Source organism: Rhodococcus rhodochrous, assembly GCF_900187265.1.
GTDB lineage: Bacteria > Actinomycetota > Actinomycetes > Mycobacteriales > Mycobacteriaceae > Rhodococcus > Rhodococcus rhodochrous.
In genome coordinates, this window is sequence record NZ_LT906450.1 from 2,811,176 (window position 1) to 3,041,861 (window position 230,686).

Sequence of the window (230,686 nt, forward strand, 5' to 3'; positions counted from 1 at the left end):
GTGGTGCCGCAGCGCCGAGGGGGTGCGGCTGTTCCGCTTCGACCGCATCGACGCCGCCACCGTGCTCGACGAGCCGGCGCGGCCCCCGCATCGGGCGATCACCGACGACGAGCACCTCGAACTGTTCGAGGGCGACCCGTCGCTGCCCGCCGCGCGGTTGCGCATCGCCCCGGCCTATACGTGGCTGCTCGACTACTACCCGCTCACCGACGTGCAGGTGCTGCCCGACGGCAGTTGCGAGGCGTCGATGCGGTACGCGTCGCCGGGATGGATGGCGCGGCTGCTCGTCGGTCTCGGCGCCGGGGTGCAGGTGCTCGACCCACCGGAGTTGCGGGCCGCGGTGCGGGCGCGGGCCGAGGCGGCGCTGGCCGCCTACGCCGAACTCGGCCGGGAGGACGCGACCCGCGGTGCGGGTCCGACACCGTGACGGTCGCGTTGTGAAACATCTGTGTGAATCCTCTGCAAATTGTGGGTGGATACACCTGCGCGGGGCCTCAGGGTGTGCTCGAGGTCCGGTAGCATCGATCGGAGCCGATCAGTGGAGGTTGTTGTAAATGGGTGCAATGAGCCCCTGGCACTGGGCCATCGTGGCGCTGGTGGTCGTGATTCTCTTCGGTTCGAAGAAGCTGCCCGACGCCGCGCGCGGTCTCGGTCGTTCGCTCCGGATCTTCAAGAGCGAGGTCAAGGAGATGCAGAACGACGACGCCCGGGCGTCCGCGCCGCAGCAGCCGGCGCCGAATCCGTTGCCGGCCGCGCAGCCGACAGCCGATCCCACCGCGCCGAACACGCACACCGAACCGCGGTCTGCCTGACCGACGTTCATCCTGCCGGGGCGCCCACCACGGGTGTCCCGGCGTTCCGCTGACCCCGGCACGCCCGAACGCCGGTGGTCTCGACAGGAGCTGAGAACCGCACCGTGCGCATCCCGTTCGATCCGCGCCGAAGCCGGCGCAAGACCAATCCCGACGGCACCATGTCGCTGGTCGAGCACCTCTACGAATTGCGCACGCGTCTGCTGATCGCTCTCGCTGCGATCGTGCTCACCACCATCCTCGGATTCGTCTGGTACAGCCGCAGCCTGTTCGGCCTCGAGAGCCTCGGGGAGATCCTGCGCGGCCCCTACTGCGACCTACCCGCCTCGGCCCGCGCCGACCTGAGCAACGACGGGGCGTGCCGCCTGCTCGCCACCGGCCCGTTCGAGCAGTTCATGCTGCGCCTGAAGGTCGCCGCGACCGCCGGCATCGTCATGGCGTGCCCGATCTGGCTGTACCAGATGTGGGCGTTCGTCACCCCCGGCCTGTACCGCAAGGAACGCCGCTACGCGGTCGGCTTCGTCACCTGCGGTGCGGCGCTGTTCGTCACCGGTGCCGTGCTGGCCTATCTGGTGATCTCCCACGCCTTGTCGTTCCTGCTCACCATCGGCAACGACGTGCAGGTGACCGCCCTGTCGGGCGCCGAATACTTCGGGTTCCTCATCAACCTGCTCGTCATCTTCGGGGTGTCCTTCGAGATCCCGCTGGTGATCGTCGCGCTCAACGGCGTCGGGGTGCTGCCCTACGAGAAGCTCAAGGCGTGGCGGCGCGGGCTGATCATGGCGGTGTTCGTCTTCGCCGCGATCGCCACCCCCGGTCAGGATCCGTTCTCCATGCTGGCGCTGGCGTTGGCGTTGACGCTGCTCGTGGAGTTCGCCATCCAGATCGCCCGGCTGACCGACCGGCGCCGCGCCCGCAAGGCCCGCGCCGAAGGCTGGGCAGATCTCGACGACGACGAGGGTTCGACGATCCCGGCCCCGAGCCCGGTGGAGCCGGCAGCCCCCACCGATCCGGCCCGCACCGACTACTCCGACACCCTGTGACCGGCGCTTCCACCCCCGGCGCTGCCGGTGACGACGAGACCGGCACCGCGCCGCTCGTCCCCACCCCGCAACTCGCGGAGTTCGCCACCGGGCTCGGGTTCCCGCTCGACCCGTTCCAGATCGAGGCGTGCCGCGCCCTGGAGAATGGGCATTCGGTGCTGGTGTGCGCCCCCACCGGTGCCGGTAAGACCGTCGTCGGTGAGTTCGCGGTGTATCTGGCGCTGCAGGGCGGGTCCAAGTGCTTCTACACCACCCCGATCAAGGCGCTGAGCAACCAGAAGTACGCCGATCTGTGTGCCCGGCACGGCCGCGAGTCGGTGGGTCTGCTCACCGGCGACCAGTCCGTCAACGCCGATGCGCCGGTGGTCGTGATGACCACCGAGGTGTTGCGCAACATGATCTACGCGTCGTCCACCGCCCTGATCGGGCTCACCCACGTGGTGATGGACGAGGTGCACTTCCTTGCCGACCGGTTCCGCGGCGCGGTGTGGGAGGAGGTGATCCTGCACCTGCCCGAGGACGTGCGGCTGGCGTCGCTGTCGGCGACGGTGTCGAACGCCGAGGAGTTCGGTGACTGGATGACCACGGTGCGCGGCGACACCACCGTCGTCGTCGACGAGGTGCGGCCCATCCCGCTGCACCAGCACATGATGGTCGGCTCCCGCATCTACGACCTGTTCGACCGCCGCGCCGACACCGACACCGCCCCGACCCGGCGGCGCCGCGACATCGTCGTCAACCCGGAACTGGCGTCGGCGGTGCGGCAACGGCAGAGCCTGTCCGGGATGGACCGCTGGGGTGAACGCGGCCCCCGCTTCCGGCCGCCGCCGCGCCCGGAGGTCATCGTCCGCCTCGACCGCGACGGTCTGCTACCGGCCATCACCTTCGTGTTCAGCCGCGCCGGTTGCGACGCCGCAGTGCAGCAGTGCCTGCGTTCGGGCCTGTATCTGACCGACGAGACCGAGGCCGCGGAGATCCGCCGGATCGTCGACGAGCACACCCGGGATCTGCCGCGCGGTGACCTCGAGGTCCTCGGTTACGCGTCGTGGCGTACCGCTCTCGAACGCGGTATCGCCGCCCATCACGCCGGGATGCTGCCGGCCTTCCGGCACACCGTCGAAGAACTGTTCGTGCGGGGGCTGGTGCGGGCGGTGTTCGCCACCGAGACCCTCGCGCTGGGCATCAACATGCCGGCCCGCACCGTGGTGCTCGAGAAGCTCGTCAAGTTCAACGGCGACACCCACGCCGAGCTGACCCCCGGCGAGTACACGCAGCTGACCGGCCGGGCCGGGCGGCGCGGCATCGATGTCGAGGGTCACGCGGTGGTGCTGTGGCAGCCGGGCATCGAACCGGCCTCGGTCGCCGGGCTCGCCTCCACCCGCACCTTCCCGCTGCGCAGCTCGTTCCGCCCGTCCTACAACATGGCGGTCAACCTCATCGACGCCGTCGGCGTGGACCGGTCGCGGGCGCTGCTGGAGATGTCCTTCGCCCAGTTCCAGGCCGACAAGTCGGTGGTCGGTCTCAAACGCGGCATCGACCGCAACGAGGCCACCCTCGCGCAGCTGCGCGAGCAGCTCGGGGGTGAGGGCAGCGAGATCCTCGACTATCTGCGGCTGCGCGCGGAGCTGACCGACGCCGAACGTGCCCACGAGCGGCGCGGCAAGCAGGATCGCCGGGCCGCGGCGGTGGCGTCGCTGGTGACCCTGCGGCGCGGCGACATCATCGCCGTGCCCGCCGGTAGACACACCGGCCTTGCCGTGGTGGTGCTGCCGGACACCGACGCCGGTGATCCCCGGCCGCAGGTCGTCACCGCCGACGCCTGGTCCGGTCGCCTCTCGGCGGGGGATTTCCCGGTACCGGCCACGGTGCTGGGCAAGCTGAGGTTGCCGCGGCACGTCGATCACCGCACCGGCCGTGGCCGCCGTGACATCGCGTCGGCGTTGCGGTCGAAGGGTCTCGTGCCGCCGCGCCGCCCCAAGCGCAGCAGGTCCAAGGGCGACACCCGTGAGATCGACGCGTTGCGCCGCGAGCTCAAGCACCATCCGGCCCGCAAGCATCCCGATCTCGATTCGCTCGCGCGGGTCGGGGAGCGCTATCACCGGTTGCTGCGCGACACCCAGCAGCAGCGCCGCAAGGCCGCCGCGGCGACGGATTCTTTGGCGCGCACCTTCGAGAAGATCGTCGCGTTGCTCACCGAGCGCGGCTATCTCACCGAGGGGGACGATCCGGCGACCACCGAGGCGGGGGAGCGGCTCGCCCGCATCTACACCGAATCGGATCTGCTGGTCGCCGAATGCGTGCGCCGCCGCGCCTGGGCGGGACTGTCCGCCGCCGAACTCGCGGCGGTCGCCTCGGCGGTGATCTACGAGTCGCGCACCGACGAACCGGTCACCGTCGTCGGACCGACCGGCCCGATCCGGCACGCGCTGGCCGAGACCACCCGGATCTGCGACGGGTTGCGGGCCGACGAGATCCGGCACCGGCTGCCGCCGACCCGCGAACCGGATCTGGGTTTCGTCACCGCCGCCTACACCTGGGCGTCCACCGCGTCGCTGACCGAGGCGCTCGTCGCCGCCGAAGCCGCCGGCAAGGAACTCTCGCCCGGGGATTTCGTGCGGTGGTGCCGGCAGCTGATCGATCTGCTCGATCAGATCCGCACCTGCGCGGACGATCCGGAGCTCGCCCGCACCGCCGGCAAGGCGGTCGGGGCGGTGCGCCGCGGGGTCGTCGCCGTCGATCCCACCGCCGAATGATCCGGCCCCCGCGGGGTGTGCGGGGCGCCCGGTAGGCGTGGATGCCCGCGCGGCGGGTGGACGCTACCGTATGGGCACACAACGGGAAGGGTGAGTGGAGACGACGATGACCGGGCCGAACGAACCGCAGGACTCGCCGGGGCAGAGGCCGCCGGAATCGACGGATCCGTGGGCACCGAACCCGACCTCCGGGGGCGGTGAGCAGCCCGGATCGCCCTGGGCGCCGCCCGCCGGCCAGCAGCAGTGGGGGCAGGGCAGCGGCACCGGCTGGGGGCAGTCGCCCACCGGGCAGTCGCCGTGGCAACCCGACAGCGGTGCGGGTGGGAACGCTCCGCAGCCCGGGTGGGCGCCGCCCGCCGGGCAACCGAATCCCGCACAGTCCGGTGCCGGGCACCAGAATCCGTGGGGTGCGCCGACCGGTGCGCCGCAACAGGGGTGGGGTCCGGCCCCGCAGCCGCCCGCGCCCGGCTGGGGGCAACCGGCACCCGGTCAACAGGCGCCGGGTCAACAGGCACCGGGCTGGGGTCAGCAGCCGGGCGCCCAGCCGTGGGGCGCGCCCGGTCAGCAGCCGACGCAGCCCGTCCCCGGGTGGGGTGGGCAGCAGCCCGCCGGGACGCAGCCCTGGGGAGCGCCCGCGAACACCTGGCAGCAGCCCGGCACACCGCAGCAGAACGGCCCGCAGACGGGGAAGTCGAAGCTGCCGTGGATCCTCGGCGGCGTCGGGCTCGTGGTGGTGCTCGCCATCGTCGGGATCGTCGCCGCGACGATGTTCGGCGGGAAGGTGCTCGACACCGAATCCACCCAGGCCGGCATCGCGAAGGTGCTCACCGAGTCCTACGGGGCCGGGCAGGTCGGCGACGTGCAGTGCCCGAGCGATCAGAAGGTCGAGGCCGGGCACAGCTTCACGTGCGCGGTCACCGTCGACGGTCAGTTCCGGGAGGTGACCGTCACCGTCACCGACGACAACGGCACCTACGAGGTCGGCCGCCCCAACTGACCGGGACCGGTCAGCGGTCGGCCAGGGCCGCGACCAGCGCGGACACCGGCCGTTCCAGACCCCACCGCTGCGCCAGCGCGGTGAGCTGCTCCGGATCGGCCGGTTCCGCCGGCAACACGTCCGAGCGGGACAATTCGACGTCCGCGTCGGTGGCGACTCGCACCACCGGCATCGCCGCATCCAGATAGTCCGCCGCGGCGGCGAGTTTGACCCGCATGCCCTTCGCCATCGACGTCGACTCGTCGAGCGCCGCCGCGCGCACCGCGTCGAGGGAGCCGTACTGCTGCAGCAACGACGCCGCGGTCTTCTCCCCGACACCCTTGACGCCGGGCAGCCCGTCCGACGGGTCGCCGCGCAGCGCCGCGAGTTCGGCGTAGGCAGCGCCGGCCCGCTCGGCGGGCACCCCGTAGCGTTCGGCGACCAGCGCCGGATCGAACAACTCGGCCTTGGCCAGGCCGCGCCCGGCGTAGAGCACCCGCACCGGCACCGGGCTGTCGGTGACGACCTGCAACAGGTCGCGGTCGCCGCTGACCACGATCACCCGGTCGCCGGTCTCGCGGGCGGCGAGGGTGCCGAGCACGTCGTCGGCTTCGAAACCGGCCGCGCCGCCGGTGGCGATGCCGGCGGCGGCGAGCACCTCGAGGATCACCGGCACCTGCGGCAGCAACGCGGGCGGGACCTCCTCGACGGTGCCGTCCGACCCGGCGGCGACCCGGTGCGCCTTGTAACTCGGGATCGCCGCGACCCGGAAGGCCGGGCGCCAGTCCAAATCCAGGCACACCACCAGCCGGGTGGGGCGGTGGGTGCGGATCAGCGACGCCACCATGTCCACGAAGCCGCGCACCGCGTTGACCGGGCTGCCGTCCGGGGCGGTGACCTTCTCCGGGATGGCATGGAAGGCGCGGAACCACAGGCTCGCGCCGTCGAGCAGCATCAGCGTGGGGTCCGGTGCGGGCGTGGAGTTCTCCGGTGCGGTCACGGACCACATCCTGCCATCCGGCCGCGGCCACTAGGCTCGAAGACATGACCACTGCCGCCCCCCGATTCCCCGCCGACCGTTACGCGGCCCGCCTGGCCCGGGCCGCCGAACTCGGTGCCGCCGCCGGCTTCGACGCGCTGCTCATCACCCCCGGACCGGATCTGCGGTATCTCACCGGTTCGCGCGCCGAGTCGTTCGAGCGCCTGACCTGCCTGGTGATCCCCACCGACGGCTCCGGCGCCACCGTGGTGGTGCCGCGGCTGGAGTTGGCGTCGCTGAACGACTCCGCCATCGGTGAACTCGGTCTGCCGGTGCGGGACTGGGTGGACGGTCAGGATCCCTACGCGCTCGTGCGCGAACTCGTCGCGACGGTGGGGGCGTTCGCGGTGGCCGAGGCGATGCCGGCGCTGCACCTGGTGCCGCTGACCGCCCGGTTCGGCAGCGTCCCGGCGCTGGCGACGTCGGTGATCCGGCAGCTGCGGATGGTCAAGGACGCCGACGAGGTCGAGGCGTTGCGCCGCGCCGGTGCCGCCATCGACCGGGTGCATGCCCGCATGGGTGAATGGTTGCGCGCGGGACGCACCGAAGCCGAGGTGGCCGCGGACATCACCGCCGCGATCCTCGAAGAGGGGCACACCGCGGCGGCGTTCGTCATCGTCGGTTCCGGCCCGCACGGCGCCGACCCGCACCACGAGGTGTCCGACCGGGTCATCGAGTCCGGCGACATCGTCGTCATCGACATCGGTGGTCCCGTCGAACCGGGCTACTACTCGGATTCGACCCGCACCTACAGCATCGGCGAACCGGACCCGGAGATCGCGACGAAGATCGCGGTGCTCGAGAAGGCGCAGCAGACCGCGGTCGACGCGGTGCGTCCCGGGGTGCGTGCCGAAGACGTCGATGCCGCCGCCCGCAATCTGCTCGCCGCCGCCGGTTACGGGGAGGTGTTCGTGCACCGCACCGGGCACGGCATCGGCCTGTCGGTGCACGAGGAGCCGTACATCGTCTCCGGCAACGACGACACCCTGCAGCCCGGCATGGCGTTCAGCATCGAACCGGGCATCTACTTCCGCGGTGAGTGGGGTGCGCGGATCGAGGACATCGTCGTCGTCACCGAGGACGGCTGCGAGTCGATGAACCTGCGCCCGCACGGATTGACGGTGCTGCCGGGCTGATCCCGTCCCGCCGGGTCAGCGTTCGTCGAGCAGGGCGAGCAGCTTGTCGGCGAGCGGACCGGGATGGTCGGCGGCGGCCTGCCGCAGCGCCTCGTTGCGGGCGCGGATCTTGCGGGCGAACTTCGTCTGCGCGCCGGTGAGAACCTCGTAGGTGAGGATCTCGGTGTCGTAGTCCTCGACGATGCCCAGCAGCCGGTCGAGTTCGGCGACGGTGAGCAGGACGGTGGCCAACTCCGGGAAACCCTCCTCGGCGGCGTGCCCGGTCGCGAGGTCGCGGCGGGACTTCAGATCGGCGAGGAAGACGTCGATGCTCGGGGTGCGGTCACTGTCCATCCCGCAGACAGTAGAACCCCGCCACTGCATCCCGGAGCTCGACCCGGGACACTGGCCGCATGAACCACACCGCGCAGGGAACCGTCGTCATCTTCGGGGGACGCAGCGAGATCGGCGTCGAGACCGCCACCCGCCTCGCGTCGGGCCGCACCGTGATCCTGGCCGCGCGTCGCGCCGACGACCTGGCCGACGAGTGCGCCGCCGTGCGGGCAGCGGGCGCGACGGCGGTGCACCCGGTCGAGTTCGACGCCGACGCCCTCGACACCCACACCGCGGTGCTCGACCGCATCGCTGCCTTCGGGCCGATCGATGTGGCGGTGCTGGCCTTCGGCATCCTCGGCGACCAGGCCCGCGCGGAAACCGATGCGGCGCATGCGGTGTCGATCGTGCACACCGACTACCTCGCGCAGGTCGCGTTGCTCACCGACCTGGCGCAGCGGTTGCGCGCGCAGGGCTCGGGGCGGCTGGTGGTGTTCTCCTCCGTGGCCGGGTGGCGGGTGCGCCGCGCCAACTACGTCTACGGCTCCGCGAAGGCCGGCCTCGACGGTTTCGCGTCCGGTCTGGCGGATGCCCTGCACGGCAGCGGCGTGTCGCTGCTGCTGGTGCGCCCCGGTTTCGTGATCGGCCGGATGACGGAGGGCATGAGCCCGGCGCCGTTGTCGAGCACCCCACCGCAGGTCGCCGACGCGACGGTGCGGGCGCTGCACCGCGGGCGCGGGGAGGTGTGGGTGCCGGCGGTGCTGCGGCCGGTGCTCTTCGGGATGCGGCTGTTGCCGCGCGTGATCTGGCGGCGTCTGCCGCGCTGACGACTGCGGCAGACGGCGAGCGCTTCGCGCAGACCGGGCCGATGTCGATTGTCTCCCGCGTAGCCCTTGTCCGTATAGAGCGCCCTTGTCCGTATAGAGCCGGTCGTCGCGGACTCCGGCCTTTGCGGGCTCCGTGGTGCGGTTGCAGATCTTGGCCCGTGGTGCTGCATCGGGAATAGCCGATCAGGATTCCGTCCATGAGGCGACGAAAGTGCTGTTTGAGTCAGCTATTCGAGACCGACATGCAGGACGGTTAAACAGGACGGTCGGACGGGCGTCTTCCCCAGGACGCGATCGAGTGCCGGGCCCCTTCGGGGTGTGCTGTTTGAGGATCGGTCCGCAGACTTGATCTTGTTCCGAAAACGAACGTATATGAAACATCCACGGCGGAACCGAGCGATGTGATCTTCGGCGATAGGTGGCACGGTTCTGAGCGGTGAGAACGGCATGGTCCTCGGGGCGCAGCGGCGGGCAAATGATCAGATCCATCTCTCGTACCGGTCGGCGGGCATCAGCTTCGGGAAGAACTCCTTTCGGAGGTCGCGGATCAGCGCGATGTAGTTCCCGCCGTCGGTGCGTGCGGCAGTTTGAAGACTCTGGAATGTGCCCCGCAGCGGATCGAATGCAAATGATTCGGAGACATCTCGCACCGCGTACATCGCGATGACCGGCGCCGGAGCCGGACCGTTCTCAGGGATTGTGGTGTCGATGGTGGGGTCGTCCTGGAACGCCTGCCACAGCTGCTCAGGTTCGTCGCGGCCGAACGGGGGCGACAACGTCCGGTTGCCGTCGTCGAGCGCGTCGAGTGCCGGCGCGATCCAATCCCTGTCGGCGATGCCGGCGATGGTGAAGGCTCGTCGGACAGCCCAGACGGTAATGCGCCGAAGTTTCGGCTCGCGAGCCCTCGCAATCGCGTCCGCAAGCGCGCGATCGACACCGGCGAGGTCGATCGCGTGGGGGCACCGGCTCAGTTTCTCGGACGGCGGTCTCCCACCCCATCGGATGGCCTCCTGCTTCGCCGCCTCGGCCATCTTCTCGTAGCCGACCCTCAAGTAGATGGTTGCGTCGGCGGCCGGATCGGGGTCCCACCACTGGCGGGTCGGATGTTCGACGATCTCCTGCTCCCAGGCACTGTCCGTCTTGTGAAGCCGAACCATCCCGTGGGGCCGATTCACCCGCCATACCTGCACCAGGTACTCCTCGGTGGGCTCGTCGACCTCGAGAGCCCAGTGCGTGTCCCGACCGCGACCGGACACCCGGAACCGATACGACCCGCGGCCGATAGGCAGCCGACCGAAGTCGGGTAGCTTCTCCCCACTCAGGGTGATCACGGCGAATGCCTTGGTCACCTTCACCGTGGCTTCCTCGACGACCTCCCACCCGCATCGGTCAGCGTGGAAATCCGGCTCGTTGTCACAGACCTCGACGGTCAACGACACCGGACCGTAGGCGATGCCGGTCAGGACCGTGACGAAGTTCTGCCCGATCTCGATGACGCTGCCGGTCTCCGACGGTTCGTAGGTTTCCGCGGTCACAGATCCCAGGACGAACTGGTGATGATCCGCGACGGCCACGCCGGATTGGTTCATCAAGGCACGGTAGCGCACGAGGACTGCATCCTCTCCGACGCCAAACGGGTGAGCAGCCGCCCTGATCGGTTCCATCTCGGGTAGGAGCGGCAGCTACTGACCGAACGTAGAGCGCAGATGGGCGTTGATGAGCACGTTCACCCGTTTGCGCATCCGCAGGATCGTCTCGTTGTCCGGTATCGGGTCGTCGACCGTCAGGATCCAGCACACGGCGGTGTCGCTGCGCCGGGATCCGGAGAGCTCGAACCGGATCCGTGCGTCGCGGCGCCACGACCAGATCGAGGTCCACACCACCAGATCCGGCTCGACAGCCTCGACGACCTCAGGGCGTTGTTCGTCCTCGTGCAGAATCAACCACGGACGCCTCGGATCACGGTCGGGGTCGATCAAAGCCTGATAGACGATGTGCGGCGGGGGCGGCTGGGTGCGCCGCCGACGCGCGATTTCCGACATAGCGCACCCTAGCGTTTCACTGCCTCGAGACGGGGTCTGCCCTGATAGGCGGCGCGGTAGATTCGTCGGCATGGATACCGCCGAGCGCGTGCTGGCCGCACCACGAGGCCGGCGGTTCGCCGCCCACCTGGGCTATGCGTGCAGCACCGACGAGCGAGCAAGCAACTATCTCGAGCCCCTCACCCAGGCAGATGCCCTCGACGTCCTGGCCGCCGTCGATGCCGAAACCGTCGCGCAGTTGTCCGAGCTCGACGTGCTCGAAGCATTGGGCCGGGCAACGGATTTCGCGCGGTACTGGCAACCCCCGGACGAAGAGGACCTCTGGTTCGCCGATCCGGCTATCGTCGCGGCCCTGCACCCGATCGTCGAGGCGGTGCTGACCTGCGACCATGCCCGGTGGTGGAGCACACCGATGGATCCGACATGCCAACGAGCAGTGCAGAAACGCTACACCTCCACCGACGAATGGTCCGAGACGTTCTGGAACAACCAGGACCACGACGCCGACCTGCCCGCCTGGCGACGGCATGTCCTCGCCGACGAAGAGCGGTTCCGGCGCTTTCTGAACGCCGAACCCGAACGACAGATCAGCGGCGAGTGGTGGTCGACCCCGGTCCCGAGCAGAGTACGGGTCACCAGCCGCGCACGGCAGAATCTGGGTGCGGTGGAATTGCTGCTCGCCGAAGACGACAACTCCGACGGTCGCCACGCCCGGGTGTGGCCGGTGCATGTCGACGACGCGGCGCGGGTCTACGAGATCACCGGCCCCGCCGCCTGGACCCAGCTCGTCGACGCGTATCCCCTGGCAGTGGCGGCGTCGCGGCGCTCCGACTGGTACGAGACCACCGGCAAGTATCTGCAGTGGTACCTGCCGGACTGGGCAGCGGTGAGCGCCGACCACGACGCGGTGCACCTGACCGTGCTCGGGTATCTCACCACCCCCGGGCTGGCGCTCCCGCTGACCACGCACACCGGGGCCAGTGTCCTGGCCGGATGGGATCCCGACGCCACCTTCTGGCTCGACCCGCGCCTGGTTAAAGTCGACGGCCGACCCGTCGAATGGCACCGCACAGGCGACACACCCTGGATGCCGAGATCAGCAACATGAACACCACGCCGGCCCCTGGAATCCGGCGCCATGATGGCCGATTGGCTTCGATCGGCCTGCTCGTTGCCGTGCGTGCTGCTGGGCACTTCGCTCCGCCCCGAAATTCCTCGACCGCTCAATGCTTTTCGAGTCCGTCCCGAGCGGAGAACACGGACTCGGTCGCCCCTCCTTCACCGAGCCTGGTCAGGTTCCCTCGAGCGGACGCGAACCGGCCCGGTGTTGGGCTACTCCCAGTACAGCGGCTCACGTGCAGGATCGTCGAGTACAGCGTCGATTCGCTGGTCGCCACAATGCGGTCGATTGCGTCCGCACTGGCACCGATCGTGGCGAAGTGCGGATCGACATCGTTGGTGATGCACCAGGCACGGTCCGCCGGCCAGATGAAGGCGGGATCAGGCGAGTCGCCATACGGCCACCGCGCAGGGTCGTCGCTATTCCAGTGTGCGTAGTCCGCCAGCGTGCCGCGGAACAACCAGTAGACGCGATTGGGGATCGCAAAGTTGGGCGCCGAGTTGATGGTGGTGGTGCCCCACCCTTCCCACAGGCAGAAGTAGCACTCGTCTGGTGTGGTCGTGTATCGAGACAGAACCTCCAGTGCCACGGCGATCTGATCCTTCTCCGACAATGCGTTCTGATCGAAATCGACGTCACTCGTCTTCTGTCCAGGAAAGCTCGGATCGGGGATGAACCTCACCCGCGCATAGCGCGGATATCCGACTGGGCCGCGACCTGCCAATCGGTACCACGGAAGTCTCTGCTCGACGAGCCAATCGGCGGCCGATGCATCGTGGCACAGTTCGAAGCTCACCCGGCGATTATTCGAAGTTCGACGAGAACACCGACTTCCTGGGTCCATGGCCCCTCCGGTGGTGGAATCAGATTGATGCAACTCCCCGAGCTCTCGATGATCGGCGACTCGGGCACCGTGCCCGTCGCGAAGCCGTTCTGCCCCTCCCGGACAGGCCCGAAGGTATGGATCCCGCCCCCGCTGTAGTGGCCGTTCGCATCCGGCCAGCTCGTATGGCTCACCAGCCGGCGACCGGTCACCGCGGCGCGCACACGGGCCTGTTCCGGCACCAGCGCCGGGAAGTCGGCCGACAACGAGCCGGTCACCTGCACGGTGCCGCGATACAGCGTGCTCGAGTGCAGAGCTGCACCCCAGCCCCGGCCGTGCAGAAGCAGCGAATAGGTCCCCGGATGCGTCCGCCCGGCCGGATCGACCCATTCCCGGGACAGTCGTCCGTCACCGCGCACCTCCACTCGGGCGGTGAGGTCGTTGCACATCTCGGGAAGAATCCCCGGCTCCAGCTCGACGAAGGTCAAGGCGTACTCCACACGGTCGCCGACCTGCGGAAACTTCACCATTCCGTCGAGAATCAGGTCTGCCGGGACAAGCACTCGCAGACTCTCCGTAGTGATCTCGTGTGTCATCGCCACCTCGTCGACGCTCGCAGAAGCCGGTCGTTCCGGCAACGCTCGCCAGGCCTCTTCTGGTTTCAATTCCACAGGACACGGGGAGTGCCGTCCGCATCCGTCCCGACGAAGTTACCGGTCGGATTTCGCCGGAAGCGATGAACTTCGACCGTTCACCACCATGCATATCTCACGACCACATGCACACGCGGCATCCTCCGAAAGCGGATGCCGCGTGGCAGAGCATGGTCTACCTATCGAGGAGGCTCACTTTCGCGTTCAGTGACTGTGATCGATCCGCCACCCGCTACTGGTGGCATGTCGTTCGGATTCTGTCCGGCCGCTGCATCCCGGGCGAACTCTTCGTATGTTTCGGGTTCGCCATCGTCGATGAACGGGTCTTCTACCGATGGATCATAGTCTTCCTCAAGCAAAGGCTCGTCGCTCGGAGCAGGTTCTTCCGAACTGGTCATGGTAGTAGTTCCTTCCTGACTGGCCGAGTCGTTGGTGCCGGTGGCGACACGATTCGCCACCACCGCACCACCTGCGATCGCGGTAACGACGAGTACAGCGCTCACCAGATATGCAGCTTCCCGCCTCACATTCTCTCCCTACACTGACCATCTGCGATCTTACCGTGGTTATGGGGCAGGAGGGAGGGAGCCGCCGGAGACGGAAACCCAGAAGGGATCTTGATTGATCACTCGGTTGACTCCATAGAAGGCACCCAGATAGCTGCCTGCTCGACTGTTCTGAGGCCCGTCAATCATGCAGACACTGAAGCCCGTCGGACCCGTTCCTGCAGACAGGTCCGGTATGTGACATTCAGGGTTGAAGGTTCGACCCGTGCCGCCAGAACTGTATCCACCTTCTGTGGTCGACGCGAAAGGATATTCATCGCATGTGCGACCTGACACGGCTCTGTCCCTGCTGATATCGCCAGACCGAGGACATGCTGCCTGCCGATTGATGTCCCTTGTCGCATTGTTTGCCTGGCGATGCAACGGCTGAGAGGGGGAACCTCCCGGAAGTCCGCTTTCAAGTGCCTTCTGAATGTGTCCGGCCGCCTCCGGTACGGGGTTGGCGTGGGATGTCGGGGAGAGCCAGAACTGCGGAGTGTAGGAGGACCATACACATCCTTGTTTCAACCCTGCGCTGTTACGCATTGTCTTATCGCATCGGAATCCGTGAGTCCCCACGCTGAGATCTGTGGTGCTCGACAAATTGGGGGAATCATTGCCGAAACTGATTTTCAACCCGAAGTTTCGAGCCTCGATTGCGTTGTCGGCGAGGCTCGTCTCATTCCAAGTCACGACTAGCACAATCGTCATGCCGGAGTGAACCACCGTGCCTGGAGCAGGACCTTCAACTGAGAAAGAGCCGCTGTTATAACCGTCGTTGTAACCCTCGTACTGAAGGGTCGGGGTTCCGGCGGTAGTCCAGCCTTTCCCGAATTCGAGTCGGACTTCTTGCTTCATTATTCCAGTTCGGTGACTGGATAGCACTCCCGTTTTGATGGTGACAGCGGCAAAACGATCTGGACCGCCAGAAATATTTTTCCACCACGCAAAGGTATCTTTTACTGCACAAGCGTTCTTTCGGTTACCGCGCCACGTTCCATCCCACGTACCAGTAGTGCACCATGTGGGAATGAAGTATCCCCCGGTATCGGGTCCCTCGATGTTGGGGTCTTCGGGGTCGGGGGTCGCCGGACCCGATCCCGGGTTATTCACCAGAAGTGTTCCACCTCCGCTCGTGACTGGATCGCTGGGATCTATGCCAACGGCGGCATCAGCAGCGAATTCTGCATAGGTGTTCGGAGTTCCATCGGAGATGATGAAGCCGATATCACCTTGGTCATCGCCCGTCATGGTGTCCGCGATATCGGTCAGCCACCCCATCGTGCCCCACTGGAAATCCTGTTCCTCACCGGATCCAGGACGTGACCTGGCATCACTGATCGGGTACCCGTACGCCCCTGACTCGTTACCCGACTGTTCCCATTTAGATAGGAGAGAGCCTGTTACGGGCCATGCGCCTGTGCTCGGGTGCCAGTAGATGACGCCGCGTTCGAAGCGGCTCATCCGGCCCTGACCGTCAGGCAGATCCATGGGGTCTTGGATGGGATAGCCGAGCAGGCTTCCCGGCTCGTGCGCGCCGACGGTGTTCCACTTGTCACGGATCAGACCGTTGCGGATCGCGGAACCGATCGCATTTTGGAACGCCACATAGATCGCGCCACGCTGGAACTCCTGACGCCGCCCCACCCCGTCGGCGTGCACGATCTCATCCGTGGTGGGGTATCCGAGCATGCCGGCAGCCGCCTCGTACTGAAGGATGCCCCAGCGGTTGAGGAAGCTGTTGACCACCGGATGTGCCCCGGTGTCGGGGTGCCAGTAGATCGGGCCGTTGAGGAACGTGACTCGTTGACCGATCCCGTCGGGGTTGGTGATGTTGCCGCTGGTCGGGTACGTCAGGAAGCTCGCCGGTCCGCCGAGGGAGTTGTACTTGTCGCGGATCGCGCCGCACACCTGGAACGGGGACGGCCAGTAGGTTTGGCAGGTCACCGCCGCGATCGACATACGCGAGAGGGTGGAGCGCTCCTGTGCCTCCATCATCTCGGCCTTGTCGGCGTCTTCCTTGGTGAACGGCGCCGGGATCTCTTCTCGATCGGAGCGCATCTGCCCCGGTACGAGGGTGGCGTTCGGGTTCTCGGTCGGCGCCCAGTCCAGGTCCGGTTCGGCGGTCTTGGACGACAATTCCGGATCATCGGGGGCGATGGGCTGATCGGCGGCCGGTGCGGCCGGGATCATCTCCGCCGGCACCGGTGCGAGGGTGTCCTCGGTCGGCGGGGCGGGTTCCGGCTCTTGCGCGGCTGTCACCGGCGGTGAGGCCGGTTCCGGGACCGTTTCCGATGCCGGGGTCGGGGTGACCGGTTCGGGCGCTGCCGGGGTGGTTACGCACTCTGCCGGGGCCACCGGGGGAGTGGTGGTCGTGGTGGTGGGCGGCGGAGTCGTCGTGGTGGCCGGGGGTGTGGTGGTCGGTACCGCGCACGGATCGACCACCGTGGTGGTTTCGGCTGGGGTGTCGAGCGGCACCAGGTCCGGGGACGTTGTTGCCGGTGTGGACTGTGTCGTGGTGGGGACGGCCGGTGTCGTCTCGATCGGCTGGGCCAGGGCTGCCGACCCTCCGACGGCAACCATCAGCACCGTGGTGCTCGCGAGCAGGCACCGGCTCATCCATCTGTGCCGGGACATGACGGAGCCCCGCTGGGGGTGCGAATCCATCTGTGACCTGTTTCTTCTCGGGTGGATAGGTACAGCGGTGGCGCCATCGCTTCTTAGCAACTTAAACGGTTTCTCAATAATCACAAATGCACCAGATAACACTTGCGTAACAAATACCGATCGACCTGTTTTGTTTTCAGAAAGCGTGCGAAAACCGACATTCGGTGTTAGGCGGTCAAGATCATCTTCGGCTCGAGCGGTGGTTCCCCGGGGAACAGCGACCCCCGAAAAGAGGTGAAGGAGCGGGTATATACACGTGCGCGACAAGGTGAGGTGGACGAGGCCACGAGGGCGGATGGCGACCGCAGTGGCCGCGGCGGGGCTGGTGGTCCTGGCCTTGACCGGTGGCGCAGTGGCCACCGCTGCGCCGGCCGAGGTGACAGCTGACTGCCAGATCTATTGGCCGTCGCCGTTCCAGGTGTGCGATCAGATCAAGGACCTGTACAACAGCCTCGGCGGAGCGGCGAGTCCGCTCGGCTTCCCGTCCTCGGCCGCGCAGGCGTACGGCACCGACGGACTCCGCCAGAGCTTCACCGGCGGGGCGATCGTCTGGACACCGTCGACCGGCGCCTACATCGAATAAACCGTCCTGCCGGCGGGTGAGCGACCGAAGATCAGAAACGGAATCTTCCGGACCTGAACGATCCGGGTCGGCTCACCCGCGGCGGCGTCGGGGTCACTGGCAACCGGCAGCAGCGCGGTCTGCGCCGTGTCGGCGAGCCGGAACCACGCAGGCCCACAGGAACTGTCAGGTCGAGGTCTGTGGACGATTCCAGCGGGCGTGCCGGATGCGCTCGCATTTACGGCGACGGGCAGGAACCATGATGCCCGGAAGCAGGAACCGCCACATCTGATCGATCCGCAGTTCGAGATCGACCCGTCGATCGAGCACGTTCGAGACCATCTGCACCCCGGTGAACGCCGAAATCACGAACCGGGCCAGTTCCGGCGCATCGACCGTGCCGGGCAGATCGCCTTCGGCGATGGCGGTCTCGGCGAGCTGCCGGCACGCCTCGATCCAGTCCCGGTAGGGACCGGCCGGATCCAGCGGTCCTCCTCCGCCGCTGAATTCGAGGGTCAGCCGGATCCCGGCCCGGACGATCGGGTCCTGCACGATCTGTCGGCCCATCTCGTGGCAGAGCATCACGATCTGCTCGAGTGCCGAGGCACCGGTTGCGGCGATCGCCTCGACCGCGGCGAGGGAGATCTCGTGTTGTCGCTGCACGACAGCGTCGGCGAGTTCCTCCTTCGATTTGAAGTGGAAGTACAAGGCACCTTTGCTCAGGCCCGTGCCCGCCTCGATGATGTCGCCGAGGGAGGCGCCCTCGAAGCCCCGCTGGTCGAAGGCGGCCGCGGCCGCTGCCACGAGCTGGTGCCGCGTCGCCACTGCCCGAGCCTGCTTGACCAATCCCGTGCCCTTCTCCCGAACTCTCGAAGCCCCGGCGTGAGGGCCCGCCCTGACGAATCCCGACCTGCGCCCGTGCCGGGGAAGACCGTAGCAGTCGGCCGGAATCCGGCCTGGTCGCCAGCAGTGTGACCGGTTCCCGCCGTGCGGGGGATGGGGGCACCATCGGGAACCGACACTCGGCAGGGATTCGGTCGACCGACTCGGTGACGACCGGGTTGTCGTCGTCGACGTCGGCACTCGCCGAACACCGACACCCCCGCCGGACCGGCCTGGAGGGCAGGTCCTCGCCAGCGGAGACGATCTGTCCTTTTGGTCGATCACCCGGCTCACCGCGCAGTGGCAGCCGCCCATGCAATCGCGTCCGGGGAGCGGGACCCGACCCTCCCCTGGAACGGACCCTCAAACCCGACACGCGGTGACCGGCACCCTCGTCGATTCCTCGGGCGCACACGTGCAGTTCCACAGCGCCGACGACCTCGACCTCGAGGTGCACGACGAGGGCCGGCAGGTGGTGTTCGCGCTGACCGCGACCGGCTCCAGAGGCGATATCGATCCGGCGCCGCTGACCGTGCGCGGGGTGATCACCTGCGAGGCGGTCACCGAGCACTGAGCGGCACCGGACCATGTGTGTCCTGAAGGTGGCATAGCAGCAGCCCCACCCCGACCGCTGTAGCGCACACGCCGACGAGCGCGGTGACCAAAGCCGGGACCAGATGGTAGGTGCCGGTCTCGACCAGCGGCAGCCAAACCTTCCTGTCTCGTTGATGGATCGGTCCGCGAAATTGATCTTGTTTTGAAAACGACCCTTACATCGACAACCACGTATGTGGGGTGAGCGTGCACACGGTCGCGGTCTCGAATAGTCTGTGCGGTGCCCCCATGCTCCCTACGTGAGGGCACAGTTCGCGCGCTTTCCCCCCGGCGCGCGGACGAAGGTCCGTCGGCGCCGTATGCCGACGGAACCTCGCAGGCCAGTGATGGTGAGTACCCCTCGTAAATCTCGCCGTCACTGGCCTGTCGGCAACTCCCGACACAACACCCGCCGATGCGTCCGGACACTCCCGATATCCACACGTATCGGCGCCATCCCAGACAAACAATACCATTCGACCGGTATTGCCCGTTGCGCTCGAGGGTACCGCAGGTGCAACGCACAGGGAACGCCTCACCCACACATACCCGCTGCACGGTCGATGCGACCGGAAAACTCGCGGAACACGATCTACTACGTGACTCCAGGAGCTCCCTCACGGCGAGGTGGGACTCGCCGGAAGGGCATTCGGTGAGGGCTCCACCGCAGTCTCGGCCCAGATTCGGTCGCTGACGTAGTGATGATCGTGCCCGATCAGATCGACGTGACGTGCGGACAGTCCCCGCTCTCGGCCTATCCGCAGTGCCTGCTCGTAGTCGACGGAGTCGGACGGTGGTGTGAGCAGACCATGTGCGGTGGCGGTGTGGACGAGTTCGCGGACGGTCACCGCAGTCGGATGGGCGAGATGACGCATGCCCCCACGCAACGCCGCGGGCAGGGCGCGCGCCGCGAGTGCGGCGGTGAGCCGGCCGACGTCGCCGCGTGAAATCACCGATTGACGTGCGGCGCCGTCGTCGATCCACACCCCGAGAGTCGAGACGATGTGCGCCAACCCGGGCAGGAACCACCGGTCGCCGGGCCCGTGCACGAATCCGGGTCGCAGCACCAGACCGCCGTGCCTGCGCACATGGTTTTCGGCAGTCAGACGACTCGCGCTCAGCGCAGTGACCGGAGCCGGAGCAAGCTCACCCTCGACGACGTTGCGATGCGGTCCGGGGCCGTAGACGCCGATCGTGCTCAGGTACACGATGTGCTCGATACCGTGGTCGGCAGCGGCCGTCACCAGATTCTCGGTACCGAGAGCGTTGACCTCCTCACATCGGGCTGCGTCGGAGCCCGTATAAGACGCTGCATGCACAATCGCGTCGACACCGGCCAGCGCGTCGGTCAGAGCCTTCACATCGAGTAGATCTGCCGCCGCGACCAGCATTGGCGGTCTCGAGGATGTGAGCGGACGGCGCGCTATCGACGTGCATGCCACCCCCATGTTCAGCAGGGCGTCGAGCACCGCCCCACCGAGGAAACCGCTCGAACCCACGACCGCGACGCGCCATGCAGGTGTCGACGGCGCCGATCCGTGGTCCGCGATGTCGTTCCGGTCCGGTGGTACGGTTCGCCTCGGGGGAGGCAGAGGGTCGAGGTTCTCCACGACTCGCCTTTCGGTAGATCATCGAGTAAAAGGACACGGGGTGTGGCCAAACAAGCTCGGGCAGTAGCGACCCGGCAGCAGATCGTGGCAGCAGCGGCCGCCACCTTCGATCGGCTGGGATTCGACGGTGCCAGCCTCGGGGCGATCGTCGAGGCGAGCAGCGGGCTCACCAAAGGTGCCCTGTACTTCCACTTCAAATCGAAGGACGAACTCGCACACGCCGTCGTCGAACAGCAACACGCCATCTCCATCGCCGCGGTCGCCGCGATCGCCGCCACACAGGCCTCGGCGCTCGAGCAGATCGTGATGCTCTGCCACGAAATGGGGCGACAGATCGTCGAGGATCCGATCGTCCGGGCCGGCATCCGGTTGACCCTCGAATTCAGTGCGGGCGCCGAACCGGACCAGCCGGGACCGTACCAGGACTGGATCGAAGCCTGCCGGCACCTCGTCGAGACCGCGATCGCCGAGGGCGACCTGCTCCCTACGATCGATCCCTCCGAGCTGGCGCGGTTTGTGATCTCGGCGTTCACCGGGGTTCAGATGGTCTCGAATGTCCTCGATCGACGCATCGATCTCGAACACCGCATCGACCAGATGCTGCAGTTCCTGCTCAACGGCATCCTGACCTCCGACTGCCGCCCCGACAGCGACAAGATCCGTCGGGCTCGCTGGAGCGAGACACACCAGCCGGCCTGACACGCCGCTATCCGCCGGACCCGGGCCCCGGCGCACGAGATGCGCCGGCGGGCCACCTCAGCGTCGCCGTAGCCATCGCCATTCCACGCTGCTCGAGCACGACATGCGCACCCGCAGGCTCTTTCTCGACACCCGAGACCACCATCTCCGCCGGAACGTCGAGTTCGACGAATCGATGAAATTGCGCGCTTATCGACACCGGATCCGCCTCCGGGGCCCCGCATTCCGCTCGTACCGCCTGCCGGGCAGCCTCGAGAACGAGCATGCCCGGCAGGTGATCGGACGGATGGTCGAACAACACCGGATGCGACAGATCCGGCAACACCCGCCAGCGACCCGGCCGCGCCGTGGCACCGACCACCACATCCCCGACCACCGGCACCCCCACCGCGGTCGGATCGACCGGCGTTCGCCCTGGTACAGGGCCCAGCGTCCGCGGCCCACCGGCACCCCAACGAACGGTGTCGTACTCCTCGGCCGTCAGAACGGCAGTTCGGCCTCTGCCGGACCCCACACGGCGGCCGGCGATGGTGAATTCGAGTGCCGCGCTCAAAGCGGTGACCTGCGAGCCACGACGTCGCACATCCGATACCACCGCGGTGATGGTGACCTCCGCGGCGCCGGCACCGATCACCAGACGTTCCAGCTCTGCGGTGATCTCGATCGTCTGCATCACGAACCGCTGACCGAGCGAGACCCGATACCGGGTGTGCGCCAGATAGATCACGCATTGGCGCAGCGTCTCTGCGAGCAGCATCGGGTCGTAGCGACCGGCCCGGCTGCGATAGAAACCGTGCAGACGCGGCCATTGCGCGCCCAGGACGAATCGGTCCGGTCCGGGACCGCGAACGCAATCGGTGAGGAAGACTTCGGATATCGCCTGGCGGTGGACATGCCTGCGCGGCACCGTCGACTCGAACGACAACACCGCGAGATCATCCTCCAAACCGGACGAACCGTTCACTACCTCCATACCGCAAGTATCACCTTGCGGGTGGGACGTGATCGCACCCCGGTCATCGAACGACCGGATGTCGATTGCAGGGCATATGTACAGCATTTTGCGCGCCCCACAGAGATCCCGAACGGGACTGATGTCGGAGCAGGTGACATCGAACTGTGGTGCATCAGTGACCGGATGAAGTCCAGGCTCACCGTGGCAGAACATCCCGGAATAGTGCCGCTGACGGGGATGGCTACGGACTTTCCGTACAAGTAGTCCCTGGATCATCCGACACGGATTCGCCGGAGTGAGGGGCCATTGCGACAGGAGCACCTGGTTCCTACACGTACCTGACCTCAACCTCACTGGTCCGGGGCACTTTCGAGTGTCCATCCAGCACGGTGCCGACCGACATGAAACGTGGAAACCGACACCAAATCGTGGAACCTACACAAACTGTAGGTTCCCGCCGGAGGTGTCAGTAGTGCGGCGCACGGGCCTGCGGCTTTCCAATTTCGTGTCAGTCAGGGATTCTCACGATCTTGTCGGAATCCTCAGGCATCCCGGACGATGTTTCGGTCCTGTGCCCAAGCCGCGAGAACCGAATCGAAGAGTCTGCTGCCTCGAAGCCTGAGTTCTGGGCTCTTCCGACTTGGCGGGGGTCTGGTGTGACCGATCGGAATCGTGTCGGTGATTGATCGAGGGCTCGCGCCCTTGTGAACTGGGTGTTCTCTACGCATCCAGCAACAACAAAGGCGCGAGCATGTCCCAGAGTAGTTCAGTGCTGTTCGGCCTCGACGGCGTCATCGTCGAGGCCGTGCAGATCCACCCCGACGGCACCCGCACGGTCCGGGTGGTCACCGCCCCACAGTGGGTGGGTGTGTGCCCGGTGTGCACGACGACCTCGACCCACTCGAAGGGCTGGGTAACCACCCGCCCGCGCGACATCAAGATCGGCCGAGACCGCCCCTCGGTCGAATGGACGAAACGGAAATGGTTGTGCAGTAATAATTCCTGTGACCGCAGGTCATTCACGGAGTCGGTACCGCAGATCCCGCCTCGGGCCCGGATGACGACGCGGGCGAGGACGGAGATGGCATTGGCGGTCCTCGACGACGACCGCTCGGTGAAGGCGGTCGCCGCGGCGTACGGCTGCACGTGGAACACCTGCCACAAGGCCGTGGTGGCGACCGCAGACGAGGTGCTCGACCCCGAACCCGAGCCGGTGCGCGTCCTGGGTATCGACGAAACCCGGCGCGGGAAGGCGAAATGGGAGACCTGCACCGACACCGGACGACGGTCGTGGGTGGACCGGTGGGACACCGGCCTGGTCGACCTCACGGGCGTTCAGGGCCTGTTGGCGCAGGTCAATGGGCGCACCTCCGCGGTGGTGACCGACTGGTTCGCCGAGCGCGACCCCGACTGGAAGGCGCAGATCACCCACGTTGCGATCGATATGTCCTCGGTGTACGCGAAGGCGGTCCGCGAAGCACTGCCGCAGGCGCTGCTGGTCGTGGACCGATTCCACCTGGTCAAAAAGGCCAACGAGATGGTCGACACGGTCCGTCGCCGCGTCACCCAAGCCGAGCGAGGACGACGGGGCCGCAAGAGCGACGTCGAGTGGATCAATCGGCGCCGGCTGTTGCGGGCCGCGGAGCGGCTCACCGACGAGCAGCGAGCGACGTTGTTCGAGAAGCTGACCTCCGCCGACCCCCACGGCGACATCGCCGCGGCATGGATCGCGAAAGAGCTGCTGCGAGATGTATTGTCCTGCACCGACCGTGGTGGTCTCCGATACGAAATCCGAGCTGCGCTGCACCGGTTCTACACGTTCTGCGCGGCGTGCCGGGTTCCGGAGATCGGGAAGTTGGCGGCGACGATCTCGGCGTGGCAGGAACCGATGATCCTCGCTATCACCACCGGCCTGTCCAACGCGCGTAGCGAGGGCTACAACAGGATCGTCAAACACGTCGGCCGGATCGCGTTCGGGTTCAGGACTCCGGAGAACCAGCGCCGGCGGGTACGGTGGGCCTGCACCCGCCAATCACGGCGGGCATCATCCAGTGCCAGGCAGTTACGCCCCTGCTAACTCGGAAGAGCCGAGTTCTGACTCAATGCGGACGATCGAGAGTGAGCTGTCGTTCGTGGAAATCGAAATGTCTGACGGGATATCGGTACAGCTCACCAATGGTCATGTAATCGGTGAAGAACGGGTCCCAGCGCACCGGGAAGAACATTCCCCGTCCCAACGCCTGCTCCGATTCGCGTTGCAGTCGGCGGCTCAGCGCACCGATGACCCGGTCGGCTTTCGTGCCCATCCGGTTCCGGTCAAACACCAGGGCTGCAGCGCATGAACCGTAGTAATTCACCACGTCAAAAGGCCGCGTACCGGCATCGAGGACCTGGGCGAATCGACGCTCCACTCCGGCGGGCAGCCGGCTGACCATCCGCACCAAGGGCAGCAGCGCCGCCACCACCATGTACCCGAAGACCATGTGGAACAACAGTTGCTCGTTGGTCCACCGCGTCCCCGCCGATCGACTCCGCAACGAGGTGTCGGAAGCGTCGGCGAGGAGCCGGTGCAGATGCACACGGGTGCGTTCGAGCTCGCCGGCGATAGCGGCCCTGTCCACCCGCTCGGAATGGCCCATGATCCACCACCTGTCCAGGGAGCCGACGGCACTCGATGGCCGTCGATACCAGACTTCCCCCTCCCGGGCGGCCTCCACAACTGCCGGCCGAATTCAGTCTCATGTCGCGAATCGATATAGCGCCCCCGTCGACCCTCGGATGCCACGTCGGACGTACCTGCCGCAGTGGCGCGGCGCGGATCGCCGTGTCGTGACCGCCGGACGGCTGGCGTAACAGCAGCAGCGCGGGATGACGTGCGCCGCTCAGAGATCGAACAGCGAGAATTGGTCCTTCTGTGCTCGAGTCTCGGAGTCGGCGAGGTATCGGTCGGCCATGGCCCGGGCGACGGTTTCGTCGCAGCCGAGCTCGGCGGCGACTTCACTCCAGTCGTGTCCGTTGTGCTGGAGTTGCCACGCAAGCTGGTGCAACTGTTCGTCCATGTCCATCAGCGCCGCTCCCGCGGTCGTGTCGGCCGGAACCCGTTCGACGACGCGGGTTCTCATTGAGACAGATGGTAAACGCGGATGCGGGCATGCGGCGGCAGACATGCCGCCCACCGTCTCGAATCGGCGACGGATCGCACGAGAGATAGGTAAACCCGCCCCCGAGGGGACGGGCGGTGTGCCGTCCATGGTGTCACCGTTTCCGTGAACATCTATGGACGCAGCGCCGGTCAGGGACGGATAGGCAGTGCGCGGCGGGACCGGGCGGCGGCGACCACACGATCGGCGACCCGGCCGGCGTCGCGGCCGACCCCGCGCAACGACGCCGACGACAGGCTGCGCTGCCATTCGAGACCGACATACCCCAGCCCCAGATGAGTGGTGGAGAGACCCTGCCGGTGCCGGGGCCGGCCCGTCTCGTCGAGAGCGCCGAGACCGGTCAGATAGGGCAGGTGCGGGCGATAACCGGTACCCAACAGCACGGTGTCGGCGGTGGTGGCGGCGCCGTCGGGCCAGAACACCCGGCGGTCGTCGAGGCCGGTGAACAGCGGCCGCGGCTGCGGGTTGCCGCTGGCCAGGGCACGCCGGTAGCGGCCGGTATCGAGGACCTGCTGGGTCGGCGACGCAGGCAGCCACGGCCCCAAGGGGGCGCGGTCGACTCCGGTGACCGTGAGCCAGAAGTGCACATCACGGCCGAAGATCCGCTGCGGCAGGAACTTCGGCGGTCGGCGGCTGGCCAGAGTCACAGTAGCGACCTCGGCGAGTTCGGTGGCGATCTGCACCGCCGAGTTACCGGCACCGACCACCACCACGTTCTGGCCCGTGAGTGCAGCGGGGTCGCGGTAGTCGCCGGTGTGCAGCACCGTGCCGCCGAACGTGTCCAGCCCCGGCAGCGGTGGGATATTCGGGGACCCGAGATAGCCGGTGGCCGCGATCAGAATCGGCGCGGTGACACTGCCGCCGACAGCGGTGTGGGCGGTGTAGACGCCCCGCTCGCAGGTGACGGTCTCGACGCGGGAGCCGGTCACAATGTCGACGTCGAGTCCGGCGGCGTAGCGGCGCAGATACTCGATCACCTCGTCGCGCCGCGGATAGCGGTCCGGGGCGCCCGGAAACGCCAGGCCGGGCAGGGCACTGTATTTCGCCGGGGAGAACAGGGTCAGGCTGTCGTAGTAGTGCGGCCAGGCCCCGACCGGCTCGTCGCCGGCTTCGAGCAGCCCGGTGCGCAGGCCGCGAGCAGACAGAGCGTAGGCGGCGGCGAGGCCGGACTGGCCACCGCCGACGACGAGAGCGTCATAGTCGGTCATGGTGTTCCTTCGACAGTGTCGGTGGGGGTCAGCCGCGGCACGGACGCGATCGCCAGGAGTGCGGCGAGCGCGGCGACGACCGCGAGCACGAGGTAGGCGGTGGCGTAGCTGCCGGTCGCGCCGGCCAGGGCGGTTCCCGCCCACGGCGCCAACGCCATGACCAGGACGATCGGGGCGGACATCAGCCCGCCGAGGCGCCCGTAGTGGGTCGAGCCCCACCGGTCGGTGATGGCGGTGGCCTGGATCAAGGTGAACAATCCGCGCACCAGTCCCGCGCCGATCGCCGCGCCGATCAACGCCGCGGCCGTGGTCACCGCCCCGAGCAGCGCGGTGGTTGCCGCGGTGCCGGCCAGGATCACCACGATGCGGCTGCGGACGCTGGTACGGGCGACCAGGGTCAGATAGCCGAGGCGGCCGAGGACCTGTCCGGCGCCGCCGAGCCCGAGCGTCACCGCCGCCACCGACGGGGAGAAGCCCTGTTCGAGCAGCAACGGCACCAGATTGAAGACCCCGGCGAAGGCGGTGAACGCACCGAGAGCCAACGCGCCCACCAGTGCGAGGAACGCGGGGCTGCGGGCGATCTCCCGGTGCCCCAGGGCCGCGCCGTTCGCCGGTGGGGTCGCGGCGGGCCAGGATCCGCATAGTCCCCACCAGTGTCCGGGGATGGTGATCGCGGCGAGGATCGCCGCGAGGATCAGGTAGGTGGTGCGCCAGTCCGACTGCTGATCCACTGCGGAGGTCAACGGGGCGAAGATGGTGCTGGCCAGGCCCGCGGCGAGGGTCAGGATCATCAGGGCGTGCACGGAGCGGTCGCCGTACCAGCGGGTCAGCGCGGCGAACGCCGGTGGGTAGAGCACCGCGCCCATCGCGGTGCCGGCCAGCAGCCACCCGGCGTAGAACACCGGCAGCGTGGGGGCGAGCGCGATCAGGACCAGCGCGGGGACGGCGAGGACCGAGCCGGCGGTCATGATCGTGCGCGGTCCGACCCGGTCGAGGATGCGCCCGACCGGGATACCCGCGAGCGCGGTGGCGAGCTGACCGAGCGAGAACGCCGCGGTGATCGCCGTGGGCGACCAGCCGGTCTCGGCGGAGATCGAGACCGACAGGACCGGGAACGCGTAGTACAGGATGCCCCAGCTGGTGATCTCGGTCAGGCACAGCACCGCCAGCACCCGCCGCAGCCCGGCCCCGGTGAGGGCACCGGGCTGCGGGCGGATCGAGGTGTCGGTCACCGGCGTTATCCGCCGGCGCGGGCGGAGAGGGTGACCAACGCCGGCTCCGCGGGGCCGCAGCACCCACCCGCGTCGGCGGTGTCGGCGGCGGGGTCGTCGAACACTCCGGCGCCGCCGCACACTCCGGTCTCGGGCAGGGTCAGCTCGACGCGGGCGGCGGCATCATGATCACCGGCGAGGGCGGCGGCGATGCTGCGGACCTGCTCGTAGCCGGTCATCGCCAGGAACGTCGGGGCCCGACCGTAGCTCTTCATCCCGACCACATAGAAGCCGGGTTCGGGGTGGGTGAGCTCGGCGACGCCGTGCGGGTAGACGGTCCCGCACGAGTGCACGTTCGGGTCGATCAGCGGGGCGAGCGCGGTCGGGGCCTGCAGCACCGGGTCGAGGTCGAGACGGATTTCCGAGAGCCACGACAGGTCCGGCCGGAAGCCGGTGGAGGCGATGATCTCGTCCACCGCCTCGAGGCGGGCTCCGGTATCGGAGACCACCGCGACCTGACCGTCGGTGGCGGGTTCGACGGCGGCGGTGCGGAACCCGGTGACCACGGTGAGCAGCCCGTCGTCGACGGCCTTTTTCGCGCGCAGTCCCAGGGCGCCGCGGGCAGGCAGTTGGTCGTCCTGGCCGCCGCCGAACGCGGCGCCGACCTCGCCGCGGCGCACCGCCCAGGTCAGGCGGGTGCCGGAGGCGGTGCGGGCGAGCTCGGCCAGCGCCACGATTGCGTTGAGTGCCGAGTGGCCGCTGCCGGCGATGACGGTGTGGCGGCCGGCGTAGCGGGTGCGCACCGCATCGTCGCCCAGGTCGGGGACGCGGTAGGTGATGGTCTCGGCTGCGGCGCGTTCACCGAGGGCGGGCAGGCCTTCGCCGCCGAGGGGGTTGGGAGTGCTCCAGGTGCCGGAGGCATCGATGACGGCGCGGGCGAGCAGGCGGGTGTCGGTGCCGTCGCGGTGGCGGATGTGCACCGACAGTGGTTCGGTGTCGCGGCCGGCGTCGACGATGCGGTCGCGGCCGCGGCGGGCGATGCCGACGACCTCGTGATCGAGGCGGACCGCGTCGCCGAGGGCGGTGGCCAGCGGGCTCAGGTACTGCCCGGTCCAGTCCTGGCCGGTGGGGTAGGCGTCGTCGTCGGGGGCCTTCCAGCCGGTGGTGTCGAGGAGGCGGCGGGCGGCGGGGTCGATCAGTTCGGCCCAGCGGGAGAAGGTGCGGACGCTGTGCCATTGCGTGATGGCGGCTCCGACGACGTCGCCGCGTTCGAGTACCAGCGGTTCGAGGCCGCGTTCGCGCAGGTGGGCGGCGGCGGCCAGGCCGATCGGTCCGGCTCCGACGACGACGATGGGCAACTCGCTCATGACAGATCCTTTCATCGATGGGTATCGATCTAAGCTGCTGTCAGAGTATCGATGGTCGTCGATGTATGCAACCATCGATGCTGATCGATACAGTGGGGGTATGACAGCACTCGGCTTACCGATCACCGCTCCTGGCGCGGAGGTGGACTTCGACGCCCTGAGCCCGCAGGATGCGGCCACCTACGCCGGATGGTTCGCCTGCCTGGCCGAACCCACGCGGGTGCGGCTGCTGCACCACGTCGCCGCCCATCCGTCCGGCATCACCGTCGGCGAGCTCGCCGACAGGCTCGGGATCGGCCAGCCCACCATCTCCCATCACGTCCGCAAACTCGCCGACGTCGGCTTCGTCATCACCGGCAAACAGGGCACCAGCACCGTGGTGCGGGTCAACCCGAGCTGCTGCAGCGACCTGCCCAGTGCTGCCGACGCGGTCATGGGGGTGCTCACCGCCCGCCCGTGCTGCCCCGAGGATGTCCCGGCCGATGTGGCCGTGCGCCCACTTGCGGGCGGTGACTGGGAGGCGGTGCGCCGCATCTACGCCGACGGCATCGCCACCGGCGCCGCGACGTTCACCACCGAAGTCCCCAGCCGCGACCACCTCGACAGCCAGTGGTTGCCCGAGCATCGCTGGGTCGCCGAGATCGACGGACAGGTCGTCGGCTGGGCAGCCTTGAGCCCGGTATCGAACCGCGAGTGCTATCGGGGGGTGGCCGAAAATTCGGTGTATGTCGGCGACGGCATGCGCGGGCGCGGCGTCGGCAAGGCCCTGCTGCGCACCCAGGTCATCGCCGCCGATCAGGGCGGATTGTGGACGCTGCAGACCTCGATTTTCCCGGAGAACCGGGCCAGCCTGGCGCTGCACCATTCGGCGGGTTTCCGCACCGTGGGTGTGCGCGAGCGCATCGGCCGGCTCGACGGCATCTGGCGCGACACCGTGCTGCTCGAACGCCGCTCCGAGGCCGTTCCCGCCACCGAGAACCAGTGAGAGTGACTCGGGTGGAGATGGACATCGAACTGCTGTACTTCGACGGCTGCCCGAACTGGGAGAAGGCCCGAGACCGCCTCGCCGAGGCGCTGGCAGCGACCGGCAACGCCGGTACCCCGATCCGGCTGCGCCGTATCGAGACCCCGGAGGCCGCCGAGCGCGTCGCCTTCCCCGGATCCCCGACCATCCGCATCGACGGGACCGATCCGTTCGGCCCCACCGAGGGCGTCGGATTGACCTGCCGCGTCTACCGCACCGCCGACGGGCTCGAGGGTGCCCCGAGCACCGCCGATCTGATCACCGTGCTGCGGCAGGCCGAACACCGGTAGACCTGGCATCGGCTTGACCTTCGAGTCGACTCGAAGGTTTACCGTCGAGGAGTGAGCACGATGCTGATCTCCCAGTTCGCCGAACACACCGGTGTCCCGGCCACCACCTTGCGGTACTACGAATCCGCAGGACTGGTACCCGCGGAGCGAACCGACAGCGGATATCGCATCTACGGCGAGCGCGATGTCGACCGCGTCGCCTTCATTCAGGCGGCCAAGCACGTGGGACTCCCCTTGGGCGAGATCCGCGAACTGCTCGCGGTGTGGGAGCACGATCCCTGCGCCGAGGTCCGTGCGCAGCTACGCCCGAAAATGGCCGCACGCCTGGACGAGGCCACCACGCGGACCGCGGAGCTCACCGCGTTCACCGACACCCTTCGAGCGGCGCTGGCCCAACTCGACGATCTGCCTGATCGCGCCGAGCCATGCGATGCCGGCTGCGGATTCCTCGCGCCGCAGCCCCGCTCCGAGCTGGTCGACCTGCCTTTCGCTCCCTCCCGCGCCGCGATCACCGTGCAGACCGGCCCACCGATCGCCTGTTCCCTCGGCGCCGCCGACCACGAGGAACGCGTGCACCGGTGGCAGCAGGTTCTCGCCGGTGGCGTCCGCGAACCGGGGCCGGGGGATGTTCGACTGCGACTGCCCCTCGACCGAGTCGGTGCGCTGGCCGAACTCGCCGCCGCAGAACAGCAGTGCTGCCCGTTCTACGACTTCCACCTGCATCTGCGTGGGAGCGAGGTGGTGTTCGACGTGGCAGCACCGCCGGAAGCGGCCGCGATGGTGCGCGAGTTGTTCGGCGACACCACGAGCACGAGCGCTGCGCCGGCTCGCTGACCACCGGACCCGCAACCCGGGGTACCACACCCCGGTCCTGATGCCCCCGCTGTGCTTGACCCCGCCTCGAAAGGGCTCTACCTGCGCATGTCCGCGATTCAGTGGCTCGAACGCCACCAAATCCTCGTGTACCTCGGCGCCCTGGCGTTCGGCGCGGCCGTGGGGCTGACCCTGCCGGGCTCCTCGTCGGTGTTCGAAGCCAGCATCTACCCGCTGCTCGGGGCGCTGCTCTACGCGACCTTCCTGCAGGTGCCGTTCACGAAACTGGCCGAGGCCTTCCGCGACCGCCGGTTCCTCATCGCGGCCCTGGTGCTCAATTTCGTTGTCGTCCCGGTCGTCGTCGCCGCGCTGACCGTGGTGGTCACGTTCCCGCAGGCCGTGCTGCTCGGGGTCCTGCTGACCTTGCTCACCCCCTGCATCGACTACGTGATCGTGTTCTCGGGTCTCGCCGGAGGGGACAGCAGGCGCCTGCTCGCCGCCTCACCGCTGCTCATGCTCGCTCAAATGGCGGCACTGCCGCTGCTGTTGTGGCTGTTCATGGGCCCAGAACTCACCGACATCGTCGACATCGGGCCGTTCCTCGAAGCGTTCGTCATCTTGATCGTCGTCCCGCTCGGGCTGGCGTGGGCGACGCAGGCCCTGGCCGCACGACGCCGGGCCGGTGTCGTGCTCACCACCGCATTCACTGCCGCGATGGTTCCGCTGATGGCCGGGACCTTGTTCGTCGTCGTGGCCGGCCAGATCCCGAAGATCCGCGATGAACTCCACCAGGTCGGCACGGTCATCCCCGTCTACGCCGCCTTCCTGGTCATCATGGCCGGACTCGGATGCGCCGCGGCACGGATGTTCCGGCTCGACGTCGGCCGCTCACGCGCGTTGATCTTCAGTGGTGCCACCCGCAACTCGCTGGTGGTCCTTCCGCTCGCGCTCGCACTACCGGCCGGCTACGCGCTGACTCCCGTCATCGTCGTCACCCAAACCCTCGTCGAACTCGTCGGCATGGTCCTCTACGTCCAGCTCGTCCCCCGCATGGTGCGAGACACGCGGACCGCACCTCGGCCATGAGGCCACCGTTCGCACCGACAATGATCCGATCATCGCGGTGCGGGGGCGCTCAGGCGCGGGCGACGTCGGGAACGAGCTCGGCGATCAGCGCCTCGACCTTGACTTTGATCTCGTCGCGGATCGGACGCACCGCCTCGACCCCTTGCCCGGCCGGATCCTCGAGCACCCAATCCCGATACGACGTGCCCGGAAACACCGGGCACGTGTCGCCGCACCCCATGGTGATCACCACATCCGAGGCCTGCACCGCATCGACAGTGAGGATCTTCGGGTTCTGCGCGGAAATGTCGATACCCACCTCGGCCATCGCCGCGACCGCGGCCGGGTTGACCTCCTCGGCCGGGGCCGAGCCCGCCGAGCGGACCTCGACCCGGTCGCCAGCCAGCGCAGTGAGGAACCCCGCAGCCATCTGAGAACGGCCGGCATTGTGCACACACACGAACAACACCGAGGGTGTGCGATCGGTCGAGGAATCAGTTGTCATGAAAACAGACGTCCTTTCGAAGAGAATTCAGGCAGAAACGGTGTCGAGTTCGGCCAGCAAAGCCCGCACGCGAGTGTCGATATCGTCGCGGACGGCGCGCACCGTGCCCAGCGACTCGTCGTCCGGATCGATCAACGACCAATCGAGGTAGCGCTTACCCGGATACACCGCGCACGCATCACCGCACCCCATGGTGATCACCACATCGGCGGCTGCCACCACATCGTCGGTCAGGGGTTTGGGATATTCGCCGCCGAGATCGAGCCCGATCTCGGCCATCGCCTCGACCACGACAGGATGAATCGCCGCTGCAGGAGCCGATCCGGCGGAGCGCACGTGCACCCGTCCCGCGCCGTGATGAGCCAGCAGTGCCGCGGCCATCTGCGAACGTCCGCTGTTACGCACGCACACGAACAGCACTTCCGGCACATCCTTCGGTATAGCGCCCTCGGCCTGCGCCAGAGCAGTGAGGCGTTCGCCCGCGAAGCGGGTGGCCAGCGAGGGCAAATGGGTATGGATCTTGGCGGTGCGCCGCAGCGCCGCATACGACTCGAAGACCATCCGCTCGACGGTCTGCGCCGAGAACACCCCGGCGTACTTCTCGGCGAGATGTTCGGCACTGCGGTGCAGCACCGCCTGAGGCATCAGTAATTCTGGCTGAGCAGCGTGCTGGGACATCGATATCTCCTGACGTGGCCGATCCTTACGGCGCGGCGGGGGCAGATGAACGGGTGAAACGCTTCCGCAGAGCGAGCGAGACGTAGATCAGAGCAACCAGGACAGGGACCTCGATGAGCGGACCCACCACCCCGGCCAAAGCCTGACCGGAGGTGACACCGAAGGTGCCGATCGCCACCGCGATGGCCAGCTCGAAGTTGTTTCCGGCGGCGGTGAACGCCAGTGTGGTGGTGCGCTCGTAACCGAGCCCCACTGCCGCACCGAACAGGAACCCGCCGCCCCACATCAGGACGAAGTACGCGAGCAGCGGCAACGCAATGCGCACCACGTCCCAGGGCTGCGAGGTGATCTGCTCACCCTGCAGCGCGAACAGGATCACGATCGTGAACAAGAGTCCGTAGAGCGCCCAGGGACCGATCTTCGGCAAGAAGGTCTCTTCGTACCACTCGCGGCCTTTGGCTTTTTCGCCGAAGTGGCGGGTCAAGAAACCGGCGACGAGGGGGATACCGAGGAAGATCAGCACCGATTTGGCGATCTGCCACGGCGAGACATCGAGGGTGGTCTGCTCCAAGCCGAGCCAGCCGGGCAAGATCGACAGGTAGAACCAGCCGAGCACAGCGAACATGATCACCTGGAACACCGAGTTGATCGCAACCAGCACGGCGGCGGCCTCACGGTCGCCGCAGGCGAGGTCGTTCCAGATGATGACCATCGCGATGCATCGGGCAAGGCCGACGATGATCAGGCCGGTGCGGTATTCGGGCAGGTCGGGCAGCAGCAGCCAGGCGAGGGCGAACATCAGCGCCGGGCCGAGCACCCAGTTGAGGAGCAGCGAGGAGATCAGCAGCTTGCGATCGCCCGTGACAGTGTCGAGACGGTCGTAGCGCACCTTCGCAAGCACCGGATACATCATGATCAACAGACCCAGCGCGATCGGCAGGGAGATGTTGTCGATCTCGATGACACTCAACGCATCCCCGAGGCCGGGAATGAGTCGGCCGAGCAGCAGGCCGACGACCATGGCGATGCCGATCCACACGGCCAGGAACCGGTCGAGGACCGACATCTTGCCGGCGACGGACCGGTGTTCAGTGGTGGTCACGAGACGGCCCCCTCGAAAGGTTCGGCCGGTGCGCAGGCGCAGGCCGATCCGGGCAGCACACCGGATTCGGTGGCGAGCACCGCGGAGAGTTGTTCCAGCGCTGCGGGGAGCACTCGGTAGTAGACCCAGGTGCCGCGGCGCTCGCAGTCGAGCAGTCCGGCTTCGCGCAGCACCTTGAGGTGATGCGAGATGGTCGGTTGCGACAGGTCGAAGGCGGGGCTGATGTCGCACACGCAGCTCTCGCCGCCCTGGTGGCTGGCGATCATGCTGAGCATGCGCAGGCGCACCGGGTCACCGAGGGCTTTGAACATGCGGGCCAGGTCGGTGGCCCAATCGGAGGTGAGGGGCTCACGAGACAGGGGCGGGCAGCAGGGCCCGTCCCCATTCGACAGCTGATTCGACATACGTCTATATTGACTGGTATCTATTCACCCGTCAATTCGTGTACTTCGGGAAGGGACTACTGTCGTGCCCACTGCGTCGGTGCTGTTCGTGTGTGTCAAGAACGGCGGCAAATCCCAGATGGCGGCCGCCCTCATGCGCAAGACGGCAGGCGACCGGATCGCCGTCCATTCCGCGGGCACCGCACCCGGATCGTCCCTGAACGCCCTGTCGATGCAGGTCCTCGGCGAGGTCGGCGCCCCCATCGCAGGTGAGTATCCCAAGCCGATCGACCCGCAGCTCCTCACCGAGGTCGACCTGGTGGTCACCCTCGGCGGTGAAGCCCGCGTCGATGCGCCCGCCGGGGTGGTTGTGGAGAACTGGGACACCGATGAGCCGTCCGAGCGTGGCATCGACGGCATCGAGCGGATGCGCCTGGTGCGCGACGACATCGCCGCCCGGGTCGGCGAGCTGACCGCCCGACTGCTTGCCGCTACCGACGCCCGATAACTTTCTTCGCCTCGATCACTCAGGAGTACAGACACCTATGAGCACCATCGCAGTCTTCGAACCGGCCCTGTGCTGCAACACCGGCGTGTGCGGCGAGGACCTCGACCAGAACCTGGTCACCTTCACCGCCGACATGGCCGCGCTGACCGAGCAGGGCGCCGCCATCACCCGCCACAACCTGGCCAACGACCCACTCTCGTTCGCCCACAACGAGACGGTCAAGAAATTCCTCGAACTCGCCGGATCGGACGGGCTGCCGCTCGTGCTCGTCGACGACGTCACCGTCGCTACCGGGCGCTACCCGACCCGCACCGAGCTCGCCACCTGGGCCGGCCTTGAGGTACCCGCGCCGCCGTCCGGGGTGACCATGCTCGGGCTCGCGGACGACAGCGACTCCTGCTGCACCCCGGGCGAGTCCACCTGCTGCTGACCAGACAGGTCTGCACCTTTCCGTTGACCCGTCCGACGAGGAGTACCTGCTTTCATGGCTGCCGCCGACCCGACGTTTCTGACCGACCCGCCCCGGTTTGTGTTCTTCACCGGTAAAGGTGGGGTCGGTAAGACCTCCATCGCGTGCGCGTCGGCGGTGCGCCTGGCCCGGGCCGGCAAGAAGGTGCTGCTCGTCTCGACCGACCCCGCCTCCAATGTCGGGCAGGTCTTCGGTCTGAGTATCGGCAACACGATCACCGAGGTCCCCGCGGCGGCGGGGCTCTGCGCGCTCGAGATCGACCCCGAGGAGGCCGCCGCCGCCTACCGCGAACGCATCGTCGGTCCCGTCCGCGGGTTGTTGCCCGCAGCGGAGATCGCGTCGATCACCGAGCAGTTGTCCGGCTCGTGCACCACCGAAGTCGCGTCGTTCGACGAATTCACTTCTCTGCTCACCGATCCCGACGACCGGGTCGCCGGGTTCGATCACGTGCTGTTCGACACCGCCCCCACCGGCCATACCATCCGGCTGCTGCAACTGCCCGGTAACTGGACCGAATTCCTCGACCACGGCAAGGGCGACGCGTCCTGCCTCGGTCCGCTGGCCGGGCTCGACAAGCAGAAAGCCATGTACGCCGGCGCGGTCGAGGCGTTGTCGGATCCCGGCCGTACCCGCCTGGTGCTCGTGGCACGCGCGAACCGTGCCGCTCTGGCCGAGATCGCCCGCACCCACAGCGAACTCGCCGCGATCGGCATGACGAGACAGCATGTGGTCGTCAACGGCGTGCTGCCCGACCCGGCCGATGACACCGACCCGCTGGCTACCGCCGTGTACCAGCGTGAGCAGGCAGCATTGGCGGGTCGCGGCGCCGCGATCGTCGCGCTGCCCACCGATCTGGTGGAGCTCAAGCCGGTCAACATGGTCGGTCTCGATGCTTTGAGCACCCTGTTCGACACCACCACCACCACCGCTGTGAGTGTCGACGACACCGAACCGGGTGTCGCCGCGGTCGCCGATGCTTTGTCGCGTACCGGGTCTGTTGGAGGGTCTCATCACACGGAAGGATGAGATCCATGGGAGCACCGCGAAAGTACCCGGAGGAGCTGAAGGAACGAGCGACGCGGCTGGCAGTCGAGGCACGCCGCGATCCAGGATCGAAAACAGGAGCGATCAAGCGGATCGCCGAGCAGTTGGGCATCCATCCCGAGGCCCTGCGCACCTGGGTTCGTCAGGCCGAGATCGACGGTGGTGTCCGCCCCGGCACCACGACGGACGAGGCGAAACGAATCGCCGAACTCGAACGCGAGAACCGAGAACTGCGCCGTGCCAACGAGATCCTGAAGACGGCGTCGGCGTTTTTCGCGGCAGCGGAGCTCGACCGCAAACTCAAGTGATCGTCGACTACATCGACGCCCACAAGGCCGATCACGGGGTCGAGCCGATCTGCAGAGTCCTCACTCGGACCGGTGTGCAGATCGCCCCGTCAACGTACTACGCAGCAAAGACCCGTCCACCCTCAGCGCGGGCGGTCCGCGACGCGGAACTGATCGAAGAAATCCACCGGGTCCACGCCGAGAACTACGCCGTCTACGGTGCCCGCAAGGTCCATGCGGAGCTGCAGCGGCAAGGGATCCGGGTGGCCCGGTGCACCGTCGAGCGCCTGATGCGCGCCGAAGGGTTACGCGGCATCGCCCGGTCGAAGAACCCCCGGACCACGATCGCCGCAGCGGACACCGACAAGCCTGCTGACCTGGTCAACCGCGGATTCACCGCCTCAGCACCGGACCAGCTGTGGGTCGCCGATATAACTTATGTCCGCACGTTCGCCGGATGGACGTATGCCGCGTTCGTCATCGACGTCTTCTCACGCCGCATCGTGGGATGGCAGTTGTCGACGAGTCTGCGCACCGATCTCGCACTCGATGCATTGGAGATGGGCATCTGGACCCGCGAACATGCAGGTCAGGGCCTGTCCCAGTTGATACATCACTCCGACCGCGGAGCTCAATATCGAGCTATCCGCTACACCCAGCGCCTTGCCGAGGCCGGCGCGGTCGCTTCGGTGGGCAGCCGCGGCGATTCGTATGACAACGCCCTCGCCGAGGCGTTCAACTCGCTGTTCAAGGCCGAGCTGGTCCGTAACAAGGGACCGTGGCGCTCTATCGATGACCTCGAAATTGCGGTGGCCGAGTACATCGATTGGTTCAATCACCGGAGGTTGCACGGTGAGATCGGGATGATCTCGCCCGTCGAAGCCGAACAGTCCTACTACGATTCACATAGTCCCGCCGGAACAACCGAGCGGGTCGTCGAGAGCCTCTACTGAAGCCGGGGCGCAACACTTCACTGGCGGATCTGGTCGATGCGATCGAGGCTGATGGCCACGGGCTGGTGATGTGCATGGGCAAAGGTGGAGTCGGCAAGACCACCATTGCCGCCGCGATCGCGGTGGCGCTGGCCCGCCGTGGTCATGACGTGCACCTGACCACCACCGACCCCGCCGCACATCTGACCGACACTCTCGCCGGGGAACTCGATCACCTCGAGGTCTCCCGCATCGATCCGCACGAGGCGAGCGAGACCTACCGCAACCGGGTCCTGGCCACCAAGGGCGCCGAACTCGACGACGCCGGCCGCGCCACCCTCGCCGAAGATCTGCAGTCCCCGTGCACCGAGGAAGTCGCGGTGTTCCAGGCCTTTTCGAAGGTCATCCACGAATCACGCCGCAAGTTCGTCGTCGTCGATACCGCCCCGACCGGGCATACTCTGCTGTTGCTCGATGCGACCGGCTCGTATCACCGGGAGATCGCCCGGCAGATGGGCGATGGCGGGCGCTTCATCACCCCGCTGATGCGGCTGCAGGACCCGGCGCAGACCAAGATTGTGCTGGTCACTCTTGCCGAGACCACCCCGGTGCTCGAGGCGGCCGGCTTGCAGGATGATCTGCGGCGCGCTGGTATCGAGCCGTGGGGGTGGGTGGTCAACAATTCCCTGGCCGCGGCGGCGCCCACCGCGCCGCTGCTGCGGCAGCGAGCGGTTGCCGAACTCGAGCAGATCGACACGGTCCGGGACGAACTCGCCAATCGGTGCGCGGTGATTCCGCTGGCCGTCAGCGAACCGGTCGGAATCACCGCGTTGGGACAGCTGGCCGAACGGCATCCGGCACCGGTGCGTTGATCCGCCAGCACCGGGCCGGGTCGTCCACTCATGTCGTTCGTGTGAGACATGCCTGAAGCCAGGGAGTGTCCGATAAACGGTGGATCCGGCCTGGCATCGGTTAGTTGATGCGTCCTTCGAAAGTGATCGCGAAGGCATTGAGGGCAGGCTTCCACCTCATCGCCCATCGTGCCCTACCCCGACCGGTGGGGTCCAGCGCCCGCGTCGCAAGATAGAGACACTTCAGCGCGGCCTGCTCGGTCGGGAAATGCCCACGGGCGCGGATCGCACGCCGGTAGCGGGCATTGATCGACTCGATCGCGTTCGTCGAGCAGATCACCCGCCGGATCTCGACGTCGTAGTCGAGGAACGGCACGAACTCGCTCCACGCGTTCTCCCAGAGCCGGACGATCGCCGGATACTTCGGTCCCCACTTGGTGGCGAACTCGACGAACCGTTCCTTGGCCGCGGCCTCGGTCGGAGCGGTATAGATCGGTTTGAGATCGCGGGACATCTCGTCCCAATGCTGGCGTGGTGCGAATCGAAAAGTGTTGCGGATCAAGTGGATAACGCAAGTTTGCACCACTGCGAGTTCCCACACGGTGTTGATCGCCTCCGGCAAGCCTTTCAACCCGTCGCAGACGACGATGCACACATCGGCCACTCCGCGGTTTTTGATCTCGGTGAGCACCGCCAGCCAGAACTTCGCGCCTTCCCCGCCGTCGCCGGCCCACAACCCCAGGATGTCGCGTTCACCGTTGACGGTCACCCCGATCGCGACGTAGATCGGTCGGTTGGTGACCTGACCGTCGCGGATCTTGACGTGGATGGCGTCGATGAACACCACCGGATACACCCGATCGAGGGGCCGGTTCTGCCACTCGGTCATCTCCTCGAGCACCTTGTCGGTGATCCGGGAGATGGTGTCCTTCGACACCGACGCTCCGTAGATATCCTGAAAGTGTGCCGAGATCTCGCCGGTGGTCAATCCTTTGGCGCTGAGCGAGAGCACGATCTCGTCGATGCCGGTCAGCCGCCGTTGCCGTTTGCGCACGATCTTCGGTTCGAAGCTCGAGTCGGTGTCCCGCGGGACGTCGATCTCGACCGGGCCGATCTCGGTGAGCACCGTCTTCGATCTGGTGCCGTTGCGGGAGTTGCCGCTGCCGCGACCGGCCGGGTCGTTCTTCTCGTAGCCGAGGTGCTCGGTCATCTCCGCATCCAGTGCGGTTTCGAGCACGTTCTTCGTCAACTGCCCGAGCAGTCCGTTCGGGCCCATCAGCTCGATGCCCTGCTCTTTGGCCTGGGCCAGCAGCTGCTGCGCCAACTCCAGCTGGTTCACCTCGTCCGCCATGGGCTCCAGTGTTTCCGTCACGGTCGATCCTTCCCGCCAAGCTCGCTGCTCGGCGTGTCAGGCCAACCCGGATCCACCGTTATTCAGACAGTCCCTGAAGCCACGATTCGGATCACGCTGTGCCAGTGAGGACGTCGGTCAGATCGGCGGGAATCGGCATGGGGGTCATCAACCCTGCAGCGACGCGGCCGGTGTTGCCTTCGGGGTAACCCCCGAGCGCGGAACCGGGGGCAGCAACCATGATCCGGATGATCTGCCCAAGGGCTTCGCGACGGTCGCGTTGACGCACCGCGAGACCGAGCATGGCGAGGTGATTGCGAGTGTGCGGCCACGGGTAGGGCTGCGACAGGATGTGCGCGCGTTCGAGATGGGTCCACCGCTCGGCTGCAGTGTGAGTGTGTCGAGCGGCGGTCATCTCCGCGGCATACCAGGCTCGGACAGTTGCAGGCATTGGACTCATGGAAGGCCCTTCAGGAAGAAAAGGATTCTCGTACCCCAGGATTCGACGCAGGTGCCGCCGATCCGGAGATTGTCAGGGGGCGAGCGCGTCCGGCGCGGACCCCGTTGGCGATCACGATGATCTCGGCGACCTCGTGAACCAGGACAACCGCCGCCAGGCCGAGTACCCCGAACAGGGCCAGGGGCATCAGGACGGTGATGATCGCGAGCGAGAGGCCGACGTTCTGCAACATGATCGTTCGTGATCGGCGGGCATGCTGCAGGGCTTGAGGTAGATGCCGTAGGTCCTCACCCATCAGGGCGACGTCGGCGGTTTCGATGGCCACGTCGGTGCCCATCGCGCCCATCGCGATCCCCAGATCGGCGGTGGCCAGGGCCGGGGCGTCGTTGACACCGTCGCCGACCATCGCCGTCGGCCGTGTACCGCGGAGGGTGTCGATGATGTGGGCCTTGTCCTCCGGACGCAGATCGGCGTGCACCTCGTCGATACCGACATCGGTGGCCAACGCTCGTGCGGTGCGCTCGTTGTCGCCGGTGAGCATCGCCACGGTGTAACCGTCGCGGCGCAGCCCCGCGACGACGTCGCGGGCTTCGGGACGCAGTTCGTCGCGCACCGCGATCGCCCCGATCAGGGTGCCGTCGCGTTCGATGAGCACCGCAGTGGCTCCGGCGTGCTGCATCCGCTCGATATCGGCAGCCAGAGAGCCCGGGTCGATCCACCCGGGCCGGCCCAGACGGGCAGGAATGCCGCCGACGTGACCGGTCAGTCCGGCACCGGGGACCGCGTCGACGTCCTCGGCGGGGGTGTAGTCGTCGACGGCGGCGAGGATCGCTGCAGCGAGGGGGTGCTCACTGCGTGCCTCGAGCGCAGCGGCGACATTCAGAACGTCGGCGCGGGTGGCGCCGCCGGTGGTGGCAACGTCGATGACCTCGGGGCGGTTCCGGGTCAGGGTGCCCGTCTTGTCCAACGCGACGGTGCGGATCCGGCCCAACGCTTCGAGGGCGGCACCGCCCTTGACCAGGACGCCGAGCTTGGAGGCGGCGCCGATCGCGGCGACCACGGTCACCGGGATCGCGATGGCCAGCGCACACGGGGACGCGGCGACCAGCACGACGAGGGCGCGTTCGATCCACACCAGCGGATCACCGAATACGCTGCCGATCGCGGCGATCAACGCCGCGGCAACCATCACTCCCGGCACCAGGGGCTTGGCGATCTTGTCGGCCAGACGCTGGGCCTCGCCCTTGCGGGATTGCTCGGCCTCCACGATTTTCACGATCTTGGCCAGCGAGTTGTCCTGCGCGCCGGCGGTGACCTCGACCTCGAGCACGCCGGTGCCGTTGATCGACCCGGCGAACACCTCGGAGCCCGGTCCGGCCTCGACCGGCACCGATTCCCCGGTGATCGCGGAGGTGTCCAGGGCGGTGCGCCCGGTGCGGATGGTGCCGTCGGTGGCGAGCCGCTCCCCGGGTTTGACGATCATGATCTCCCCGAGCCCCAACTCCGCGGGGGCGACGGTCTGTTCACGGCCGCCGCGCAGGACGGTGGCAGTGTCCGGCACCAGATTCAGCAGGGCGCGCAGGCCCCGTCGGGTGCGAGTGACCGCGTACTCTTCGAGACCCTCACTGATGGCGAACAGGAACGCGAGCATCGCGGCTTCGCCGACCTCGCCGAGCAGCACGGCGCCGACGGCAGCGATCGTCATCAGGGTCCCGACCCCGATCTTGCCGCGGGCCAGCCGCTTGAGGGTCGAGGGGACGAAGGTGTAGCCGGCGACGACCAGCGCCACCGCCTCGAAGCCCGTCCCGAGAGCGTCGGGCCCACCGGTGACGCGGACGATCAGGGCCGCAATCAGCAGGACACCCGCGGCGGCGGCCGCCCGGATCTCGGTGACCTGCCACCACTTGTCGGGCTCCTGGTCGTCTTCGCCCTCGACGCGGGGTTCGTCGGGGCCGCATCCGCAGGCGTCGCTCATGCCGTCACTCCCGTGTCGGTGTCGGTGCCGTAGTTCGGGCACAGCGCGACGGCGTTGCCCGTGGCGGCCAGGAGGGTTTCGGCCGAGGCCAGCAGGTCGAGCAGTTCCAGTCGGGCCAGCGAGTAGAACACCTGCCGGCCCTGCGGGCGGCCTTGCACCAGGCCGCAGTCCCGCAGGCATGCCACGTGCGCCGACACTGTCGATTGCGCCAATCCCAGCTCGCCGACCAGGTCCGCTACTCGGGATTCCCCGGCGGCGAGGCGGCGCACGATGGCCAGGCGGGTGCCGTCGGAGAGACTGTGGAACAACGCTGCTGCAGAGTCGAGACTTTCACCGAAGCAGGTCGTCGCTCGCTCATTCATCGTCATAAAACGATGATATTGAGGAAACATGATTAATCAAGCGGAGGGAGCGGGACAACGCGCGTTCTACTCCGCCAGTGCGGACTCCGACAACGGTCGCGAATGATGACGGCTGGCGGATTCTCGGACCGGCTCGTCACGACTCAAGGGACGTTCACAGACTGGCCGGCTGGCTCCCAGCCTGGAACGGCCAACGGGTCGCATGCCAGTTCTGCCTCGCGGGAGGATCGCCTTGCTCAGACTGTCCAGGCCGGTCGCCAGGTCCTCGCACGGGAGAGCCGATCGTGTCGACGAATCGACGGCACAGCTCGTCGAGCACCTCGGTGATGGGCATGTCGGTGGTGCCGTAGCGCAACTGTCGGCTCGGCTGAAGGTCGGCGAGGGCAGCGAACTCGATCAGATTCTGCTGGGCATGACACAGCTTCGCCGGTGCAGCGAGGACAGCAGCGTCACGCAGGTCGTATCGGCAGAACGGTCTCACACGCCCCGGGCGTTGCGGTTCGCGAGCATGGCGCTGCGGGCACTGCCACGGCGGGGCCAGAGCGCTCATCCACGCCGTTCCTGTCCACGGCACCTGACCGCAGCCTTCGCATGTCGACTGCAGATACACCTGGTGGCGTACACAGAGCGGCAGCAGCGGATTGGCCCAGCCTGCATGCCACCACGGATCGGGTTCGGCCAGGCATCGGGCACAGAAACGCGATCCTCCCCGGTCGGGCCGAATGTGGCGGTGGTGCACCAGGTACCGTGCCGCGGCGGCATCGATCGGCCGGCCCCACAGGGCGGCGCGCAGGTCACCGGCAGGGACACCGAGGTGAGCGGCGATCCACCGAGCGTGCAGGCTCAGGTGCTCGAGAACGAGGTGATATCCGGTCGGGCTCCGCGGCACACGGAGCTCGCGCAAAATCTGGATCGGGGTCAGTTGGTAGCGACAGCCGACGCGCATCAGCCAGCCCGGCAGATACTCGGCGGGATGTAGTTGCACGGTGATCGGCCACCGGTCGACTCTTATCGTGGCCATAGTGGTTCCCCAACCACTGAGCCGGCCAGGGCGGGACCAGCCGGTATCAGCCGGTGCGGGCGGCGGATTCGCTGGCATTGTCGACGGTCGCGGTCGTAATCAACTCAGCAGTGACGGCTTCGACGCCGGTGACGATCGCGAGATACGAGATCCGGTCGAGCAGATTCGTCAACGACGCGATCCGCCCCTGGGTGCGGCGGTGCAGCAGCCGAGCATGCTCGCACAGCATCCCGTCATGGCTGCCGGCGAGGGTGAGGTGTTCTTCGGCGGTGCGCAGCAGCGCGAGCCAGCCGCGCATCCCGGTGTCGGTGTCGATGCTGAACGGGGCAACCGGGCAGCGGGTGGCGCGGCGGCTGGTCTGGGCGTAGACGGTGTGCTCGCCGAGCAGGCCTTCGTCGAAGAAGCGTTTGGCGGTCAGATTCACCCCGACGTAAATGAAGGTAGCGGCCATGTCGTTGGCCAAACCCTTGAGATGGTTCGATACCTCCAGGCCGTTGCGGTGCCGGAAGTCGACGAAGTGCAGATCGTCGAGCACGATCAACCGGGTACCGCAGGAGGTGACACAGTCCACCGCCAAGGCCCCGAGTTTCGAGGTGGAGGCACGGTCCACGGCCGGATGGCCGTAGAACCGCAGGATCTGCTGATTGAGGCCTTTGAGGGTGACCCCGGCGCTGAGCGGGATGAACGCCACCGGCCACCGTTGATGCCCCTCCACGGTGAGGGGTCCGTCGCGGCGCAGAACTCGCCGGTGGACGTCGCGGGCATAGCGGGTGGCGATGGTGGTCTTGCCGAGGCCGGGTTCGGCGTCGATGACCACCGAGCCGCGCAGCTTGTCGCCGTCCCGATACGCCGAGGCCATCACCTGATCGCAGATCCCGTAGGCGGCGGCGAGTTGGCTGGTCTTGATCGTCGGCAGGTTCGCGTTCCACACCATCCGGGCTTCGTTGTAGTCCTCGAGCTCCTCCTGCGACAGTCGGGACATCGCGGTGCGGGAGAGGACCTCGAACGGTTCACGCGGTGGGGCGGTGACGAAGGCGTGCCAGCCCTGTTTGCGGGAGAGCTGGTAGCGGACAGTGCCATACGTTGCCAGCCAGGTGGCCCAGGGGTTCATTCGTCGAACACCTCGAACACGTCTTCGTCGGGATGCTCCGCGTAGTACCGGTCGAATACGTCGACGTCGTCGACCACCTCCAACCGTTGAGTTCGACTGGTGGCGAGTTCGTCGAGCAGCTCGGCGACGCCCGGCACGGACGCAGTGTCGCGTTCGTCGTCGATACCGGACTGCTGTCCTTCGGTTTCCGGATGCGGGCGGTGGGCACTGAGTCGGCGGGCCAGGGCGCGGTCGCGGCGTGTCGCGACGTCGTCTCGGCTCCACGCGAGCAGCAGATCCCGTACCGCGGCGGCGGGATCGAAGTGGCGATGCTCGCGCACGGCGATGCGTTTGGCGTAGTCGGCGGCGTCCCTGCTGAACGGCTGGTTCAGGCAAGCGCCGTGCTCCCACACCAACTGATGCCAACGGTGGCTGTCCGGGTCCTGGAACCAGGCGTGCCGGATGTCGTGATTGTCGACGAAGATCGGCCACTTGCCGGCGTGCACACCGCCATACGGCGAACGGGTGGTGCGATACAAGGTGAGCCCGGATCCGTCGTAACGCAGTCCGTCGACCTCGACGCCGTAGTGCTGGATCGTACGCCAACGCACATCGAGGAACTCATACGCCAGATCCGGATTCGCCGGCAACAGCAGACCACCCGATTTGGCGACCCCGATCTCGAACATCTCGCTCGGCGAAAACCCCACCCGCGGCAGTTCCGGCACGCACAGCCCGTCATGTCGGGTGTGGTGATAGACCCGGCCCACCCATTCCCGGATGATCTGCTCGAGTTCGCTGGCGTAGTAGAACGCGGCGTCTTCGACGTCTTTGCCCCGTGAGTACACGTCCGGGCCCTTGTAGGCGGGCAGGTGCTGTAGCAGTGATTCGCGCAGGGTGCGGAAGAAGCGTTCGACGGTGGGTTTGTCGGTGGGCTTGTGCGGGATCGCCGGCTGAACGGTGATACCCAGTCGGGCGCAGACTCCGATCACATGAGAGGACAGGTACTGCTTGCCGTGATCGACGACGATCGCCTCGGGCAGACATGCCGGTAGATCCCCGACGCGTCGCTGGGAGATCCCGTCCGGGGACTCGGTGCCGACGAGCAGGTTTCGCGGCACCCCGTGATACGGCCAGAGTTGATCCGCAGTCGGGTCGGTGTCGCGGGCGGGAGTGATGCACTGGTACAGCACATTCGCCACGTCCTGGGACCGCGTCGATAGCGGTGTCAGGCGCAGTCCGAGGATGCAGCGGGTGAACAGGTCCATCGCCACGGTCAACTCCACCCCAACCCAGCGCATGGTGACCGGTTCCATCGCGAACATATCCAGCGCGGTGGTATCGAGCACCACGTACTCCCCCGGACGGGTCGCGCGCAGTCGGCCGAGGACACCGCGGGGCCGGTCCGCCACCGACCGCCGGCCTTTCGCGCTACCGAACGCGTGCCGCCCCTTCGACAATGTCTTCACCCGCCGGTATGCCGTGCTCAGGGAGGGCAACGGCACCATGCCCGGCCCGAATTCTGCTTCCAGGTCCTTGGCAACGGCATCGATGACCGCGCCGATCGTCGGGGTCGAGACGGTGACGTACCTATCGAGCACCCGCACACATGCTGCGTCCCACCGGTGATCGACACTGGTGGCGTAGCGGCTACGGATCCGACTGTCCGTGAGTCCGGCAACTCCTGCCGCGCGGTATCCGGCGATCCAGCGGTACAGGGTGCGCACAGAGACGTGAAGTTCCGCCGCTCTGGTGGCCAACACCGATTCGAGTTCGGCGCCGGAGGTCGCAACCTCGGTCAGGATGCCGCGGACGTGTTCGGCTCGTGTTTCCAGTTCCTGAATCTGGGTTGCGGTCAGCGAGGAGAGCACTACGGCAGCAGGGTCAGCGGAGGCGGTGTCGTCCGGCGGTGAGATCGCTGTTCCCCGTGCCGCGATCTCGGTGACCGCGACACGCTGCATCCGCTCTCCGGACCGGAGGGTGACATCGTGTCCCTGCAGCGCCACGACTTCCCATGAGCAGCCGTCGAGCCAGACCTTGATTCCTGCACGTAGTTCGACGATGTTGGTCACGGCGTGCTCCTTACACCGGACACCTGCGACTGTCCGGACAGCGGCACCGTCAGGTCCACCGACCACAGACCGGACCACAGCTTCGCCAGCACCGCGATTCGCGAGCCGGGCCTGTTCACCGATGCGGCGAGGTCGTCGAGGGTCATCCCGGGCACTGCGACGCTGTCGAGTGCCCTCATCACCGCGGGGTCGATCCACTCGCTACGACGAGCGCCCCCGAGGATTCGGAGGTTCGCCAGCACTACTGGGTTTGCACCGGTCCACACTTCATACGACCAGCCCCGACTCGAACACAGTCGTTCGGTCCAGGCGAACACCTGCGCAACTGCGTCGCGACGGGCGAACTCGGCGGGTTTGACGTCGACGACCGTGAATCCGCCGTCTGTGCGTTGGAGCAGCAGATCGGGCGCATGCCGACGCATGGTCTTCCCGTCCGGGCCGCACAGCCACATCGGCTGTGCGGCGATCCGCACCACTTCCGGTGCGTAGTCCGCCAGCCACAACCGGTCCAGTTCGAGTCGGCTCTCGTAGAGGACGTGGCCACGGTTGGTGGCCGACCAGAACATCCCGGAATAGTGGCGCTGATGGGGGTGACTGCGGACTTTCCGTACCGGCAGGCCCAGGATCATCCGATAGGGATCTGCCGCAGCGAGGGTCGTCGCGACAGGATCACCTGATTCCTGCACGTACCTGACCTCAACCTCGCTGGTCCGGGGCACTTTTTCAGGGTCCCGCTACTGACACGAATTTGAGAAACCGACACGCCGCTGACAGGCGACTGACATGAAATTGAGAAACTGACACCGAATCCGAGAACCTACACAAACCGAATAAATCGGGCGAATTCTCGACCTGGTGTTATGTCAGTCGTGGTTTACAGGGGATCGATGCTGCTAATTGACATTAGCGCACCATCACCGTCGAAACCCCAGCTGAGCGCGTTTTCCTACCCGAAAGCATCGGTGCGGACCGGTAGGCTCTCGTTCCGTGCCCGACGACCTGCTGATGCGCCGCCCGGACCCCTCCGACGCCTCTGTATCGCCCGCTTCGGACCCGTCTGCGCCGTCCGTGCCGGCTCTGCCGGCCGAGACCCTCACGCAGGTGGCCGGGACGGCGGCGCGGTCGCGCTCCGAGTCGACGCGCCGCAACTATGCCGCCAACTAGGCCCGGTTCACCGCCTGGTGCCAGCGCGAAGGGCACAGCCCATTGCCGGCGCATCCGCTCACTGTTGCCGCCTATCTCTTGGGCGCCGCCGCGACGGTGACGGAGGCGGGGGAGCGGGCCTACTCGCCCGCCACGTTGGCCCGCTGGGTGGCGGGCATCGGCTTCCACCACCGCCGCGCCGGGCATACGGCTCCCGGCAGCAACGAGTTGGTCGCCGCGACCTGTCCGGGATCCGGCGGGACTATGCAGCGGCGGGGGAGCGGCCCCGCACCCCGCGGGCGCCACTGCTGACCGCCGACGTCGTCACCATCGTCGACAAGGCGCGGGCAGACTGTACGAGTTGGGCGGATGAGGTCCTCGAACGCCGCGACTCCGCCATCTTCTTGGTGGGGTTCGCCGGCGCGTTCCGCCGCAGCGAACTCGTCGCGCTCATGTGCAGCGATGTCTCGCTGCACCGGCTCGACGGCCTGCACATCGGCCTCCGGAAATCGAAGACCGATCAGGAGGGGCGGGGGAGTATCCGGGCGCTGCCGTTCACCCGCAGTCATGCGAGTTGCCCGCCGTGTGCGTGGCTGCGGTGGGCGCAGGTCGTCGCCGCCTTCGACGCCGGTGGCCGGTCCGCCGTCATTCGCCTGCTCCGCAACGCCGAGCCGTTCGCGGCACATGTGTGCCGCGGAACCAGGCCGCGCATGGTGCGTTCGCCGGCAAGTGGGGTCCGCGCTATTCGGCGATCGTCCGGATGTGGGAAAACAGCTGGTCGGAGTTCGTGCCCTTCCTCGACTACGACATCGAGATCCGTCGGGTGATCTGTTCGACGAACGCGATCGAGTCGCTCAACGCCCGGTACCGGCGGGCGATCCGGGCCCGGGGGCATTTCCCCAACGAGCAGGCCGCGCTCAAGTGTCTGTATCTGGCCACTCGTGCGCTGGACCCGACCGGCAAGCTACGCGCACGATGGACATCACGGTGGAAAGGAGCTTTGAACGCTTTCGCGATCACCTTCGAAGGACGCATCACCCCGAACACCAATTAATCCCATGTGTCAGAACCGGATCCACCGATTACCTGACAGTCCCCGCTCCATCTCACTCGGGTTGGATGGGGCCATTTCAAGCCGTCACACCCGCCATCGAGCAAGGTCGGTGGGTCCAACTCGAGCCGCCCGGGTGGGGCCGGATCGGGTTGACAGAACCACGTTGGGCGTGGCTGATGCGGGAGCGCACCTGGTGGGTGCGGGCGATGTCGTCGGCGGTGATCATCTCGCCGGATCCGGATCCGGATCCGGGTCCGGGCAGGTCGTAGCGGGTCACGGTCACTGTCGGATAGGAATGAGCCTTGGCGACCGCGGTGTCGATATCGATGCTGCGGCCGGCGATCACCAACACGGTGGCCCCGGCCTCCCCACCGGCGTGGTTCATGGCTCCTTCTGCCCGGCCGGGTCCAGGTCGGTGTCGTCGATGCCTCCCAGATCGGCATGTGGAGTCGCGGACGTGCCTGCGTTCGTCGCAATGGAGAATTGTGTCGAGTCCGGTCGGCAGCTCGCCCCTTCGGAGTACGGGGTGATGACCTCGAAGCAGCGAGCGCCGGGGATGCCGGGCGGGCCGGCGGCGCTGACGACGGAGATGTCGTCGTTCTTGTCGCGGATCTGCGCGACGACCCGGTCGAAGAGGGTTTCGGCGCGGTCGGTGGCGTCGGTGCGGTAGACGAACGTCGCGTCGCGGGCCATGTGGGTGGCGGCGGTGTCGGCGAACATGTCGAGGGTGCCCAGCTGGGTGAGTAGGTGGGCGGCACCGCGGGCCGTAGACCGCGGGGACCTGCGCGCCGTCGGCGCCGTTGGGATAGCGCAGGGTGCGGCGCAGCATGTCGTCGGTGTTCTTCGGGATGCGACTGCTGCCGCGGGCGGTGTGGCGGCGTCTGCCGCGCTGACTGTCGGCGTGCAGTTCTCGTCGTCGCCACCCGGCGTGTCGCGACGACAACTGCACGTTCGAGAGGCGGTCAGCTGCGGCGGGATTCGAGCAGCCGCAACCAGATCTCGCTGATGGTGGGGTAGGACGGCACCGCATGCCACAGCGTGTCCAACGGCACCTTCCCGACCAGGGCGACGGTCGCGGCGTGGACGAGTTCGGCGACCTCCTGGCCGACGAAGGTCGCGCCGACGAGGGTGTCGGTGGCCCGGTCGACGACGAGCGCGGCGTGCCCGGCGTAGTCGTCGCGGGCCAGCGAGGCCCCGGCGACGTCGATGTCGGCCTCGAGGACCTCGACGTCGAGTCCGTCGGCGCGGGCCTGCTCGGCGGTGCGGCCGACCGCGGCGATCTCCGGGACGGTGAAGATCACCTGCGGGACCTGGCCGTGGTCGGCGCTCGTCCGGAATCGTGACCCGTCGGTGGGGCGGTTCTCGGCGCGGGCGGCGATGACGTCCCCGCACACCCGCGCCTGGTATTTGCCCATGTGGGTCAGTGCGGCGCGACCGGCGATGTCCCCGACCGCATACAGCCACTGGCCGTCGACCCCGTCGACGGTGAGATCGTCGGCGACGGTCACCTTCCCGTCGGTCAGGCCGACAGTGTCGAGACCGAGCCCGTCCACGGCGGGGCAGCGGCCGGCGGCGACGACGATCTCGTCGACCTCGACAGTGCTGCCGTCGGACAACTCCACGGTGGCGGGACCGCCGTGGATGCGGCCGACGCCGGTGTCCTTGACGTCGGGGCGCTGCACCGAGCGGATCTCGGTGCCGTAGCGCACATTCAGGCCCTTGTGGGCCATGCGGGTGGCGACGCGTTCGGCGGCGAACGGCTCCACGCGCGGCAGCAACCGGTCGCCGCGCACCGCGAGGGTGAGCTCCTCGACGCCGAGTTGCCGCAGCCAGGTGGCGGTTTCGCAGGCGACGACACCGCCGCCGACGACGAGCACGCGGCGGGGGACCTCGAGCAGGTTCGTCGCATCGCGGGAGGTCCACGGCAGCGCGTCGCGCAGCCCGGGCAGGTCCGGGATCGACGGGACGGTGCCGGTGGCCAGGACCACGGCGTGCCGGGCCTGCAGGCGACGCTCCCCGTCGCTGCCGGTGACGGTGACGGTGCGTTCGCCGGCGAGGCGGCCGTGGCCGCGGACGACGTCGATACCCGCGCCCTCGGCCCAGTCCACCTGGGAACTGTCGTCGCGGTTGTGGGTGAAGCTGTCGCGGCGGGCGAGCACGGCCGGCACCTCGACGCCGTGGGCGCTGATCTTGTCGGCGACGCCGGGCATGTTGCGGGCAGTGGCGAGCACCTGGGTGGGACGCAGCAGGGCTTTGCTGGGCATGCATGCCCAGTAGGAACATTCGCCGCCGACGAGTTCGTGTTCGACGAGCACCGCGGTGCGGTCGCTGCCGGCGATGGCGTACTGGGCGGCGTTCTCCCCGGCCGGGCCCGCGCCGAGGACGATCACGTCATAGCTGTCGGATTCCGCTGTCGGACCGCTCATCCGTCCACGATAGGCGCGGCCGAACCGTCGGCGGGCCGGATCGGCGGCGACGGTCCGGTTCGCGAAGTCCGCCCGTTCGTGCAGGTCAGCGGCGGCTCAGCGCAGATGCGGGGAGTCGGCGTCGAAGATCAACCCCATCGGGGCGAGCACCCGCACCACCTGCTCGGCGGTCCACTCGTCGAGATCGCACAGCAGCACCGACCGCCACGGGGTGACGATCACCGGACGTTCGACGGCGGCCAGGAATTCCGCCAGTCGTGCGGGAAGGATCCCGTCGGGCAGACCACCGGCGAGGGTGACGGCCCCGTCGGGCTGGTCGAGCCAGCCGATCGGCGGCCGCGGCCGCTCCGGCACCGGTTCCGGATCCGAGGTCGGGTCGGCCGGTGGGGTGAGCAGCGCCTCGGCGGCGTCGGGCGGGTCGACGCGCACCCCGGTGTCGGCGCCGTCGCGGATCACCGCGAAGCGGCCGTCGGGACGGGCGAGGGCCGCGACGGTGGGGGCGAGGGCGACGATGTCGCCGGTGCCGTCGTCGAGCCCGAGGACGGTGCCGGCCGCCACCGGCCGGTCGTCCAGGCGCGCGAGCACCGCGGCGGTGAGCTCGCGCAGGTCGTGGTGTCCGCCGATGCGGCCGCTGAGCGGGGAGACGAGAAGCCGTGCGCGGGTGGGCACGTCGACGGTGAGCCCGGCGGCGGTGACGGCCGCGCTGATCGCGGCGTGGTCGCCGCGCACCCGCAGCTGGGCGTGGGCGGTCAGGTGCAGTTCGCCGCCGCCGTGGGTGTGGGCGAGTTCGGCGAGCGCCTGCACCTGCGCGGAGGTCAGGTGCCCGGCGGGCAGGTGCACGTCGACAGCGGTATCGGCCATGACCGCCAGCGTAGAACGCGGCGCGGGCGGGACGAGCGCTGCCGTCGGACCGTGCGGTTTGTAGGGTGGTGGCCATGCCCGAGTCGACGACCCCCACCTTCGCGGACCTCGCCGCCGCCAAGTTCGTGCTGCTGACCACCTACCGCAAGGACGGCAGCGCGGTGGGCACCCCGGTGTGGGCGGCGCCCGACGGGAACCGGCTGCTGGTGTGGACGGTCGCCGATGCCTACAAGGTGCGACGGCTGCGCCGCGATCCGCGGGTGTCCCTGGCGATCTGCGACGCGCGCGGCAACCCGAAGTCGGCGGCGGTGCCCGGCACGGGGGAGGTGCTCGACGCCGACGGCTCGGCGCACGCCCGGTCGGTGATCGCCCGCAAGTACGGGCTGCTCGGCCGGATCATCGTGGGCGCGAGCGTGGTGCGCCGTGGCCGCACCGGCACCGTCGGGTTGGCGTGCGTGCTCGATCCCGCCGACGACACGGTAGGCCGGTAGACGTCGTGGCGCGCTCCCACACCTACCGGTCCCAGGCGATCGCGGTGGCGCTCGCGAGCAACCCGCTGATCTCCGGTGCGAGTCGCTGGAAGTGGTTGCGCCGCGCCGGTGTCGACGCCGCACCGCCGAGCCTGATCCACACCGGCGTGGTGGTGCAGGGCCTCGGCCGGCTCACCCTCGGCGCGGGCTCGTTCGTCAACCACGGCTGCTATTTCGACACGGTCGCCGACATCACCCTCGGGCAGCGGGTGTTCCTCGGCGACCACGTGCGGGTGCTCACCAGCAGCCACCGCATGGGCACCGCCGAACAGCGCGCGTCGACGCTGACGGGGGAGCCGGTGACCATCGGCGACGGCGCGTGGATCGGCTCCGGTGCGGTGATCATGCCGGGCGTGACCATCGGCGCCGGCGCGGTGATCGGCGCGAACTCGCTGGTGACGAAGGACTGCGCCCCGCACACGCTGCATCTGGGCAGCCCCGCCCGGCACGTCCGCGACCTGGACTGACCCCACACCGCGAGCACGTCCGGATCGTCCCGGTTCGTCCGATCCCGTAGGGTCCGTGGTGATCTCGGCCTCACCTGCGGGGCCGAGCCGATCGACCCAGTTCAGGAGAGCGCATGTCCGTGCACGAGTACACCGTGGCCACCGCCGACGGCGGCAGCGAGGATCTCGCCCGCTTCGCCGGCCGGTACCTGCTGATCGTCAATGTCGCCAGCAAGTGCGGCCTGACCCCGCAGTACGAGGCGCTCGAAGCGCTGCACCGCGAACTGGGTGAGCGCGGCCTGCAGATCCTCGCGTTCCCGTGCAACCAGTTCGGTGGTCAGGAACCGGGCAGCGACAGTGAGATCCAGGAGTTCTGCCGGGTGAACTTCGACGTCACCTTCCCGGTGTTCGCGAAGCTCGACGTAAACGGCGACGACGCACACCCGCTCTACCGGTACCTGCGCGCCGAGGCTCCCGGCGATTTCGGGCCGCAGCACGGTTTCCTGTTCGAGCACGTGAGCAAGACCCGCCCGGAGGCGCTCGGCACCGACGAGGTGAAATGGAACTTCACCAAGTTCCTCGTCGACCCGCAGGGCGCGGTGGTGCGCCGCTTCGAGCCGACGGTCACCCCCGAGGAGATCGGCAAGGAACTCGCCGACCTGCTCTGAGCCACTGCCGGTCCGGTCGGTGCTCGCCGACCGGACCGGAGGTCAGTGCGCGGCGCTGACCGAGGACATGTGGAAGTCGGGGATGCGCACCGGCGGCATCGCGGTGCGGGTGAACCAGTCCTTCCACTCCCGCGGCAGGGTGCGTTCGGTGGCGCCGATCTCGGTGGCGCGGCCGAGCAGATCCACCGGGGACTCGTTGAACCGGAAGTTGTTCACCGCCGCCCGCACCTGCCCGTCCTCGACGAGATACACCCCGTCGCGGGTCAGGCCGGTCAGCAACAGCACCGCCGGGTCGACCTCCCGCAGGTACCACACGGTGGTCAGCAGCAGACCGCGTTCGGTGCGGGCGACCATGTCGTCCACATCGGCGGTGCCGCCGCCGGTGAGCAGCAGGTTCTCACCCGGCGCCGTGGGGGTGGCGCCGAATTCGGCGGCCGCGGCCCGCGGATACGCCAACGCGTGCAGTGCGCCGTCGCGCAGCCAATCGACCCGCGAGGCGCTCATGCCGGTGTCGAACACCGAGACGCTGTCGGTGGAGGCGGTGGCGACCACGAACGGCGCATAACCGAGCCCCGGGGCGGCCGGATCGGACGCCAACGTCACCGGCAGCGCCGCGATCTGCTCGCCGAGGCGAGTACCGCCGGGCCCCGCCCACACCGACCGGCCCTCCTCGGCGCCGCGCCCGTCGAGGGACCACAACAGCGGGATCATCAGATCGGCGACCACCGACGGCGGCAGCAGTGTCTCGTACCGCCCGGCGGGCAGGTCGACGCGGGTGCCGGCCCAGTCCAGCCGCCGCGCCAGCTCGGCGCGCAGCGGATCCATCGCGAGGTCGGTGAGGTCGACGGTGCCGGCGCCGACCCAGGCGCTCGCCCCGGTCAGGCCGCCGCGTTTGCCGTTGATCTCGAGCGAGCCGTCGCGCTGCACCCAGCGGCGCCGCACCCCGGTGGAGGTGCCCAGCCACATCGTCGTCGACCGGTGGTGCGCGAACCCGTAGAGGGCGTCGGTGTTGTCGAAGCCGGCGGCGAGCCCGTCGAGGAGCGGGGCGAAGACCTCGATGTCGGTGCCGACAGCCTCTTCGCCCCACTGCGGGTCGGTGGCGTCGCCGTCGATCAGCGGCATCGTGTCCGGGGCCGCCGGGGCCTGCTGCGCGGCCTCCCACGCCGCGCCGACCACCCCGCCGATGTCGTCGGCGTCGACGATCGCGGCGCTGACCACCCCGCAGTGCGCCCCGTCGGGGGTGCGGCGGATCGCGAGGATCGTGGCGCCGCGGGCACGGGCGGAACCGTTGGTGGTCATCGAGTTGCCGGCCCACCGCAGCGACGCCTCGGCGTTGTCGGTGACGATCACGATGGTCTCGTCGGCGGGGGAGGCCGCCAGCGCGGTTTCGACGAGTCGGTCTCCGGGGATCATCGGCCACCCTCCTGCACCGTGTTGAGCACGTTCACGCCGCGCACCAGCACCGACGGGCACCCGTGCGAGACGGACGCGACCTGCCCGGGTTGCGCCTTGCCGCAGTTCATCGCGCCGCCGAGCTGCCAGGTCGACGCTCCACCGAGGGTTTCGAGCGCACCCCAGAACTCGGTGGTCGACGCCTGATAGGCCACATCGCGGACCTGCCCGGCGAGTCGGCCGCCGCGGATCCGGTAGAACCGCTGCCCGGTGAACTGGAAGTTGTGCCGCTGCATGTCGATCGACCAGCTGCGGTCGCCGACGATGTACAGCCCGTCGTCGACCCCGGCGATCAGATCGGCGGTGCTGCGATCGACGACCGGATCGGGTTGCAGCGACACGTTCGCCATCCGCTGGATCGGCACGTGATGCGCGGAATCGGCGTAGGCGCAGCCGTTCGAGCGGGCCACCCCGAGCCTGGGGGCGAACGCCCGGTCGAGTTGGTAGCCGACGAGCACCCCGTCCTTCACCAGATCCCAGGACTGGGCGGCGACCCCGTCGTCGTCGTAGCCGACAGTGGCCATGCCGTGCGGTTCGGTGCGGTCGGCGGTGACGTGCATGACGTCGCTGCCGTAGCGCAGGCTGCCCAGCAGGTCGGGGGTGGCGAAGGAGGTGCCGGCGTAGGCGGCCTCGTAGCCGATGGCGCGGTCGTATTCGGTGGCGTGCCCGACCGATTCGTGGATCGTCAGCCACAGATTCGTCGGATCGATCACCAGATCGGTGCGGCCCGGGGTCACCGACGGGGCCTGCGCCTTCTCGGCGAGCTGCTCGGGCAGCGCGGCGAGCTCGCTGCTCCAGTCCCACCACCGATCCGAGGCCACCTGTTCCCAGCCGCGGCCGGTCGGTGGGGCCAGGGTGCGCATCGACTCGAAGGTGCCGGCCTCACGGTCGACGCGGGTCGCCTCGAGATCGGAGTGGATCCGCACCCGCTGCTGGGTGATCGTCGACCCGGCGAGATCGGCGTAGAAGGTCTGCTCCTTGACCAGGGTCAGATTCGCGGCGACGTGGTCGACGCCGGCGGCGTCCTGCAGTCGCCGCGAACGGTCCTCGAGCACCGCGATGCGCTCGGCCGCGGGGACGGTGAACGGATCGATCTCGTACGGCGAGACCCACACCGCGTCCCGGTGGACCGGCTCGTCGGCCCACTGCACCGGATCACGGTTCAACGCGCGCAGAGTGCGGGCGACCGCGACGGCACGGGCCGCGGCGTCGGCGGCGCCGTCCGGGCCGGGCACCGGATGCGACGCGAACCCCCAGGTACCGTCGAGCAGCACCCTCACCGCCACCCCGCAGTCGCTGTCGTCCACCGCGGCCTGCAGGGCACCGTCGCGCAGGGTGCTCGTCCAGGTCCGCATCCGATGTATCCGCACATCGGCGTGACTCGCGCCCGCCGCCCGCGCCACCGTCAGGCCCGCGTCGGCGGCGGCGTGCAACGGCAGGGCCAGGAAATCGTCGTCCACCGCATTCACCCGCCCACGGTAACGCCGGGCCGGGCGGCGCCGGGGTTGCCGCACCGAGCGCCGCGGGCGGCTCAGCCGAACTGTTCGATGCCCAGCCGGATCACCATGGCGATCACCACGACCAGCAACACCACCCGCACGAATCCGGCGCCGCGCGCGAGCGCCATCCGGGAACCGAGCACCGATCCGGCGACGTTGCACACCGCCAGCGCCGCCCCGAGCGTCCACCACACGTGCCCGCCGACGGCGAAGAGCACCAGCGCGCCGAGATTCGAGCCGAAGTTGAGCACCTTCGCCATCGCCGCGGAGGTGACGAACTCGCTGCCGAGCATCGCCGCGAACACGATGATGAAGAAGGTGCCGGTGCCGGGTCCGAGGATCCCGTCGTAGAAGCCGATCACCGCCGCGGCCGTGATCACCACGGTAATCAGCCGCAGGGTGGAGGGGCGGCGGGTGCCGCCGGCGCCGAGTTTCGGGCGGGTGGTGACGAACACCGCCACCGCGACGAGCACCACCATCACGATCGGGATGAACACCTCCCGGTCGATGAGCGAGACCGCCGCCGCCCCCGCCGCCGCGGCCACGGCCGCGACCAAGGCGGCGGGGCCGAGCAGCGACCAGCGCAGCGGGATGCGCCGCGCGAAGGTCAGCACCGCCGCGCCGGTCCCGCAGATGGCGGTGAGCTTGTTCGTCGCCAGCGCCACCTGCGGCGTCAACTGCGGGGCGACGAGGAACAGGGCGGGCAGCAGAATCAGCCCGCCGCCGCCGACCACCGCGTCCACCCATCCGGCGGCCGTCGCGGCGGTCATCAGCAACGCCCAGTCACCTGCAGTCATGGCGGTCATTCGATCACGCGGCGCATCCGTGGCCGGGTGCGGGAGCAAAACCGGCGGCCCGTTCGTTGACCGGACAGAAACCGCCGACGGAAGGAAGTCCCGCCGTGTACCCGTTGTTGTTCGTGCTCTACGTCGTGGCGGAGATCGCGGTGCTGGCCTGGCTCGGCTCCACCCTCGGCGCCCTGGCCACCGTGCTGATCTTCCTCGGTGTCAGCGCCGCCGGTTATCTCGTGCTCGCCGCGCTGGGCCGCCGCGCACTGCGCAATCTCGGCGAACTGCGCAATGGGCGGGCGCCGCGCGCCAATTCCCCGGAGCGGGTGCTCACCGACGGTGCGCTCATCGGCGCCGGCGCGGCCCTGGTGCTGATTCCCGGCATCGTCAGCACCGTGCTCGGGGTGGTGCTGTTGCTGCCGACCCGTGCCGCGCTGCGTCCGGCGGTGCGCACGCTGGTCGCGCGGCGGGCCCGCACCACCGGGTTCTCCGCGCAGCGGCTGGTGGTGGTCGACGGGCAGGTCGTCGATCACAGTGTCGTCGGGGGCGCCCCGCACCTGACCGGTGGTCCGGCCGTGACCGAGCAGGTCGACGACCGCGGCACCGTGTTCGAAGGGGAGATCGTGGAGACCCCGCGCCGCCACGAGGAGCGGTAACCGGGCAGACTGGGCACTCGTGAGCCCTGCACCGCACACCCAGCTTCTCGTCGGCGGCCGCATCTACAGCGCCAGTGCCCCCGATGCCACCGCTATGGCCGTCACCGACGGCACGATCGTGTGGGTCGGGCAGGACCGGCCCGGCCGCGCCCTGCACCCGGACGCCGAGATCGTCGACCTGCACGGCGCGTTCGTCGCCCCCGGTTTCGTCGACACCCACGTGCACACCACCAGCCACGGCCTGGCGCTGACCGGGCTGGATCTGACCGATGCCGTCGACCGCGAGGACGCGTTGCGCCGGGTGCGCGCGCACGCCGAGGCGCACGACGACGCGGTGATCTGGGGGCACGGCTGGGACGAGACCCGCTGGCCCGACCCGACGCCGCCGACCACCGCCGACCTCGATGCCGCCGCCCCGGCCCGGCTCGTCTATCTCGGCCGGATCGATGCGCATTCGGCGGCGGCGTCGAGCGCGTTGCGGGCCGCCGCCGAACCCCTCGACGAGCTGGCCGGGTTCGATCCGCAGCAGCCGCTGACCGCCGCGGCGCACCACGCGGTGCGCGGCGCCGCACGCCGCGGGCTGACCGCCGCGCAGCGTGCCCGCGCCCGGCTGGCGGCCCTCGATGATTTCGCCGCGCACGGGTACGTCGCGGTGCACGAATGCGCCGGCCCCGACATCTCCGGGCTCGACGACTTCACCGAACTGCTCGGCACCGACCATCCGGTGCAGGTGCGCGGCTACTGGGGCCAAGCGGTGCGCACCGGCGAAGACGCCGCGGAGCTGCTCGCGAAAACCGGCGCCGATGCCCTGGGCGGGGATCTGTTCGTCGACGGGTCGATCGGTTCGCACACCGCCGCGCTGGCCCGCCCCTACGACGATCTGCCGGACTGCTGCGGCACCACCTATCTGACCGAGGACGAGCTGACCGCGCACGTGCGGGCGTGCACCTCGGCGGGCATCCAGGCCGGTTTCCACGTCATCGGTGACGCCGCGACCACCGCTGCGGTCGCGGCCTTCGAGGCGGTCGCCGCGGAGGTCGGGGGACCGGCGCTCGCCGCGCGGGGGCATCGGCTCGAGCACGTCGAGTCGCTGACGGTCGCGCAGGCGGAGGTGTTGTCGCGGTACGGGGTGATCGCGAGCATGCAGCCGAGCTTCGACGCCCTGTGGGGCGGGCCGGACGGGATGTACGCGCAGCGGCTCGGTGTCGAACGCGCCGCGGCGTTGAATGCGTTCGCGCCGCTGGCGGCGACCGGTCTGGCGTTGGCGTTCGGCTCCGATGCGCCGGTGACGGCGCCGCGGCCGTGGCCGATGTTGCGGGCGGCGGTGCACCACCGCACCGAGGGCAGCGGGATCTCGCCGCGGGCGGCGTTCGCCGCCGCGACCCGCGGTGCGTGGCGCGCCGGTGGGGTGCGCGACGGGATGGCCGGCACCCTCGATCCGGGGGCGCCGGCGTCGTATGCGATCTGGGAGGTCGGGGAGCTGGTGGTCAGCGCCCCGAAGGATTCGGTGCAGCGGTGGTCGACGGATCCGCGGTCGCGGGTGGCGCCGCTGCCGGATCTCACCCCGGGCACCGCCGATCCGGTGCTGGTGCGCAGTGTGCACCGCGGCCGGGTCGTGTACGCGCGGTGACCGGCCGACCCTTCGCCGCGGTCACCGCGCGGGCGGTGCGTGTCGTCGCGCTGCGGGCGCTGCTGGCCGTCGTCGCGGGACTGTTGCTGTTCGCGTCGTTCCCGCCGCGGCCGTTGTGGTTCCTCGCCCCGGTCGGAATCGCGCTCCTGGTCGGTGTATCGACTGCAGTGCCGATGCGGCGACGCGCCGGGTTCGGTTACGGCTATCTCGCCGGCCTCGGTTTCCTGGTGCCGCTGCTGCCCTGGATCGGCGTCTATGTCGGTCCGTTGCCGTGGTTGGCGCTCGCCGCCGCCGAGGCGGTCTTCGTCGGCCTGTTCGGGGCGCTGGTGGTGCACCTGCGGTCGCTGCCGGTCGCGCCGTTGTGGATCGCGGCGGCGTGGAGCCTGACCGAATGGTTGCGTTCGAGTGTCCCGTTCGGCGGATTCCCGTGGGGTCGGCTGGCGTTCGGGCAACCCGACGGCGGGTTCGTCTCCCTCGCCGTCGTCGGCGGTGCCCCGCTGGTGTCGTTCGCCGTCGCCGCGACCGGCGCCGGGCTCGCCGCCCTCGCCCTGACCGCCTCCCGCCGTGCCCGCCCGGCGCGGGCCTGGACGGCGCCGGTCGCGGTGACGCTGCTCGGTCCGCTGCTCGCCGCGGCGGCGTGGCCGCTGGTGCGCACCACCACCGACGAGTCGTCGACGGTGACGGTCGCGGCGATCCAGGGCAGCGTGCCGCGCCTGGGCCTGGACTTCAACGCCCAGCGCAAGGCGGTGCTCGACAACCACGTCGTCCGCACCCTCACGCTCGCCGAGGACGTCGCCGCCGGACGGGCCCCGGCCCCCGATGTGGTGATCTGGCCGGAGAACGCCTCGGACATCGACCCGCTGCGCAACGCCGATGCCGCCCGCGACATCTCCGCCGCGTCCGCCGCGATCGACGCGCCGATCCTCGTCGGGGCGGTGCTCGCCAACGGCGACCGGACCACCACCAATTCGGTGATCGTGTGGGACGCGCAGACTGGTCCGGGGGAGCGGCACGACAAGAAGATCATCCAGCCGTTCGGCGAGTACCTGCCGTGGCGGTCGTTCTTCCGACTGTTCTCCGAGTACGCGGACCGCGCCGGTTATTTCGTGCCCGGCGACGGGGACGGCATGGTGACCGCCGGCGGCATCGACATCGGGGTGGCGACCTGTTACGAGGTGGCCTTCGATCGGGCGTTCCGCGATTCGATCGACGCCGGCGCGCAGCTGCTGGCGGTGCCGACGAACAACGCCACCTTCGGCGACACCGAGATGACCTACCAGCAGCTGGCGATGTCGCGGGTGCGGGCCGTCGAGCACGGCCGGGCCGTGATCGTCGCGGCGACCAGCGGGGTCAGCGCGATCGTCGAACCGGACGGTCGGGTGCAGCAGAGCACACCGTTGTTCGTGCCCGATGCCCTGGTGGCGCAGGTGCCCTTGCGCGCAGACGTTACGCTGGCTAGTCGGCTCGGAGTGGCGCCGGAGCTTGTGCTCTGCGCCGCGGCCGTGGCCGCCGCCGGTTTCGCCCTGGTGCGAGGACGGCGGGAGAAGGCCGGTGCGGCAGCTCGCACCAGCACCGGCGCAGCAGGAGCACCGGCCGGTGGCCGGTTCGACAAGGAGGACCTCTGATGGCAGCGGCGACGCCGGCCGGGAACGACAGCGCACCCAGCGCCCGCACCCTGGTGATCATTCCGACCTACAACGAGCGGGAGAACCTCGGTCGGATCATCACGCGGCTGCACGCTGCGCTGCCGCACACCCACGTCCTCGTCGTCGACGACGGCAGCCCCGACGGCACCGGTGACCTCGCCGACGAACTCGCCGCCGCCGACGAGCGCATCGCGGTGCTGCACCGCACCGAGAAGAACGGTCTCGGTGCCGCCTACATCGCCGGTTTCCGGTGGGGGCTCGAGCACGGCTACACGGTGCTCGTGGAGATGGACGCCGACGGCAGCCACGCCCCCGAGCAGCTGCACCTGCTGCTCGAGAAGGTCGACGCCGGCGCCGATCTGGTGCTCGGTTCCCGGTACGTGCCCGGCGGCACGGTGGTGAACTGGCCGTGGCACCGCGAGGTGCTCTCCCGCGGTGGCAACATCTACTCGCGTCTCGCGCTGGGGGTGTCGATCCAGGACATCACCGGCGGCTACCGTGCCTACCGTCGTGAGGTGCTCGAGAAGCTCGACCTCGACGCGATCGCCTCGCACGGCTACTGCTTCCAGGTCGATCTCGCGTGGCGCACCCTGCAGGCCGGGTTCACCGTCGCCGAGGTGCCCATCACGTTCACCGAACGGGAGATCGGTGAGTCGAAGATGAACGGCAACATCGTGCAGGAGGCCCTCGTCCGGGTCACCGTGTGGGGGCTGCGCAGCCGCCTCGCGCGCCTGCGGGCACTGCTCGGCCGCTGAACCGGCCACACCTGATGCATCAGGCGCTGCGCGGCTGATGAGCTAGCCGCTGCGCGGCCACGGCCAGCGGGCGTCGAGTTCCTCCCCGAGCCCCAGGCCCGCGCACAGCCGGCGGATGGCGCTGCAGTCCTGCACCACCGGCCGGCCCTCGGTCACGGCGATGGTGTCGGCGACCAGCTCGTCGCCGCCGGGGATGTTCTCGTGCGCGATGATCGCCGCCCAGGTGGAGGTGTCGGAGCCGGTGAACGCCGCGACCGCGGTGCCGAGCGCGTCGAGCAGCCGCACCCGATCGGTGTCGTCGAGTTCGGTGAGCACCGCGGTGAGCAGCCCACCGGCCAGCGAGGCGTGGCACAGCTCGTCGCGGCGGTGCACCGCAACCGTCGCGCGGTTGACCGGTTGCAGCTCCGGGTCGGTGGTGAGCAACGCCAGATAGGCGCTGATCGAGGTCTCCGCGACGGTGGTGAACGCCAGCTGCACCAGCGCCGCATCCCGCGGGGTCTCGGCGCGCGCGACCGCGGCGCGATGCTCCCGCACGGTCGGGCAGGGTGGCAGCACCGACTCCGGGAGCGCCCAGCCGCGGCGACGGCGGGTGAGCACGTTGGCCTGCTGGTGCATGAGGGTGTGGTACTGCTCGTCGACCATCGCCTGCAGCACCCCGGTGACCACCGTGTCGGACGGGCCGATGCCGAACGCGTCCTCGGTGATCAACGCGAAGCCGGGGTTGACGACGTGCTGTTCGATGTCGACGACGCTCTTGTTGTAGGCGATCCACGCCCAGGCCCGCAGCCGCGCCTGCCGTTGCTCGTCGAGCGCGAGATAACGCGGATGCTCGGCGAAGGGCAGCATCTGCTCGGGATAGTCGGCGCGGTCCGCCTCGAACAGCGCATCGAGATCGACCTCGGGTTTCTTCACGGCGGCGCGGCGCGGCCACGAGCGGGTCAGCCCGGCGATCACCGCGCTCTCCGCCGGATCGGACGGGTCGTATTGCGGGAGTTCCGGCGCGCGCAGCTGCGGGCCGGGGATGTCGGACTCGTTCATGTCCGGCTCCTTTCCTCGCTCGGACCGCCGACCGCACCCGGATCGCGGGGCAGTGCCGCGAACAGCTGCGCGCACAGCTGCGCGGCGGCGGGTTGCCCGTCGCCGAGCGCGGCGCGGGCCCGGTCGAGCAGCGCCGCGAAATCGGGCAGGGCGTCGGTGGCGGCGTCGAGATCGGCGACCGCGTCGGCGAGGGCGCGGCGGGCGGTGGCGGCGTACGGGTTGGTGAGCTGGATGTCGTGGTAGACCTCGGCGGTGCCCCCGGACACGCGGGCGAGCAGCGCCCGCAGCACGGTGTGCGGCGGCGCGGCGACCCGGGCGGCGGCATCCGGCACGTCGAGCCGGTCGAGGGCGATGCCGAACGCGAGGATCGCGGCGTGGGTGAGCACCTGCACGGCGGCGGTGATGCGGTCGTGTTCGTCGGCGGTGGTCTCGACCACTGCCGCACCCCAGTCGCGCAGGGCCGCAACGAACTCGGCCACGACCGGAGCGTCGTGGTGACGCACCGCCACCACGGGCCGGCCGGGCAACCCGAGGTCGGGGGCGAACATCGGGTTGATGCCGAGCGCGGGGGCGCCGGGCCGGTAGGTGTGCAGCGCCGCGGCGATCGGGGTCTTCACCGACAGGGTCTCCACCAGCAGGGTGTGCGGGGGCAGCAGCCGCGCGAGTACCGGCAGGGCGGCACCGGCGACGACGTCGGGGACGGCGAGGACCACGATGTCGGCGCCGTCGAGAGCCGCGGCGAGGCGGGTGTCGGGGGCGGTCAGATCGGCGCGCAGCATGTCGGGGGTGGCCGGGTCGGCGGCCGGGTCGACGACGAGCACCTGACGGCCGGCCTCGCGCAACGCGGCGGTGAGCAGGGCGCCGACGGCGCCGCATCCGCCGGCGACGATCACCCGGCCGGGCGTGGTCACGGCCCGGCCCGCCCCGGCAGCACCGGTGGCCCGTCGACGAGATCATCCGGGTCCGCGGAGCCGATCGCATCGGTCCCGTCGGTCGGGGTGGTGTCGCGGGCCGCGGCGAGGCAGCGGCGCATCACCACGGACTTGACGAGGGTCTCCTCGAGTTCGTCGTCCGGATCGGACAGCGCCACGATCGCCCCGCCGATCCCGAAGGTGACCTCGTGGGCGGTGGCGACGAGGGTGCGGATGACCACCGACAGGTCGGCGGCACCGGTCGGCGACAGATATCCGATGGCCCCGGAGTACACCCCGCGGGGGCCGTCCTCGAGCTTGTCGATGATCTCCATGGTGCGCAGCTTCGGGGCACCGGTCATCGATCCGCCGGGGAAGGCGGCGCGCACACAGTCCACCGCCGAGACGTCCGGGCGCAGCGTGCCGCGCACCGTGGACACCAGCTGATGCACCGCCGCATAGGTTTCCACCGCGAACAGTGCCGGCACGTGCACCGAGCCGGGCACGCACACCCTTGATAGGTCGTTGCGCACCAGATCGACGATCATCAGGTTCTCGGAGCGGTCCTTCTCGCTGGCCCACAGTCCGTCCCGCAACGCGGCGTCCTCGCCGGGGGTGCGGCCGCGTGGGCGGGTGCCCTTGATCGGTTTCGATTCGACGGTGCCGTCGGCGTCGATGCGCAGGAACCGTTCCGGGGAGGCGCTGAGCACCGCGACCTCGGGGAAGTCGAGCAGCGCACTGTAGGGGGTGGGGCTGATGCGGCGCAACGCCCGGTAGGTGCTCAGCGGGTCGATGCCACCGTCGACGGTGACGGTGTTCGTCAGACACACCTCGTAGGTCTCGCCGCTGCGGATCTCGTTCTGGCACTGGGCGATCAGATCGAGATAACGCTGCGGGGAGTGCCGCAGCCGCAATTGCGGGCCACCGTCCGCGCCGATCAGCGGCACCGGGATCTGCTCGTCGGTCACCGGTTCGGGCAGCGCCGACAGGATCGCGGCGGTCGCGTCGAACCAGGCGAGGGTCTCGGGATCGTCGGTGTCCTCGGTCAGGGCGAGCAGATAGCAGCAGCGGTCGTCGTGGTCGACGACCACCGCCCGGTCGGCGAAGACCAGCGCGGCGTCGGCGTAGGGGGAGGTGTGCACGAGTTGCGCGCCGGCGTCGGCCTTGAGTTCGTAGCCGAGATAGCCGACATAGCCGAGCGCGAACCCGAACGGCAGGTCGTCGCGGGCGGCGACGCGGCGCTCCGCGAGGCGGGCGGTGAGATGGTCGAAGACGGGGCGGCGGTGTTCCTCGACGGTGCCGTCGGCGCGGTGTTCGCGCACGATGCCCTCCCCGACCCGGTAGGTCAGGTAGTCGGCGCGGGGTCCGGCGCCGTTGCCGAGGACGGTGAACCGCGACTGCGGCTCCAGCGCGGCGCTGCCGTCGAGCCAGAAGCCGTGCGGGCCGGCGGCGAAGAGCGCCTCGTAGACGGCGGACGGGTCGGGGTGCAGCGGCAGCCGGCGGCTGGCCAGCAGATAGCGCGGGGCCGGTTCGGGTGCCGGTTCCGGATCGGCGGGGGCGGTGACGGTGATCGGGCTGCGCGGCGGGGTGGCGTCGCGGAAGTTGGCGAGCAGTTGCGCGCCGTGGGCGGTGCCGATCGATTCGGGATGGAACTGCACCCCCCACAGCGGGCGGTGCCGGTGCGCGACGGCCATGAGCAACCCGTCCGGGGTGTGGGCGGTGGCGACGAGCTCGTCGGGGACGGGGTCGGCGATCAGCGAGTGGTAACGCACCGCCTCGAAGGGCGACGGCAGCCCGGCGAACAGGCCGGTGCCGTCGTGCAGGATCGGGCTGGTGCGGCCGTGCACCGGTTCGGGGGCGGTGATCACGGCGCTGCCGAACAGCTGGCACAGCCCTTGATGGCCCAGGCACACCCCGAGCAGCGGCACCCCGGCGTCGGTGAGGGCGCGGGCGCTGATCCCGAAGTCCCGGGCCCGGTCGGGTCGACCCGGGCCGGGGGAGATGACGATGTTGTCGAACGGTTCGGCGACGAGCTCGTCCCAGCTGCGATCGTTGGTGAGCACCCGCGGCGGGATGCCGTTGACGCGGGTGATCAGGTCGTAGAGGTTGTAGGTGAACGAGTCGTAGTTGTCGATCAACACCGTGCGGATCGGTCGGGGCGCGGACACGACGGGCCTCAGTTCGTGCCGTCGCCGCGGCGACCGGAGCCGACCCGGTCCGCGGTGGCGCCGCCGGAGACGATGCGGTCCTCGACCCGGCACGCCTCGTCGATGAGCAGGGTGTACAGCGAGCGCACGAAGTCGCCGGACAGGCCGTGCCGGTACGCGTAGTCCTGGGCGCGGCGGTGCACGACCTCCATGCGGCCGGGTTGCAGCACGTCGAGGCCGTGGCGTTGCTTGAGTTCGGCGACGCGTCCGCACACCTCGAGGCGGGCGCGGATCCCGTCGAGCAGGGTCCGGTCGATGTCGTCGAGTTCGGCACGCAGGTCGGCCAATTCGGCGGCGGCCTGTGTCGACGGCGCGTCCGCCGCAGTGTGGTGACGGTCGGTCACGGACACTCACCCCCTTGCAAGCGACCCGCCGGAGCACCGGCGCGAAGGTCGTGGATCGGGCGTGCCGATCATGATCGATCGGCGTGCGATCATGATTGCACGCACCGTCCGGCCGATATCGACGATTGATCGATTCGTGGCGGGGCCGCAACCGAATTCGCGGAACCACCGTCCCGTCGGGCTGCGCTTGCGGGGTCCGTAACGACGTGTGCCGCCCTGGACGATCGTCCGGGGCGGCACACGTACGTGTTCGGCGGCGCAGGTGTCAGGCGCCGCGGCGCTTGGCCTTGAGCAGGTCCAGGCGCTCCTTGAGCAGGTCCTCGAGTTCCTCGATGGAGCGACGCTCGAGCAGCATGTCCCAGTGCGTGCGCGGCGGCTTGACCTTCTTCGGCTCCGGTGCGGCGCCCTCGACCAGGGTGCCCTCGAGGCCGTTCTTGCAGATCCAGGTGCCGGGGATCTCCGCGTCGTCCGCGAACGGCACGTCGTATTCCTCGCCGTTGTCGCAGCGGTAGCGCGCGATTCGCCGCGGCGCCAGATCGTGGTCGCGGTCGGTTTCGTAGCTCACCGCCCCGAGTCGGCTGCCTCGCAGTACACGATCTGCCATGGTGGTGTCCTTCCTTGTGTGCTCCGCCCGGGTGACGATGCCGTGCGGCATCGACGCCGAGCTCGACGTCCACTGTGCTCAACGTCTGCGGAGCCGATTCCGTTCCCGCGGCCCACCGAGGAGCCGAGGGGCCAGTCTACCGACCCGCCGCACCGCCGCGCGCACGGTGCCCGCACCGGCCCGTGCGTCCGGGATTCCCGCCGCCCCGCCGGGGGTGCGGGCGGGCAGTACAGTGACGCTCGTGACCGGACGTGACACCCGAGCGAGCACGTGCCTGTGGTGCGGGCGCCCGGTACCGGAGATCGGCACCGGCCGGCGACGCCGCTACTGCCGCCAGTCGTGCCGGCAACGCGCCTACGAGCAGCGCAGCAGCGCCCGCCGCGCCGGACTGCCCGAGGATTCGGTGGTGCTCACCGCCGGCGAGGTCGAGGCCCTCGCCGACCGCGCGTTCCGGGTGCGCTGCGCCGCCGAGGACGTCGCCACCGCGGTCGCCGAGGGCGCCGCGGCCGACGAGCTGACCGCCCTGTGCGCGGAGCTGCTCGATCTGGCCCGCGACGCCGAACGACTGCGCTGACCGCCCCGATCCGGGGGCGCCGGCTCAGGCGAAGAAGCCACCCATGGTGTAGATCACCTGGCAGAACGCGCCGTTGGCGTACTGCAGCGAGCCGAACAGGGCGCCGAGCACCGCGCCGGGACCGCTGTCGATCACCGCGGACTGCAGCCCGCCGCCGTTGTTGTCGAGGGTGGCGACCCCGGCCCGGATGTTCTCCATGTTGATCCACACGAACTTCAGGTCCGAGGCGGTCACCGGCGCACCGGCGGTGGGTTCGACGAACACCTCGATCGACCCGAACGGCACCTGACCGTGCGGGCCGGGATGCACCCACGCGGTGGTCATCGCGAACGGCACGAAACCGCCGCCGCAGCCCGGACCGACGGTGGGTGCGGGCGACGAGAACGGCTGCGGGATGTTCTTCGGCGGCGGCGCGAACGGATCCGCCGAGCCGGAGTCGGCGACGAGCCGCTCGAGCGCGGCGAGGGTCTCGGGGGAGTCGGCGACCTCCGCGCGCAGCTGATCGAGCGGCACCCCCGGCGGGGCGGTGTCGGCGGCGGCCTGGGCGGGGGCCGCGAGCAGGGCCGCGGCGAGCAGGGCGGTGACGAGCGGGGCGGATCGGCGACGCAACATCTCGGGCTCCTTCGAATCGGGTCGAGCGGGCGGGACGAGGCGATCCGGTCGCGATCCGATCACGCACGGGTCGCGGCACGGGGGCACGAAGGTGACGGCCGCTTCGAGAATAAGGAGAGCTGTCCGGTTTCGGGGCGTTTCCGGCGAGCCCGATCCGGCTTCGGAGGCGACCTCATTCGTCACGCCGGTCACGAACAGGACATTCCTCCCGACGGTCGGGAAAACGTTATCGAAACGCGATTGATCGCCTGCGGGGGAACGATTTCCGAGGTCACCCGCGGTTCCGCACCGCTGCCGCGACGGTAGAGGGGCGACCTGTGGGGCGCAGCGGCGGGCGGTGCTGCGGTCGTCGCCGCAATCCGGTCGTACCGGTCGTACAGGTGGTCTAGCTTGTTGTGTGGCCCCGGTCACACGGGGTCACACGATCGAACGGGGGTCCGATCGCGGCGCCGCACGCCCAGCGCGGCACCGGGATCGGCTCCTGCACGCGATGTCGGGGGACACACGCCGATCACGGCCAACAACATCGCTTTCGGAGGGGATATGTCGCTGCGACACCGTCGTCCGCAGATACCGGCCGGCGCTTTCCCGCTGTCGTCTGCGCAACGGGCCATCTGGTTCGCGCAGCAGCTCGCGCCCGAGGTACCCGTGTGCATCGCGCAGTATGTGGATCTGCGCGGCGCCCCGGATCTGGATCTGCTGCGACGCTGCGGATATCGCGCCGGCGCCGAGTTCCAGTCCGCCTATCTGCGGGTCGTCGACATCGACGGTGAACCCGTCCAGTACGTCGACCCCACCGTCGAGGACCGCAACGAGATCCCGCTGCTCGACTTCCGCGGCGAACCCGACCCGATGGCCGCGGCGCACGAGTGGATGACCGCCGACTACGCCACCCCGGTGGACCTGGCGAACGACCTGCTGGTGAACATGACGATCCTGCAGGTCGCCGACGACCGGTTCCTCTGGTACGCCCGCATCCACCACGTCGCCCTCGACGGATTCGCGGCGATGACCATGGTCAACCGCATCGCCGCCCTCTACACCGCGGAGATCGAAGGCCGCGAGCCGGAACCGTCGAAAGCCGCCGACCTGCGCGCCCTGTACGACTGGGACCGCGAGTACCGCACCTCCGAGCGCTACCGCACCGACCGCGACTACTGGATCGAGCGGGTCGCCGGACTCGAGGACGGCTCGACCCTGGCGCAACGCGACGCCCCCACCGCGGCGGTGTCGCTGCTGTCGAGCCACACCCTCCCCGACGACCTCGTCGACGCGCTGACCGCGGTCGACGACGAACCGGGACTGTCGTCGACGGCGGCGGTCATCGCGGCGTTCGCGTGCTATCTGGCGCGGATGACCGGCCGCGACGACGTGATGATCAACCTGCCGGTCTTCGCCCGCACCACCGCCATGGCCCGCCGCTCCGGCGGCATGCTCGTCAACACCGCGCCGCTGCACATCTCCGTCGACCCGGACGACACCCGCACCGACCTGGTGCGGCGGGTGCAGCTCGAACTCACCGGGGCGCTGCGCCACCAGCGATTCAGCCTCGAGGACATCCGCCGCGAGACCGGCGCCGCCGGCGCCCCGTACCGCTATGCCGGGCCGATGGTCAACGTCATGCTGTTCCGGCAGGAGATCGTGCTCGGCGACATCCGCGGCGAGTTCCACATCATGACCTCCGGTCCCGTCGAGGACCTGCTGGTCAACATCTATCAGAGCGGCGACCCGGCCCGGACCTTCCTCGACTTCCGCGGCAACCCCCACCGCTACGACGAGGACGAACTGCGCGCCCACCACGACCGGTTCGTCGACCTGCTCGACGATTTCCTGCGCAGCGCCCCCGACCGCGCGGTCGCCGCGATCCATCCGGCCAGCGTGACCCTGGGCGAGCAGCGCCGCCGCGCCGCCGCCGACGCCGGTTTCTGGCGGCAGCAGCTCGCCGACGCCCCCGAACGACTCGAACTGCCCCGCCCCGTCACCGCCCCCGCCGACGACACCCCCATCGACGTCGAGGACCGCCTGGCGGTCACGGCCGCGGCGCTCGCCGCGCGTTTCGCCACCACCGAGGGCGGCGCCCCGGACACCACCGTCGCCGCCGTGCTGCACGCCGCCACGGCGGCGCTCACCGCCCGGCTGACCGGTCACGACGACGTCCTCGTCGGCGTGGCCCGCGACGGGCGGGTGCTGCCGCTGCGCGTCGAGGTGGACCCGGCCGAGCCCTTCGCCGAGCTGGTGCGGCGCGTGCGCACCCTCGGCGCCGATCTCGCCGACCACGCCGAGGTCGACCCGGCCGTGCTCGCCGGCCTCGCCCCCGCCTGCCCGGTGGTGCTCGCCCTCGACGACCCGACCCCCGCCCCCGCGGACGCGGTGCTGCGCGTGACGATCGACACCACCGGCACCGCCCTGCAGGTCCGCACCGGCTACCGGCCCGACCGGGTGGACGCGCACACCGCCACCACCACCGGCCGGCGACTCGGCCGCGCCCTGACCGCGGTGCTCACCGACCCGCACCTGCCCATCGGGGATCTGCCGTTCGTCGGCAGCGACGAGGTCGCCGGGCTGGTCCCGGCGCACGGCGACCCGGCCCGCTCCGCGCAGACCCTGCCGGAGATCCTGTGCGCGGTCGCCGCGGTGGTGCCGGACACCGAGGCGGTGGTGTGCGAGGACCGGCGTATGACCTACGGCGAACTCGACGCCTGGTCCAGTCGGCTCGCCCGCGTCCTCATCGACGCCGGCGCCGGACCGGAGACGTTCGTCGCCGTCGGCATCGCCCGTTCCCTCGAATCGGTGGCGGTGATCTGGGCGGTCGCCAAGTCCGGGGCCGCCTTCGTGCCCGTCGACCCGAAGTATCCGGCCGAACGCATCGAGTACATGCTCACCGACTCCGGGGCGATCCTGGGCCTGACCACCGCCGCGCACCGCGACGAGCTGCCCGACACGGTGCCCTGGCTCGTCCTCGACGATCCCGAGCTCGACGCGCGGATCGCGCAGGCCGGTGATGAGCCGGTCACCGACGACGACCGGCCGGGCACGCTGCTGTTCGACCATCCCGCCTACCTGATCTACACCTCCGGCTCCACCGGCCGCCCCAAGGGCGTGGTGGTGCCGCACCGCGGCCTGGCGAACCTGTCGGCGACCCTGCACACCCGCCTGGCCCCACCCCCGGCGGCGCGGGTGTCGCACTTCTCCTCGCCGAGCTTCGACGCGTCGATCTTCGAGTACATGACCGCCTTCGGCATCGGTGCGACCCTCGTGGTGGTGCCCGCCCACATCTACGGCGGCGACGAACTGGCGGCGCTGCTGCGCCGCGAACGGGTCACCCACCTGTTCTCCACCCCGGCGGCGCTGGCGTCGGTGGACCCGACCGGCGTCGAATGCGAGGCGGTCACCGTCGCGGGCGAGGCGTGCCCGCCGGAACTGGTGGCGCGCTGGGCACCCGGGCGGCGGATGTACAACGCGTACGGGCCGACCGAGACCACCATCGTCTGCAACATCACCGACATGCTGGTGCCGGGGGAGACCGTCACCATCGGCCACCCGGTGTGCGGCATCGACGAGCTGATCCTCGACGGGCGGCTGCATCCGGTGCCGGTCGGGGTCGCCGGGGAGCTGTACATCGCCGGGCCGGGCGTCACCCGCGGCTATCACGACCGGCCCGGCCTGACCGCGACCCGTTTCGTCGCCGACCCCTTCGGCCCGCCCGGCTCGCGCATGTACCGCACCGGCGACGTCACCCGCTGGCGGGTCCGCGACCCGCACCGTCCCGCCCGCTCGGTGAGCGTCGAGTATCTCGGTCGCTCCGACTTCCAGGTCAAGATCCGCGGGTTCCGCATCGAACTCGGCGAGATCGACGCCGCCCTGAGCGACCGCCCGGAGGTCGCCTTCGCCGTCACCCTGGGCCGCGCCGCGCCCTCCGGGGAACAGATGCTCGTGTCCTACGTGCTGCCCGACGCCGGTTGCACCCTCGACCCGGAGCAGCTGTCCGCGGCGCTGGCGGCGCGGCTGCCCGCCCACATGGTGCCCGCCGCGATCATGGTGCTCGACGAGATCCCGCTGACCGCCGTCGGCAAACTCGACCGCAAGGCACTGCCCGAACCGGTCTTCGCCGGCGCCGGTGGGGCCGCGGCGATGTCGCCCACCGAGACCGCGCTGGCCGCGATCTTCGCCGACCAGCTCGGCGTCGCCGAGGTCGGCGCCGACGACAGCTTCTTCGAGCTCGGCGGCAACTCGCTGGTCGCCACCCGGGTGATCTCCCGCATCAACGACGCCTTCGGCACCGATCTGGGGGTGCGGTCACTGTTCGAGGCCCCCACCGTGCGGGCGCTGGCGGCGAACCTGCCCGCCGGCGACGACATCGACCGGCCCGCCCCGGCGCCGGTGCTGCCACGCCCGGACCGCATCCCGGTCTCCGCCGCCCAGCAGCGGCTGTGGTTCGTCGACCAGCTCGACCCGTCCTCGGCCGCCTACAACATCCCGATCGCGCTGCGGCTGCGCGGCGCCCTCGACCACGCGGCACTGGTCGCGGCGACACGCGATGTGCTCGACCGGCACGAGGCGCTGCGCACCGTCTACCCGGCCACCCCGGCCGGGCCGATCCAGCAGGTGCTGCCCGTCGACGCCCTCGCCCTGGATCCGACCCCCACCGCCACCGCCGATCTCGACGCGGACGTCGCCGCGGTCGTCGCGGCCGGTTTCGACGTCACCGTCGACCCGCCGCTGCGGATGCGGCTGTTCCGCGTCGCCGTCGACGAGCACGTGCTCGCCGTGGTGGTGCACCACATCGCCGCCGACGGCGCGTCGCTGGCGCCGCTGTCCCGGGATCTGGTCACCGCCTACGCCGCCCGCGCCGCGGGCACCGCCCCGGACTGGGCGCCGCTGCCGCTGCAGTACGCCGACTACACCCTGTGGTTCGCGGAGCTGCTCGGCGACGTCGACGACCCGACCTCCCGCGCCGCCCGGCAACTCGACTACTGGCGCGAGATCCTCACCGGCGCCCCCGACCTGCTGGCGCTGCCCACCGACCGGCCGCGCCCACCGCAGCAGTCCTTCCGCGGCGCGAGCGTCGACGTCGAGATCACCCCGGAGCTGTACGGGCGGATCCGGCAGCTCGCCCACGCCCACACCGCCACCGAGTTCATGGTCGTGCACGCCGCCCTGGCGGTGCTGCTCGCCCGCCTGTCCGGCGGCGACGACATCGTCGTCGGCACCCCCGTCGCCGGGCGCAGCCACCGCCACCTCGACGACCTGGTCGGCATGTTCGTCAACACCGTCGCGCTGCGCACCGCCGTACCCGCCGACCTGTCCTTCGCCGACTTCCTCGCCGCGGTGCGCGACACCGACCTGGCGGCCTTCGCGCACACCGACCTGCCGTTCGACCGGCTCGTCGACGCCGTGGTGCCCGCCCGCTCGGCGGCCTACTCGCCGCTGTTCCAGGTGATGCTCGCCTTCGCCGACACCACCGGCGCGCACCTGACCCTGCCCGGCCTGGACGTCGACATCGCCGAAATCGACACGCACACCACCAAATTCGACCTGCATCTGCAGCTCGGCGCGGTCGCCGACGCCGACGGCCGCACCCACGCCCTGCGCGGCGCGTTGTCCTACGCCACCGACCTGTTCGATCCCGCCACCGCCGCCGCGATCGGGCAGCGCCTCGTGCGGCTGCTCGAGACGGTCACCGCGGATCCGGCGGTGCCGGTCGGCGACGTGGAGCTGCTCACCGCCGACGAACGCCGCACCGTCCTCGACACGTGGAACGCCACCACCGCCGACACCGGCCCCGCCACCACCCTCGGGGAACTGTTCGCCGCGCAGGTCGCCGCGACCCCGCACGCCCCGGCCGTCACCGTCGACGGCCGCACCCTCGGCTACGCCGAATTCGACGCGGTCACCAACCGGCTCGCGCGGCGGCTGCTGCGCGCCGGCGCCGGACCGGACCGGGTGATCGCCCTCGCCGCGCCGCGGTCGCTGGATCTGCTCGTCGGCATGTACGCGATCGTCAAGAGCGGTGCCGCCTACCTGCCGCTGGATCCGGAGCATCCCGCCGAGCGGCTGCGCTACGTCCTCGACACCGCCGCCCCGCGCGCGGTGCTCACCACCAGCGACGTCGCCGACGCCCTGCCCGACACCGGCGCCGAGGTGCTGCGCATCGACCGGCTCGACCTCGACGACGAATCCCCCGCGGCGCTCACCTCGGCGGATCGGCCGGAGCCGACCGGCGCGCATCTCGCCTACGTGATCTTCACCTCCGGCTCCACCGGCCGCCCCAAGGGCGTGGCGGTGCCGCACGCCGCGATCGTCAACCGGTTGCGCTGGATGCAGCACACCTATCCGCTGACCGCCGACGACACGGTGGTGCAGAAGACCCCCGCCACCTTCGACGTGTCGGTGTGGGAGTTCTTCTGGCCGCTGCAGGTCGGGGCACGCCTCGCCGTCGCCGCCCCCGGCGGGCACCGCGATCCCGGTTATCTGCTGCGGCTGTTCGCCGAGGAGCGGGTCACCGTGGCGCATTTCGTGCCGTCGATGCTCGCGGTGTTCGTCGACGCCCTGCACGGCCGCGACCGGGAACCGCTCGCGCTGCGGCACGTGTTCGCGTCGGGGGAGGCGCTGCCCGCCGAGACCGCCGCCGCGCTGCGCGAGGCCCTGCCGCGCACCGCCCTGCACAATCTGTACGGGCCCACCGAGGCCGCGGTGGACGTCACCGCCTGGACCACCACCGACACCGACCACGGATCGGTGCCCATCGGGCGCCCGGTGTGGAACACCCGCACCTACGTGCTCGACGCGCGGCTGCATCCGGTGCCCGCCGGCGCCGCCGGCGAACTGTATCTGGCCGGGATCCAGCTCGCCCGCGGCTATCTCGACCGCCCGGGCCTGAGCGCCGACCGGTTCGTCGCCGACCCGTTCGGGGCGCCGGGGGAGCGGATGTACCGCACCGGGGACCTGGCCACCCGCCGCGCCGACGGCGCCCTGATGTACCTGGGGCGCACCGACTTCCAGGTCAAGATCCGTGGTCTGCGCATCGAGCTCGGGGAGATCGAGCAGGTGCTGCGCGGCCGCGACGAGATCGGGCAGGCGGTGGTGCTCGTCCACCACGGCGCCGACGACCGGCTCACCGGCTATCTCGTGCCCACCCCGGGCCGCAGCATCGACACCGCCGCGGTCACCGCCGATCTCGCCGCGCAGCTGCCGGACTACATGGTGCCCACCGCCCTCGTCGTCCTCGACGCGCTGCCGGTCGGCCCCAACGGCAAACTCGACCGCAAGGCGCTGCCCGCCCCACCGGCGCCGACCGCCGCCGCCGGCTATCGGGCGCCGCGCACCCCCACCGAACAGCTCGTCGCCACCGTCTTCGCCGACCTGCTCGGCGTCGACCGGGTCGGCGCCGACGATCACTTCCTCGACCTCGGCGGCACCTCCCTGCTCGCGATGCGCGCCGCCGCCCGGCTCGCCGCGGACACCGGCGGGGAGCTCGGCATCCGGGAGATCTTCGACCATCCGGTCGTCGCCGATCTCGCCGCGCACCTCGACCAGCCCGACCGTGCCGGCGCCGGGCGCGGCACCCCGGTGGCCGGGCCGCGCCCCGACCCGGTCCCGCTGTCCCCGGCGCAGCAGCGGATGTGGTTCATCAACCAGTTCGACACCACCTCCCCGGCCTACAACATCGCCGTCGCCCTGCGCCTGACCGGCCGGCTCGACCAGGCGGCGCTGCAACACGCCATCGGCGACGTCGTCGCCCGGCACGAATCGCTGCGCACCCGCTATCCGCTCACCGACGACGGGCCCGTTCAGGTCGTGGTGCCCGCCGGCGCCGCCGTCCCCGACCTGGCGGTGCTCACCGTCGACGACGGCACCGACCTCGACACCGAACTCAGCCCGATCCTCACGGCCGGATTCGATGTGGCCACCGAGATCCCCATCCGCATCCGGGTGCTCGCCCTGACCGAGGACGAGCACGTGCTCGTCCTCGTCGCCCACCACATCGCCGCCGACGGCTTCTCCATGGGGCCGCTGGCCCGCGACGTCATCACCGCCTACAGCGCCCGCCACGCCGGGCAGGCCCCGCAGTGGACGCCGCTGCCGGTGCAGTACGTCGACTACACCCTCTGGCAGCACCGGGTGCTCGGCGACGACACCGACCCCGATTCCCTGGCCGCCGAACAGCTCCGGTTCTGGCGCGAGGCCCTCGCCGGCGCCCCGGAACTGCTCGAACTGCCCTTGGATCGGCCCCGCCCGGTGCAGCCGTCGCGGCGCGGCGCCCGCATCCCGTTCACCCTCGACGCCGCCGCGCACCGCCGGCTGCTCGACATCGCCCGCGCCCACGACGCCTCGGTGTTCATGCTGGTGCACGCCGCGCTGACGGTGCTGCTCGCCCGCCTGTCCGGCAGCGACGACATCGTCGTCGGCACCCCCGTCGCCGGTCGCGGCCACCGCGCCCTCGACGACCTGGTCGGCATGTTCGTCAACACCGTGGTGCTGCGCGCCCGGGTCGACGACGACGAACCGTTCACCGCGCTGCTCGACCGCATCCGCACCGGCGACCTGACCGCCTTCGGGCACACCGATGTGCCCTTCGAACGGCTCGTCGAGGTCCTCGACCCGCCCCGCTCGACCGCCTACACCCCACTGTTCCAGGTGCTGCTCGAATTCCAGGACACCGAACGCCCCGAGATCGAGCTGCCCGACCTGTCGGTGCGGGTGATCGACCTCGACCCGATGCTGGCGCTGTTCGACCTGCAGCTGTCCATCGCCGAGACCACCGACGCCGACGGCCCCGCCGGCATCCGCGCGTCGTTCACCTACGCCACCGACCTGTTCGACGCCGCCACCGTCGCCTCGTTCGCCGACCGGTTCGTGCGCATCGTCGAGGCGATCACCGACACCCCCGACATCGCGGTCGGCAACATCGACATCGTCACCGACCGGGAACTGGCCGACCTGACCCCGGCGCGGGGCCTGCCACCGGTCTCACCGCAACTGTGGCCGGAACTGCTCACCTCGATCGCCGCGATCCTGCCCGACGCCGTCGCCCTGCGCTTCGCCGACCGGCAGGTCACCTACGCCGAACTCGACGCCTGGTCCACCCGCGTGGCGCGACTGCTCATCGACGAATACCGCCTCGGCCCGGAAACCGTCGTCGCGCTCGCGCTGACCCGCTCGCTCGAATCGGTCGCGGTGGTGTGGGCGGTCACCAAGACCGGCGCGGCGTTCGTGCCCGTCGACCCCGCCTACCCACCGGAGCGGGTGAGCTACATGCTCACCGACAGCGCCGCCGCCCTCGGCATCACCACCGCCGCGCACCGCGACACGCTGCCCGCCGAGGTGCCGTGGCTGGTGCTCGACGATGCTGCCGTCGCCGCCCGGATCGCCGCGACGAGCGACGCGCCGATCACCGACGCCGACCGCACCGCCCCGCTGCACTTCGACCACCCGGCCTACCTGATCTACACCTCCGGCTCCACCGGCCGCCCCAAGGGCGTGGTGGTCACCCACCGCGGCATGACCAACCTCAACGCCGAGGTGCGCAGCCACTTCACCATCACCCACCAGGCCCGCGTCTCGCACCTGGCGTCGCCGAGCTTCGACGCGTCGATCTTCGAGTTCACCAAGGCGTTCTGCGCCGGCGCCACCCTGGTGATCGTGCCGCCGGACATCTACGGCGGCGACGAACTCGCCCGGCTGCTGCGCGAGGAGAAGGTCACCCACGCCTTCATCACCCCCACCGCGCTCGCCTCCCTCGACCCCACCGGACTCGACGACCTCGAGGTCCTCGTCGTCGCCGGTGAAGCCTGCCCACCGGAACTGGTGGCGCGCTGGGCGCCGGGACGCCGCATGTTCAACGGCTACGGCCCGTCCGAGGCCACCATCGAGACCAGCGTCAGCCCGCAACTGCTGCCCGGGCACACCGTCACCATCGGCGGCCCCGCCGTCGGCTTCCACCAGACCGTCCTCGACGACCGGCTGCGGCCCGTCCCCGTCGGGGTGGCCGGCGAGCTGTACATCGCCGGGCCGGGCGTGGCCCGCGGCTACCATCGCCGCCCCGACCTGACCGCCGCCCGGTTCGTCGCGGACCCCTACGGCACCCCCGGCGAACGCATGTACCGCACCGGAGACGTGGTGCGCTGGCGGCACGACGGCACCGTCGAATATCTCGGCCGCTCCGACTTCCAGGTCAAGGTGCGCGGCTTCCGCATCGAACTCGGCGAGATCGACGCCGCCCTCACCGCCCACGACGCGGTCGCCTTCGCCCACACCATCGGGCACACCGCACCCAGCGGCGACACCGTGCTCGTGTCCTACGTGCTGCCCGACACCACCGACACCACCGCCACGCAGATCGATCCGCGGGCACTGCGCGCCTGGGCCGCGGCCCGGCTGCCCGGCCACATGGTGCCCGCCGCGGTGGTGGTGCTCGACGAGCTGCCGCTGACCCCGGTCGGCAAACTCGACCGCCGCGCCCTGCCGGTACCGGACCTGACCCGGCTCGGCGGCGACTACCGTCCCCCGAGCACCGACCTCGAGGCCACCGTCGCCGAGATCGTCGCCGAGGTCCTCGGCCACCCGCAGGTCTCCGTCGACGACAACTTCTTCGACCTCGGCGGCAACTCGCTGATCGCCACCCGCGTCGTCGCTCGCCTCAACGCCGCGCTCGGCACCGACGCCGGGGTCCGCGCCCTGTTCGAAGCCCCCACGGTGCGGGCGCTCGCCGCGCGCATCCTCGACGACCACGGTGGGCACGGACGAGTGCCGCTGGTCGCCGCCGACCGGCCCGAACGGTTGCCGCTGTCCCCGGCGCAGCAACGCATGTGGTTCGTCAACCAGTTCGACACCACCTCCGCCGCCTACAACATTCCGCTCGCCATCCGCCTGTCCGGCCGCCTCGACGTCGCGGCACTGACCGGAGCGGTGCGCGACGTACTCGACCGGCACGAGAGCCTGCGCACCTGGTATCCCGGCGACGAACAGGGCCCGCGCCAGGTCGTCGTCGACACCGACCGGGTGCTGCCGGCGCTCACGGCGCAGCCGGTCACCGCCGACGACCTGCCCACCGAACTCGCCGACTTCGTCGGTGCCGGTTTCGACGTGGCCGCGGCGGTGCCGGTGCGGCTACGACTGTGGCACCTGGACGACCACACCCATGTCCTGGCGGTGGTGGTGCACCACATCGCCGCGGACGGCTCGTCGATGGCGCCGCTGGCCCGCGACCTGATGCTCGCCTACACCGCCCGCACCGGCGGGACCGACCCGGACTGGGCGCCGCTGCCGGTGCAGTACGCCGACTACGCACTGTGGCAGCGCCGGCTGCTCGGCGACCCGGACGACCCGACCTCCCTCGCCGCCGCGCAGCTGCGGTTCTGGCGCGACACCCTCGCCGACGCCCCCGAACTGCTGCCGCTGCCCACCGACCGGCCGCGCCCCACCCAGCGCAGCTTCCACGGCGCCCTGCACCGCTTCACCGTGCCCGCCGATGTGCAGCGGCGCCTCGAGGCGCTGGCCGCCGAGCACGACACCACCATGTTCATGGCGGTGCACGCGGCGTTCGCGGCGCTGCTGGCCCGCCTGACCGGCACATCCGACATCGTCATCGGCTCCCCGGTCGCCGGTCGCGGCCACCGCGCCCTCGACGACCTGGTCGGCATGTTCGTCAACACCGTGGTGCTGCGCACCCCCGTCGACGGGGCCCTGTCGTTCACCGACCACCTGCACCGCACCCGCGAGATCGACCTCGCGGCCTTCGGGCACACCGAGCTGCCCTTCGAAACCCTCGTCGACGTGCTCGCCCCGACCCGCGAGACCGACCGGTCCCCGCTGTTCCAGGTGGTCCTCGAATACGGCAACACCGAACGGGCCCACCTGCAGCTGCCCGAACTCGAGGTCGACGCCCTCGACCCCGAACTGCCCGTCGCCAAGTTCGACCTGCAACTGACCCTGCAGGACCCCGACCCGGCCGGGGCGGGGGAGAGCGGCGGAATGCCCGCGGCGTTCACCTACGCCACCGACCTGTTCGATCCCGACACCGTCGCCTCCTTCGCGCAACGGCTGGTGCGGCTGCTCGACGCGGTCACCGCCGACCCGCACCGCCCCATCGGCGACGTCGACCTGCTCACCGACGACGAACGCCCCGCCACCCCGGCACCGCTGCGCCCGGCCACGGCGAGCGTGCTCGGCTCCGCCTCGGCATCGCTGCTCGATCTGTACGCCCGCGGCGCCGGACTCGACCCGTCGGCGATCGCGGTCACCGCCCCCGACGGGACGCTGCGCTACGACGAACTCACCGACCGGGTGCAGCGCCTGGCCCGGCTGCTCGTCGAGCACGGCGCCGGACCCGAGCGGCTCGTCGCCGTCGCCCTGCCGCGCGGCACCGACCTGATCGTCGCGCTGCTCGCCGTGCTGCACAGCGGCGCCGCCTATCTGCCCATCGACGTGGCGTTCCCCCCGGACCGGCTCGCGTACATGTTCGACGACGCGGCCCCGGTGTGCCTGCTCACCACCGCCGACCACGCCACCGCCCTGCCCCCGCACACCCCACCGATCGTGGACCTGCACGACCCGGCCGTACGCACCCGCCTCGACGAGATGCCCAGCGGCAGTGACGGATTGCCACACGTGCACCCGGAGGCAGCGGCATACGTCATCTACACCTCCGGCTCCACCGGCCGCCCCAAGGGCGTGATGGTGCCGCACCGCACCGTCGTCACCCTGCTCACCGACACCACCGACATGTTCGGCTTCGACGCCTCCGACGTGTGGACACTGTTCCACTCCTACGCCTTCGACTTCTCGGTGTGGGAACTGTGGGGCGCCCTCGCCCACGGCGGCCGGCTCGTCGTCGTCGACTACCACACCGCCCGCAACCCGCAGGAATTCCTGGCCCTGCTGCGCCGCGAACGGGTCACCGTGCTCAACCAGACCCCGACGGCCTTCTACCAGCTCATCGACGCCGACCGCGCCGCCGGCACCGACCTGCCGGCGCTGCGCCGGGTGATCTTCGGTGGGGAAGCCCTCGACTTCGGGCAGCTCGACCGCTGGTACCGGCGCCACGACGACACCGCCCCGACGCTGGTGAACATGTACGGCATCACCGAGACCACCGTGCACGTCACCGCCCGCACCATCACCCGCGAACTCGCCGCCACCGCCGCGGCGAGCCTGATCGGCCCGCCGTTGCCGTCGCTGCGCCTGCACATCCTCGACAGCCGGCTGCATCCGGTGCCCACCGGGGTGATCGGCGAACTGTACGTCTCCGGCGCCCAACTCTCCCGCGGCTACCTGCACCGCCCCGATCTGACCGCCACCCGATTCGTCGCCGACCCGCACGGCGCCCCCGGCGACCGGCTCTACCGCACCGGGGACCTGGCACGACGCACCCGCGACGGCGAGATCGAATATCTCGGCCGCGCCGACTTCCAGGTGCAGCTGCGCGGTTTCCGCATCGAACTCGGCGAGATCGAAGCGGCACTGCTGCGCGCCCCCGGTGTCGGCCGCGCCGTGGTCGTCGTCCACACCGACGACGCTTCGGAGACCGAACGTCTCGTCGGCTACGTGGTGCCCGAGACCGGCCACGATCTCGACGTCGACGTGGTGCTCGACCATGCCGCCGGGGAACTCGCCGCGTACATGCTGCCGTCCACCCTCATGGTGCTCGACACGCTGCCGGTCACCGCCACCGGCAAACTCGACCGGCGCGCGCTGCCCACCCCCGACTTCGCCGCCCGCACCACCGTCTCCCGCGCCCCCGCGCGCGGCCCCGAAGCGGTGCTGGTGGAACTGTTCGCGCAGGTCCTCGGCCTGCCGACGGTGGGGGTGGACGATTCGTTCTTCGCCCTCGGCGGCGATTCGATCATGTCCATCCAGCTCGTCTCCCGCGCCAAGGCCGCCGGCCTGGACCTGACCCCGCGCGAGGTGTTCGAACACAAGACCCCCGCCGCGCTCGCCGCCGTCGTCGGCACCGCCACCCCCGCCGAAACCCTCACCGAACTGCCCGGCGGCGGCGTCGGGGACATGCCGCTACCGCCGATCGCGCACTGGATGCTCGACCGCGGCGGCAGCATCGGCCGCTACTCGCAGGCACTGCTGCTGCGCCTGCCCACCGGACTGGACGCGACCACACTGCGAGCGATCGTCAACGCCGTCCTCGACCGGCACGACATGCTGCGCGTGCACCTGCTCGCGGCGCCGGACGCCCCCGGCGGCCACGTGCTGCACGTACCCGCCCCGGGCAGCGTCGACGTCGATACCGTCATCCACCGGGTGCCGGTCACCAGCGCCGCCGACAGCGACGACTTCTTCGCCCTGGCCGCCACCGAACTCGACGCCGCCGCCGACCGACTCGACCCGCACAGCGGGCGGGTGGTGCAGCTGGTGTGGTTCGACGCCACCAGCGGCGCCGGCCGGTTGCTCATCGTCATCCACCATCTCGCCGTCGACGGAGTGTCCTGGCGCATCCTCGTCCCCGACCTGGCCGCCGCGTGGGCCGCCGCCACGGCCGGCAGTGCTGCCGGCAGGGGTGCGTTGCTGCCCCCGCACACCGGCACCAGCGTGCGCCGCTGGGCCCACGCCCTGCGCGACGCCGCCCCCGAGCGCCGCACCGAACTCGACTTCTGGCGCAGCGTGCTCGACGGACCGAACCCGCCCCTCGGGCACCGCCCCTTCGACCCGGTCCGCGACACCAACGCCACCATCACCACCGTCGCCACCGAACTGCCCACCTCCGTCACCGAGGCGCTGCTCACCGCCGTGCCCAACGCCTTCCACGGCGCCGTCGACCACGGCCTGCTCACCGCACTCGCCCTCGCGGTGGCGGCGTGGCGCCGCGACCGCGGCCACCACCCGGCCCCGCTGCTGCTCAACCTCGAAGGGCACGGCCGCGACAGCACCGCCGCCGCCGGCGCCGACCTGTCCGGCACCGTCGGCTGGTTCACCACCATCCACCCGCTGCGCCTGGACCTGACCGACATCGACCTCGACGACGCGCTCGCCGCCGGCCCGGCCGCCGGTCGCGCCGTCAAGACCGTCAAGGAACACCTCGCCGCCGTCCCCGACCACGGCACCGGCTACGGGCTGCTGCGCTATCTCGACCCCGACACCGCCACCGAACTCGCGAACGCACCGACGCCGCAGGTCAGCTTCAACTATCTCGGCCGCCCCACCGCCGGGGTCACCGACACCGACACCCCCTGGCTGCCCATCGACGGCTTCCCCCGCGGCGGGGCACAGAGCCCGGACATGCCCGCCGCCGCGGTGCTCGACATCAACGCCGTCACCGCCGACACCCCCACCGGGCCGGTACTCAAGGTGCACTGGTCGTATCCGGCCGGGCTGCTCGACGACACCGACGTCACCGCCCTGGCGAACCACTTCGCCACCGCCGCCACCGCACTGACCCGGCACACCCGCAGCCCGCACGCCGGTGGCCTGACCCCCTCGGATCTGCCGCTGGTGCGACTGCACCAGGACGTCATCGAACGCCTCGAGCAACGCTACGGGCGCCTGGACACCGTGTGGCCGACCGCGCCGCTGCAGACCGGGCTGCTCTTCCACGCCCTGCTCGCCGGGGACCGCCCCGACGCCTACATCGTGCAACTCGTCCTCGACCTGCGCGGCGAGGTCGACGCGAGCCGGATGCGCCGCTCCCTGCAACTGCTGCTCGACCGGCATCCCGCGCTGCGCGCGGCGTTCCCCGCCGCCGGCGACGGACACGTCCAGGTCATCCCCACCCACGTGGAGGTGCCGTTCACCGTCGCCGACACCAGCGACGACCCCGACCCGGACGACGCCGCCGCGCAACTGCTCGCCCTCGATCGACGCACCCGCTTCGACACCGAGACCGCGCCGCTGCTGCGCGCGACCGTCGTGCACACCGGCCCGGGCCGGCACCTGCTGGCGTTGACGAACCATCACCTGCTGCTCGACGGCTGGTCCACCCCGGTGCTGATCCGGGAACTGCTGATGCTCTACGCCACCGACGCGGACCAGCGGGCACTGCCCCCGGCGCCGCACTACGGCAGCTACCTCACCTGGCTCGCCGACCGCGACCCGCAGGCCTCCCTCGACGCCTACCGCCGCGCCCTCGCCGGGGTGGACGAACCGACCCTGCTCGCCCCGCAGCACCGCCCCGGCACCACCGCCGGGATCTCCGAGGACCTCGACCTCGACCTCGACACCACCCTGTCGGTACGGCTGCACGACACCGCCACCGCCCGCGGCGTCACCGTCAACACCCTCGTGCAGACCGCCTGGGGTGTGGTGCTCGGCGCCCTCACCGGCCGCACCGACGTGGTGTTCGGGGCGACCGTCTCCGGGCGGCCACCGCAGATCCCCGGCATCGAGGCAATGGTCGGGTTGTTCATCAACACCGTCCCGGTGCGCATCACCGTGCGGCCCGACGACACCGTCGGTGCGCTCGTCGACCGGGTGCAGGCCGAACAGGTCGCCCTGCTCGATCACCACCATCTCGACCTGGGCACCCTCGACCGGCACCTCGGGGCCGCCGTGCGATTCGACACCCTCACCGTCTTCGAGTCGTATCCGGTCGAACGCGCCGGTCTCGACCGCGACACCGACCTCGGCGGCATGCGCGTCGCCGACATCACCGGCCGCGACGCCGCGCACTACCCGCTGTCGGTGGTCGTGCACACCGACACCGCGGTGCACCTGCGCATGAAATACCTGCCGGAGGTCTTCGACCGCGACGCCGTCGCCGCGATCGCCGCGCGCATCACCGCCGTACTCGACGCACTCACCGGCGACCCGGCCGCCCCGATCACCGCACTGCCGGCACTCACCGCCACCGAGCAGGACGCCCTGCTGCCGGTGCACGGCCCGGCCGGGGGCAGCGAGAGCACCCTGCCGCAACTGCTCGCCGCGACCGCCGCCGCACACCCGGATCGGCCGGCCCTGCGCGAGGGGGAGCGAGTGCTCACCTACCGCGAACTCGACGAACGCTCCACCCGGCTGGCGCGGGTGCTGCTGCGCCGCGGCGCCGGACCGGAGACCTTCGTCGCCCTCGGCATCGCCCGCTCCGTCGAGTCGGTGACCGCGATGTGGGCGATCACCAAGACCGGGGCGGCGTTCGTGCCCGTCGACCCGCGCTATCCCGCCGAACGCGTCGCATTCATGCTCGACGACTGCGGCGCCACCGTCGGCCTGACCACCACCGCACACCGCGACCGGCTCCCGGACACGGTGCCGTGGCTGCTGCTCGACGACCTCGACCGCGACGCCGCGGGCGAGGACACCACCACGATCGAGGACACCGACCGCCCCGTCGCGCTGCGGCTCGATCACCCCGCCTACCTGATCTACACCTCCGGCTCGACCGGCCGCCCCAAGGGTGTGATCACCACCCACCGCAGCCTGGAGAACTTCGCCCGCGATCAGCGCGGCCGCTTCCGTGCCGGTCCCGGCGCGCGGGTCATGCACGTCTCGTCGCCCAGCTTCGACGCGTCGATCTTCGAATACCTCCTGGCGTTCGGGTCCGGCGCCGAACTGGTGATCGTGCCCCCGCACATCGTCGGCGGCGCCGAACTCGGCGCGCTGCTGCGCGAGCAGCGGGTCACCCACGGGTTCATCACCCCCGCCGCGCTCGCCTCCCTCGACCCGGCGGATCTGACCGACCTCACCGATCTCGCGGTCGGTGGGGAGGCGTGGCCGGCGGACCTGCAGGCCACCTGGGCGCCCGGCCGGCGTCTCGTCGACGCGTACGGGCCCACCGAGACCACCATCATGGCCGCGATCAGCGACCCCCTGGGCGTCGACGACCCACTCACCCTCGGCGGTCCGCTGCGCGGGGTGCACGCCGTCGTCCTCGACACCGCGCTGCGACCCGTGCCGTTCGGTGCCGTCGGTGAGCTGTACCTGGCCGGCTGGGGTCTGGCCCGCGGCTACCACGCCCGTCCCGCGCTGACCGCCGCCCGGTTCGTCGCCGACCCCTACGGCGCCCCCGGCGAACGCATGTACCGCACCGGGGATCTGGTGCGCTGGGTCGGTGACCTCGACCGGCGGGATCTGCGCATCGAATACGTCGGCCGCAGCGACTTCCAGATCAAGATCCGCGGTTTCCGCGTCGAACTCGGCGAGATCGACGCCGTGCTCGCCGCCCACCCGGCCGTCGGGTTCGCCGCCACCGTCGCGCACCGCGCCCCGAGCGGGGAGACGGTCCTCGTCGCCCACCTGCACCCGGCGCCCGGCGCCGACATCGACCCCGTCGCGGTGAAAACGCATGTGGCCGAGCGTCTTCCGGCGCACATGGTGCCCACGGTGATCAATGTGCTCGACGAGATCCCGCTGACCCCGGTCGGCAAACTCGACCGCGCCGCTCTGCCGGCCCCGGAGCTGACCTCCGGCACCGGCGACCGGCCGGCACCCACCGACCCGCTCGAGTCCCTCGTCGCCGACGAACTCGCCGAGATCCTCGGCCTCGACCGGCTCGGCGTCGACGACAACTTCTTCGACCTCGGCGGCAACTCGCTGCTCGCCACCCGCGCCGTCGCCCGCCTCGGCGACCGGCTCGGCCGACCCGTGCCGGTACGCGCCCTGTTCGAAGCCCCCACCGTCGCCGCGCTCGCCGCGCACCTCGACGACCGGCCCACCACCGAGATCGAGGAACCCGCCGCCGACACCACCTCCGGCCCGGTCGCCGCACCGCGCCCCGAGCACATCCCGCTCTCCCCGGCGCAGCAGCGACTGTGGTTCATCAACCAGTTCGACCCGACCTCCGCCGCCTACAACATCCCCCTGGCGATCCGGTTGTCCGGGCATCTGTCCCCGGCCGCGCTCGGCGCCGCCCTGCACGACGTGCTGGCCCGGCACGAGAGCCTGCGCACCGTCTACCCGGCCTCGGCGGCCGGACCGCACCAGCGGATCCTCGCCGCCGCCGACGCCCCGCTGCCGCTGGACGTGGTACCCGCCGGGGAGGACACCGTGCACACCGCCATCGCCGACTTCCTCGGCGCCGGATTCGACGTCACCGTCGACATCCCGGTGCGGGCACGGGTGTTCTCCTTCGGCCGCGACGACCATCTCGCCGTGCTGGTCGTGCACCACATCGCCGCCGACGGCGGCTCCACCGGCCCGCTCGCCCGCGACCTGATGATCGCCTACGCCGCCCGCAGCCGCGGGGAGACCCCGGCGTTCGGGCCGCTGCCGGTGCAGTACGCCGACTACACCCTGTGGCAACTCGACCGGCTCGGCGACCCGGACGACCCCGGCACCCTCGCCGCCGACCAGACCGCCTACTGGCAGCAGCGCCTCGCGGGGCTGCCGGAGGTGCTGCCGCTGCCCACCGACCGGCCGCGACCGCCGCAGCAGTCCTTCCGCGGCGACATCACCCGCTTCACCGTCGACGCCGATCTGCTCGCCCGGCTGCAGCAACTCGCCGCCGCACGGCGCAGCACCGTGTTCATGACCGTGCACGCGGCGTTCGCGGTGCTCCTCGCCCGCCTGTCGGGCAGCGACGACATCGCCGTCGGCTCCCCGATCGCCGGTCGCGGACACCGCGCCCTCGACGATCTGGTGGGCATGTTCGTCAACACCGTCGTGCTGCGCACCGCGGTGCCCGCCGAGCAGTCGTTCACCGACCTGCTCGCCGCCGTCACCGACAACGACCTCGACGCCTTCGCCCACGCCGACCTGCCCTTCGACCGGGTCGTCGACGCACTCGCCCCGACCCGCTCGACCGCGCACTCGCCGCTGTTCCAGGTCTCGATCGAATTCCACACCGCCGAGCTGCCCGCGGTGGAGCTGCCGCACCTGAGTGTGCAGGGCGTCGCCCTCGACCCGACGGTGTGCAACTTCGACCTCGAACTGCTCGTCGGGGAGAACGCCGAGGGTGGTCTCGACGCCGCCTTCGTCTACGCCACCGACCTGTTCGACGCCGAGACGGTGCGTGGCTTCGCCGACCGGTTCGCCCGGCTGCTGCACGCGATCGCCGCCGACCCGCACCGCCCCGTCGGTGACCTCGACCTGCTCACCGCCGCCGAACACACCGCGCTGGTGCCCGCGATCGGACCGGAGGCCGAACCGGCGGTGCTGTGGCCGCAGCTGCTCGACACCGCTGTTGCCGCCGCCCCGGATGCCGTCGCGGTCGTCGACGGCGACCGGCAGCTCACCTACCGCGAGCTCGACGCCCGCGCGCACCGGCTCGCGCGTCACCTGCTCGACCGCGGCGCCGGACCCGAACAGGTGATCGCCCTGGCGATCCCGCGCTCGCTCGAGTCGGTCACCACGGTGTGGGCGACGGTGCGCAGCGGCGCGGCGTTCGTCCCGGTCGACCCCACCTATCCGGCCGACCGCATCGCGTTCATGCTCGACGACAGCGCCGCGCGCATCGGCATCACCGTCGCCGCGCACCGCGCCGCGCTGCCCGACGAGGTGGACTGGCTCGTCCTCGACGAGATCGACCTCACCGACGGGCCGGTCGCAGCGATCGACGACACGGACCGGCCGACGGTGCTGCGCCCGGATCATCCGGCCTACCTGATCTACACCTCCGGCTCCACCGGCCGCCCCAAGGGTGTGGCGGTCACCCACCGCGGCCTGGCCTCCCTCGCCCGCGAGGAACGCGAGCGGCTGCAGGTCACCGCCGCAGCCCGGGTGTCGCATCTGGCGTCACCGAGCTTCGACGCGTCGATCTTCGAGCAGATGATGGCCCTGTGCGCGGCGGCGACGCTGGTGATCGTGCCGCCGCACGTCTACGGCGGCGACGAGCTCGCCGCGGTGCTGCGCGCGCAGCGCGTCAGCCACGCCTTCATCACCCCCACCGCGCTGGCCTCGCTCGACCCGGACACCGTCCCCGAGCTGCACACCCTGCTCGTCGCCGGCGAAGCGCTGCCACCGGAGCTGGTGGCGCGCTGGGCGCCGTCGCGGCGGGTGATCGACGCCTACGGTCCCACCGAGGCGACGATCATGACCTCCCTCGGCGACCCGCTCACCGTCGGCGAACCCGTCACCATCGGCACCCCCAGCCGCGGTTTCCGCGCCCTGGTCCTCGACGGGCGGCTCCAGCCCGTGCCCGTGGGGGTGGCCGGGGAACTGTATGTCGCCGGGCCGGGTCTGGCCCGCGGCTACCACGACCGGCCCGCGCTGACCGCCGCCCGGTTCGTGCCCGACCCCACCGGCACGGGGGAGCGGATGTACCGCACCGGTGATCTGGTGCGCTGGACCGCCGATCATCGCCTCGACTACGTCGGCCGCACCGACTTCCAGGTCAAGATCCGCGGCTTCCGCGTCGAACTCGGCGAGATCGACGCCGCACTGACCGCCCACCCGCAGGTGGTCTTCGCCCACACCCTCGGCCACACCGCCCCGTCCGGGCAGGCGGTGCCGGTGTCCTACATCCGTCTCGCCCCCGATACCGACATCACCGCCGCCGAGGTGAAAACGTTCGTCGCGCAGCATCTTCCGCCGCACATGGTGCCGGCGGTGATCACCGTGCTCGACGACATCCCGCTCACCCCGGCCGGCAAACTCGACCGCGCCGCGCTGCCCGCCCCGGACTTCACCGCCCCGGCCGGGGACTACCGGGCGCCGCGCACCGACCTCGAAAAGCTCGTCACCGACCTGTTCGCCGAGCATCTCGGCCTCGACCGGGTCGGCGTCGACGACGACTTCTTCGACCTCGGCGGCACCTCGCTGCTGGCGACCCGGTTGCTACCGGCGCTCGGGGAACGACTCGGGCGGCGCGTGCCGATCGCGTCGATCTTCACCCACCCCACCCCGGCAGACCTCGCCGCACACCTGAGCAGCGGCGACCCCGAGGCGGACAACGGCATCGACGAGGCGTTCCGGGTGCTCGTGCCGCTGCGCCCCGGTACCGGCACCGCACTGTTCTGCATCCATCCCGCCGCCGGGCTGGCCTGGCCGTACAGCACCCTCGCGCACCGCCTCGACGACGACCGGCCGGTCTACGGCCTGCAGTTGCCGGCGCTGTCCGGTGGTCCGCGGCACGACACCATCACCGCGCTGGCCCGCCACTACGTGCGGGAGATCCGCCGGGTGCAGCCGCACGGCCCGTATCACCTGCTGGGCTGGTCGCTCGGCGGGGTGGTCGCGCACGCCGTCGCCGTCGAACTGCGCCGCGCCGGGGAGATCGTCGACACCCTCGCCCTGCTCGACAGCCACCTCGTGGTCGGGGCGTCCCCGGCCGTCGGCACCCGCGACATGCTGCGCGATCTCGGTCTCCCTGTCGACGACGGCGAGCCGAGCTTCGAACACGCCGCCGCGGTGCTCGACGAGGCGTTCGGCGGCGGCACCGGATTGACCGCCGCCCACCTCGAACGGCTGCACGCCGGCTCGACCGACACCGCCCGCGCCGCGCGGCGGCACGAACCGGACACCTTCGACGGGGACGCGTTGTTCTTCACCGCGGCCCGCTCGGAGGCCCCGGTCCCGGCGGTGGCGGCCTGGCACAACGTGATCGCCGGCGAGATCCACCAGTACCGGCTCGACTGCGATCACCACGAGATGGTGAGCGCCCGGGCGGTGGAGACGATCGTCGCGGTGCTCTCGGCGCGGCTGACCGAGAGCGACGCGGCGCTGCGCCGGTGGGGACGGGTCGCGGTGCAGGTCGCCGGGCGTAACGGGGACCGCCGGAACTGACCTCGGCGCATCCGTTCACCGGGCCCGGATCTCTCAGCCGAGCCCGGTGAGCGCCGCCGGCGCCCATCCCGGCCAGCGCACCGCACCGACCGGCACCCCGCCGGCGAACCGCGCCACCACCACCGGGGTCCCGGACGCCGTGTCGTACACCGACGCCTGATCGGCGCGGCCGATCGCCTCGGCCACCAGCGGCCACAACCGTCGATAGCGCGCCCGGATCTTGTCCTCCGGCACCGCATGCCCACCTGCGGCCACCCGATGCTGCACGCGCAGCACCGACATCGTCTCGGGCACCAGCATCACGTGCAGCACCACCGTGAATCCCGCCTCGTGCGCGCGGTCGATCAACTCCAGCTTCGACGGATGCGAGAACACCGTCTCCGCGATGAACGACCGGCCCTGCCGCAGCAGCCGGTCCCGCGCCGCCGCGGCGAGCTGCGCCGCCTCGTACGACATCTCCTCCGCCCGGTCGGGCCAGCGCTGCCGCGCGATCACATCCGCGTTGACGAACACGCTGCACGGCAGCAGGGGAGCGAGGGACAACTCGACGAACGTCGACTTGCCGGAACCGTTGGGACCGACGATCAGATCCAGACGTCTCATGCGTCGTCGAGCACCCGGCGACTACCGTCGGGATGCTGCTCGACCAGCCGGCCCTCGTCGTCGAGCACCACCGTGGTGACCCCACGTGCGGCGAGAATCTCGGCGTAGTCGGTGCGGGCCAGCCCGTCCGCCAGGCGCGCGTCGATCTCGGCGTCGAACAGGCGCCCCTCCGCGGCGGTGAGCTCACTCAGCTCCCGCGTCCCGGCCAGCGCCTCGTGCACCCGATGCAGGGAGGCGGTCTCGTGGGCGGTCATCGCGCGGCCGATGCGGGCCCAGTATTCGAGTTGCTGGCGTCCGGTGCGGTTCTGGCGGCCGCCCTCGGCGATGGCGCTGTCGACGAGCTCGGCGTCGAAGCGGGTGACCTTGTCGGTGGACGACGTCATGACGGCCTCCTGATGTTGCAGTCTGCTACAAGCGTAGCTGTCTGCAACACGCCACGCACCCCCGAATCCTCCCACCATCACCCGGTTCGTGACCTCCCGCTACGCACCACCACCCGGATCGACACCCGATCGAACCCGAGCCGTCGCCGAGGAACCGGCCACGCGACCTACCGTGAGCGAGTACTCCCATCGCCAGGAGGTGCGTGATGACCACGGAGATACACGAACCCGACCAAGCACGACTCGAGCAGACCCTCGGACAACTCGTCGTCGACATGGGTGCGGCCATGAACGGCGCACTGGTACTCATCGGCGCCGAACTCGGACTGTGGCGCGCGCTCGACGAAGCCGGCCCGGTCACCAGCGAACAACTCGCCGACCGCACCGGCATCCGCGAACGCTATCTGCGCGAATGGCTCTCCGCCGAGACCGCCAGCGGCTATCTCACCTACGACCCCGACGCCGGAACGTTCAGCCTGGCACCGGAACACGCCATGGCCCTCGCCCGCGAGGACAGCCCCGTCTACCTGGCCGGCGGCTTCCACCTGATCGGCTCCGTGTACAAGGACCGCAGCCGCATCGCCGAACGCATCCGCAACGGCGAAGGATTCGGCTGGCACGAACACGATCCCGAACTGTTCGTCGGCACCGAACAGTTCTTCCGCCCCGGTTACCGCGCCAACCTCGTCGACATGTGGCTGCCCGCCCTCGACGGGGTCGTCGACAAACTGCGCGCCGGCGCCACCGTCGCGGACATCGGCTGCGGCCACGGTGTCTCCACGACCCTGCTCGCGCAGGCCTTCCCGCAGTCCACCATCCGCGGCTTCGACTACCACGACGCGTCCATCGCGCGGGCGACGGAACTGGCCGCCGAACAGGGCGTCGACAACGCCACCTTCACCGTCGCCTCGGCGACCGACTTCCCCGGATCCGACTACGACCTGATCTGCTACTTCGACTGCCTGCACGACATGGGTGATCCCGTCGGCGCGCTGCGGTACGCGCGCGGCGCGCTCACCGACGACGGCACGGTGATGCTCGTCGAACCGTTCGCCCGCGACAGCCTGCCCGAGAATCTCAACCCGGTCGGCCGGATGTACTACGCCGCATCGACGGTGCTGTGCACTCCGTCGTCGCTCGACCAGCCGGTCGCGCTCGGGCTCGGCGCCCAGGCAGGGGAGCGGCGGCTCGCCGACGTCGCCGCCGAAGCCGGCTTCGGCACCTTCCGGCGCGCCACCGAGACGCCCTTCAATCTCGTCCTCGAAGCACGTCCCTGAACCATCCGCGGGACACCGATCGGCCCCATCGGCGACCCCGGTGACGCCGATGCGCCACGATCGGAGGATGGACCGCGTCACCCGACTCTCGCTCGCCCTCGACCGTCAGGACGGACGGTGCCTGTGGTGCGGACGGGAGTTCGGACGGTTGATCACCCCGACCACCGATCATCTCGTGCCGCGCCTGAAGGGTGGGCCGAGTATCACCGCCAACGAGGTCGCCGCCTGCCGACGCTGCAACGCCGACCGTGGACACGTCGCGCCGGTCGAATGGCTCGACCGGTGCCGGCAGCGCGACGGCTGGACGCCCGACGAGGAGCTGCTGACGCGACTGCTCGAGGAGCTCGCCGACGAACTCGTCCGGGTCGGGGGTCATCGCCGTGCCCGGGATTATCTGTCCGCGCAGTTGCGACGGTTGCGACGACCGTCGTGACACCGGTCGCCCCGGACCCCGGTCCCATTACGTCACTGTGACGTTTCAGGGTCGGTTGTCCGGGATGGAGGAGGGGAGTCCACCTTCTCGCCCCGGCGGGACGCGGCCCGCAGACAGGTCAGGACGATCACGGCGAACCCGACGGCCACCGCGGACGCGACAGGCGAGTAGATCCCACTCGCAGCCAGGAGCGTCCACGCCACATTGGACGAGGCGTGACCGACCACCGCGATGATCGGCGCGCCGCCGCCGGCGACCGTCATCTGCACCAGCAGCATCCGGAAGACGACCGTGAACGCGAGCTGGCCGAGCAGCATCGCCGACCCGTAACCGGCCTGCACGTACGGAATCAGGTGCCACAGCGCCCAGATCATCCCGATCACCGCGCCGGTGGACAGGACACCGTGGGTGCGCAACAGCGCCGGCATCAACACTGCCGTCCACCCGAGTTCCTCGCACACCGCCGCGACGAGATACGCACCGGCGACCACCACAAGAGAGACGGAGATGCCGGACGGAGCGGTTCCGGCGACCGCGACGGACGCGATCATCAGCAGCGCCGCTGGTACAACGAGTGCGACGATCAGCCACCGTGCGCGCGGCGGCGTACGCATGCGACGCCACGCCGACTCACGCCCACCACCGACGGCGAGGGCCGCGAGCGCCGGGCAGACGAACATCAACGCACTGATCGGCAGACGCGCACCGGCGATGTCGAGTTCACCGTCGGTGAGTGCGCCCCAGAGATAGAACGGGACGGTGGTGATCACGAAGACCACCCAGAAGCGCAGGAGCCGTGGTTGCGTCACGGTCGACCTTCCCGGATCGCGTTGTCACTGCCGCGCCGATGATATCGACGCAGATACGTGTCCACAGCGGGACTCGCGGGACCACGCGAAAACGTCACTGTGACGTTTTTATGGTGACTGGGCGGACGAGCAGGGGACGAGGGCGGCGGGCCCGGACGGTCGCATCGGGCGTCCGAGACAGAGAACCGACCCCAGGCGGCGGTCTGGGCCGGCCCGAACCGGGTCGGTGCGGATCGGGCACGGCGGATGCGCGGCAGATCGAATGCCGGGAGCGCGTCGTACGGCGCGGTTCGCGCGCCGCACGACGCGGAGTGCACAACGTGCGCCGGACGACCCGGCGCACGACGCGATGCAGTGCGTGCAACGCTGTCGTGAATCGGCGAATCGGGTCGCCGGTCGAGTTGCAGGGTCATCAGTGCCGAACCCCAGGTCACGACGTATATCATTATTGCCGATAATCTACATTATGTTAACTCGACCGGAATCGGGCCTCCTCCGGGCAGGCGTGGCAGGGCCCCGGGGTGTCCGGAGACCCTGTGGGTCGACCTGGGATCGATGCGATGTCGCCCCACATGTCATCCGGCCTCGGTTCGCCCCCGGCTCGTCTCCGGCCTGGCTTCGGATCCCATGCGGCCCGACTCGACCCGGCGGCGCCTGTACCGGATCGAGCCGCCGGCCCGATCGGCACGCGTTCCGCCGGACATTCATCGGCGTCGACCACCGCGACATGCACACTGCAGTTGTTCGCAGTGCGCTGATGCAGCGCGTTGCGGCGACACCGTGTCGTCGTCGCGTGCACATCGCGCAGTAGATCACCCGAACGATGCGCATGCGGCGGCGCGAACTCATCCCGTCCCCCGGGGTGCTGCGACCACCGATCGCCCCTTCTCGCCTCTTCCGCATTTGATGGATAATCACCGTTATCCATGAATCGTGTTGGTGTACAACAGAATTCACACACTCAGGGGCGAAGAACGGTTCCATTGTGCCCCGCGCACGCCTCGTGCACAGCCGATCCGGTCTCGATCTCCTCGCGCCCCTCGAGGTCCGGTCCGATCTCCGCCCCGCATCTCGACGACACCACATGCCCTCTGCCCCACTGTGTCCCCGGGGTCGGCACCATTTCGGGGTGCGTCTCCCCTGCCTGCCAGTCTCGTCAGCCGTGATGGCGCCGGTACGCGGCCACCGCTCCCGGATGCAGCGGGACACCGGCGGTGACGATCAGCGACTGCCGGTCGAGGAACTGACTGCCGGTGGCCTGAGCCGGCACGAGTTCGGAGGCGTGGTCGACGAGCAGATCCACCAGTGCGGCGGCCGCCTCGTCCGACACCGATGCCCCGGCGAGCAGCAGGTTGCCCAATCCGATGGTGGCGACGGCGTCCGGCTGCCCGTAGGTGCCGGGCTGGATGAGCACCGGTTCGTATCGCGGACCGAATCGGGCTCGCAGCGGTTCGAGGAGGACGGACAGATCGATCAGCCGCAGCGGCACTCCCAGGTTCGCGAACGACGGGGTGGGCACCCCACCCGCCCACAGCACCGCGTCGATCTTGCCGTCCACCAACGCGCGGCCGGCGTCGGCCATCGACAGGTGCACGCGGATGACGGCTCCCGGATCGGCGAGCCCGGCGACGTCGAGAATACGTTCGCCGGTGAACTCGGCCCCCGATCCGGGGGCTCCGAGGCTGATCCGTGCGCCCCGCAACTGGGCGATCTCACGGATCGGCGAGTCCGCACGCACAGCCAGCTGCATGTAGTTCTCGTAGACCCGCCCGATCGCCGTGAACCGGGCGCCCTCGTCGTAAGCGCGCACCGCGACATCGGTGAGGGTCAACGCCAGCTCCGCATTCCCCGCCACCAATGCGGCCAGATTGGTGACCGACCCCGGGGTGCGTTCCGGCACGATGGCGACGGGAAGACCGGCCCGGTCCGCGGCGGCCGCAGTGAGCTCCGCGAACTCCCAGAAGAAGCCGCCCTCCTCCCCTGCCGCCAGGATCAGTTCCTCACGCTGCCCGGTCGGTGCGCAGCCGGCGACGACTCCGCCGACCGCGAGCAGCGCGACGGACCGCAGAAGATCACGGCGGGTGATCATGATGCCTCCGATCGGGGGTCGGCGGGCACGGTCACGGTGACGGCGAGTCCGTGCGGATCGGCTGCGGCGAGGTCGAGGGTGCCGCCGCCGCTCTCGACGAGCGCGACCGCGATGGACAACCCGAGACCGGTGCCGGGCCCGGCGGCGCCCGATCCGCGGAAGAACCGGGAGGTGAGGTCGCCGAGTTCCTCGGGTGCGACTCCGGCACCGTCGTCCTCGACGCGGATCCGGATGGTCCCGCCACTGCGCCGGGTGGTGATGCGGACCCCGGTGGCCGAGCGCGCGTACTTGCTCGCGTTGCTGAGCAGCACGTCGAGGACCTGGGCGAGATGGTCGGCGGAGAAGCAGGCGCGCAGGCGCTGCCCGGACGGTTCGTCCACCCTGACGGTCATACCGGCCTCGGCCAGGGCCTCGGACCAGGCATCCACGCGGTCGGCGACGACGGCGCCGACATCGCACCCGTCGTGCCCGTCCGTCTCGGTGACGTCGGTGGGTGATTCGGCGGTCGCGAGGGCGAGCAGGCCGTCGAGGATGCCGCCGAGCCGGTCGACTTCGACGGCCGTGCGCCGGTAGGTCTCCACGCCGGTAGCGGCGACGTGCGGTTCGAGGGAGTCGAGTCGGATGTGCAGGGCGGCGAGCGGGTTCCGGAGTTGGTGCGCGGTGTCGGCGATGAGCTGTCTCTGGGCGCGGGTGGACGTGCGGACGGCCTCGGACATGGTGTCGAAGGCCTGCGTGAGTTCCCGGACCTCCGGGGGGCCGTGATACCGGACCGAGGCGGTGGTGTCACCGGGGCGGGAGCGTGGATGCAGCGCCGGGACGCTGGCTGTGAGCGCCGCGACCCGCGCGGTGAGCGCGGTGAGCGGGCGGACCGTCCACCGTGACAGGACGGTCGCGAGGATGGTGACGAGCACGAGCGCCGCCGCTGCGCCGGTGACGATGAGCAGCCACGAGGTGCGGATGTCGCGGCGGGCGGCGTCGGTGGACACGTCGACGACGACGGCTCCTTCGACCTGGGCGCCGGTGCCCACCGGCACGGCGAGCAGGGCCCGGTGCGGGGACCACGGGGTCAACGGGCCGCCGATGCCCTGTTTCTGGTTGCGCAGACCGGCGGTGATCGCCTCCGGCACACCGGGGTCGGTCGGGGTCAGGCCCGCGCTCGCGCGGGGTGCGCCGCGCGCGTCGACGATCAGCACGCCTTCGTCGTAGAGCCGGTGGTAGCGGGTGACCTCCTCGTCGAGCAGGGCGGTGCTGCCGGGGGCGCGCATCTGCACGGCGAGGGTGGCGAAGTGGTGGGCGTCGGCTTCCCGGTTCGCTCCCAGGACGGCGGTGCGGCCGGCGCTGGTGGCGAGGGCGAGCGGGACGGCGAAGGCGACGACGGCGACGGTCGCGAAGACGAGCAGCACCGCCAGGACCCGTCGCTGCATGTCAGCCGCCCCACCGGTAGCCGTAGCCGCGGATGGTGGAGATGAGTCCGGGGCGGGCGAGTTTGGCGCGCAGCCCGGTCATGTGCACGTCGAGCGACCGGGAGATCGCCACATAGGCGTCGCCCCACACGGCGTCCATGAGTTGTTGGCGGCTGACCGCGGCGCCGGGTCGGGCGACGAGGACGGCGAGCAGGTCGAATTCCTTCGGGGTGAGGGTGACCGGTTCGCCGCCCACCTCCACTTCGCGGGCGTCGAGGTCGACGACCACGTCGCCGGCCCGGACGATGCGGGAGGTCTCGGACAGCGCGCGGCGCCGTTGGGTGACGACGTCCACGCGGGCGAGCAGTTCGGCCAGGCGGGCCGGTTTGACGAGGTAGTCGTCGGCGCCGCCGCGCAGGCCGCGTACCACCGAGCGTTCGTCGCCGCGCGCGGTGAGGATCACGACGGGGACGTCGCTGACGGCCCGCAGTTGCCGGAGCACGTGCAGGCCGTCCGCGTCGGGGAGCCCGAGATCGAGGATGACGGCGTCGAGGTCGCGGTGGCCAAGGAGCAGGTCGGCGCCGCGCCGCATGCGGATCGGCCGGTGGCCGTGGGAGGTGAGGGCTTCGACGAGGGCGTCGCCGACTCCGTCGTCGTCCTCGACCACCGCGATCTGCACGTGGTTCCCTTTCGATCAGTGCCGCGAGGTGGCCAGGTCGGCGTGCTCGTCGGGGGTGTCCGTCCGGGTGCTCGTGCGGTCCAGGAGTGAGCCGTCGGAGGTTTCCCGCATGAAGAAGTACACGACGAGCGAGACGGCGATGCAGCCGGTCACGTAGTAGAAGAATAGCGATTCGTGGCCGGCGCGCTTGAGGGCGAGCGCGACGGTTTCGACGGTGCCGCCGAAGATCGCGAGGGTCAGCGCGTAGGGCAGGCCGACGCCGAGTGCGCGGACCTTGGTGGGGAACAGTTCGGTCTTGACGATGGCGTTGACGGAGGTGTAGCCGGTGACGACGGTCAGGCCGAGCATCATCAACCCGAAGGCGACCAGCGGGTTCGTGGTGCTGCCGAGGATCGTCATCAGTGGCACGGTCAGCACGGTGCCGCCGACACCGAAGAAGATGAGCAGTTTGCGGCGTCCGATGCGGTCCGAGAGGGCGCCGCCGATGGGTTGCAGGACGATGAACACCAGCAGGGCGGCGAAGTTGATCCAGGCGACGGTGTCCTTGGAGATGCCGGAGGTGTTGATCATGTATTTCTGCATGTAGGTGGTGTAGGTGTAGAACGCCACGCAGCCGCCGAGGGTCAGCGCGCACACCAGCAGGCATTCGCGGGGGTACTGCAGCAGCATCCGGATGCCGCCCTGTTCGGGCTTGCCGTTCGGGAGGTCGGCGGTGCTCTTGGTTGCGACTTCTGCGGTGAAGGCTTCGGATTCGTCCATGGTGCGGCGCAGCCACATCACGGCGACGGCAGCGACGGCGCCGATGACGAACGGGATGCGCCAGCCCCACGCCTGCATGGCCTCGGCGGAGAGGGTGAGCTGCAGGACGATCTGGACGCCGAGGGCGATGAGTTGTCCGGCGACGAGGGTGACGTACTGGAAGCTGGAGTAGAAGCCGCGGCGTCCGGGTGAGGCGACCTCGGCGAGATAGGTGGCGCTGGTGGCGTATTCGCCGCCGACGGACAGTCCCTGCATCATGCGGGCGAGGACAAGGAGCAGTGGGGCGGCGAGTCCGATGGTCGCGTAGGACGGGGTGACGGCGATGATGAGGGAACCGACGGCCATGACGGTGACCGACAGGGTCAGCGCCGAGCGTCGTCCGTGCCGGTCGGCGTAGCGGCCCATGATCCAGCCGCCGATCGGTCGCATGAGGAATCCGACGGCGAAGATGGCTGCGGTGGACAGCAGTTGGGCGGTGGGGTCGCCTTCGGGGAAGAATTCTTTCGCGAAGTACACGCTGAACGCGGCGTAGACGTACCAGTCGTACCACTCGATCAGGTTGCCGACCGAGCCTTTCAACACGTTGCCGATGACTCGGCGTTCGCCCGTCGAGGTGGTGCTCACCGGGGACTCCTTTCGCTGCCTGGATCTGTGCGCTCCCCACAGTGGTTCGGGTCACAGTGGTTGCGGAAGGGGCTGTGGCGGTTCCTAACACTCCCTTAGGAATGTGGTCGGGACGGGCGGCAGCGGCGGGGCGCGCGGGGTGCCGCTCCCCCGCTGGGCCGGTCGGAGGTTCTACGGTGGTCGGCGTGACGATCCCCGCATCGAGTTATCTGTTCCAGGCCCGGACGTTCGTGAGCGGTTCCCGTAAGTGGCGGTTCGAGGCGGCGTTGGCGACGGCGCGGGTCTGCGAACGGTTCGAGCGGCCGTACCCGAAGTCGGTGCGGACGTGGGCGCACACCGCGTACGACATGTTGCGGATGGATGCGCCGGAGGTCGCTGCCGAGTTCGGGCCGCCGTCGTTCTGACCCGGGGATGCTCGGCTCGGCCCGGGTGCCCGGTGTCTTCGGGGGCCGGTACTGTGCAGCACAACTCGATCACGATGTGTGCGGGGCGAGGAGGGGGCCCGATGAACCCTGCGATATGGCTGACACCCGGGCAGTTGGCGGACCGTTCCGGGGTGGCGGTCTCGGCGCTGCACTACTACGAGTCGCGTGGTCTGATCACCAGTCGCCGCACGTCGGGCAATCAGCGGCGTTATCGTCGCGACACGCTGCGCAAGGTGGCGTTCATCAAGGTCGCGCAGGGTGTGGGGGTGTCCCTGGAGGAGATCAAGGATGCCTTCGATTCGTTGCCGGACAGTCGTGTGCCGACGACGGAGGACTGGGCGCGGCTGTCGCGGGCGTGGCACGACCGGCTGACCCGCCGCATCGAGGATCTCACCGCGTTGCGCGACAGTTTCACCGATTGCATCGGTTGCGGGTGCCTGAGTCTGGCGTCGTGTCCGCTCGCGAATCCCGGTGACGTGCTCGGGCAGCAGGGTCCGGGTCCGCGGCGGCTACCGGTGCACGACGACGATGCGCCGGTGGAGTCGGCGCCGCGCGCGGAGTCGTCCGGCTGAGGTCGGGTGGTCAGGGGCGCGCCGCGTCGATCTGCTGCACGAATCGGGCGGTGGCGGCGGCGATGTCGCGGGGATGGGAGCGCGGCGACCAGTGCCCGGCGTCGAGCGGGTGGATGCGCAGGTCGGTGACCCAGCGGGAGGTGTCCTCGTAGCCGACGGGGCGTACGGCTCGGTCGCGCAGGTTCTGGATCAGCTGGACCGGGACGTCGGTGCGCCGCTCGCGGGGTCGGGCGAGCCGCGCGCGGATGTTCGCCCGGTACAGGGACAGTCCGTGCACCATGTCGTCGGCGAGGGTCGGGGCGACGGGGGCGATCGCGGCGGGGTCGGTGCGGTCGAAGAATCCGACGAAGGCCGGCCAGTGGCGGGCGAGCGGGCCGCGCAGCACCGGATTCGGCAGGCCGGGGATCTGGAAGGCGAGGGTGTAGGCGGAGGCGAGGGCCTGTTCGGCGGGGCCGAGTGGGCGTTTGTGCCGGAGGCGGCGGCGCATCCACAGGCCGAGGTGGTCGAGGTTGGGACCGGAGATCGAGGTGTAGGAGGCGATGCGCTCGCCGGCGTCGGGTTCGCATACCGCTTCCCAGCACAGCACGGCGCCCCAGTCGTGGCCGAGCAGGTGGACGGGGTCGTTCGGGGCGAGGGCGTCGATGACGGCGTGCAGGTCGGCGGCGAGGTGTTCGAGCCGGTAGTGCGCCACCTCGCGGGGGACGGTGGAGGCGCCGGCGCCGCGGTTGTCGTAGCGCAGGATGCGGAAGTCGTCGGCGAGCAGGGGTGCGACGCGGTCCCACAGGGCGTGGGTGTCGGGCCAGCCGTGGACGAGGACGAGGGTCGGTCCGTGCGGGTTGCCTTCTTCGACGACGTGGAGTCGGACGGGCCCGTTGGTGACGGTGTGGGTGGTCATGGTCGTCCTGTGGTCATGGTTGTCCTGGCGTCTCGGGGGCCGGTGGGTGGTCGCCGGTGGGCCGGGTGAACAGTGTGCGGCGGCGCAGGCTGCTGGCGATGGCGAAGAGGGATTCGGAGACGGAGGTGGGCCGGCCGTGGCGGCGCTGGACGAGATGTCCGAGGGCGGACAGCAGTCCGGCGCCGAGGGGGACGGCGAGGACGAACAGGATCCGATGTCGGAGTGGGCTGTCGCGCAGCATCGACATGGGAGGCCTCCTTCGATACCGGCCACTGTATTTGTGACCAACGGTAACACTATTTTTGTGGCGGGAACCGGTCCCGATGTTTCACCGCCGTCCTACACGGTGCATCCTCCCGAAGGCGACAAGGGACGGGACAGCGGATGAGGGTTCTCGTGATCGGTGCATCCGGCTACGTCGGCAGCCGGGTCGTTCCCGCCTTTCTCGCCGCCGGCTGCCCCGTGCGCGCCGCCGCCCGGAACCCCGCGTCCCTGCGACGCTTCTGGTGGCACGACCGGGTCGAGACCACGCGGGTGGACGTCACCGACGCGCACACTCTCCCATCCGCGCTCGACGATGTCGACGTCGTGGTCTATCTCGTGCACGGGATGCGCTCGGCGCACTTCCGGGACCTCGACCTGGCAGCGGCCCGCACGGTGCGACGCGCGGTCGATGCCTCGCAGGTGACGCGCGTGGTCTACGTCTCCGGGTTCGTCCCCGACTGTGCGCCGGACGAATTGTCCGAGCATCTGCTCTCCCGCTGGGAGGTCGAGCAGGAACTGTCCCGCTCCCACCGGACGGTCATCACGTTGCGGGCCGGGGTGGTGCTCGGCTCCGGGTCGACGAGCTTCGAAGTGCTCGGCCAGCTCGGCGGGCGCCTGCCCGTGACCGTGGTACCCGACTGGATGGACTCGCGGGTCGAGCCGATCGCGGTCGTCGACCTGGTCGCCGCGGTGCTCGGGGCGGCCGTCGCCGACACCCCCACGGACTCGTTCGACGTGGGGTGCGGGCAGTCGCTGCGCTATCCCGAGTTGCTCCGCCTCTACGGGCAGATCACGGGCATGCCGCGCGCCCAGGTCACCGTCGCCGGATTGCCGGGCGCGGTGATCGGCCGGATCGGCTCGTGGCTGACGGAGGTGCCGTCGGGAACCGTGGCGGCGCTGATGGAGAGCCTGCGACACGACATGACGGCGCGGGACCGCCGGTGGATCGGCCGCCTGGTCCCGGCCGCTCATCGGCCGGTGGGGGTCGCGCGGGCGGTGCCACGCGCGGTGCTGCCGGTCGATACGAGTGTGCCGTGCGCGCAGCGGGACCCGATGGGTGCGCTGCCCGGGGATCCGGAATGGGCGGTCGCCGCCGCGGAGGCGCGCCGGTTCTCCGCCGTGGGTATCCCACCGCGCCGCCGACCGCCGGTGTAGCTTCACGACATGTCACGTCCGGATCCGTCGTCCCCGAACGATTCCCGCAGGCCGCAGGAGGACCGCGAACCGCACACCGCCGGGTTGGCGAGCAAACTCAACTGGCTGCGGGCGGGTGTGCTCGGCGCGAACGACGGCATCGTCTCGACCGCGGGACTGGTCGTCGGTGTCGCGGCCGCGACGGCGAACGAGTCGGCGATCCTCACCGCCGGTGCGGCCGGGCTGGCCGCGGGGGCGGTGTCGATGGCGCTGGGCGAATACGTGTCGGTGAGCGCCCAACGCGACACCGAGCGCGCGGCGCTGTACACGGAACGTCGCGAACTCGCCGCCATGCCGGAGGCCGAACTCGCCGAACTGGCCGCGCTGCTCGAGGGGAAGGGCTTGTCGGCGGTCACGGCGCGTGCCGCGGCGGAGGAGTTGACGGCGCGGGACCCGCTGGCCGCGCACGCCGAAGTGGAGTTGGGGATCGACCCGACCGAACTCGCGAATCCGTGGGTGGCGGCGTTGTCGTCGGCCGTGTCGTTCACCCTGGGGGCGCTGGTGCCGCTGCTGATGGTGGTCGCGGCGCCCGACACGGTGCGTATCCCGGTGACGTTCGTGGCGGTGTTGTGTGCGCTGGCGGCGACGGGATCGATCAGTGCGTGGCTCGGCCGCGCCCGGCGGGGCCGGGCGGTGGTGCGGGTGGTGTTCGGTGGTGCGCTCGCGATGGTGGTGACCTACGGGGTCGGCCAGTTGTTCGACACCGTCGTGTAGCGGTGCGCAAGCCCGGCGTCCCCGCTCCGCGGCCCGTGCCGGTCCGCGGGGCGGGGTGTACCGAGCGGTGCGTCAGTCGACCGGGCCGAGCGCGGGAGCGGTCACGAAGCTCAGCGCGTCGTGGCCGGCGAGATGGTTGTCGATGATGCGCTCGATGGCCTGCCGCCATTCCTCCCGCACCGTCCCGGCGTCGTCGCCGGCATCGAGTCTCTGCAGGATGTTGTGCTGCGCAACGTGATAGGCCATGGGCGTGTCGATGTCGAAGGTCGGTAGTGCCATGGCCCAGCACCCTACGTCCGAAGCAGCCACGGCCCAAACTCCGGGTTCCGGGCGTGCGCACCGACCCGAACCGAATCCACAACCCGCCCATACCATCGGATAATCGACTATCCGATGGTATGGTCCGGGGATGGCATCGGTCGACGTCGCGTCCGGCTGGCCCGCGGTCACCTACGAACAGCACCCGTGGGTGAGCCGCGATGCCTACGGCTCGCGGCGGGAGAAGCGCCTGACCACCGGCCCCTACCGCGCCGCGGTCCCCCCGCTCATCGCACCCCGGCCGATCCCGCTCGACGGCGAACTGCAGGCCCTCACCGAGGAAGCCGCGACGGAACTGACCCGTTTCGATGTCGAGGTCGGGCACATCACCGCCCCGTTCGCCTCGATCCTGCTGCGCACCGAGAGCGCATCGAGTTCGGAGATCGAGAACCTCTCGAGCGGCGCCCGGCAGATCGCACTCGCCGAACTCGGCGAACACGCCTCCCGCAATGCCCGCCTGATCGTCGGCAACGTGCGGGCGATGCGCGCGGCACTCGAATTGTCCGATGCGATCGACGCCGACGCGATCCTGCGGATGCACCACGCGCTGCTCGACCACGACGACCCGGCGATCGCCGGACGCTGGCGGACCCAGCAGGTGTGGATCGGCGGGGGCAGCCTGGGCCCGCACACCGCGCAGTTCGTGCCCCCGCACCACGAGCGGGTACCCGAACTGATCGACGACCTGGTGGTCTTCGCCAACCGGGTGGATCTGCCGGTGGTCGCGCAGATCGCGGTCGCGCACGCCCAGTTCGAGACCATCCACCCGTTCCCGGACGGCAACGGCCGGGTGGGCCGCGCGCTGATCCAGGCGATGCTGCGCGGCGGGCAGCTCACCCGCAGTGTCGCCGTGCCGGTCTCGGCGGGTCTGCTGCACAACACCGGGGAGTACTTCGATGCGCTCGGCGCCTACCGCGCCGGGGATGCCGGGCCGATCGTGCGGTCGATCGTCGACGCATCGTTCGCGGCGGTCGCCAACGGCCGCACCCTCGTCGCCGATCTCGAAACGGTGCGCGAACGGTGGCGGTCCCGGGTGACGGCGCGGCGGGATTCGGCGGTGCACCGACTGGTGGACGTGCTGTTGCGCCAGCCGGTGATCGACAACCGCTCGGCCGCCGCGGCCCTGTCGGTGACCGGCCCCAACGCGCAGATCGCCATCGACCGGTTGGTGGACGCGGGGATCCTCACGCAGATCACCGAGGGGCGCCGCAATCGCATCTGGCAGGCCAAGGACGTGGTGCGGGTGCTCGACGAGTTCGCCGCGCGCGCCAAACGCCGCCGCGGCTGACCTTCTCGGTCTCGGCGAGCCCGGCGGCGATCAGCCCGGGATGTCGCGCGGGTCGTGACCGTAGGTGTTGCGTTCGCCGATGGTCCCGTCGAGGTTGTGGACGAGGTGTTCGACCTTGCGGCGGCGCGCCTCGTCACGGCCGGCGGCGACGGCCTCCTCGCGGGTGGCGTAGGTGCCGAGCAGGTCGCTCGCACCCTCGATGCGGTTGTGCCAGGAGCCGTCCTGATGGAACGTCTCGACATCACCTGCGGGCATGGGGTGCTCCTCTCCCCGAAGGGTCGGTCCTCCACCGCGTACCCGGCGCCGGTCTCCCCGAACCCGGACGCGGTCCCTGCCGTCCCGTCGGTCCCTGCTGTCACACTGGACTCGCACATCTGTACGAGCGGATCTTCACGGGAGGGGCATCGTGGCGGGCAGCGCGACCGAGCCGGGATTGTCGGACTGGATCGGGTCGTATCTGGAGACCTTGCAGACCGCGAAACGGTCCCCGCACACCATCAAGGCCTACCGGCTCGACCTGCACGCGGTGCGCGCGCATCTCGCGGCGACCGCCGCCGTGCCGGAGGACGCGCTGACACTCGGGGACGTGACGGTACGCGGGCTGCGGTCGGCATTCGCGGCGTTCGCCGCCGAACGGCAACCGGCGTCGGTGCGCCGCGCCTGGTCGGTGTGGAACAACTTCTGCAACTTCCTCGTCTCCGAAGGGGTGTCGGAAGGCAACCCGATGGCCTCGATCGCGCAGCCGAAGAAACCACAGCACACCCCGAAGGCGTTCTCCCCCACCGCGATCAACCAACTCGTCGACACCGTCACCGTGGAGGCGCAACGCCCCGCGGAGTCGGCGCGGGACTGGCCGCAACGCGATCTCGCGCTCATCGCGACCCTGCTGCTCACCGGGATCCGCTCCGACGAGTTGATCCGGCTCGATGTGGGCAGCATCCTCGGTGGCCGCCGGGCACCGGTGCTGCGGGTGCTCGGCAAGGGCGCGATCGAACGGGAGATCCCCCTCGAGGACAGCTGGACGGCGATCGTCACCACCTATCTCGAGGAACGCTACGCCCGCTTCCCCGCCGCGCGGCGCCGCACCCGCGACCGCGACGAGTTGCCCGTGTGGGAGCGGCACGACCCGGCCGACCCGCTGTTCGTCGGCGCGGACGGCAAACGCATCACCCGCGGCACCCTGCAGTACCGGGTGCGGCGCATCTACCGCCGCGCGGGTATCGAGTCCGAACGCAAACGCGGTGCGCTCGCCCACGCGCTGCGGCACACCTTCGCGACGAGCCTGGCCGACAGCGGCGCGACGATGGTCGAGTTGCAGCAGCTGCTCGGGCACCGGTCGTTGCAGACCGTGCAGGTGTACACCTCGGCGACGAACGACGCGGTGCGGCACGCCGCGCGGCACAACCCCGTCTACGGGCTGCTCGGGTCGGGCCGCGAGCCGCTCGGCGACGGGCCGGGCTAGCTCGTCGGTTGCGCTGTGGGCGGGCGCGGCAACTGCAAGACTGGGGATCGATCCATCCGGCAACGTGAAGGAGCATCCATGAGCGTCGAGCAGACCGAACCCCGCCGTCATCGTGTGGTCGTGATCGGATCCGGTTTCGGTGGGCTGTTCGGGACCCAGGCCCTGGCTCGTGCCGATGTGGACGTCACGCTCGTGGCGCGCACCACCCATCACTTGTTCCAGCCGTTGCTGTACCAGGTGGCCACGGGCATCCTGTCGGTCGGCGACATCGCCCCCGCGACCCGCATGGTGCTGCGCAAGCAGAAGAACGCGCAGGTACTGCTCGGGGACGTCGAGACGATCGACCTGGAGAACCGGACGGTGACCTCCCGGTTTCTCGAGCGCTACACCACCACGCCCTTCGACAGTCTCATCGTCGCCGCCGGCGCCGGCCAGTCCTATTTCGGCAACGACCAGTTCGCCGAGTTCGCGCCGGGAATGAAGACCATCGACGACGCCCTCGAGTTGCGCGGCCGGATCCTCGGGGCGTTCGAGCAGGCCGAACTGTCCCACGATCACGACGAACGCGCCCGGTTGCTGACCTTCGTGGTGGTCGGTGCCGGCCCGACCGGGGTGGAGTTGGCCGGGCAGATCGCCGAGCTCTCGCGCCGCACCCTCAAGGGCACCTTCCGCAACATCGATCCGACCGAGGCGCGGGTGGTGCTGCTCGACGGCGCCTCCGATGTGCTGCCGGTCTACGGCGGCAAACTCAGCCGCAAGGCCCGCAACACCCTCGAGCGGCTCGGGGTGGAGATCCAGCTCGGCGCGATGGTCACCGACGTCGACGCCGACGGTCTCGTCGTCAAGGAGAAGGACGGGCCGCAGCGGCGCATCGAGTCGCAGTGCAAGGTGTGGTCGGCGGGTGTGGCGGCGAGCCCGCTCGGCAAGCAGCTCGCCGAACAGTCCGGGGCGCAGGTCGACCGGGCGGGGCGGGTGGAGGTGCTGCCGGATCTGACGTTGCCGGGGCATCCGAACGTGTTCGTCATCGGCGACATGATGTCGCTGAACAAGCTGCCCGGTCTGGCGCAGGTGGCGATGCAGGGCGGCAAGTACGCGGCCCGGCAGATCATCGCCTCCCTCGACGGCGCCGACCCGAGCCATCGGGAACCGTTCAAGTATTTCGACAAGGGCAGCATGGCGACCATCTCGCGGTTCAGCGCGGTCGCCAAGGTCGGCAAACTCGAGATCAGCGGGTTCCTCGGCTGGGTGGCGTGGCTGTTCATCCACCTGCTGTATCTGGTGGGGTTCTCGTCGAAGCTGTCGACGCTGTTGTCCTGGGCGCAGGCGTTCTTCTCCACCGGCCGCAACGAGATGGCGGCGACCGAGCAGCAGGTGTTCGCGCGGATCGCGCTCGAGCACATGCGCTCGGACGAACCCGGCGGCGACGCGCAGAACGGCGAGACCGCAACCAACGGCGACACACAGTCCGCGCAGGCCCCGGCCGGGCAGGGCCGCGGCGGGACGCAGGCCGCGGGCTGACCGTCGACGCTCCGGTCGGGCGCGTTGTCCCGGCCGGAGCCGACCGTCGGCGGGTCAGTGCCCGATGCGGTCCGCGTCGGTGATGTTCGCCAGGCGCACCTGTCCCTGCGCTACGAGCCGATCATGCTCGTCGACGATCTCGACCCGCCACAGCTGCTGGGTGCGGCCGCGGTGCACCGGGGTGCCGGTCGCGGTGAGGACCCCTTCGCGGGTCGCGCGGAGGAAGTCGGTGTTGTTGTTGACCCCGACGACGTTGCCCCTGTCCCCCAGCCAGTTGGCGCCGGCGACGCTGGCGACGGACTCGATCACCGCGCAGTACACCCCGCCGTGCACGATGCCGTAGGGCTGGTGCTGGTCGGGGGTGATCGTCCACCGGGCGCGCGCGAGGTCGGGTCCGAGTTCGACGAACTCGAGGCCGAGGGCGGTGTTGAAGCCTCGGTCGTTGACGGCGTTGATCGCCTGCACGTCGTGCTGGGCCGGGGCGGAGGTGGACTGGTCGCTCATACGGGGCTTCCCTTGTTCGTGCGTGGGTCGACCGGCCGCCGGGACAGGTGGCCGTCGAACGATGGTAGGACATGGCGGTTTTCGGACGTCCGACGTCCGCGCGTGGCGCGCGGGGTGGTCACTGCAGCGTCACCAGCAGCGCGTGCGCGACGATCGAGTAGCCGTCGGGGATCGGCCCGACTCGGTGCACGGTCCGCGCGCCCTCGTACTCGACGCCGTACCAGCCCGTGACCGCTGTCGGGATCCTGATGGTCCGCTGGATCACCGGGTGCCGTTCGGCGACCCGGGCGCGCCCGTACGGGCGGGTGCGGTACAGCGTCCCCAGAAAGCGGTCCCACACCAGATGCCCGGTGAGCACGACATCGCCGAGCGTGTCGAGTTGCGGGGGGAGCACGGTGGTGAAGCCGTGACCGAGATGGGCGAGCAGTTCGACGCGATCGTCGACGGCGATCCGCTCGACGCGGGCGGGCACGTGGCGGACGAGTTCGCGGATGCAGTCGGTCGCTCCGGGGGTGGTCCAGGAGGTGGCCGGTTCACACACCTGCCCGGCGGTGGGCCCGTCGGGCCACGGTTCGAGGTCTTCGATCATCCACAGGGTGGTCATCTCGCGGTGCTTCCGGGACGCGACGGGGATTTCCTCCAGCATCCCCTGCGGTTCGCACCGCCGCACCGCCGCACCGCCGACGGGGCGGTGCACTGTGCGGCGACGGTGGGGGCGTGGGGACACACGACGGCGGGCCCCACACGGATGTGGGGCCCGCCGCGGGAAGGGACCGGGAGTCACTGCAGCCCTCAGGACTCCGCTGCGGTCCGGCAGTCGGAACGGATTCGATTATAGGGAAGGCTGCCCTAATCCGGCAAGGCCTCGGACGGGATAACCGGCGGCGACGAAGGCGTCGAGCAACGCCTGACCGCGGCGCGCGGCGGTGCGGCGGGAGGCACCGCCGAGCACGGGCAGCTGGGCGGCGCCGGTGACGACGGTGCGCCCGACGATCGCCCAGAACCGTTTCCGGTCGAGCGGGGCGAGGGACCGCAACGCGAGATGGACGGCATTGAGCGCGGTCGCGGCGCGGTGCGCGGTCCACACCGCCATCGCCTGCTCGCACGGCAGCACCACGACGTCGCGTTGCCCGACGGCGCGATCCTCGGGCAGCACCCGCAGGGTGTCGTCGGCGAGACCCGCCCAGTCGATGCAGCCGTCGCTGTCCTGGTGCAGCCACAGATTGTCCAGACCCGGATCCCAGACGCGGCCCTCGAGGGCGTAGGGGGCGAGGACGCGGCCGACCACGGCGTGGATGAGAGCGCCGGCGACCTGTTCGACGGCGATGCGCGGGTCCTCGGTGTCGAGCAGGGCGCGGTCGTAGAGCGCCTCGATGCGCTGCTGCCGTTCACCGCCGCCGAGGAACCACCAGCGGCGGCGGGGTTCTTCGTCGATACAGGCCACGGCATACACGCGCGGGGCTCCCGCGGCGAGTGCGCGCAGCCGGGCGCGCGTGTCCTCGAACGGGCGGACGGGTGCCGCCGTGGGCGGCAGCAGCAGCGTCGTCATCCGACACCTCCTGATCGACGGTGAATCCTGATTAGGTAAGCCTAACCATTGCATCCGGGGGTGGTGCGCGCAACCCCATCCCCTACTCCCGTCGACACATAGGATTCCGTAACCTAACTCCGAAGGCCTTCGCGTTCCCCACGATCCGCGACGACCCGAACCGCACCACCGCCTTCCCGAGGAGCACCCCGCGCCCGTGACCGTCACCCCCCACGCCCCACCGGACGCCGACCCGACCGCCCCGCCCCGCGCGGGCCGCCGGATCGCCGCCGTCCTGTGCGACCTCGCGCTCCTCGCCATCCCCCTGCTCGTCGGTGCCCTCGTCGTCGACACCCTCGCCGACGCCAGGGGCGGCGGCCAGACCGACCGCATCGTCTTCGGCGGCGCCGCCCTGGCCGCCGCCGCCGGGCTGCTGTGGTGGAACCACGGCTACCGCGCCGGCCGCACCGGCCAAAGCCTGGGCCTGCAGTGGACCGGGCTCGTGCTGCGCGACCGCGCCACCACCGGACCGGCCGGCACCCGCCGCGCCCTGCTGCGCCGCGGCACCGAGATCGTCACCGAACGCCACGCCCGCCACGACGACTTCACCCCGCGCCCCACCGACGGCAGCGTCGCCGCCCTGCGCCGCCGGCGCCTGCTCGGCCTGGCCGCGCTGCTGGTGTTGCTGGTGCTCGGCGCGCTCGCCAGCATCGCTGTCGGCGCCCGCCCGATGACCTTCGCGGAGGTCTTCCACGCCCTGATCGTCAACGACGGCTCCGAAACCGACGTGATCGTGCACTCGCTGCGCATCCCCCGCACCCTGCTCGCACTGCTGGTCGGCACCGCGCTCGGCATCGCCGGTGCCCTGATCCAGGGCCACACCCGCAACCCGCTCGCCGACGCCGGCCTGCTCGGCATCAACGCCGGCGCCGCCTTCCTGGTGGTGCTGTCGATCTACCTGTTCGGACTGTCCACCCCGGCGCAGTACCTGTGGTTCGCCTTCGCCGGATCCGCCCTCGCCAGCATCGTGGTGTTCGGATTCGCCTCCATCGGCAACGGCGGCTCGAGCCCTCTCAGCCTCGCATTGGCGGGCGCAGCGGTCGCGTTCTTCCTGCAGGCGATGATCCAGACCATCGTGCTGCTCGACCAGACCAGCCTCGACGGCTACCGCTTCTGGGTGGTCGGCTCCGTCGCCGGCCGCGGCATGGACGTCTTCTGGCAGGTGTTGCCGTTCATCGTCGTCGGACTGCTCGTCGCGCTCGCCTCCACCCCGGCACTGAACCTGCTCAGCCTCGGCGAGGACGTCGCCCGCTCGCTCGGCACCAACGTCGTCACCACCCGGGTGATCGGCATCGCCGCGATCACCGTGCTCACCGGCGCCGCCACCGCGGCGTGCGGGCCGATCGCGTTCGTCGGGTTGATCGTCCCGCATATCGCCCGCGCGGTCACCGGCCCCGACTACCGCTGGCTCGTGCCCTACGCCGGGCTGCTCGGCGGGGCGCTGCTCGTCCTCGCCGATGTCGTCGGCCGCATCGTGGTGCGCCCCGGCGAACTGCAGGTCGGGATCGTGCTCGCCCTCATCGGCGCCCCCTTCTTCATCGCCCTCGTCCGTCGCCGGAAGCTGGTGGCCCTGTGAACGACACCCCCACCCCCTCCCTCGACAAGGACGAACCGACGACGGGCAAGCGCCGCTCACCCGTGCAGGTCTCCACCCGCGTGCCGGGCCGGCCCGCTTTCCGGCTCGGCTCCGTCTCCGTCGTCTGGCGCGCCCGCATGGTCATCGTGTGCGCGCTGATCGTCGCCGCCACCGCGGTGCTGCTGTCGATCTCCCTCGGCCGCGGCGACTACCCGCTCAGCCCCCTGCAGGTCGTCGAGGTGCTCCTCGGCGGCGGGGAACGCCTCGACCGGTTCATCGTCTTCGACCTGCGCCTCCCGCGCGGCATCGCCGCCGTGGTCGTCGGCGCCGCCCTCGCGGTCTCCGGCGCCATCACCCAATCGGTCTCCCGCAACGCCCTGGCCAGCCCCGACATCCTCGGCATCACCGCCGGCGCCTCCTCCGCCGCCGTGGCCCTGATCGTCGTCACCAGCGGCGGCTCCATCGTCGGACTGCTTGCCACCCTCGGGTTGCCGCTGTCGGCGCTGCTCGGCGCGCTGCTCACCGCCACGGTCATCTACCTGCTGGCGTGGCGGCGCGGCGCCGACGGCTTCCGGCTCGTGCTCATCGGCATCGGCGTCAACGCCATGCTCATCGCCCTGACCCAGTGGATGCTCGTCTCCGCCGACATCAACGACGTCAGCCGCGCCCAGGTGTGGCTGACCGGCTCGCTCAACGGCGTCTCCTGGAGCCAGGTGGTGCCCGCCGCGATCGCCCTGCTGCTCGTCGGCGGCTGGGCCGCGACCGCCTCCTTCACCGTCGGGGCGCTGCGCCTCGGCGACGACACCGCCCGCTCCCTCGGCGTGAAGCTGCAGACCCAGCAGGCGCTGCTGCTCATCGCGGCGTGCGCGCTCGCCGCCGTCGCCACCGCCGCCGCCGGCCCCATCGGCTTCGTCGCCCTCGCCGCCCCGCAGATCGCCCTGCGCCTCGTCGGCTCGGCGGGCAGCCCGATCGTCGCCTCCGCCCTGACCGGGGCGCTGTTCGTCGTCGCCGCCGACCTGATCGCCCGCACCATCCTGCCGGTGCCGCTGCCGGTCGGCCTGGTCACCTCCGCGCTCGGCGGCCCCTTCCTGCTGTACCTGCTGGTGCGTTCCAACCGAAAGGTCTCCCGATGACCGACACCCATCTGCCTCCCGCCCCGGCCCCCGGCCACGTCGAGCACGCGGCGCCGCGACTGGTCGCCGAGCACATCAGCCTCGGCTACGGCGAACGGCTCATCGTCGACGACCTGAACCTGTCCATCCCCACCGGGGTCGTCACCACCGTCATCGGCCCCAACGGCTGCGGCAAATCCACCCTGCTGCGCGCCCTGAGCCGGCTGCTCAAACCCCGCACCGGCACCGTGCTGCTCGACGGCCACGACATCACCACCATGCGCACCCGCGAGGTCGCCCGGGTGCTCGGCATGCTGCCGCAGGCCCCCGTCGCCCCCGAAGGGCTCACCGTCGCCGATCTGGTCTCCCGCGGCCGGCACCCGCACCAGTCCTGGTTCCGGCAATGGTCCTCCGACGACGAGGACGAGGTCGCCATCGCCCTCGAACGCACCGGCATCGCCGACCTCGCCGACCGACCCATCGACGAACTGTCCGGCGGACAACGGCAACGCGCCTGGATCTCCATGGCGCTCGCGCAGGGCACCGACATCCTGCTGCTCGACGAACCCACCACCTACCTCGACCTGGCGCACTCGGTGGAGGTCCTCGACCTCGTCGACCGGCTGCACAGCGAACTCGGCCGCACCGTGGTGATGGTGCTGCACGACCTGAACCTCGCCGTGCGCTACAGCGACCACCTCGTGGTGATGAAGGACGGCCGCGTCGTCGCCTCCGGGGTGCCCTCGGAGGTGATCTCCGTGGAACTGCTGCGCGAGGTGTTCGACCTCGACGCCTCCGTCATCGACGATCCGGTGTCCGACCGGCCGCTGATCGTGCCCATCGGCACCCGCCACGTCTACGGCGCCGCCGGAGGTCCCCACCGGAGGTGACGATGGTCCCACCGCAGGTCAGACCCTACGACTAGGGGTAGTACGCACATTCGTCGGAGAAATCCGTAGAATCGACCCATGGCAGCACTCGGCGAACTCGAACGCGCAGTGATGGACCACCTGTGGTCCACCCCCGAACCACAGACCGTCCGGCAGGTCCACGAAGCCCTCTCGGCTCGACGCAACCTCGCGTACACCACCGTCATGACGGTCCTGCAGCGCCTCGCCAAGAAGAACCTCGTCATCCAGCAACGCGACGACCGCGCCCACCGCTACCTGCCGGTGCACGGCCGCGACGAACTCGTCGCCAGCCTCATGGTCGACGCCCTCGACCAGGCCGACGAGACCGCCGGCCGCGCCGCCGCCCTCGTCCACTTCGTCGGCCGCGTCGGCGCCGACGAAGCCGCCGCCCTACGCGCGGCGCTGGCGAAACTCGAAGCGCAACACGGCGACGACAACACCGGCCACGACACCGAGCGGGCCGGCTGACACACTCGATGTCATGAACGCGACCACGGCGCTGTTCTTCGGAACCACAGCGCTTCTCCTCGCCGGTCCGGTGCCGGGGCTGCTCGCCCGCGCCACCTGGCCGCACCGCAACCCCCGGGCCGCCCTCGTGCTGTGGCAGTCCGTGGCCCTGGCAGCGGTGCTCTCCGCGTTCTCCTGCGGCCTGGCCATCGCCGCCCGCCTCCTCGCGCCCGGCGCCGACGGCCGACCCACCACCGGCCCCCTCGAAGAGATCGACGCCCTCGGCCTGCCCCTGTGGCTGACCTACGTCATCGTCTTCGCCCTCACCGTGTTCATCGGTGCCCGCCTGACCTTCTCCATGCTGCGCGTCGCGGTACGCACCCGCCGCCGCCGTTCCCGCCACCGCATGCTCGTCGACCTGCTCGACCGCCGCGAGAGCGGCGCCGCCGTCCGCCACCACCCACACGTGCGGATCCTCGACACCGCCGACCCCATCGCCTACTGCCTGCCCGGGCTGCGGCACCGGGTGGTGCTCAGCGAAGGCACCCTCGACAACCTCGGCGACGACGAACTACGCGCGATCCTGCGCCACGAACACTCCCACCTGCGCGCCCGCCACGACCTCATCCTCGAGGCGTTCACCGCCGTCTACGAAGCGTTCCCCCGCGTCGTGCGCTCCGGATCGGCGCTCGGCTCGGTCAAACTGCTCGTCGAGCTGCTCGCCGACGACTCCGCCGTCCGCAAGACCGGCCCCGCACCGCTGGCCCGCGCCCTCGTCGCCTGCGCCGGCGCCCACACCCCCACCGGCGCCCTCGCCGTCGGCGGACCGAGCACCGTGCTGCGCGTGCAGCGCCTCACCGGACCGGGCCCCAGCCTCGGCATTTCCGCCGCCGCCTACACCGCCGCCGCCGCCATCCTCGTCGTACCCACCATCGCCGTGGCGGTGCCCTGGCTCACCGAACTGTCCCTGCTGCTCGGCCTCTGAGCCGCGACACGCCGCACCGTTCGGCCCGCCCCGATTTCGATCGGCCCCCGTTTCGGGGGAAGCTGTAGACCATGACCGTCGAACGCACCGAAACACCGCAGGCCCAGATCGGCGTGACCGGATTGGCCGTGATGGGCTCGAACATCGCCCGCAACTTCGCCCGCAACGGCTACACCGTCGCCCTCCACAACCGCAGCATCGCCAAGACCGACGCGCTGCTCGCCGAGCACGGCAGCGACGGCACCTTCGTCCGCACCGAAACCATCGACGAATTCGTCGCCGCCCTAGAGAAGCCGCGCCGCGTCCTGATCATGGTCAAGGCCGGCGACGCCACCGACGCGGTCATCAACGAGCTCGCCGACGCGATGGAACCCGGCGACATCATCATCGACGGCGGCAACGCCCTCTACACCGACACCATCCGCCGCGAAGCCGCCCTGCGCGCCCGCGGCCTGCACTTCGTCGGCGCCGGCATCTCCGGCGGCGAGGAAGGCGCCCTCAACGGCCCGTCCATCATGCCCGGCGGCCCCGCCGAATCGTACGAGGCGCTCGGCCCGCTGCTCGAAACCATCGCCGCCCAGGTCGACGGCACCCCCTGCTGCACCCACATCGGCCCCGACGGCGCCGGCCACTTCGTGAAGATGGTGCACAACGGCATCGAATACGCCGACATGCAGCTCATCGGCGAGGCCTACCACCTGCTGCGCGACGCCCTCGGCTACGACGCCGGGCAGATCGCCGACGTCTTCGCCGACTGGAACACCGGCACCCTCGAGTCCTACCTCATCGAGATCACCGCCGAGGTGCTGCGCCAGACCGACGCCGCCACCGGCAAACCCCTCGTCGACGTCATCGTCGACGCCGCCGAACAGAAGGGCACCGGCCGCTGGACCGTCAAGGCCGCCCTCGACCTCGGCGTGCCCGTCACCGGCATCGCCGAAGCCGTCTTCGCCCGCGCCCTGTCCGGCTCCCGCGACCAGCGCGCCGCCGCCCGCGGCCTCGCCGCCGGCAACCTCGGCGCCGCCCCCACCGACGCCGCGCAGTTCACCGAGGACATCCGCGCCGCCCTATACGCGTCGAAGATCGTCGCCTACGCGCAGGGCTTCGACCAGATCGCCGCCGGCAGCGCCGAATACGGCTGGAACGTCGACCGCGCCGCGCTCGCGACGATCTGGCGCGGCGGCTGCATCATCCGCGCCCAGTTCCTCAACCGCATCAAGGAGGCCTACGACGCCGACCCGGCCCTGCCCAGTCTGATCCTCGCGCCGTACTTCCGCGACGCCATCGAGATCGGCATCGACAGCTGGCGACGCGTCGTGGTCACCGCCACCCAGCTCGGCATCCCCGTCCCGGCCTTCGCGTCGTCGCTGTCCTACTACGACGGGCTGCGCGCCGACCGGCTGCCCGCCGCCCTCACCCAGGGCCAGCGCGACTTCTTCGGTGCCCACACCTACGAACGCACCGACCGCCCCGGCAAGTTCCACACCCTGTGGAGCGGGGACCGCTCCGAAGTGCAGGCCTGACCCGATGACGGGCACGGCAGTCGCCGTCCTGTGCGCGCTCGCCGCCGCCGCGCTCATCGCGGTCGGCAGTGTCGCGCAACAGAGCTCGGCCGCTGCCGTGCCCGACACCGACTCCTTCGTCGGCTCGCTGCTGCGCAGCCCCCGCTGGTGGGCGGGCATCCTCGGCGACGGCGGCAGCTACGTGCTGCAGGTCATCGCGCTCGTCTTCGGATCGGTGCTGCTCGTCCAGCCCCTGCTCGTCGCGTCACTGCTGTTCGCGTTGCCGCTCGCCGCCGCCACTACCGGCCGCCGCGTCACCCGCACCACCTGGCTGCTCGCCGGCGCACTGTGCGCGGCGCTGGCGATCTTCCTGCTCGTCGGCAACCCCAGCGAAGGCACCGGAGATGCCGCCGCCGTCCGCTGGGCGCTGCCGCTCGGAGCGGTGCTCGCCGTCACCGCCGCCGCCGTCGTCGTCGCCGTGCTCTCCCCGCGACTGCGGGCACTGTCGTTCGGGATCGCCGCAGGCATCCTCTACGGCGTGACCAGCGCGTTCACCAAACACGTCACCGACCTCGCCGAACACGGCATCCCGCAACTGCTCGGCTCGTGGCAGACCTGGACACTCGTCGCCGCCGGCGCCGCCGCGATCTACCTGCAGCAACGCGCCTTCCAGGCCGGATCGCTCACCGCATCGCTGCCCGCCCTGACCGTCGGCGAACCGCTCGCCGCGATCGTGCTCGGCATGACCGTGCTCGGCGAACACCTGCGCACCGACGGCCCCGGACGGATCCTCGTCGGCGCCGCCGTCGTCGTGATGCTCGTGACCACCGTGGCGCTCTCCCGCGCCCAGGCCGCCGACACCCCCGCCGACGCCGCGGCTACGCCCGCCCCAGCACCGCCACCAGAAACTCCGCGTCGTCGCTGAACGGCCGCAGATCCCAGGTCGACAACCGCACCTGCACCGCCAGACCCGCCTGCTGCACGTCGGCGAAGAACTCCTCGAACGGATACTCACGGCCCGCCCCGAAACCGATCACCACCCGGCCCTGCGACGCCAGATGCGCCGCGAAATTGCGCAGCACCGCCACCCGGGTCGACGGCGCCACGAAGGTCATCACATTCCCCGCGCACACGATCACATCGAAATCGGCGTCGACACCGCGGGCCGGCAGATCCAGCTCGGCCAGATCCCCCACCAGCCACCTCGGCCCCGGATGATCCTCCTCCGCCGCCGCGATCAGCACCGGATCGACATCCACCCCGACCACACTGTGCCCGGCCCGATGCAGATAACCGCCGAGCCGGCCCGGCCCGCACCCGGCGTCGAGGATCCGCGCCCCACGCGGCACCATCGCATCGATCAACCGGGCCTCCCCGACGGTGTCCTGCCCCCGGGCGACCATCGCACGGAACCGTTCGACGTACCACGACGAATGCGCCGGATTCTCCGCCACGATCTCCTCCCACCGGCTCGGCACCCGCTCGCCGCCACCGTGTTCCGGACCCTCGCCGCCGCTCATCCACGCTCCTTCGTTCCACCGGGACACCTGCTCGATCCCCACCGTAGGCGCCGCGTCGTCACCGGCACCGCGACACACGGCAACCACCCTCAGTAGAATCGGTACCCGTCGAAACCACTTCCGGCAGGCGGACACCGTCCGCGACCGGACCCGACGAGAGGACACCGGTGCCCGCGGCACCCACAGCCACCCCACCGCCCGACACCTCCTCCCCCTGCACGGAGTGCGACTCCGGGCCGGAAGGATCCTCTATCGGGCCGGGTCACCACCCCGGCCTCCACCCCGCCCGGCAGGACCGCCCCTGATGTCCGTCCTGCTCGATATCGTCGCCCTCCTCGGCTTCGTGGCGCTCACCGCAGGCACCGCCCTGTTCGTCGCCGCCGAGTTCTCCCTGACCGCCCTCGAACGCAGCGCCGTCGACGCGCACGCCCACGACGGCGACCGTCGCGCCCGGCAGGTCCAGCACGCACACCGCACCCTGTCGTTCCAGCTGTCCGGCGCCCAGCTCGGCATCACCATCACCACACTGATCACCGGCTATCTCGCCGAACCGATCCTCGCGCAGTTCTTCACCCCGCTGTTCGACGCGATCGGATTGAGCACCTCCGTCGCCTCGACCACCTCGCTGGTCCTCGCGCTGCTCATCGCCACGTCCTTCTCCATGGTCTTCGGCGAACTGGTCCCCAAGAACATCGCCATCGCCCGGCCCATGGGCACCGCCCGCGCCACCGCCGGTCTCCAACTGGCCTTCTCCCTGCTGTTCCGCTGGGCGATCCTCGGACTCAACGGCGCCGCCAATCACATCGTGCGGCGCTTCGGCATCGAACCGGCCGAGGAACTGCGCTCGGCGCGCTCCCCGCAGGAACTCGGTTCGCTGGTGCGCGCCTCGGCCCGCAGCGGCACCCTCGACGAGCACACCGCCCGCCTCGTCTACCGCTCCCTGCAGTTCGGGGACCGCACCGCCGAGGACCTCATGACCCCGCGCAGCACCGTCGAGAGCCTCGACCGCAACGCCACCGTCCTCGACCTCATCGAACTGTCCGCCCGCACCGGCTACTCCCGCTTCCCGATCGTCGACGGCGACCTCGACGCCCCGCTCGGCGTCGTGCACGTCAAGCACGCGTTCACCGTGCCCGGCCCGGCGCGCGGCACCACCGCCGTCGGCGCCCTCGCCCGCCGCGTACCCACCGTGCCGTCCAGCCTCGACGGCGACACCGTCATGGAACGGGTGCGTTCGGACGGCATGCAGGTCGCGCTCGTCGTCGACGAATACGGCGGCACCGCCGGACTGATCACCATGGAGGACCTCGTCGAGGAGATCGTCGGCGACGTCCGCGACGAACACGACGAGACCGAACTCGACGCCCACCGCGAAGGAGAGGGCTGGTCGTGCACGGGTCTGCTGCGCACCGACGAGCTCGCCCAGCTCACCGGCTACCGCGCCCCCGACGGCGACTACGAGACCCTCGCCGGGCTGATCCTCACCGAACTCGGCCGCATCCCCGAGGTCGACGACGAGATCCAGCTGCCGCTGCGCCGCGGCGAACGCGACCTCACCTGGTACGCGCGCATCCTCGAGATGGACGGGCACCGCATCGACCGGGTGCTGCTCGTACCCGGCGCCGCCCCCGACCCCGAGAACCCCGACGGCGACGGCAGGGACGACAGTCACGGCATGGACGACAGTGACGACACCGCGGCCACCGACGAGGGTGGTGAGCAGCGATGAGCGACTGGTTCGGGATCGTCCTCGCCGTGCTGCTGCTCGCCGGCAACGCCTTCTTCGTCGGCGCCGAGTTCTCCCTCATCACCGTCCGCCGCGACCGGCTCGAGACGCTGCTCGCCCAGGGCAAGACCCGCGCCCGCACCGTCATCCACGCCGGCGAACACCTCTCGCTCATGCTCGCCGGCTCCCAGCTCGGCATCACGATCTGCTCGATCCTGCTCGGCCGCGTCGCCGAACCGGCCATCGCACACCTGATCGAGGTGCCGTTGCACGCGGCCCGGGTGCCCGACGCGTTGCTGCACCCCATCGCGTTCACCATCGGCCTGACCATCGTGGTGGTGCTGCACATCCTGCTCGGCGAGATGGTGCCGAAGAACATCGCCATCGCCGGCCCGGAACGCGCCGCGATGCTGCTCGTGCCGATCCACCTGTGGTTCATGCGACCCGCCCGGCCGGTCATCGCCTTCTACAACCTGTGTGCCAACGCCACCCTCCGCGCGGCGCACATCGACCCGAAGGACGAACTCGACACCTCCGTCTCCGCTGTGGAGCTGACCGAGATGATCGGCGAATCCCGCTCCGAAGGACTGCTCGACGAGGAGGAGCACAAGCGCCTCACCCGCGCCCTGGCCACCGGCAACCGCACCGTCGCCGACGTGATGATCCCGCTCGCTCGGGTGCGCACCGTCCCGCACACCGATGCGGGCCCGACGCTCGGCGACGTCGAGCACGCGGTCACCACCACCGGTTTCTCCCGGTATCCCACCCGTCGACCCGACGGCACGATCACCGGCTACATCCACATCAAGGACGTGCTCGACCTCGTGCGGGAGCAGTCCACCGGTCCCGAGACCCTCATCCCCGCCGCGGCGATCCGGGCGCTGCCGACCATCGGGATCGCCGACGGTCTCGACGAGGCGCTGGCCGCGCTGCGCCGCAGCAACGCGCATCTGGCCGGAGTGATCGACACCACCGGAACACTGCGGGGAATCGTCGCGCTCGAGGACCTCGTGGAAGAGTTCGTCGGGACGGTCCGCGACGCCACCCACCGGGTCGCGGATCCGCTGGGCAACCGCCCCCGCACGACCGCACCCCGATCGACCGAACGAGAACCATGACCCGCTCCCCGTCCGTGACCGACCGCGCGGTGGTCCTCCCCGAGACCGAGTGGACCGCGCGGCGCGACGCGCACCACGCCGTCGTGGACGAGCTGCTCGCCGGGCATCTCGAGCGACGCGCCGCCGGCCGCGCCCATCCGGTGCACGACTTCCTGTTCACCTACTACAGCCTGCGGCCGAGTCAGCTGCGGCGCTGGCATCCCGGCTACGGCACCGTGCTGCTCGGCGCGGCCGCGGCACGTGACTACCGCGACCATCCCGGCTACGAGCGGGTCACCGTCGACGGGCAGCCGGGGATGCGGGTGGCCCGGGAGGTGCTCGACCGGCGCGCCGACACCGTCGACTTCGTGGCCGGGCTGCTCACCGCGACCGCCTCCCGGCCGCCGCAGCTCGGCTGCTTCGGGTTGCACGAGTGGGCGATGGTGTACCGGGCGGGAGCCGGCGGGGTGCGGCATTCGTCGGTGCCGTTGCGGCTCGGTCACGCCGGGACCGACGCGGTGGTGGAATCAATGCAGCTCCGATGCACCCATTATGATGCGTTCCGGTTCTTCACCCCCGACGCCGTTCCACGCAACGCCACCGAACTGACCCGCGACCAGCAGGTACACAGCGAGCAACCCGGCTGCCTGCACGCCGGCATGGATCTGTACAAGTGGGCGTACAAGCTGCTGCCGTTGACCGATTCGGAGCTGACGGTGCGGTGCCTGCGACACGCGTCCGCAGCCCGTGAATTGGACATGCGGGCGAGCCCGTATGATCTCGAGGACTACGGCTACTCGCCCATCAGGATCGAGACTGCCGCCGGACGCGCACAGTACGTCCGCGAGCAGTCGGCGCTCACCCGTCGCGCCGCAGCTCTGAGAGAAGAGCTGGTGAATCGATGTACCGCCCTGCAGACGCACAGAACCACTGCGTCCGTTACTACTGGCGGGTAACATAATCGACGATTCCGTGCGGCCGGGACGTTTCCGGCCGCACAGCAACCGGAAAGAGTGAGGGTGATGACAGAACGCGTGCAGGTCGGCGGACTCCAGATCGCGCAGGTTCTCTACGACTTCGTCAACAACGAGGCCATCCCCGGCAGTGGGGTCGACGCGGATACCTTCTGGGCGGGTGCCGACAAGATCGTCCACGACCTCGCCCCCAAGAACCGGGCACTGCTCGCCAAGCGTGACGATCTCCAGGCCAAGATCGACGGCTGGCACCGCGACCGCGCCGGACAGCCCCACGACCCGGTCGCCTACAAGGCCTTCCTCGAAGAGATCGGCTACCTCGTCCCCGCCCCCGAACCGTTCACCATCGGCACCGAGAACGTCGACACCGAGATCGCCGAGACCGCCGGTCCGCAGCTCGTCGTGCCCGTCCTCAACGCCCGCTTCGCGCTCAACGCCTCCAACGCGCGCTGGGGATCGCTCTACGACGCGCTCTACGGCACCGACGTCATCCCCGAAGAGGGCGGCGCCGAGAAGGGCACCGGCTACAACAAGGTCCGCGGCGACAAGGTCATCGCCTGGGCCCGCGACTTCCTCGACAAGGCCGCACCCCTCGCGCAGGGCTCGCACGCCGACTCCACCGGCTACAGCATCGACGGCACCGAACTGAAGGTCACCCTCGAGGGCGGCACCGTCACCGGACTCGCCCAGCCCGACAAGCTCGTCGGCTATCTCGGCGACAAGGCCACCCCCTCCTCGGTGCTGCTGCGCAACCACGGTCTGCACATCGAGATCCAGATCGACCCCGAGTCCCCCATCGGCAGCACCGACGCCGCCGGCGTCAAGGACGTCGTCCTCGAATCCGCCGTCACCACCATCATGGACTTCGAGGACTCCGTCGCCGCCGTCGACGCCGACGACAAGGTCGTCGGCTACCGCAACTGGCTCGGCCTCAACCGCGGCGACCTGTCCGAATCCTTCGACAAGGGCGGCAAGACCCTCACCCGCAAGCTGAACCCGAACCGCGTCTACACCGCCCTCGACGGCAGCGACCTCGAACTGCACGGCCGCTCCCTGCTGTTCGTCCGCAACGTCGGGCACCTCATGACCAACCCCGCCATCCTCGACCGCGACGGCAACGAGGTCCCCGAAGGCATCCTCGACGCGCTCATCACCAGCCTGTGCGCCATCCACGGCCTGCACATCGACGAGGACCACGGCCCGCTCGCCAACAGCCGCACCGGCTCGATCTACATCGTCAAGCCCAAGCAGCACGGCCCCGAGGAATCCGCCTTCACCACCGAACTGTTCGGCCGCGTCGAAGAGGTCCTCTCCCTGCCCACCAACACCCTCAAGGTCGGCATCATGGACGAGGAGCGACGCACCACCGTCAACCTCGCCGCCTGCATCCAGGCCGCCTCCGACCGCGTGGTGTTCATCAATACCGGCTTCCTCGACCGCACCGGCGACGAGATCCACACCTCCATGGAGGCCGGACCCGTCGTCCGCAAGGCCGCCATGAAGCAGCAGCGCTGGATCGCCGCCTACGAGGACTGGAACGTCGACACCGGCCTCGCCTGCGGCCTGCAGGGCAAGGCCCAGATCGGCAAGGGCATGTGGGCCATGACCGACCTCATGCGCGACATGGTCGAGCAGAAGATCGGCCAGCCCAAGGCCGGCGCCAACACCGCCTGGGTGCCCTCACCCACCGGCGCCACCCTGCACGCCACCCACTACCACGAGGTCGACGTCTTCGCGGTCCAGAACGAGCTCAAGGGCAAGAGCCGCGCCACCGTCGACGACATTCTCACCATCCCCCTCGCCGAGAACCCCAACTGGTCCGACGAGGAGAAGCGCGAGGAACTCGACAACAACTGCCAGTCCATCCTCGGCTACGTCGTGCGCTGGATCGACCAGGGCGTCGGTTGCTCCAAGGTCCCCGACATCCACGACGTCGCGCTCATGGAGGACCGCGCCACCCTGCGCATCTCCAGCCAGCTCCTCGCCAACTGGATCCGCCACGACGTCGTCACCGCCGACGACGTCGTCGCCTCCCTCGAGCGCATGGCCCCCGTCGTCGACCGGCAGAACGAAGGCGACCCCGGCTACCGGCCGCTCGCCCCGAACTTCGACGACAGCATCGCCTTCCAGGCCGCCAAGGAACTCATCCTCGAAGGCACCACGCAGCCCAGCGGCTACACCGAGCCGATCCTGCACCGCCGTCGCCGCGAGTACAAGGCCAAGTACGCCTGACCCGCACACCGACACCACAGGGCCCCGATCCACACCGGATCGGGGCCCTGCCCGTCCCCGCACCGCGCGGCGGAGCCGGATCACATCCGGCCCCTCACTAGACTCGACCATCGGATCGACGAACGAAACGAGGCGGACACGACGTGAGCGGGCGACATCGCGGCAGCGGACGACGAGGAATCAGCACCAGCGTCATCGTGGTCGCCGTAGGCGTAGTACTCGCCCTGCTCGCCGTCCTCGGCTGGTTCCGCCTCCGCGACAACATCGACAACCAGGCCACCGCCGCCGCCGAAACCTGCGTCGAAGGCGACACCGTCCTGCACATCGCCGCCGACCCCCTCATCACCCCCGCCCTCACCGAACTCGCCGAACAATGGACCGACGGCGGCGTCCGCGTCATCCGCGACCACTGCGTCACGGCCGAGATCACCGCCGTCGACAGCCTCGCCGCCGCCGACACCCTCGGCACCGACACCTGGGACCCGGCGCTCGGCCCCGAACCCGCCCTGTGGGTACCCCTCGACACCCGCATGAGCGCCCGCGCCGCCGACGCCATCGACGGCACCCCCCGATCCCTCGCCACCTCCCCGGTCGTGCTCGCCGTCCCCACCGACCTCGGCCGCGCCCTCACCACCGCCACCGTCCGCTGGCAGGACCTGCCCCGACTCCAGAACGACCCCGCCGCCATGCGCGAGAGCGGACTCGACATCTGGGGCACCCTCGGCCTCGCCCTGCCCACCGGCACCGAGACCCACGCCACCACCCTCGCCCTCGAAGCCGTCACCGCCGCCACCACCGGCATCGGCGCCGGACCGGTCACCCTCGAACAGGCCGCCACCCCCGCCGCCATCACCGCCGTGAGCACCCTCGCCCTCGGCGCCGACACCCTCGGCGCGGTCGGTACCACCGCCGACACCCTCGCGGCGCTCGGCGCCCACCCCGACACCGCGGCCCCGATCCACGCCGTGCCGGTCATCGAACAGCAACTGCACCGCGCCCTCACAGACGGGCAGGTCCGCGGCCTCACCGGCCACCTGCCGATCGGCGTCGCGCCCGTCGTCGACTTCCCCACGGCCGTCGTCGACGCCCCCTGGGTCGACGAGACGCTCGCCCGCGCCGCCGCGGAGTTCACCGACTACGCGCGGCGCCCCGAGCAGGCCGGCATCCTCACCGCCCACGGTTTCCGCACCGCCGACGCCGTCCCCGAACCCGCCGGGGAACTTCCGCTGCCCCGCGTCGACACCGTCCTCGCCCCCGCCGACCCCACCGTCGACGACGTCCTCGTCGCACTGCGTCTCGCCCCGGTGTCCCCGCGCAAGGTCACGATGGTCGTCGACACCTCCACCTCCATGGGCACCTCCGCCGGCGACGGCACCCGCCTCACCGCGACCGCAGGCGCCCTGCGCGAGGCCATGCGTCGCGCCTCCATCAACTCGGTGATGGGCATGTACGTCTTCGCCGACACTCCCGAGGGACACCGCGTCGCCGTCATCCGCGACGGGCTCACCGCAGCCAAGCGCGCGGCGATGTCCTCGATCCTCGACGACATCGATCTCGTCGACCGCGAACCCGTCTATGCCACTCTCACCGCCGCCTACCGCGACGCCGTCGACAACTACGACCCGGGCCGACCGAACTCCGTACTCGTCGTCGTCGACAGCGACGACCCCGACGAAGCAGCCGCCCGCGACCTGCGCGCCGCGATCGATGAACTCTCGTCCCCCGAGACCCCCGTGCGGATCGACGTCGTCGTCCTCGGCGACCGCACCGACCCCGTCCTCGAGCAGGCCGCCGAAGCCACCGACGGCAGCCTCACCGTCGTCGACACCACCGACCCGGCCGATCTCACCGACCTCCTCCGAAAGCTGACGTCCTGACGTGCTCCGACTTCTCGTCGTGGGGGTCTTCCTTGCCCTCCTCACCTATCTGCTGCATCGACGACTCGTCCGGGCACCCGGCCTGCCGCGACCGGCCGCACTCGCCGCCGACCTCGTCCTCGTCGTCCTGTTCGTGCTCACGCTCGGCGCCTCCGGGGTGGGCACGGTGCTCGATCCTGCCTGGGCCCGCCCCATCGGGTTCCTCGGCTGGAGTTGGTTGGCGGTGGTGCTGTACCTGATGCTCGGGCTCCTGCTCATCGGAGTCGGGTTGCTCGTCGCCCGCCTCACCCGACGCGGGCAACCCCGGCCGACCACCGACGACGGCACCGTCGAGACCCCGCGACAGAGGCTGCGTATCGCGACCGCCGTGCTCGTCGTGGCCGCGGTCGCCGCCGTCGGATACGGCACGATCGAGGCCGACCGGCCGCGGATCGTCACTGTGCCCGTCGCCCTGCAGGACCTGCCCGCCGGCTTCGACGGCACCCGCATCGCGCTCGTCACCGACCTGCACGTCGGACCCGCCCGCGGAGCCGACTTCGTGCAACGTGTCGTCGACCTCGTCGCCGAGGAGCAACCCGACCTGATCGTGCTCGGCGGCGACCTCGCCGACGGCACCGTCGAACTCGTCGGCTCCGATCTCGAACCGCTCCGGCAGCTGCAGGCCCCGCTCGGGGTGTACGGCGTCAGCGGCAACCACGAGTACTACTCCGACGACGCCGAATCGTGGCTGAACCACTGGGAGACGCTCGGTGTACGCACCCTGCGCAACGAACATGTCGTCCTCGAGCGCGACGGCGACGTCGTCGCGCTCGCCGGCGTCCACGACTACACCGCCACCGAACCCCACCACCCCGACATGCCCGCCGCCCTCGACGGTATCGCGGACGGTACCCCGGTGATCCTCGCCGCCCACCAGCCGCGGCACATCGACGAGGCCCGCGAGCTCGGAGTCGACCTGCAACTCTCCGGGCACACCCACGGCGGACAGATGTGGCCGCTGCGACCGTTCGTCTCCCTCGCCAACCCCACTGTCACCGGACTGGACCGCTTCGGCGACACGCAGATCTACACGTCCCAGGGCACCGGCGCGTGGGGACCGCCCGTGCGGGTGGGCACCCCACCGGAGGTCTCCATCCTCGAGCTGACCGCCGCGAACTGACGTCCCGTTCTCCTGGGCTTAGTGAGATTGGTGCTGAAGCGGGGGGGTAATTCGGTATTTCTATGGTTTCCGTCTGGTCCGGAGTTATGCCACTGATGAAGATGGCCGACGGACCCGTCCGTCGGCCATCCCCGGCATCAGCCGCTGTACGCCTCCAACGGCGGGCACGAGCACACCAGATTCCGGTCGCCGTGAGCGCCGTCGATACGCCGCACCGCCGGCCAGACCTTGGCCCGGCTCTTCCCCATCGGGAACACCGCGATCTCCCGCGAGTACGGGTGGTTCCACTCACCCACCAGGCATTCCGCGGTGTGCGGAGCCCCGCGCAGCGGGTTGTCCTCCACCGGCCACTCCCCTGCCCCGACGCGGTCGATCTCCTCACGGATCGAGATCATCGCGTCGATGAACGCGTCGAGTTCGGCGATGTCCTCGCTCTCGGTGGGTTCGACCATGAGGGTGCCGGCCACCGGGAAGCTCATCGTCGGCGCGTGGAAACCGTAGTCGGCCAGACGCTTCGCGACGTCGTCGACCGTCACCCCCGTCGCCTTCGTCAGCGGCCGCAGATCGAGGATGCACTCGTGGGCGACCATGCCGGTCTCCCCCGTGTACAGCACCGGGAAATACTCGTCGAGACGACGCGCGATGTAGTTCGCCGACGCGATCGCCGTCAGCGACGCGCGACGCAGTCCCTCGGCACCCATCATCTTGATGTACGCCCAGGTGATCGGCAGGATCGACGCCGACCCGTAGGGTGCCGCCGAGACCGGTCCCGCTCCCCCGAGTCCCGGCTCCGCCGGGTGACCCGGCAGATACGGGGCCAGATGCGAGCGGACACCGATCGGGCCGACACCCGGACCGCCGCCACCGTGCGGGATGCAGAACGTCTTGTGCAGGTTCAGGTGGCTCACATCGCCACCGAACTTGCCCGGCCGCGCCAGACCCACGAGAGCGTTGAGGTTGGCGCCGTCGATGTACACCTGACCGCCGGCGTCGTGCACCGCACCGCAGATGTCGGCGATGTCGTGCTCGTAGACACCGTGCGTCGACGGATAGGTGATCATGATCGCGGCCAGACGCGCACCGTGGTCGGTGATCTTGGCACGCAGGTCGTCGAGATCGACGTCGCCGTTCGGGCGGCACGCGACGACCTCGACACGCATGCCCGCCATCACGGCGGACGCGGCGTTGGTGCCGTGCGCGCTCGACGGGATCAGGCAGATGTCCCGATCGGTGTCGCCACGGTCGAGGTGGTAGTGGCGGATCGCGAGCAGGCCCGCGTACTCGCCCTGGCTGCCCGCGTTGGGCTGCAGGCTCACGGCGTCGTAACCCGTCACCGCGGCGAGCCAGCCCTCCAGGTCGGCGATGAGACGGCGGATGCCGGCCGTCTGGTCCGCCGGAGCGAAGGGATGCAGACCCGCGAACTCGGGCCAGGTGATGGCCTCCATCTCGGCGGCAGCGTTGAGCTTCATCGTGCACGAGCCCAGGGGGATCATCGTCCGGTCGAGGGCGAGATCCTTGTCGGACAGACGCCGCAGATACCGCATCATCGCGGTCTCGGTGCGGTAGCGAGTGAACGCCTCGTGCTGCAGGAACTCGCTCGTGCGAGCAAGGGCCTGCGGCAGCGCCGTTCCCTCGGCGGCCTCACCGGCGGTGACACCGAGGGCACCCAGGACCGCGTCGACATGCGCCGCGGTGGTCGCCTCGTCGCACGAGATCGACACGTGATCGTCGTCGACCCGGTACAGGTTGATGCCGGCCTCGAGGGCGGCGGCGAGCACGGCATCGACCCGCCCCGGGACGCGCACCAGGACGGTGTCGAAGAACTCGTCGTGCACCACCTCGACGCCGCCGGCGCGTAGACCGTCGGCGAGACGACGGGCGTGCCCGGCGACGCGGCGGGCGATGCCGGTGAGGCCTTCGGCTCCGTGGTACGAGGCGTACATGGCCGCGAGCACGGCGAGGAGCACCTGGGCGGTGCAGATGTTGCTGGTGGCCTTCTCGCGGCGGATATGCTGCTCACGGGTCTGCAACGCGAGGCGGTAGGCCGGGCTGCCGTCCGCGTCCACCGAGACACCGACGAGACGGCCGGGCAGGGTGCGGGTATGAGCGCTGCCGACGGCGAGGTAGCCGGCATGCGGCCCACCGAAGCCCATCGGCACACCGAACCGCTGGGTGGTGCCGAAGCACGCGTCGGCGCCCTGCTCCCCGGGCGGGGTGATCAGGGTCATGGCCAGCAGGTCGGCGCCGACGGCGACGAGCGCCCCGCGGTCGTGGGCCGCCGCGATGATCGGAGCAGCGTCGATGATGCGGCCCGAGGCGCCGGGCACCTGCAGGATCACACCGAAGAACTCGCCCTCGGGCAGTCCGTCGGTGGCGAGGTCGACGGTGACGATCTCGATGTTGAGCGGTTCGGCGCGGGTCGCCAGCACCGCGGCGGTCTGCGTGAACAGGTCGGCGTCGACGACCACGCGCGGGCTCTTGGACTTGCGGTTCGCGCGGCGCAGCAGGGTCATCGCCTCGGCGGCGGCGGTGGCCTCGTCGAGCATCGACGAGTTCGCGATCTCCATGCCGGTCAGGTCGGCGACCATGGTCTGGAAGTTCAGCAGCGCCTCGAGGCGTCCCTGGCTGATCTCCGGCTGGTAGGGGGTGTAGGCCGTGTACCAGGCGGGGTTCTCGATGATGTTGCGCAGCAGCACGGGCGGCGTGAGCGTGTCGTAGTAGCCGTGACCGATCATCGACGTCGCCACGGTGTTCTGCGACGCCAGTGCCTTCAGTTCGGCGAGTACGTCGTGCTCGGAGCGGGGCGCGTCGAGGACGTCGAGGCCGGTCGGCACGTTGTCCGCACGGTCGTCGAGGATGGCGGCCGGCACCGCGGCGGTGGCGAGGGCGTCGAGGGAATCGACTCCGACGACGTCGAGGATCCGGTTCAGGCCGGCGGTGTCGGGGCCGATGTGGCGATCGGCGAAGTTCGAGGTGACGGCATCTGTCATCGCAGCTCCCGGGCTGGTCGGCGAGGTCCACGTGCGCGCGGTCGCGCGAGGTGGTTCCTCCCCCTCTGTCGTGAGCTCGCGGAGCGAGCGCCTGAGAGATTCGGCCGGCCAGAGCCTTTCCCCGTGGGCGGGCGGGTGCTCCCGCCGCTTTCCAGAGACGTCGGAGCTCACGCGGTCCCGGTTGCCTGAGAGATTGACGGGGAGGTGCTGCTCCTTCGGCGCCCGGCTCGGTGTCCGGGTCTCTCCCGCGTGATGGCGACGCGTCTTCGAGTCTAGAACACGTCGCGGGGGTCGAAATACCGCAGGTGCGGAAAGTGCCGCAGGCGGTAGAGCTGAATCAGCAGAGATGATCGGTGGTGTGGTCAGCCGATGCGGCGGTTGATGCGTTCGCGGCGACGCGACGCCAGTTCGTCCTCGGGGCGTTCCTCGACGCCGCCACCGTCGGCGCGTTCGGCGGGGAAATCGGCGATGCTGCCGGTGAGCTCGCGCATCGCGCCGCTCACCGCGATCCCGAAGACGCCCTGCCCGCCCTGCAGCAGGTCGACGACCTCTTCGGGCGACGTACATTCGTAGACGGTGGTGCCGTCGGAGAAGAGAGTGATCTTCGCGAGGTCGCCCACCCCACGGCTGCGGAGATGGTCGACGGCGACGCGGATGTTCTGCAGCGAAACGCCGGTGTCGAGCAGGCGCTTGACGATCTTGAGGACGAGGATGTCCTTGAACGAGTACAGCCGTTGGCTACCGGAACCGGCAGCCCCGCGGATGGACGGTACGACCAGATTCGTGCGGGCCCAGTAGTCGAGCTGGCGGTAGCTGATACCCGCGATCTGGCAGGCGATGGGCACCCGGTAGCCGACGAGCTCGTCGGGCACCGAGTTGTCCGGAAACAGGCCCGGTTGGATCTCGTCGGTCTCGTTCGTCCGCGGCGCCGGATTCGAGCGATCGCCGGAATCGACGCCGAGTGGCTGTCCCTTCGTCCGATCTCGCACTACTGACTCCCTCTCGCGCGCCCAGTTCTGCCTCGCAACGATCGATTGGCGGATCCCCCCGACCACATCCGATCATCGAGCGCTCCCAGGCTCACCGAGTCATCCCTGGCGGATCAACTCAGCGTACGCTCCGGTGTTGGGCGCTGGGCTGCAACACGCCGACCGGAAGGCAACGTTCGACATTACTACTGTTACGGCCGACGCGCGCGTCAACGCTCGCCGCCGTGCGAACGGACGGCGTTTCAGCCGTCCGTCGCCTTGAAATCGTCGGGCGAGACGGAATCGAGGAACTCCTTGAACTTCTCGACCTCGTCCTCCCGCTCGTCGGGCATGACCAGTCCCGCCTCGGTGAGTACCGGTTCCTCGACGTGGACCGGTGCGCCGATGCGCAAGGCCACCGCCACCCCGTCGGAGGGCCGGCAGGACACGCGCATCCCTCCGTCGAAGACCAGATCCGCGTAGAACGTCCCCTCGCGCAGGTCGACGATGCGCACCTCGCGCAGGTTGTGACCGAACGCCTCGAGGAGGTTCTTGATCAGGTCGTGGGTCAGCGGCCGCGCCGGTTCGACCCCCTGCTGTTCGAGGGCGATGGCGGTCGCTTCGTTCTGCCCGATCCAGATCGGCAGATACCGATCGCCGTCGACCTCCCGCAGCAGGAGGACAGGCTGGTTCTGCGGCTGTTCGATACGAATCCCTACTATCCGCATCTCGCTCATCGCGATGCCTCCGTCCTGCTGCTCGTCGGTGGTGGGACCACCCGACAGGTACTGCCTGGAATTCTAGTGTCCTCCAGCGCATCCGTCAGGTGCCGTAGGTCACCACCCGACGGAGGGTCCGTGGTCGCGATCGGCGACGAATGCGTCACGTCAGCGGTCGAGTGCCCCCTGCACCGCCGCCTTCACCAGGCACGTGTGCAACGTCAACGACAGTGCCGCCAATTCGCGCACCATCTCCTCGGCGCGCTGCCGCGCCCCCGCGTCGCGGCCCTTCGCGATCGGGCCGGCGATCTGCGCGACGAGCGCGGCCTCGCGGTCGGCGGCGAGCTTGAATGCCCGCAGATGCCGAACCTCGAGACCGAACTCCGCCATCGCCTTCGCCGTACGGGCGAGCAGCACCGCGTCCTCGTCGAAGAAACCGGCCGGACCCGGCTTGACCAGGCCCGCCCCCACCAACTCGGTGAGGAAGGCCGCGTCGATCCCTGCACGTGTGCACAGATCGTCGCGGCTCACCCGGATCTCGCGGTCGGTGCGCAGATCCTCCGGCGACACTTCGCCACGGGCGACCGCCAGCGGGCGCGGCCGGGTGATCCGGGTCTCGACCGATCCCACCGTGGCGGCGCCGCGGTCGATGGCCTCGAGCTGCTCCTTGATCACCTTGAGCGGAAGGTACTGATCGCGCTGCGCGGTGAGCACGTACCGCAGACGCTCGCAGTCGGCGATCGAGAAGCGTCGGTAGCCCGAGGGGGTGCGTTCCGGGCTGATCAGTCCCTCGGCCTCGAGGAACCGGATCTTCGAGATCGTCACGTCCGGGAACTCCGGACGCAGGCGGTCGAGCACCGACCCGATCGACATTCCGGCCGGCGCCGGCTGGCGGGCCGCGGTCATCAGCTACCTGCGCCCTGGTTACCTCGCGGACCGGTCAGGAACACCAGCCGGAACTTGCCGATCTGCACCTCGTCGCCGTTCGCGAGGACGGCGGAGTCGACCGGCTCGCGGTTGACGTAGGTGCCGTTGAGGCTTCCCACGTCGACGACCTGGAATTCGCCCTCGTCCTGGCGGAACTCGGCGTGCCGACGGCTGACGGTCACGTCGTCGAGGAAGATGTCGCTGTCGGGATGCCGGCCCGCCGAGGTGGTGGGCTGGTCGAGCAGGAAGCGCGATCCTGCGTTGGGCCCCCGCTTGACCACCAGCAGCGCCGATCCGGCGGGCAGGCCCTCGACACCCGAGACGGGCGCTTCGGTGGTGGCCGAGCCTGCGCCTTCCACTTCGTTCAGGAAGTCGGCGCGAAATACCGAAGTGGTCTCTGCAGGAGTCTCCTCGTAGCCCGCGTTGCCGTTCTCGCTCACCGTTTCTCCTTATCCGTTCGACCACCCGGGTGATCCCGGGCGGTCGCTGATTCGTTCGCCCCGTTCAGGTCCGACACGGCACACGCCATATCCGACCGTACCCCGCGCGGGGGTACTGACGCAGACAGTCGCGGTCACGTTACCTGTCGGGTTCGTCAGCCTTCCGTGATCCCGCGGTAACCTTCTGCGTCGAGCGTCTGCGCGAGGGCCTCGTCGAGGTCGCTCTCGCTGCCGACCTCCACGTCGACGAGCCAGCCGTCCTCGTACGGGCTGCTGTTCACCAGTTCGGGATTCGCGTCGAGTTCCGTGTTGACGGCGGTCACCTTCGCGGTCAGGGGCGCGAACACGTCCGACACGCTCTTGGTGGACTCGACCTCTCCGAAGGACTCTCCGGCGGCGATCTCGGCGCCCGACTCGGGCAGCTGCACGAAGACCACGTCGCCGAGTTGGGACTGTGCGTAGTCGGTGATCCCGATGCGCACGGTCGTCGCGCCCGTCCTGCGCACCCACTCGTGCTCGGGGGTGTACCGCAGATCCTCGGGTGTCGCGAAATCGGTCAAGACTGGTCCTTTCGGAGACGACGTTCGACCGGAACGTCGGATTCAGTTACCGGGCTGAGAGTATTGGCGTGGCTCGATCTCCCGCAAGGCGGACACCTCCACCTGCGGAGACTGTTCCACGGACAATGATCCGCCCGCACGGGCGACCGTGTCGACCACTCCGCCGGGAATGTTCAACGCGGCGGCGAGCGTCGGTCCGTCGCCGATGGCGGTGACGGCGTACGGAGCGTCGAGTCGGCGGTCGTCGACGACGATGTCGCCGCCCGGTCCGGTGACCCAGGAATCGACCCCGATGCGCACGGTCTCCCCGTTCGCCCCGGCGATCTGCATCGTGTCGGCACCCGCCGCGCGCAGCTCCTGGATCATGTCGAGCAGCACCTCCGATCCGACGCCTTCGCGCGGATCGTCGACGGTGAGAACCACTCCGGGTCCGGTGGCGGGTTCGGTGCCGAGCTGCACCGACAGCGTGTACAGGCGCGCCCGGGCCTCCTCGAGTGCCGCTTCCGAGCCTTCCTGTTCGAGACTCGAGAGCGTGCGCTCGAGTTCGGTGATCTCCTGGCGGAGAGCGGCTTCGCGGCGGTTGAGACTGTCGAGCAGTACGAGCAGGTCCGCGGGGCGCGCCGAGTCGAGGGCGTCACCGGTGTCGGTGGTGCGCACCTGGGTGGCGATGCCGGCGCCGAGGAGGACGACGAGAATCGCCGCCAGGACGAGGAAGACGCGTTGCGAGCGGGTGGCGTGGCGTGCCGCGGATCCGGCGGTGGTGTCCGTGTCGGGCGCTGGGTCGGGCTGTTGCGGTTCGGTCACGGTCAGGCTCCGAACAGGCGACGACGCAGGGCGGCAGCGTTTCCGAAGATGCGGATGCCGAGGACGACGATGACCGCGGTCGACAGCTGGGTGCCCACGCCGAGCTGGTCGCCGAGCCACACGATCAGTGCGGCGACGAGGACGTTGAAGACGAACGACACCACGAACACCTTCGCGTCGAAGATGTCGTCGAGATAGGCGCGCAGCCCGCCGAAGACCGTGTCGAGTGCGGCGACCACCGCGATGGGCAGGTAGGGCTGCACGACGTCGGGTACCTGTGGGCTGAACACGATTCCGGCGCCGATCCCGATCGCCAGTGCGAGCACCGCGTAGAGCGCGTGACCGTGTTCGAGTCGCTTCACCTGTACCCCGTTTCTCCGCTGCTGCCGAGCTTCCGGACCGTGGCGGCCGGAAGCTCGAGATCGTCCTCCTCGGTGAGGGCGAATCCCACCCCGTAGAGCTGTCGGATCCCCGCAATGCGCAGGTAGGCGTCGCTGACGACGAAGGACGTCTGCAGCCGGGACGGAGATCCCACCGCCGAGACCGTGTACGGGGAGAATACGGGCCGGTTGTCGACGAGCATCGCTCCCCCGGCCTGCCGGATGGTGACGCCGGGACCGACCCGTACGCCACCGACCTCGATGGCCTCCGCCCCGGCCGCCCACAGCGCGTTGACAACCGATTGCAGGTCGCGGTCGAGGACGAGCGCGGTGGGCCGGTCCTCGAGTCGCGTCGCATCCGACAGGTTCGGGCGTGCGGCGGGTTCGGTGAGGGTGACCGTGACCCCCGGACCGCGCACGGGTGTCGCCGCGGCCGCGGTCTCGGCATCGCGGAGTTCGTCGAGGACGCTCGCGCCGTCACCTCCGTCGGAGAACAGGGCGGTGCGTCGTTCGTCGATCGCGGCGCCGAGTTCATCGCGCCGAGCGGTGAGCGCGGCGATGCGTTCGTCCCCTGCGCGGAGGGAATCGAGGATCTCGGCGCGGGTGCTGTCGGTGCCTGCCTGCACGTCGGCGTTCTGCGCGTACGCGACGCCGATCACGAGGCCGGCGAGGAGAACTCCGGCGCCGAGCCACGCGCGCGAAGCCCGCGGTGAGGTGCTCGGCCGCCCTGCGGCCCGGTCCGCGGCGGACGCGGCGTAGCCGGGGTCGAGATGGTCCTCGAGGAGTGACTTCAGGAGCGAGGGCACCGGATTGCGCCGGATGCGTTCCCACGCGCGGCTCATCGGATCACCGTCCGGCCGGCACGATCCGTGCCGTCACGACGGCCTGCCCGAGGTACAGCAGTCCGGTCCACACGTACAGCACGGTCCCCCAGATCAGGGCAGCCCAACCGAGCGGGCCGGTGATCGGCTCCGAGGCGGGCACGGCGACGGCCCCGAGCATCAGCGGCAGCGCGCACATGAGCAGGAAGGTCGCGCCCTTGCCGAGGTAGAGCACGTCCGGCGGGGGCAGTTCCCGGCGCCGGTAGACGGCCAGGGTCGGGGCCAGGACGAGTTCGCGGCCGACGAGGATCACCGCGATCCACCAGGGCACGATGTCGCGCGCCACGAGGGCGACGAGGGTGGCCACGATGTAGAGGCGGTCGACGGCGGGATCGAGGAGGGCGCCCAGGCGGGAGGTCTGATCGAGCAGGCGGGCGAGTTTGCCGTCGGCCCAGTCGGTGATGCTGCTCGCGGCCAGCAGGATGAGCGCCCAGACGTCGGCGTGGGCGACGAGGACGAGATAGAGGAAGACTGGCACACCCAGAAGCCGTACGAAGCTGAGGACGTTCGGCACGGTGAGGATGCGGTCCGATCCGCGCGCGTCGGCGGTTCCGGTCGCATCGGTCATGGTGGGCCGCTCCGTGTTCTCGTGAGGTCGTTCTCGTCGTGCCCTCGCGGAGTTCCGTTCGGGCGCGGAGTCCAGCCTTCCACAGCCGCGCGACCGGAGATTCCGGGGTGTCAGCGCCAGGCGAAGACCGGCTGCTCGAGACCGTCGATGCGGGTGGCCCGCCGGCGCAGCACGACCTCGCGGAACTGGTAGACCACCGCAGCGGTCGGTGCGTGCACCAGGTGACCGCGGAAGGGCCACTGGATCACCGGCTTGTCGGATTCGGGGATGGAGACGAAGCGCGGATCGACATCGAGTTCGTCGGTGGTGACGGCGAAGAGCACGTCGACCTCGTCGGGGCTGGGCTTCAGATCGGTCACGGCGGTGTCCGACCACACGACGAACGGCGACATGACGTAACCGGAGCGGGTGACGTAGTCGTCGAGCCGGCCGAGGACGGTGTCGGACCCGAGGTCGAGACCGAGTTCCTCGTGCAGTTCACGCAGCGCGGCCTCCTCGGGCTGCTCCCCCTCGTCCAGACGCCCGCCCGGCAGCGCGAACTGGCCGGGATGTGCCCGTAGCCGCGTCGGTCGCCGCGTGAGGGGCATGACGGGATTGCCGTTCCCGTCGTCGAGCACCGCCACGACGACGGCTGCGTGCCGGCGGCCGTCGAGCGGCAGTCGACGCGAATCGAACGCGTCCAACGCGTCGCGGACGTTGTCTCGGTCGAGAGGATGAGCATCGGGCATGGGTCGACAGTAGTTCGTCACAACCGCACCGGCGGGTAGGCGCACGTCGTGGCCGGTGCCGGTGATGTGACTGCCCGGCTGGAGATATTCTGAATATTCATAGTTTCCGTTCCGTCCGGATTACCTCTGCGAGGGTGGGAGTTCTCCGGACACGGATCCCCGCCCGCCGTCATAGTGGGAGCCGACGGAAAGGAGCTCGATGAACGACGTGCCCGCCGGCCTCGACCTCGATGCGCTCGATGCCTATCTGCAGAACTCCGCCCCCGACCTGTTCTCCGGTCCCCTCCGCGCCCGCCTGATCAGTGGCGGGCGCTCGAATCTCACCTACGAGGTGACCGACGGCGACCGGCGGCTGGTGCTGCGCCGTCCCCCACTCGGGCACGTCCTCGCCACCGCCCACGACATGGCCCGCGAGTACCGCGTCATCTCCGCACTCGCAGGCACCGCAGTACCGGTCCCCCGCTCGTACCTGCTGTGCGAGGACGATTCGGTCCTCGGCGCGCCCTTCTACCTCATGGATCTGGTCGTGGGCACGCCGTATCGCACCGCGGAGCAACTCGAACCGCTCGGCGCCGAGCGCACGCGCGTGATCTCCGAGCGGATGGTCGACACCCTGGCAGCGCTGCACGCGGTGGACCCGGCCACCGTAGGACTCGAGGACTTCGGCCGCCCCCAGGGCTTCCTCGAGCGGCAGGTGCGGCGCTGGACCACCCAACTCGAGAACTCGCACAGCCGGGACCTCGACGGCGCCGACGAGCTGCACCGGCTGCTCGCCGACAATCTGCCGGGCGACGGCGAGGTCGGCATCGTGCACGGCGACTACCGCCTCGACAACGTCCTCGTCGACGACGACGACAAGGTGGTCGCGGTGCTGGACTGGGAGATGGCCACGCTCGGCGATCCCCTCACCGATGTGGCGTTGCTGCTGGTCTACCAGCGGCTGGCACGGGAGGACACGGGGTTCCCCGTCTCGACGGTGTCCCGCGCTCCGGGTTTCCTCGGCGACGACGAACTGCTCGCGCGATACGAGGCCGCCGGTGGACGCGACCTGTCGGACATGGCGTTCCATCTCGCCCTCGCCTACTACAAGCTCGCGGTGATCCTCGAGGGCATCTACTTCCGGTTCCGTCAGGGCAAGACGGTCGGCGAAGGGTTCGAGAAACTCGGCCACGGTGTCGAACCGCTGTTGCACGGCGGTATCGATGCGCTGAAGAGCCGGAAGAGTTGATCCCGAGGAGTTGATCCCGCGGCTGATGTCGGAGGCGCTCGGTACGCTCCGCTCATGCCGCATCCGGTGATGTTCGACGAGGCGGATCCCCTGCTCGCCCGTGTGCGCTCGCTCGCGCTGGCCCTGCCCGGCGCCTCCGAGAGGATCTCGCACGGCCGTCCGTTCTTCTCCACCCGGACGGCCTTCGCGGTCTACGGAGGCGGCGAGAAGGGCACCCGCGCACCGTTTCCCCGCTCCCTCATCGTCAAGCCCGACGAGGAGGAGCGCCGCGCGCTGCTCGAGGAACCGCACACCTACGTGCCGATGTATTTCGGACCGTCCGGGTGGGTCGGATACGACCTCGCCCGTCCGGAGGTGGACTGGGACGAGGTCGCCGAGCTGCTCGACATGTCCTATCGGCAGACCGCGCCCCCGAAGCTGGTGCGCGAACTCGACGCCCGCCTCGGCTGACGGGCGCCGAACGGCGCGGGTTCAGCCCTGCTGGTCGCCGATGCTGACCATCCACGACACGCCGAAGCGATCGGTGCACATGCCGAACAGATCGCCCCACGGGGCACGCTCGAGCGGCATGTCGACGCGACCGTCCGCGGTCAGTGCGTCCCACCAACCCCGGAGCACGCTCTCGTCGTCCCCACTGAGCGAGAGCGAGAAGTTCGTGCCGGGCGTGTAGCCCGTTCCCTGCGGGGTGTCCGAGGCCATGAGCACGAAACCGCGGTCGGTGGTGAGCATCGAGTGCATCACCTTCGCGTTCTCGCTCGGATCGTCCCAGTCGTGCATGTCGCCGAATGTGCTCACCGTCAGCTCACCACCTAACACCGACCTGTAGAACTCCATGGCCTCGCGTGCGGAATCGCGGAATGCGAGATAGGGATTGAATCGTGTGGTCATCGTGGTCCTTTCGCGGGTGCCGTAGGGCACGGATGGTGCCGCACGAAGAATGACCGTCCGCCGACGCATTTCTCATCGTGGACGGTGCGCACCCCGCTCCGGGAGCGTTCGGCGCGATCCGTGTCAGGAGACCGCCACTGTGGCGCGGGCGTACTCGGGTCGGTCGACCAGATCGGCCAGCACGCGCCCGACCGCACGTCGCGGGATCGCCCACGACGAGACGTCGCCGTCGGACACCGTTGCCTCGGCGTCGTCGCCGTCGGTGAGGTTCACCGGCTGCACGATGGTCCAGTCGAGATCGCTGGAGCGCACGAGGGCGTCCTGACGTTCGGTATCGGCGATCTGCGGGCCCAGCAGCGCCCGGAACATCAGGCGGTACCGGGCGGGAAGCCGGTCGCGGGTCGGGCCCGTGCCGTACGACGTCTGGACGATCAGGCGCCGCACGCCGTGCCGTCGCATGGCGTCGACGACGGTGCGGGTGCCGCGCGAGCGCACGTCGAGAGGTGTGCGGGCGGGCCCGCGCAGACGTACCCGCACCGGGTTCTCGCGGATGCCGAGTGTGACCACTACGGCTTCCTGCCCGTGCACGGCGCGTTCGACGTCGGAGTCGCGGACGGCGTCGCCGGTCACGACCGTGACGCGATCCCCGGACGACCCGGCGGTGTCGGAGGTGCCGAACAATTCGGCGGTGTCGGGATTGCGGACGAGTGCGGTGACGTCGTGTCCGCGGTCGAGCAGGGCGGAGACCGCGGCGCGTCCCGAACCTCCGGTCGCCCCGATGACCAGAACCTTCATGGTGTCCTCACAATCTCTGTGGTGCAGCGGATTTCGTCTACGAGTCCACGCTAGGGAGCCGGTGGCGGACGTTCCATGCCCGTCCGTCCCGGTTTCCTGCCCGTTCGTCCCGCTCCCCTGGACGTACGGGCGTGCGGGCGCGATCGTGGGAGCGTGACCGACCAGGATCGTGGAACGACCTATCCCTGGACACCCGGAGAACCGCTCGCGGAGGTTCTGCACCTGCTGCGGATGCGCGGAGTGTTCTACTGCCGGTCGGAGGTGAGCGCTCCGTGGGCCCTGGAGATGCCGGCTTTCGAGGACTGCGCCAGTTTCCACGTGGTGGTCTCCGGGGAGGCGGTGCTCGATGTGCCGCGCGCCGACGAGAATGCGGTGCGACTCGTGCCCGGTGATCTCGCGGTGGTGCCGCACGGAGCCGGGCACGTGATCCGCAGCGAACCGGCGCCGCTGCATGCGGGACGGGTGGATCTGTTGCCGCAGGAGATGATCGGCGAGCACTGCTCGGTGCTGCGGTACGGCGGCGGCGGTGACCGCACCGTGCTGGTGTGCGGGATCGTGGAGTTCGGGCATCCGACGGCCCGGCGCCTGATGCGGTCGCTGCCGCCGGTGCTGCGCTCCGGCACCGCCGCGGCCTCCCGCGGGGGCGCTGTGCGCTTCCTGCTCGATCTGATGGCCGAGGAGGCCGCGCGGATGCGGCCGGGTGGTGAGGCGGTTCTGACGCGACTGGCGGATGTTCTGGTGATCCTCGCGATGCGCGAATGGATGGACTCCGGGGCGGCGGATCGCAGCGGTTGGCTTCTCGCACTGCGCGACCCGCACATCGGTCGCGCGCTGGCGGCGGTGCACCGTGCCCCGGAGCATCCGTGGACGGTGGCGTCGCTGGCGCACGAGGCCGCGATGTCCCGGTCGGCGTTCGCGGCGCACTTCACGGACCTCGTGGGTGAACCCGCGATGCAGTACGTGACGCGGTGGCGGATGGAGTCCGCGCTGACGGCACTGCGTGAGGGCGCCTCGGTGGCGGAACTGGCGGCACGATCCGGTTACGAGTCGGAGGCGGCGTTCGCGCGGGCGTTCAAGAGGATGACGGGGCTGACGCCTGGGTCGGCGCGCCGAGCCGTCCCGAATGCGACGACACCCCGGTGAGGTGGGTCCGGGTGTCGATCGTGTCGGGTTCGGGGCGCCGGGCTCAGAAGGACCAGATCTCGTTCCGTCATCGCCTTCACGGGCGGAGATGGGCGCATCTGCCCACAGGAACCAGCGCCGACACGTCCCTACAACCGACACGGCTCCACAGACGAAAAAATCCCTTCCGACCGGAGTCGGAAGGGATTTTCACTGTCGGGCTGACAGGATTTGAACCTGCGACCACTTGACCCCCAGTCAAGTGCGCTACCAAGCTGCGCCACAGCCCGTCCGCGCTCTCTCCGAGCGCTCTCAGAGATTACAACAGGAACGGACCGAAACACTAATCGGCTGGTCAGCGCGTTTTCACGACCGGGCGCCGGGAGCTCACTTGCGACGGTCGCGCTTCTCCCGCACACGCACCGAGATCCGAACGGGGCTGCCGTCGAAGTTGAACTCCTCACGCAGACGACGCTCGAGGAAGCGGCGGTAGCCGGCCTCGAGGAAGCCTGTCGTGAACAGCACGAAGGTCGGCGGGCGGGTGGCCGCCTGGGTGGCGAACAGCACCCGGGGCAGGCGACCGCCACGCATCGGCGGCGGAGTCGCGGCCACGACCTCCTTGAGCCACGAGTTCAGGCGTCCGGTCGAGATGCGCTTGTCCCACGACTCGAGCGCGGTCTCCATGGCCGGGACGAGCTTCTGCACGGCGCGACCGGTCTTGGCGGAGATGTTCACCCGCGACGCCCACGGCACCCGCAACAGGTCCCGGTCGATCTCGCGGCCGAGTTCGTAGCGGCGGTCCTCGTCGACGAGATCCCACTTGTTGAACGCGATCACCAGGGCGCGACCGGACTCGACGACCATCGTGATGACCCGCTGGTCCTGCTCGGTGATGGGCTGAGAGGCGTCGATGAGCAACACCGCCACCTCGGCCGCATCGATCGCACCCCGCGTGCGCAGGGAGGCGTAGAACTCGGCGCCGGACGCACTGTTGACGCGCTTGCGCAGACCGGCGGTGTCGACGAACCGCCACGGCTTGCCGCCGAGCTCGACGATCGAGTCCACCGGGTCGACGGTGGTGCCGGCGATGTCGTGCACCACCGATCGCTCGTCACCGGCGAGCTTGTTGAGCAGGCTCGACTTGCCGACGTTCGGCTTGCCCACCAGCGCGACGCGGCGAGGTCCTTCCCCGCCGGTGCCCTCACGGGGCGTGGCCGGCAGCTTGGCGAGAAGCTCGTCGAGCAGGTCGCCGGTGCCGCGGCCGTGAGTGGCCGATACCGAGTAGGGCTGGCCGAGTCCGAGGGACCACAGGGCTGCGGCTTCGGACTCGACGCGGTCGTCGTCGACCTTGTTCGCCACGAGCAGCACCGGTGTCTTGGACCGGCGCAGCACCTTCGCGACGGCCTCGTCGACGCTGGTGGCGCCCACGGTGGCGTCGACGACGACGAGGATCGCGTCGGCGGTGCGCATCGCGACCTCCGCCTGGCGGGCCACGGACTGCTGCATGCCCTTCGCGTCAGGCTCCCATCCGCCGGTGTCCTGCACCATGAATCGGCGGCCGTTCCACGACGCCTCGTACGAGACGCGGTCGCGGGTGACGCCCGGGACGTCCTCGACGACCGCTTCGCGTCGGCCGATGATGCGGTTGACCAGGGTGGACTTGCCGACGTTCGGTCGGCCGACCACGGCGACGGTCGGGACCGGGACGAACTCCTCGAGGTCGCCACCCTCGGCGAACTCGATGTCCCAGTCGCCTTCTTCCGACCAGGTGCCGTCGCCGTCGAACCCGGTGTAATCGGTGCTCAGGTCGTCGCTCACAGCTTCGCTCCAGTCTGCTCGGCGACCACCGCGAGCAGCGCGGCGATCACCTCGTCGATGTTCATGTCGCTGGTGTCCACGACGACCGCGTCGTCCGCCGCGCGCAGCGGGGACACCGCGCGGGTGGAGTCGAGGTGGTCGCGGCGCTGCACCGCAGCGAGGACCGCCTCGTAGTCGTCGCCGCGACCCTCGGCAATGTTCTGGTTGTTGCGCCGGTGCGCGCGGGCCTCCGCCGAGGCGGTGAGGAAGATCTTCACGTCCGCGTCGGGGAAGACGACCGTGCCGATGTCGCGTCCTTCGATCACGACGCGGTGCTCGGCGCGGCCGAGCCGCTGCTGCGCCTCGACGAGCAGGGTGCGCACCTCGGGCACGGCGGAGACCGCGGAGACCGCGGCCGTGACCTCGGCGCCGCGGATGATCTCGCGCACGTCGTCCCCGTCGAGACGGATGTCCTCGACGGTGGGGTCGGTGCCGATCGACCACGGCAGGTCGGCGGTGACCGCGGCGATCGCCGCCGGATCGGTCAGATCGGTGCCGCGGCGCAGGGCGTGCAGGGTCGCGATGCGGTACATCGCGCCGGTGTCGAGATAGGCGGCCCCGAGATGCTGCGCGAGCCGCTTGGAGACGGTGGACTTGCCCGTGCCCGACGGGCCGTCCATCGCGACGACCAGCGCGTCGGCCGGTGCGGCGGTCACAGCTTCACCGCCTGGTACAGGCCACCGACCTCGTTGCGGCCGAGGACACGGAGGGTGCCGGGACGCTGGTCGCCGAGCGCCACGGGACCGATGTTGGTGCGCACGAGCCGGATCACGGGGAAACCGACCGCATCGAGCAGGCGCCGCACGATGTGCTTGCGGCCCTCGTGCAGCACGAGGCGCACGAGCGACTGGCCCTCGTGGACCTCGAGCAGCGAGAACTCGTCGACGGAGGCGGGTCCGTCCTCGAGTTCGATGCCGGCCTTGAGCTGCTTGCCGACACCACGGGCGAGCACACCCTTGACGGTCGCCAGGTAGGTCTTGGGCACCTCGAAGGACGGGTGCATCAACCGGTGCGCGAGTTCACCGTCGTTGGTGAGCAGCAGCAGACCTTCGGTGTCGGCGTCGAGACGACCGACATGGAACAGGCGCTGTCCGGCGGCGACGCGTTCGGAGACGATGTCACCGACGCAGGGACGGCCGAGGTCGTCGGACATCGTGGACTGCCAGCCGCGGGGCTTGTTCAGCACGAGGTGCACGAGATCCTTGTTGATGACGACGCGCACGCCGTCGACCCGGATCACCGCGTTCTCCGGGTCCACACGCAGACCCTGCTCGACGACGATACTGCCGTCGACCTCGACGCGACCTGCGGCGATGAGTTCCTCGGCGGCGCGGCGCGAGGCGACGCCGGCCTGGGCGAGCACCTTCTGCAGCCGCACGCCTTCACCGGCGGGCAGCTGGGCGGGGCCGGCTTCACGGTGCTGGTGCCGCGCGGGACGGGCGTTGCTCACGGTCGGAACGACGCGCTGCGCCGCGCGCTTGGCGGCAGGCTTGGCGCCGGGACGACCGGGCTTGCCGGTCGAGGTGCCCTTGCGGTGCGGCTTGCGGCCGGCGGCCGGCTGGGCCGGTTTGCGGCCACCTGCCGACTGGGCCGGCTTGCGGCCCGCGGCCGACTGGCCGGGAGTGGCCCGGCGATCGGAGCGGGATGAGTCGGTGCGCTCCCCCGAACGGGGAGCCCCTGCGCGCCCCGAACGGGGAGCTTCGGTACGTCCGCTGGAACGCGGTGCTTCGGTGCGTCCTCCGGAACGCGGTGCTTCGGTGCGCCCTCCGGAACGCGGTGCCTCCGCGCGTCCCGAGCGGGATCCCCCGGCGTTGCGCGCATTCGCGCTGCGGGGATTGTTTCTTCTACGGTCCGGTGTGCCATCACGGCGAGCGGGTGTATTCACTTGGTTCCTGTCAGTTCTCTGGATCGAACTCCGCGGGCGAGAGAGTCTCGGGACGCGCGTTCCTACCCATTCTCTCAAATCGTGGGTCCGACTCGAGACTGTCGGCGATGTCGTCGATCACATCGACATCGGGCAGAAGCGGCGCAACGGGCGGAAGATCCTGCAGAGACGCCAGGCCGAGGCGTTCGAGGAACAGCTCCGTGGTGACGTAGAGCGTGCCGCCGGTCTCCGGATCGGTGCCCGCCTCGGCGATCAGATCCCGCGCCAGCAGGGTGCGCATCACCCCGTCGACGTTGACGCCACGCACGGCACCGACGCGACTGCGCGTCACCGGTTGCCGGTAGGCGATCACCGCGAGCGTCTCGAGTGCGGCGCGGGTGAGCTTCGTGCGCGCGCCGCCCTGCAGCAGCTTCTCGACGTAGGGCGCGAAATCGCGGCGGGTGTAGAAACGCCAACCGTCGCCGGCGAACCGCAGGTCGATGCCGGAGCCGCGCGCGGTGAGGTCCTGCGCGAGACGCCGCAGCGCGGCCTCCGCACGGTCGGCGGTGACCCCGATGGCGGTCGCGAGCTGCTCGGTCGGCGCCGGGGTGTCGACGACGAGCAACAGCGCCTCGAGTGCTGCGGTGAGTTCGTCGTCGGCGATCTCGAGAAGTTCCCCGTCCCACGCGCGCTCCGGCGCGGCAGTATCGTCCGCGCGCTCCGGCGCAGCACTGTCGTCCCCGCGCTCCCGAGCGGTGTCGTCCGTGTTCTGGGGTGCAGTGTCGTCCGCGTGCCCCCGCGCGACGGTGTCGTCGCTCACCCGTAGTCCTCCTCGAAATCGATGGCCTCCCCGTCGGTCTCCCCCGTCCACGCGACCTGCAGGTGTCCGAGGGGGTCGGGTTGTTCGAAGGTGACGGCGCGTTCGCGGTAGAGCTCGAGCAGCGCGAGGAACCGGGCGACGACGAGCAGCCCGAGATCACAGTCGGCGACGAGCTCGTCGAATCCGACCCAGACACCGGCGCCGCGGGCGCGCAGCAGACCGAGGATGTGGGCGGCCTGTTCGGGAACCGACACCTTCGGGGTGTGCAGGTGGTCGAGGCCGACGGTCGGGGGCGGCTTGGGCCGGAACGCCGCGGCCGCGATCTCGGCGAAGCGGTGCGCGTCGACGCCGAGCACGACCTCGGGAACGAGATTCTCGTAACGCTCCTCGAGCGACACAGCGCGCGGATAGCGGCGCAGGGCCGCGGCCTCGAGTGCGGCGAACTGTTCGGCGATCTGCTTGTAGGCCCGGTACTGCAGCAGACGCGCGAACAGCAGGTCGCGGGCCTCGAGCAGGGCGAGGTCCTCGGGGTCGTCGACCTCGCCGGCGGGCAGCAGCCGGGCGGCCTTGAGGTCGAGCAGGGTCGCGGCGACGACCAGGAACTCGGTGGTCTGGTCGAGGCCGAGTTCGGGGCCGAGTTTGCGGGTGTAGGCGATGAAGTCGTCGGTGACCTCGTGGAGAGCCACCTCGGTGACGTCGAGGCGACGCTGCGAGATGAGGGTGAGCAGCAGGTCGAACGGGCCCTCGAAGTTGCGCAGGCGCACGTGGAAGCCCGAGGTGGTCTCCTCGACCTGCGGATCGGCCGGTTCGGTGGGTTCCTCGAGGACCACCGCGTCGACCTCCGCGTCGGGTGCCGTGCCGGTGTCCGCCGAGTCCTGGACGGGAGCGTGCACGGGGCTCAGCGACCGCTCCGGTGGATCACTTCCCGCGCGAGGGCGCGGTACGACTCGGCGCCGGCGGAGGTGGGCGCCCAGCGGGTGATGGGTTCGCCGGCGACGCTGGTCTCGGGGAACTTGACGGTGCGGTTGATGACGGCGTCGTAGACGAGATCGCCGAAGACCTCCACGACCCGCGACATCACCTCACGTCCGTGCAGGGTGCGCTGGTCGAACATGGTGACGAGGATGCCGGCGACGGCGAGCTTCGGGTTGAGCCGGTCGCGGACCTTGGCGACGGTGTCGTTGAGCAGCGCCAGGCCGCGCAGGCTGAAGAACTCGCATTCCATGGGGATGAGCACCGAGTCGGCGCACGCGAGCGCGTTGACGGTGAGCAGTCCGAGCGACGGTTGGCAGTCGACGAGGATGTAGTCGTAGCGGTCGAGCATCGGGTACAGGGCGCGGCCCAGGGCCTGTTCGCGGCCGACCTCGGAGACGAGCTGGATCTCGGCCGCCGACAGGTCGATGTTGCTCGGCAGCAGGTCGAGGCCCTCGACGTGGGTGCGCACGAGCACGTCGTCGGTGGACACCCGTGGTTCGACGAGCAGGTTGTGGACGGTGAGATCGAGATCGTGGTGGGCGACACCGAGTCCGGCGGACAGTGCGCCCTGCGGATCGAGGTCGACGAGCAGGACGCGGCGCCCGTACTCGGCGAGGGACGCCCCGAGGTTGATGGTCGAGGTGGTCTTGCCGACCCCGCCCTTCTGGTTGCACATCGCGATGATGCGGGCCGGTCCGTGGGTGGACAGCGGAACCGGTTCCGGGACGGGACGTCGTGGCCGGCCGGTCGGTCCGAGATCGGGCTCGGCGGCGGGTCCCGCGCTGGTGGTCGGCTCGGTGGTGGACGTTCTGTCGGTGTCCTCGCGGCCGTGTGCGTCGACCGGGACGGTGTTCGGCCGGAGGTGCTCCGGCTCCATGTACGTGGCGGGTGGCCGAGGTGTGCCCACGTTCGGTACTCCCCCTGTCTTGCGACCCAGATGTCTTCTCGTCGACCCGTCGGGTGGCCCGGCGGCTCGTCCCCAGAACGCTACCGCTTCGTCGGCAGGATCACCGCACGGACACGCGTCGGTCGCGGAGTCGGTCATCGTGCGCGCGGATGCGCCTGTGCCCACACTTCACGGAGGGCACCGGCGGTGACCAGGGTGTATATCTGCGTGGTCGTCACAGAAGCATGCCCCAGTAACTCCTGTACCACGCGTACGTCGGCGCCTCCGTCGAGGAGGTGGGTTGCGAACGAGTGCCGCAGCGTGTGCGGGGACACCCCGACGTCGACTCCGGCGCGTTCGGCGGCGGTCTGCAGCACCTTCCACGCGCTCTGCCGGGACAGGCGGCCGCCGCGCGCGTTGAGGAAGACCGCGGCGGTGCGGCCGGTTGCCAGGGCGGGTCGTCCCCGCACGAGATAGGCGTCGAGCGCGCCGAGCGCCGGGCGTCCGACCGGCACGAGGCGTTGTTTGCCGCCCTTGCCGCGCAGCAGCACGGTGCGCGATTCGGTGTCGATGTCGTCGACGTCGAGTCCGACGGCCTCGGAGATGCGGGCGCCGGTGGAGTACAGCAGCTCGAGCAGTGCGCGGTCGCGCAGGCTGCGGGGTCCGTCGGCATCGGGGGCGGCGGCGTCGAGGATCGCGGTGACCTGGTCGACGGTCAGTGCCTTGGGCAGGCGACGTCCGGGCGCCGGGGGTTTGACGGTGCGGGCGACGTCGACCGGGGTCTGTCCTTCGGCGGCGGCGAAGCGGTGCAGGCCGCGCACGGCGATCAGGGCGCGGGCGGCCGAGCTCGCTGCCAGCGCCGGGCGGTTGCGTTCCGGGTCTCCGCGGCGCAGGCTCGCGGCGAAGTCGCTGATGTGGTGTTCGTGCACGTCGGCGAGGTCGCCGATGTGGATGTCGGTGAGGTGTTCGACGTAGCGCAGCAGGTCGCGGCGGTAGGAGGCGAGGGTGTTCGCCGCGACCCCCCGTTCGACGGTCAGGTGCGCGAGATAGGCGTCGAGTTGCCCGGTGAGTGTCGGGGACGGCTGCGGAGCGACCTGCGTGGCGGGACGCTCCTCACCGGGCAGCACCGCTCACCCCTCCGCGCGCGTGCGGGCGAAGGTGGTGGGCCGGTCCGGCCACGGTGCGTCCGGGGCGCGGGTCCCGGTGCCCGTCGCGCGGGCGGTCGCGAACGCGAGGAGACCGGACACCGCGGTGGCGTTGACGATCTCCCCGCGCAGCACCATCGCCACGGCCTCGTCGACGGGCACGCGGCGGACCTCGAGATCGGCCTCCTCGTGCTCGGGTTCGGGCCGGTCGACCTCGCTCAGGCCGCGGGCGGCGAAGACGCGCACGGCTTCGTCGGTGAATCCGGGTGAGAGCGCGATGTCGACGAGCAGTTCCCAGTCGGCGGCGGCCAGGCCGGTCTCCTCGGCGAGTTCGCGGCGGGCGGTGTCGAGGGGGTCCTCGCCGGGTGCGTCGAGCAGTCCGGCGGGCAGTTCCCACAGTCGCCGGCCGAGCGGGTGCCGGTACTGGTGCACGAGTACCACCCGGTCCTGTTCGTCGACGGCCACCACCGCGACCGCGCCGTGGTGTTCGACCACTTCGCGTTCGGCGGTGTGCCCGTCGGGCATCGCCACGTCGTCGACGCGCAGCGACACGATGGCGCCCGTGTAGATCCGCCGGCTCGCCAGGGTGCGGAAGTCGTGTCGCTGCGTCATGTCGACTACTCGGCGTCGCCGGCGGTGGACGTCGACGCGGTCGAGCCGACCGATTCCTCGGAGGTGCCGTTCTCGCCGTGGATGTCGACCGGGAGTCGTTCGGCCGCCTTGTACTGCAGTGCCGCGGCGACGAGGCCGGAGAACAGCGGGTGCGGGCGGGTGGGCCGGCTCTTGAGCTCCGGGTGCGCCTGGGTGGCGACGAAGAACGGATGCGTCTCGGCCGGGTACTCGACGAACTCGACGAGCCGCCCGTCCGGGGAGGTGCCGGAGAACACCAGACCGGACTTGGCGATCTTGTCGCGGTAGGCGTTGTTGACCTCGTAGCGGTGCCGGTGCCGTTCGGAGACCTGCTCGCTGCCGTAGGCCTTGGCCACGACCGAGCCCTTCTTCAGCACGGCCGGGTAGGCGCCCAGTCGCATGGTGCCGCCGAGATCGGCCTCACCGGCGACAGCCTGTTCCTGGTCCGCCATCGTGGAGATCACCGGGGCGGTGGTGTCGGGATCGAACTCGGTGGACGAGGCGTCCTCGATGCCGACCGAGCGGGCGGCCTCGATGACGACGCACTGCAGGCCCAGGCACAGGCCGAGCAGCGGGATCCGGCGGGTGCGGGCGAACCGGATGGCGCCGAGCTTGCCCTCGATGCCGCGGATGCCGAAGCCGCCGGGGATCAGGACGGCGTCGACGTCGCCGAGGTGCTTCTCGGCACCGGCCTCGGTCTCGCACTCGTCGGAGGCGACCCAGCGGATCCTGACCTTCGCGCGGTGCGCGAAACCGCCGGCGCGCAGCGCCTCGGTGACCGACAGGTAGGCATCGGGCAGGTCGATGTACTTGCCGACGAGCGCGACCTCGACGGTCTCTCGGGGGTTGTGGACCCGCTCGAGCAGGTTGCCCCACACGGTCCAGTCGACGTCCCGGAAGGGCAGACCGAGCTGGCGCACGACGTAGGCGTCGAGGCCTTCGCTGTGCAGCACCTTCGGGATGTCGTAGATGCTCGGCGCGTCGGGGCAGGAGATGCAGCCGGCGACGTCGACGTCGCACATCAGCGAGATCTTCGCCTTGAGCGAGGCCGGCACGTCGCGGTCGCAGCGCAGCACGAGCGCGTCGGGCTGGATACCGATGTTGCGCAGTGCGGCCACGGAGTGCTGGGTCGGCTTGGTCTTCAGCTCACCGGACGGCCCGAGATAGGGCACGAGCGAGACGTGCAGGAAGAAGCAGTTGTCGCGGCCGACCTCGTGGCGCACCTGGCGGGCGGCCTCGAGGAAGGGCTGCGACTCGATGTCGCCGACGGTGCCGCCGATCTCGGTGATCACCACGTCGGGGGTCTGCCCCTCGGCGTCGGGTGCGGCCATCGCGAGGATGCGGCGCTTGATCTCGTCGGTGATGTGCGGGATGACCTGCACGGTGTCGCCGAGATACTCGCCGCGGCGTTCCTTGGCGATGACCGTGGAGTACACCTGGCCGGTGGTGACGTTCGCGTCGGCGGACAGGTCGCGGTCGAGGAAGCGCTCGTAGTGGCCGACGTCGAGGTCGGTCTCTGCGCCGTCCTCGGTGACGAAGACCTCACCGTGCTGGAACGGATTCATCGTGCCGGGGTCGACATTGAGGTACGGGTCGAGCTTCTGCATCGTCACGCGCATGCCGCGTGCGGTGAGCAGGGTGCCCAGGCTCGACGCTGTGAGCCCCTTGCCGAGAGAGGACGCGACGCCCCCGCTGACGAAGATGTGCTTGGTAGGGGTACGCGAGTGGCGTGACTGTGGCAAAGAGGCTCCCGTGACGTCAGGTGCAGGACTTTTGGACTGATGCGATACAGCTGGGGCCTGCCGACCCACGGAACTTCACGGTAACACCTCCGTGGGCGGGTGCGTACCCGACTCGCGATTGCGGACCCCCGGTGCAATCGACGTCACAGGCGGCGACGCTCAGCGGGCCGGGGAACCGACGGTGACGGCGGTGGCGCTCGGCCCCGTCCCGTACCGGCCGCTGCCCCCGTCGTACTGCTCTCGCAGCGCCAGGACCGTCGTCAGGCGCCCCGATTCGCGGTCGAGGTTGTCGACCGTGGACAGACCCGCGGCGAGTGCCGCGTCGGCCCGTACGACGGCGATCGGTCCGTTGCCCTCCGCCGCCCCGGTGCGGCCGGCGAGCACCGCGCCGGCCCCGCGACCGTCGACGACCCCGGCGAAGCGCGCGACGAGCGACCCGCGGTTGCCGGCGCGTTCGGCGTTGCCGCTGTGGTCGCCGGTGACGACGAGGGCGCTCTGGGCCGGTTCGACCTGACTGTCCTCGTAGGTGATGAAACCGCCGCTGCGCAGCGTGGTCAGGGCGAGGGCGCGTTCCTCGGGGGTACTGCGCGGTTGTCCGGTGCCCGGGTCGACGAGCAGCACCGCGCCGAGCAGATCCCCGGCGAGGCTGCCGGGGTCGACGGCGCCGGTCTGCAGTTCCACCCCGGCGGGCACGACGTTGGTGACGGTCGTGCGGAGCTGGTCGGTGCCGGAGGCGTCGACGAACGAGTCGGTCAGCGCGATCCGGGCGGTGACCCGGCCGCCGGCGTCACCGACGGACCGCACGACGGCGTCGACGTCCTCGGGGGCGGCGTCCGGGGTGGTCACGAGAAGGACGGTGCGGTCGCGTAGTTCGTCACGCACGATCCGCGGGCCGATGGTCGAGTCGAACCCGTCGGCGGCGAGCAGTTGGGCTTCGAGCCGGCTGCCGTGGTCCTCGGCCTCCTGGACCTCGCGGCGCAGCTCGGCCTTGTCGTCGCGTAGACCGGAGACGACGCTGTCGGCCAGCAACCCGGAGCCGAGCACGATCCCGACCGCCAGGCCGAGGAACACCGCCACCAGGGAGACGACGTGATGGCGCATCGAGATCACGCGCGCAGACCCCGGATCCACTCCACTGCGGACTCCCACCACTGACGGGCGAGTTCGACGACGTCGCCACCGAGATTGGACACGGCGAGTGCGGCGATCACGGCGATGAGCGCCGCGAAGACGAGCAGGGCGATCACGCCGCCCGAGACGCGGCTGCGGTAGAGGGTGGCCACCGCCTTCGCGTCGACGAGTTTCGGTCCGACCTTCAGGCGGGTCATCACCGCCGACGGGTTGGTGTCGCGGCGGCCGTGGTCGAAGAACTCGTCGAGCGAGACAGTGCTGCCGACGGTCACCACCAGCGCCGCGCCGTGATGCTCGACGAGCAGCAGCGCCAGGTCGGTGGGGGTGCCGACGGCGGGGAAGGTCATCGCGCCGATGCCGAGATCCTGGATCCGCTCGAGACCCGGGGCGTGGCCGTCCGGGTCGGCGGGCAGCACCACTTCGGCGCCGGACTTGAGGGTGGAGGTGCCGATCTCGTCGGGGTCGCCGACGATGAGGTCGGGGCGGTAACCCGCTTTGCTCAGGGCGTCCGCGCCGGGGCCGACCCCCACCAGGATCGGCGAGTACTCCTTGATGAACGGCTTGAGGTCCTTGAGGTCCTGCACGTGCCCGGGGCCGTCGGAGACGACGACGACGTGCCGGTCGCGCAGGTCCAGGTCGATGTCGGGGATGCCGACGCCGTCGATGAGCAGCGGGCTCTCCGAGCGGATGAACTCGATGGTGTTGCCCGAGAACGCCTCGAGGTGGTCGACGAGCCCGGTCCGCGCCTCGATCATGCGGTCGGAGATCTCGATGTCGGTCTGCTCGTCACCCTCGATGAGCAGCTTCTCCCCCGCGTACACGCCACCCTCGTGCACCCGGACCTTCGCGCCGTCCTTGATCTTCTTGAAGACCTCGGTGCCGACGTTGTCGACGAGCACGATGTCGTGCGCGACGATCACCTCGGGACCGAGATTCGGGTATCGGCCCGAGATCGACGGAGAGGCGTTGATCACCGCGGTGACGCCCGCTTCCACGAGCGCGTCGGCGGTGACGCGATCGAGGTCGATGGCGTCGAGGACGACCACGTCGCCGGGACCGATCCGGCGCAGCAGTTTCGCGGTGTTCCTGTCGACCCGGGCAATGCCACTCACTCCGGGCAACGTTTCGTTGTTACGGGACAGCAGCGCCGGCATCTTCATGGAAGAGATGATGCGCCGGTGAACGAGTGAGGTTGTGGAGGCGCGCCGGTAGTCGTGTGAACATCACCCCGGCGCGCCGGGCACGTCAGCCGGTGCGCTCCGCGTGGGCGACGGCCAGCAGTTCCTCGGCGTGGGCACGCCCGGTCTCGGTGTCGTCGAGCCCGGCGAGCATGCGGGCCAATTCGGTGACCCGCTCCTCCTCGCTGAGGGTGCGCACCCCGCTGCTGATCACCCCGGCCCGGTCGTCGACCTTGTCGACGACGAGATGGGTGTCGGCGAACGCAGCGACCTGCGGCAGGTGCGTGACCACGATGACCTGGTGGGTGCGCGACAGGCGCGCGAGACGACGGCCGATCTCGACGGCGGCGCGGCCGCCGACTCCGGCGTCGACCTCGTCGAAGACCATCGTCGCGCCGCGTTCGGAACCGGCGAGCACCACTTCGAGGGCGAGCATGACGCGGGAGAGCTCACCGCCGGACGCGCTGCGGGCGAGGGGGCGGGCCGGGGCGTCGCTGTGCGGGGCGAGCCGGAACTCCACCTCGTCGATCCCGGATTCGCCGGCGTGCAGGAGCCGGTCGCCGACCTGCAGCGGCGCGGTGTCGCTCGCGGTTGCCGCCCGGTCGGCGATGTGCACGTCGAGTACGGCGCGTCCCATCGCGAGGCCGGACAGTTCCTTGCTCACGGCCTTGGCGAGTTTGCCGGCGACCTTGTGCCGCGCCGTCGACAGGGCGGTGGCGGCTTCCGCGGTCGCGGCGGCCTCCGCGTCGACCTCGGCGGCGAGCTTGTCGATCGCCTCGGCGGAGACGTCGAGTCCGGACAGGCGTTCGCGGGCCTCGCGTGCCCATTCGAGGACGCCGTCGATGTCGGCGGCGTACTTGCGGGTGAGGTTCTTCAGTTCCGCCTGCCGGTTGAGCAGCGTCTCGAGGGCGCTGGGGTCGGACGGCAGGTCGGACAGGTAGGCGGAGATGTCGCCGGTGACGTCGGTGACCACCGCGATGGCCTCGCCGAGGCGGGGACCGAGCTCGCGCAGGGCGGGATCGTCGCAACCCTCGAGGCGGGCGCGGGCCTCGCCGAGCAGGTCGAGCGCCGCCGAGTACGCATCGGCGTCGCCGCTGTCGTCGCCGGCAAGGGCGTTGTGCGCGACGGTGGCCGCCTCGCGCAGCGAGTCGAGGTCGGACAGGCGCCGCACCTCGTCGACGATGCGGGTGTCCTCCCCCGGTTCGGGTGCGACGCGGTCGATCTCGTCGAGTCCGAAGTGCAGGCGGTCGGCCTCCTGTGCGAGCTCACGTGACCGTTCGGTGCGTTCCTGCAGTTCGGCGCGGGCATCGAGCCAGCGGCGCCGCCGGGTTCGGTAGCGGTCGAGCAGGCCGGCGACGGTCTTGCCGCCGAACCGGTCGAGCGCGGCGCGCTGCTCGTCGGGACGCAGCAGCCGCAATTGGTCGTTCTGGCCGTGCACGGTCAGCAACGGGCCGGTGAACTCGGACAGCACCCCCACCGGCACGCTGCGTCCGCCGAGGTGCGCGCGGGAGCGGCCGTCGCTGCCGACGGTGCGCACGGCGATGATGCTGCCGTCCTCGTCGCGCTGGGCGCCGGTGGACTCGAGCAGTTCGGCGATCTGCTGTTCGATGTGGCTGGGCGCCGGTTCGATCTCGAAGCGTCCCTCGACCACGGCGCGGTTGGCGCCGACCCGCACCCGGGTGGGGTCGGCGCGCACCCCGGAGAGCAGGTGCAGGCTCGTGACCACCATCGTCTTGCCGGCACCGGTCTCGCCGGTGAGTACCGTCAGTCCCCCGTGGAAGCGCGCGTACGCCTCGGAGATCACACCCAGGTTGTCGATCCGGATCTCTGCGAGCATCTCAGAGCTTCCTTCCCCGCCAGCCCTTCACCGGAAGTTCGAACTTGCGCACCATCCGATCCGCGAAGGGTGCCGAATCCAGCCGCACCCAGCGGACCGGATCGCATCCTCGCACCACCTCGAGCCTGGCACCGGCCGGGACGTCGATGATGCGGCGCCCGTCGCAGAAGACCACCCCGTCGTGGCCGCCGGCGAGGGTTTCGACCGCGATGATCGACTGGGGGCTGGTCACCAGCGGGCGCGCGAACAGTGCGTGGGCGTTGCTCGGGATCACCAGTAGCGCTTCGAGTTCGGGCCACACGATCGGTCCGCCGGCCGAGAAGGCGTAGGCCGTCGATCCTGTCGGGGTGGCGACGAGGACACCGTCGCAGCCGAACGAGGAGACGGGGCGGCCGTCGACCTCGAGCACCACTTCGAGCACGCCGAGGCGCGACTTGTTCTCGAGGCTCGCCTCGTTGAGCGCCCACCCGCGGTCGAGGATCTCGTCGTCCATCCGCACGGTCACGTCGAGGGTCATGCGCTGTTCGACGCGGTATTCGCGGCGCACCACCTGCATGAGCGCTTCCTCGAGGTGCTCGGCCTCGGACTCGGCGAGGAAACCGATGCGGCCGAGGTTGATACCGAGGACGGGCACCGCCGAGTACTGCGCGAATTCGGCGGCCCGGAGGAAACTGCCGTCGCCGCCGAGGACGATCACCATCTCGCATCCGGCGGCCGCTTCCGGTCCCGGTTCGACGACGCTGATGAAGCTGCCCGGCAGGGCGAGGACGCCGAGTCCGTTGCTCACCGCCTCGTCGTCGAGGGTGCGCAGACCGATACCGGCCTCGCCGAGGATCTTGGCGACCCGCAATGCGGTGCCTGCGATCTCGTCGCGCCCCGAATGGGAGACCAGCAGGATCTCCCGGCCCGATCGCGCCGCGTCGTCCGCGGCGGTCTCTTCGCTCACTGTGGTCCTTCCTGCACCGCACGCTCGATCAGTTCGATCACGGCTGGGTCGAGTTCCTCCGGCCCAGACTCCCCGGCCCGCAGCCACAGGAAGTACTCGACGTTCCCGGACGGCCCGGGCAGTGGGCTCGCCACTGCTCCGAGGGTGCGCAGGCCCTGACGCTGTGCTTCGCGCGCGACGTCGAGCACCGCCTCGGTGCGCAGCGCCGGGTCGCGCACCACGCCACCGCTGCCGACCCGGTCCTTGCCCACCTCGAACTGCGGTTTGACCATCGGTAGCAGGTCGCCGCCGGGGGCGACGCAGGCGACGAACGCCGGCAACACCAACTTCAGCGAGATGAACGACAGGTCTGCGACCACCAGGTCGACGCGCCCGCCGATCGTCTCCGCGTCGATGCTACGCACATTTGTTCGATCGATCACGTGGACACGCTCGTCGGACTGCAGGCGCCAGATCAGCTGGCCGTAGCCGACGTCCACGGCGACGACCTCCGCGGCACCCTCGTGCAACAGGACATCGGTGAATCCGCCGGTCGACGCGCCGGCGTCGAGGCAGCGACGCCCCGACACCTGCAAACCCTGCGGTGTGAACGCCTCGAGTGCGCCGAGGAGTTTGTGGGCGCCGCGGGACGCCCAGGAGACCTCGTCGCTCACCTCGGTGACGATCAACGGCGTGTTCGGTTCGACAGCGGTCGCCGGTTTGGAGGCCACGGTGCCGGCGATCAGCACCCGACCTGCGGCGATCAGTTCGCTGGCGTGCTCACGCGAGCGCGCCAGACCCCGCCGCACCAGTTCCGCGTCGACGCGTGCCCGGCGTGCCACGTCAGATCTTGTCCACGGTCGACAAGGCCTGCACGAGGACCTCGTGGGCACGTTCGAGCAGGTCGGCCTGCTCGAGCAGCACGGACTGGTCGGTGCTTGCGGCACCGGGGAGGGATGCGCCCTCGCGGACACGCGCCAGCAACGCGTCGACCTCCTCGCGGACGTGTGCGGGATCGACCGTGGGGCGTGCGCCGGGAAGGTGTTCGCCCGGACGTGGAATCGGCGTGCTCATCGCCGTCCACGCTAGTCGATGGGTGCGACCGGGCCACACCCTCCGGTGCGGATCAGACCGTCGCCGCCCACGTGTCCACGACGGACCGCGCACGCTCGTCCACCGGACGGACCTGCCCGAATCCGGGGTTGGCCCAGGCGATGTCGAGCAGACCCCGCAACGCCTCCATCGGATCGGCCGCCGACTGCGCGGCGGCGAGGTGAAGATCACCTCCGTCGACCGTGACGTCCCACGAGTCGTGCGGTGCCACACGGAGCAGGTCCGCCGGCTGGTCGAGGCTCGCGAGCGAGGCTGCGACGTAGGTCGGGCGCTGCTCGGCCGGAGCCCGCAGCAGGTCGTCGACGGTGCTGACCCCGGTCAGCACGAGCAGGGAATCCACACCGACGGCGTTGGCGCCTTCGATGTCGGTGTCCAACCGGTCACCGATGACGAGGGGACGACGGGCACCACCGCGGCGGATCGCGTCTTCGAGCAGCGGAGCTGCGGGTTTGCCCGCCACGATCGGGGTCGCGCCGGTGGCGTTGCGCACCGCCGCGACCATCGATCCGTTGCCGAGGACGAGTCCGCGCTCGGTGGGCAGGGTCGAGTCGACATTGGTGGCCACCCACAGGGCGCCGGCGCGGACGGCGAGCGTCGCCTCCGCCAGGATCGCCCATCCGGAGTCCGGGGAATGCCCCTGCACCACCGCCACCGGATGCGCATCCGCGGACCGGACCGGGGTGAGGCCGACACCGGCCACCTCCTCGGCCAAGGCCTCGGTGCCGACGACGAGCACCGGCGCACCGGCCGGGAACCGCTCGGCGAGCAAGCGCGCAGCGGACTGCGAGCTCGTCACCACCGACGAGTCGTCGGCCGGGAAGCCGAGTTCCCGCAGGTGCAGCGCGACCTCCGAGGGTCGACGGCTGGCGTTGTTCGTCACGTACAGAACGGTGTCGTCCCCCGTGGCCAGCGCCTCGCGGGCACCCGGGACGGGTTCGGCACCCCGGTAGACGGTGCCGTCGAGATCGAGCAGCAGGACGTCGTAGATCCGACGCAGGCTGTCGCCGGAGGCCGTACCGGAAAGGTCGGTGCCGTCGGTCACGGCGCCTCTCCGGTGAGCTCCTCCACCCGCTCCTCGGCGTCGGTGACGCCTTCGATGTCGGCCGCTGCGGAATGCAGGAACCACTGCACGCCTTCTTCGGTCCGCCCGGCGGCGACGAGTGCGTCGGCGTAGGCGTAGAAGAGACGGGCGGCCGGCGTACCGGTCCGCTCCGGATCGAGATCGGGCGTCTGCAGGGTGACGACGGCCTGGTCGTACTGACCGAGATCCATACGGGCACCGGCGAGGACGATGCGCAGCTCCGTGGCCTCGTCGCCGGTCAGCTTGCGTGCTTCCTCGCTCCGCCCCAGTTCGAGAGCCTTCTCGGGACGTCCGAGGCCGCGCTCGCAATCGGCCATGACGGCCAGCAGCCCGGTACCACCGGACATGCGGCGTGCTGCGCGGAGTTCGGACAGCGCCTCCGCCCACTCACCGGCGTGGTAGGCGGTGATGCCGGCGGCCTCGCGGACGACCGCGATGCGGCCGGCGCGCTGACGTGCGGCGCGAGCATGGGTGAGCGCGGCGCGGGGATCGTCGTCGAGCAGGCGACCGGCCATCACCAGATGCCGGGCGACGGTGTTCGCGTTCGACTTGTCCAGGCTCAGCAGGTCGCGGCGGATCGTCGGATCGAGTTCGGAGGCCTCGACGTCGTCGGGGATGTCCGGCTCGTCCGGACGTGCGTCGCGACGCTGCGGTGCGATGCCTTCGCGCCCGCGACCCGGACCGAACCCGCCTTCGCCGCCACGACGACGGGGTGCTCCCTCGCTACGACGGTCGCCGGACTGGGGGCCACGGCGGTCGCCGGAATAGCCTCGCCGGTCGCCGCCACGCTGGTCACTGCCACCGCGATGGTCGCCACCACGACGATCGTCGCGGTTGCCGTAGCTGCGCTCACCGCGGGAACTGTCCGAACCCTGACGGGGACGGTCGCCGTACTGCCGACCACGGTCGTCGCCGCGGCTCGAACGGTCATCGTTGCGGCGGGGGCGGTCGTCGCCTCCGGAGCGTTCGCGGTAGGGACGGTCGGGACGGTCGCTGCGATTGGGACGAGCGTCGTCGCGGCCGCGATCCCGACGTTCGCCGCCCTGGAAGGAACGGCGGTCGTCGCTGCGCTGGGAGCGCTGGTCGTCGCTGCGCTGGGAGCGCTGGTCGTCGCTGCGCTGGGAGCGCTGGTCGTCGCTGCGCTGGGGACGTCGATCGTCGCTCCGTTGCGGGCGCCGATCGTCACCGCGCTGCGGACGGTCGTCGCGGCCGGACGAACGTCCGGCGGATCCGTAGCCACCCTGCCGGCGGTCGTCGCCCCGTCCCCGCTCGTCGCGGTCGCGGGGTGCGCGCTCGCCGCGACTGTCGTCGGCGCGTTCCTCGCGTTCGTTCTTGCGGCCCGACCACGGAGTGGATCCTCCACTCCTGAAGGACCGACGTTCACCGTTGCCGTCGGACACAGAAAAATCCTCTCATGAAAACACGAAAGGGGACCCAAACGAGTGGGTCCCCTTTCGGAACGGGTGTTCGGCGGTGTCCTACTCTCCCACACCCTGTCGAGTGCAGTACCATCGGCGCAGACAGGCTTAGCTTCCGGGTTCGGAATGGGACCGGGCGTTTCCCTGTCGCTATGGCCGCCGTAACTCTATGAAACAGTAACCACGCAGACCTCTCGATAGCGTTCCGCCGCAGCAGAACTCGATCGGATATCTGTGTGTGTTGTTTCAGATACCGCACAGTGGACGCGTAACATCTTCGTGGTAAGTCCTCGGCCTATTAGTACCGGTCACCTCCACACATTGCTGTGCTTCCAGTTCCGGCCTATCAACCCGGTGGTCTGCCGGGGGCCTTACCCCCTCGAGGGGGTGAGAAACCTCATCTTGGAACAGGCTTCCCGCTTAGATGCTTTCAGCGGTTATCCCTTCCGAACGTAGCCAACCAGCCATGCCCCTGGCGGGACAACTGGCACACCAGAGGTTCGTCCGTCCCGGTCCTCTCGTACTAGGGACAGCCTTCCTCAAGTTTCTAACGCGCGCGGCGGATAGAGACCGAACTGTCTCACGACGTTCTAAACCCAGCTCGCGTGCCGCTTTAATGGGCGAACAGCCCAACCCTTGGGACCTACTCCAGCCCCAGGATGCGACGAGCCGACATCGAGGTGCCAAACCATCCCGTCGATATGGACTCTTGGGGAAGATCAGCCTGTTATCCCCGGGGTACCTTTTATCCGTTGAGCGACACCGCTTCCACATGCCGGTGCCGGATCACTAGTCCCGACTTTCGTCCCTGCTCGACCTGTCAGTCTCACAGTCAAGCTCCCTTGTGCACTTGCACTCGACACCTGATTGCCAACCAGGCTGAGGGAACCTTTGGGCGCCTCCGTTACATTTTGGGAGGCAACCGCCCCAGTTAAACTACCCACCAGGCACTGTCCCTGAACCAGATCATGGTCCGAGGTTAGAGGTCCAATACGATCAGAGTGGTATTTCAACAACGACTCCACAACCACTGGCGTGGCCGCTTCACAGTCTCCCACCTATCCTACACAAACCGAACCGAACACCAATACCAAGCTATAGTGAAGGTCCCGGGGTCTTTTCGTCCTGCCGCGCGTAACGAGCATCTTTACTCGTAATGCAATTTCGCCGAGTCTGTGGTCGAGACAGCAGAGAAGTCGTTACGCCATTCGTGCAGGTCGGAACTTACCCGACAAGGAATTTCGCTACCTTAGGATGGTTATAGTTACCACCGCCGTTTACTGGGGCTTAAATTCTCAGCTTCGCCACCGAAGTGACTAACCGGTCCTCTTAACCTTCCAGCACCGGGCAGGCGTCAGTCCGTATACATCGTCTTACGACTTCGCACGGACCTGTGTTTTTAGTAAACAGTCGCTTCTCTCTGGTCTCTGCGACCACCCCCAGCTCAGAGTGCAAGACTCGTCACCGAGCGTGGTCCCCCTTCTCCCGAAGTTACGGGGGCATTTTGCCGAGTTCCTTAACCACAGTTCTCTCGATCGCCTCGGTATTCTCTACCTGACCACCTGTGTCGGTTTGGGGTACGGGCCGTGTACCAACTCACTAGAGGCTTTTCTCGGCAGCATAGGATCACTGAATTCCCCTCAACGGGTACGCATCACCTCTCAGGCTTGATGAATGGCGGATTTGCCTACCATTCGCCCTACCGGCTTACACCAGGTATTCCATCACCTGGCCCAGCTACCTTCCTGCGTCACCCCATCGCTTGACTACTACAATCAGGGTCCCGTGCAGCCATCCCCACAGTTCCCGAAGGAACAGCGGAGACTTTTGGACGGTTAGCACAACTGATTCGCCATTGGGCGCGGATACACGGGTACGGGAATATCAACCCGTTGTCCATCGACTACGCCTGTCGGCCTCGCCTTAGGTCCCGACTCACCCTGGGCGGATTAACCTGGCCCAGGAACCCTTGGTCATCCGGCGGACGAGTTTCTCACTCGTCTTTCGCTACTCATGCCTGCATTCTCACTCGCGTGGCCTCCACACCTGGATCACTCCGGCGCTTCCACGGCCACACGACGCTCCCCTACCCATCCACACCACTGCCGGAAAAGCCGTAACCCTTCCGGGGTGTTATGTGAATGCCGCGGCTTCGGCGGTGTACTTGAGCCCCGCTACATTGTCGGCGCAGGACCACTTGACCAGTGAGCTATTACGCACTCTTTCAAGGGTGGCTGCTTCTAAGCCAACCTCCTGGTTGTCTCAGCGATCCCACATCCTTTTCCACTTAGTACACGCTTAGGGGCCTTAGCCGGCGATCTGGGCTGTTTCCCTCTCGACTACGAAGCTTATCCCCCGCAGTCTCACTGCCGCGCTCTCACTCACCGGCATTCGGAGTTTGGCTGATTTCGGTAAGCTTGTGGGCCCCCTAGACCATCCAGTAGCTCTACCTCCGGTGAGAAACACGCGACGCTGCACCTAAATGCATTTCGGGGAGAACCAGCTATCACGGAGTTTGATTGGCCTTTCACCCCTACCCACAACTCATCCCCTCAGTTTTCAACCTAAGTGGGTTCGGGCCTCCACGACGTCTTACCATCGCTTCACCCTGGCCATGGGTAGATCACTCCGCTTCGGGTCTAGAACATGCCACTGACCCGCCCTATTCGGACTCGCTTTCGCTACGGCTACCCCACACGGGTTAACCTCGCGACATGCCACTAACTCGCAGGCTCATTCTTCAAAAGGCACGCCATCACCCCCAACACCGAAGTGTTCGAAGGCTCTGACGGATTGTAAGCGCACGGTTTCAGGTACTATTTCACTCCCCTCCCGGGGTACTTTTCATCTTTCCCTCACGGTACTAGTCCGCTATCGGTCACCAGGGAGTATTCAGGCTTATCGGGTGGTCCCGACAGATTCACACCGGATTTCACGGGCCCGGTGCTACTCGGGTATTCGAATCGACAGTCGCCGTGTTTTCGTCTACGGGATTCTCACCCTCTACGACAGGCCGTTCCAGACCACTTCGACTAACACGACGATTTCTTACTGTCGGCCGGCATGGCAGCGCCGACACAACGAACCCCACAACCCCGAATACACAACCCCTGCCAGGTATCACATGTACTCGGTTTAGCCTCATCCGCTTTCGCTCGCCACTACTCACGGAATCACATGTTGTTTTCTCTTCCTGTGGGTACTGAGATGTTTCACTTCCCCACGTTCCCTCCACACACCCTATATATTCAGGTGCGGGTAACACGACATCACTCGTGCTGGGTTTCCCCATTCGGAAATCCTCGGATCACAGCTCGGTTGACAGCTCCCCGAGGCATATCGCAGCCTCCCACGTCCTTCATCGGCTCCTGGTGCCAAGACATCCACCGTACGCTCATAAACACTTACAACAAAGATGCTCGCGTCCACTGTGCAGTTCTCAAACAACACACAACAACCCCTACCAACGCCGACCACACGGCCAACCGTCTTCGTAAGTCATCGTCGCTGATCAAACACTCGCGTGTTCTCTCAGGACCCAACAGTGCACCGATATATCACCCACCAACCGACCGTGTAGCCGGCTGATATGCGGATGAGGTTGTCAGCGTTCCACCCATGAGCTTCTGCCGTTCCACCCGTGGGAACGAAACAGTCTCTGCCCGTGAGGACGTCACCTGTGTGACCCCTCGCCGGGAGAAGTGCTCCTTAGAAAGGAGGTGATCCAGCCGCACCTTCCGGTACGGCTACCTTGTTACGACTTCGTCCCAATCGCCGATCCCACCTTCGACGGCTCCCTCCCACAAGGGGTTAGGCCACCGGCTTCGGGTGTTACCGACTTTCATGACGTGACGGGCGGTGTGTACAAGGCCCGGGAACGTATTCACCGCAGCGTTGCTGATCTGCGATTACTAGCGACTCCGACTTCACGGGGTCGAGTTGCAGACCCCGATCCGAACTGAGACCGGCTTTAAGGGATTCGCTCCACCTCACGGTATCGCAGCCCTCTGTACCGACCATTGTAGCATGTGTGAAGCCCTGGACATAAGGGGCATGATGACTTGACGTCGTCCCCACCTTCCTCCGAGTTGACCCCGGCAGTCTCCTGCGAGTCCCCACCATTACGTGCTGGCAACACAGGACAAGGGTTGCGCTCGTTGCGGGACTTAACCCAACATCTCACGACACGAGCTGACGACAGCCATGCACCACCTGTCTACCGGCCACAAGGGAAACCACATCTCTGCAGTCGTCCGGTACATGTCAAACCCAGGTAAGGTTCTTCGCGTTGCATCGAATTAATCCACATGCTCCGCCGCTTGTGCGGGCCCCCGTCAATTCCTTTGAGTTTTAGCCTTGCGGCCGTACTCCCCAGGCGGGGCGCTTAATGCGTTGGCTACGGCACGGATCCCGTGGAAGGAAACCCACACCTAGCGCCCACCGTTTACGGCGTGGACTACCAGGGTATCTAATCCTGTTCGCTACCCACGCTTTCGCTCCTCAGCGTCAGTTACTGCCCAGAGACCCGCCTTCGCCACCGGTGTTCCTCCTGATATCTGCGCATTTCACCGCTACACCAGGAATTCCAGTCTCCCCTGCAGTACTCGAGTCTGCCCGTATCGCCTGCAAGCCCGCAGTTGAGCTGCGGGATTTCACAGACGACGCGACAAACCGCCTACGAGCTCTTTACGCCCAGTAATTCCGGACAACGCTCGCACCCTACGTATTACCGCGGCTGCTGGCACGTAGTTGGCCGGTGCTTCTTCTGCAGGTACCGTCACTTTCGCTTCGTCCCTGCTGAAAGAGGTTTACAACCCGAAGGCCGTCATCCCTCACGCGGCGTCGCTGCATCAGGCTTTCGCCCATTGTGCAATATTCCCCACTGCTGCCTCCCGTAGGAGTCTGGGCCGTGTCTCAGTCCCAGTGTGGCCGGTCGCCCTCTCAGGCCGGCTACCCGTCGTCGCCTTGGTAGGCCATTACCCCACCAACAAGCTGATAGGCCGCGGGCTCATCCTGCACCGAAAAACTTTCCACCCCTCACCATGCAGCAAGAGGTCATATCCGGTATTAGACCCAGTTTCCCAGGCTTATCCCAGAGTGCAGGGCAGATCACCCACGTGTTACTCACCCGTTCGCCACTAATCCACCCAGCAAGCTGGGCTTCATCGTTCGACTTGCATGTGTTAAGCACGCCGCCAGCGTTCGTCCTGAGCCAGGATCAAACTCTCCGTTGAAGACTCACAATCACCCCGAAGGGGCAATCAGTCAAAGACATCGAGTCAAATCACTAGCATAAAAACTCAAACTAGCTAAACACTGGATCACCGCAGACGGAAGAATGCGATGTCCAGCAACAACCACCCACAAAAAGTGAAGTGGTCGCACCAAATATTATTTGGCACTGACATTCATCGGCACACTGTTGAGTTCTCAAAGAACACGCGCACATCGTTACGTTTCCGGACACCTGTCCGGCTCGCTCCGAGGCAACCGTTCTAAGCTATCACATCCGAATTCAGGGCCGCAAATCGCTGCTTCCCGTCCTCTTCGGTGAGAGCCGATCGATGCGACATCGAACATGCCTGTTTCCGAACCTCTCGGTCCGGCTGGCTGTTCGGTGTCGCTCGAACGACGACTAAGTTACGCCGACGCTAACGAGCCGTCAAATCCGCTGGTCAGAGGCTCGCCAGCGTCGGCGACGGTGTCAGTCGCGGACGACTCGCACGCCGGCGAAGTTCCGCTTGCCTCGACGCAGCACCAGCCAGCGTCCGTGCAGCAGTTCTCCGTCGCGCGGGGTCCACTCCTCCGACGAGATGCGGACGTTATTGACCGATGCGCCGCCTTCCTTGACGGTGCGACGCGCGGCCCCCTTGCTCTCGCACAGACCCGACGCGACGAGCAGGTCGATGATCGTGTCCGGCTCGCCGGCGCGGAGCTCCGTCACGGACGCCTCGGTCAGTGCGGCGGCGAGCGTGGACTCGTCCAGCTCACCCAGCTCGCCTCGCCCGAACAGTGCACGGCTCGCCAACTCGACTGCGGCGGTGTTGTGCGCTCCGTGCACGAGCGTGGTCATCTCGGCTGCCAGTCGCTTCTGGGCCTCGCGTGCGTGCGGACGCTCCGTGGTGGCGGTCTCCAGCTCGGCGAGCTCGTCCTTGTCGAGGAAGGTGAACCAGCGCAGGTACTTCATGACGTCGGCGTCGGCCGCGTTGACGAAGTACTGGTACCAGGCGTACGGGCTGGTCATCTCCGGGTCGAGCCACAGACTTCCACCGCCGGTGGACTTGCCGAACTTCTTGCCGTCGGACGAGGTCACGAGCGGGACGGTCAGGGCGTGCACGCTCGCGCCGTCGGTACGACGGTTGAGCTCGACACCGGCGATGATGTTGCCCCACTGATCGGAACCACCGACCTGCAGCGCACATCCGTACTCGCGGCGCAGCTGCACGTAGTCGTTGGCCTGCAAGAGCATGTAGCTGAACTCGGTGTACGAGATGCCGTCACCCTCGAGTCGGCGCTTGACCGTGTCGCGGGCGAGCATCACGTTGATCGAGAAGTGCTTGCCGATATCGCGCAGGAAGTCGATCGCGGACAGCTTGCCGGTCCAGTCGAGGTTGTTCACGACCACGGCTCCCGTCGGGGAATCGTCGAAGTCGACGAACCGCTCGAGCTGCCCACGGATCCGCCCTGCCCATTCGGCGACGGTGTCGGCGGAGTTCATGGTGCGCTCCCCCACGTCCCGCGGGTCGCCGATCATGCCGGTCGCGCCACCCGCGAGAACGATGGGCCGATGGCCGGCGCGCTGGAAACGCTTGAGTGCGAGGAGCGGAACGAGGTGACCGGCGTGCAGGCTCGGGCCGGTCGGATCGAAACCGGCATAGAGGGTGATCGGGCCCTTGTCGAGTTCGCCTCGAAGTGCGTCGAGATCGGTCGATTGCGCGATGAGCCCGCGCCAGGTCAGTTCGTCGAGAATGTGCTCAGTCACCGTTCGATCATCCCATCACGCCCGAGGGGCGGCGGGCGCGCGTGGGCTGCGCCGGTACGCGGAGACCCCGATCGCCCCGGGAACCCACAACCGCCACGGCCTGTCGGCCGCCACACTGATCCCCACCCGCGGACCTCGCGCGACCTCCCCGACCAGCGGTTCGGACGGAAGTTCCACCCGCACCCGAGCGTCTGACGCATCCACGTCGATGCCGTTGTCGGCCAGATCGAGGCCGAGCGCAGCAGCGAGATTGCCTGGACCACGCGCCAGATTCGCGAACGGTGTGCCGGGCGTGCGACGGGAACGGACGGCCTGCTCCCCCTCGACGACCTCGCCGCCGCGCAACAGCACTGCCGCTGCGGTGCCGTCGGGGCCGAGGGAGATGTTCGCGCAGAAGTGCAGCCCGTAGCTGCGGTAGACGTACAGATGGCCCGCAGGTCCGAACATGACGGAGTTGCGCGGGGTGGGTCCGCGGTACGAGTGCGCGGCCGGATCGGGCCACGGTCCGTCCTCGGGTCCGCCGTAGGCCTCGACCTCCGTCAGCAGGACGATGGTCTCCCCCACCCGGACGGTTGCTCCGAGCAGCGCCTCGGCGGCCTCGACCGGTTCGAGTCGTTCGAGTTCGCCGCGGACGGATCGACGATTGCGGCTCAGTCCGTGCTCCATCCGGCGACACCGCGTGCGGTGAAGTCCTCGTGCTCGGCGTCGGTGACCTCGCGGGCCTCGTCGACGAGGAGGACGGGGATGCCGTTCTCGATCGGATACGCCCGCCGCAGTCGCGGGTTGTACAGGACGGCGTCGTCGACGAGAAGCAACGGCCCCTTGTCCTCCGGACAGGCCAGAATGCTCAGCAACGTGGGATCGACAGCCACGGATGTCCTTTCGAAGGGCGGAACCGAACCGGACCCAGGCTACCGCGCTCCGGCGGGCGAACCGGCCGTGCCCGCCTTCCACGCCGTGACCACGGCCTTGGTGAACCGCTTGTACGTCCCGGTCTCGGGGTTGAGGAACCAGGTGCGGACGGTGGGTACGGGCAACCCCTGTTCGCGCAGACGATCGGCGGACGGGCGGTAGGACGGGCCCAATGGGATGTCGGGCACGACGTGCACGAGATCGGGTCGTTCGTCGGCCGGGACCGAGTCGAACGCCGCCGTGATCTCGGCGGCGGTCGGGGCGCGGTTGCCCCGCAGCGTGCACGCGGCGACCGCGATGTCGCGGCCCCCTACCGAGATGCCGTAGGCGACGGCGAGATCGACGCGCGGGATCGACTCGAGCACATCGGCCGCGCTCTGGGTGAAGACCGGGCCGTGGTAGGTGGGGATGACCGTCCGCCGACTGTCGAGCAGCCAGTAGTCACCGTCCGCATCGCGCCGGAACAGGTTGTCGGTGGGCACCCACACGTCGCCCGGTTCGAAGACGCCGCGCATCACACCGGTGATCGCCGAGGTGGCCGGGCCGGGCCGGCCGAGCAGCAACCCGACCTCGCCGACCTGCGCTTCCCGCACGAACCCTCGTTCGTCCTCGACGAGTCGGCCTGCGCCGGCGTCGTAGGCAGCGAGGCGTACGTCTGCGCTCCCGGGCAACGGCCGGCCCTTCGAGCCGATCTTCGAGCCGGAGACGTTCGCGAGTACGACGTTGCCCTCGGTCGACGCGTAGAACTCGAGAACCCGGGCGGGCTCGAACCGGTCGAGGGTGCGGCGCCACAGGCCCGGTGGCATGCCGGAACCGATGAACAACCGGATGGGATGGATGGCGTCGATGTGCAGCGACGGGCTGTCGAGCACCTCACGCATCATCGACCAGGTATAGGTGACGACGGTGACGCCGTAGCGGTGCACTTCGTCGCTGAAGAGCGACGGATTCAACCCGCGCGACAGTGCGATACGCGCCCCGCCCGCGAGCGCCCCGCCGAAACTGACCAGCAGACCGGACGAATGATGCAGGGGCGCAAGGCAGTACATGGTGTCACCGCGGCCGAGCGAGGCGGCGGTGGCGGTACCGAAGGCCGACAGCGCCCACCGGTAGTTGGTGACCCGCCGCACCGCCAGCGTGTCGCCACCACCGGAGAACAGGATGAATGCGAGTTCGCGCGCGAGTCCGGGATCGGGGACGTACCAGCCCGGCAGTTGCACGGAGGAGATGTCGAGTCGTTCGAGATCGACGACGTCGGCGCCGGGCTCGATGTCGAGGTCGCGGACGTCGCCGCCACCGAGGACCAGCACGGGAAGACCGGTCGCGACGGCCGCGTCGAGGTTCTCGGGATCGGCGACGATCTTTTCGACACCACCCAGTCGCACGGCCTCGGCGATGTCCGGTCCTGGCGGGATGAGGACGGAGACGCCGCCGAGGCGGGAGATCGCCGCGACCGCCGCCATCGCGCTGGGGCGCACATCCATGAGGATGCCGACGTGCATCGCGGGACGGATGCCGTTGTCGACGAGTCCGAGGACGATGTTGTCGATCCGCTGGTTCACGGACTCGAAGGTGTAGACCCGGTCCTCGAAGATGAAGCACTCCCGCTTCGGCGACTTGCGGCCGATCTCGGCGAGCAGGCCGCCGACGGAGATACGGGTTCGCGGCTGGATCTGTCCGAGCCGCGCGAGGCGAGGCAATGCCCGTGCCGCTTCGCCGGTGAGATCGCGTGCACCGCGGACGGCACCGACCGCGACCCCGGCGAGCCCCTTGCCGAAATCCGTTCCGACATCGGCGAGGGTCGCGGCGGTGTGCGTGATGCGGGATGCGACCGAGACGCCGGTGCCCTCGTCGGTCGGGTTCGGCACGGCCATCGGCGTGATGCCGACGGGCCGGTCGCCGACGCCCTCGCGCCACTGCACCCATTCCCCGACCGACGGCCACGTCTGCTGGCCGGCGACACTGCCCACGACGAGTCCGAAATGACCTGCGCGCAAGGTGTATTCGTAGACCTCCGCGCGGGGTGCGGCCTTGCGGATGCCGCGCACGGCGAGCGGTTGCCCGATGTCGTCGACCTCGCCGACGAATGCGAGGACCGGGCAGGTGATCTCGGCGAGACTCACGGCCCGGTCGTTGATGACGAACCCACCGCTGACCATGCGGTTGTGGGCGATGAACTGGCGCAGTACCTCCGCGACGGCGGGACCGGACCACGCCACCCACCCCTCGGTGTCGAGGAATCGGCGCTGCGGCTCGCGCGGCAGCAGCGCCTCCCGGTCGTGGAGCTGGAGCAGGAAGTCGATGCGCGATCGCAGCGTCTTGACCGGATCGAGCAGCTGGAAGCCGGTGCGCGCCATCCATCCGGTGATCGCGAGGCGGTTGAAGACGTGGTCGGCGAGGAAGTCGGCGGAGTGGGTCGCGACGATCTCCGGGATCCCGAACGGCAGGGCGGCGAGGGTGTCGACCGGGCTGCCGAAGGTGATCAGGCTCGCGATGCCGCGGCTGCGCCGGTAGGCCGCGACCTGATAGCAGAACATGCCGCCCTGCGAGTACCCGCCGAGATGCACGTCGCGACCGGTGTAGGCACGGACGCAGTCGACGACCTCGTCGAGGGCGAGGATGTGATCGGTGAGGGTGCGCTTCCAGCCGCCCTCCTCCTGGTCGGGCGATCCGAAGTCCACGACCCACGGATCGAGACCCGCTTCGTGGAGACTGCCGACGGCGCCGGCGTCACGGGTGACGTCGTACACCTCGGCGGACACCATCATCGGTGGTACGAGAACGATGGGGATGCCCGTGGAGGCGGTGTCGGATTCGGGGAAGTACCGGCGGAGCCGGTACATGGAGGTGCGCTCGACGACCTGATAGGGCGACGACGACCGGCCGGGTTCGAGGCCGCCGAAGCGCAGGACTTCGAGACCGTTCTGGGCAGTGGCGACGAGCCGTCGCACCGACTCGGTCACTACATCGGCGTCCAGTCCCACGGTCCGCTCCCCTTCTCGACGATGTATCCGCACCGGTCCCCGGCACCTGCGGTTCTACACCGGTACCCGCTGCATGCCGAGAGTATGTGCCAGCCTGCCACACGGCCCTCGCCATCCCGGGCAACTCGGGGTGTGCCCGGGACGGCAGGCGTGTCAGGCGCGAACCCGGTCGCGCAGTTGTGCCGCGGCGTCGCGCACGCGGCCGAGCTGCTCGGCCACCCGCACGCCCGCGGTGCCGCCGCGAGCGTCGCGCGAGGCGATGGAGCCTTCGACGGTGAGCACTTCCCGCACCTGCGGGGTCAGTGCCGGATCGACACCGGCCAGCTCCTCGTCCGTGAGGTCCTCGAGGCCGACTCCGCGGCCTTCGGCGACCCGCACGCACGCCCCGGCCGCCTCGTGGGCGACGCGGAACGGCACACCCTGGCGGACCATCCACTCGGCGATGTCGGTCGCGAGGGTGAATCCGGCGGGTGCGAGCTCGGCCATGCGCTCGGTGTGGAAGGTCAGCGTCGAGACGAGGCCTGCGATCGCCGGGAGCAGCAGCTCGAGCTGTGCGACGGAGTCGAAGACCGGCTCCTTGTCCTCCTGCAGGTCGCGGTTGTAGGCCAACGGCTGCGCCTTGAGCGTGGCCAGCAGACCGGTGAGGTTGCCGATGAGGCGACCGGCCTTACCGCGGGTGAGCTCGGAGACGTCCGGGTTCTTCTTCTGCGGCATGATCGACGATCCGGTCGACCATTCGTCCGCGAGGGTGACGTACCCGAACTCGGGGGTGCTCCACAGGATGATCTCTTCCGCCATGCGGGAGAGGTCGACGGCGATCTGCGCGAACACGAACGCCGCTTCCGCCGCGAAGTCGCGGGAGCTGGTGGCGTCGATCGAGTTGTCCGCCGCCGAGTCGAAGCCCAGGTCGGCCGCGATCGCGTCGGGGTCGAGACCGAGCGACGATCCGGCGAGCGCTCCCGACCCGTACGGCGAGACCGCCGCGCGCTTGTCGAAGTCGCGCAGCCGGTCGACGTCGCGCAGCAACGGATGCGCGTGGGCGAGCAGGTGGTGCGCGAGCAGCACGGGCTGCGCCGCCTGCAGGTGCGTCTTGCCCGGCATCACGGCATCGGGGTGCGCCGCGGCCTGGTCGGCGATCGCATCGACCACGTCGAGGACACCGTCGGCGATGCGCCGCGCGCTGTCGCGCAGCCACATGCGGAACAGCGTTGCGACCTGGTCGTTGCGGGAGCGGCCCGCGCGGAGCCGGCCGCCGACCTCGGGGCCGACCCGTTCGATGAGCCCCCGTTCGAGCGCGCCGTGCACGTCCTCGTCGGACTCGGCCGGGCCGAACGCACCGGAGGCCACATCGGCGGCGAGCCGGTCGAGGCCGTCGAGCATCGTGGCGAGGTCGTCGTCGGTGAGGAGTCCGGCGCGGTGCAGAACCTTGGCGTGGGCCTGCGAGGCGCGCACGTCGTACGGGGCCAGCGCCCAGTCGAAGTGCGTGGACTTGCTCAGCGCCGCCATGGCGGCGGCCGGTCCGGATGCGAACCGGCCGCCCCACAGGGCACCTTCGTTGGTGCCGTGAGCCGTCATGACTACAGGCCCAGATCGCGCTTCGCGGCGACCTTCGACGACAGGCCGTGGATCTGCACGAAGCCCTTGGCGTTGGACTGGTCGAAGCTGTCGCCCTCGTCGTAGGTGGCGAGGTTGAAGTCGTACAGCGACTCGGGGCTGCGGCGACCGTTGACGGTGATGTGTCCGCCGTGGAGCACCATGCGGATCTCGCCGGTGACGCGTTCCTGGGTGTGCTTGATGAAGGCGTCGAGGGCGGTCTTCAGCGGGGAGTACCACAGGCCGTCGTACACCAGCTCGCTCCAGCGCTCTTCGACGCGACGCTTGTAGCGGCCGAGTTCGCGCTCGAGGGTGACATGCTCGAGTTCCTGGTGTGCGGTGATGAGAGCGATGGCGCCGGGGGCCTCGTAGATCTCGCGGCTCTTGATGCCGACGAGGCGGTCCTCGACCATGTCGAGGCGGCCCACACCCTGAGCGCCGGCGCGGCGGTTGAGTTCCTGGATGGCCTCGAGGACGGTGACGTGCTTGCCGTCGATCGCGACGGGGCGACCTGCCTCGAAGGCGATGATCAGCTCGTCGGGTGCCTGCCAGTGGGCGGTGGGGTCCTCGGTGTAGTCGTAGACGTCCTTGGTGGGGGCGTTCCACAGGTCCTCGAGGAAGCCGGTCTCGACGGCGCGGCCCCAGACGTTCTGGTCGATGGAGAACGGCGAACGCTTGGTGACGTTGATGGGCAGGCCGTGCTCCTCGGCGAAGGCGATGGCCTTCTCGCGGGTCCAGGCGTAGTCGCGGACCGGGGCGATGACCTGGAGGTCGGGGGCGAGGGCACCGAAGCCGACCTCGAAGCGGACCTGGTCGTTGCCCTTGCCGGTGCAGCCGTGGGAGACGACGGTGCCGCCGTGCTCGCGGGCGGCCTGCACGATGTGCTTGACGATCAGCGGGCGGCTGATGGCCGAGACGAGCGGGTAGCGATCCATGTAGAGCGCGTTGGCCTGGACGGTGGGCAGGCAGTACTCGTTGGCGAACTCGTCCTTGGCATCGACGACGATCGATTCGACGGCACCGCAGTCGAGAGCGCGCTGACGCACGACCTCCATGTCCTCGCCACCCTGGCCGAGGTCGATGGCCACGGCGACGACCTCCTTGCCGGTCTCCTTGCCGATCCAGCTGATGGCGACGGAGGTGTCCAGCCCGCCCGAATAGGCGAGTACGACGCGTTCGGCCATTGTCTTTGTGCTCCTTCGTATTTCGACGTGCGTCTATGAGTGGTAGGTCAGGTGAGTGATTCGATTTTCGCGGCCAGTTCGGCTCCCGTCGTCGGTTCGCGGGCGATGACCGCGATGGTGTCGTCGCCGGCGATCGTTCCGACCACCTCGGGTAATGATGCCCGATCGAGTGCACTGGCCAGATAGTGCGCTGCCCCGGGCGGGGTACGCAGCACGGCGATGTTGCCGCTGGCGTCGGTGGACACCAGCAGTTCGCCGAGTAACCGGGACAGGCGGTCGGTGCCTCCGGTCACGCCGCGCACGGGGCTGCCGTCCTCCGGGACGACGTACACCCCGGCGCCCCCGTCGGCCGCGCGGAGCTTGACGGCACCGAGTTCTTCGAGGTCGCGGGACAGGGTGGCGGTGGACACCTCGATGCCGTCCTCGGCGAGCAGAGCGGCGAGTTCGGTGTGGCTGCGCACCGGGTGTGTGGCGAGCAGCGCGACGATACGGGCCTGCCGCGCCGCGCGCGTCGGCGCGGTCGCTGCACTGTCCGCATGGTTCGCCGCGGTGCTCACGGTCAGCTCCGGCCCTGCTCGAGCAGCCACACGAGCAGGGCCTTCTGTGCGTGGAGACGGTTCTCGGCCTCGTCCCACACCACCGACCGCGGTCCGTCGATGACCTCGGCGGTGATCTCCTTGCCGCGATAGGCGGGCAGGCAGTGCAGCACGATCGCGTCGGTGTCGGCGAGGGAGACGAGGTCGTCGTTCAGCTGGAAGGGCCGGAAGGGCGCTTCGCGGTCCTTGCCGTCGTCCTCCTGCCCCATCGACACCCAGGTGTCGGTGACGAGCACGTCGGCGCCGGTGGCTCCGGTGCGCGGGTCGTCGGTGACGGTGACGCTGCCGCCGGTCTCCTCTGCCCGTGCACGGCTCGCGGCGACCACCTGCGGGTCGGGGGTGAACCCGGTCGGGGACGCGATGGTCACATGCATTCCGGCGGTGACGCCACCGAGCATCAGCGAGTGCGCCATGTTGTTGGCGCCGTCGCCGAAGTAGGTCATCCGCAGGCCCGCGGTGGCGCCCTTGTTCTCGCGGATGGTCTGCAGGTCGGCGAGGATCTGGCAGGGGTGGAAGGTGTCGGTGAGTGCGTTGACGACGGGCACCGTCGAGTGCTCGGCGAGCGTCTCGATGCGGTCCTGGCCGTAGGTGCGCCACACGACCGCTTCGGTGAACCGGGAGAACATCCGGGCGGTGTCCTCGAGGGTCTCGCCCTTGCCGATCTGGGTGGAGCCGGTGTCGACGACGATGGCGTGTCCGCCGAGCTGGGCGATGCCGGCGTCGAAGGAGAAGCGGGTGCGGGTGGAGGTCTTGTCGAAGAGTACGGCGATGCTGAGGGGCCCTTCGAGGGGGCGGCGGGACAGCGGTGCCTTCTTCAGTTCGGCGGCGAGTTCGAGCACCTCGGTCTGTTCGGCCGGGGTGAGGTCGTCGTCGCGCAGGAAATGGCGGAGCACGGGTCGTCAGTTCCCTTCCCGGTCGGCGGTGTCGAGGACGGCGGGCAGCGCCGTCACGAAGCTCTCGGCCTGCTGTTCGGTGAGGATCAGCGGGGGCGCGAGTCGGATCACGTCCGGTGCGGCGGCGTTGACGAGGAAACCGGCCTCGCGGGCGGCGGTCTCGACGGCGGGTGCCTTCGCAGCGGTGAGGACGACACCGAGGAGCAGCCCGGAGCCGCGCACGTGCGAGACGAGCGGGTGCCCGAGTTCCTCGATGCCGGCGGCGAGGGTCTTGCCGACGGTGTTCACGTGGTCGAGCAGATTCTGCTCGTCGATCGTGCGCAGCACCGCGAGGGCGGCCGCGGCGCAGACCGGGTTGCCACCGAAGGTGGTGCCGTGCTTGCCGGGCCGGAACAGCTCGGCGGCCGGACCGGTGGCGAGGACGGCGCCGATGGGCAGTCCGCCGCCGAGGCCCTTGGCGAGGGTCATCACATCGGGGGTGATGCCCGCTGCCTGATGGGCGAAGAAGGTGCCGGTGCGGGCGATGCCGGTCTGGACCTCGTCGAGCACGAGCAGGGCACCGCGTTCGGTGGTGATGCGGCGTGCACCGGCGAGATAACCCTCGGGCGGAACGACGACGCCGGATTCGCCCATGATCGGTTCGAGGAAGACGGCGGCGGTGTTCTCGTCCACGGCGGCCTCGAGGGCGTCGAGGTCGCCGTAGGGCACGAACTCCACGCCGGCCGGCATCGGTTCGAAGGGGGCGCGCTTGTCGGGCTGGCCGGTCAGGGCGAGAGCGCCCATGGTGCGGCCGTGGAAGGCCTTCTCGCACGCGACGATCTTCGGCCGTCCGGTGAGCCGGGCGATCTTGAACGCCGCCTCGTTGGCCTCGGTGCCGGAGTTGCAGAAGAAGGCGCGGCCCTCGTGGCCGAAGCGATCGAGGAGCTTCTCGGCGAGTTCGAGCACCGGCGGCGAGGCGTACAGGTTCGACACGTGGCCGAGCTGGTTCAGCTGCGCGGTGACGGCCTCGATGATCGCCGGGTGGCGGTGGCCGAGGCTGTTGACGGCGATGCCGCCGAGCAGGTCGAGGTACTGCTTGCCGTCGGCGTCGGTGAGTACGGCACCGTCGCCCGCGACCAGCGCGACCTTGGGCACGCCGTAGTTGTTCATCAGCGAACCCGCCCAGCGCTGCTGGAGGTCGGACGTGCCGGTCATGCGGGGCCTTCCTTCCCGGAGGACGGCACCACCATGGTGCCGATGCCTTCTTCGGTGAACAGTTCGAGGAGCACGGAGTGCGGTTGGCGGCCGTCGATGACGTGTGCGGTGGGCACTCCGCCCTGCACGGCGCGCAGGCACGCCTCCATCTTCGGGACCATTCCGGAGTCGAGCGACGGCAGCAGCGCGGTGAGCGCGTCGGCGTCGATCCGCGAGGTGAGCGAGCTGCGGTCGGGCCAGTCGGTGTAGAGGCCTTCGACGTCGGTGAGCACGACCAGCTTCTCCGCGCCGAGCGCTTCGGCGAGGGCGGCCGCGGCGGTGTCGGCGTTGATGTTGTGCACCACACCGTCGGCGTCGGGCGCGATCGTCGAGACGACGGGGATGCGGCCGGCGGCGATGAGGTCGAGCACCGCGCCGGGGTCGACGCTGGTGACGTCGCCGACGAGGCCGATGTCGGTGGCCTCGCCGTCGACGACGACCGTGCGGCGGGTCGCGGTGAACAGTCCGGCGTCCTCACCGGAGGTGCCGACGGCGTAGGGGCCGTGGCTGTTGATCAGGCCGACGAGTTCGCGTCCGACCTGCCCGAAGAGCACCATCCGCACGACATCCATGACCTCGGGGGTGGTGACGCGGAAGCCGCCGCGGAACTCACCTTCGAGGCCGAGTCGCTTCAGCATGGCGTTGATCTGCGGGCCGCCGCCGTGCACGACGACGGGGTGGAGGCCGACGGTGCGCAGGAACGCCATGTCGGCGGCGAAGGCGGTCTTGAGAGTGTCGTCGACCATGGCGTTGCCGCCGTACTTGACGACGACGATCTTGTCGCGGAACTTCTGCAGCCACGGCAGGGCCTCGGCGAGGACGAACGCCTTCTGGTGCGAGGTGAGGTCGGCGATCAGTGCGTCGGTCACGTCGTCTCCTGTGTTCGTTCCGGTCACGACGAGTACGCCGAGTTCTCTTCGACGTAGGCGTGCGAGAGGTCGGTGGTGCGGATGGACACCTGCGCGTCGCCGAGACCGAGGTCGATGTCGAGGGCGATGTCGGCGGCGGACAGGTCGACCTCGCGGGCGCCGGGGGCGCCGACACCGTCGATGCACACCGGGTTCCCGTTGAACGACACGGAGATCTTGTCGGGGTCGAGTTCGATCGGGGCGATACCGATGGCGGCGAGCACGCGGCCCCAGTTGGGGTCGGAGCCGAACAGGGCGGTCTTGACGAGGCTGTCGCGGGCCACGGTGCGGGCACCGATCAGGGCGTCGGCTTCGCTGGCGGCGCCGCGGACGGTGACGGTGACCCGCTTGGTGACGCCCTCGGCGTCGGCCATCATCTGCTCGGCGAGGTCGTCGCACACGGCGAGGACGGCGGCGTTCAGCTCGTCCTGGCTCGGGGTGATGCCGCTCGCGCCGGAGGCCAGCAGCAGCACGGTGTCGTTGGTGGAGGTGGCGCCGTCGACGTCGAGGCGGTCGAAGGTGAGCCGGGACGCGTGGCGCAGCGCGGTGTCGAGTTGGTCGGCGGTCGCGACGGCGTCGGTGGTGACCACGCACAGCATCGTCGCCAGGGCGGGGGCGAGCATGCCGGCGCCCTTGGCCATGCCGCCGACGTTCCACTTGTCGGCGTGGTGCAGGGCGGCCTGCTTGGGGACGGTGTCGGTGGTCATGATCGCGTAGGCAGCGTCGGTGCCGCCGGAGATGCCACCGGCGAGTTCGTGGACGATCTCCTGCACGCCGGAGAGCACCTTGTCCATCGGCAGACGGTCGCCGATCAGACCGGTCGAGCACACGGCGACCTCACCGGCACCGGTCTCGGTGCCCCAGTTGCTCAGCGCGTCGGCGACGGCCTCGGCGGTGGCGTGGGTGTCCTGGAAACCCCCGGCGCCGGTGCACGCGTTGGCGCCGCCGGAGTTGAGGATCACCGCGCGCAGGCTGCCGGACTTGAGCACCTGCTGGGACCACAGGACGGGAGCGGCCTTGACCTTGTTGGTGGTGAACACGCCGGCGGCGGTGAGTTCGGGGCCCTCGTTGAGTACGAGCGCGAGGTCCTGCCTGCCGGAGACCTTGATACCGGCGGGGATGCCGGCGGCCCGGAAACCGGCGGGGCTGGTGACACCCTGGGTGCGGATCAGGCGTCCTCCGGCGATCTCGGTGGCGCCGGTGTAGACGTCGTCTGCGTACTTGTTCTCGGTCACGGAGCCACTCCCACGGTGGACAGGCCGGCGGTCTCGGGCAGGCCGAGTGCCAGGTTCATCGATTGCACGGCGGCACCGGCGGTGCCCTTGGTGAGGTTGTCGATCGCGGCGACGACGACGAGAAGGCCGGCGTCGGCATCGACGGTGACGGCGATCTGGACGGCGTTCGAGCCGACCACCGCGCCGGTCGCGGGCAGTGCGCCCTCCGGCAGCAGCTGCACGAACGGTTCGTCGGCGTAGGCCTTCTCGTAGACGGCACGAGCCTCGGCAACGGTCACCGTGGTCGGTGCGGTGCAGGTCGCGAGGATGCCGCGCGGCATGGGCGCGAGGACCGGGGTGAACGAGACCTTCACGTCGGTGCCGGCGAGGGCGGAGAGGTTCTGCTTGATCTCCGGGGTGTGCCGGTGGGCGCCGCCGACGCCGTAGGCGCGAACCGAGCCCATGACCTCGGAACCGAGCAGATCGACCTTCGGGGACTTCCCGGCGCCGGAGGTGCCGGAGACGGCCACGATGTTCACGACGGGTTCGACGATGCCGGCGGCGACGGCCGGGGCGAGGGCGAGCGAGGCGGAGGTCGGGTAGCAACCGGGGACCGCGATGCGGGTGGCGCCGACGAGGGCGTCGCGCTTGCCGGGCAGCTCGGGCATGCCGTAGGGCCAGGTGCCGGCGTGGTCGCTGCCGTACCAGCGCTGCCAGTCGGCGGCGTTCTCGAGGCGGAAGTCGGCGCCGCAGTCGATGACGACGGTCGTCTCGGGCAGTTGCTCGGCGATCACGGCAGAGTGGCCGTGCGGTAGGCCGAGGAAGACGACGTCGTGCCCGAGCAGGGTGTCGATGTCGGTGGCGCCGAGCACGCGGTCGGCGAGCGGCAGCAGATGGGGATGGAACTCACGCAGCGTGGCGCCGGCGTTGCCCCCGGCGGTGAGGGCGCCGATGACGAGCGAGCCCTCCTGGTAGGCGGGGTGGCCGAGGAGCAGGCGCAGGATCTCGCCGCCCGCGTAGCCGCTGGCGCCGGCCACGGCGACCCGTAGCGGCGACTCAGGGGTGGCGGTGAAGTCCGGTGAAGTACCCATACGAATGATTATGCACTCTCATGCAAATCGTTTCATAGGGGGTGTCCCTTTCGGGAGGATTCACTCCGACCGCAGCGACCGTCGGATCTGCTCGAGCCGATCGGCGGCGGCCGCCTTGCGCTCCTCGTACTGCTCCTCGAGCGTGCGAGCTGCCGCGGTCGCGTGCGCGAGTTCCTCCGCGCCGAGCGCGGTCGCCGAACGCTGTTCGATCTTCTCACGCACCGATTCGAAGGTCGGCACCCCGTCCGCGGTGTATCCGGTGATCTCCTCGATCGTCGGTGCGCGGACCGGGCCGTCGGCGGATCCGGTGTCGACGACACCCGGTTCGACGATCTCGGCGTCGTGGACCTGAGCGTCGTGGACGTCTTCCTCGCGTGGGGTCACGTCGGGATCGGGGCTCGGCTCCGGGTCGATCGGCGGCACGTCCGGGATGTCCGGGCCCGGCGGAACATCCGGCACCGTCGGCGTCTCCGGCCCGGCCGGGGTCACGTCGGGGACGGGCTGCTCCGGCTTGTCGGGCTCCTCGGGAGACGGCACCCGGCCGCCTTCGTCCTTGCTCATGCCTCCAGGCTACGTCGCTCGGCTCCCGCTGAGTCCTGTTCGGCGCGAGCCCGCAGATACGCCTCGAAGGCCTCCCGGCTGGTGTACCGCAGGGGCACACCGAGTTCCTCACGCAACCGCCGGTTGTCGAGCACCGGACGGTACTGCAGGAAGCCGACCCGCTCCGGGCCGTGCTCGGTCAATCCCAACGCGCGCCCGATCCTCAGGGCGAACTTCAGGACCGCGGCGGGCACCGTGAGGGTCTTGCGGTTCGTCATCGCGGCGATCTCGGGCACGGTGACGACCCCGTCGCCCGCGACGTTGAAGATGCCCGTGACCGGACCGAGCACGGCCTCGGCGAAGGCCGCCGCGACGTCGGTGTGCCAGACGAACACGAACGGGCTGTCGCTGCCGGCGACGACGAGCAGCCGCTCGCGGTCGAGCAGCGCGGTGATCTGGTTGCGGACGGTCTCCCCCAGGATCGTGCCGATCCGCAGGATCACCTGTTCGAGCTGCGGGTGCTCGACCCGGGTGGCGGCGAGCATCTCCTCGACGAGGCGCTTGTGCCGGCTGTAGGTGAACTCGTCGTTGCCGCGGATCGGATCGTCCTCGGTGAGCGGGACCGGGTTGTCGGCGTGATAGCCGTAGGCGGCGCCCGAGGACGCCACGACCAGCCGCCGCACCCCGTAGGTCAGTGCGGCGTCGACGACGTTGCGTGCGCCCTCGACGTCGACGGCGTATTCCTGTTCCGCGGTGGTGTCGCGCCCGGGGTTGACGATGGACGCCAGGTGCACGATCGCGTCCGGGCGATGGGTGCCGACGACCTCGGCCGTCCGGCGGCGGTCGCGGACGTCGGCGATCACGTGGGTGACGGCATCGGTGGGGTCGTGGAGGTCGGCCGGTTCGTGGAGGTCGGCGCTGATCACCCGGACGCCGCGCGAGCTCAGGGCCGCGACGACGGCGCTGCCGAGGAAACCGTTGCCACCGGTGACGAGGGCGGTGAGGGAGGTCATGCGGTCACCTTTCGGGTTGCGGTGCGACGGGACCAGACGGTGGCCAGGAGCAGTCCGGCGACGATGTCCCAGATCCCCCACCAGCCGGCGACGATCCCCATGCCGCCGAGGCCGTCGAAGAAGGTCATGACGAGGCCGAGTCCGAGCCCGGCGTTGCGGATGCCGACCTCGAACGAGACGGCGCGGCGGCTGTACTCGGGCAGTCCGCTGGCCCATCCGCACAGGTAGCCCAGACCGAGAGCGATCGCGTCGTGCAGGAACACCGCGAGCAGGACGAGCCCGATGTAGTCGAGGAAGTCGGCGAAGTTGCCGGCGAGCCCGGCGACGATGAAGGCGAGCAGTGCGAGCAGGGATCCGTTCTTCACCCACGGCTGGGCGCGGGACGCGAAGCCGGGGGCCTTCTGCGCGGCCCAGATCCCGAGGACGAACGGCAAACCGATGATCAGGGCGATCTGCACGACCATGCCGAGACCGTCGAGTTCGACCGAGCGCAGCAGCGCCCGGGTGTCGTCGCTGCGACTGCCCCAGAACGCGAAGTTGAGCGGCATGAGCACGATGGCGAACACGTTCGACACGGCCGTCATCGACACCGACAGGGCGACGTCGCCGCCGGCCCGGTGGGTGAGGACGTTGGAGATGTTCCCGGGTGGACAGCACGCGACGAGGATCATGCCGAGCGCGATCGACGGCGCGGGGTCGAGCAGCAGCGTCAGCAGCCAGGTCACGGCGGGCAGCGCGAGGAACTGCGCGGCGATGCCCACCGCCATGGCCTTCGGTGCGCGCAGTGCACGGCGGAAGTCGTCGACGGAGGTGTCGAGCGCGATGCCGAGCATGATCGCGGCGAGCACGACATTGAGGACGAGCAGCGAACCGGAGTCGAAGGAGAGCCTGACGTCGTCGACGTTCACCGCACGCCCGCCGCGGTGGACGAGCCGGCGGCCTCACGGACCGCGCGGGTCTGGTCGCGCAGCGCGGCCCGGTAGGCGTCCTTGTTGACGTAGTAGGCCATCCGGCCGAGCTTCAGATAGCGGTAACCGCCGGTGAGGTCCGGAGGCGAGGCCGCGAGGGCCGCGCGCCATCGCGCCGCGGCCGCCGGATCGGTGTCGGCGAGACCGATCGCGGCGGCGACGAGTTCCGCCTGTTCGTAGCGGCCCTGCCAGCCGAGCCCGGACGACTCGACCATGCCGAGCACGAACAGGTTCGCGAACCGCCGGCTGATCATGTTCAGCAGCAGGTCGGGTGCGTGACCGCGCCAGTCGAGCAGGTCCCGGTCCAGGAACGGATAGTCGAGGACGTAACCGGTGGCGTGCACGATCATGTCGTAGCCGGCGGCGGAGCCGTCCCGGAACCGGACCTCGGCGCCGTCGTACCGCTCGATGTCGGGCCGCACCTGCACGTCCCCGTGGCCGAGGTGATGCAGGATCAGGGAGTTGACGACCGGGTGCGATTCGTAGAGACGGTGGTCGGGTGCGGGCAGCCCGAAGCGGGTGGGGTCGCCGGTGAACTGACGCAGCAGCAGTGCGTCGAGGCGCTGCTTGATCGGCGCCGGAAGGGGCCGGCCGCGGGTGAGGGTGTCGGCGGGACGCCCGAACAGGTACTTGGGCACGAAGTGGTAACCCCGGCGCACGCTCAGGTCCACCGATCGGGCGTGATGGACGGCGTCGACGGCGATGTCGCAGCCGCTGTTGCCGGCGCCGACGATCAGAACCCGCTTGCCGCGGAAGATCGTCGGATCCTTGTAGGCACTGGTGTGCAGGATCTCGCCGTCGAACCCGCCGGGGATCTGCGGGTGGTTCGGGGTCGCGAGGGTGCCGTTGGCGACCACGACACCGCGGTAGAGCTCGGTGGTCGCAGCGCCGTCCCGGTCCGTGGCGGTCACCCGCCACCGGTCACCGTCCGGTTCGACGCGGGTCACGGTCGTGTCGAAACGGTAGTGCTCGCACAGGCCGAAGACGTCGGCGTAGTCGCGGAAGTACCGGGCGAGTGCCGCATGCCCCGGATAGTCCGGCGTCTGCGGCGGCATGGGGAACTCGGCGAACTCGGTGGTCGTCTTCGAGGAGATCAGGTGCGCCGACTCGTAGACCGTGCTCACCGGGTTGGTGATGTCCCACAACCCCCCGACGGTGCTGTGGGACTCGAAGCCGACGAAGTCGATGCCGTGCCGGGAGAGCGCGCGGGCTCCGGCGAGCCCCGAGGGGCCCGCTCCGATCAGCGCATACTTCTGTTCCGTCTCCATGTTTCGTAGGCTCGCAGGCCACTCGAATTCGACCCGGATTTTGCAGGATAATGACGAAATGGACGATTCCGAGTACGGAACTGCGCGATCGATCGATGAAATCGACCTGAGAATAATCAATGCGCTCCAGTGGTCCCCGCGCTCCACATGGGATGCGCTGGCCGGTCCGCTCGGTCTCGATGCCGCCACGGTGGCCCGCCACTGGCGTCGCCTCGAACGCGAACGTCTCGCATGGACCACGATCACTCCGGGGCCGCGAATCCTCGCGCAGGTGTCGACCGCCCTGCTCGAGATCACCGTGGTGCCCGGCGCGAGGGGGTCGGTGACCGAGGTGATGACCGGGCGTCCGCACGCGGTGACCGTCGAGGTGCCGTCGGCGGGCGCCGACCTGCTCGTCACCGCCGCGACCGCGACCTACGAGCAGATGACCCGGTTGGTCGTCGACGACCTGGGGCGGCTGCCCGGCGTCGCGTCGATCCGCACCCACGTGGTCTCGGAGTGGTTCACCGAGGGCGGGGCGTGGCGGCTGAACGCGCTCGGTCCGGGAGAGCGAGGGGAACTGGCGTCGGGCTCCCGGCGGGTGGGTGAGCGGCGCGGACGCACGACGATCTCCGCCACCGATCGCGCGATCCTGTCGGCGCTCGCAGTCGACGGCCGCACCCCGATGCGCACCCTCGCGGAGATCGCCGGGGCCGGCGCGGCCACGGTCAAACGCCGGATCGAGGCGCTGCTGGCCGCCGAGGTGGTCGGATTACGGTGCGAATTCGCTCATCCCGCAGCGAGTTTCGCGGTGCTCGTCACATTGTGGTGCACGGTGCCCGTCGAGCGGCTGACCACGACCGGGCGGGTGGTGAGCCGCGAACCGGAGGTGCGCAACTGCTTCGCCGTCGTCGGCGCCGCGAACCTCGTGGTGCAGGCGTGGTTGCACTCCCCCGCCGAGGTCCCGGACTTCGAGGCACGGTTGCTCGCGCGATGCCCCGACCTGGCCGTGCGGGATCGGGTGCTGGTGTTACGGATCCACAAGCTCGCCGGGCACATCCTCGACCGGGCGGGCCGCAAGGTCACCACGGTCCCGCCCGACGTGTGGCTGCCGGGCGGGGACGCGGGCGGCTCAGGCGCGTAGTTCGGCACCGACCGCGGTGGCCGCGGCGGCCACCGCTGCCTCGCGGGCGGCGCTGGCCTCGTCCTCGGTGAGGGTGCGATCGAGGGCGCGGAAGCGCAGCGCGAACGCGAGGGACTTGCGGTTCTCCCCCAGCTGGGCGCCCTGATAGACGTCGAACAGGCGGATGTCCTCGAGCAGCTCGCCGCCACCCGAGCGCAGGGCGCTCTCGACGTCGGCGGCCGGCACATTCGCGTCGACCACGACCGCGACGTCCTGCAGGACCGCCGGGAACGGCGAGACCACCGGCGCCGGAAGCGATTCCACGATCGGTAACGCGTCGAGGTCGAGTTCGAAGGCGCACGTGCGTGCGGGCAGACCGGCCCGTTCGATCACCGCGGGATGCAGTTCACCGGCATGACCGACGACGACCCCGTCGACGAGCAGTTCGGCGCAGCGGCCGGGATGCCAGGGCAGGTACTGCGCGGCGCGGCGCTCGAGGCGCACCCCGGCGGCACGTGCCACGGTCTCAGCGGCGGCGAAGGCGTCGAAGGCATCGGCGGCGCGACCCGTGCCCCACGGCCCGGCCGGCTCGCGCAGACCGGCGAGCACACCACCGACGTGGACGGGCTGCTTCGGCAGCGACCCTTCGAGCAGGGCGATCTCGTCGTCGGTGGGACGACGGTCGACCGGGAGCGCGTCGACCGGCTTGGTCTCGGAAGTGGGCTGCACGACCTGCGCGATCGCGTAGAGCGACAGGTCGCGCTGGCCGCGCGAGACGTTGCGGCCGAGGATCTCGAGCAGGCCCGGCAGCAGCGTGGTGGCCAGCTCCGGACGATCGGCTTCGAGGGGGTTGAGCACCTTGGTGGTCACCCGCCGCGGGTCGTCGGCGTCGAGCTTCCAGGTGTCGAACACGCCGGCCGGCAGGAACACCGGGGCCAGGACCTCGACATGGCCGTCGTGGGCGAGTGCGCGGGAGACGGCGCGGCGGCGCTTCTGCGTGGCCGTGAGGCCGCGGCCGGCGGGGGCGGTGGGCAGCACCGACGGGATCTGCTCGAGGCCTTCGAGGCGCAGCACCTCCTCGACCAGGTCGGCGGGCTGACGCAGGTCGGGGCGCCAGGTCGGCGGGGTGACGACGAGTTGGCCGTGGCCGTCCTCGCCGACACCGACCTCGACCGCACATCCTATCTGCGTGAGGCGGCGGGCAGCGGTGCCGTTCGGGTAGCTCACCCCGGCCATGCGGTCGGGCAGGTCGATGTCCATGCGGATCGTCGGGCTCTCGGTGGGCACGACGATGTCGGTGAGGGTCGACTCCACGCGGCCGCCGGCGATCTCGACGAGCAGGCTCGCGGCCCGGTCGAGCGCGGCGCGGGCCAGGGCCGGATCGACGGTGCGCTCGAAACGCTTGCCGGCCTCGCTGCTGAGCTTGTGCCGACGGTTGCCGCGGAAGACGGCGAGCGGATCCCAGGTGGCGGCCTCGAGCAGCACGTCGGTGGTGCTGTCGCCGACCTCGGTGGTCGCGCCGCCCATGATGCCGGCGAGGGAGATCACCCCGGAGTCGTCGGTGATGACGACGTCCTCGGGATCGAGATCGCGCTCGACACCGTCGAGGGTGGTGAGCTTCTCCCCTGCCCGGGCGCGTCGCACGACCAGCTCACCCTGGAGGGTGGCGGCGTCGAAGGCGTGCAGCGGCTGGCCGAGTTCGAGCATGACGTAGTTGGTCACGTCGACGGCCGGGGAGATCGGGCGGACACCGGCGGTGTGCAGGCGGCGCTGCATCCACCACGGGGTGACGGCCTTCGGGTCGATGCCGGTGACGCGGCGTGCGGCGAACCGGGTGGCCTTCGTCTCGGGCTCGAGCCGGATCGGGTAGGCCTCGCCGCCGTCGGACGGCAGTGCCGGCACGGCCGCGGGATCGGCGAATTCGAGGTCGAAGCCGCACGCGAGTTCGCGGGTGAGGCCGCGGACGGAGAAGCAGTATCCGCGGTCGGGGGTGATGTTCAGTTCGATGACGGTGTCGCCGAGACCGAGCAGATCGTTGGCGTCGGTGCCGGGTTCGGCCGTACCGGGCTCGAGCACGAGGATGCCGGAGTGGTCCTTGCCGATGCCCAGCTCGGACAGCGAGCAGATCATGCCGTCGGAGATGTGCCCGTAGGTCTTGCGCGATGCGATGGCGAAGTCGCCGGGAAGCACGGCGCCGGGCAGGGCGGCGATGATGAGGTCGCCCTCGGTGAAGTTGCGGGCACCGCACACGATGCCGCGCGGTTCGTCCTCACCGACGTCGACCTTGCAGAAACGGATGGGCTTCTTGAATTCGGTGAGCTCGGTGATCTCCACGACCCGTCCGACGACGAGGTTGTCGATGCAGCCGAGGGTCTCGATGTCCTCGACCTCGAGTCCGACCCGGACGAATCCCGCGTCGAGTTCCTCGGCGGTGACGTTCCACTCCGGGGTGGCGCGCTGCAGGATCTCGGTCAGCCAGGACTGCGCTACTCGCACTTGTGCTCAGCTCTTTCGTTCGGTCGTCGGTCGGTGGAGTCGGTGTCGGGAGCGGGCTCTCAGCCCTGCACGCCGAACGGCAGGGTGAAGCGCACGTCGCCCTCGACGATGTCGCGCATGTCGGGGATGCCGTTGCGGAACTGCAGGGTGCGTTCGAGGCCCATTCCGAACGCGAACCCGGTGTACACGTCGGGGTCGATGCCCGAGGCGCGGAGCACGTTGGGGTTGACCATGCCGCAGCCACCCCACTCGACCCAGCCGGCGCCGCCCTTCTTGTTCGGGAACCACACGTCCACCTCGGCGGACGGTTCGGTGAACGGGAAGTAGTTCGGGCGCATCCGGGTGCGGGTCTCCGGCCCGAACAGCGCCCGCGCGAACGCGTCGAGGGTGCCGCGCAGGTGCGCCATGGTCAGGCCCTTGTCGACGGCGAGACCCTCGACCTGCGAGAAGACCGGGGTGTGGGTGGCGTCGAGTTCGTCGGTGCGGAAGGTGCGACCGGGGCACACGACGTAGATCGGGATGTCGCGGTGCAGCATGGTGCGGACCTGCACGGGCGAGGTGTGGGTGCGCAGCACCTGCCGCGAACCCTCCGGGGCGATGTGGAAAGTGTCCTGCATCGTGCGCGCCGGATGGTCGGGCAGGAAGTTCAGGGCGTCGAAGTTGAAGTGCTCGGTCTCGACCTCGGGGCCTTCGGCGACCTCCCAGCCCATCGCGACGAAGACGTCGGCGATCTCGTCGGAGATGATCGAGATCGGGTGGCGGGCGCCGAGCGCGCGGCGGGTCGCGGGCAGGGTGACGTCGACGGCCTCGGCGACGAGGACCGCGGCGTCGCGTTCGGCCTGCAGCACCGCCTTGCGGTCGTCGAAGGCGGCCTGCACGGCCGTGCGGTGGGCGTTGACCCGCTTGCCGGCGTCGGCGCGCTCGTTGCCGGGCAGCGAGCCGAGGGCGCGCTTGGCGAGGGAGATGGGCGCCTTGTCCCCGAGGTGGTCGATCTTCGCCTGGGCGAGTTCGTCGAGGTCGGTCGCAGCGGCGAACGCGTCGATCGCGGATTTCTCGGCGGCGGTGAGCGCGTCCTCGGTCAGGGCGCTCGGATCGACTGCCGGCGGGGTGCCGCCCTCTTTCTTGGCCACGACCGGTGCATCTCCTTCTTCGGACGAACGGGTGATCTCGGTAGGTGCGGTCCGGGCCGGAGTCCGCGGCGCACCGGGGAAATCCTATGTGATGGGCCGAGCGGCCCGATGTTGCACCCGCGCGCTCGCATACAGGCAGATCGAGGCGGCGGTGGCGAGGTTGAGCGATTCGGCGCGTCCGCGGATAGGGATGCGGACGCGGTGGTCGGCGCGGGCGGCGACCTGCGGGTCGAGTCCGTGGGCCTCGTTGCCGAACAGCCAGGCGGTGGGCGCGGCGAGCAACTCGTCGGCGTCGTCGAGGTCGACCTCGCCGTCGGCGGCCGTCGCGAGGATCTGCACGCCGGCCTCGGCGAGCACGGCCAGCACCCGGTCGGTGTCGCGTTCGCGCGCGACCGGCAGATGGAAGATGCTGCCGGCCGAGGAGCGCACGCACTTGCCGTTGTGCGGGTCGACGCTGTCGCCGGCGAGGACCACGGCGTCGGCGCCCACGGCGTCGGAGACGCGGATGAGGGTGCCGGCGTTGCCGGGTTCGGCGACCGCGACGGGGACGGCGAGCAGCCGCGACCGCGGGGTCACCGCTTCGGCGAGCGGCACGTCGAGGGTGTCGCACACGGCGACGAGGCCGGGCGGGGTGACGGTGTCGGACAGCCGGGCGGCGGCCCGCTCGGTGACGATCCCCACGCGCACACCCTTGCGGCGTGCCTCGTCGATGACCGGCGCGTACCGGCCGGCGGCCGCCTCGGTGACGAACAGTTCGTGCACGCGGGCGGCGGCGAGTGCCTCGGTGACGGAGTTCTCACCCTCGGCGAGGAACCGCCCGGTCTTGCGACGCTCGGCGGTCCGGAGCAGTTTCACAGCAGAAACGACCCGTGGTGTGCGCTCGGTGAGCGTGTCCACGGGTCGTTCCTGGATGTTGTCGTAGCTCAGGGCAGCACTCAGGCAGCCGGAGCGTTGACGTCGGCCGGCAGGGCAGCCTTGGCGACAGCCACGAGGCCGGCGAAGGCCTCGGCGTCGGAGACGGCGAGCTCGGCGAGGATCTTGCGGTCCACCTCGACACCGGCGGCCTTCAGGCCCTGGATGAAGCGGTTGTAGGTGATGTCGTTGGCGCGGGCAGCAGCATTGATGCGGCTGATCCACAGCTTGCGGAAATCACCCTTGCGGGCGCGACGGTCGCGGTAGGCGTAGGTCAGCGAGTGAAGCTGCTGCTCCTTGGCCTTGCGGTACAGGCGCGAGCGCTGTCCGCGGTAGCCCTTCGAGGCCTCGAGAATCGAACGACGCTTCTTCTGGGCGTTGACGGCCCTCTTCACGCGTGCCACTGGTTATGTGTCCTGTCAGAGTTCGGGGGACGAACGAGGTGTCCCCGGGTGGATCGGTCGGAGAGGCTCAGAGCCCGAGCATGCGCTTGACGCGCGGAGCGTCGGCATCGGCGACGACGGCCTTGCCGTCGAGGCGACGCGTCACCCGCGAGGACTTGTGCTCGAGCAGGTGGCGGCGACCCGCCTTCTGGCGCAGGACCTTTCCGCTACCGGACACCTTGAATCGCTTCGCGGTGCCGCTGTGGGTCTTCGACTTGGGCATGGAGTCCTCAGTTCTTGTCGTGTGCGTACATCGGTGCTCACGGACAGCACCGGATGTGCTGCCTGAGCGGGCTAGTTGCTCGGGGCGTCGCCCGTCCCGGGAGCCGGCGCGGACGGCGCGGACTCCGTGGTCGGGGCGGCGGAGGCTGCCGGGCGCGGAGCGGCCTGCGCCGGTGCGGCCTGCGCGGCTTCCTGAGCCTTCGCGCGGGTCTTCGCACCCTTGTGCGGGGCCAGCACCATGGTCATGTTCCGGCCGTCCTGCTTCGGACTGGTCTCGATGAAGCCGAGGTCGGCGACATCGGCGCCGAGGCGCTGCAGCAACCGGTATCCGAGTTCGGGGCGCGACTGCTCGCGGCCGCGGAACATGATCGTGACCTTGACCTTCGAACCGGCTTCGAGGAAGCGCACGACGTTGCGCTTCTTGGTCTCGTAGTCGTGGTCGTCGATCTTCGGACGGAGCTTCTGCTCCTTGATCACGGTCTGCTGCTGGTTCTTGCGCGATTCGCGCGCCTTCTGCGCGGCTTCGTACTTGAACTTGCCGTAGTCCATGATCTTGCAGACCGGCGGCCGGGCGTCGGGCGCCACCTCGACGAGGTCGAGGTCGGCTTCGATTGCCAGGCGGAGGGCATCTTCAACACGCACGATTCCGACCTGTTCACCGCCGGGTCCGACGAGCCGGACTTCGGGAACTCGGATGCGTTCGTTGATGCGGGTCTCAGCGCTGATGGGGCCTCCTAGGTAGAGCGGTGTGGTCGGTTTGACCGCACCGCAGCACGTGGCCCTACTCCTCGACAAGAAGACCCCGCTGTGGCGCCGAGGCTCCACGCGGGGTCCGATACCGACCGGTCGACGGCACCCAGCTCACGCTGCGTGATCCGCACCGCCCGATGGAGGGCGGACATCCGGGCTTCTACACCCGGAGGACCGGACCCCTCAGCTGCATCGATGTGCCGCCAGAGGTGGGAGTCGGACTCCACTTTGCTGCCCACGGAGGATCACCGCGGGCGGTCGTGGGATCAAGTCTAACAAAAAGCCACGTCGACGACGAATCGGCGCGTCGGCACCGCACCCGCACCGCCGGCGCCGAGGGACGCGACCCTATGCTCGACGCTATGACGGATGCTCCCGAGACCCCCGATCAGGATGCTGCGGCGGAGGATGTGCGCGAACTCGCCGACATCCCGGCCGTCGAGGTGATCAGCCGCGCAGCCGTGATGCTCATGAGTTCGGCTGCCGAGAAGCTCGGTCTCGCCGACGAGGATCCCGACAGCAGCGCACGACGTGACCTCGACGAGGCCCGCCGCGTGATCACCGCACTCGCCGGCCTGATCACCTCGTCGGTGGAATATCTCGGTCCGCACGCCGGCCCGCTGCGCGAAGGACTGCAGGCACTGCAGCGCGCCTTCCGCGAGGCGTCGGCGGTGCCCGACGAGCCCGGCAAGGGCCCGGGCGAGAAGTACACCGGCCCGGTCTACTGAGCCGAACCGGAGTCCCGCCCACTTCACGCTCCCCGGCTGCTTCACGAGCCACGGGACCGAGCCGCCCGCCTCTTCCGAGGCGGGCGGCTCGATTCGTCAGCTCGCGGCCGCCACCTTCTTCTTGGCGGTCTTCGCCTTCGCGGCCGTCTTCGTCGCGGCCGACTTCGTAGCGGCAGTCTTGGTCGCGGTCGCCTTGGTCGCCTTCGTCGCGCGCTTGCGTACCGGCGCGGGAGCAGATGCAGTGGTCCGGCCGTCGAGGATCTCCGCAAGGAAGCGTCCGGTGTAGCTCTCCTCCACCGTGACCACCTCTTCCGGAGTGCCCTCCGCGACCACCGTGCCACCACCGGAACCGCCCTCGGGACCCATGTCGATGATCCAGTCGGCGGTCTTGATGACATCGAGGTTGTGCTCGATGACGATCACGGTATTGCCCTTGTCGACCAGACCGTTGATGACCCCGAGCAGCTTGCGGATGTCCTCGAAGTGCAGGCCCGTGGTGGGCTCGTCGAGGATATACGCGGTGCGCCCGTTGGAACGCTTCTGCAGTTCGGCGGCGAGCTTGACGCGCTGCGCCTCACCGCCGGACAGGGTCGTCGCCGGCTGGCCCAGGCGCACGTAACCGAGACCGACCTCCGTCAGCGTGTTGAGGTAGCGGTGGATGGAGGTGACCGGCCGGAAGAACTCCGCCGCCTCCTCGATCGACATGTCGAGCACCTCGGCGATGGTCTTGCCCTTGTAATGCACCTCGAGCGTTTCGCGGTTGTACCGGGCACCGTGGCACACCTCGCACGGCACGTACACGTCGGGCAGGAAGTTCATCTCGATCTTCAACGTGCCGTCGCCCGAGCACGCCTCGCACCGGCCGCCCTTGACGTTGAACGAGAACCGGCCCGGCTGGTAGCCGCGCACCTTCGCCTCGGTGGTGGACGCGAACAGGCTGCGGATCTTGTCGAACACCCCGGTGTAGGTCGCCGGGTTCGACCGCGGGGTGCGGCCGATCGGCGACTGGTCGACCTGCACGAGCTTGTCGAGCTGGTCGAGTCCGTTGATGCGGGTGTGCCGTCCGGGGACCTGCCGCGCGCCGTTGAGCTTGTTGGCCATCACCGTCGCGAGGATGTCGTTGACGAGTGTCGACTTCCCGGAGCCGGAGACACCGGTGACGCAGGTGAGGACGCCGAGCGGGAACGCCACGTCGATCTCGCGCAGGTTGTTCTCGCGGGCGCCGACGACGGTGACCTGCCGGCCCTTGTCGATCGGTCGTCGGAGCGCGGGGATCTCGATCTCCTCGCGCCCGGACAGGTAGGCACCGGTGAGCGATTCCGGGTTGTCGAGCAGCTCCTTGTAGGTGCCGCTGTGGACGACCTTGCCGCCGTGCTCGCCCGCGCGCGGACCGATGTCGACGACCCAGTCGGAGGCGCGGACGGTGTCCTCGTCGTGCTCGACGACGATGAGCGTGTTGCCGAGATCGCGCAGTCGCGTGAGGGTGTCGATGAGACGACGGTTGTCGCGCTGGTGCAGACCGATCGACGGCTCGTCGAGGACGTACAGAACGCCGACGAGACCGGATCCGATCTGCGTGGCGAGACGGATGCGCTGTGCCTCACCACCGGAGAGGGTGCCCGCGGCGCGCGAGAGGGTGAGGTAGTCGAGTCCGACGTCGAGCAGGAAGCCGAGCCGGGCCTGGATCTCCTTGAGGACCTGCCCGGCGATGGCGGCTTCGCGGGCGCCGAGGACGAGACCGTCGAGGAAGCGTGCGCACTCGGCGATCGACAGGTCGCTCACCTCGGCGATGGACATCGCGCCGAAGTCGCCCGCGCTGACCGTCACGGCCAGGATCTCGGGACGAAGGCGGGCACCGGCACAGGCCGGGCACGGGATCTCCCGCATGTAACCCTCGTAGCGTTCCTTGGCCTGCTCGGACTCGGACTGCTCGAGACGGCGGTGCAGGAACGGCATGACGCCCTCGAACTCGGCGTAGTACGAGCGGACGCGGCCGTAGCGGTTCTTGTAGCGCACGTGCACCTGCTCGGTGCTGCCCTCCAGCACTGCCTTGCGCACCTTGGCGGGCAGTTTCCGCCACGGGGTGTCGATGTCGAACTCGAGGGCGTCGGCCAGGCCGGACAGCAGTCGGCCGAAGTATTCCGCGCTCTGGCCCATCGACCAGGGCGCGATCGCGCCGTCGGCCAGGCTCAGATCCGGGTCGGGCACGACGAGATCGGGATCGACCTCCTTGCGCACACCGAGACCCGCGCACTCGGGGCACGCACCGTAGGGCGAGTTGAAGGAGAACGACCGCGGCTCGAGTTCGTCGATCGACAGGGGGTGCGCGTTCGGGCACGCCAGGTTCTCCGAGAACCGACGCTCGCGATCGGGGGCGTCCTCCTCGCGATCGACGAAGTCGAGCACGACGACACCCTCGGCGAGCCGCAGCGCGGTCTCGATGGAGTCGGTGAGTCGCTGTTGCGCGCTGGGCTTGACGGCGAGGCGGTCGACGACGACCTCGATGTCGTGCTTCTCCTGCTTCTTCAGCTTCGGCGGATCGGAGAGCGGGTGGACGACCCCGTCGACGCGCACGCGGGAGTAGCCCTGGACGGTCAGCTGCTCGAAGAGGTCGACGAACTCGCCCTTGCGGGTGCGCACGACGGGCGCGAGGACCTGGAAACGGGCCCCGGCCTCCATCTCCAGCACCTGGTCGACGATCTGCTGCGGCGTCTGCCGGGAGATCTGCTCACCACAGACCGGGCAGTGCGGAGTGCCGGCCCGGGCGTACAGCAGACGCAGGTAGTCGTAGACCTCGGTGATGGTGCCCACGGTGGACCGCGGGTTGCGGTTGGTGGACTTCTGGTCGATCGACACCGCAGGCGACAGGCCCTCGATGAAGTCGACGTCCGGCTTGTCCATCTGCCCGAGGAACTGGCGGGCGTAGGCCGACAACGACTCGACGTAGCGCCGCTGCCCCTCGGCGAAGATGGTGTCGAACGCGAGGCTCGACTTGCCCGAACCCGACAGCCCGGTGAAAACGATCAGACTGTCGCGCGGCAGGTCCAGGTCGACACCACGCAGGTTGTGTTCCCGGGCTCCACGCACGATCAGGCGGTCTGCCACGCCACATCCTTCCTGTAGACAAGGCCGGAATTCGGCCCTCAGCCATGGTAGGCGCGGGTACCGACACGTTTCCGTGACGAACAACCGCGCGCCTGAGGCTCACGCGCGTGCACCCGAAGGTAGGTTGGCTGCATGACGCAGCAGCCCGTGATCATCGAGGACACCTACACCGGCGACGTCACTCCCGGCGGACCCGCGCAACGCCGAAGGATTCCCGGAGCGAGCATCGTCAAACTTGCCGTCGGCGAGATGAACAACAACACCTATCTCGTCACCGACGACGCCACCGGCAAGTCCGTCTTCATCGACGCCGCAAACGAACCCGACCGTCTCGTGCAGTTCCTCCGCGACAACGCGCCGGAGCTCGAGCTGATCGTCACCACCCATCAGCACTGGGATCACTGGCAGGGCCTCGAGCGGGTCGCCGCGGAGACCGGTGTGCCGACCGCCGCGCACGAGCTCGACGCCGATCCCCTGCCGGTGAAGCCCGACCGGATCCTGGCCGAGGGCGACACCGTGCAGATCGGTGAGCTGAATCTCGAGGTGATCCACCTCTCTGGACACACTCCGGGGTCGGTTGCGCTGGTCCTCACGGAACAGGGCACGGGTCGCACGCACATCTTCACCGGCGATTCATTGTTCCCCGGCGGCGTCGGCAAGACCCCGAACGACGACGCCTTCCGATCGCTCCTCGGCGACGTCGAGTCGAAGATCTTCGATCGCTTCGACGACGAGACGATCTTCTACCCCGGACACGGCAAGGACTCGACCCTCGGAGCCGAACGTCCGCATCTCGGCGAGTGGTGCGAGCGGGGCTGGTGACGGTCCGCCTCGGGCCGGACGGCACTCGGTACGAGGCCTAGCCTGCGACGGGTCTGCGACACCCGAGCGTGCTCGCACGACGTCTGGTCGGGGGCACCGTCCCTGTCGGCCGGCCCTTCGCCCTTGCCCGCTCCGGCGGGCTCGTCCCTCGAGCGCTCGCCCGCCATATCCGCGAAGGCCGTTCCCGAGACCATCCCGTTCGTGCCCGGCACGACCGTGGTCGGCCGCGCTCCCGGTTCGTACATGCGGTCGATCTCCTCGGCGTTCTCCCTCGCCTGCCGTTTCTCCTCGTCGTCGGGCCGATCCCAGCGGGTCGGATCCTCCGCGTCGGTCATGTCCGGGCCCCCTTCCAGCACGCGGCAACGACCCGAGCGGGCCGATTGGGCTGCGTCCGTTCCAGCGTGCGCCCCGTCGCAGAGGTGCGGAGGCCGAACGAGGATCGGAGTTCGCCGGAATCCTCCTGTGCACCACTGCCGCGAGTACGCTCGAAAACCGGACGAGCTCGCACGAGCACGGAGGCCTGACACTGTGGCGGATCTCGTACTGGGGCCGGTGCTTCGGCACATCGGCGATACGGACGCCACGATCTGGGTGGAGACGTCCGAGCCGTGCACGGTGCATGTGCTCGGCAGTTCCGAACACACGTGGACCGTCGCGGGGCACCATTACGCGCTCGTCACCGTCCGAGATCTCGAATCCGGATCGGTGACGCCCTACGAGGTGGATCTCGACGGCCGGGTCGTGTGGCCGCCCGTCGGTGTTGCATCGCCGCTGATCAGGACCGCGGGAGACGACCCCGAGGCTTTCGTGCTCGCCTTCGGGTCGTGCCGGGTGGCCTCGGAGAGCGCGGAACCGACAGCTGTCCTCGGAAAGGACGCCCTCGTCGCCTACGCGCAGCGCATGCGTTCCCTACCGGTCGACGAATGGCCCGACGCGCTGCTGCTGCTGGGAGACCAGGTCTACGCCGACGAGCTGTCGGAGGAGATGAAGCGACGGGTCGGTGAGCGTCACGATCTGTCGGAACCGCCCGGAGCCCAGGTACGCGACTTCGAGGAGTACACCTGGCTGTACAGCCGGTCGTGGTCCGAGGACAACGTCCGATGGCTGTTGTCGAACGTGCCGACCTCGATGATCTTCGACGATCACGATGTGCACGACGACTGGAACACCTCCTATTCGTGGCGCAGGGAGATGGAGGCCTCCGCGTGGTGGGAGGAACGCATCGTCGGGGCGTTGGCGTCGTACTGGATCTATCAGCATCTCGGTAACCTCTCTCCCGCGGAGCTGGACGAGGACCCGCTCTACGACCGGGTGCGGAACTGTGCCGGGGACGCCGAACCGATCCTGCGTGCGTTCGCGTCCGGCGCCGACGAGGAAGCCGACGGCAGCCCGGGGGTGCGGTGGTCGTATCGCCGCGATTTCGGACCGGTGCGTCTGCTGGTGATCGATTCGCGGTGCGGGCGGGTGCTCGCGCCCGACCGGCGCGACATGGTGTCCGATCCGGAATTCGACTGGATCGAGGAGCAGGCCGACGGCGACTACGACCACCTCCTGATCGGTACGTCGCTGCCGTGGCTCCTCCCCCGCACGATGCACGACCTCGAGGCGTGGGACGAGAAGCTCGCGTCCGGTGCGCGCGGTGACCGATGGGCGCGGTGGGCCGAGAAACTCCGCCGCGCCGCGGATCTCGAACACTGGGCGGCCTTCCGCGATTCGTTCGAGCGACTCGCCCGTCTGTTGCTGGATGTCGCTGCCGGGCGTCGCGCCGGAACGTCCGGCCGCGCGCCCGCGACGATCTGTGTCCTTTCGGGCGACGTGCACCATGCCTACGCCGCCCGCGTCCGATTCGCGACGCCGACCGCCGGCACGGTGTACCAACTGACTTGTTCGCCCCTGCACGACCATGTCCCCGCAGCTGTCCGGGTCGCCTTCCGCGCCGCATGGGGACGCAAGGCGGAGCGCGTCGTGCGGTTGCTGCTCGGTCCGGTGACGGCCGTTCCCGAGGCGTCGTTCTCGTGGTCGAAGATGGCAGGTCCGAGCTTCGGGAACCAGATCGCCACCCTGCGGACGCGTGGACGCGTCGCGCACCTGACCATCGAGCGCAGCGTCGACACCGCCTCGGGTCCGCACCTGTTCGAGACCGTCACGGATCTGCCGCTCACTACGGAGGAGCGGCCGCCCGAGATTCCGACGTCCCGCGCGGCGAGTCGGCCGTCGAGGTGATGTTCGGGGGCGTTCGTCGATGACGAGATTCGGGTTTTATTGCATTTCCGTACGATCCGAAATACCGCTTTGCGCCCTTCGGCCCTGCTTCGTGCATATTCCCGTGACGCCCGGGGTACCTGTGTCAGGGTTTGGAAACACAGCCGACCACGGGAGGAACCACATGCTCGTCCGGAGAATTGCGCGGCCCATGCTCGCGTCCATCTTCATCGCCGGGGGTATCGACGCCCTGCGGAAGCCCGAGCCGAAAGCAGGTGCCGCGCAGCCCGGGCTCGATCAGGCTGTGAACGCATTGCCGGCATCGATCACCGACCGGCTTCCCAGCAACCCCGAGACTCTCGTCCAGATCAACGCCGCCGTCCAGATCGGCGCCGGGACCCTGTTCGCACTCGGTAAGGCACCTCGTCTGTCCGCTCTCGCGCTGATCGGCAGCCTCGTGCCGACGACCGTTGCGGGCCATGACTTCTGGAACGTCGAGGACCCCGAGGCCCGCGCCCAGCAGCGCACCCAGCTCATCAAGAATGTGAGCCTGATCGGCGGTCTGCTCATCGCCGCGGTGGACACCGAGGGCAAGCCGTCGCTCGGCTGGCGGAGCCGTCGCGCCGCGCGTGCCGCGCAGAAGTCGGTGGCCGCTGCACTGCCGGGCCACTCCTCGGACGGTCACACGGCCGAAACGCTGCACACCGTCGCCGAGCGGGTCAAGACGCTGACCGAGGAAGCCGGCGAGCAGGGTGGACACTTCCTCGAGATCGCCAAGGAACGTGCCCCCGAACTCGCAGAGGCCGCACGCGAGCGGAGCAGCGGACTGCTCGAGGTCGCCCGCGACCGCGGTCCGGTGCTGACCGAGCGGGCACGCGATCGTAGCGCCGAGATTCTCGGAGTCGCGCGTGAGCGTGCCCCCGAGATTCTCGGTGTCGCACGTGACCGCGCCCCCGAACTTGCCGAGGGCGCCCGCGAACGTGGCACCGAACTGCTCGAGCTGGCCCGGGAACGCACCCCCGAGCTCGCCGACGTCGCCCGCAAGCGTAGTTCGAAGCTGTGGGACACCACGGTCGATCGCAGCTCGGAATGGGCGAAGCTCGCCGAGGAGCAGTCCGCGATCCTGAACGCCCGGGCCCACGTCGCCGCGGAGAAGGCACGCCTGCGTGCCGAGGCCGCGCGCAAGCAGGGCACGAAGGCGGAGAAGAAGCTCGCGAAGAATCTGAAGGCGCTCGAGAAGAGCATCGAGAAGAAGAAGTAGTCCGGTACGGCACAAGGGTGCGGGCGTGCGTGGAAATCGCACGCCCGCACTGCTGTGATCAGGCTTTCTGCCCGTTTCCCTCCTGCGGCGACTAGACTTCTCGGGCACTTTCGTCGACGCGTCACCCCTGCGGCGGCGAGCGATCTCGTCCTGTCTATCCCCGAGGAGTCCCTGTGCCGGTTGATGGCGCGTCCCATCCGGAGCTCGACCGCGAGCAAGCCTACGTGGCGATGCTCTACACGCATCTCGACGGTCTGCGCGCCTACGCGAAGACGCGGCTGGCCCGCGTACTGCGCGAGACCGGAGGCACCCCGCAGGCGCGCAGCGAACGCGAGTCGTACACCCACATGTACACCGAGGACATCGCGAAGTACGACGCCGCCGAACACGGCCTGTGCTTCGGTCGCATCGACGTGCGGGACGACGGGACGGACGCCTCCGGACCCACGACGGAGGACGGCGCGGAGACCCGCTACATCGGCCGCCTCGGCATCCTCGACGAGGACAACGACTACGAGTCGCTGCTGCTCGACTGGCGCGCGCCGCAGGCCCGCCCGTTCTACCTCGCGACCCCCGCCGCGCCCGACGGTGTCGTGCTGCGTCGCCACATCCGCAGCCGCGGCCGCTCCGTCACCGCACTGCACGACGAGTACCTCGACCTCGACGCCGCCCGCGAGCACGCCGACACCCCGCCGGCCGGTGGCGTGGCCGGAGAATCGGCGCTGCTCGCCGCTCTGAACGCCGCGCGCACCGGGCAGATGCACGACATCGTGGCGACGATCCAGGCCGAGCAGGACGCGGTCATCCGGTCCGAGCATCGCAGCGTGCTCGTCGTCCAGGGTGGTCCGGGCACCGGCAAGACCGCGGTCGCGCTGCACCGCGCGGCCTACCTGCTCTACACCTACCGAAAGCAGCTGGCGAAGAGCGGTGTGCTGATCGTGGGCCCGAACAGCCGCTTCCTCGACTACATCGGTCAGGTGCTGCCCTCGCTCGGGGAGACCGGGGTGCTGCTGTCGACGGTCGGGGATCTGTATCCGGGGGTTACGCCGACAGTCGAGGACGATCCCGTGGCCGGCGAGCTCAAGGGCTCCCTGGACATGGTGAAGGTGCTCGAGAAGGCCGTCCGCGACCGGCAGGAGGTGCCCCGCTCCCCCGTGCCGCTGAGCTTCGACACCTACGCGCTCACCCTCGACCGCAAGATGGTGACCCGCGCGCGGGGCCGCGCACGCTCGTCCCGCCGGCCGCACAACCTGGCCCGGCCCATCTTCGTGAACGGGGTCATCGACGCCCTCGCCGACCAGCTCGCCGGGATCATCGGATCGAATCCGCTCGGCGGCGCGAACCTGTTGAGCCGGGAGGACATCCACGACATCCGGTCCGAGATGCGTTCGGATCCCGACATCGTCGCTGCGATCGACGCACTGTGGCCGGAACTGTCCCCGCAGCAGGTGCTCTCGGATCTGCTCGCCTCCCGCGACCGGATCGCGTCGGCGGCTCCGGCGCTGACCGACGAGCAGCTCGACGCGCTGCACCGCCCCGATGCACCGGGGCATTTCAGCGCCGCCGACGCTCCCCTGCTCGACGAGCTCGCCGAACTGCTCGGTGTGGACGACGCCGCCGAACGTGAACGCGCGAAGCGGCGCTGGCGCAAGCAGATCGCCGACGCGCAGGGCGCACTCGACATCCTCACCGGTTCGGCACCACAGGATCTCGAGGACGATCTCGATCCCGAACTGCTCATGGCATACGACCTGATCGACGCCACCCAGCTCGCCGAACGACAGAACCACCGCCGCCACGAGACCACAGCGGAGCGGGCGGCCGGTGATCGCACCTGGACGTACGGCCACGTGATCGTCGACGAGGCGCAGGAGTTGTCGGCGATGGCGTGGCGAACGATCATGCGCCGCATCCCGAATCGCTGGATGACCCTGGTGGGCGACACCGCGCAGACCGGGGATCCGGCGGGAACCGAGTCGTGGCAGCAGATCCTCGAACCGTACGTCGCGAACCGGTGGAAGAAGACCGAACTGACGGTCAACTACCGCACCCCGGCGGAGATCATGCGGATCGCGCACGCGGTGCTCGCGGAGATCGATCCCGACCAGGTGCCGCCGCAGTCGGTGCGCGAGTCCGGTTTCGAGCCGTGGGCGCAGCACGTCGACGCGGACGCGGTGCTCACCACCGTCCAGGCCGCGCTCGACGCCGAGACCGGCCCGGGCACGACGGCCGTGCTCGTTCCGGCGCGGCTCGTGGGTGCGTGGGAGCATCTCGCGTCCGAGTCGGTCACGGTCGCGACCGTCAAGGAGGTCAAGGGCCTCGAGTTCGACGCGGTGCTGCTCGTCGAACCGGCGGAGATCCTCACCGATTCCTCACGCGGGATGAACGACCTGTACGTGGCGCTGACCCGCGCCACCCAGCGTCTCGGGGTGGTGCACTCGGAGGCGTTGCCGGAGGTGCTGACCGGTCTCGCGGCACCGACACACTGCTGAGCCGACACGGTTCGGTAGACACCGCCGAGCGGACCCCAGGACCGGTCACCGGACGGTACCGTCCTTCGGGGCAAGGGACTGGGACGGATCATCCGCGGAGGGAACGAACACGTGGCCTATCGGGCAGCGCACCACCGGATACGTCGAGCGGGGTGCGCGGCGATCGCGGCGCTGAGCGGGTTCCTCGTCTCCGCCGCGTGCGGATCGGCGACGCCGACCCAGGACGAAGCGCAGGCCGCGACGTCCACGACGTCGGTCGCCCCGACCTCGTCGACGCCGCCCGACGTGCGGTTCCTGCGGGTGAGGGAGGCGCTGGATGCCTCCGGCCTGGTCGCCGATGTCAAGGACGACACGGTGCTGGCGGTGGTGCGCGGGGTGTGCGACCAGTTGAGCGCGGGCGTGCCGGAGCACGACGTCCTCGTCACGCTCCGGCCGATCGCCGCCTATGCCGCGGGCGCCTCGGGGTCGCGGATGTCGGCGGACGAGGCCGCCGCGCGCTATCTCGAGACCGTCCGCGAGGAGTACTGCTGATCCGTCAGCGGACGGTGTGCACCACCAGCACGTCGCACAGGGCCTTGCGGGCGACGTCCGACGGGACGGAGCCGAGCAGGCGCCCGGTCAGCGTGTTGAGGCCGCGGTTGCCGATGACGATGAGATCGGCGTCGACCTCCTCGACGAGCGTGAGGAGCGATTCGACGGGAGCACCGACGATGGGGCGCTCGGTGATCTTGCGGGCGCCGGCGACGGTTGCCTTCTCCCGTGCGGTGCGCAGGATCTCGTAGGTCGGTGCCGAGCCGGTGACCTGGTACGCCTCGTCGCGCAGCGCGTCGGCGGCCTGCGCGGTGTCCTTGGGGTCGGCCGGGTAGTAGGCGCAGGCGATCACCAGTTGGGCGCCGGCGTCGCCGGCCAGAGCAGCTGCCTTCTCCACGGCCCGATACGACGATTCGGAACCGTCGGTTCCGACGACTATGGTCCGGTAGGCGCTCATTCATCCTCCATCAGGTGTGTGGTCCATCGACGCGTGCCGCCGATGCCGTCGTCGACGGAGGACACGCACGCTCCCCCGCCATACGCTGCGTCGACAGTAGCGGGATGGGCGGCCCGGGTGGGACGTTTGGGTCTCATCCCACAATCGCGTTTGATGTTACCGCGCGTCACCGTAACGCGGGCCGAAGAGGCCGGCGGGGAACACCTCGGCGTCGACGAAGGCATCGCGCCACGGCAACGCGAGGTCGAGCAGACGCTCCACACCCTCGTCACCGAGCGCAATCCACGGCGCGACCGCCAGGTCGTCGGTGAGATCCTCGACGAGCTCACGCACCTCGAATCCTTCGCCGGTGAGCTCGCCACGCTTGTCGAGCAGCCCGCGCCCGCGCAGTTCCTTCTCGGCGTCCGCCCACTCGTCCCGCGACCAGCCCCGCAGCTTCCGGGCCGGATCGGTGGCGAAGCCGGTACCGGTCGCCGTGTGGGTGACGAGTGCGTCGAGACCCGACAGTCCCGCGGTCTGCAGCGCCGCGACATGACCGTCGCCGCGATATTCGCGCAGCAGCGTCAGGGCGTGCCACAGCCGCAGGTGCGCCACCTCGGGCCAGGGCAGGTCGGCGTGGGCAGCGTAGAGCGGGCGCCCGTCCGGGCCAGGAATCGCCCGCGCCGCGGTGGCCGCGAGGTCCGCCGCCTCGTTCATCTCCGCGGAGCCGAGTACGTCCTGCCCGAGGACCCGCCGGTGGAGTGCGTCCAGAGCCCGCAACCGCGCCGCGATGATCGCGGCCGGCTCGGCCGTCTCCCACACTGCCGGGACGGCCGATGCCACCAATCGGGGCGAGAAGCTGTAGAACGTCGCGGTCACGACTCCGGGGCCGACGGCACCCAGGGGTGCCGAGCGCCCACCGAAGTACTGCGCAGCCGGTCCGTCGACGCCCAGCGCGGCGAGTTCACTCGCGATGTCCGGCGCGAAGTAGACGACCGAGTGCAGCAGTTCGAGTGCGCGGGCAGCACGCCCGGCCGAAGAGGGATCCATGGGAGTGGACCCTACCGATTCTCCGGCGCCGATCGGGCCGGGCGACTACTTCAGACCCGCGGCGTCCATGCCGCGCAGCTCCTTCTTCAGATCGGAGATCTCGTCGCGAAGCCGTGCGGCCAGCTCGAACTGCAGGTCGCGGGCTGCCTGCATCATCTGGTCGGTGAGCTGTTGCACGAGATCGGCGAGTTCGGCGCGCGGCATCGTCGAGGTGTCGCGACCTTCCACGACACCGGAGCTGACGGCCCGCCCGGACTCACCCTGGGCTCGGCGACCACGCGAGGCGTTGCGGCCGGAGCCGCCCACCTCGACGGCCTCGGTGTCCTCGGCCTCCTGATAGACCTGGTCGAGGATGTCGGCGATCTTCTTGCGCAGCGGCTTCGGATCGAGACCGTGCTCGGTGTTGTAGGCGATCTGCTTCTCGCGCCGCCGTTCGGTCTCCTCGATGGCCCGCGCCATCGAGTCGGTGATCTTGTCGGCGTACATGTGCACTTCACCCGAGACGTTGCGGGCCGCGCGGCCGATGGTCTGGATCAGCGAGGTCGTCGACCGCAGGAAGCCTTCCTTGTCGGCGTCGAGGATCGCCACCAACGACACCTCGGGAAGGTCGAGCCCCTCGCGGAGCAGGTTGATGCCGACGAGCACGTCGTATTCGCCCAGGCGCAACTGCCGGAGCAGTTCGACGCGGCGCAGGGTGTCGATGTCGGAGTGCAGATAGCGCACCCGGATACCGAGTTCGAGCAGATAGTCGGTGAGGTCCTCGGCCATCTTCTTGGTGAGGGTGGTGACGAGGACGCGTTCGTCGCGCTCGGCACGTTCGCGGATCTCGTGCACGAGATCGTCGATCTGCCCCTTGGTGGGCTTGACGACGACCTGCGGATCGACAAGGCCGGTGGGCCGGATGACCTGCTCGACGAACTCGCCACCGGTCTGTCCGAGCTCGTACGGGCCGGGGGTGGCCGACAGATAGACCGTCTGCCCGATGCGGGCGGCGAACTCCTCCCAGGTCAGCGGCCGGTTGTCGACCGCCGACGGGAGACGGAAACCGAAGTCGACGAGGTTGCGCTTGCGCGACATGTCGCCCTCGTACATCGCGCCGATCTGCGGCACCGTGACGTGCGACTCGTCGATGACCAGGAGGAAGTCCTCCGGGAAGTAGTCGATGAGCGTCGCGGGCGCGGATCCGGCGGGGCGCCCGTCGATGTGGCGGGAGTAGTTCTCGATGCCGGAGCAGAAGCCGACCTGCCGGATCATCTCGATGTCGTACTGGGTGCGCATGCGCAGACGCTGCGCCTCGAGCAGCTTGCCGCGGTTCTCCAGATCGGCCAGGCGCTCCTCGAGCTCGGCCTCGATGCTCGCGACTGCACGTTCCATGCGCTCGGGACCGGCGACGTAGTGCGTTGCCGGGAAGATGCGCAGGGAGTCGACCTTGCGCACGACGTCGCCGGTGAGCGGGTGCAGGTAGTACAGCGCGTCGATCTCGTCGCCGAAGAACTCGATCCGCACGGCGAGTTCCTCGTAGGCGGGGATGATGTCGACGGTGTCGCCCTTGACGCGGAACGATCCGCGGGTGAACGCCATGTCGTTGCGGGCGTACTGGACGTCGACGAGCAGGCGCAGCAGCGCGTCGCGCGGCACCTCCACGCCGACCTCGAGCTGGATGGACCGATCGAGATAGGACTGCGGGGTACCGAGACCGTAGATGCACGAGACCGACGCCACCACCACGACGTCGCGCCGGGACAGCAGCGACGAGGTGGCGGAGTGCCGCAGCCGCTCGACGTCGTCGTTGATCGAGGAGTCCTTCTCGATGTAGGTGTCGGTCTGCGCGATGTACGCCTCGGGCTGGTAGTAGTCGTAGTACGAGACGAAGTACTCGACTGCGTTGTTGGGCAACATGTCTCGCAGCTCGTTGGCGAGCTGCGCGGCCAGGGTCTTGTTGGGCGCCATCACGAGGGTGGGTCGCTGGACGCGTTCGATGAGCCACGCGGTGGTGGCGGACTTGCCGGTACCGGTGGCACCGAGCAGGACGACGTCCTTCTCCCCCGCCCTCAGCCGGCGCTCGAGCTCGTCGATGGCGGCCGGCTGATCGCCGGCCGGTTCGTACTCGCTGACGACCTCGAAACGGGCCTCGGTGCGCTCGATCTCACCCACCGGCCGGAACTCGGAGTGTGCGACGACGGGATGCTCACTTGCGAACGCCATGGAATCCAGAGTAAGCGCTCCCACCGACACGCATCGCGGTCCTGCGTGCGGCGCGGTTCGCGCGCTAGCGTGCATCCCGTGTCCGCGACCCCGCATCCCGTGAAGACCGAGACGTTCGACGTCGCCGCGAAGACCAACATCGACCCCAAGGGCTTCGTGCGGGCTGTCGACGAGTACCGCGTCGAGGAGTGGGGGCTGTACATGGCGCGACCGTCCGACCACCCGCAGTTCCACTACCTCGAGTCGTGGCTGCTGCCGGACCTGCGTCTGCGGGCCTCGATCTTCCACTTCACGCCGGGCAACGAACGCGACCAGGACCGCTACGTCGACGTCGGTGAGTTCCGGCGCGACGGCGACGTCTGGTACTCCCACGACCACTACCTGGACCTGATCGTCCGCACGGGCCGCGACACGGTGGTCGAGGACATCGACGAACTGGTGGTCGCGGTCACCACGGGGATGATCGGCGCGGCCGTCGCCGAGACGGCGATCGACACGGCGTTGCGGGCGGTGGACGGCATCGCCGCGCACGGTCACGACCTCGACGCGTGGCTGCGGGAGCGGGGCGCGCCCGTCTCCTGGCGCTGAGGCGCAGGATCTGCGCGCAGGTGTCGTCACCTGCGCAGACGACGGAGGCGCAGGAGCGAAAAAGTTACTGCCGCAAAGGACATGGTAATCTGCCCCGGCCGGCGAAGCAGTGCACCGAGAAGGCGACCATCGGGGCCGGCCCGGATCGCCCCTCCGCGTGCACATCACCCGACCGAGGACACCCCTCGCGCCGGCGGCGCGCGCCCGTGCAGCCCACGAGCGCCGACGAGAACGCCGCCGATCACTTCGTCGGCACACGCCCGGATCCGGGCGTGCCCTGCTGGAGCGGTATGCCGCGCCCGCCGGCCCGTGGCCGATCGGGCGCCCGACGCATGCCCACCGTCCGGCGGTGGATCGGACCGACGCCGAAGCGGAACCGACAGACAGGACGCGTGCAGCGCGCCCTGCGTTCCGCTGCGCTCCGACGACCGCGGACGTGACGCGAACACGAAGGAGGTCGCAGTGAACGGCACCGAGCTCGTTCAGTTCAGCGCCGCGACGATCGTTGCCCTGCTCGTAATCTTCTACGGCGGAACGCTTCTCATCTCCGCCCGAATCGGGAAGAAGGACGAGAACGCCGACGGCTACATGACCGCCGGTAACAAGGTCGGTTTCGGGGTGTCGGCGGCCAGCATGACCGCCACCTGGATCTGGGCGTCCTCGCTGTACGCCTCCGCGACCTCCGGATACACCTACGGCATCTCCGGCCCGATCCACTACGGGCTGTGGGGCGCGTTGATGATCCTGTTCATCTACCCCTTCGGGAAGCGGATCCGCGCGGTCGCCCCCAAGGCGCACACGCTCGCCGAAGTCATGTTCGCCCGGCACGGTCGCTCGAGCCAGCTCATGCTGGCCGGGTCGAATCTCGTCGGCAGCCTGATCAGCCTGATGTCCAACTTCATCGCCGGCGGTGTGCTCATCTCGCTGATCTCACCGTTCGGCTTCGCCCAGGGTGTCGTCTTCATCGCTGCCGGTGTGCTGCTCTACACCCTGTGGTCCGGCTTCCGAGCCTCCGTGCTCACCGACTTCGTGCAGGTCGTGGCGATGCTCGGTGCGGTCGTCGTCATCATCCCGGCGGTCTTCTTCATCACCGGCTTCCCCGACGCGTTCGACGGTGGTTCCGGGAACCTCACCGACCAGCAGGGCGACTTCTTCTCAAGCGATGCCTTCCTGAACCAGGGCGCGCCGTACATCGCCGCCGTGCTCGCGTACGCCATCGGCAACCAGACGATCGCGCAGCGCCTGTTCGCGGTGCGGGAGGATCTCATCAAGCCCACCTTCGTCACCGCGACCATCGGCTACGGCGCCACCGTCATCGGCGTCGGCATGTTCGGCGTGCTCGCGCTGTACCTGGGCATCGACCCGATGGACGGCGACGTCAACAACATCGTGCCGCAGATGGTGGCGTCCTTCCTGCCCACGGCACTGGTCGTCGTGTTCTTCGTCATGATCATCGGTGCGCTGTCGTCCACGGCCGATTCCGACCTGTCGGCGCTGTCTTCGATCGTCATGGCCGACATCTACGGCCAGAACATCGCCGGCGGCACCCGCAATGCCGATCCCAAGCGGATGCTGTTCATCGGGCGCGCCACGATGGTCGTCGCGACCGCAGCCGCCGTGGCGTTCGCGAGCATGAGATTGAGCATCCTCGACCTGCTCGTGTTCGTCGGCGCGCTCTGGGGTGCGCTGGTCTTCCCCGTCATCGCGAGCTTCTACTGGCACAAGGTCACCAACAAGGCGTTCACGACGTCGGTGCTCGTCGCCCTGGCAGCGTTCCTGCCGGTGCGTTTCGGGTGGTTCCCGATGGACGGGGTGCTCGCCTGGACGGTGGACATCGCATCGGTCGTCGGTGTCGGCGTGATCGCGGGTCTGATGGCATTCGGCTTCTTCGGACTCCGGGCCGCACGCGTCATCGGTGTCGTCGCCGCGGTGGTCGTGGCGCCCTTCGCGCTCGGCTCGGTCCACGACTACGCCGTGCTCAGCGCCTCGCTCGTCGCCTACGCGGTCAGCACGGTCGTGTGCTGGGCGATGTCCGTGAACTCCGACGAGGACTTCGACTTCGAGGTCATCGCGCAGCGTGTCGGTGACTTCGACGTGGCTGCGGACGACGCGACACCCGAAACCGACCCTGACTCCCCGAACGCCCCTGCCTCGGCGAAAACCCCTGCGTCCGAGGCGGACGCCTCGGCGACCACTCCGGAAAAGGAGAACCGATGAGCACGCTCGCACTGACCGTCTACGTCCTGATCTGGCCCGTACTCGTCGCCGGTGTGCTGGCGGCGCTCTGCCGCGGGTTCTTCAAGGAGTGGCTGCAGGCCCGACGGGACGGCGAGGATCTGATCTGACCTTCCCTGCAGGAGCTCCATTCGGCGCCCGGGATCGCATGTGCGCGACCCCGGGCGCCGAACTCGTAAGGTCATGCGTTCGACACATTTCCACCGAACAGATGTGAATGGCGTCACAAATGATTCATGACGGGCACATTCGTGCGCTCCGGCTTCTCCTGTCCGCGTCACGTATCGATCCGTGTTCGCACCTCGAGGAGAAGCCGACCAATGCGTACATCACGTGCCATGCGCGCCGTCCTGACGGTCGCGACGGCAACCACCCTGGCGATCGCCGCGTGCGGTTCCGACACGATTGCCGCCGGAAGCGGGACCGGAACCGCAACCACTCCCGTGCGGGAAGGTGACGGGGGATCGACATCGCGGCGTTGGACACCGGAGAGTATCGGGTCGAACCGCGAGATCTCCTCGGGGAGAACTTCACCGCCGCTGAAGCCGGGCCGGTGATCGAGGGACAGCGGATGGCCGAATTCGTGGTCCACCCCCACGACATCGATCCGGCGCTGACGACGGGTGGAGCGAGTACCGGCGTCTCGGTCTCCACCGACAAGATCCTGGTGGATGGGGCCGGGGACCTCCTCGAACCCTTCGGGATGATCACCGGATTCATGACCTACCGCACCACCGAGGACGAGTCGCGATCGCTGCACGTCTCGGTGGCGCGGTTTCCGACTCCCGAGGACGCCACCCGGGGCCCAGGTCGTGCACGAATTCGAGCAGGTCGACAGGACGACACCGCTGGCAAGTGATCCCACCATCGTGACGGGTATTGCACCGGCGGTCCCAGTCGCCGTGCCGGGAGCGCCGGAGACTCTGGCCTCCGTCCGGTCGTGGGACGTGACCGGAACCGTGACCACGTCGACGGTCACCCCGCAGGGGAGCTTCGTCATCCGGACCTACGCGCACAGCGGGACCGGCGATGTCGATTGGACCACCGATACCGCCGCGCGCGCTGCGCAGGCCCAGGCGCCGTTGCTCGACCGTTTTCCCGCGACGCCTGCCGAGGAGATCGGGGGTCTTCCGATGGATGTGGACAGGGTCCTCGTCCGGGCGGTGGGACTGCCCGAGGGTGTGCTCCCACGCCTGTCCGACCTTGCGGTCTACGGGCCGGACGGATGGCTGCAGCTCGATTCTCATACCGCACGTACCGAGAGGATCTTCGAGGTCACCGGAACCGACCGGATCACCAAGGCCGCGTCGAACGTCTACCGGACCGCCGGTCCCACAGAGGCGGAGATCCTGCGGGACGACTTCGTCGAGACGACCCGGGAGATGTATCCGGATCTCGTCGAGGACGAGACCGTTCCGCAGAACATCCCCGGAACACGCTGCTGGTCGGGTGATGTGGCGCAGGGGCGGGCGAGTGTGTGCCTGATGGTCCACGGGCGGTACGTGGCGGAACTCTCCGGGCTGCGGCCGGTGGGGAACGAGGCTCCCGAGAACGACTCGCTTCGTACGATGTCACAGCGCTTGGCCACCCAGTACGTGAAATTCGTCCGCTCCGAGGAGATGGGCTTGGGGCGAGAACTGATCTCGCGGTATTGTCGACGGGTGGTCGACGCTGCCCCCGACGGCGTCGACCACTTCGGACCGCGATATGTTCGTAATTCCCCCGCCCGTCGAGCCGAGTCTCGAATGTGCATGTGGGGCAATGTGACTGCTCGGGATGGTGAGGGGGCTCGATGGACGAGGCCGAGTTGATCGAGCGGTGCCGGGCAGGCGATCGGGCAGCGTTCGCCGAGCTCGTCGCATCGTCACGGGAACGCGTGTGGGCGGTCTGCGTCCGGATCACAGGAAACCGATACGACGCCGAGGATGCACTGCAGGATGCGCTGATCGTGGCGTGGCAGAATCTCGACAAATTCCGTGGCACAGCAGCATTCGGAACGTGGTTGTATCGCATCGCGAGCAATGCGGCGCTCGCTGTCGTGCGGACGCGACGTGGTGAGGTCCTCGACGAACGGGTCGAGGACGAATACGTCTCCGGGGAAACGCCTCTCGCCGAGAGCGTGGTCGACGGTGATGCGGTCCGACGAGCCCTTTTCCTTCTTCCCGAACAGTTTCGGGTTGCCATCGTGTTGCGTGAGTATGCACAGCTCGGTTACGCCGAGATCGCAGCGCACCAGGGCGTGGGTGTACAGACGGTGAAGAGCCGGATCAGGCGTGCCCGTATGCAACTCGCCGATCTACTGAGTCCGGCACTGCTCGGCGCCCAAGAGGTTGCCCTCTGACCGACGGCCGGGCCGATCGATACGGCCACGACGGCCGGGTCGGCCGACACGGAGGGCACCGAACCGCCGAGGACACCCCGGAAGGATGAGCAATGACGCGAAGCGAACCGAATCCGTTGCCCCCTCAAGGGAATCGCTGGGACTCGATCTGATGGACCGGATTCCCGAACTACCCGAGGACGCCTGGCGTCGGGTGCTCGATATCGCCACCGATCCCCTCACCCCTCGCATCGGAACCGAACTGGTTCCCGTCGAGGGAATCGATGAGAACGATATCGAGCACCCCGCCATCGACGACCTGCCGATCGAACAACTCGACGATCCTGGCAACGACGAGCTGCCGGAGCCGGAATTCGTCGTCGACGCAACCGATCCCGATTTGGGGTAGCTGGCCCTGCAGAGATCCGGCCCGCATCATCGCAATCCCATCCCGGTCGATCCGAGATCGACGACCACCTCGTGCAGTGGTCGCCCGACCGGACCGACCGCCAGTAGACCTCGGATCGTCGCCGTGAGGACCATCGTCGAGAATCCTTCGTGGTCGAATTCCGGAAGGTCGCGATGAGCCTCACCCAAGCGTTCGTCGGTGCTCAGCCGTTCGGCGACGTCGTCGCGTTGCTGCTGGAGCCCCGAGATGCGCTCGAGCTGCGCTTCCTCGGCCACCGCGAAGTTGATCGCGGTGCTCGCCACCGCACTCGCCAATGCGACCGCGACGTCGGGTGTGCACCCGCGGCGCACGAGAGCTTCGATCTCGCTCATCATCAGCCGCTGCCCCGCTTCCCCACGCGGGAAGAGGGTCTGCATGTAGGTTCCCAGGCCCGCATGGGCAAGGACGAACGCGCGTAGCTGCAGACCGAACGACAGCAGGTGCCGTTCGATGTCGTGCTCCGGATCGTCATGCAGAACGAGATCGCCGAGCAGACTCTCCCCCACGACGAGTTCGAGCCCCCAGCGACCGTCCACGTGGCGGTACAGCGCCGTTGTGGAGACGCCGAGTTCCGCGGCGACAGCGTTGAGGCTCAACTGTCGCAGCCCGATCGCTCGACCGACACGGATGATGTCCTCCATGTCGATCTTACGTACACGTCTGCGGACGCCGGCCACCCCGTTCGCCCCTCCGCTCGCCTTAAGTTAGACCCCATAACTTAAGGAACTATAGGTGTGCCTTCAGGGAACGGCAAGTCGCCGATTCGTTCTCGGCGGGCTGCACCGGGCGAACGGCCCGGCGGCCGAGCTCCGCTCTCGCCGCGGACCTGCTCAGTGCCTACCTACCCGCCGACGGCCGACCGGCACGCGACGGCGGGGCTCACCCCATGTGAGCACCGAGCAGTTCCCGGAAGGACGGTCCGTCCGTGCGGACCGCGTTTCCCGACACGCGCGGCCGTCCGGCGGGCACGGCGTCCGAGAACCCGTGGGGTGATCCCGTGCTGCGGGTGATCTGCTCGGCGAGTTCGTCCGCCGCCCTGTCGATCCGCCCCTTCAGTGCCGTGGCGGCCTCGCCTGTTCCGAAGTCGTCGGTGGTGGCGAAGACGCCGGTGGGCACGACGAGCGCACGCAGATAGCTCAGCAGCGGCCGCATCGCATGGTCGAGGACCAGTGAGTGTCGGGCGCTACCCGCGGTCGCGGCGAGCACCGTGGGCACACCGGTGAGCGTGTCCGGATCGAGCGCGTCGAAGAACATCTTGAACAGACCCGAGTAACCGGCGGCGAAGACCGGGCTCACCGCGATCAGGCCGTCGGCAGTCGCGAGTTGTTCACGGGCCCGTGCGACCGCTGCGGTGGGGACACCGGCGGTGAAGGTGGTGGCCAGATCCGTCGCGAGGCTGCGTAGTTCGATGACCTCGATATCCGCGTCGTCACCGCGCGCGCCGACCGCGACACGAGTGGCCTCGGCGATGCGGTCGGCGAGCAGACGGGTGGTGGACGGCTCGGACAGGCCACCGCTGACGACGACGATACGGCGGGTCATCGGGCATCCGCCTCTTCCGGCACGAGATCGACGCGGGCCGGGATCACCTGACGGTGCGCCGAGTCGGCTCCCTGCGCGGCGAGCGTGCTGTGCGTGGGCGGGTCGGACGGCACGTGGGCGGGGCGGCGGCGTTCGAATTCCGCTCGCAGTACCGGCACGACCTCCCGGCCGAGGATCTCGATCTGCTCGAGCACGACGTCGAGCGGCAGGCCGGCGTGGTCCATGAGGAACAGCTGACGCTGATAGTCGCCGGCGTAGTCGGCGAAACCGAGCGTGCGTTCGACGACCTGCTCGGGTGTGCCGACGGTCAGCGGTGTCATCGTCGAGAAATCCTCGAGCGACGGGCCGTGGCCGTAGACGGGGGCGTTGTCGAAATAAGGACGGAAGATCCGTTTCGCCTCGGCCTCGGTCTCCGCCATGAACACCTGGCCGCCGAGCCCGACGACGGCCTGGTCTGCGGCACCGTGACCGTACTGCTCGAACCGCTGCCGGTAGAGAGCGATCATCTGCTGGATGTGTTCCTTGTTCCAGAAGATGTTGTTGTGGAAGAAGCCGTCGCCGTAGAAGGCGGCCTGTTCCGCGATCTCGGGCGAACGGATGGAACCGTGCCAGACGAAGGGCGGGGTGTCGTCGAGCGGCCACGGGGTGGAGGTGTAGCCGTGCAGCGGTGTGCGGAACTTGCCCTCCCAGTCGACGACGCGTTCGCGCCAGAGCCGTCGCAGCAGGTGGTAGTTCTCGATGGCGAGCGGGATGCCCTGCCGGATGTCCTTGCCGAACCAGGGGTAGACCGGTCCGGTGTTCCCGCGTCCCATCATGAGGTCGACGCGGCCGCCGGACAGGTGCTGGAGCATCGCGAAGTCCTCGGCGATCTTCACCGGGTCGTTGGTGGTGATGAGGGTGGTCGCGGTCGAGAGGATGAGCTTCTCGGTCCTCGCGGCGATCCAGCCGAGCATCGTCGTCGGCGAGGACGGGACGAAGGGGGGATTGTGGTGCTCGCCGGACGCGAAGACGTCCAGGCCCACCTCCTCGGCCTTCAGCGCGATCTTCGTCATCGCGACGATGCGCTCGTGTTCGGTGGGGACCCGGCCCGTCGTAGGGTCGCGCGTGACGTCGCCGATGGTGAAGATGCCGAACTGCACGGTCGAACCTCCGTCAAGTAGTTGAACTGTCAACTATCCTAACGGACGGGTCGCCCGGAACATTCCCGGGCGGGTCTCCGCCCGGGATCCGGACCCCCTAGGCCGACCAGCCGGTGCTCTCGGCCCACTCCCACGCGCGGTGATGCGCCCGGTCGAACCACGGCGCCTTGAGCGCTGCGTAGGTGGCCGCCGCCTCGGCAGGATCCGTCTTCTGCGACGCCTCGGCTGCGGCATCGGCCTTGAGGTCGGCGTACTCGCGCTTCGCGGTGTCGACCGCGGACAGCCAGTCGCGCAGTAGCAACGCGAACTGCTGGGCGGGCCAGCCGTCCACCCGGACCGCCACCCGCGCCGGACGGCCGGGATCGGCGCTGCCGTGCAACCGCATCTCCCACACCGCCGGGTCGGTCTCTCCCCCGGCCCCGTAGGACGGTTTCGGATCGTCGGTCACCACATGGTCGATGCGCGGGAAGCCCGCAGCAGCCAAGGCGGGTGCGAGCGCATCGGCTGCCGCGAGATCGCCGACGGTGATCTGCAGGTCGATGACGTCCACGGCGGCCAGACCGGGCACCGCGGTGGAGCCCACGTGGTCGATGCGCTTCGCCGCGCCCCCGGCTGCGAGGGCCAGTCGGGCGACGAGCCGCTGCGCCTGCCGATGCCATTCCTCGCGCGCGGGCACGAGGACCGGATCCGCCTCGACCACCACACCGGTGCGCAGATTCTTCTCGAACGGCACCAGGCGGTCGTTCCACAGCGTCCGGACCTGCTCGACCAGCACCTGCTGATCACCGGTGTTGTCGAGCCACACGTCGGCGACCTCACGTCGCTGTTCCTCCGTCGCCTGCGCCGCGATCCGCGCGCGGGCGTCCGCCTCGGGCATGCCGCGCAGTTCGACGAGACGCCGGATCCGCTCCGCCTCGTCGGCGTGCACGACGGCGACGAGGTGGAAGGCCGGTGCCATCCCGCCCTCGACGAGCAGCGGGATGTCCTGCACGACCACCGCGTCGTCGGGCGCAGCGGCCACCAGCTCGGCGGTACGGCGCCCGACCCGGGGATGGGTGATGGCGTTGAGAACCGCGCGCGCGTCCTCGCTGGCGAACGCCTTCGCGGCGAGGGCAGGACGGTCGAGGGTGCCGTCGGGCTGCAGGATGTCCTCACCGAAGGCGTCCACGAGCTCGGCGAGACCTTCGGAGCCGGGAGCGACGATCTCCCGGGCGACGACATCGGAATCGACGATCACCGCCCCGAGTTCGACGAGCTCCTTGGCGACGGTCGACTTGCCCGCGCCGATTCCTCCGGTCAACCCCATTCGCAGCACGTTGCCCAGTCTCGCATCACCGCGTCGCCGAGGCACGTTCGCGGTCCCTACGAGGCCTCACGCATCGTCAGCCCCGACAGCGCGACGACATACTCGCCCGCCTGTTCGTCGAAGTCGACGGTGTACACCGTCGGGTAGTAGCCGGTCCGCCGGTAGGACGACGGTTGTTTCACGATCTCCCGCAGGGACGGCTTCGTCGCCAGCCACTCCCGCGTCATCATCGGCTCGATGAAGATGAACTCCCCGTCCCATGATCCGTTGAGCAGCACCTCGGTGAACTCGAAGGAGCCGGGGATCACGCCGTCCGCGGCGTCCGTCCAGTGCATGCCCATGAACGGCACGGTGTTCTCGACGGGTGGACCGGGTGGTGGGATGTATCCCTCCGGAACGTACTTGGGTTCGGGGAGCCGCGCCGCGCGCGCCGCGAAGTCGGGTGCGGCCGGGTCCACCTCGTGGTCGGCGTCCGTCGTGTAGAAGTGCATGTCGAAATGGGGCGCGCCATAGAGGATCTCCGGGTCGTGCCCGTTCGGGTTCCAGTCCAGCATCACGTGGTCGAAACCGGTGTCCGGAGCGCCCGCGGGAAGAGCCGGCATGAGCATCGTCGTGCCGGCGCCCGGACCCTCGGAAAGGCCGGTGAGCACGGACTCCGACATCCGGATACCGACCTCGCGCGGTCTCCCGTCGTGATCGACGACGACATAGGTGCGGGAGATACCCTCCCCCAGTTCGTTTTCCGGCCCGTAGAGGGTGGTGACACCGTGGTGGTGGCCTGCCGTCTCCGCACCCTCGGCGGTCGGGACGGATCCGTCGCCGCAACCCGCGAGGGTCAGAACGGCGCAGGTGGAGAGGGCGAGTGCGGCGATCGATCGAGAAGTGCGCATTGCCTGCCTTGTGTGAGTGGATGGGTTCGCGGTGGGAGGTCTCGGTCTCATCGGGGTCGGCGCACGACCTGCCCGACGCGCAGCACACCGTGGGTGTCGTGCTCGTCGGCGAGAGCGCCGAGCCAGTGCGCGGTGTCGTCGTCGTAGGTCCGTGCGATGCGGTCCGGATCCGAGGTGGCGGTGAAGTTGGGCAGCGACGTGCCCGTGGCCCACGGTGCCAGTGCCCGATCGATGACCTGGGTGTGCGCGACGACGGCGTCGGCCGAGGGTGGCGCGAGGACGCCGATGACGAAGAGGGAGAAGGCGGCGTCGCGGTGGCAGAAGGCGCTGCGATGCCGTGGTTCACGTGCCAGCGCTCCGCCGAGGAGCCGCATCTCGATGATGGTCTGCGGCGAGTGGGAACCAGGTCCCGCAACCGAGAGCAATGCGTCGATCGCGTCGTGCGTCAGTTCGCGTGTCAGCCCGCTGTGTTCGTGAACGGGCATCGGGTCGACCGGGTCGGCGTGCACTGCTCCCAGTGCCGTGTACGGCAGGATGCCGATGCCGTCGAGGATCGGGGTCGCGACCCTGCGCAGCGCGCCGAGAATCTCCTCGGACTCGGCTTCGCCGGCGACGCTCGCGAAACGGACGGCCACGGTGGCGCGACCGGCCAGCGGTTCCGGGACTCCCGGCAGCGGTGGCAGTTGAAGGAAGGCCAGCGAGGTCGAACTGTGCTCGGGCAGGCCGGCGCACAGGTCCAGCCAGGCGTGCGCCACCGCGGCCGCGTCGGCGCCGTCGAAATACAGCGCGCCACCGTAGAAGTGCGGCAGGGGCACGAGATCGGTCTCCACCGCGGTGACGATCCCGAGGGTCGCCTTGCCGCCGCGCAGGCCCCAGAACAGTTCGGCGTGCTGTTCGGGAGTCACCCGGAGCAGGTCTCCGTCACCGGTGACGAGATCGAAGGCCAGCACGTGGTCGGAGGAGAGTCCGTAGGTGCGGACCAGTGGGCCGATGCCCCCGCCGGTGAGGAAACCGGCCACGCCGACGTGGGGTGCCGATCCGGCGAGCGGGGCGAGACCGTGGGGTGCGGCGGCGTCGACGACCTGCTGCCACACCAGGCCGGCGCCGAGACGGGCGGTGCGGGTGCCGGGGTCGATCGAGCATTCGGTGAGGCGGCCGGTGTGCACGAGCAGCACATCGTCGCCGAGCGGCACGGCGCCGTGCCCGGTGCGCTGCACGGCCACCTTCAGGCCGTGTTCGCCCGCGAACCGGACGGTGGCGCTGACGTCGAGGGCGTTCTCGACCGCGATCACCGCGCGGGGACGGACCGGCACCGCCACGTTCCACGGGGTCGCGACGTCGTAGCCGGGTTCGCCCGGGAGGGAGATCGATCCGGTGACCGCGGCACGGAGAGCGTCGATGGGGTCGGTGCCGACGATGGGCGTCCGCTGGTTCATGTGCACTTCCTTTCGTCGCACTGGATGGGGTGCGACGAAAGAGTGCCGGGACCGGCTTGGCGGCTTCTTGCGGTGACGCGGACCGCCGTCCAAGCGGCCGCCAAGAACCGGTCAGGTGGGGATCGAGCGGGCGTAGGCGGCGAGTCCGAGCATGCCGGTGCGGGCCGCTTCGTCGGCGATCGCGGCGATCTCCCGGCTGCGTTCGGGCGAGTCCGGCCGCAGTTGGGCGCGCAGTAACCGGCACCGCAGCAGCGTCGGTGGGCTCGATGTGCGGGTCGCGAGGTCCTCGGCCCGATCCAGCAGAGCCGCGGCTGCATCGGTGCGCCCGAGCAGTGCCTGCAGGCGTGCGCACACCTCCGCCACCGAACCGATCACCCCGACCTGTCCCACCGTCGCGATGCGGTCGGTGAACGGATCGAGGAGCTCGAGGAACATCTCGGCGTAGTCGACGAGGGCGAGGTCGGCGACGACGCGCGCGATGAGTGTGCGGTGCCCGAGCGTCGTCCAGGTGAAGGGTGCGCCTTTTGCCGCCCATTGTTCGATGTCGCGGATCACCGTCGCGGTGTCCCGACGGGCGCCGGCGATCGCGATGCTCCAGGAATCCGGTTCCACGGTGCCGGGATCCGCGTCGGCGAGGGTGCCGTACTCCCATTCGAGGGTGTTGGTGGCGAGGTCGGAGCTGCCCGCCGTGTACAGCTCGGTCTGCAGGTGGAACTGAGTGGCGGTGTCGTAGTGGCGCCGGGTCTCGGCGAAGTCGCCGTGCCACGCCGCGAGGGTCGCCTCCATCCATCGGAGCTGTACGCGCAGCACGGGCAGACGCAGCAGGTCGCAACCGGCGATGCCCAGGCGGACGTGGGACGTCGCGGCGTCGACGTCGCCGAGGTTCATCAGTGTCATGCTCGCAACGGCGTGGGCGATCACCTCGTCGAACCGGGCCTGCTGGTGCGGCAGTGCGAGGAGTTCGTCGGTGAGCCGGGCGGATTCGCGGCTGTGTGTCGCGACCCCCGAGTAGAGGAGGATCCGGCCCAGCAACGCGTCGGCGACGACGTCCGGGTCGGCGAGCCCACGCGCGATCTCCAGCGCGGTGCGGCTCATCCCGTCGGGGACGGACGAATCGGGGTGATAGCAACTGCCCACGGCGAGCGCCGCGAGTACCCGCGCGTGCGCCGCGCGGTCGGCCGCGACGAACGGTTCGAGTGCGGCGAGGCGGTCGAGGACCGGTCCCGGATCCTTGCCGTAGGACACCCACGGCCATGCACCGGCTGCGCGCAGCAGCGCTGCGGCCAGGCGTCCGGCCGTCGACGTGCGGCCGTCCCGGACCGCGTCGAGCAGGCCCGCGTCGACGACGTCGAGTACGGTCTGGCCGCGCCCCGCCCGGGCGAGTGCCTCGACACGCGCGACGAGCAGATCGTCGCGATCGCCCGGGGATCGTTCCGCGGCGGGCAGCAGGTCGAAGGCCCGGACGGCGTCGTCCCACCAGCGTGCCGCCTCCTCCGAGTTCCATCTCTCGGTGGCCTCGCGGGCGGCGGTGACGCAGGCGTCGAGCACGACGCGAGCGTCGACGAGCGGCAGTGCCGCCATGAGATGCCGGGCTCGTCTGCCGGCACGATCCGGGTCGGAGGAGTCCGCCAGGACCTCCGCGACGCGTGCGTGCATGCGTTGGCGGCGGAGGGCGGGAATCGCCGCGAGGACCTCGTCGCGGAGCAATCCGTGGGCGAAGGCGTACCCCCGCAGTCCCGGATCGGCGACGATGATGCGCTCGTCGGCGGCGTCGTCGAGGTAGTCGGCGAGGGTGTCGGGATCGAGGCGCGTCGCACCGGCGAGGATGTCCATCTCGATGGTGTCGCCGACGACCGCGGCCACCCGGAGCACCTGCAGCACGGCCGGTTCCACCGCGGCGAGCCGCCGCGCGAGGACCGACCGGACCGCCATGGGGATCCCACCGTCGAGGCGTTCGTCCCGGGGAAGTCGCGCGTATTCGGACACGAACAGCGGGTTGCCGCCGGTGCGTTCGGCGAGCAGGCGCGCCTCGTCGGCACCGAGCGGCGCGCCGCTCACATGCCCGGCCAGGGCGGCGACCTCGGGTTCGGCGAGCGCCGGGACGTCGATGTGCCGGTTACCTTCGCCGTGCAGCACGGCGTCCACGAACCGCTGGACGCCGGGGGTCGTCTCCGAGTCGCGGAGTGTGCACACGAACCAGACACCCCGTTTATGCAGAGCTCCCACGAGGTACAGGAGGCAACGCAGAGAGGTCGGGTCGGCCCACTGGATGTCGTCGAGCACGACGGTGAGGACGGGAGTCTGCGTCGCGGCCGTTTCGACGACGCCCAGAACCCGTTCGTAGACCGCGAAGCGGGCTTCGTCGGACTCCACTCCGGTAGGTGGGATCAGGGTGGTGTCGGCGTCGGCGCCGAGTTCGCGCAGGATGCGCCGGATCGGCCACCAGGCGGGTGCTCCGTCGTCCTCGAGACATCGCGCCCACACGGTGTTCCCACCGATCGCGGCGGTCCGGGCGTCGCATTCCTCGGCGAGGCGGGTCTTGCCGATACCGGCGGGCCCGGTGAGGACGACCCAGCGGGTGGCGCCGGAGCGGACCTCGTCGAGCATGCGGTCGAGGACGCCGGTCTCGGAGGTGCGTCCGACGAAGATGCGCCCGGGGCCCGGCGCCGGGGTGGGTGCGGGAACGGTGGGCGCGGCCGGTGTCGGAACCTCCTCCGCGCCCGTCCATCCCGGGGTTCGGGGCCACGCGGCGAGTCCCGGTTCGTGCCGGAGGATCGCGCCTTGCAGGTCGGTGAGTTCGGTGCCGGGCCGCAACCCCAGCTCGGCGTCCAGCCTCGTCTCGTGGACGCGGAACTGTTCGAGTGCTTCCGACGAACGCCCCGCTCGGTGCAGGGCGAGCATGCGCAGCCAGCAGGTGCGGTCGCGGAACGGGAACTCGCTGCACAGTTCGGTGGCGTCGACGAGAGCGGGCGCGAGGCGACCGAGGGCGAGCAGTGCGGTGATCCGGGTCTCGCGGCATTCGGTGCGCACCTCGTCGAAGGATGCCGCCGCGACCTCCACCCAGTGTTCGTCGCGCAGGTCCTCGAGGAGATGCCCCCGCACGGAGTCGAGGGCACGGTCGGCGGTGTCGAGTGCGAACTCCTATTCCCCGTTCTCGGCATGCCGACGGGCGGTCTCGGCGTCGTCGAGGAAGCGGGCCAGGTCGACCGACTCGGCCGGGATGTCGAGGACGTAGCCGGGCGGCTGGCGCACGATCGGGGAGGCCGCACCGCTCTCCCCTCTCAGTACCCTGCGCAGATTGGAGATGTACGCCTGGATGCTCGCCATCGCACTGGCAGGCGCCTCGTCCTGCCACAGGGCGTCGATCAGCCGGTCGGTGGAGACCACCCGCCGCCGGTTGAGCAGCAGGACGGCGAGGACCGCTCGCTGCTTGCGCGGACCGAGATCGACCTGCGACTCCGACGGGGGCACCGCCGGATCGGCCGTCGACGCGACCCGGACCACCTCCAGTGGTCCGAGCAGTCGGTACATCATGTGGTGAGCCCCCTCGACCCGGCCGAACTACGCGATCGTTGCAGTGTAAGGACAGTTTTCGCCGGGTGCGCGGCGACTTCTCATCCCGTCACGGCCGGGAAATCGACCGTGTCGCTCTCGGCGTCCCCGAACACCGGTGCGGTCTGCGGCCGGGGACGCAGGCAGACCGCACACACCACGGTTCCGAGAGCCGCAACGAACGCCGCCGCCACGAGCGCCCCCTGCAGGCCCGACACGAAGTCCTGCGGTGATCCGCCGGGCAACAGCGACTCGGCCGGCAGGAACACCCCGAGCACCGCGACGCCCACGGCGATGCCGGTCTGACGGAACGCATCGTTGATACCGGCCGCGAGACCGGAATGCGCCGCGGTGCTCTCTCCGAGGACGATCCCGCTCATCACCGGGTTGAACACGCCGGCAGCCGCGCAGGCCACGACGAGCCCCGGCAGCAGTACGTACTTCGAACTGTCCGCCTCGGCGACCGTCATCATGAGCAACCCGACGGCGACGAGCGCCAGTGAGCACGACAGCGATACCCGGGTGGGGACGACACGATCGAGTTTCGCCGTCGCACCGGCGACGACGAACATGGCGACGGTCGCGGGCAGGTACACCAGCCCGGCCTGCACCGGCGACAGCAGCAGGACGTTCTGCAGGTACAACGTGGTGTAGACGAATACCGCGAACAGCGACGCCGAGATGGCGAAGGCCGCGGCCAGGAGCTGCCCCGGCACGTCGGCGGCGCGCGGGCGGGGATCTCGCGATTCGGGCACCCAGCGCAGTGTCAGGAGCAGGGTCACGAGACCGATCGGCACGTTGACGAAGAAGATCGCGCGCCAGTCCAGCAGTTCGGTGAGCAGACCTCCGACGAGCGGACCGACCGCGAAGGCGCCGCCGATGGTCGCGCCGTAGGCGGCCAGGGCCGACGCCCGCGCCGGCCCTCGGTCGAAGACGTCGGCGAGGAGGGCGAGCGAGCAGGCGAACAGGACCGCCCCACCGATGCCCTGCACCGCCCGGGCGAGATCGAGGAACCAGATCGTCGGTGCGAGGGCGCACAGGAGCGAGGCGCCCGTGAACCAGACGAGGCCGACGACGAACGCCCGGCGCCGGCCGCGGCGATCGGCCCACGACCCGGCGCCGAGGACGGCTGTGGCCAGGGCGAGGGTGTAGGCGTCGATCACCCACTGCAGTGAACTGACGCCCGCGTCGAGGTCGACGGCGATCGACGGCAGTGCAGTGTTGACGACGGCGATGTCGAGCATGAGCATCGCCGTCGTCACGCACACCACCAGTAGCGTGATCCGTTTCGTCGCGGTACTTCTCGCGGGGATCGGTGTGGTCATGGAAGATCCTTCCGTGTCGAGGTGTGTGGACCTCGGCCACGGTGCGCCGCGTCGCTTGGGACGAACCGGGTGTACTTCTTGGACGGCCGAGAGAGCCGTCGACGTCTCCCCTCGGAGGGCTCCGGGGATCACACACCGATCACGGCGGGGTCACGGGGCGGTCGCAACGCCGCTCGGAAACCGGACACACCCCCTTCTACCTGGGGTAAATGCGGAGAATTCGACCGACTGTCCGATATCGTCGTTGCGAAGCATCCGTCCCGGCTCGTCCGGAGCATTCGAGAAGGCAGGCCATGCGATCCTCCACCTCAACCACAGGTCGGCATCGCCTCGGCATGGAAAACGGTGTTCACTGCATCCTCATCCCCGAGGTCGCTGCCGCCCTCGCCGAGCACCGGCGGAACTGGTTCACCGCGCTGCTGACGAACGCGCGCCACAGCCACGCCGCGATGCGCAAGCGGGCCACGGCCCTGCCCGCGCAGTGGGCCACTCCCGCCGTGGGATGAGCTCGCCGTGAGTTGAGCACCTGCCATCGACGACACACGAAGACCGGCCCCCTCCGATTCGGAGGGGGCCGGTCCCGTCGTGGCCCGGGAGCCACTGTGCCGCAGCAACGATGACCCCGGGAACGCGGACGACCCCGCACCGAATGGTGCGGGGTCGTCCGTCGAAGCGCTGTATCAGGCGTTACCCGACAGCTTCTCGCGCAGAGCGGCGAGCTGGGCGTCGCTCGCGAGCGATCCACCGGTGGTCTCCGGAGCCGCCTCGGCACCCGACTCGGAGGAGTAGTTGCTACCGGACACGCCGGCTGCAGCCTCGGCAGCCTCGTCGGCAGCCATCTTCTCGATCTGAGCGGTGTGCATCTTGTGGCGACGCTCGGCCTCCGCGTAGCGGGACTCCCACTCCTCACGCTGCTTCTCGTAGCCCTCGAGCCATTCGTTGGTCTCGGGATCGAAGCCCTCGGGGAAGATGTAGTTGCCCTGCTCGTCGTAGCTGTCGGCCATGCCGTACTTCGACGGGTCGAACTCGGCCGTGTAGTCCTCGTTCGCCTGCTTCAGCGACAGCGAGATACGACGACGCTCGAGGTCGATGTCGATGACCTTGACCATCGCGTCGTCGCCGACGGCAACGACCTGGTCCGGGACCTCGACGTGGCGCTCGGCCAGCTCGGAGATGTGGACGAGGCCCTCGATGCCCTCCTCGACGCGGACGAACGCGCCGAACGGAACGAGCTTGGTGACCTTGCCCGGCACGATCTGACCGATCGCGTGGGTGCGGGCGAACTGACGCCACGGATCTTCCTGCGTCGCCTTGAGCGACAGGGAGACACGCTCGCGGTCGAGATCGACGTCGAGAACCTCGACGGTGACCTCGGTGCCGACCTCGACGACCTCGGACGGGTGATCGATGTGCTTCCAGGACAGCTCGGAGACGTGCACGAGGCCGTCGACACCGCCGAGATCGACGAAGGCGCCGAAGTTGACGATGGAGGACACGACGCCCTTGCGGACCTGGCCCTTCTGGAGCTGGTGCAGGAACTCGCTGCGGACCTCGGACTGGGTCTGCTCGAGCCATGCGCGGCGCGACAGGACCACGTTATTGCGGTTCTTGTCGAGCTCGATGATCTTGGCCTCGATCTCCTTGCCGACGTAAGGCTGGAGGTCGCGGACGCGACGCATCTCGACGAGCGACGCGGGCAGGAAGCCACGCAGGCCGATGTCGAGGATCAGGCCGCCCTTGACGACCTCGATGACGGTGCCCTTGACGGCCTCGTCCTTCTCCTTGAGCTCCTCGATCGTGCCCCAGGCGCGCTCGTACTGAGCACGCTTCTTGGACAGGATCAGACGGCCTTCCTTGTCCTCCTTGGTGAGAACAAGAGCCTCGACCTCATCGCCCACCGACACGACCTCGTTGGGGTCGACATCGTGCTTGATGGAGAGCTCGCGGGACGGGATGACGCCTTCGGTCTTGTAACCGATGTCGAGCAGCACCTCGTCGCGATCGACCTTGACGATGGTGCCCTCGACGATGTCGCCATCGTTGAAGTACTTGATCGTGGCGTCGATGGCGGCGAGGAAATCCTCGGCGGAGCCGATGTCGTTGACGGCTACCTGCGGCGAGGTGACGGTGGTGGAGGCCATGTGTTGAGTTGCTCCGGACGGGTTGATAGTCGGTTGGTCAAATTCGGTCGGGCACGTGAAACACCCACTGCGATACGGCGATGTGCGAGTCACGGCGAGTTCCTCGCTCGGCCCTGGAGCCGAACTGCGGACACTCGCGATCACCAGGCTACGCGCTTCGAGGGGACCCGGGCAAACCGATATCGGGGCCACTCCCCCGCACCCGATAGGCTCACACCCATGCCGGGCTCCGCGAACACTCCTTTTCCAGACCTTTCGGGCGCCCCGGAGGGAACCGACGACGAGGCCGCGCGGCACGCGGACGCCGAGACGATCCTCGGCGAGACCCGACCCACCCGGACCCGCCTCGGCTCCCTCGAGAGCGAACGCGCGAACCGGGTCTGGTGGGACGCCGACACCGACGACTACCACCGCACGCACGGCGAGTTCCTCGGCGTGGACTCGGCCGCCGGGGAGTTCGTGTGGTGCCCGGAGGGCCTGCACGAGGGCGATGTGCAGTTGCTCGGCCCGGTTGCCGGACGCGACGTCCTCGAACTCGGGTGCGGTTCGGCACCGTGCGCCCGCTGGCTCACCGGGCAGGGGGCCCGGGCGGTCGGGCTGGACATCTCCATGGGGATGCTGCAGCGCGGACGCGCTGCGATGACCGGTTCCGGCCCGACGGTTCCGCTCGTACAGGCCGGCGCCGAGAACCTGCCGTTCGCCGACGGAAGCTTCGACATCGTGTGCTCGGCGTTCGGCGCGGTGCCCTTCGTCGCCGATTCCGCCCGGGTGATGCGCGAAGTGGCGCGGGTGCTGCGACCCGGCGGGCGATGGGTGTTCTCCGTGAACCACCCGATGCGGTGGATCTTCCCCGACGATCCGGGCGAACAGGGCCTGGTCGCGATGTTCCCGTATTTCGACCGGACCCCCTACGTCGAGGTGGACGCGACGGGCCGGGCGACCTACGCCGAGCACCACCGCACCGTGGGCGATCGGGTGCGCGAACTCGTCGCCGCCGGCCTCGAGGTCTACGACATCGTCGAACCCGAGTGGCCCGAGCATCTCGACCGCGAGTGGGGGCAGTGGAGCCCGCTGCGCGGTTCGATCTTCCCGGGCACCGCCATCTTCTGCAGCCGCAAACCCGCCTGATCCCGACTCACAGCAGCCGGGACAGGAACTCCCGGGTCCGGCTCTCCTTCGGGTCGGCCAGCACCTGGCGGGGATCACCGGCCTCGACGACCACGCCGCCGTCCATGAACACGAGCTGATCGGCGACCTCCCGCGCGAAGCCCATCTCGTGCGTGACGACGACCATCGTCATGCCGCCGTCGGCGAGATCGCGCATCACCGCGAGCACCTCGCCGACGAGTTCGGGGTCGAGGGCCGAGGTGGGCTCGTCGAACAGCATGAGCTTGGGATCCATGGCGAGCGCGCGGGCGATCGCGACGCGCTGCTGCTGGCCGCCCGAGAGCTGCGCGGGATAGGCGTCGACCTTGTCGGCCAGCCCGACCCGCGCGAGCAGGTCCCGGGCCTTCTCGACCGCCTCGTCACGCTTGAGCTTCTTCACGAGGATCGGCGCCTCGATGACGTTCTCGAGCACGGTGCGGTGCGGGAACAGGTTGAAGTGCTGGAACACCATGCCGATGTCGCGGCGCTGTTTCGCGGCGGCCCGCGGGTGCAGTTCGTACAGTTTCGAACCCCGTTCGGCGTAGCCGACGAGATCGCCGTCGACGTACAGGCGACCGGCGTCGACGCGTTCGAGGTGGTTGATGCACCGCAGGAAGGTCGACTTACCGGATCCGGACGGACCGATCAGGCAGGTCACCTGGCCGCGCCCCACCTCGAGCGAGATGCCCTTGAGCACCTTGACGGCGCCGAAACTCTTGCAGACCCGGTCGGCCCGCACCATCGGCGTCTCGACGGACGTCATATGTGTTCCTCCCCCGGTGCGCCGGGCTTCGGCGTCGGCTTGCCGGCCTCGGTGACCGGTACGTTCTGTGCGTCGGCGAGTGCCTGCAACTGACGGGCCGTGAGCTGCCGGCTCAGGCCCTTCGAGTAGTGCCGCTCGAGGTAGTACTGGCCGATCATGAGCAGGCTGGTGATCGCCAGGTACCAGGTCGCGGCGACGAGCAGCAGCGGGATCGGCTGGAAGTTCGCACCCGAGATGTCGCGGGCACGGCCGTACAGCTCGAGGCTGTAGGGCACGGCGGCGACCAGCGAGGTGGTCTTGAGCATGCTGATCAGCTCGTTGCCGGTCGGCGGGATGATGACCCGCATCGCCTGCGGCAGGACGGTGCGGCGGATGGTCTGCGACCACGACATGCCGAGCGCCGTGGACGCCTCCAGCTGCCCCTCGGGCACGGAGGTGATGCCGGCGCGCACGATCTCCGCCATGTAGGCCGCCTCGTTGAGTGCCAGGCCGATGACGGCGAACAGGAACGCCGCGTTCAGGCCCTGCACGTCGATGTGGACGAACTGGTGGACGAACGGGATCCCGAGGTCGATCTGTTTGTAGATCGACGGGAACAGTCCCCACAGCACGAGCTGGACGTACACCGGGGTACCGCGGAAGACCCACAGGTACAGCCACGCGACGGAACGCAGCACGGGATTCGGGGACAGTCGCATCACCGCGAGCACCACGCCGAGGACGACGGCGATGGCCATGGCGAGCACCGTCAGCTGCACGGTCTTCCATGCGGCTGCGGTGATGCGGGCGTCGAACAGGTACTGGGCGTAGATGTCCCAGCGGTAGGCCTCGTTGGTGGCCGCTCCCCAGGCGAACAGCCCGAGTGCGATCAGGACGATCGCGCCGGAGATCCATCGTCCGGGATGTCGCAGGGGTACTGCGCGTATCGGCTCCGGTTCGTCCGGTCGCGGTTCCGCGGATCTCGCGGACGTGGACTCGCTCATGGTTCCCTTTCTCAGCTCGTCGCGCCGTTGATCTGCGACGTGGTGATCGCGCCGTCCTCCATGCCCCAGCGCGCGGTGATCTCGTCGTACGCACCGGAGTCGATGAGGTACTGCACTGCCTGCTGCAGTACGGGACCGAACGGCGACCCCTTCGCGACGACGAATCCGTAGGGCGCGGCGTCGAAGACCTCACCGGCCGGTTCGAGTCGTTCCTCGCTGCGGGCGATGACGTACGCCGTGACCGGCGAGTCGGCGGACAGTGCGTCCACCCGGCCGAGGATGAGGGCATTGGCAGCCTCGTCCTGGCTGTCGTACTTGACCTTGTCGATGGGCGGCAGCCCGCGGGCGACGCATTCCTCGCTCTTCGCGGGGACCTCCTCGAGGTCCTCGATGGTGGTGGTCTGTACCGCCACCCGCAGTCCGCACGCGTTGTCGGGGTCGACGGATTCGCCGGTGCGCTGCGCCCACTGCACCCCGGCGCTGTAGTAGGTGACGAAGTCGACCGATTCCTCGCGTTCCTTCGTGTCGGTGAACGACGACGAGCCCATCTCGAAGGTGCCTGCCTGGACGGCCGGGATGATCCGGTCGAAGTCGGCTTCGTTGAGCACCGCCTCGAGTCCGAGGACGTCGCCGAGGGCCTGGACGAGTTCGACGCCGAAGCCGACGATGGTGCCGTCGTCGTCCTTAGAACTCGTTGGGGGCGTACGGGACGTTCACCCCGACCTCGAGGGTGCCGCCGTCGGCGATGTCGGGCGGCAACCGGTTCGCGATGGCGTCGACCTTCTCGACGGTGACGCGGTCGCCGGGCGGCACGGTCGATTCGCTGTTCACCACGCACCCGGTCGCGAGGGCGAGCACCGCCGCTCCCGCCGCCAGCCTGCTCAGGGTCCGGACACGACGACGCCCCCACGAGGTCGCGCGGCGGGTGTGCACTGCTCGATTCACAGTCGCACAGTATCCAACCCGGGAGGGGTCCGAATGCAAACCCGAAGCTCAGGCTTCGAGGCGGGCGATGACGGCGGCGGTGAACTCGTCCGTCGACGCGGTGCCACCGAGGTCGGCGGTCGCGACACCCGCCGCGACGGTCGCGCGCACTGCGTCCTCGATGGCGCGGGCGGCCGCGGAGAATTCGATGTCCGCGCGTGCACCGACACGGTCGAGAAGCATGGCGGCGGAGAGGATCAGCGCGATCGGGTTGGCGCGGCCCTGCCCGGCGATGTCGGGTGCGGCGCCGTGCGCGGCCTGGGCCATGGCCTTGGTGCGCGACGCGTTGATAGACGCCGCGGTGCCGAGCGAGCCGGACAGTTCGGCGGCGAGGTCGGACAGGATGTCGCCGAACATGTTCTCCGTCACGATCACGTCGAAGTCGGCGCCGCGGCGGACGAGCAGCGCGGCCATCGCGTCGACGTGCTGGTCGTCGACGGTGACGCTCGGGTAGAGACGACCCACTTCCTGACACACGTCCCGGAACAGGCCGGTCGTGCGGGCGAGCACGTTGGCCTTGTGCACGATGGTCACGCGCTTGCGGCGACGCGACGCGAGGTCGAAGGCGGTGTGCGCGATGCGTTCACAGGCGGCGCGGGTGATCACTCCGACCGCGAGGGCGATGTCGGGTGTGGGCATGAACTCGCCGCTGCCGACGGCCATGTTCCGGTCGGCGTAGAAACCCTCGGTGTTCTCCCGGACGACGACGAGATCCATCTTCGGTGACACCGACGCCGCTCCCGGCAGTGCGCACGCCGGCCGGATGTTCGCGTACAGGTCGAAGTGCTTGCGGATCCGGCCGCCCGGAGTGAGCTGACCCCGGAACTCGGGTGGGTACGAGGCGCTGTCGTGCGGGCCGAGGATCCACGCGTCGAGCTCCGTGAGGGTGTCGAGGGTGACCTGCGGCAGCGGGTTACCGTGCGTCTCGATCGCGGAGGCACCGACGGGCAGCGGCACCCAGTCGACTGCGACCCCGACTGCCGCGACGGCGGTATCGACGATCCTGCGGGTCGCCGGCACGATCTCGGGACCGATGCCGTCCCCCTCGAGAAGTCCGATGCGATGAGTCTGAAGCGTTGCGGTGTCGTCGGTCACCCGGTCATCATTGCCTACCGTGGTCCAGTCGGTGGAACTCCTCCTCGACGCCCCGCTCGACACGGCGGTGCGCGACGAGTGGACCCGGCTGCTCGACGCCGGTCTGCACAGTCAGGGACGCGTCCTTTCCGAATCCAACCGCCCGCACGTGACGATGTTCGTTGCGCATGCCGTGCCGGACGAGCTCGAGGACGCGCTGCGAGCCGCCATCACGGTCCGGCGGATCACCCTCCGGCTCGGTGGCGTGGTGATCTTCGGTGGCCGGTACGCGACGCTCGCCCGCACG

Annotated in this window: 193 protein-coding genes, 1 tRNA gene, 3 rRNA genes, 8 pseudogenes, 1 riboswitch and 1 other annotated feature (2 of these 207 cut by a window edge); of the genes and pseudogenes, 74 read left to right on the top strand and 131 right to left on the bottom strand. The window is 69.5% G+C overall.

Annotated elements, in window-relative coordinates; genetic code table 11:
- The 5 genes from CKW34_RS12950 to CKW34_RS24665 all read left to right on the top strand — a co-directional run.
- Window positions 1-427, top strand: partial view of a helix-turn-helix transcriptional regulator gene (locus CKW34_RS12950; protein ID WP_059384487.1) — the 3' portion only. The gene continues 590 nt to the left of window position 1, outside the view; only the last 427 of its 1,017 coding nucleotides appear in the window; the start codon falls outside the window, past its left edge; it ends in the stop codon at window positions 425-427.
- A gap of 127 nt (window positions 428-554) precedes the next feature.
- Window positions 555-812, top strand: coding sequence for a Sec-independent protein translocase subunit TatA (tatA, locus tag CKW34_RS12955; protein WP_059384488.1), 258 nt, complete (start codon window positions 555-557; stop codon window positions 810-812).
- A 104-nt stretch (window positions 813-916) separates the two neighbouring features.
- A complete protein-coding gene (tatC, locus tag CKW34_RS12960) occupies window positions 917-1,855 on the top strand; it encodes a twin-arginine translocase subunit TatC (RefSeq protein ID WP_059384515.1) in 939 nt (312 codons plus the stop codon).
- Window positions 1,852-4,608 carry a DEAD/DEAH box helicase gene (locus CKW34_RS12965; RefSeq protein WP_059384489.1) on the top strand — a complete coding sequence of 919 codons (2,757 nt, stop codon included), beginning with the start codon at window positions 1,852-1,854 and terminating at the stop codon, window positions 4,606-4,608. Before tatC ends, CKW34_RS12965 begins: the two co-directional genes overlap by 4 nt.
- 106 nt (window positions 4,609-4,714) lie before the next feature.
- Entirely contained in the window at window positions 4,715-5,605 is an 891-nt protein-coding gene (locus CKW34_RS24665; RefSeq protein ID WP_064059912.1) for a DUF4333 domain-containing protein, read from the top strand.
- 10 nt (window positions 5,606-5,615) lie between these two features.
- Here the strand turns inward: CKW34_RS24665 and CKW34_RS12975 are convergent, their stop codons facing one another.
- Window positions 5,616-6,593 (bottom strand): 5'-3' exonuclease, encoded by a 978-nt coding sequence (locus tag CKW34_RS12975; protein WP_059384490.1) that lies wholly within the window; start codon window positions 6,591-6,593, stop codon window positions 5,616-5,618.
- 35 nt (window positions 6,594-6,628) lie between these two features.
- Here CKW34_RS12975 and CKW34_RS12980 point away from each other — a divergent pair, with 35 nt between their 5' ends.
- Window positions 6,629-7,759 (top strand): M24 family metallopeptidase, encoded by a 1,131-nt coding sequence (locus CKW34_RS12980; RefSeq protein ID WP_059384491.1) that lies wholly within the window; start codon window positions 6,629-6,631, stop codon window positions 7,757-7,759.
- 15 nt (window positions 7,760-7,774) lie between these two features.
- On the opposite strand, the gene CKW34_RS12985 is transcribed toward CKW34_RS12980, so the two are convergent.
- Window positions 7,775-8,092: a hypothetical protein gene (locus tag CKW34_RS12985; RefSeq protein ID WP_024101048.1), complete on the bottom strand. Its 318-nt coding sequence runs from the start codon at window positions 8,090-8,092 to the stop codon at window positions 7,775-7,777.
- Window positions 8,093-8,151: 59 nt separating this feature from the next.
- On the opposite strand from CKW34_RS12985, the gene CKW34_RS12990 reads away from it, so the two are divergent.
- Complete coding sequence (locus CKW34_RS12990; protein WP_059384492.1) at window positions 8,152-8,898, top strand: SDR family NAD(P)-dependent oxidoreductase; 747 nt, start codon at window positions 8,152-8,154, stop codon at window positions 8,896-8,898.
- 479 nt (window positions 8,899-9,377) lie between these two features.
- Here CKW34_RS12990 and CKW34_RS12995 read toward each other — a convergent pair whose 3' ends face one another.
- Window positions 9,378-10,487 carry a hypothetical protein gene (locus CKW34_RS12995; protein ID WP_059384517.1) on the bottom strand — a complete coding sequence of 370 codons (1,110 nt, stop codon included), beginning with the start codon at window positions 10,485-10,487 and terminating at the stop codon, window positions 9,378-9,380.
- A gap of 93 nt (window positions 10,488-10,580) precedes the next feature.
- Complete coding sequence (locus CKW34_RS13000; protein ID WP_059384493.1) at window positions 10,581-10,940, bottom strand: hypothetical protein; 360 nt, start codon at window positions 10,938-10,940, stop codon at window positions 10,581-10,583.
- Window positions 10,941-11,010: 70 nt separating this feature from the next.
- Here CKW34_RS13000 and CKW34_RS13005 point away from each other — a divergent pair, with 70 nt between their 5' ends.
- Window positions 11,011-12,048: a hypothetical protein gene (locus tag CKW34_RS13005; RefSeq protein ID WP_059384494.1), complete on the top strand. Its 1,038-nt coding sequence runs from the start codon at window positions 11,011-11,013 to the stop codon at window positions 12,046-12,048.
- Between the two features lie 115 nt (window positions 12,049-12,163).
- On the opposite strand, the gene CKW34_RS13010 is transcribed toward CKW34_RS13005, so the two are convergent.
- The 4 genes from CKW34_RS13010 to CKW34_RS13025 form a co-directional block, all read right to left on the bottom strand.
- Window positions 12,164-12,856 (bottom strand): hypothetical protein, encoded by a 693-nt coding sequence (locus tag CKW34_RS13010; RefSeq protein ID WP_231921731.1) that lies wholly within the window; start codon window positions 12,854-12,856, stop codon window positions 12,164-12,166.
- The gene (locus CKW34_RS13015; protein WP_155418972.1) at window positions 12,853-13,446 is read right to left on the bottom strand and encodes a hypothetical protein; all 594 of its coding nucleotides are present in this window, start codon (window positions 13,444-13,446) and stop codon (window positions 12,853-12,855) included. Before CKW34_RS13015 ends, CKW34_RS13010 begins: the two co-directional genes overlap by 4 nt.
- Window positions 13,447-13,715: 269 nt before the next feature.
- The gene (locus tag CKW34_RS24320; protein ID WP_155418973.1) at window positions 13,716-14,039 is read right to left on the bottom strand and encodes a hypothetical protein; all 324 of its coding nucleotides are present in this window, start codon (window positions 14,037-14,039) and stop codon (window positions 13,716-13,718) included.
- Window positions 14,040-14,102: 63 nt separating this feature from the next.
- Window positions 14,103-16,343 carry a NucA/NucB deoxyribonuclease domain-containing protein gene (locus CKW34_RS13025; RefSeq protein ID WP_080968422.1) on the bottom strand — a complete coding sequence of 747 codons (2,241 nt, stop codon included), beginning with the start codon at window positions 16,341-16,343 and terminating at the stop codon, window positions 14,103-14,105.
- 700 nt (window positions 16,344-17,043) lie between these two features.
- On the opposite strand from CKW34_RS13025, the gene CKW34_RS13030 reads away from it, so the two are divergent.
- A complete protein-coding gene (locus CKW34_RS13030; protein ID WP_167388359.1) occupies window positions 17,044-17,331 on the top strand; it encodes an LGFP repeat-containing protein in 288 nt (95 codons plus the stop codon).
- Window positions 17,332-17,496: 165 nt separating this feature from the next.
- Here the strand turns inward: CKW34_RS13030 and CKW34_RS13035 are convergent, their stop codons facing one another.
- On the bottom strand, window positions 17,497-18,156 hold the full coding sequence (locus CKW34_RS13035) for a ScbR family autoregulator-binding transcription factor (protein WP_059384498.1): 660 nt from the start codon (window positions 18,154-18,156) through the stop codon (window positions 17,497-17,499).
- 415 nt (window positions 18,157-18,571) lie between these two features.
- On the opposite strand from CKW34_RS13035, the gene CKW34_RS13040 reads away from it, so the two are divergent.
- Window positions 18,572-18,766 (top strand): hypothetical protein, encoded by a 195-nt coding sequence (locus CKW34_RS13040; protein ID WP_059384499.1) that lies wholly within the window; start codon window positions 18,572-18,574, stop codon window positions 18,764-18,766.
- Window positions 18,767-19,403: 637 nt separating this feature from the next.
- On the opposite strand, the gene CKW34_RS13045 is transcribed toward CKW34_RS13040, so the two are convergent.
- Complete coding sequence (locus tag CKW34_RS13045) at window positions 19,404-20,285, bottom strand: NAD-dependent epimerase/dehydratase family protein (RefSeq protein WP_080968424.1); 882 nt, start codon at window positions 20,283-20,285, stop codon at window positions 19,404-19,406.
- Between the two features lie 153 nt (window positions 20,286-20,438).
- On the opposite strand from CKW34_RS13045, the gene CKW34_RS13050 reads away from it, so the two are divergent.
- On the top strand, window positions 20,439-21,095 hold the full coding sequence (locus tag CKW34_RS13050; protein WP_059384501.1) for a ScbR family autoregulator-binding transcription factor: 657 nt from the start codon (window positions 20,439-20,441) through the stop codon (window positions 21,093-21,095).
- Window positions 21,096-21,102: 7 nt separating this feature from the next.
- Here the strand turns inward: CKW34_RS13050 and CKW34_RS13055 are convergent, their stop codons facing one another.
- Window positions 21,103-22,059: a ScbA/BarX family gamma-butyrolactone biosynthesis protein gene (locus tag CKW34_RS13055; protein WP_231921732.1), complete on the bottom strand. Its 957-nt coding sequence runs from the start codon at window positions 22,057-22,059 to the stop codon at window positions 21,103-21,105.
- 695 nt (window positions 22,060-22,754) lie between these two features.
- Here CKW34_RS13055 and CKW34_RS13060 point away from each other — a divergent pair.
- A pseudogene (locus CKW34_RS13060) lies at window positions 22,755-24,127 on the top strand (ISL3 family transposase).
- A 22-nt stretch (window positions 24,128-24,149) separates the two neighbouring features.
- Here the strand turns inward: CKW34_RS13060 and CKW34_RS13065 are convergent.
- The 5 genes from CKW34_RS13065 to CKW34_RS13085 form a co-directional block, all read right to left on the bottom strand.
- Window positions 24,150-24,689: a DinB family protein gene (locus CKW34_RS13065; RefSeq protein WP_059384781.1), complete on the bottom strand. Its 540-nt coding sequence runs from the start codon at window positions 24,687-24,689 to the stop codon at window positions 24,150-24,152.
- 243 nt (window positions 24,690-24,932) lie between these two features.
- Complete coding sequence (locus CKW34_RS13070; RefSeq protein WP_226435577.1) at window positions 24,933-25,172, bottom strand: hypothetical protein; 240 nt, start codon at window positions 25,170-25,172, stop codon at window positions 24,933-24,935.
- A gap of 170 nt (window positions 25,173-25,342) precedes the next feature.
- Window positions 25,343-26,419 carry a flavin-containing monooxygenase gene (locus tag CKW34_RS13075; RefSeq protein WP_059384776.1) on the bottom strand — a complete coding sequence of 359 codons (1,077 nt, stop codon included), beginning with the start codon at window positions 26,417-26,419 and terminating at the stop codon, window positions 25,343-25,345.
- The gene (locus CKW34_RS13080; protein WP_059384775.1) at window positions 26,416-27,651 is read right to left on the bottom strand and encodes an MFS transporter; all 1,236 of its coding nucleotides are present in this window, start codon (window positions 27,649-27,651) and stop codon (window positions 26,416-26,418) included. The genes CKW34_RS13075 and CKW34_RS13080 overlap by 4 nt, the downstream gene beginning before the upstream one ends.
- A gap of 5 nt (window positions 27,652-27,656) precedes the next feature.
- Window positions 27,657-28,997 (bottom strand): FAD-dependent oxidoreductase, encoded by a 1,341-nt coding sequence (locus tag CKW34_RS13085; RefSeq protein ID WP_059384774.1) that lies wholly within the window; start codon window positions 28,995-28,997, stop codon window positions 27,657-27,659.
- A gap of 100 nt (window positions 28,998-29,097) precedes the next feature.
- Between CKW34_RS13085 and CKW34_RS13090 the strand changes: the two genes are divergently transcribed.
- The 4 genes from CKW34_RS13090 to CKW34_RS13105 all read left to right on the top strand — a co-directional run bounded on the left by CKW34_RS13090 (window position 29,098) and on the right by CKW34_RS13105 (window position 32,210).
- The gene (locus CKW34_RS13090) at window positions 29,098-29,982 is read left to right on the top strand and encodes a helix-turn-helix domain-containing GNAT family N-acetyltransferase (RefSeq protein ID WP_059384773.1); all 885 of its coding nucleotides are present in this window, start codon (window positions 29,098-29,100) and stop codon (window positions 29,980-29,982) included.
- Window positions 29,983-29,999: 17 nt separating this feature from the next.
- Window positions 30,000-30,311: a DF family (seleno)protein gene (locus CKW34_RS13095; RefSeq protein ID WP_059384779.1), complete on the top strand. Its 312-nt coding sequence runs from the start codon at window positions 30,000-30,002 to the stop codon at window positions 30,309-30,311.
- Between the two features lie 60 nt (window positions 30,312-30,371).
- On the top strand, window positions 30,372-31,145 hold the full coding sequence (locus tag CKW34_RS13100) for a MerR family transcriptional regulator (protein ID WP_059384778.1): 774 nt from the start codon (window positions 30,372-30,374) through the stop codon (window positions 31,143-31,145).
- An 87-nt stretch (window positions 31,146-31,232) separates the two neighbouring features.
- A complete protein-coding gene (locus tag CKW34_RS13105; RefSeq protein WP_059384772.1) occupies window positions 31,233-32,210 on the top strand; it encodes an arsenic resistance protein in 978 nt (325 codons plus the stop codon).
- A gap of 49 nt (window positions 32,211-32,259) precedes the next feature.
- Here CKW34_RS13105 and CKW34_RS13110 read toward each other — a convergent pair whose 3' ends face one another.
- Genes CKW34_RS13110 through CKW34_RS13125 form a run of 4 tightly spaced genes read right to left on the bottom strand, consistent with a single transcriptional unit; the run spans window position 32,260 to window position 34,878 of the window.
- Window positions 32,260-32,694, bottom strand: coding sequence for an arsenate reductase ArsC (locus CKW34_RS13110; RefSeq protein ID WP_059384771.1), 435 nt, complete (start codon window positions 32,692-32,694; stop codon window positions 32,260-32,262).
- A 27-nt stretch (window positions 32,695-32,721) separates the two neighbouring features.
- Window positions 32,722-33,372 (bottom strand): arsenate reductase/protein-tyrosine-phosphatase family protein, encoded by a 651-nt coding sequence (locus CKW34_RS13115; protein WP_059384770.1) that lies wholly within the window; start codon window positions 33,370-33,372, stop codon window positions 32,722-32,724.
- Window positions 33,373-33,397: 25 nt separating this feature from the next.
- Entirely contained in the window at window positions 33,398-34,438 is a 1,041-nt protein-coding gene (arsB, locus tag CKW34_RS13120) for an ACR3 family arsenite efflux transporter (protein ID WP_059384777.1), read from the bottom strand.
- Between the two features lie 32 nt (window positions 34,439-34,470).
- Window positions 34,471-34,878: an ArsR/SmtB family transcription factor gene (locus CKW34_RS13125; RefSeq protein WP_059384769.1), complete on the bottom strand. Its 408-nt coding sequence runs from the start codon at window positions 34,876-34,878 to the stop codon at window positions 34,471-34,473.
- Between the two features lie 64 nt (window positions 34,879-34,942).
- Between CKW34_RS13125 and CKW34_RS13130 the strand changes: the two genes are divergently transcribed.
- The 5 genes and pseudogenes from CKW34_RS13130 to CKW34_RS13150 all read left to right on the top strand — a co-directional run.
- Window positions 34,943-35,365 (top strand): arsenate-mycothiol transferase ArsC, encoded by a 423-nt coding sequence (locus CKW34_RS13130; RefSeq protein WP_059384768.1) that lies wholly within the window; start codon window positions 34,943-34,945, stop codon window positions 35,363-35,365.
- A 37-nt stretch (window positions 35,366-35,402) separates the two neighbouring features.
- On the top strand, window positions 35,403-35,795 hold the full coding sequence (gene arsD / locus CKW34_RS13135) for an arsenite efflux transporter metallochaperone ArsD (protein ID WP_059384767.1): 393 nt from the start codon (window positions 35,403-35,405) through the stop codon (window positions 35,793-35,795).
- Between the two features lie 54 nt (window positions 35,796-35,849).
- Window positions 35,850-36,809: pseudogene (locus CKW34_RS13140) on the top strand (TRC40/GET3/ArsA family transport-energizing ATPase); the annotation flags it as partial.
- Window positions 36,810-36,865: 56 nt separating this feature from the next.
- Window positions 36,866-38,118, top strand: a protein-coding gene (locus CKW34_RS13145) for an IS3 family transposase (RefSeq protein ID WP_370670884.1) whose coding sequence is annotated in 2 segments (ribosomal slippage) — window positions 36,866-37,157 and window positions 37,157-38,118 — 1,254 coding nt in all. Because the reading frame shifts where the segments join, the coding sequence is not laid out codon by codon here.
- Window positions 37,144-37,275: a sequence feature (AL1L pseudoknot), on the top strand. (Overlaps the previous gene by 132 nt.)
- 20 nt (window positions 38,119-38,138) lie before the next feature.
- Window positions 38,139-38,969 (top strand): annotated as a pseudogene (locus tag CKW34_RS13150) (ArsA-related P-loop ATPase); the annotation flags it as partial.
- A gap of 100 nt (window positions 38,970-39,069) precedes the next feature.
- On the opposite strand, the gene CKW34_RS13155 reads toward CKW34_RS13150, so the two are convergent.
- From CKW34_RS13155 to CKW34_RS13190, 8 genes are all read right to left on the bottom strand, one after another.
- The gene (locus CKW34_RS13155; RefSeq protein WP_080968475.1) at window positions 39,070-40,299 is read right to left on the bottom strand and encodes an IS256 family transposase; all 1,230 of its coding nucleotides are present in this window, start codon (window positions 40,297-40,299) and stop codon (window positions 39,070-39,072) included.
- A gap of 112 nt (window positions 40,300-40,411) precedes the next feature.
- Window positions 40,412-40,759, bottom strand: a complete 348-nt coding sequence (locus tag CKW34_RS13160; protein ID WP_054720545.1) for a DUF3703 domain-containing protein — start codon at window positions 40,757-40,759, stop codon at window positions 40,412-40,414.
- 10 nt (window positions 40,760-40,769) lie between these two features.
- Window positions 40,770-42,734, bottom strand: coding sequence for a heavy metal translocating P-type ATPase (locus CKW34_RS13165; RefSeq protein WP_059384189.1), 1,965 nt, complete (start codon window positions 42,732-42,734; stop codon window positions 40,770-40,772).
- Window positions 42,731-43,102 (bottom strand): ArsR/SmtB family transcription factor, encoded by a 372-nt coding sequence (locus tag CKW34_RS13170; protein WP_054720048.1) that lies wholly within the window; start codon window positions 43,100-43,102, stop codon window positions 42,731-42,733. Before CKW34_RS13170 ends, CKW34_RS13165 begins: the two co-directional genes overlap by 4 nt.
- 148 nt (window positions 43,103-43,250) lie before the next feature.
- Window positions 43,251-44,081: a TniQ family protein gene (locus CKW34_RS13175; protein WP_054720050.1), complete on the bottom strand. Its 831-nt coding sequence runs from the start codon at window positions 44,079-44,081 to the stop codon at window positions 43,251-43,253.
- 82 nt (window positions 44,082-44,163) lie between these two features.
- Entirely contained in the window at window positions 44,164-45,228 is a 1,065-nt protein-coding gene (locus tag CKW34_RS13180) for an ATP-binding protein (protein ID WP_059384188.1), read from the bottom strand.
- Window positions 45,225-47,279: a helix-turn-helix domain-containing protein gene (locus CKW34_RS13185; protein WP_174479674.1), complete on the bottom strand. Its 2,055-nt coding sequence runs from the start codon at window positions 47,277-47,279 to the stop codon at window positions 45,225-45,227. Before CKW34_RS13185 ends, CKW34_RS13180 begins: the two co-directional genes overlap by 4 nt.
- Window positions 47,276-47,965: a TnsA-like heteromeric transposase endonuclease subunit gene (locus CKW34_RS13190; RefSeq protein WP_226435562.1), complete on the bottom strand. Its 690-nt coding sequence runs from the start codon at window positions 47,963-47,965 to the stop codon at window positions 47,276-47,278. The genes CKW34_RS13185 and CKW34_RS13190 overlap by 4 nt, the downstream gene beginning before the upstream one ends.
- A gap of 319 nt (window positions 47,966-48,284) precedes the next feature.
- Between CKW34_RS13190 and CKW34_RS24670 the strand changes: the two are divergent.
- Together CKW34_RS24670 and CKW34_RS13200 are read left to right on the top strand one after the other, a co-directional pair.
- Window positions 48,285-49,198 (top strand): annotated as a pseudogene (locus CKW34_RS24670) (integrase); the annotation flags it as partial.
- A pseudogene (locus CKW34_RS13200) lies at window positions 49,126-49,476 on the top strand (transposase); the annotation flags it as partial. The pseudogenes CKW34_RS24670 and CKW34_RS13200, both read left to right, overlap by 73 nt.
- Window positions 49,477-49,552: 76 nt before the next feature.
- Here CKW34_RS13200 and CKW34_RS13205 read toward each other — a convergent pair.
- From CKW34_RS13205 to CKW34_RS13220, 4 genes are all read right to left on the bottom strand, one after another.
- Window positions 49,553-49,861 carry a hypothetical protein gene (locus CKW34_RS13205; RefSeq protein WP_059384185.1) on the bottom strand — a complete coding sequence of 103 codons (309 nt, stop codon included), beginning with the start codon at window positions 49,859-49,861 and terminating at the stop codon, window positions 49,553-49,555.
- A complete protein-coding gene (locus CKW34_RS13210) occupies window positions 49,858-50,196 on the bottom strand; it encodes a hypothetical protein (RefSeq protein WP_059384184.1) in 339 nt (112 codons plus the stop codon). The genes CKW34_RS13205 and CKW34_RS13210 overlap by 4 nt, the downstream gene beginning before the upstream one ends.
- 242 nt (window positions 50,197-50,438) lie before the next feature.
- Complete coding sequence (locus CKW34_RS13215) at window positions 50,439-51,902, bottom strand: dihydrolipoyl dehydrogenase family protein (RefSeq protein WP_059384183.1); 1,464 nt, start codon at window positions 51,900-51,902, stop codon at window positions 50,439-50,441.
- A gap of 96 nt (window positions 51,903-51,998) precedes the next feature.
- Window positions 51,999-52,763, bottom strand: coding sequence for a precorrin-3B synthase (locus tag CKW34_RS13220; RefSeq protein WP_059384182.1), 765 nt, complete (start codon window positions 52,761-52,763; stop codon window positions 51,999-52,001).
- Window positions 52,764-52,837: 74 nt separating this feature from the next.
- On the opposite strand from CKW34_RS13220, the gene CKW34_RS13225 reads away from it, so the two are divergent.
- The 3 genes from CKW34_RS13225 to CKW34_RS13235 all read left to right on the top strand — a co-directional run bounded on the left by CKW34_RS13225 (window position 52,838) and on the right by CKW34_RS13235 (window position 54,407).
- The gene (locus CKW34_RS13225) at window positions 52,838-53,254 is read left to right on the top strand and encodes a PPOX class F420-dependent oxidoreductase (RefSeq protein WP_059384201.1); all 417 of its coding nucleotides are present in this window, start codon (window positions 52,838-52,840) and stop codon (window positions 53,252-53,254) included.
- A gap of 5 nt (window positions 53,255-53,259) precedes the next feature.
- Window positions 53,260-53,760: an acyltransferase gene (locus CKW34_RS24800; protein WP_059384181.1), complete on the top strand. Its 501-nt coding sequence runs from the start codon at window positions 53,260-53,262 to the stop codon at window positions 53,758-53,760.
- 113 nt (window positions 53,761-53,873) lie between these two features.
- On the top strand, window positions 53,874-54,407 hold the full coding sequence (locus CKW34_RS13235) for a glutathione peroxidase (RefSeq protein ID WP_059384180.1): 534 nt from the start codon (window positions 53,874-53,876) through the stop codon (window positions 54,405-54,407).
- 42 nt (window positions 54,408-54,449) lie between these two features.
- Here CKW34_RS13235 and CKW34_RS13240 read toward each other — a convergent pair whose 3' ends face one another.
- The 3 genes from CKW34_RS13240 to CKW34_RS13250 all read right to left on the bottom strand — a co-directional run bounded on the left by CKW34_RS13240 (window position 54,450) and on the right by CKW34_RS13250 (window position 58,155).
- A complete protein-coding gene (locus CKW34_RS13240) occupies window positions 54,450-55,820 on the bottom strand; it encodes a metallopeptidase TldD-related protein (RefSeq protein WP_059384179.1) in 1,371 nt (456 codons plus the stop codon).
- A complete protein-coding gene (locus CKW34_RS13245) occupies window positions 55,817-57,328 on the bottom strand; it encodes a TldD/PmbA family protein (RefSeq protein ID WP_059384178.1) in 1,512 nt (503 codons plus the stop codon). The genes CKW34_RS13240 and CKW34_RS13245 overlap by 4 nt, the downstream gene beginning before the upstream one ends.
- A gap of 62 nt (window positions 57,329-57,390) precedes the next feature.
- On the bottom strand, window positions 57,391-58,155 hold the full coding sequence (locus tag CKW34_RS13250) for a TSUP family transporter (protein WP_059384177.1): 765 nt from the start codon (window positions 58,153-58,155) through the stop codon (window positions 57,391-57,393).
- Window positions 58,156-58,259: 104 nt separating this feature from the next.
- Here CKW34_RS13250 and CKW34_RS13255 point away from each other — a divergent pair, with 104 nt between their 5' ends.
- Genes CKW34_RS13255 through CKW34_RS13270 form a run of 4 tightly spaced genes read left to right on the top strand, consistent with a single transcriptional unit; the run spans window position 58,260 to window position 62,833 of the window.
- The gene (locus CKW34_RS13255) at window positions 58,260-58,802 is read left to right on the top strand and encodes an FxsA family protein (RefSeq protein ID WP_059384176.1); all 543 of its coding nucleotides are present in this window, start codon (window positions 58,260-58,262) and stop codon (window positions 58,800-58,802) included.
- A 19-nt stretch (window positions 58,803-58,821) separates the two neighbouring features.
- A complete protein-coding gene (locus tag CKW34_RS13260) occupies window positions 58,822-60,432 on the top strand; it encodes an amidohydrolase (protein ID WP_059384175.1) in 1,611 nt (536 codons plus the stop codon).
- Window positions 60,429-62,057 carry an apolipoprotein N-acyltransferase gene (lnt, locus tag CKW34_RS13265; RefSeq protein WP_059384200.1) on the top strand — a complete coding sequence of 543 codons (1,629 nt, stop codon included), beginning with the start codon at window positions 60,429-60,431 and terminating at the stop codon, window positions 62,055-62,057. The genes CKW34_RS13260 and lnt overlap by 4 nt, the downstream gene beginning before the upstream one ends.
- Window positions 62,057-62,833, top strand: coding sequence for a polyprenol monophosphomannose synthase (locus tag CKW34_RS13270; protein ID WP_059384174.1), 777 nt, complete (start codon window positions 62,057-62,059; stop codon window positions 62,831-62,833). The genes lnt and CKW34_RS13270 overlap by 1 nt, the downstream gene beginning before the upstream one ends.
- A 42-nt stretch (window positions 62,834-62,875) precedes the next feature.
- Here the strand turns inward: CKW34_RS13270 and CKW34_RS13275 are convergent, their stop codons facing one another.
- The 5 genes from CKW34_RS13275 to CKW34_RS13295 all read right to left on the bottom strand — a co-directional run bounded on the left by CKW34_RS13275 (window position 62,876) and on the right by CKW34_RS13295 (window position 67,937).
- Window positions 62,876-63,871: an AurF N-oxygenase family protein gene (locus CKW34_RS13275; protein WP_059384173.1), complete on the bottom strand. Its 996-nt coding sequence runs from the start codon at window positions 63,869-63,871 to the stop codon at window positions 62,876-62,878.
- Window positions 63,868-64,782, bottom strand: a complete 915-nt coding sequence (locus CKW34_RS13280; protein WP_059384172.1) for a prephenate dehydrogenase — start codon at window positions 64,780-64,782, stop codon at window positions 63,868-63,870. Before CKW34_RS13280 ends, CKW34_RS13275 begins: the two co-directional genes overlap by 4 nt.
- Window positions 64,779-66,950, bottom strand: coding sequence for an aminodeoxychorismate synthase component I (gene pabB, locus CKW34_RS13285; RefSeq protein ID WP_059384171.1), 2,172 nt, complete (start codon window positions 66,948-66,950; stop codon window positions 64,779-64,781). The genes CKW34_RS13280 and pabB overlap by 4 nt, the downstream gene beginning before the upstream one ends.
- Before the next feature lie 8 nt (window positions 66,951-66,958).
- Window positions 66,959-67,333, bottom strand: coding sequence for a chorismate mutase (locus CKW34_RS13290; protein WP_230825434.1), 375 nt, complete (start codon window positions 67,331-67,333; stop codon window positions 66,959-66,961).
- Between the two features lie 265 nt (window positions 67,334-67,598).
- Window positions 67,599-67,937, bottom strand: coding sequence for an RNA polymerase-binding protein RbpA (locus CKW34_RS13295; RefSeq protein WP_026061850.1), 339 nt, complete (start codon window positions 67,935-67,937; stop codon window positions 67,599-67,601).
- 232 nt (window positions 67,938-68,169) lie between these two features.
- On the opposite strand from CKW34_RS13295, the gene CKW34_RS13300 reads away from it, so the two are divergent.
- Window positions 68,170-68,511, top strand: a complete 342-nt coding sequence (locus CKW34_RS13300) for a hypothetical protein (RefSeq protein WP_059384169.1) — start codon at window positions 68,170-68,172, stop codon at window positions 68,509-68,511.
- Between the two features lie 24 nt (window positions 68,512-68,535).
- Here CKW34_RS13300 and CKW34_RS13305 read toward each other — a convergent pair whose 3' ends face one another.
- A complete protein-coding gene (locus tag CKW34_RS13305) occupies window positions 68,536-69,123 on the bottom strand; it encodes a hypothetical protein (protein WP_059384199.1) in 588 nt (195 codons plus the stop codon).
- 543 nt (window positions 69,124-69,666) lie between these two features.
- Between CKW34_RS13305 and CKW34_RS13310 the strand changes: the two genes are divergently transcribed.
- On the top strand, window positions 69,667-91,722 hold the full coding sequence (locus CKW34_RS13310; protein WP_059384168.1) for a non-ribosomal peptide synthetase: 22,056 nt from the start codon (window positions 69,667-69,669) through the stop codon (window positions 91,720-91,722).
- Between the two features lie 33 nt (window positions 91,723-91,755).
- Here CKW34_RS13310 and CKW34_RS13315 read toward each other — a convergent pair whose 3' ends face one another.
- The gene (locus CKW34_RS13315; protein ID WP_059384167.1) at window positions 91,756-92,325 is read right to left on the bottom strand and encodes an AAA family ATPase; all 570 of its coding nucleotides are present in this window, start codon (window positions 92,323-92,325) and stop codon (window positions 91,756-91,758) included.
- Window positions 92,322-92,708: a TA system antitoxin ParD family protein gene (locus CKW34_RS13320; protein WP_059384166.1), complete on the bottom strand. Its 387-nt coding sequence runs from the start codon at window positions 92,706-92,708 to the stop codon at window positions 92,322-92,324. The genes CKW34_RS13315 and CKW34_RS13320 overlap by 4 nt, the downstream gene beginning before the upstream one ends.
- A gap of 206 nt (window positions 92,709-92,914) precedes the next feature.
- Here CKW34_RS13320 and CKW34_RS13325 point away from each other — a divergent pair, with 206 nt between their 5' ends.
- Complete coding sequence (locus CKW34_RS13325; RefSeq protein ID WP_059384165.1) at window positions 92,915-93,985, top strand: class I SAM-dependent methyltransferase; 1,071 nt, start codon at window positions 92,915-92,917, stop codon at window positions 93,983-93,985.
- A 67-nt stretch (window positions 93,986-94,052) separates the two neighbouring features.
- Window positions 94,053-94,418, top strand: a complete 366-nt coding sequence (locus CKW34_RS13330) for an HNH endonuclease (RefSeq protein ID WP_059384164.1) — start codon at window positions 94,053-94,055, stop codon at window positions 94,416-94,418.
- A gap of 32 nt (window positions 94,419-94,450) precedes the next feature.
- Here CKW34_RS13330 and CKW34_RS13335 read toward each other — a convergent pair whose 3' ends face one another.
- The 5 genes from CKW34_RS13335 to CKW34_RS13355 form a co-directional block, all read right to left on the bottom strand.
- Window positions 94,451-95,227, bottom strand: a complete 777-nt coding sequence (locus CKW34_RS13335; RefSeq protein ID WP_155418964.1) for a CPBP family intramembrane glutamic endopeptidase — start codon at window positions 95,225-95,227, stop codon at window positions 94,451-94,453.
- 1,156 nt (window positions 95,228-96,383) lie between these two features.
- Window positions 96,384-97,316, bottom strand: a complete 933-nt coding sequence (locus CKW34_RS13340; protein WP_059384162.1) for a TAXI family TRAP transporter solute-binding subunit — start codon at window positions 97,314-97,316, stop codon at window positions 96,384-96,386.
- Window positions 97,313-98,740: a sensor histidine kinase gene (locus CKW34_RS13345; RefSeq protein ID WP_059384161.1), complete on the bottom strand. Its 1,428-nt coding sequence runs from the start codon at window positions 98,738-98,740 to the stop codon at window positions 97,313-97,315. Before CKW34_RS13345 ends, CKW34_RS13340 begins: the two co-directional genes overlap by 4 nt.
- A gap of 1 nt (window position 98,741) precedes the next feature.
- Window positions 98,742-99,398, bottom strand: coding sequence for a response regulator transcription factor (locus CKW34_RS13350; protein ID WP_059384160.1), 657 nt, complete (start codon window positions 99,396-99,398; stop codon window positions 98,742-98,744).
- Window positions 99,399-99,413: 15 nt separating this feature from the next.
- The gene (locus tag CKW34_RS13355) at window positions 99,414-100,781 is read right to left on the bottom strand and encodes an MFS transporter (protein ID WP_059384159.1); all 1,368 of its coding nucleotides are present in this window, start codon (window positions 100,779-100,781) and stop codon (window positions 99,414-99,416) included.
- Window positions 100,782-100,966: 185 nt separating this feature from the next.
- Between CKW34_RS13355 and CKW34_RS13360 the strand changes: the two genes are divergently transcribed.
- A complete protein-coding gene (locus CKW34_RS13360) occupies window positions 100,967-101,185 on the top strand; it encodes a hypothetical protein (RefSeq protein WP_226949839.1) in 219 nt (72 codons plus the stop codon).
- A 101-nt stretch (window positions 101,186-101,286) separates the two neighbouring features.
- Window positions 101,287-101,778 (top strand): redox-sensitive transcriptional activator SoxR, encoded by a 492-nt coding sequence (gene soxR / locus CKW34_RS13365; RefSeq protein ID WP_059384158.1) that lies wholly within the window; start codon window positions 101,287-101,289, stop codon window positions 101,776-101,778.
- A gap of 10 nt (window positions 101,779-101,788) precedes the next feature.
- Here the strand turns inward: soxR and CKW34_RS13370 are convergent, their stop codons facing one another.
- On the bottom strand, window positions 101,789-102,673 hold the full coding sequence (locus CKW34_RS13370; RefSeq protein WP_059384157.1) for an alpha/beta fold hydrolase: 885 nt from the start codon (window positions 102,671-102,673) through the stop codon (window positions 101,789-101,791).
- Window positions 102,674-102,686: 13 nt separating this feature from the next.
- A complete protein-coding gene (locus CKW34_RS13375) occupies window positions 102,687-102,920 on the bottom strand; it encodes a hypothetical protein (RefSeq protein WP_033098301.1) in 234 nt (77 codons plus the stop codon).
- A gap of 137 nt (window positions 102,921-103,057) precedes the next feature.
- Between CKW34_RS13375 and CKW34_RS13380 the strand changes: the two genes are divergently transcribed.
- Both CKW34_RS13380 and CKW34_RS13385 read left to right on the top strand, forming a co-directional pair.
- A complete protein-coding gene (locus CKW34_RS13380) occupies window positions 103,058-104,092 on the top strand; it encodes an NAD(P)H-binding protein (RefSeq protein WP_059384156.1) in 1,035 nt (344 codons plus the stop codon).
- Window positions 104,093-104,101: 9 nt separating this feature from the next.
- A complete protein-coding gene (locus CKW34_RS13385) occupies window positions 104,102-104,845 on the top strand; it encodes a VIT1/CCC1 transporter family protein (RefSeq protein WP_059384155.1) in 744 nt (247 codons plus the stop codon).
- Window positions 104,846-104,917: 72 nt separating this feature from the next.
- Here CKW34_RS13385 and CKW34_RS13390 read toward each other — a convergent pair whose 3' ends face one another.
- A complete protein-coding gene (locus tag CKW34_RS13390; RefSeq protein WP_033098304.1) occupies window positions 104,918-105,124 on the bottom strand; it encodes a hypothetical protein in 207 nt (68 codons plus the stop codon).
- A 130-nt stretch (window positions 105,125-105,254) separates the two neighbouring features.
- Here CKW34_RS13390 and CKW34_RS13395 point away from each other — a divergent pair, with 130 nt between their 5' ends.
- Window positions 105,255-106,451 (top strand): Fic family protein, encoded by a 1,197-nt coding sequence (locus tag CKW34_RS13395; RefSeq protein ID WP_059384154.1) that lies wholly within the window; start codon window positions 105,255-105,257, stop codon window positions 106,449-106,451.
- A 30-nt stretch (window positions 106,452-106,481) separates the two neighbouring features.
- On the opposite strand, the gene CKW34_RS13400 is transcribed toward CKW34_RS13395, so the two are convergent.
- On the bottom strand, window positions 106,482-106,706 hold the full coding sequence (locus tag CKW34_RS13400) for a DUF2188 domain-containing protein (RefSeq protein ID WP_059384153.1): 225 nt from the start codon (window positions 106,704-106,706) through the stop codon (window positions 106,482-106,484).
- Window positions 106,707-106,857: 151 nt separating this feature from the next.
- Here CKW34_RS13400 and CKW34_RS13405 point away from each other — a divergent pair, with 151 nt between their 5' ends.
- Both CKW34_RS13405 and CKW34_RS13410 read left to right on the top strand, forming a co-directional pair.
- Window positions 106,858-107,913, top strand: coding sequence for a tyrosine-type recombinase/integrase (locus CKW34_RS13405; RefSeq protein WP_059384152.1), 1,056 nt, complete (start codon window positions 106,858-106,860; stop codon window positions 107,911-107,913).
- Between the two features lie 78 nt (window positions 107,914-107,991).
- Window positions 107,992-109,431 (top strand): NAD(P)/FAD-dependent oxidoreductase, encoded by a 1,440-nt coding sequence (locus CKW34_RS13410; RefSeq protein ID WP_059384151.1) that lies wholly within the window; start codon window positions 107,992-107,994, stop codon window positions 109,429-109,431.
- A 54-nt stretch (window positions 109,432-109,485) separates the two neighbouring features.
- Here CKW34_RS13410 and CKW34_RS13415 read toward each other — a convergent pair whose 3' ends face one another.
- The 3 genes from CKW34_RS13415 to CKW34_RS13425 all read right to left on the bottom strand — a co-directional run bounded on the left by CKW34_RS13415 (window position 109,486) and on the right by CKW34_RS13425 (window position 111,484).
- On the bottom strand, window positions 109,486-109,935 hold the full coding sequence (locus tag CKW34_RS13415) for a PaaI family thioesterase (RefSeq protein WP_059384150.1): 450 nt from the start codon (window positions 109,933-109,935) through the stop codon (window positions 109,486-109,488).
- 118 nt (window positions 109,936-110,053) lie between these two features.
- Window positions 110,054-110,539 carry a hypothetical protein gene (locus CKW34_RS13420; RefSeq protein ID WP_059384198.1) on the bottom strand — a complete coding sequence of 162 codons (486 nt, stop codon included), beginning with the start codon at window positions 110,537-110,539 and terminating at the stop codon, window positions 110,054-110,056.
- 228 nt (window positions 110,540-110,767) lie between these two features.
- Window positions 110,768-111,484 (bottom strand): hypothetical protein, encoded by a 717-nt coding sequence (locus CKW34_RS13425; RefSeq protein ID WP_059384149.1) that lies wholly within the window; start codon window positions 111,482-111,484, stop codon window positions 110,768-110,770.
- 196 nt (window positions 111,485-111,680) lie between these two features.
- Between CKW34_RS13425 and CKW34_RS13430 the strand changes: the two genes are divergently transcribed.
- The 7 genes from CKW34_RS13430 to CKW34_RS13460 all read left to right on the top strand — a co-directional run bounded on the left by CKW34_RS13430 (window position 111,681) and on the right by CKW34_RS13460 (window position 118,981).
- On the top strand, window positions 111,681-113,099 hold the full coding sequence (locus tag CKW34_RS13430; RefSeq protein ID WP_080968399.1) for a FecCD family ABC transporter permease: 1,419 nt from the start codon (window positions 111,681-111,683) through the stop codon (window positions 113,097-113,099).
- Entirely contained in the window at window positions 113,096-114,232 is a 1,137-nt protein-coding gene (locus CKW34_RS13435; RefSeq protein WP_059384148.1) for a FecCD family ABC transporter permease, read from the top strand. The genes CKW34_RS13430 and CKW34_RS13435 overlap by 4 nt, the downstream gene beginning before the upstream one ends.
- Window positions 114,229-115,101, top strand: a complete 873-nt coding sequence (locus CKW34_RS13440; protein WP_059384147.1) for an ABC transporter ATP-binding protein — start codon at window positions 114,229-114,231, stop codon at window positions 115,099-115,101. Before CKW34_RS13435 ends, CKW34_RS13440 begins: the two co-directional genes overlap by 4 nt.
- A 78-nt stretch (window positions 115,102-115,179) precedes the next feature.
- A complete protein-coding gene (locus CKW34_RS13445) occupies window positions 115,180-115,590 on the top strand; it encodes a BlaI/MecI/CopY family transcriptional regulator (RefSeq protein WP_059384146.1) in 411 nt (136 codons plus the stop codon).
- A 13-nt stretch (window positions 115,591-115,603) separates the two neighbouring features.
- Complete coding sequence (locus CKW34_RS13450; protein WP_059384145.1) at window positions 115,604-116,554, top strand: M56 family metallopeptidase; 951 nt, start codon at window positions 115,604-115,606, stop codon at window positions 116,552-116,554.
- Between the two features lie 71 nt (window positions 116,555-116,625).
- Window positions 116,626-118,077 (top strand): NADP-dependent phosphogluconate dehydrogenase, encoded by a 1,452-nt coding sequence (gndA, locus tag CKW34_RS13455; RefSeq protein WP_059384144.1) that lies wholly within the window; start codon window positions 116,626-116,628, stop codon window positions 118,075-118,077.
- Window positions 118,078-118,081: 4 nt separating this feature from the next.
- Complete coding sequence (locus CKW34_RS13460; RefSeq protein ID WP_059384143.1) at window positions 118,082-118,981, top strand: DMT family transporter; 900 nt, start codon at window positions 118,082-118,084, stop codon at window positions 118,979-118,981.
- Here the strand turns inward: CKW34_RS13460 and CKW34_RS13465 are convergent.
- Window positions 118,935-119,576 (bottom strand): class I SAM-dependent methyltransferase, encoded by a 642-nt coding sequence (locus CKW34_RS13465; RefSeq protein WP_059384196.1) that lies wholly within the window; start codon window positions 119,574-119,576, stop codon window positions 118,935-118,937. The genes CKW34_RS13460 and CKW34_RS13465 overlap by 47 nt on opposite strands.
- 304 nt (window positions 119,577-119,880) lie before the next feature.
- Between CKW34_RS13465 and CKW34_RS13470 the strand changes: the two genes are divergently transcribed.
- The 6 genes from CKW34_RS13470 (at window position 119,881) to CKW34_RS13495 (ending at window position 128,641) form a co-directional block, all read left to right on the top strand.
- Window positions 119,881-121,305 carry a hemolysin family protein gene (locus CKW34_RS13470; protein WP_059384142.1) on the top strand — a complete coding sequence of 475 codons (1,425 nt, stop codon included), beginning with the start codon at window positions 119,881-119,883 and terminating at the stop codon, window positions 121,303-121,305.
- The gene (locus tag CKW34_RS13475) at window positions 121,302-122,420 is read left to right on the top strand and encodes a hemolysin family protein (RefSeq protein WP_059384141.1); all 1,119 of its coding nucleotides are present in this window, start codon (window positions 121,302-121,304) and stop codon (window positions 122,418-122,420) included. The genes CKW34_RS13470 and CKW34_RS13475 overlap by 4 nt, the downstream gene beginning before the upstream one ends.
- Complete coding sequence (locus tag CKW34_RS13480) at window positions 122,417-123,355, top strand: hypothetical protein (RefSeq protein WP_059384140.1); 939 nt, start codon at window positions 122,417-122,419, stop codon at window positions 123,353-123,355. Before CKW34_RS13475 ends, CKW34_RS13480 begins: the two co-directional genes overlap by 4 nt.
- A 66-nt stretch (window positions 123,356-123,421) precedes the next feature.
- Window positions 123,422-125,605, top strand: coding sequence for a malate synthase G (locus CKW34_RS13485; RefSeq protein ID WP_059384139.1), 2,184 nt, complete (start codon window positions 123,422-123,424; stop codon window positions 125,603-125,605).
- A gap of 143 nt (window positions 125,606-125,748) precedes the next feature.
- Window positions 125,749-127,482: a substrate-binding domain-containing protein gene (locus CKW34_RS13490; protein ID WP_197700671.1), complete on the top strand. Its 1,734-nt coding sequence runs from the start codon at window positions 125,749-125,751 to the stop codon at window positions 127,480-127,482.
- Between the two features lies 1 nt (window position 127,483).
- Window positions 127,484-128,641, top strand: a complete 1,158-nt coding sequence (locus tag CKW34_RS13495) for a metallophosphoesterase (protein ID WP_059384137.1) — start codon at window positions 127,484-127,486, stop codon at window positions 128,639-128,641.
- A 137-nt stretch (window positions 128,642-128,778) separates the two neighbouring features.
- Here CKW34_RS13495 and gcvP read toward each other — a convergent pair whose 3' ends face one another.
- The 11 genes from gcvP to CKW34_RS13550 all read right to left on the bottom strand — a co-directional run bounded on the left by gcvP (window position 128,779) and on the right by CKW34_RS13550 (window position 138,606).
- Window positions 128,779-131,631, bottom strand: coding sequence for an aminomethyl-transferring glycine dehydrogenase (gene gcvP / locus CKW34_RS13500; protein WP_059384136.1), 2,853 nt, complete (start codon window positions 131,629-131,631; stop codon window positions 128,779-128,781).
- Between the two features lie 162 nt (window positions 131,632-131,793).
- Window positions 131,794-131,889: riboswitch (glycine riboswitch) on the bottom strand.
- Between the two features lie 104 nt (window positions 131,890-131,993).
- Window positions 131,994-132,620 carry a MerR family transcriptional regulator gene (locus CKW34_RS13505; RefSeq protein ID WP_016694271.1) on the bottom strand — a complete coding sequence of 209 codons (627 nt, stop codon included), beginning with the start codon at window positions 132,618-132,620 and terminating at the stop codon, window positions 131,994-131,996.
- A gap of 242 nt (window positions 132,621-132,862) precedes the next feature.
- Entirely contained in the window at window positions 132,863-133,336 is a 474-nt protein-coding gene (locus CKW34_RS13510) for a bifunctional nuclease family protein (protein ID WP_059384135.1), read from the bottom strand.
- A gap of 150 nt (window positions 133,337-133,486) precedes the next feature.
- Window positions 133,487-134,224 carry a transcriptional regulator FtsR gene (gene ftsR, locus CKW34_RS13515; RefSeq protein WP_016694269.1) on the bottom strand — a complete coding sequence of 246 codons (738 nt, stop codon included), beginning with the start codon at window positions 134,222-134,224 and terminating at the stop codon, window positions 133,487-133,489.
- Window positions 134,224-134,685: a glycogen accumulation regulator GarA gene (gene garA, locus CKW34_RS13520; RefSeq protein WP_006552746.1), complete on the bottom strand. Its 462-nt coding sequence runs from the start codon at window positions 134,683-134,685 to the stop codon at window positions 134,224-134,226. Before garA ends, ftsR begins: the two co-directional genes overlap by 1 nt.
- A gap of 155 nt (window positions 134,686-134,840) precedes the next feature.
- On the bottom strand, window positions 134,841-135,245 hold the full coding sequence (gcvH, locus tag CKW34_RS13525) for a glycine cleavage system protein GcvH (RefSeq protein ID WP_059384134.1): 405 nt from the start codon (window positions 135,243-135,245) through the stop codon (window positions 134,841-134,843).
- A 42-nt stretch (window positions 135,246-135,287) separates the two neighbouring features.
- Window positions 135,288-136,049: a DUF881 domain-containing protein gene (locus CKW34_RS13530; RefSeq protein WP_059384133.1), complete on the bottom strand. Its 762-nt coding sequence runs from the start codon at window positions 136,047-136,049 to the stop codon at window positions 135,288-135,290.
- A gap of 2 nt (window positions 136,050-136,051) precedes the next feature.
- The gene (locus tag CKW34_RS13535) at window positions 136,052-136,411 is read right to left on the bottom strand and encodes a small basic family protein (RefSeq protein ID WP_006552743.1); all 360 of its coding nucleotides are present in this window, start codon (window positions 136,409-136,411) and stop codon (window positions 136,052-136,054) included.
- Complete coding sequence (locus CKW34_RS13540; RefSeq protein WP_059384132.1) at window positions 136,408-137,271, bottom strand: DUF881 domain-containing protein; 864 nt, start codon at window positions 137,269-137,271, stop codon at window positions 136,408-136,410. The genes CKW34_RS13535 and CKW34_RS13540 overlap by 4 nt, the downstream gene beginning before the upstream one ends.
- A gap of 4 nt (window positions 137,272-137,275) precedes the next feature.
- A complete protein-coding gene (locus CKW34_RS13545) occupies window positions 137,276-137,878 on the bottom strand; it encodes a CDP-alcohol phosphatidyltransferase family protein (RefSeq protein WP_006552741.1) in 603 nt (200 codons plus the stop codon).
- Window positions 137,879-137,988: 110 nt separating this feature from the next.
- A complete protein-coding gene (locus CKW34_RS13550) occupies window positions 137,989-138,606 on the bottom strand; it encodes an NUDIX hydrolase (RefSeq protein ID WP_059384131.1) in 618 nt (205 codons plus the stop codon).
- A gap of 199 nt (window positions 138,607-138,805) precedes the next feature.
- Here CKW34_RS13550 and CKW34_RS13555 point away from each other — a divergent pair, with 199 nt between their 5' ends.
- Together CKW34_RS13555 and CKW34_RS13560 are read left to right on the top strand one after the other, a co-directional pair.
- Window positions 138,806-139,834 (top strand): phosphotransferase family protein, encoded by a 1,029-nt coding sequence (locus CKW34_RS13555; protein ID WP_059384130.1) that lies wholly within the window; start codon window positions 138,806-138,808, stop codon window positions 139,832-139,834.
- Window positions 139,835-139,888: 54 nt separating this feature from the next.
- The gene (locus CKW34_RS13560; protein ID WP_059384129.1) at window positions 139,889-140,284 is read left to right on the top strand and encodes an MmcQ/YjbR family DNA-binding protein; all 396 of its coding nucleotides are present in this window, start codon (window positions 139,889-139,891) and stop codon (window positions 140,282-140,284) included.
- Between the two features lie 21 nt (window positions 140,285-140,305).
- On the opposite strand, the gene CKW34_RS13565 is transcribed toward CKW34_RS13560, so the two are convergent.
- Together CKW34_RS13565 and CKW34_RS13570 are read right to left on the bottom strand one after the other, a co-directional pair.
- Window positions 140,306-140,722: a VOC family protein gene (locus CKW34_RS13565; RefSeq protein WP_059384128.1), complete on the bottom strand. Its 417-nt coding sequence runs from the start codon at window positions 140,720-140,722 to the stop codon at window positions 140,306-140,308.
- 123 nt (window positions 140,723-140,845) lie between these two features.
- The gene (locus CKW34_RS13570) at window positions 140,846-141,517 is read right to left on the bottom strand and encodes an NAD(P)-dependent oxidoreductase (protein ID WP_059384127.1); all 672 of its coding nucleotides are present in this window, start codon (window positions 141,515-141,517) and stop codon (window positions 140,846-140,848) included.
- Between the two features lie 153 nt (window positions 141,518-141,670).
- Between CKW34_RS13570 and CKW34_RS13575 the strand changes: the two genes are divergently transcribed.
- The gene (locus tag CKW34_RS13575) at window positions 141,671-142,660 is read left to right on the top strand and encodes an AraC family transcriptional regulator (protein WP_059384126.1); all 990 of its coding nucleotides are present in this window, start codon (window positions 141,671-141,673) and stop codon (window positions 142,658-142,660) included.
- Window positions 142,661-142,855: 195 nt separating this feature from the next.
- Here the strand turns inward: CKW34_RS13575 and CKW34_RS13580 are convergent.
- The 37 genes and pseudogenes from CKW34_RS13580 to CKW34_RS13760 form a co-directional block, all read right to left on the bottom strand.
- A tRNA-Pro gene (locus tag CKW34_RS13580) sits at window positions 142,856-142,929 on the bottom strand.
- Between the two features lie 97 nt (window positions 142,930-143,026).
- Window positions 143,027-144,457 carry a ribosome biogenesis GTPase Der gene (gene der, locus CKW34_RS13585; protein ID WP_016695593.1) on the bottom strand — a complete coding sequence of 477 codons (1,431 nt, stop codon included), beginning with the start codon at window positions 144,455-144,457 and terminating at the stop codon, window positions 143,027-143,029.
- Window positions 144,454-145,116, bottom strand: coding sequence for a (d)CMP kinase (gene cmk / locus CKW34_RS13590; RefSeq protein ID WP_059384194.1), 663 nt, complete (start codon window positions 145,114-145,116; stop codon window positions 144,454-144,456). Before cmk ends, der begins: the two co-directional genes overlap by 4 nt.
- Window positions 145,117-145,148: 32 nt before the next feature.
- Window positions 145,149-146,381 (bottom strand): pseudouridine synthase, encoded by a 1,233-nt coding sequence (locus tag CKW34_RS24680; RefSeq protein ID WP_231921733.1) that lies wholly within the window; start codon window positions 146,379-146,381, stop codon window positions 145,149-145,151.
- 10 nt (window positions 146,382-146,391) lie between these two features.
- Window positions 146,392-147,024 carry an SMC-Scp complex subunit ScpB gene (gene scpB, locus CKW34_RS13600; protein ID WP_059384193.1) on the bottom strand — a complete coding sequence of 211 codons (633 nt, stop codon included), beginning with the start codon at window positions 147,022-147,024 and terminating at the stop codon, window positions 146,392-146,394.
- Window positions 147,025-147,176: 152 nt separating this feature from the next.
- Window positions 147,177-148,010 carry a segregation and condensation protein A gene (locus tag CKW34_RS13605; RefSeq protein WP_059384192.1) on the bottom strand — a complete coding sequence of 278 codons (834 nt, stop codon included), beginning with the start codon at window positions 148,008-148,010 and terminating at the stop codon, window positions 147,177-147,179.
- A 68-nt stretch (window positions 148,011-148,078) separates the two neighbouring features.
- Window positions 148,079-149,062, bottom strand: a complete 984-nt coding sequence (locus tag CKW34_RS13610) for a ParA family protein (RefSeq protein ID WP_370670873.1) — start codon at window positions 149,060-149,062, stop codon at window positions 148,079-148,081.
- Window positions 149,063-149,196: 134 nt separating this feature from the next.
- Window positions 149,197-150,168 carry a site-specific tyrosine recombinase XerD gene (xerD, locus tag CKW34_RS13615; protein WP_059384124.1) on the bottom strand — a complete coding sequence of 324 codons (972 nt, stop codon included), beginning with the start codon at window positions 150,166-150,168 and terminating at the stop codon, window positions 149,197-149,199.
- A gap of 3 nt (window positions 150,169-150,171) precedes the next feature.
- Window positions 150,172-150,798 carry an NUDIX domain-containing protein gene (locus tag CKW34_RS13620; protein ID WP_059384123.1) on the bottom strand — a complete coding sequence of 209 codons (627 nt, stop codon included), beginning with the start codon at window positions 150,796-150,798 and terminating at the stop codon, window positions 150,172-150,174.
- Between the two features lie 5 nt (window positions 150,799-150,803).
- On the bottom strand, window positions 150,804-152,558 hold the full coding sequence (locus CKW34_RS13625; protein ID WP_080968395.1) for a CTP synthase: 1,755 nt from the start codon (window positions 152,556-152,558) through the stop codon (window positions 150,804-150,806).
- A gap of 159 nt (window positions 152,559-152,717) precedes the next feature.
- The gene (locus CKW34_RS13630) at window positions 152,718-153,668 is read right to left on the bottom strand and encodes a copper transporter (protein ID WP_059384191.1); all 951 of its coding nucleotides are present in this window, start codon (window positions 153,666-153,668) and stop codon (window positions 152,718-152,720) included.
- Window positions 153,665-154,849: a putative cytokinetic ring protein SteA gene (steA, locus tag CKW34_RS13635; RefSeq protein ID WP_016695508.1), complete on the bottom strand. Its 1,185-nt coding sequence runs from the start codon at window positions 154,847-154,849 to the stop codon at window positions 153,665-153,667. Before steA ends, CKW34_RS13630 begins: the two co-directional genes overlap by 4 nt.
- An 85-nt stretch (window positions 154,850-154,934) precedes the next feature.
- On the bottom strand, window positions 154,935-156,704 hold the full coding sequence (recN, locus tag CKW34_RS13640; protein ID WP_059384121.1) for a DNA repair protein RecN: 1,770 nt from the start codon (window positions 156,702-156,704) through the stop codon (window positions 154,935-154,937).
- Between the two features lies 1 nt (window position 156,705).
- Window positions 156,706-157,650, bottom strand: coding sequence for an NAD kinase (locus CKW34_RS13645; RefSeq protein ID WP_059384120.1), 945 nt, complete (start codon window positions 157,648-157,650; stop codon window positions 156,706-156,708).
- Window positions 157,647-158,471: a TlyA family RNA methyltransferase gene (locus tag CKW34_RS13650; RefSeq protein WP_059384119.1), complete on the bottom strand. Its 825-nt coding sequence runs from the start codon at window positions 158,469-158,471 to the stop codon at window positions 157,647-157,649. Before CKW34_RS13650 ends, CKW34_RS13645 begins: the two co-directional genes overlap by 4 nt.
- A gap of 1 nt (window position 158,472) precedes the next feature.
- Window positions 158,473-158,703, bottom strand: a complete 231-nt coding sequence (locus CKW34_RS13655; RefSeq protein ID WP_059384118.1) for a hypothetical protein — start codon at window positions 158,701-158,703, stop codon at window positions 158,473-158,475.
- 52 nt (window positions 158,704-158,755) lie between these two features.
- Window positions 158,756-159,784, bottom strand: coding sequence for an HAD-IIA family hydrolase (locus tag CKW34_RS13660; protein WP_059384117.1), 1,029 nt, complete (start codon window positions 159,782-159,784; stop codon window positions 158,756-158,758).
- A pseudogene (locus CKW34_RS24850) lies at window positions 159,781-160,692 on the bottom strand (tetratricopeptide repeat protein); the annotation flags it as partial. The pseudogene CKW34_RS24850 and the gene CKW34_RS13660, both read right to left, overlap by 4 nt.
- Window positions 160,693-161,288: 596 nt before the next feature.
- Window positions 161,289-161,405: ribosomal RNA gene (gene rrf / locus CKW34_RS13670) — 5S ribosomal RNA — on the bottom strand.
- Window positions 161,406-161,519: 114 nt separating this feature from the next.
- Window positions 161,520-164,651: ribosomal RNA gene (locus CKW34_RS13675) — 23S ribosomal RNA — on the bottom strand.
- Window positions 164,652-164,953: 302 nt separating this feature from the next.
- Window positions 164,954-166,475 (bottom strand): 16S ribosomal RNA (locus CKW34_RS13680).
- Together the 16S, 23S and 5S rRNA genes form the textbook arrangement of a ribosomal RNA operon.
- A 470-nt stretch (window positions 166,476-166,945) precedes the next feature.
- Window positions 166,946-168,223 carry a tyrosine--tRNA ligase gene (gene tyrS, locus CKW34_RS13685; protein ID WP_059381106.1) on the bottom strand — a complete coding sequence of 426 codons (1,278 nt, stop codon included), beginning with the start codon at window positions 168,221-168,223 and terminating at the stop codon, window positions 166,946-166,948.
- A gap of 15 nt (window positions 168,224-168,238) precedes the next feature.
- A complete protein-coding gene (locus CKW34_RS13690; RefSeq protein ID WP_059381105.1) occupies window positions 168,239-168,889 on the bottom strand; it encodes a DNA-3-methyladenine glycosylase in 651 nt (216 codons plus the stop codon).
- Window positions 168,874-169,095, bottom strand: a complete 222-nt coding sequence (locus tag CKW34_RS13695; protein ID WP_016692763.1) for a Trm112 family protein — start codon at window positions 169,093-169,095, stop codon at window positions 168,874-168,876. The genes CKW34_RS13690 and CKW34_RS13695 overlap by 16 nt, the downstream gene beginning before the upstream one ends.
- Window positions 169,096-169,134: 39 nt before the next feature.
- Window positions 169,135-172,119: an AMP-binding protein gene (locus CKW34_RS13700; RefSeq protein WP_059381104.1), complete on the bottom strand. Its 2,985-nt coding sequence runs from the start codon at window positions 172,117-172,119 to the stop codon at window positions 169,135-169,137.
- A 153-nt stretch (window positions 172,120-172,272) separates the two neighbouring features.
- Complete coding sequence (gene argH, locus CKW34_RS13705; protein WP_059381103.1) at window positions 172,273-173,694, bottom strand: argininosuccinate lyase; 1,422 nt, start codon at window positions 173,692-173,694, stop codon at window positions 172,273-172,275.
- Between the two features lie 2 nt (window positions 173,695-173,696).
- On the bottom strand, window positions 173,697-174,896 hold the full coding sequence (locus CKW34_RS13710) for an argininosuccinate synthase (protein WP_059381102.1): 1,200 nt from the start codon (window positions 174,894-174,896) through the stop codon (window positions 173,697-173,699).
- 47 nt (window positions 174,897-174,943) lie between these two features.
- Window positions 174,944-175,453: an arginine repressor gene (locus CKW34_RS13715; protein ID WP_059381101.1), complete on the bottom strand. Its 510-nt coding sequence runs from the start codon at window positions 175,451-175,453 to the stop codon at window positions 174,944-174,946.
- A 2-nt stretch (window positions 175,454-175,455) separates the two neighbouring features.
- On the bottom strand, window positions 175,456-176,385 hold the full coding sequence (gene argF / locus CKW34_RS13720) for an ornithine carbamoyltransferase (protein ID WP_059381100.1): 930 nt from the start codon (window positions 176,383-176,385) through the stop codon (window positions 175,456-175,458).
- A gap of 6 nt (window positions 176,386-176,391) precedes the next feature.
- The gene (locus CKW34_RS13725) at window positions 176,392-177,579 is read right to left on the bottom strand and encodes an acetylornithine transaminase (RefSeq protein WP_059381099.1); all 1,188 of its coding nucleotides are present in this window, start codon (window positions 177,577-177,579) and stop codon (window positions 176,392-176,394) included.
- Complete coding sequence (gene argB / locus CKW34_RS13730; RefSeq protein ID WP_059381098.1) at window positions 177,576-178,514, bottom strand: acetylglutamate kinase; 939 nt, start codon at window positions 178,512-178,514, stop codon at window positions 177,576-177,578. Before argB ends, CKW34_RS13725 begins: the two co-directional genes overlap by 4 nt.
- On the bottom strand, window positions 178,511-179,761 hold the full coding sequence (gene argJ, locus CKW34_RS13735) for a bifunctional glutamate N-acetyltransferase/amino-acid acetyltransferase ArgJ (protein ID WP_059381097.1): 1,251 nt from the start codon (window positions 179,759-179,761) through the stop codon (window positions 178,511-178,513). Before argJ ends, argB begins: the two co-directional genes overlap by 4 nt.
- Window positions 179,758-180,831 (bottom strand): N-acetyl-gamma-glutamyl-phosphate reductase, encoded by a 1,074-nt coding sequence (gene argC / locus CKW34_RS13740; protein WP_059381096.1) that lies wholly within the window; start codon window positions 180,829-180,831, stop codon window positions 179,758-179,760. Before argC ends, argJ begins: the two co-directional genes overlap by 4 nt.
- A gap of 60 nt (window positions 180,832-180,891) precedes the next feature.
- Window positions 180,892-181,392: a PspA/IM30 family protein gene (locus CKW34_RS13745; protein WP_059381095.1), complete on the bottom strand. Its 501-nt coding sequence runs from the start codon at window positions 181,390-181,392 to the stop codon at window positions 180,892-180,894.
- On the bottom strand, window positions 181,389-182,384 hold the full coding sequence (locus tag CKW34_RS13750; RefSeq protein WP_059381094.1) for an SDR family oxidoreductase: 996 nt from the start codon (window positions 182,382-182,384) through the stop codon (window positions 181,389-181,391). Before CKW34_RS13750 ends, CKW34_RS13745 begins: the two co-directional genes overlap by 4 nt.
- Entirely contained in the window at window positions 182,381-183,292 is a 912-nt protein-coding gene (locus CKW34_RS13755) for a bile acid:sodium symporter family protein (RefSeq protein WP_059381093.1), read from the bottom strand. Before CKW34_RS13755 ends, CKW34_RS13750 begins: the two co-directional genes overlap by 4 nt.
- Window positions 183,289-184,620, bottom strand: coding sequence for a flavin-containing monooxygenase (locus tag CKW34_RS13760; protein WP_059381092.1), 1,332 nt, complete (start codon window positions 184,618-184,620; stop codon window positions 183,289-183,291). Before CKW34_RS13760 ends, CKW34_RS13755 begins: the two co-directional genes overlap by 4 nt.
- Window positions 184,621-184,678: 58 nt before the next feature.
- Between CKW34_RS13760 and CKW34_RS13765 the strand changes: the two genes are divergently transcribed.
- A complete protein-coding gene (locus CKW34_RS13765) occupies window positions 184,679-185,743 on the top strand; it encodes an Lrp/AsnC family transcriptional regulator (protein WP_059381091.1) in 1,065 nt (354 codons plus the stop codon).
- On the opposite strand, the gene pheT is transcribed toward CKW34_RS13765, so the two are convergent.
- The 6 genes from pheT to infC form a co-directional block, all read right to left on the bottom strand.
- The gene (gene pheT, locus CKW34_RS13770) at window positions 185,732-188,218 is read right to left on the bottom strand and encodes a phenylalanine--tRNA ligase subunit beta (RefSeq protein WP_059381090.1); all 2,487 of its coding nucleotides are present in this window, start codon (window positions 188,216-188,218) and stop codon (window positions 185,732-185,734) included. The genes CKW34_RS13765 and pheT overlap by 12 nt on opposite strands.
- Window positions 188,219-188,277: 59 nt before the next feature.
- Window positions 188,278-189,348: a phenylalanine--tRNA ligase subunit alpha gene (gene pheS / locus CKW34_RS13775; protein WP_059381089.1), complete on the bottom strand. Its 1,071-nt coding sequence runs from the start codon at window positions 189,346-189,348 to the stop codon at window positions 188,278-188,280.
- An 84-nt stretch (window positions 189,349-189,432) separates the two neighbouring features.
- Window positions 189,433-190,245: a TrmH family RNA methyltransferase gene (locus CKW34_RS13780; RefSeq protein ID WP_059381088.1), complete on the bottom strand. Its 813-nt coding sequence runs from the start codon at window positions 190,243-190,245 to the stop codon at window positions 189,433-189,435.
- 38 nt (window positions 190,246-190,283) lie between these two features.
- Window positions 190,284-190,664: a 50S ribosomal protein L20 gene (gene rplT / locus CKW34_RS13785; protein WP_006553977.1), complete on the bottom strand. Its 381-nt coding sequence runs from the start codon at window positions 190,662-190,664 to the stop codon at window positions 190,284-190,286.
- A gap of 67 nt (window positions 190,665-190,731) precedes the next feature.
- Window positions 190,732-190,926 carry a 50S ribosomal protein L35 gene (gene rpmI / locus CKW34_RS13790; protein ID WP_006553978.1) on the bottom strand — a complete coding sequence of 65 codons (195 nt, stop codon included), beginning with the start codon at window positions 190,924-190,926 and terminating at the stop codon, window positions 190,732-190,734.
- Between the two features lie 71 nt (window positions 190,927-190,997).
- Window positions 190,998-191,720 carry a translation initiation factor IF-3 gene (gene infC, locus CKW34_RS13795; RefSeq protein ID WP_033097706.1) on the bottom strand — a complete coding sequence of 241 codons (723 nt, stop codon included), beginning with the start codon at window positions 191,718-191,720 and terminating at the stop codon, window positions 190,998-191,000.
- Window positions 191,721-192,037: 317 nt separating this feature from the next.
- On the opposite strand from infC, the gene CKW34_RS13800 reads away from it, so the two are divergent.
- A complete protein-coding gene (locus CKW34_RS13800) occupies window positions 192,038-192,403 on the top strand; it encodes a DUF1844 domain-containing protein (RefSeq protein WP_016692782.1) in 366 nt (121 codons plus the stop codon).
- A 96-nt stretch (window positions 192,404-192,499) separates the two neighbouring features.
- Here CKW34_RS13800 and uvrA read toward each other — a convergent pair whose 3' ends face one another.
- The gene (gene uvrA / locus CKW34_RS13805; RefSeq protein WP_059381087.1) at window positions 192,500-195,508 is read right to left on the bottom strand and encodes an excinuclease ABC subunit UvrA; all 3,009 of its coding nucleotides are present in this window, start codon (window positions 195,506-195,508) and stop codon (window positions 192,500-192,502) included.
- Between the two features lie 132 nt (window positions 195,509-195,640).
- Between uvrA and CKW34_RS13810 the strand changes: the two genes are divergently transcribed.
- Window positions 195,641-196,330 (top strand): MBL fold metallo-hydrolase, encoded by a 690-nt coding sequence (locus tag CKW34_RS13810; RefSeq protein ID WP_059381086.1) that lies wholly within the window; start codon window positions 195,641-195,643, stop codon window positions 196,328-196,330.
- 119 nt (window positions 196,331-196,449) lie between these two features.
- Here CKW34_RS13810 and CKW34_RS24915 read toward each other — a convergent pair.
- Window positions 196,450-196,665 (bottom strand): annotated as a pseudogene (locus CKW34_RS24915) (hypothetical protein); the annotation flags it as partial.
- A 193-nt stretch (window positions 196,666-196,858) separates the two neighbouring features.
- Here CKW34_RS24915 and CKW34_RS13820 point away from each other — a divergent pair.
- From CKW34_RS13820 to CKW34_RS13835, 4 genes are all read left to right on the top strand, one after another.
- The gene (locus CKW34_RS13820) at window positions 196,859-198,553 is read left to right on the top strand and encodes an alkaline phosphatase D family protein (protein WP_059381084.1); all 1,695 of its coding nucleotides are present in this window, start codon (window positions 196,859-196,861) and stop codon (window positions 198,551-198,553) included.
- Between the two features lie 163 nt (window positions 198,554-198,716).
- On the top strand, window positions 198,717-199,793 hold the full coding sequence (locus CKW34_RS13825) for a DoxX family protein (protein WP_059381083.1): 1,077 nt from the start codon (window positions 198,717-198,719) through the stop codon (window positions 199,791-199,793).
- A 173-nt stretch (window positions 199,794-199,966) separates the two neighbouring features.
- Window positions 199,967-202,285, top strand: coding sequence for a HelD family protein (locus CKW34_RS13830; RefSeq protein ID WP_059381082.1), 2,319 nt, complete (start codon window positions 199,967-199,969; stop codon window positions 202,283-202,285).
- A 111-nt stretch (window positions 202,286-202,396) separates the two neighbouring features.
- On the top strand, window positions 202,397-202,816 hold the full coding sequence (locus CKW34_RS13835; RefSeq protein ID WP_059381081.1) for a hypothetical protein: 420 nt from the start codon (window positions 202,397-202,399) through the stop codon (window positions 202,814-202,816).
- A gap of 4 nt (window positions 202,817-202,820) precedes the next feature.
- Here CKW34_RS13835 and CKW34_RS13840 read toward each other — a convergent pair whose 3' ends face one another.
- The 3 genes from CKW34_RS13840 to uvrB form a co-directional block, all read right to left on the bottom strand.
- Complete coding sequence (locus CKW34_RS13840) at window positions 202,821-203,273, bottom strand: universal stress protein (RefSeq protein ID WP_059381080.1); 453 nt, start codon at window positions 203,271-203,273, stop codon at window positions 202,821-202,823.
- Between the two features lie 156 nt (window positions 203,274-203,429).
- Window positions 203,430-204,302 (bottom strand): SCO6745 family protein, encoded by an 873-nt coding sequence (locus tag CKW34_RS13845; protein WP_059381079.1) that lies wholly within the window; start codon window positions 204,300-204,302, stop codon window positions 203,430-203,432.
- A 45-nt stretch (window positions 204,303-204,347) separates the two neighbouring features.
- Window positions 204,348-206,507: an excinuclease ABC subunit UvrB gene (gene uvrB, locus CKW34_RS13850; RefSeq protein ID WP_019289647.1), complete on the bottom strand. Its 2,160-nt coding sequence runs from the start codon at window positions 206,505-206,507 to the stop codon at window positions 204,348-204,350.
- A 69-nt stretch (window positions 206,508-206,576) separates the two neighbouring features.
- On the opposite strand from uvrB, the gene CKW34_RS13855 reads away from it, so the two are divergent.
- The 7 genes from CKW34_RS13855 (at window position 206,577) to CKW34_RS13875 (ending at window position 212,059) form a co-directional block, all read left to right on the top strand.
- Complete coding sequence (locus CKW34_RS13855) at window positions 206,577-207,095, top strand: ribonuclease FAU-1 family protein (RefSeq protein WP_059381121.1); 519 nt, start codon at window positions 206,577-206,579, stop codon at window positions 207,093-207,095.
- A 462-nt stretch (window positions 207,096-207,557) separates the two neighbouring features.
- Window positions 207,558-209,312, top strand: coding sequence for a sodium:solute symporter family protein (locus CKW34_RS13860; RefSeq protein ID WP_059381077.1), 1,755 nt, complete (start codon window positions 207,558-207,560; stop codon window positions 209,310-209,312).
- Complete coding sequence (locus tag CKW34_RS24685; RefSeq protein WP_006553992.1) at window positions 209,309-209,440, top strand: putative transporter small subunit; 132 nt, start codon at window positions 209,309-209,311, stop codon at window positions 209,438-209,440. Before CKW34_RS13860 ends, CKW34_RS24685 begins: the two co-directional genes overlap by 4 nt.
- A gap of 461 nt (window positions 209,441-209,901) precedes the next feature.
- A complete protein-coding gene (locus CKW34_RS24545; protein ID WP_174479572.1) occupies window positions 209,902-210,189 on the top strand; it encodes a DUF7373 family lipoprotein in 288 nt (95 codons plus the stop codon).
- A 10-nt stretch (window positions 210,190-210,199) separates the two neighbouring features.
- Complete coding sequence (locus CKW34_RS24550; protein WP_059381075.1) at window positions 210,200-211,141, top strand: DUF7373 family lipoprotein; 942 nt, start codon at window positions 210,200-210,202, stop codon at window positions 211,139-211,141.
- Window positions 211,123-211,671, top strand: coding sequence for an RNA polymerase sigma factor (locus tag CKW34_RS13870; protein ID WP_059381074.1), 549 nt, complete (start codon window positions 211,123-211,125; stop codon window positions 211,669-211,671). Before CKW34_RS24550 ends, CKW34_RS13870 begins: the two co-directional genes overlap by 19 nt.
- 85 nt (window positions 211,672-211,756) lie before the next feature.
- Window positions 211,757-212,059, top strand: a complete 303-nt coding sequence (locus CKW34_RS13875; RefSeq protein WP_155418931.1) for a hypothetical protein — start codon at window positions 211,757-211,759, stop codon at window positions 212,057-212,059.
- A gap of 26 nt (window positions 212,060-212,085) precedes the next feature.
- Here CKW34_RS13875 and CKW34_RS13880 read toward each other — a convergent pair whose 3' ends face one another.
- From CKW34_RS13880 to CKW34_RS13915, 9 genes are all read right to left on the bottom strand, one after another.
- The gene (locus tag CKW34_RS13880) at window positions 212,086-212,739 is read right to left on the bottom strand and encodes a TetR/AcrR family transcriptional regulator (protein ID WP_231921734.1); all 654 of its coding nucleotides are present in this window, start codon (window positions 212,737-212,739) and stop codon (window positions 212,086-212,088) included.
- Between the two features lie 238 nt (window positions 212,740-212,977).
- Window positions 212,978-213,640, bottom strand: a complete 663-nt coding sequence (locus CKW34_RS13885) for an FMN reductase (RefSeq protein ID WP_059381071.1) — start codon at window positions 213,638-213,640, stop codon at window positions 212,978-212,980.
- Window positions 213,637-214,779, bottom strand: coding sequence for an LLM class flavin-dependent oxidoreductase (locus tag CKW34_RS13890; RefSeq protein ID WP_059381070.1), 1,143 nt, complete (start codon window positions 214,777-214,779; stop codon window positions 213,637-213,639). Before CKW34_RS13890 ends, CKW34_RS13885 begins: the two co-directional genes overlap by 4 nt.
- 97 nt (window positions 214,780-214,876) lie before the next feature.
- Window positions 214,877-216,094, bottom strand: coding sequence for a dephospho-CoA kinase (coaE, locus tag CKW34_RS13895; protein WP_186455498.1), 1,218 nt, complete (start codon window positions 216,092-216,094; stop codon window positions 214,877-214,879).
- A gap of 47 nt (window positions 216,095-216,141) precedes the next feature.
- The gene (locus CKW34_RS13900) at window positions 216,142-216,975 is read right to left on the bottom strand and encodes a DUF5602 domain-containing protein (protein WP_059381068.1); all 834 of its coding nucleotides are present in this window, start codon (window positions 216,973-216,975) and stop codon (window positions 216,142-216,144) included.
- A 47-nt stretch (window positions 216,976-217,022) separates the two neighbouring features.
- On the bottom strand, window positions 217,023-218,411 hold the full coding sequence (locus tag CKW34_RS13905; RefSeq protein WP_059381067.1) for an FAD-binding oxidoreductase: 1,389 nt from the start codon (window positions 218,409-218,411) through the stop codon (window positions 217,023-217,025).
- 111 nt (window positions 218,412-218,522) lie between these two features.
- Window positions 218,523-221,513, bottom strand: a complete 2,991-nt coding sequence (locus CKW34_RS13910; protein ID WP_414896215.1) for an ATP-binding protein — start codon at window positions 221,511-221,513, stop codon at window positions 218,523-218,525.
- 39 nt (window positions 221,514-221,552) lie between these two features.
- On the bottom strand, window positions 221,553-221,945 hold the full coding sequence (locus CKW34_RS24860) for an AfsR/SARP family transcriptional regulator (RefSeq protein WP_306303667.1): 393 nt from the start codon (window positions 221,943-221,945) through the stop codon (window positions 221,553-221,555).
- An 80-nt stretch (window positions 221,946-222,025) separates the two neighbouring features.
- Window positions 222,026-223,288: an MFS transporter gene (locus CKW34_RS13915; protein ID WP_059381066.1), complete on the bottom strand. Its 1,263-nt coding sequence runs from the start codon at window positions 223,286-223,288 to the stop codon at window positions 222,026-222,028.
- Between the two features lie 293 nt (window positions 223,289-223,581).
- Between CKW34_RS13915 and CKW34_RS13920 the strand changes: the two genes are divergently transcribed.
- Window positions 223,582-223,794, top strand: coding sequence for a hypothetical protein (locus CKW34_RS13920; protein WP_016934979.1), 213 nt, complete (start codon window positions 223,582-223,584; stop codon window positions 223,792-223,794).
- 174 nt (window positions 223,795-223,968) lie between these two features.
- Here CKW34_RS13920 and rpsA read toward each other — a convergent pair whose 3' ends face one another.
- Entirely contained in the window at window positions 223,969-225,429 is a 1,461-nt protein-coding gene (gene rpsA, locus CKW34_RS13925) for a 30S ribosomal protein S1 (RefSeq protein ID WP_006554003.1), read from the bottom strand.
- A 219-nt stretch (window positions 225,430-225,648) separates the two neighbouring features.
- Between rpsA and CKW34_RS13930 the strand changes: the two genes are divergently transcribed.
- Window positions 225,649-226,557, top strand: a complete 909-nt coding sequence (locus CKW34_RS13930) for a class I SAM-dependent methyltransferase (RefSeq protein WP_059381065.1) — start codon at window positions 225,649-225,651, stop codon at window positions 226,555-226,557.
- A gap of 7 nt (window positions 226,558-226,564) precedes the next feature.
- On the opposite strand, the gene CKW34_RS13935 is transcribed toward CKW34_RS13930, so the two are convergent.
- From CKW34_RS13935 to CKW34_RS13950, 4 genes and pseudogenes are all read right to left on the bottom strand, one after another.
- Window positions 226,565-227,338, bottom strand: coding sequence for an amino acid ABC transporter ATP-binding protein (locus tag CKW34_RS13935; protein WP_059381064.1), 774 nt, complete (start codon window positions 227,336-227,338; stop codon window positions 226,565-226,567).
- Window positions 227,335-228,321: an amino acid ABC transporter permease gene (locus CKW34_RS13940; protein WP_059381063.1), complete on the bottom strand. Its 987-nt coding sequence runs from the start codon at window positions 228,319-228,321 to the stop codon at window positions 227,335-227,337. The genes CKW34_RS13935 and CKW34_RS13940 overlap by 4 nt, the downstream gene beginning before the upstream one ends.
- Window positions 228,322-228,332: 11 nt before the next feature.
- Window positions 228,333-229,254: pseudogene (locus CKW34_RS13945) on the bottom strand (ABC transporter substrate-binding protein).
- Between the two features lie 60 nt (window positions 229,255-229,314).
- A complete protein-coding gene (locus CKW34_RS13950; RefSeq protein WP_059381062.1) occupies window positions 229,315-230,400 on the bottom strand; it encodes an isocitrate/isopropylmalate dehydrogenase family protein in 1,086 nt (361 codons plus the stop codon).
- A gap of 19 nt (window positions 230,401-230,419) precedes the next feature.
- Between CKW34_RS13950 and CKW34_RS13955 the strand changes: the two genes are divergently transcribed.
- Window positions 230,420-230,686 carry the 5' portion of a 2'-5' RNA ligase family protein gene (locus tag CKW34_RS13955; RefSeq protein ID WP_059381061.1) on the top strand. It continues 252 nt past the right edge of the window, so the window shows 267 of its 519 coding nt (coding positions 1-267); it begins with the start codon at window positions 230,420-230,422; its stop codon lies off the right edge, out of view.

Bases quoted from the DNA above. Each gene is read 5' to 3' on its own strand.
- CKW34_RS13160 (WP_054720545.1), bottom strand. From the start codon at position 40,759: ATGAGTCCAATGCCTGCAACTGTCCGAGCCTGGTATGCCGCGGAGATG.
- CKW34_RS13170 (WP_054720048.1), bottom strand. From the start codon at position 43,102: ATGACGATGAATGAGCGAGCGACGACCTGCTTCGGTGAAAGTCTCGAC.
- argC (WP_059381096.1), bottom strand. From the start codon at position 180,831: ATGGGTACTTCACCGGACTTCACCGCCACCCCTGAGTCGCCGCTACGG.
- CKW34_RS13915 (WP_059381066.1), bottom strand. From the start codon at position 223,288: ATGACCACACCGATCCCCGCGAGAAGTACCGCGACGAAACGGATCACG.
- CKW34_RS13690 (WP_059381105.1), bottom strand. From the start codon at position 168,889: ATGGAGCACGGACTGAGCCGCAATCGTCGATCCGTCCGCGGCGAACTC.
- CKW34_RS13215 (WP_059384183.1), bottom strand. From the start codon at position 51,902: ATGAGCGGTCCGACAGCGGAATCCGACAGCTATGACGTGATCGTCCTC.
- CKW34_RS13550 (WP_059384131.1), bottom strand. From the start codon at position 138,606: ATGCCCGATGCTCATCCTCTCGACCGAGACAACGTCCGCGACGCGTTG.
- CKW34_RS13320 (WP_059384166.1), bottom strand. From the start codon at position 92,708: ATGACGTCGTCCACCGACAAGGTCACCCGCTTCGACGCCGAGCTCGTC.
- CKW34_RS13545 (WP_006552741.1), bottom strand. From the start codon at position 137,878: ATGACCGATGCGACCGGAACCGCCGACGCGCGCGGATCGGACCGCATC.
- CKW34_RS13920 (WP_016934979.1), top strand. From the start codon at position 223,582: ATGCGATCCTCCACCTCAACCACAGGTCGGCATCGCCTCGGCATGGAA.
- CKW34_RS13420 (WP_059384198.1), bottom strand. From the start codon at position 110,539: ATGACCACCCTGTGGATGATCGAAGACCTCGAACCGTGGCCCGACGGG.
- gndA (WP_059384144.1), top strand. From the start codon at position 116,626: ATGACCGTCGAACGCACCGAAACACCGCAGGCCCAGATCGGCGTGACC.
- CKW34_RS13180 (WP_059384188.1), bottom strand. From the start codon at position 45,228: ATGAACCCCTGGGCCACCTGGCTGGCAACGTATGGCACTGTCCGCTAC.
- CKW34_RS12990 (WP_059384492.1), top strand. From the start codon at position 8,152: ATGAACCACACCGCGCAGGGAACCGTCGTCATCTTCGGGGGACGCAGC.
- CKW34_RS13385 (WP_059384155.1), top strand. From the start codon at position 104,102: ATGTCACGTCCGGATCCGTCGTCCCCGAACGATTCCCGCAGGCCGCAG.
- CKW34_RS13475 (WP_059384141.1), top strand. From the start codon at position 121,302: ATGAGCGACTGGTTCGGGATCGTCCTCGCCGTGCTGCTGCTCGCCGGC.
- argH (WP_059381103.1), bottom strand. From the start codon at position 173,694: ATGACGGCTCACGGCACCAACGAAGGTGCCCTGTGGGGCGGCCGGTTC.
- CKW34_RS13565 (WP_059384128.1), bottom strand. From the start codon at position 140,722: ATGACCACACGATTCAATCCCTATCTCGCATTCCGCGATTCCGCACGC.
- tatA (WP_059384488.1), top strand. From the start codon at position 555: ATGGGTGCAATGAGCCCCTGGCACTGGGCCATCGTGGCGCTGGTGGTC.
- CKW34_RS13275 (WP_059384173.1), bottom strand. From the start codon at position 63,871: ATGAACGAGTCCGACATCCCCGGCCCGCAGCTGCGCGCGCCGGAACTC.
- ftsR (WP_016694269.1), bottom strand. From the start codon at position 134,224: ATGACCGCGGCCCGCCAGCCGGCGCCGGCCGGAATGTCGATCGGGTCG.
- CKW34_RS13560 (WP_059384129.1), top strand. From the start codon at position 139,889: ATGCCGCATCCGGTGATGTTCGACGAGGCGGATCCCCTGCTCGCCCGT.
- CKW34_RS13845 (WP_059381079.1), bottom strand. From the start codon at position 204,302: ATGGATCCCTCTTCGGCCGGGCGTGCTGCCCGCGCACTCGAACTGCTG.
- CKW34_RS13210 (WP_059384184.1), bottom strand. From the start codon at position 50,196: ATGTTCGCCGACACCGCCGCCACCCACATGGCCCGCGACGCGACGTTC.
- CKW34_RS13105 (WP_059384772.1), top strand. From the start codon at position 31,233: ATGTCCGCGATTCAGTGGCTCGAACGCCACCAAATCCTCGTGTACCTC.
- CKW34_RS13555 (WP_059384130.1), top strand. From the start codon at position 138,806: ATGAACGACGTGCCCGCCGGCCTCGACCTCGATGCGCTCGATGCCTAT.
- CKW34_RS13410 (WP_059384151.1), top strand. From the start codon at position 107,992: ATGAGCGTCGAGCAGACCGAACCCCGCCGTCATCGTGTGGTCGTGATC.
- CKW34_RS13540 (WP_059384132.1), bottom strand. From the start codon at position 137,271: ATGAGCCGCGCGTGGGAACGCATCCGGCGCAATCCGGTGCCCTCGCTC.
- CKW34_RS13935 (WP_059381064.1), bottom strand. From the start codon at position 227,338: ATGACGTCCGTCGAGACGCCGATGGTGCGGGCCGACCGGGTCTGCAAG.
- CKW34_RS12980 (WP_059384491.1), top strand. From the start codon at position 6,629: ATGACCACTGCCGCCCCCCGATTCCCCGCCGACCGTTACGCGGCCCGC.
- CKW34_RS13030 (WP_167388359.1), top strand. From the start codon at position 17,044: ATGGCGACCGCAGTGGCCGCGGCGGGGCTGGTGGTCCTGGCCTTGACC.
- CKW34_RS12975 (WP_059384490.1), bottom strand. From the start codon at position 6,593: ATGTGGTCCGTGACCGCACCGGAGAACTCCACGCCCGCACCGGACCCC.
- CKW34_RS13310 (WP_059384168.1), top strand. From the start codon at position 69,667: ATGTCGCTGCGACACCGTCGTCCGCAGATACCGGCCGGCGCTTTCCCG.
- CKW34_RS13305 (WP_059384199.1), bottom strand. From the start codon at position 69,123: ATGTTGCGTCGCCGATCCGCCCCGCTCGTCACCGCCCTGCTCGCCGCG.
- CKW34_RS13480 (WP_059384140.1), top strand. From the start codon at position 122,417: ATGACCCGCTCCCCGTCCGTGACCGACCGCGCGGTGGTCCTCCCCGAG.
- rpsA (WP_006554003.1), bottom strand. From the start codon at position 225,429: ATGGCCTCCACCACCGTCACCTCGCCGCAGGTAGCCGTCAACGACATC.
- CKW34_RS13800 (WP_016692782.1), top strand. From the start codon at position 192,038: ATGACGGATGCTCCCGAGACCCCCGATCAGGATGCTGCGGCGGAGGAT.
- CKW34_RS13115 (WP_059384770.1), bottom strand. From the start codon at position 33,372: ATGTCCCAGCACGCTGCTCAGCCAGAATTACTGATGCCTCAGGCGGTG.
- CKW34_RS13395 (WP_059384154.1), top strand. From the start codon at position 105,255: ATGGCATCGGTCGACGTCGCGTCCGGCTGGCCCGCGGTCACCTACGAA.
- CKW34_RS13745 (WP_059381095.1), bottom strand. From the start codon at position 181,392: ATGAGCAAGGACGAAGGCGGCCGGGTGCCGTCTCCCGAGGAGCCCGAC.
- CKW34_RS13005 (WP_059384494.1), top strand. From the start codon at position 11,011: ATGGATACCGCCGAGCGCGTGCTGGCCGCACCACGAGGCCGGCGGTTC.
- CKW34_RS13880 (WP_231921734.1), bottom strand. From the start codon at position 212,739: ATGGAGGACATCATCCGTGTCGGTCGAGCGATCGGGCTGCGACAGTTG.
- CKW34_RS13125 (WP_059384769.1), bottom strand. From the start codon at position 34,878: ATGTCGAATCAGCTGTCGAATGGGGACGGGCCCTGCTGCCCGCCCCTG.
- CKW34_RS13725 (WP_059381099.1), bottom strand. From the start codon at position 177,579: ATGACCGGCACGTCCGACCTCCAGCAGCGCTGGGCGGGTTCGCTGATG.
- CKW34_RS13415 (WP_059384150.1), bottom strand. From the start codon at position 109,935: ATGAGCGACCAGTCCACCTCCGCCCCGGCCCAGCACGACGTGCAGGCG.
- CKW34_RS13390 (WP_033098304.1), bottom strand. From the start codon at position 105,124: ATGGCACTACCGACCTTCGACATCGACACGCCCATGGCCTATCACGTT.
- recN (WP_059384121.1), bottom strand. From the start codon at position 156,704: ATGCTCGCAGAGATCCGGATCGACAACCTGGGTGTGATCTCCGAGGCG.
- CKW34_RS13460 (WP_059384143.1), top strand. From the start codon at position 118,082: ATGACGGGCACGGCAGTCGCCGTCCTGTGCGCGCTCGCCGCCGCCGCG.
- CKW34_RS13100 (WP_059384778.1), top strand. From the start codon at position 30,372: ATGCTGATCTCCCAGTTCGCCGAACACACCGGTGTCCCGGCCACCACC.
- CKW34_RS13075 (WP_059384776.1), bottom strand. From the start codon at position 26,419: ATGACCGACTATGACGCTCTCGTCGTCGGCGGTGGCCAGTCCGGCCTC.
- uvrB (WP_019289647.1), bottom strand. From the start codon at position 206,507: ATGGCGTTCGCAAGTGAGCATCCCGTCGTCGCACACTCCGAGTTCCGG.
- CKW34_RS12995 (WP_059384517.1), bottom strand. From the start codon at position 10,487: ATGAACCAATCCGGCGTGGCCGTCGCGGATCATCACCAGTTCGTCCTG.
- CKW34_RS13110 (WP_059384771.1), bottom strand. From the start codon at position 32,694: ATGACAACTGATTCCTCGACCGATCGCACACCCTCGGTGTTGTTCGTG.
- CKW34_RS13155 (WP_080968475.1), bottom strand. From the start codon at position 40,299: ATGGCGGACGAGGTGAACCAGCTGGAGTTGGCGCAGCAGCTGCTGGCC.
- CKW34_RS24545 (WP_174479572.1), top strand. From the start codon at position 209,902: ATGGCCGAATTCGTGGTCCACCCCCACGACATCGATCCGGCGCTGACG.
- arsD (WP_059384767.1), top strand. From the start codon at position 35,403: ATGAGCACCATCGCAGTCTTCGAACCGGCCCTGTGCTGCAACACCGGC.
- CKW34_RS13000 (WP_059384493.1), bottom strand. From the start codon at position 10,940: ATGTCGGAAATCGCGCGTCGGCGGCGCACCCAGCCGCCCCCGCCGCAC.
- CKW34_RS13240 (WP_059384179.1), bottom strand. From the start codon at position 55,820: ATGATCCCCGGAGACCGACTCGTCGAAACCGCGCTGGCGGCCTCCCCC.
- CKW34_RS13905 (WP_059381067.1), bottom strand. From the start codon at position 218,411: ATGAACCAGCGGACGCCCATCGTCGGCACCGACCCCATCGACGCTCTC.
- CKW34_RS13270 (WP_059384174.1), top strand. From the start codon at position 62,057: ATGGCAGCGGCGACGCCGGCCGGGAACGACAGCGCACCCAGCGCCCGC.
- CKW34_RS13370 (WP_059384157.1), bottom strand. From the start codon at position 102,673: ATGACCACCCACACCGTCACCAACGGGCCCGTCCGACTCCACGTCGTC.
- CKW34_RS13810 (WP_059381086.1), top strand. From the start codon at position 195,641: ATGACGCAGCAGCCCGTGATCATCGAGGACACCTACACCGGCGACGTC.
- CKW34_RS13465 (WP_059384196.1), bottom strand. From the start codon at position 119,576: ATGAGCGGCGGCGAGGGTCCGGAACACGGTGGCGGCGAGCGGGTGCCG.
- gcvP (WP_059384136.1), bottom strand. From the start codon at position 131,631: ATGACAGATGCCGTCACCTCGAACTTCGCCGATCGCCACATCGGCCCC.
- CKW34_RS13655 (WP_059384118.1), bottom strand. From the start codon at position 158,703: ATGAGCACGCCGATTCCACGTCCGGGCGAACACCTTCCCGGCGCACGC.
- CKW34_RS13510 (WP_059384135.1), bottom strand. From the start codon at position 133,336: ATGAGCGAGATGCGGATAGTAGGGATTCGTATCGAACAGCCGCAGAAC.
- arsB (WP_059384777.1), bottom strand. From the start codon at position 34,438: ATGTCGGTCCTCGACCGGTTCCTGGCCGTGTGGATCGGCATCGCCATG.
- CKW34_RS13760 (WP_059381092.1), bottom strand. From the start codon at position 184,620: ATGGAGACGGAACAGAAGTATGCGCTGATCGGAGCGGGCCCCTCGGGG.
- CKW34_RS13450 (WP_059384145.1), top strand. From the start codon at position 115,604: ATGAACGCGACCACGGCGCTGTTCTTCGGAACCACAGCGCTTCTCCTC.
- CKW34_RS13065 (WP_059384781.1), bottom strand. From the start codon at position 24,689: ATGGGCCATTCCGAGCGGGTGGACAGGGCCGCTATCGCCGGCGAGCTC.
- CKW34_RS13325 (WP_059384165.1), top strand. From the start codon at position 92,915: ATGACCACGGAGATACACGAACCCGACCAAGCACGACTCGAGCAGACC.
- CKW34_RS13485 (WP_059384139.1), top strand. From the start codon at position 123,422: ATGACAGAACGCGTGCAGGTCGGCGGACTCCAGATCGCGCAGGTTCTC.
- CKW34_RS13315 (WP_059384167.1), bottom strand. From the start codon at position 92,325: ATGAGACGTCTGGATCTGATCGTCGGTCCCAACGGTTCCGGCAAGTCG.
- CKW34_RS24665 (WP_064059912.1), top strand. From the start codon at position 4,715: ATGACCGGGCCGAACGAACCGCAGGACTCGCCGGGGCAGAGGCCGCCG.
- CKW34_RS13825 (WP_059381083.1), top strand. From the start codon at position 198,717: ATGCTCGTCCGGAGAATTGCGCGGCCCATGCTCGCGTCCATCTTCATC.
- CKW34_RS13340 (WP_059384162.1), bottom strand. From the start codon at position 97,316: ATGATCACCCGCCGTGATCTTCTGCGGTCCGTCGCGCTGCTCGCGGTC.
- CKW34_RS13840 (WP_059381080.1), bottom strand. From the start codon at position 203,273: ATGAGCGCCTACCGGACCATAGTCGTCGGAACCGACGGTTCCGAATCG.
- CKW34_RS24860 (WP_306303667.1), bottom strand. From the start codon at position 221,945: ATGATGTACCGACTGCTCGGACCACTGGAGGTGGTCCGGGTCGCGTCG.
- CKW34_RS13070 (WP_226435577.1), bottom strand. From the start codon at position 25,172: ATGAGAACCCGCGTCGTCGAACGGGTTCCGGCCGACACGACCGCGGGA.
- CKW34_RS13165 (WP_059384189.1), bottom strand. From the start codon at position 42,734: ATGAGCGACGCCTGCGGATGCGGCCCCGACGAACCCCGCGTCGAGGGC.
- CKW34_RS13570 (WP_059384127.1), bottom strand. From the start codon at position 141,517: ATGAAGGTTCTGGTCATCGGGGCGACCGGAGGTTCGGGACGCGCCGCG.
- CKW34_RS13620 (WP_059384123.1), bottom strand. From the start codon at position 150,798: ATGACGCAGCGACACGACTTCCGCACCCTGGCGAGCCGGCGGATCTAC.
- CKW34_RS13250 (WP_059384177.1), bottom strand. From the start codon at position 58,155: ATGACTGCAGGTGACTGGGCGTTGCTGATGACCGCCGCGACGGCCGCC.
- CKW34_RS13870 (WP_059381074.1), top strand. From the start codon at position 211,123: ATGGACGAGGCCGAGTTGATCGAGCGGTGCCGGGCAGGCGATCGGGCA.
- CKW34_RS13930 (WP_059381065.1), top strand. From the start codon at position 225,649: ATGCCGGGCTCCGCGAACACTCCTTTTCCAGACCTTTCGGGCGCCCCG.
- CKW34_RS13095 (WP_059384779.1), top strand. From the start codon at position 30,000: ATGGACATCGAACTGCTGTACTTCGACGGCTGCCCGAACTGGGAGAAG.
- CKW34_RS13205 (WP_059384185.1), bottom strand. From the start codon at position 49,861: ATGAACCACGCCGGTGGGGAGGCCGGGGCCACCGTGTTGGTGATCGCC.
- soxR (WP_059384158.1), top strand. From the start codon at position 101,287: ATGAACCCTGCGATATGGCTGACACCCGGGCAGTTGGCGGACCGTTCC.
- CKW34_RS13470 (WP_059384142.1), top strand. From the start codon at position 119,881: ATGTCCGTCCTGCTCGATATCGTCGCCCTCCTCGGCTTCGTGGCGCTC.
- CKW34_RS24685 (WP_006553992.1), top strand. From the start codon at position 209,309: ATGAGCACGCTCGCACTGACCGTCTACGTCCTGATCTGGCCCGTACTC.
- CKW34_RS13765 (WP_059381091.1), top strand. From the start codon at position 184,679: ATGGACGATTCCGAGTACGGAACTGCGCGATCGATCGATGAAATCGAC.
- CKW34_RS13085 (WP_059384774.1), bottom strand. From the start codon at position 28,997: ATGAGCGAGTTGCCCATCGTCGTCGTCGGAGCCGGACCGATCGGCCTG.
- CKW34_RS13400 (WP_059384153.1), bottom strand. From the start codon at position 106,706: ATGCCCGCAGGTGATGTCGAGACGTTCCATCAGGACGGCTCCTGGCAC.
- CKW34_RS12985 (WP_024101048.1), bottom strand. From the start codon at position 8,092: ATGGACAGTGACCGCACCCCGAGCATCGACGTCTTCCTCGCCGATCTG.
- CKW34_RS13295 (WP_026061850.1), bottom strand. From the start codon at position 67,937: ATGGCAGATCGTGTACTGCGAGGCAGCCGACTCGGGGCGGTGAGCTAC.
- CKW34_RS13375 (WP_033098301.1), bottom strand. From the start codon at position 102,920: ATGTCGATGCTGCGCGACAGCCCACTCCGACATCGGATCCTGTTCGTC.
- CKW34_RS13875 (WP_155418931.1), top strand. From the start codon at position 211,757: ATGAGCAATGACGCGAAGCGAACCGAATCCGTTGCCCCCTCAAGGGAA.
- CKW34_RS13710 (WP_059381102.1), bottom strand. From the start codon at position 174,896: ATGGCCGAACGCGTCGTACTCGCCTATTCGGGCGGGCTGGACACCTCC.
- CKW34_RS13940 (WP_059381063.1), bottom strand. From the start codon at position 228,321: ATGAGCGAGTCCACGTCCGCGAGATCCGCGGAACCGCGACCGGACGAA.
- CKW34_RS13235 (WP_059384180.1), top strand. From the start codon at position 53,874: ATGTCCGTGCACGAGTACACCGTGGCCACCGCCGACGGCGGCAGCGAG.
- CKW34_RS13445 (WP_059384146.1), top strand. From the start codon at position 115,180: ATGGCAGCACTCGGCGAACTCGAACGCGCAGTGATGGACCACCTGTGG.
- CKW34_RS13090 (WP_059384773.1), top strand. From the start codon at position 29,098: ATGACAGCACTCGGCTTACCGATCACCGCTCCTGGCGCGGAGGTGGAC.
- CKW34_RS13750 (WP_059381094.1), bottom strand. From the start codon at position 182,384: ATGACCTCCCTCACCGCCCTCGTCACCGGTGGCAACGGTTTCCTCGGC.
- CKW34_RS13425 (WP_059384149.1), bottom strand. From the start codon at position 111,484: ATGACGACGCTGCTGCTGCCGCCCACGGCGGCACCCGTCCGCCCGTTC.
- CKW34_RS13885 (WP_059381071.1), bottom strand. From the start codon at position 213,640: ATGACCCGCCGTATCGTCGTCGTCAGCGGTGGCCTGTCCGAGCCGTCC.
- CKW34_RS13440 (WP_059384147.1), top strand. From the start codon at position 114,229: ATGACCGACACCCATCTGCCTCCCGCCCCGGCCCCCGGCCACGTCGAG.
- CKW34_RS13900 (WP_059381068.1), bottom strand. From the start codon at position 216,975: ATGCGCACTTCTCGATCGATCGCCGCACTCGCCCTCTCCACCTGCGCC.
- CKW34_RS13380 (WP_059384156.1), top strand. From the start codon at position 103,058: ATGAGGGTTCTCGTGATCGGTGCATCCGGCTACGTCGGCAGCCGGGTC.
- CKW34_RS13345 (WP_059384161.1), bottom strand. From the start codon at position 98,740: ATGCAGCGACGGGTCCTGGCGGTGCTGCTCGTCTTCGCGACCGTCGCC.
- rpmI (WP_006553978.1), bottom strand. From the start codon at position 190,926: ATGCCCAAGTCGAAGACCCACAGCGGCACCGCGAAGCGATTCAAGGTG.
- CKW34_RS13330 (WP_059384164.1), top strand. From the start codon at position 94,053: ATGGACCGCGTCACCCGACTCTCGCTCGCCCTCGACCGTCAGGACGGA.
- CKW34_RS13225 (WP_059384201.1), top strand. From the start codon at position 52,838: ATGCCCGAGTCGACGACCCCCACCTTCGCGGACCTCGCCGCCGCCAAG.
- steA (WP_016695508.1), bottom strand. From the start codon at position 154,849: ATGAAGATGCCGGCGCTGCTGTCCCGTAACAACGAAACGTTGCCCGGA.
- CKW34_RS13220 (WP_059384182.1), bottom strand. From the start codon at position 52,763: ATGGCCGATACCGCTGTCGACGTGCACCTGCCCGCCGGGCACCTGACC.
- cmk (WP_059384194.1), bottom strand. From the start codon at position 145,116: ATGGACGGCCCGTCGGGCACGGGCAAGTCCACCGTCTCCAAGCGGCTC.